Source organism: Reichenbachiella ulvae (genome assembly GCF_025833875.1).
GTDB lineage: Bacteria > Bacteroidota > Bacteroidia > Cytophagales > Cyclobacteriaceae > Reichenbachiella > Reichenbachiella ulvae.
In genome coordinates this window covers 3,460,288-3,690,973 of the sequence record NZ_JAOYOD010000001.1, presented here as the reverse complement: position 1 = coordinate 3,690,973, position 230,686 = coordinate 3,460,288, and the positions used below count along the sequence as shown (strand labels likewise).

Annotated in this window: 204 protein-coding genes, 1 tRNA gene and 1 pseudogene (2 of these 206 running past the window's edge); 132 read left to right on the top strand and 74 right to left on the bottom strand. The window is 42.6% G+C overall.

The window, feature by feature from the left end; translation table 11 throughout:
• From N7U62_RS14855 to N7U62_RS14830, 6 genes are all read left to right on the top strand, one after another.
• Positions 1-484, top strand: partial view of an LOG family protein gene (locus N7U62_RS14855; protein WP_264138781.1) — the 3' portion only. Its footprint begins 98 nt before the window's first position; 484 of the gene's 582 nt are visible here — the last part of the coding sequence; the start codon falls outside the window, past its left edge; the stop codon is at positions 482-484.
• Between the two features lie 89 nt (positions 485-573).
• Positions 574-1,851, top strand: a complete 1,278-nt coding sequence (locus tag N7U62_RS14850; RefSeq protein WP_264138780.1) for a DUF2851 family protein — start codon at positions 574-576, stop codon at positions 1,849-1,851.
• The gene (locus N7U62_RS14845) at positions 1,848-3,074 is read left to right on the top strand and encodes a hypothetical protein (protein WP_264138779.1); all 1,227 of its coding nucleotides are present in this window, start codon (positions 1,848-1,850) and stop codon (positions 3,072-3,074) included. The genes N7U62_RS14850 and N7U62_RS14845 overlap by 4 nt, the downstream gene beginning before the upstream one ends.
• 29 nt (positions 3,075-3,103) lie before the next feature.
• Positions 3,104-3,742 carry an acetyltransferase gene (locus tag N7U62_RS14840; protein WP_264138778.1) on the top strand — a complete coding sequence of 213 codons (639 nt, stop codon included), beginning with the start codon at positions 3,104-3,106 and terminating at the stop codon, positions 3,740-3,742.
• A gap of 88 nt (positions 3,743-3,830) precedes the next feature.
• Positions 3,831-4,688, top strand: a complete 858-nt coding sequence (locus N7U62_RS14835; RefSeq protein WP_264138777.1) for a nucleoside phosphorylase — start codon at positions 3,831-3,833, stop codon at positions 4,686-4,688.
• Between the two features lie 84 nt (positions 4,689-4,772).
• A complete protein-coding gene (locus tag N7U62_RS14830) occupies positions 4,773-6,536 on the top strand; it encodes an AMP-dependent synthetase/ligase (RefSeq protein ID WP_264138776.1) in 1,764 nt (587 codons plus the stop codon).
• Between the two features lie 3 nt (positions 6,537-6,539).
• On the opposite strand, the gene N7U62_RS14825 is transcribed toward N7U62_RS14830, so the two are convergent.
• Complete coding sequence (locus N7U62_RS14825) at positions 6,540-6,884, bottom strand: YraN family protein (RefSeq protein WP_264138775.1); 345 nt, start codon at positions 6,882-6,884, stop codon at positions 6,540-6,542.
• A gap of 514 nt (positions 6,885-7,398) precedes the next feature.
• On the opposite strand from N7U62_RS14825, the gene N7U62_RS14820 reads away from it, so the two are divergent.
• From N7U62_RS14820 to N7U62_RS14810, 3 genes are all read left to right on the top strand, one after another.
• A complete protein-coding gene (locus tag N7U62_RS14820) occupies positions 7,399-8,661 on the top strand; it encodes an ammonium transporter (RefSeq protein WP_404818036.1) in 1,263 nt (420 codons plus the stop codon).
• A gap of 109 nt (positions 8,662-8,770) precedes the next feature.
• Entirely contained in the window at positions 8,771-9,802 is a 1,032-nt protein-coding gene (locus N7U62_RS14815) for an outer membrane beta-barrel protein (protein ID WP_264138773.1), read from the top strand.
• Between the two features lie 262 nt (positions 9,803-10,064).
• Positions 10,065-11,078: a glutamine synthetase beta-grasp domain-containing protein gene (locus N7U62_RS14810; protein WP_264138772.1), complete on the top strand. Its 1,014-nt coding sequence runs from the start codon at positions 10,065-10,067 to the stop codon at positions 11,076-11,078.
• 54 nt (positions 11,079-11,132) lie between these two features.
• Here the strand turns inward: N7U62_RS14810 and N7U62_RS14805 are convergent, their stop codons facing one another.
• The 3 genes from N7U62_RS14805 to N7U62_RS14795 all read right to left on the bottom strand — a co-directional run bounded on the left by N7U62_RS14805 (position 11,133) and on the right by N7U62_RS14795 (position 12,784).
• Complete coding sequence (locus N7U62_RS14805; protein WP_264138771.1) at positions 11,133-11,810, bottom strand: energy transducer TonB; 678 nt, start codon at positions 11,808-11,810, stop codon at positions 11,133-11,135.
• An 81-nt stretch (positions 11,811-11,891) separates the two neighbouring features.
• Positions 11,892-12,149, bottom strand: coding sequence for a hypothetical protein (locus N7U62_RS14800; RefSeq protein WP_264138770.1), 258 nt, complete (start codon positions 12,147-12,149; stop codon positions 11,892-11,894).
• Positions 12,150-12,241: 92 nt separating this feature from the next.
• Positions 12,242-12,784: an RNA polymerase sigma factor gene (locus N7U62_RS14795; protein WP_264138769.1), complete on the bottom strand. Its 543-nt coding sequence runs from the start codon at positions 12,782-12,784 to the stop codon at positions 12,242-12,244.
• 122 nt (positions 12,785-12,906) lie between these two features.
• Between N7U62_RS14795 and N7U62_RS14790 the strand changes: the two genes are divergently transcribed.
• The 3 genes from N7U62_RS14790 to N7U62_RS14780 are packed head-to-tail and all read left to right on the top strand — an operon-like array spanning position 12,907 to position 14,983.
• On the top strand, positions 12,907-13,482 hold the full coding sequence (locus tag N7U62_RS14790) for a 5-formyltetrahydrofolate cyclo-ligase (RefSeq protein WP_264138768.1): 576 nt from the start codon (positions 12,907-12,909) through the stop codon (positions 13,480-13,482).
• 2 nt (positions 13,483-13,484) lie between these two features.
• Complete coding sequence (locus tag N7U62_RS14785; RefSeq protein WP_264138767.1) at positions 13,485-14,468, top strand: YpdA family putative bacillithiol disulfide reductase; 984 nt, start codon at positions 13,485-13,487, stop codon at positions 14,466-14,468.
• Complete coding sequence (locus N7U62_RS14780) at positions 14,465-14,983, top strand: DUF4269 domain-containing protein (protein ID WP_264138766.1); 519 nt, start codon at positions 14,465-14,467, stop codon at positions 14,981-14,983. Before N7U62_RS14785 ends, N7U62_RS14780 begins: the two co-directional genes overlap by 4 nt.
• Position 14,984: 1 nt before the next feature.
• Here N7U62_RS14780 and N7U62_RS14775 read toward each other — a convergent pair whose 3' ends face one another.
• Complete coding sequence (locus tag N7U62_RS14775; protein ID WP_264138765.1) at positions 14,985-16,355, bottom strand: alanine/glycine:cation symporter family protein; 1,371 nt, start codon at positions 16,353-16,355, stop codon at positions 14,985-14,987.
• A 69-nt stretch (positions 16,356-16,424) separates the two neighbouring features.
• A complete protein-coding gene (locus N7U62_RS14770) occupies positions 16,425-17,117 on the bottom strand; it encodes an arylesterase (protein WP_264138764.1) in 693 nt (230 codons plus the stop codon).
• A gap of 161 nt (positions 17,118-17,278) precedes the next feature.
• Here N7U62_RS14770 and panD point away from each other — a divergent pair, with 161 nt between their 5' ends.
• Complete coding sequence (panD, locus tag N7U62_RS14765; protein ID WP_318840693.1) at positions 17,279-17,641, top strand: aspartate 1-decarboxylase; 363 nt, start codon at positions 17,279-17,281, stop codon at positions 17,639-17,641.
• A 90-nt stretch (positions 17,642-17,731) separates the two neighbouring features.
• On the opposite strand, the gene N7U62_RS14760 is transcribed toward panD, so the two are convergent.
• The gene (locus N7U62_RS14760; RefSeq protein ID WP_264138762.1) at positions 17,732-18,100 is read right to left on the bottom strand and encodes a MotA/TolQ/ExbB proton channel family protein; all 369 of its coding nucleotides are present in this window, start codon (positions 18,098-18,100) and stop codon (positions 17,732-17,734) included.
• A 138-nt stretch (positions 18,101-18,238) separates the two neighbouring features.
• On the opposite strand from N7U62_RS14760, the gene N7U62_RS14755 reads away from it, so the two are divergent.
• The 4 genes from N7U62_RS14755 (at position 18,239) to N7U62_RS14740 (ending at position 23,008) form a co-directional block, all read left to right on the top strand.
• Positions 18,239-18,985: a LytR/AlgR family response regulator transcription factor gene (locus N7U62_RS14755; protein WP_264138761.1), complete on the top strand. Its 747-nt coding sequence runs from the start codon at positions 18,239-18,241 to the stop codon at positions 18,983-18,985.
• A 46-nt stretch (positions 18,986-19,031) separates the two neighbouring features.
• Complete coding sequence (locus N7U62_RS14750; RefSeq protein ID WP_264138760.1) at positions 19,032-19,727, top strand: ABC transporter ATP-binding protein; 696 nt, start codon at positions 19,032-19,034, stop codon at positions 19,725-19,727.
• Between the two features lie 2 nt (positions 19,728-19,729).
• Positions 19,730-22,279, top strand: coding sequence for an ABC transporter permease (locus N7U62_RS14745; protein ID WP_264138759.1), 2,550 nt, complete (start codon positions 19,730-19,732; stop codon positions 22,277-22,279).
• Between the two features lie 219 nt (positions 22,280-22,498).
• Positions 22,499-23,008, top strand: coding sequence for a hypothetical protein (locus N7U62_RS14740; protein WP_264138758.1), 510 nt, complete (start codon positions 22,499-22,501; stop codon positions 23,006-23,008).
• 3 nt (positions 23,009-23,011) lie between these two features.
• Here N7U62_RS14740 and N7U62_RS14735 read toward each other — a convergent pair whose 3' ends face one another.
• Positions 23,012-24,208 (bottom strand): sodium:calcium antiporter, encoded by a 1,197-nt coding sequence (locus tag N7U62_RS14735; RefSeq protein ID WP_264138757.1) that lies wholly within the window; start codon positions 24,206-24,208, stop codon positions 23,012-23,014.
• Positions 24,209-24,515: 307 nt separating this feature from the next.
• On the opposite strand from N7U62_RS14735, the gene N7U62_RS14730 reads away from it, so the two are divergent.
• The 9 genes from N7U62_RS14730 to lpdA all read left to right on the top strand — a co-directional run bounded on the left by N7U62_RS14730 (position 24,516) and on the right by lpdA (position 39,062).
• A complete protein-coding gene (locus N7U62_RS14730) occupies positions 24,516-24,926 on the top strand; it encodes a TerB family tellurite resistance protein (RefSeq protein ID WP_264138756.1) in 411 nt (136 codons plus the stop codon).
• Between the two features lie 52 nt (positions 24,927-24,978).
• Positions 24,979-25,377, top strand: coding sequence for a TerB family tellurite resistance protein (locus N7U62_RS14725; RefSeq protein ID WP_264138755.1), 399 nt, complete (start codon positions 24,979-24,981; stop codon positions 25,375-25,377).
• A gap of 142 nt (positions 25,378-25,519) precedes the next feature.
• Entirely contained in the window at positions 25,520-27,928 is a 2,409-nt protein-coding gene (locus tag N7U62_RS14720; protein WP_264138754.1) for an efflux RND transporter permease subunit, read from the top strand.
• Between the two features lie 23 nt (positions 27,929-27,951).
• The gene (ileS, locus tag N7U62_RS14715) at positions 27,952-31,326 is read left to right on the top strand and encodes an isoleucine--tRNA ligase (protein WP_264138753.1); all 3,375 of its coding nucleotides are present in this window, start codon (positions 27,952-27,954) and stop codon (positions 31,324-31,326) included.
• 17 nt (positions 31,327-31,343) lie between these two features.
• Positions 31,344-31,964: a lipoprotein signal peptidase gene (locus N7U62_RS14710; RefSeq protein ID WP_264138751.1), complete on the top strand. Its 621-nt coding sequence runs from the start codon at positions 31,344-31,346 to the stop codon at positions 31,962-31,964.
• Positions 31,965-32,141: 177 nt separating this feature from the next.
• Positions 32,142-33,041 carry a lipocalin-like domain-containing protein gene (locus N7U62_RS14705; RefSeq protein ID WP_264138750.1) on the top strand — a complete coding sequence of 300 codons (900 nt, stop codon included), beginning with the start codon at positions 32,142-32,144 and terminating at the stop codon, positions 33,039-33,041.
• Positions 33,042-33,306: 265 nt separating this feature from the next.
• Entirely contained in the window at positions 33,307-36,021 is a 2,715-nt protein-coding gene (locus N7U62_RS14700; protein ID WP_264138748.1) for a 2-oxoglutarate dehydrogenase E1 component, read from the top strand.
• Positions 36,022-36,057: 36 nt separating this feature from the next.
• On the top strand, positions 36,058-37,593 hold the full coding sequence (odhB, locus tag N7U62_RS14695; protein ID WP_264138747.1) for a 2-oxoglutarate dehydrogenase complex dihydrolipoyllysine-residue succinyltransferase: 1,536 nt from the start codon (positions 36,058-36,060) through the stop codon (positions 37,591-37,593).
• Between the two features lie 74 nt (positions 37,594-37,667).
• A complete protein-coding gene (lpdA, locus tag N7U62_RS14690; RefSeq protein ID WP_264138746.1) occupies positions 37,668-39,062 on the top strand; it encodes a dihydrolipoyl dehydrogenase in 1,395 nt (464 codons plus the stop codon).
• A 94-nt stretch (positions 39,063-39,156) separates the two neighbouring features.
• Here lpdA and N7U62_RS14685 read toward each other — a convergent pair whose 3' ends face one another.
• The 3 genes from N7U62_RS14685 to N7U62_RS14675 all read right to left on the bottom strand — a co-directional run bounded on the left by N7U62_RS14685 (position 39,157) and on the right by N7U62_RS14675 (position 40,359).
• A complete protein-coding gene (locus tag N7U62_RS14685; RefSeq protein WP_264138745.1) occupies positions 39,157-39,414 on the bottom strand; it encodes a DUF6952 family protein in 258 nt (85 codons plus the stop codon).
• 109 nt (positions 39,415-39,523) lie between these two features.
• Entirely contained in the window at positions 39,524-39,892 is a 369-nt protein-coding gene (locus N7U62_RS14680) for a hypothetical protein (protein WP_264138744.1), read from the bottom strand.
• Between the two features lie 98 nt (positions 39,893-39,990).
• Positions 39,991-40,359: a hypothetical protein gene (locus tag N7U62_RS14675; RefSeq protein WP_264138743.1), complete on the bottom strand. Its 369-nt coding sequence runs from the start codon at positions 40,357-40,359 to the stop codon at positions 39,991-39,993.
• A 206-nt stretch (positions 40,360-40,565) separates the two neighbouring features.
• Here N7U62_RS14675 and N7U62_RS14670 point away from each other — a divergent pair, with 206 nt between their 5' ends.
• From N7U62_RS14670 to dapF, 5 genes are all read left to right on the top strand, one after another.
• Positions 40,566-41,168, top strand: a complete 603-nt coding sequence (locus N7U62_RS14670; RefSeq protein ID WP_264138742.1) for a 30S ribosomal protein S16 — start codon at positions 40,566-40,568, stop codon at positions 41,166-41,168.
• Between the two features lie 7 nt (positions 41,169-41,175).
• A complete protein-coding gene (rimM, locus tag N7U62_RS14665) occupies positions 41,176-41,709 on the top strand; it encodes a ribosome maturation factor RimM (protein WP_264138741.1) in 534 nt (177 codons plus the stop codon).
• Entirely contained in the window at positions 41,699-42,388 is a 690-nt protein-coding gene (gene trmD, locus N7U62_RS14660; protein ID WP_264138740.1) for a tRNA (guanosine(37)-N1)-methyltransferase TrmD, read from the top strand. Before rimM ends, trmD begins: the two co-directional genes overlap by 11 nt.
• Before the next feature lie 170 nt (positions 42,389-42,558).
• Positions 42,559-42,912 (top strand): 50S ribosomal protein L19, encoded by a 354-nt coding sequence (gene rplS / locus N7U62_RS14655; RefSeq protein ID WP_264138739.1) that lies wholly within the window; start codon positions 42,559-42,561, stop codon positions 42,910-42,912.
• A gap of 109 nt (positions 42,913-43,021) precedes the next feature.
• Positions 43,022-43,789 carry a diaminopimelate epimerase gene (gene dapF / locus N7U62_RS14650; protein WP_264138737.1) on the top strand — a complete coding sequence of 256 codons (768 nt, stop codon included), beginning with the start codon at positions 43,022-43,024 and terminating at the stop codon, positions 43,787-43,789.
• A 157-nt stretch (positions 43,790-43,946) separates the two neighbouring features.
• Here dapF and N7U62_RS14645 read toward each other — a convergent pair whose 3' ends face one another.
• The 4 genes from N7U62_RS14645 to N7U62_RS14630 all read right to left on the bottom strand — a co-directional run bounded on the left by N7U62_RS14645 (position 43,947) and on the right by N7U62_RS14630 (position 46,865).
• Complete coding sequence (locus N7U62_RS14645) at positions 43,947-44,474, bottom strand: REP-associated tyrosine transposase (protein ID WP_264138736.1); 528 nt, start codon at positions 44,472-44,474, stop codon at positions 43,947-43,949.
• Between the two features lie 113 nt (positions 44,475-44,587).
• Positions 44,588-45,271 (bottom strand): DUF6261 family protein, encoded by a 684-nt coding sequence (locus tag N7U62_RS14640; RefSeq protein WP_264138735.1) that lies wholly within the window; start codon positions 45,269-45,271, stop codon positions 44,588-44,590.
• Positions 45,272-46,218: 947 nt separating this feature from the next.
• Positions 46,219-46,527, bottom strand: a complete 309-nt coding sequence (locus N7U62_RS14635) for a hypothetical protein (RefSeq protein WP_264138734.1) — start codon at positions 46,525-46,527, stop codon at positions 46,219-46,221.
• Between the two features lie 71 nt (positions 46,528-46,598).
• Positions 46,599-46,865, bottom strand: coding sequence for a hypothetical protein (locus N7U62_RS14630; protein WP_264138733.1), 267 nt, complete (start codon positions 46,863-46,865; stop codon positions 46,599-46,601).
• A gap of 574 nt (positions 46,866-47,439) precedes the next feature.
• Here N7U62_RS14630 and secA point away from each other — a divergent pair.
• From secA to N7U62_RS14595, 7 genes are all read left to right on the top strand, one after another.
• Positions 47,440-50,802 (top strand): preprotein translocase subunit SecA, encoded by a 3,363-nt coding sequence (secA, locus tag N7U62_RS14625; protein ID WP_264138731.1) that lies wholly within the window; start codon positions 47,440-47,442, stop codon positions 50,800-50,802.
• A 23-nt stretch (positions 50,803-50,825) separates the two neighbouring features.
• On the top strand, positions 50,826-51,356 hold the full coding sequence (locus tag N7U62_RS14620; RefSeq protein WP_264138730.1) for an SPOR domain-containing protein: 531 nt from the start codon (positions 50,826-50,828) through the stop codon (positions 51,354-51,356).
• A gap of 314 nt (positions 51,357-51,670) precedes the next feature.
• Positions 51,671-52,861, top strand: coding sequence for a M20 metallopeptidase family protein (locus N7U62_RS14615; protein WP_264138729.1), 1,191 nt, complete (start codon positions 51,671-51,673; stop codon positions 52,859-52,861).
• Between the two features lie 45 nt (positions 52,862-52,906).
• On the top strand, positions 52,907-54,343 hold the full coding sequence (locus N7U62_RS14610; protein WP_264138728.1) for an SLC13 family permease: 1,437 nt from the start codon (positions 52,907-52,909) through the stop codon (positions 54,341-54,343).
• Between the two features lie 55 nt (positions 54,344-54,398).
• Positions 54,399-54,767: a phage holin family protein gene (locus tag N7U62_RS14605; protein ID WP_264138727.1), complete on the top strand. Its 369-nt coding sequence runs from the start codon at positions 54,399-54,401 to the stop codon at positions 54,765-54,767.
• The gene (locus tag N7U62_RS14600; RefSeq protein ID WP_264138726.1) at positions 54,757-55,116 is read left to right on the top strand and encodes a hypothetical protein; all 360 of its coding nucleotides are present in this window, start codon (positions 54,757-54,759) and stop codon (positions 55,114-55,116) included. Before N7U62_RS14605 ends, N7U62_RS14600 begins: the two co-directional genes overlap by 11 nt.
• On the top strand, positions 55,079-55,843 hold the full coding sequence (locus tag N7U62_RS14595; protein WP_264138725.1) for a phosphoglycerol geranylgeranyltransferase: 765 nt from the start codon (positions 55,079-55,081) through the stop codon (positions 55,841-55,843). The genes N7U62_RS14600 and N7U62_RS14595 overlap by 38 nt, the downstream gene beginning before the upstream one ends.
• Here the strand turns inward: N7U62_RS14595 and N7U62_RS14590 are convergent.
• The 5 genes from N7U62_RS14590 to panC all read right to left on the bottom strand — a co-directional run bounded on the left by N7U62_RS14590 (position 55,826) and on the right by panC (position 60,740).
• Positions 55,826-56,746 (bottom strand): helix-turn-helix domain-containing protein, encoded by a 921-nt coding sequence (locus tag N7U62_RS14590; RefSeq protein ID WP_264138724.1) that lies wholly within the window; start codon positions 56,744-56,746, stop codon positions 55,826-55,828. The two genes, N7U62_RS14595 and N7U62_RS14590, sit on opposite strands and share 18 nt — an antisense overlap.
• Positions 56,747-56,869: 123 nt before the next feature.
• On the bottom strand, positions 56,870-58,009 hold the full coding sequence (locus tag N7U62_RS14585; protein WP_264138722.1) for an acyl-CoA dehydrogenase: 1,140 nt from the start codon (positions 58,007-58,009) through the stop codon (positions 56,870-56,872).
• Positions 58,010-58,150: 141 nt separating this feature from the next.
• Positions 58,151-58,840 carry a zinc metallopeptidase gene (locus N7U62_RS14580; RefSeq protein WP_264138721.1) on the bottom strand — a complete coding sequence of 230 codons (690 nt, stop codon included), beginning with the start codon at positions 58,838-58,840 and terminating at the stop codon, positions 58,151-58,153.
• A 34-nt stretch (positions 58,841-58,874) separates the two neighbouring features.
• A complete protein-coding gene (locus tag N7U62_RS14575) occupies positions 58,875-59,885 on the bottom strand; it encodes a lysylphosphatidylglycerol synthase transmembrane domain-containing protein (protein WP_264138719.1) in 1,011 nt (336 codons plus the stop codon).
• Positions 59,886-59,891: 6 nt separating this feature from the next.
• Positions 59,892-60,740: a pantoate--beta-alanine ligase gene (panC, locus tag N7U62_RS14570; protein ID WP_264138718.1), complete on the bottom strand. Its 849-nt coding sequence runs from the start codon at positions 60,738-60,740 to the stop codon at positions 59,892-59,894.
• A gap of 119 nt (positions 60,741-60,859) precedes the next feature.
• Between panC and N7U62_RS14565 the strand changes: the two genes are divergently transcribed.
• The 3 genes from N7U62_RS14565 to glmS are packed head-to-tail and all read left to right on the top strand — an operon-like array spanning position 60,860 to position 64,889.
• Positions 60,860-61,672 (top strand): glycogen/starch synthase, encoded by an 813-nt coding sequence (locus N7U62_RS14565; protein WP_264138717.1) that lies wholly within the window; start codon positions 60,860-60,862, stop codon positions 61,670-61,672.
• Positions 61,656-63,047 carry a DUF4270 family protein gene (locus N7U62_RS14560; protein ID WP_264138716.1) on the top strand — a complete coding sequence of 464 codons (1,392 nt, stop codon included), beginning with the start codon at positions 61,656-61,658 and terminating at the stop codon, positions 63,045-63,047. Before N7U62_RS14565 ends, N7U62_RS14560 begins: the two co-directional genes overlap by 17 nt.
• A 6-nt stretch (positions 63,048-63,053) precedes the next feature.
• A complete protein-coding gene (gene glmS / locus N7U62_RS14555; RefSeq protein ID WP_264138715.1) occupies positions 63,054-64,889 on the top strand; it encodes a glutamine--fructose-6-phosphate transaminase (isomerizing) in 1,836 nt (611 codons plus the stop codon).
• Between the two features lie 221 nt (positions 64,890-65,110).
• Here the strand turns inward: glmS and N7U62_RS23260 are convergent, their stop codons facing one another.
• Complete coding sequence (locus N7U62_RS23260) at positions 65,111-65,311, bottom strand: helix-turn-helix domain-containing protein (RefSeq protein ID WP_404818025.1); 201 nt, start codon at positions 65,309-65,311, stop codon at positions 65,111-65,113.
• Between N7U62_RS23260 and N7U62_RS23255 the strand changes: the two genes are divergently transcribed.
• The 10 genes from N7U62_RS23255 (at position 65,289) to N7U62_RS14510 (ending at position 85,161) form a co-directional block, all read left to right on the top strand.
• Entirely contained in the window at positions 65,289-65,729 is a 441-nt protein-coding gene (locus tag N7U62_RS23255) for a Tn7-like element transposition protein TnsE (protein WP_404818024.1), read from the top strand. The two genes, N7U62_RS23260 and N7U62_RS23255, sit on opposite strands and share 23 nt — an antisense overlap.
• A gap of 175 nt (positions 65,730-65,904) precedes the next feature.
• A complete protein-coding gene (locus N7U62_RS14550; protein WP_264138714.1) occupies positions 65,905-67,026 on the top strand; it encodes a hypothetical protein in 1,122 nt (373 codons plus the stop codon).
• Positions 67,027-67,059: 33 nt separating this feature from the next.
• Positions 67,060-70,176 carry a SusC/RagA family TonB-linked outer membrane protein gene (locus tag N7U62_RS14545; RefSeq protein WP_264138713.1) on the top strand — a complete coding sequence of 1,039 codons (3,117 nt, stop codon included), beginning with the start codon at positions 67,060-67,062 and terminating at the stop codon, positions 70,174-70,176.
• Between the two features lie 4 nt (positions 70,177-70,180).
• Positions 70,181-71,890, top strand: coding sequence for a RagB/SusD family nutrient uptake outer membrane protein (locus N7U62_RS14540; RefSeq protein ID WP_264138712.1), 1,710 nt, complete (start codon positions 70,181-70,183; stop codon positions 71,888-71,890).
• Between the two features lie 59 nt (positions 71,891-71,949).
• Complete coding sequence (locus N7U62_RS14535) at positions 71,950-73,626, top strand: glycoside hydrolase (protein WP_264138711.1); 1,677 nt, start codon at positions 71,950-71,952, stop codon at positions 73,624-73,626.
• A gap of 9 nt (positions 73,627-73,635) precedes the next feature.
• A complete protein-coding gene (locus tag N7U62_RS14530) occupies positions 73,636-77,712 on the top strand; it encodes a hybrid sensor histidine kinase/response regulator transcription factor (RefSeq protein ID WP_264138710.1) in 4,077 nt (1,358 codons plus the stop codon).
• Positions 77,713-77,845: 133 nt separating this feature from the next.
• The gene (lacZ, locus tag N7U62_RS14525; RefSeq protein WP_264138709.1) at positions 77,846-80,911 is read left to right on the top strand and encodes a beta-galactosidase, LacZ type; all 3,066 of its coding nucleotides are present in this window, start codon (positions 77,846-77,848) and stop codon (positions 80,909-80,911) included.
• 6 nt (positions 80,912-80,917) lie between these two features.
• A complete protein-coding gene (locus tag N7U62_RS14520; protein WP_264138708.1) occupies positions 80,918-82,063 on the top strand; it encodes a T9SS type A sorting domain-containing protein in 1,146 nt (381 codons plus the stop codon).
• Between the two features lie 91 nt (positions 82,064-82,154).
• Positions 82,155-83,645 carry an RICIN domain-containing protein gene (locus tag N7U62_RS14515; RefSeq protein WP_264138707.1) on the top strand — a complete coding sequence of 497 codons (1,491 nt, stop codon included), beginning with the start codon at positions 82,155-82,157 and terminating at the stop codon, positions 83,643-83,645.
• A gap of 313 nt (positions 83,646-83,958) precedes the next feature.
• Positions 83,959-85,161, top strand: a complete 1,203-nt coding sequence (locus N7U62_RS14510) for a hypothetical protein (protein ID WP_264138706.1) — start codon at positions 83,959-83,961, stop codon at positions 85,159-85,161.
• A 25-nt stretch (positions 85,162-85,186) separates the two neighbouring features.
• On the opposite strand, the gene N7U62_RS14505 is transcribed toward N7U62_RS14510, so the two are convergent.
• Positions 85,187-85,423, bottom strand: a complete 237-nt coding sequence (locus N7U62_RS14505) for a hypothetical protein (RefSeq protein ID WP_264138705.1) — start codon at positions 85,421-85,423, stop codon at positions 85,187-85,189.
• Between N7U62_RS14505 and N7U62_RS23250 the strand changes: the two genes are divergently transcribed.
• Entirely contained in the window at positions 85,391-85,675 is a 285-nt protein-coding gene (locus tag N7U62_RS23250) for a T9SS type A sorting domain-containing protein (protein ID WP_404818035.1), read from the top strand. The two genes, N7U62_RS14505 and N7U62_RS23250, sit on opposite strands and share 33 nt — an antisense overlap.
• Before the next feature lie 108 nt (positions 85,676-85,783).
• On the opposite strand, the gene N7U62_RS23245 is transcribed toward N7U62_RS23250, so the two are convergent.
• Positions 85,784-85,933 (bottom strand): hypothetical protein, encoded by a 150-nt coding sequence (locus tag N7U62_RS23245; RefSeq protein WP_404818034.1) that lies wholly within the window; start codon positions 85,931-85,933, stop codon positions 85,784-85,786.
• Positions 85,930-86,262 (bottom strand): annotated as a pseudogene (locus tag N7U62_RS14500) (IS66 family transposase). The gene N7U62_RS23245 and the pseudogene N7U62_RS14500 overlap by 4 nt, the downstream one beginning before the upstream one ends.
• Positions 86,263-86,351: 89 nt before the next feature.
• Here N7U62_RS14500 and N7U62_RS14495 point away from each other — a divergent pair.
• The 4 genes from N7U62_RS14495 (at position 86,352) to N7U62_RS14480 (ending at position 88,522) form a co-directional block, all read left to right on the top strand.
• Entirely contained in the window at positions 86,352-86,627 is a 276-nt protein-coding gene (locus N7U62_RS14495) for a transposase (RefSeq protein ID WP_264136081.1), read from the top strand.
• A 23-nt stretch (positions 86,628-86,650) separates the two neighbouring features.
• A complete protein-coding gene (locus N7U62_RS14490) occupies positions 86,651-87,475 on the top strand; it encodes an IS3 family transposase (protein WP_318840670.1) in 825 nt (274 codons plus the stop codon).
• 548 nt (positions 87,476-88,023) lie between these two features.
• A complete protein-coding gene (locus N7U62_RS14485) occupies positions 88,024-88,284 on the top strand; it encodes a hypothetical protein (protein ID WP_264138704.1) in 261 nt (86 codons plus the stop codon).
• Positions 88,285-88,357: 73 nt separating this feature from the next.
• Positions 88,358-88,522, top strand: a complete 165-nt coding sequence (locus tag N7U62_RS14480) for an RICIN domain-containing protein (RefSeq protein WP_264138703.1) — start codon at positions 88,358-88,360, stop codon at positions 88,520-88,522.
• Positions 88,523-88,928: 406 nt separating this feature from the next.
• On the opposite strand, the gene N7U62_RS14475 is transcribed toward N7U62_RS14480, so the two are convergent.
• Entirely contained in the window at positions 88,929-90,776 is a 1,848-nt protein-coding gene (locus tag N7U62_RS14475; protein WP_264138702.1) for a glycoside hydrolase family 2 protein, read from the bottom strand.
• 305 nt (positions 90,777-91,081) lie between these two features.
• Here N7U62_RS14475 and N7U62_RS14470 point away from each other — a divergent pair, with 305 nt between their 5' ends.
• Positions 91,082-91,357: a hypothetical protein gene (locus tag N7U62_RS14470; RefSeq protein WP_264138701.1), complete on the top strand. Its 276-nt coding sequence runs from the start codon at positions 91,082-91,084 to the stop codon at positions 91,355-91,357.
• 86 nt (positions 91,358-91,443) lie between these two features.
• On the opposite strand, the gene N7U62_RS14465 is transcribed toward N7U62_RS14470, so the two are convergent.
• The 11 genes from N7U62_RS14465 to N7U62_RS14415 form a co-directional block, all read right to left on the bottom strand.
• Positions 91,444-92,523 (bottom strand): DUF8744 domain-containing protein, encoded by a 1,080-nt coding sequence (locus N7U62_RS14465; RefSeq protein ID WP_264138700.1) that lies wholly within the window; start codon positions 92,521-92,523, stop codon positions 91,444-91,446.
• Positions 92,520-93,719 (bottom strand): hypothetical protein, encoded by a 1,200-nt coding sequence (locus N7U62_RS14460; RefSeq protein ID WP_264138699.1) that lies wholly within the window; start codon positions 93,717-93,719, stop codon positions 92,520-92,522. Before N7U62_RS14460 ends, N7U62_RS14465 begins: the two co-directional genes overlap by 4 nt.
• Positions 93,720-93,731: 12 nt before the next feature.
• Positions 93,732-94,514, bottom strand: a complete 783-nt coding sequence (locus N7U62_RS14455) for an ABC transporter permease (protein WP_264138698.1) — start codon at positions 94,512-94,514, stop codon at positions 93,732-93,734.
• Complete coding sequence (locus N7U62_RS14450; protein WP_264138697.1) at positions 94,511-95,209, bottom strand: ABC transporter ATP-binding protein; 699 nt, start codon at positions 95,207-95,209, stop codon at positions 94,511-94,513. Before N7U62_RS14450 ends, N7U62_RS14455 begins: the two co-directional genes overlap by 4 nt.
• Positions 95,206-96,441 (bottom strand): nitrous oxide reductase family maturation protein NosD, encoded by a 1,236-nt coding sequence (locus N7U62_RS14445; protein ID WP_264138696.1) that lies wholly within the window; start codon positions 96,439-96,441, stop codon positions 95,206-95,208. Before N7U62_RS14445 ends, N7U62_RS14450 begins: the two co-directional genes overlap by 4 nt.
• 12 nt (positions 96,442-96,453) lie before the next feature.
• On the bottom strand, positions 96,454-97,875 hold the full coding sequence (locus N7U62_RS14440) for a nitrous oxide reductase accessory protein NosL (RefSeq protein ID WP_264138695.1): 1,422 nt from the start codon (positions 97,873-97,875) through the stop codon (positions 96,454-96,456).
• 11 nt (positions 97,876-97,886) lie between these two features.
• Entirely contained in the window at positions 97,887-98,909 is a 1,023-nt protein-coding gene (locus tag N7U62_RS14435; RefSeq protein ID WP_264138694.1) for a nitrous oxide reductase accessory protein NosL, read from the bottom strand.
• A 69-nt stretch (positions 98,910-98,978) separates the two neighbouring features.
• Entirely contained in the window at positions 98,979-100,937 is a 1,959-nt protein-coding gene (nosZ, locus tag N7U62_RS14430) for a Sec-dependent nitrous-oxide reductase (protein ID WP_264138693.1), read from the bottom strand.
• Positions 100,938-100,952: 15 nt separating this feature from the next.
• Entirely contained in the window at positions 100,953-101,528 is a 576-nt protein-coding gene (locus N7U62_RS14425) for a fasciclin domain-containing protein (protein WP_264138692.1), read from the bottom strand.
• A 10-nt stretch (positions 101,529-101,538) separates the two neighbouring features.
• The gene (locus N7U62_RS14420; protein WP_264138691.1) at positions 101,539-102,000 is read right to left on the bottom strand and encodes a c-type cytochrome; all 462 of its coding nucleotides are present in this window, start codon (positions 101,998-102,000) and stop codon (positions 101,539-101,541) included.
• Between the two features lie 71 nt (positions 102,001-102,071).
• Positions 102,072-102,497 carry an RrF2 family transcriptional regulator gene (locus N7U62_RS14415; protein WP_264138690.1) on the bottom strand — a complete coding sequence of 142 codons (426 nt, stop codon included), beginning with the start codon at positions 102,495-102,497 and terminating at the stop codon, positions 102,072-102,074.
• 204 nt (positions 102,498-102,701) lie between these two features.
• Between N7U62_RS14415 and N7U62_RS14410 the strand changes: the two genes are divergently transcribed.
• The 5 genes from N7U62_RS14410 to N7U62_RS14390 all read left to right on the top strand — a co-directional run bounded on the left by N7U62_RS14410 (position 102,702) and on the right by N7U62_RS14390 (position 107,280).
• On the top strand, positions 102,702-103,079 hold the full coding sequence (locus tag N7U62_RS14410; protein ID WP_264138689.1) for a RidA family protein: 378 nt from the start codon (positions 102,702-102,704) through the stop codon (positions 103,077-103,079).
• 121 nt (positions 103,080-103,200) lie between these two features.
• The gene (gene gltX / locus N7U62_RS14405; protein WP_264138688.1) at positions 103,201-104,748 is read left to right on the top strand and encodes a glutamate--tRNA ligase; all 1,548 of its coding nucleotides are present in this window, start codon (positions 103,201-103,203) and stop codon (positions 104,746-104,748) included.
• Positions 104,741-104,917: a hypothetical protein gene (locus N7U62_RS14400; RefSeq protein WP_264138687.1), complete on the top strand. Its 177-nt coding sequence runs from the start codon at positions 104,741-104,743 to the stop codon at positions 104,915-104,917. The genes gltX and N7U62_RS14400 overlap by 8 nt, the downstream gene beginning before the upstream one ends.
• 163 nt (positions 104,918-105,080) lie before the next feature.
• On the top strand, positions 105,081-105,848 hold the full coding sequence (locus N7U62_RS14395; RefSeq protein ID WP_264138686.1) for a TIGR00266 family protein: 768 nt from the start codon (positions 105,081-105,083) through the stop codon (positions 105,846-105,848).
• Between the two features lie 202 nt (positions 105,849-106,050).
• A complete protein-coding gene (locus N7U62_RS14390; protein WP_264138685.1) occupies positions 106,051-107,280 on the top strand; it encodes a M3 family metallopeptidase in 1,230 nt (409 codons plus the stop codon).
• A gap of 335 nt (positions 107,281-107,615) precedes the next feature.
• Here N7U62_RS14390 and N7U62_RS14385 read toward each other — a convergent pair whose 3' ends face one another.
• Positions 107,616-108,671: an IS110 family RNA-guided transposase gene (locus tag N7U62_RS14385; RefSeq protein WP_264136247.1), complete on the bottom strand. Its 1,056-nt coding sequence runs from the start codon at positions 108,669-108,671 to the stop codon at positions 107,616-107,618.
• Between the two features lie 46 nt (positions 108,672-108,717).
• On the opposite strand from N7U62_RS14385, the gene N7U62_RS14380 reads away from it, so the two are divergent.
• The gene (locus N7U62_RS14380; RefSeq protein WP_264138684.1) at positions 108,718-109,683 is read left to right on the top strand and encodes a M3 family metallopeptidase; all 966 of its coding nucleotides are present in this window, start codon (positions 108,718-108,720) and stop codon (positions 109,681-109,683) included.
• A 60-nt stretch (positions 109,684-109,743) separates the two neighbouring features.
• Here N7U62_RS14380 and N7U62_RS14375 read toward each other — a convergent pair whose 3' ends face one another.
• Positions 109,744-111,171: a GAF domain-containing sensor histidine kinase gene (locus N7U62_RS14375; RefSeq protein ID WP_264138683.1), complete on the bottom strand. Its 1,428-nt coding sequence runs from the start codon at positions 111,169-111,171 to the stop codon at positions 109,744-109,746.
• 328 nt (positions 111,172-111,499) lie between these two features.
• Between N7U62_RS14375 and N7U62_RS14370 the strand changes: the two genes are divergently transcribed.
• Positions 111,500-111,988 (top strand): hypothetical protein, encoded by a 489-nt coding sequence (locus N7U62_RS14370; protein ID WP_264138682.1) that lies wholly within the window; start codon positions 111,500-111,502, stop codon positions 111,986-111,988.
• On the opposite strand, the gene N7U62_RS14365 is transcribed toward N7U62_RS14370, so the two are convergent.
• The gene (locus N7U62_RS14365) at positions 111,962-112,450 is read right to left on the bottom strand and encodes a nucleoside 2-deoxyribosyltransferase (protein ID WP_264138681.1); all 489 of its coding nucleotides are present in this window, start codon (positions 112,448-112,450) and stop codon (positions 111,962-111,964) included. The two genes, N7U62_RS14370 and N7U62_RS14365, sit on opposite strands and share 27 nt — an antisense overlap.
• A gap of 5 nt (positions 112,451-112,455) precedes the next feature.
• The gene (locus N7U62_RS14360) at positions 112,456-113,130 is read right to left on the bottom strand and encodes a hypothetical protein (RefSeq protein ID WP_264138680.1); all 675 of its coding nucleotides are present in this window, start codon (positions 113,128-113,130) and stop codon (positions 112,456-112,458) included.
• A 160-nt stretch (positions 113,131-113,290) separates the two neighbouring features.
• Here N7U62_RS14360 and N7U62_RS14355 point away from each other — a divergent pair, with 160 nt between their 5' ends.
• The 3 genes from N7U62_RS14355 (at position 113,291) to N7U62_RS14345 (ending at position 117,832) form a co-directional block, all read left to right on the top strand.
• Complete coding sequence (locus tag N7U62_RS14355) at positions 113,291-114,511, top strand: NAD(P)-dependent oxidoreductase (protein WP_264138679.1); 1,221 nt, start codon at positions 113,291-113,293, stop codon at positions 114,509-114,511.
• Between the two features lie 100 nt (positions 114,512-114,611).
• On the top strand, positions 114,612-115,454 hold the full coding sequence (gene accD / locus N7U62_RS14350; protein ID WP_264138678.1) for an acetyl-CoA carboxylase, carboxyltransferase subunit beta: 843 nt from the start codon (positions 114,612-114,614) through the stop codon (positions 115,452-115,454).
• Positions 115,455-115,549: 95 nt separating this feature from the next.
• Positions 115,550-117,832, top strand: coding sequence for a T9SS type A sorting domain-containing protein (locus tag N7U62_RS14345; protein ID WP_264138677.1), 2,283 nt, complete (start codon positions 115,550-115,552; stop codon positions 117,830-117,832).
• Between the two features lie 40 nt (positions 117,833-117,872).
• On the opposite strand, the gene N7U62_RS14340 is transcribed toward N7U62_RS14345, so the two are convergent.
• The gene (locus N7U62_RS14340) at positions 117,873-120,803 is read right to left on the bottom strand and encodes a glycosyltransferase family 117 protein (RefSeq protein WP_264138676.1); all 2,931 of its coding nucleotides are present in this window, start codon (positions 120,801-120,803) and stop codon (positions 117,873-117,875) included.
• 132 nt (positions 120,804-120,935) lie between these two features.
• Between N7U62_RS14340 and N7U62_RS14335 the strand changes: the two genes are divergently transcribed.
• Positions 120,936-122,165: a sensor histidine kinase gene (locus tag N7U62_RS14335; protein WP_264138675.1), complete on the top strand. Its 1,230-nt coding sequence runs from the start codon at positions 120,936-120,938 to the stop codon at positions 122,163-122,165.
• Positions 122,162-122,851, top strand: a complete 690-nt coding sequence (locus tag N7U62_RS14330) for a response regulator transcription factor (RefSeq protein ID WP_264138674.1) — start codon at positions 122,162-122,164, stop codon at positions 122,849-122,851. Before N7U62_RS14335 ends, N7U62_RS14330 begins: the two co-directional genes overlap by 4 nt.
• 1,550 nt (positions 122,852-124,401) lie before the next feature.
• Here N7U62_RS14330 and N7U62_RS14325 read toward each other — a convergent pair.
• Positions 124,402-125,577 carry an ATP-binding protein gene (locus tag N7U62_RS14325; protein WP_264138673.1) on the bottom strand — a complete coding sequence of 392 codons (1,176 nt, stop codon included), beginning with the start codon at positions 125,575-125,577 and terminating at the stop codon, positions 124,402-124,404.
• Positions 125,578-125,660: 83 nt separating this feature from the next.
• On the opposite strand from N7U62_RS14325, the gene N7U62_RS14320 reads away from it, so the two are divergent.
• The 4 genes from N7U62_RS14320 to N7U62_RS14305 all read left to right on the top strand — a co-directional run bounded on the left by N7U62_RS14320 (position 125,661) and on the right by N7U62_RS14305 (position 129,137).
• Positions 125,661-126,086, top strand: coding sequence for a hypothetical protein (locus N7U62_RS14320; protein ID WP_264138672.1), 426 nt, complete (start codon positions 125,661-125,663; stop codon positions 126,084-126,086).
• A 755-nt stretch (positions 126,087-126,841) separates the two neighbouring features.
• Complete coding sequence (locus N7U62_RS14315; protein ID WP_264138671.1) at positions 126,842-127,192, top strand: T9SS type A sorting domain-containing protein; 351 nt, start codon at positions 126,842-126,844, stop codon at positions 127,190-127,192.
• A 111-nt stretch (positions 127,193-127,303) separates the two neighbouring features.
• Positions 127,304-128,383: a sensor histidine kinase gene (locus tag N7U62_RS14310; RefSeq protein WP_264138670.1), complete on the top strand. Its 1,080-nt coding sequence runs from the start codon at positions 127,304-127,306 to the stop codon at positions 128,381-128,383.
• Positions 128,358-129,137, top strand: a complete 780-nt coding sequence (locus N7U62_RS14305; protein ID WP_264138669.1) for a LytR/AlgR family response regulator transcription factor — start codon at positions 128,358-128,360, stop codon at positions 129,135-129,137. The genes N7U62_RS14310 and N7U62_RS14305 overlap by 26 nt, the downstream gene beginning before the upstream one ends.
• Before the next feature lie 346 nt (positions 129,138-129,483).
• On the opposite strand, the gene mutS is transcribed toward N7U62_RS14305, so the two are convergent.
• On the bottom strand, positions 129,484-132,096 hold the full coding sequence (gene mutS / locus N7U62_RS14300) for a DNA mismatch repair protein MutS (RefSeq protein ID WP_264138668.1): 2,613 nt from the start codon (positions 132,094-132,096) through the stop codon (positions 129,484-129,486).
• Positions 132,097-132,264: 168 nt separating this feature from the next.
• Here mutS and N7U62_RS14295 point away from each other — a divergent pair, with 168 nt between their 5' ends.
• The 7 genes from N7U62_RS14295 (at position 132,265) to N7U62_RS14265 (ending at position 139,730) form a co-directional block, all read left to right on the top strand.
• A complete protein-coding gene (locus N7U62_RS14295; protein WP_264138667.1) occupies positions 132,265-132,963 on the top strand; it encodes an outer membrane beta-barrel protein in 699 nt (232 codons plus the stop codon).
• An 86-nt stretch (positions 132,964-133,049) separates the two neighbouring features.
• A complete protein-coding gene (locus N7U62_RS14290; RefSeq protein WP_264138666.1) occupies positions 133,050-133,577 on the top strand; it encodes an RNA methyltransferase in 528 nt (175 codons plus the stop codon).
• A 105-nt stretch (positions 133,578-133,682) separates the two neighbouring features.
• Positions 133,683-135,086, top strand: coding sequence for a class II fumarate hydratase (gene fumC / locus N7U62_RS14285; RefSeq protein WP_264138665.1), 1,404 nt, complete (start codon positions 133,683-133,685; stop codon positions 135,084-135,086).
• Positions 135,087-135,183: 97 nt separating this feature from the next.
• Positions 135,184-135,795: an Ezrin/radixin/moesin family protein gene (locus tag N7U62_RS14280; protein WP_264138664.1), complete on the top strand. Its 612-nt coding sequence runs from the start codon at positions 135,184-135,186 to the stop codon at positions 135,793-135,795.
• A gap of 126 nt (positions 135,796-135,921) precedes the next feature.
• Positions 135,922-136,704, top strand: a complete 783-nt coding sequence (gene map, locus N7U62_RS14275; protein WP_264138663.1) for a type I methionyl aminopeptidase — start codon at positions 135,922-135,924, stop codon at positions 136,702-136,704.
• 69 nt (positions 136,705-136,773) lie between these two features.
• Positions 136,774-137,472, top strand: coding sequence for a hypothetical protein (locus tag N7U62_RS14270; RefSeq protein WP_264138662.1), 699 nt, complete (start codon positions 136,774-136,776; stop codon positions 137,470-137,472).
• 56 nt (positions 137,473-137,528) lie between these two features.
• The gene (locus N7U62_RS14265) at positions 137,529-139,730 is read left to right on the top strand and encodes a tetratricopeptide repeat protein (protein ID WP_264138661.1); all 2,202 of its coding nucleotides are present in this window, start codon (positions 137,529-137,531) and stop codon (positions 139,728-139,730) included.
• A 61-nt stretch (positions 139,731-139,791) separates the two neighbouring features.
• On the opposite strand, the gene N7U62_RS14260 is transcribed toward N7U62_RS14265, so the two are convergent.
• A complete protein-coding gene (locus N7U62_RS14260; protein ID WP_264138660.1) occupies positions 139,792-140,157 on the bottom strand; it encodes a DUF1573 domain-containing protein in 366 nt (121 codons plus the stop codon).
• 144 nt (positions 140,158-140,301) lie between these two features.
• On the opposite strand from N7U62_RS14260, the gene N7U62_RS14255 reads away from it, so the two are divergent.
• The 6 genes from N7U62_RS14255 to N7U62_RS14230 all read left to right on the top strand — a co-directional run bounded on the left by N7U62_RS14255 (position 140,302) and on the right by N7U62_RS14230 (position 145,939).
• Positions 140,302-141,561, top strand: a complete 1,260-nt coding sequence (locus N7U62_RS14255) for a sensor histidine kinase (protein WP_264138659.1) — start codon at positions 140,302-140,304, stop codon at positions 141,559-141,561.
• On the top strand, positions 141,558-142,241 hold the full coding sequence (locus tag N7U62_RS14250; protein ID WP_264138658.1) for a response regulator transcription factor: 684 nt from the start codon (positions 141,558-141,560) through the stop codon (positions 142,239-142,241). Before N7U62_RS14255 ends, N7U62_RS14250 begins: the two co-directional genes overlap by 4 nt.
• Before the next feature lie 304 nt (positions 142,242-142,545).
• Entirely contained in the window at positions 142,546-143,715 is a 1,170-nt protein-coding gene (locus tag N7U62_RS14245; protein ID WP_264138657.1) for a Gfo/Idh/MocA family protein, read from the top strand.
• A gap of 77 nt (positions 143,716-143,792) precedes the next feature.
• A complete protein-coding gene (locus N7U62_RS14240; protein ID WP_264138656.1) occupies positions 143,793-144,851 on the top strand; it encodes a sugar phosphate isomerase/epimerase family protein in 1,059 nt (352 codons plus the stop codon).
• Entirely contained in the window at positions 144,848-145,573 is a 726-nt protein-coding gene (locus N7U62_RS14235) for a 3-keto-disaccharide hydrolase (RefSeq protein ID WP_264138655.1), read from the top strand. The genes N7U62_RS14240 and N7U62_RS14235 overlap by 4 nt, the downstream gene beginning before the upstream one ends.
• 3 nt (positions 145,574-145,576) lie before the next feature.
• On the top strand, positions 145,577-145,939 hold the full coding sequence (locus N7U62_RS14230; protein WP_264138654.1) for a VOC family protein: 363 nt from the start codon (positions 145,577-145,579) through the stop codon (positions 145,937-145,939).
• A gap of 100 nt (positions 145,940-146,039) precedes the next feature.
• Here the strand turns inward: N7U62_RS14230 and N7U62_RS14225 are convergent, their stop codons facing one another.
• Positions 146,040-146,945, bottom strand: coding sequence for a diacylglycerol/lipid kinase family protein (locus N7U62_RS14225; RefSeq protein WP_264138653.1), 906 nt, complete (start codon positions 146,943-146,945; stop codon positions 146,040-146,042).
• Between the two features lie 94 nt (positions 146,946-147,039).
• On the opposite strand from N7U62_RS14225, the gene N7U62_RS14220 reads away from it, so the two are divergent.
• Together N7U62_RS14220 and N7U62_RS14215 are read left to right on the top strand one after the other, a co-directional pair.
• Entirely contained in the window at positions 147,040-148,017 is a 978-nt protein-coding gene (locus N7U62_RS14220) for an App1 family protein phosphatidate phosphatase (RefSeq protein ID WP_264138652.1), read from the top strand.
• 81 nt (positions 148,018-148,098) lie between these two features.
• Positions 148,099-148,665: a hypothetical protein gene (locus N7U62_RS14215; protein WP_264138651.1), complete on the top strand. Its 567-nt coding sequence runs from the start codon at positions 148,099-148,101 to the stop codon at positions 148,663-148,665.
• Here N7U62_RS14215 and N7U62_RS14210 read toward each other — a convergent pair.
• Positions 148,662-151,130: a DUF5686 and carboxypeptidase-like regulatory domain-containing protein gene (locus tag N7U62_RS14210; RefSeq protein WP_264138650.1), complete on the bottom strand. Its 2,469-nt coding sequence runs from the start codon at positions 151,128-151,130 to the stop codon at positions 148,662-148,664. The genes N7U62_RS14215 and N7U62_RS14210 overlap by 4 nt on opposite strands.
• 58 nt (positions 151,131-151,188) lie before the next feature.
• Between N7U62_RS14210 and N7U62_RS14205 the strand changes: the two genes are divergently transcribed.
• The gene (locus tag N7U62_RS14205; protein WP_264138649.1) at positions 151,189-152,319 is read left to right on the top strand and encodes a sulfotransferase family protein; all 1,131 of its coding nucleotides are present in this window, start codon (positions 151,189-151,191) and stop codon (positions 152,317-152,319) included.
• On the opposite strand, the gene N7U62_RS14200 is transcribed toward N7U62_RS14205, so the two are convergent.
• The 6 genes from N7U62_RS14200 to N7U62_RS14175 are packed head-to-tail and all read right to left on the bottom strand — an operon-like array spanning position 152,320 to position 158,512.
• Positions 152,320-153,747 (bottom strand): class I adenylate-forming enzyme family protein, encoded by a 1,428-nt coding sequence (locus N7U62_RS14200; protein ID WP_264138648.1) that lies wholly within the window; start codon positions 153,745-153,747, stop codon positions 152,320-152,322. It lies immediately after the preceding gene.
• Between the two features lie 51 nt (positions 153,748-153,798).
• The gene (locus N7U62_RS14195) at positions 153,799-154,956 is read right to left on the bottom strand and encodes an FAD-dependent oxidoreductase (RefSeq protein ID WP_264138647.1); all 1,158 of its coding nucleotides are present in this window, start codon (positions 154,954-154,956) and stop codon (positions 153,799-153,801) included.
• Positions 154,949-156,223: a condensation domain-containing protein gene (locus N7U62_RS14190; RefSeq protein ID WP_264138646.1), complete on the bottom strand. Its 1,275-nt coding sequence runs from the start codon at positions 156,221-156,223 to the stop codon at positions 154,949-154,951. Before N7U62_RS14190 ends, N7U62_RS14195 begins: the two co-directional genes overlap by 8 nt.
• Positions 156,224-156,478, bottom strand: coding sequence for an acyl carrier protein (locus N7U62_RS14185; RefSeq protein ID WP_264138645.1), 255 nt, complete (start codon positions 156,476-156,478; stop codon positions 156,224-156,226).
• 10 nt (positions 156,479-156,488) lie between these two features.
• Positions 156,489-157,772 carry an ABC transporter permease gene (locus N7U62_RS14180; protein ID WP_264138644.1) on the bottom strand — a complete coding sequence of 428 codons (1,284 nt, stop codon included), beginning with the start codon at positions 157,770-157,772 and terminating at the stop codon, positions 156,489-156,491.
• Positions 157,769-158,512, bottom strand: coding sequence for an ABC transporter ATP-binding protein (locus tag N7U62_RS14175; protein ID WP_264138643.1), 744 nt, complete (start codon positions 158,510-158,512; stop codon positions 157,769-157,771). Before N7U62_RS14175 ends, N7U62_RS14180 begins: the two co-directional genes overlap by 4 nt.
• A 90-nt stretch (positions 158,513-158,602) precedes the next feature.
• Here N7U62_RS14175 and crtD point away from each other — a divergent pair, with 90 nt between their 5' ends.
• The 3 genes from crtD to N7U62_RS14160 all read left to right on the top strand — a co-directional run bounded on the left by crtD (position 158,603) and on the right by N7U62_RS14160 (position 162,009).
• Positions 158,603-160,108 (top strand): 1-hydroxycarotenoid 3,4-desaturase CrtD, encoded by a 1,506-nt coding sequence (gene crtD, locus N7U62_RS14170; protein ID WP_264138642.1) that lies wholly within the window; start codon positions 158,603-158,605, stop codon positions 160,106-160,108.
• Positions 160,109-160,204: 96 nt separating this feature from the next.
• A complete protein-coding gene (gene gcvT, locus N7U62_RS14165; RefSeq protein ID WP_264138641.1) occupies positions 160,205-161,293 on the top strand; it encodes a glycine cleavage system aminomethyltransferase GcvT in 1,089 nt (362 codons plus the stop codon).
• A gap of 5 nt (positions 161,294-161,298) precedes the next feature.
• Positions 161,299-162,009, top strand: a complete 711-nt coding sequence (locus tag N7U62_RS14160) for a 2-phosphosulfolactate phosphatase (RefSeq protein WP_264138640.1) — start codon at positions 161,299-161,301, stop codon at positions 162,007-162,009.
• Here the strand turns inward: N7U62_RS14160 and N7U62_RS14155 are convergent.
• Entirely contained in the window at positions 161,998-162,225 is a 228-nt protein-coding gene (locus N7U62_RS14155; RefSeq protein WP_264138639.1) for a hypothetical protein, read from the bottom strand. The two genes, N7U62_RS14160 and N7U62_RS14155, sit on opposite strands and share 12 nt — an antisense overlap.
• Positions 162,226-162,370: 145 nt before the next feature.
• On the opposite strand from N7U62_RS14155, the gene N7U62_RS14150 reads away from it, so the two are divergent.
• On the top strand, positions 162,371-162,757 hold the full coding sequence (locus tag N7U62_RS14150; protein ID WP_264138638.1) for a DUF4783 domain-containing protein: 387 nt from the start codon (positions 162,371-162,373) through the stop codon (positions 162,755-162,757).
• A 119-nt stretch (positions 162,758-162,876) separates the two neighbouring features.
• Positions 162,877-163,086, top strand: a complete 210-nt coding sequence (locus N7U62_RS14145; protein ID WP_264138637.1) for a hypothetical protein — start codon at positions 162,877-162,879, stop codon at positions 163,084-163,086.
• Positions 163,087-163,248: 162 nt separating this feature from the next.
• Here N7U62_RS14145 and N7U62_RS14140 read toward each other — a convergent pair whose 3' ends face one another.
• From N7U62_RS14140 to N7U62_RS14120, 5 genes are all read right to left on the bottom strand, one after another.
• The gene (locus N7U62_RS14140) at positions 163,249-164,247 is read right to left on the bottom strand and encodes a glycosyltransferase family 2 protein (RefSeq protein ID WP_264138636.1); all 999 of its coding nucleotides are present in this window, start codon (positions 164,245-164,247) and stop codon (positions 163,249-163,251) included.
• Positions 164,248-164,274: 27 nt separating this feature from the next.
• On the bottom strand, positions 164,275-165,126 hold the full coding sequence (locus N7U62_RS14135; RefSeq protein ID WP_264138635.1) for a hypothetical protein: 852 nt from the start codon (positions 165,124-165,126) through the stop codon (positions 164,275-164,277).
• 25 nt (positions 165,127-165,151) lie between these two features.
• Positions 165,152-166,495, bottom strand: a complete 1,344-nt coding sequence (locus tag N7U62_RS14130) for a deoxyguanosinetriphosphate triphosphohydrolase (protein WP_264138634.1) — start codon at positions 166,493-166,495, stop codon at positions 165,152-165,154.
• A 10-nt stretch (positions 166,496-166,505) separates the two neighbouring features.
• On the bottom strand, positions 166,506-167,258 hold the full coding sequence (locus tag N7U62_RS14125; RefSeq protein WP_264138633.1) for an SDR family NAD(P)-dependent oxidoreductase: 753 nt from the start codon (positions 167,256-167,258) through the stop codon (positions 166,506-166,508).
• A gap of 86 nt (positions 167,259-167,344) precedes the next feature.
• Positions 167,345-168,886: an SDR family NAD(P)-dependent oxidoreductase gene (locus tag N7U62_RS14120; protein ID WP_264138632.1), complete on the bottom strand. Its 1,542-nt coding sequence runs from the start codon at positions 168,884-168,886 to the stop codon at positions 167,345-167,347.
• Positions 168,887-169,077: 191 nt separating this feature from the next.
• Between N7U62_RS14120 and N7U62_RS14115 the strand changes: the two genes are divergently transcribed.
• Positions 169,078-170,877, top strand: coding sequence for a DUF885 domain-containing protein (locus N7U62_RS14115; RefSeq protein WP_264138631.1), 1,800 nt, complete (start codon positions 169,078-169,080; stop codon positions 170,875-170,877).
• A 33-nt stretch (positions 170,878-170,910) separates the two neighbouring features.
• Here the strand turns inward: N7U62_RS14115 and N7U62_RS14110 are convergent, their stop codons facing one another.
• Positions 170,911-172,179, bottom strand: a complete 1,269-nt coding sequence (locus N7U62_RS14110) for a sterol desaturase family protein (protein WP_264138630.1) — start codon at positions 172,177-172,179, stop codon at positions 170,911-170,913.
• A gap of 89 nt (positions 172,180-172,268) precedes the next feature.
• Positions 172,269-172,703: an SRPBCC domain-containing protein gene (locus tag N7U62_RS14105; RefSeq protein ID WP_264138629.1), complete on the bottom strand. Its 435-nt coding sequence runs from the start codon at positions 172,701-172,703 to the stop codon at positions 172,269-172,271.
• A 241-nt stretch (positions 172,704-172,944) separates the two neighbouring features.
• Here N7U62_RS14105 and rimP point away from each other — a divergent pair, with 241 nt between their 5' ends.
• The 4 genes from rimP (at position 172,945) to N7U62_RS14085 (ending at position 177,952) form a co-directional block, all read left to right on the top strand.
• On the top strand, positions 172,945-173,415 hold the full coding sequence (gene rimP, locus N7U62_RS14100) for a ribosome maturation factor RimP (RefSeq protein ID WP_264138628.1): 471 nt from the start codon (positions 172,945-172,947) through the stop codon (positions 173,413-173,415).
• Between the two features lie 4 nt (positions 173,416-173,419).
• Positions 173,420-174,664 (top strand): transcription termination factor NusA, encoded by a 1,245-nt coding sequence (gene nusA / locus N7U62_RS14095; RefSeq protein WP_264138627.1) that lies wholly within the window; start codon positions 173,420-173,422, stop codon positions 174,662-174,664.
• A 36-nt stretch (positions 174,665-174,700) separates the two neighbouring features.
• Positions 174,701-177,601 (top strand): translation initiation factor IF-2, encoded by a 2,901-nt coding sequence (infB, locus tag N7U62_RS14090; protein ID WP_264138626.1) that lies wholly within the window; start codon positions 174,701-174,703, stop codon positions 177,599-177,601.
• A 277-nt stretch (positions 177,602-177,878) separates the two neighbouring features.
• Positions 177,879-177,952, top strand: a tRNA-Arg gene (locus N7U62_RS14085).
• A 33-nt stretch (positions 177,953-177,985) separates the two neighbouring features.
• Here N7U62_RS14085 and N7U62_RS14080 read toward each other — a convergent pair.
• Entirely contained in the window at positions 177,986-179,881 is a 1,896-nt protein-coding gene (locus N7U62_RS14080; RefSeq protein WP_264138625.1) for an ATP-binding protein, read from the bottom strand.
• Between the two features lie 499 nt (positions 179,882-180,380).
• Here N7U62_RS14080 and N7U62_RS14075 point away from each other — a divergent pair, with 499 nt between their 5' ends.
• The 5 genes from N7U62_RS14075 (at position 180,381) to N7U62_RS14055 (ending at position 183,363) form a co-directional block, all read left to right on the top strand.
• Positions 180,381-180,758, top strand: coding sequence for a BlaI/MecI/CopY family transcriptional regulator (locus N7U62_RS14075; protein ID WP_264138624.1), 378 nt, complete (start codon positions 180,381-180,383; stop codon positions 180,756-180,758).
• Positions 180,751-181,683, top strand: coding sequence for a M56 family metallopeptidase (locus N7U62_RS14070; protein ID WP_264138623.1), 933 nt, complete (start codon positions 180,751-180,753; stop codon positions 181,681-181,683). Before N7U62_RS14075 ends, N7U62_RS14070 begins: the two co-directional genes overlap by 8 nt.
• 9 nt (positions 181,684-181,692) lie before the next feature.
• Complete coding sequence (locus N7U62_RS14065; RefSeq protein ID WP_264138622.1) at positions 181,693-182,442, top strand: ExbD/TolR family protein; 750 nt, start codon at positions 181,693-181,695, stop codon at positions 182,440-182,442.
• Between the two features lie 232 nt (positions 182,443-182,674).
• A complete protein-coding gene (locus N7U62_RS14060) occupies positions 182,675-182,890 on the top strand; it encodes a hypothetical protein (protein ID WP_264138621.1) in 216 nt (71 codons plus the stop codon).
• A 140-nt stretch (positions 182,891-183,030) separates the two neighbouring features.
• Positions 183,031-183,363: a cupin domain-containing protein gene (locus N7U62_RS14055; protein WP_264138620.1), complete on the top strand. Its 333-nt coding sequence runs from the start codon at positions 183,031-183,033 to the stop codon at positions 183,361-183,363.
• 3 nt (positions 183,364-183,366) lie between these two features.
• Here N7U62_RS14055 and N7U62_RS14050 read toward each other — a convergent pair whose 3' ends face one another.
• Entirely contained in the window at positions 183,367-185,565 is a 2,199-nt protein-coding gene (locus tag N7U62_RS14050; RefSeq protein WP_264138619.1) for a DUF6851 domain-containing protein, read from the bottom strand.
• 186 nt (positions 185,566-185,751) lie between these two features.
• On the opposite strand from N7U62_RS14050, the gene N7U62_RS14045 reads away from it, so the two are divergent.
• On the top strand, positions 185,752-186,099 hold the full coding sequence (locus N7U62_RS14045; protein WP_264138618.1) for a PadR family transcriptional regulator: 348 nt from the start codon (positions 185,752-185,754) through the stop codon (positions 186,097-186,099).
• Positions 186,096-188,675, top strand: coding sequence for an ABC transporter permease (locus N7U62_RS14040; protein ID WP_264138617.1), 2,580 nt, complete (start codon positions 186,096-186,098; stop codon positions 188,673-188,675). Before N7U62_RS14045 ends, N7U62_RS14040 begins: the two co-directional genes overlap by 4 nt.
• A gap of 50 nt (positions 188,676-188,725) precedes the next feature.
• Here N7U62_RS14040 and hslV read toward each other — a convergent pair whose 3' ends face one another.
• Together hslV and N7U62_RS14030 are read right to left on the bottom strand one after the other, a co-directional pair.
• Entirely contained in the window at positions 188,726-189,277 is a 552-nt protein-coding gene (gene hslV, locus N7U62_RS14035) for an ATP-dependent protease subunit HslV (RefSeq protein ID WP_264138616.1), read from the bottom strand.
• Between the two features lie 199 nt (positions 189,278-189,476).
• Positions 189,477-191,108 carry a pyruvate dehydrogenase complex dihydrolipoamide acetyltransferase gene (locus N7U62_RS14030; protein ID WP_264138615.1) on the bottom strand — a complete coding sequence of 544 codons (1,632 nt, stop codon included), beginning with the start codon at positions 191,106-191,108 and terminating at the stop codon, positions 189,477-189,479.
• Positions 191,109-191,292: 184 nt separating this feature from the next.
• Between N7U62_RS14030 and N7U62_RS14025 the strand changes: the two genes are divergently transcribed.
• The 4 genes from N7U62_RS14025 (at position 191,293) to N7U62_RS14010 (ending at position 195,411) form a co-directional block, all read left to right on the top strand.
• The gene (locus tag N7U62_RS14025) at positions 191,293-192,255 is read left to right on the top strand and encodes a YheT family hydrolase (RefSeq protein WP_264138614.1); all 963 of its coding nucleotides are present in this window, start codon (positions 191,293-191,295) and stop codon (positions 192,253-192,255) included.
• A 6-nt stretch (positions 192,256-192,261) separates the two neighbouring features.
• Positions 192,262-192,963 (top strand): SOS response-associated peptidase, encoded by a 702-nt coding sequence (locus tag N7U62_RS14020; RefSeq protein WP_264138613.1) that lies wholly within the window; start codon positions 192,262-192,264, stop codon positions 192,961-192,963.
• A 109-nt stretch (positions 192,964-193,072) separates the two neighbouring features.
• Complete coding sequence (locus N7U62_RS14015) at positions 193,073-194,083, top strand: 3-oxoacyl-ACP synthase III family protein (protein ID WP_264138612.1); 1,011 nt, start codon at positions 193,073-193,075, stop codon at positions 194,081-194,083.
• A 62-nt stretch (positions 194,084-194,145) separates the two neighbouring features.
• Positions 194,146-195,411, top strand: coding sequence for a toxin-antitoxin system YwqK family antitoxin (locus N7U62_RS14010; protein WP_264138611.1), 1,266 nt, complete (start codon positions 194,146-194,148; stop codon positions 195,409-195,411).
• 301 nt (positions 195,412-195,712) lie between these two features.
• Here N7U62_RS14010 and N7U62_RS14005 read toward each other — a convergent pair whose 3' ends face one another.
• The 5 genes from N7U62_RS14005 to ade all read right to left on the bottom strand — a co-directional run bounded on the left by N7U62_RS14005 (position 195,713) and on the right by ade (position 204,029).
• Positions 195,713-197,683, bottom strand: a complete 1,971-nt coding sequence (locus tag N7U62_RS14005) for a DUF3858 domain-containing protein (RefSeq protein ID WP_264138610.1) — start codon at positions 197,681-197,683, stop codon at positions 195,713-195,715.
• The gene (locus tag N7U62_RS14000) at positions 197,680-199,512 is read right to left on the bottom strand and encodes a DUF3857 domain-containing protein (RefSeq protein WP_264138609.1); all 1,833 of its coding nucleotides are present in this window, start codon (positions 199,510-199,512) and stop codon (positions 197,680-197,682) included. Before N7U62_RS14000 ends, N7U62_RS14005 begins: the two co-directional genes overlap by 4 nt.
• A 99-nt stretch (positions 199,513-199,611) precedes the next feature.
• A complete protein-coding gene (locus N7U62_RS13995) occupies positions 199,612-200,217 on the bottom strand; it encodes a trimeric intracellular cation channel family protein (RefSeq protein WP_264138608.1) in 606 nt (201 codons plus the stop codon).
• Between the two features lies 1 nt (position 200,218).
• The gene (locus N7U62_RS13990) at positions 200,219-202,345 is read right to left on the bottom strand and encodes a cation:dicarboxylate symporter family transporter (RefSeq protein WP_264138607.1); all 2,127 of its coding nucleotides are present in this window, start codon (positions 202,343-202,345) and stop codon (positions 200,219-200,221) included.
• A gap of 58 nt (positions 202,346-202,403) precedes the next feature.
• The gene (gene ade / locus N7U62_RS13985; RefSeq protein ID WP_264138606.1) at positions 202,404-204,029 is read right to left on the bottom strand and encodes an adenine deaminase; all 1,626 of its coding nucleotides are present in this window, start codon (positions 204,027-204,029) and stop codon (positions 202,404-202,406) included.
• Positions 204,030-204,206: 177 nt separating this feature from the next.
• Between ade and nadC the strand changes: the two genes are divergently transcribed.
• From nadC to N7U62_RS13950, 7 genes are all read left to right on the top strand, one after another.
• Positions 204,207-205,070 carry a carboxylating nicotinate-nucleotide diphosphorylase gene (gene nadC / locus N7U62_RS13980; RefSeq protein WP_264138605.1) on the top strand — a complete coding sequence of 288 codons (864 nt, stop codon included), beginning with the start codon at positions 204,207-204,209 and terminating at the stop codon, positions 205,068-205,070.
• Positions 205,071-205,072: 2 nt separating this feature from the next.
• Complete coding sequence (locus N7U62_RS13975; protein WP_264138604.1) at positions 205,073-205,549, top strand: YcxB family protein; 477 nt, start codon at positions 205,073-205,075, stop codon at positions 205,547-205,549.
• Positions 205,550-205,724: 175 nt separating this feature from the next.
• Positions 205,725-206,936 carry a DUF418 domain-containing protein gene (locus N7U62_RS13970; protein WP_264138603.1) on the top strand — a complete coding sequence of 404 codons (1,212 nt, stop codon included), beginning with the start codon at positions 205,725-205,727 and terminating at the stop codon, positions 206,934-206,936.
• A gap of 41 nt (positions 206,937-206,977) precedes the next feature.
• Complete coding sequence (gene def, locus N7U62_RS13965) at positions 206,978-207,604, top strand: peptide deformylase (protein WP_264138602.1); 627 nt, start codon at positions 206,978-206,980, stop codon at positions 207,602-207,604.
• A gap of 114 nt (positions 207,605-207,718) precedes the next feature.
• Complete coding sequence (locus N7U62_RS13960) at positions 207,719-208,744, top strand: serine hydrolase domain-containing protein (RefSeq protein ID WP_264138601.1); 1,026 nt, start codon at positions 207,719-207,721, stop codon at positions 208,742-208,744.
• An 82-nt stretch (positions 208,745-208,826) separates the two neighbouring features.
• Positions 208,827-209,327, top strand: a complete 501-nt coding sequence (locus tag N7U62_RS13955) for a YciI family protein (RefSeq protein WP_264138600.1) — start codon at positions 208,827-208,829, stop codon at positions 209,325-209,327.
• A gap of 113 nt (positions 209,328-209,440) precedes the next feature.
• Positions 209,441-210,184, top strand: a complete 744-nt coding sequence (locus N7U62_RS13950; RefSeq protein WP_264138599.1) for a DUF5995 family protein — start codon at positions 209,441-209,443, stop codon at positions 210,182-210,184.
• On the opposite strand, the gene N7U62_RS13945 is transcribed toward N7U62_RS13950, so the two are convergent.
• A complete protein-coding gene (locus N7U62_RS13945) occupies positions 210,181-210,564 on the bottom strand; it encodes a hypothetical protein (RefSeq protein WP_264138598.1) in 384 nt (127 codons plus the stop codon). The genes N7U62_RS13950 and N7U62_RS13945 overlap by 4 nt on opposite strands.
• 201 nt (positions 210,565-210,765) lie before the next feature.
• Here N7U62_RS13945 and N7U62_RS13940 point away from each other — a divergent pair, with 201 nt between their 5' ends.
• From N7U62_RS13940 to N7U62_RS13895, 10 genes are all read left to right on the top strand, one after another.
• A complete protein-coding gene (locus N7U62_RS13940) occupies positions 210,766-212,181 on the top strand; it encodes an SDR family oxidoreductase (protein WP_264138597.1) in 1,416 nt (471 codons plus the stop codon).
• A 136-nt stretch (positions 212,182-212,317) separates the two neighbouring features.
• A complete protein-coding gene (locus tag N7U62_RS13935) occupies positions 212,318-214,075 on the top strand; it encodes a fasciclin domain-containing protein (RefSeq protein ID WP_264138596.1) in 1,758 nt (585 codons plus the stop codon).
• A 148-nt stretch (positions 214,076-214,223) separates the two neighbouring features.
• Positions 214,224-215,909: a gamma-glutamyltransferase gene (gene ggt, locus N7U62_RS13930; protein ID WP_264138595.1), complete on the top strand. Its 1,686-nt coding sequence runs from the start codon at positions 214,224-214,226 to the stop codon at positions 215,907-215,909.
• Positions 215,910-216,000: 91 nt separating this feature from the next.
• Positions 216,001-216,534: an NADPH-dependent FMN reductase gene (locus tag N7U62_RS13925; protein WP_264138594.1), complete on the top strand. Its 534-nt coding sequence runs from the start codon at positions 216,001-216,003 to the stop codon at positions 216,532-216,534.
• 145 nt (positions 216,535-216,679) lie between these two features.
• A complete protein-coding gene (locus tag N7U62_RS13920; RefSeq protein ID WP_264138593.1) occupies positions 216,680-217,048 on the top strand; it encodes a hypothetical protein in 369 nt (122 codons plus the stop codon).
• A gap of 6 nt (positions 217,049-217,054) precedes the next feature.
• Positions 217,055-218,128 carry a glycosyl hydrolase 53 family protein gene (locus tag N7U62_RS13915; RefSeq protein WP_264138592.1) on the top strand — a complete coding sequence of 358 codons (1,074 nt, stop codon included), beginning with the start codon at positions 217,055-217,057 and terminating at the stop codon, positions 218,126-218,128.
• Positions 218,129-218,155: 27 nt separating this feature from the next.
• Positions 218,156-218,635 (top strand): regulatory protein RecX, encoded by a 480-nt coding sequence (locus tag N7U62_RS13910; RefSeq protein ID WP_318840686.1) that lies wholly within the window; start codon positions 218,156-218,158, stop codon positions 218,633-218,635.
• A gap of 111 nt (positions 218,636-218,746) precedes the next feature.
• On the top strand, positions 218,747-219,256 hold the full coding sequence (locus N7U62_RS13905) for a DinB family protein (RefSeq protein WP_264138591.1): 510 nt from the start codon (positions 218,747-218,749) through the stop codon (positions 219,254-219,256).
• Positions 219,257-219,258: 2 nt separating this feature from the next.
• Positions 219,259-220,374 carry an ATP-grasp domain-containing protein gene (locus N7U62_RS13900; protein ID WP_264138590.1) on the top strand — a complete coding sequence of 372 codons (1,116 nt, stop codon included), beginning with the start codon at positions 219,259-219,261 and terminating at the stop codon, positions 220,372-220,374.
• Positions 220,371-220,976, top strand: a complete 606-nt coding sequence (locus N7U62_RS13895; protein ID WP_264138589.1) for a LysE family translocator — start codon at positions 220,371-220,373, stop codon at positions 220,974-220,976. The genes N7U62_RS13900 and N7U62_RS13895 overlap by 4 nt, the downstream gene beginning before the upstream one ends.
• Here N7U62_RS13895 and ppk2 read toward each other — a convergent pair.
• Positions 220,948-221,700, bottom strand: a complete 753-nt coding sequence (gene ppk2 / locus N7U62_RS13890; protein ID WP_264138588.1) for a polyphosphate kinase 2 — start codon at positions 221,698-221,700, stop codon at positions 220,948-220,950. The two genes, N7U62_RS13895 and ppk2, sit on opposite strands and share 29 nt — an antisense overlap.
• A gap of 143 nt (positions 221,701-221,843) precedes the next feature.
• Between ppk2 and N7U62_RS13885 the strand changes: the two genes are divergently transcribed.
• The 5 genes from N7U62_RS13885 to N7U62_RS13865 all read left to right on the top strand — a co-directional run bounded on the left by N7U62_RS13885 (position 221,844) and on the right by N7U62_RS13865 (position 228,933).
• A complete protein-coding gene (locus tag N7U62_RS13885; RefSeq protein ID WP_264138587.1) occupies positions 221,844-223,178 on the top strand; it encodes a saccharopine dehydrogenase family protein in 1,335 nt (444 codons plus the stop codon).
• A 135-nt stretch (positions 223,179-223,313) separates the two neighbouring features.
• A complete protein-coding gene (locus N7U62_RS13880) occupies positions 223,314-224,432 on the top strand; it encodes an ATP-binding protein (RefSeq protein ID WP_444875406.1) in 1,119 nt (372 codons plus the stop codon).
• Positions 224,433-224,506: 74 nt separating this feature from the next.
• Positions 224,507-226,483: a TonB-dependent receptor gene (locus N7U62_RS13875; protein ID WP_264138585.1), complete on the top strand. Its 1,977-nt coding sequence runs from the start codon at positions 224,507-224,509 to the stop codon at positions 226,481-226,483.
• Between the two features lie 82 nt (positions 226,484-226,565).
• Positions 226,566-227,879 carry a DEAD/DEAH box helicase gene (locus N7U62_RS13870; protein WP_264138584.1) on the top strand — a complete coding sequence of 438 codons (1,314 nt, stop codon included), beginning with the start codon at positions 226,566-226,568 and terminating at the stop codon, positions 227,877-227,879.
• Positions 227,880-227,976: 97 nt separating this feature from the next.
• The gene (locus N7U62_RS13865; RefSeq protein ID WP_264138583.1) at positions 227,977-228,933 is read left to right on the top strand and encodes a peptidoglycan DD-metalloendopeptidase family protein; all 957 of its coding nucleotides are present in this window, start codon (positions 227,977-227,979) and stop codon (positions 228,931-228,933) included.
• Between the two features lie 14 nt (positions 228,934-228,947).
• Here the strand turns inward: N7U62_RS13865 and N7U62_RS13860 are convergent, their stop codons facing one another.
• The 3 genes from N7U62_RS13860 to N7U62_RS13850 form a co-directional block, all read right to left on the bottom strand.
• Positions 228,948-229,394, bottom strand: coding sequence for a VOC family protein (locus tag N7U62_RS13860; RefSeq protein WP_264138582.1), 447 nt, complete (start codon positions 229,392-229,394; stop codon positions 228,948-228,950).
• A gap of 69 nt (positions 229,395-229,463) precedes the next feature.
• Positions 229,464-230,285: an AraC family transcriptional regulator gene (locus N7U62_RS13855; protein WP_264138581.1), complete on the bottom strand. Its 822-nt coding sequence runs from the start codon at positions 230,283-230,285 to the stop codon at positions 229,464-229,466.
• 199 nt (positions 230,286-230,484) lie between these two features.
• A protein-coding gene (locus tag N7U62_RS13850) for an REP-associated tyrosine transposase (RefSeq protein WP_264138580.1) crosses the window boundary here: on the bottom strand, positions 230,485-230,686 show its 3' portion. It continues 347 nt past the right edge of the window; the window shows 202 of its 549 coding nt (coding positions 348-549); the start codon falls outside the window, past its right edge — the gene reads right to left on this strand; the stop codon is at positions 230,485-230,487.

Sequence of the window (230,686 nt, the reverse complement as noted above, 5' to 3'; positions counted from 1 at the left end):
AATCACCTTAATATATGGTGGAGCAGGTCAGGGGCTCATGGGGGCAGCGGCTGATTCCTGCCTGGACAATGGCGGTTTTGTAGTGGGAGTGGTACCTAAGTTTTTGGATGAAATAGAAATCACCCACGATAGATTGACGGAGATCGTATTGACGGAATCTATGCATGAGCGAAAAACCAGTATGGCAGACAGAGCAGATGCATTCATCGCTATGCCTGGTGGTTTTGGTACTTTGGAGGAATTGATGGAGATTTTGACCTGGAGTCAATTGGGTCTGATTCAGAAGCCGATTGGTATTTTGAATGTTAATGGCTATTACGATCCATTGATGGTCTTTTTTGACCACATGCTGAAACAAGGGCTGATCAAAGAAAAAAATCTGGATCTTTTTGTGATCAACGACTCTGTAGAAGGACTCCTAGAAGATTTAGAATCTTTTGAAACCACTAAAACAGATCACAGACAGAAGCTCGGGCTCGTTTAAGAAGTTTTTTGCGCCTTATCTAGTTTGCAGATTCGTTGGTTATTCCTTTTATTTGACAAGCAGCATTGTTGAGCCAATTATAGCCAACTATGCAAGAATCATTTCTACATTTTGTCTGGAAGCACCAGAAATTCGATAAAACGAATCTGCAAACTACTACAGGCTCTTCTGTAAGTATTCACTCCATTGGTCACCACAATCATGACGCTGGACCAGATTTTCTCGAATCTCAGCTGATGATAGGTGAGGTCAAATGGTTTGGTAGTGTGGAGATCCATGTCAATGCCTCCGATTGGAAAAATCACAATCACCACCTTGATCCCAAATACAATACAGTCATCCTGCATGTAGTTTGGAATGCAGATTCTGAATGTCGGAGAGAAGATGGGGAGTCAATTCCCACCCTAGAATTAAAAAAGTTGATATCTCTTGATCTGATCATACGCTGCAATGATTTGGTCAATTTTCCATCCAGCATCCCATGTGAAAAACGGTTTGCTGAGGTAAGGTCGATTGATAAAATGGCGATGCTCGATCATGCAGCTGTGGCCCGCCTCAAAAGAAAGTCAGAGGAGTTATTGTCTTTGCATAGTGACAATACGGGTTCGTGGGAAGAAACCTCTTATCAGTTGATTGCGAAGACTTTTGGCTTCAAGAAAAATGCCGAACCTATGTTGAAGTTGGCTCAATCCCTTCCTTTCAAAATTTTAATTAAGCATGGCTCTAAGAGAGAAGAATTGGAAGCATTGCTTTTCGGAATGGCTGGTTTTTTGGAAGGTGAATCTATGGATACCTATCATGGTCAATTAAAGGAGATCTATTCCTATCTAAGACAGAAATACAACCTGGAGCCAAAGCAAATGATTAAGGTGGAGTGGAAGTTTTTGCGCATGCGTCCTGCGAATTTCCCAACTGTTCGTCTGGCTCAGTTGGCACAATTGATTCATCTAAATTCGAAGTTTTTTCAATTCATCTTACAAAGCGAAAATACTGGCGAGTTAAAAAAGATATTTCAAATTACTAACCCGGAGTATTGGGTGAATCATTATGATTTTGGGAAAGAATCGTCTCGCAAGATGAATGGGTTGGGCGAGGCAAGTGTGGATGTTTTACTGGTCAATGTAGCTGCAGTATTGCTGGCCGCTTATGCACAGGAGACCGCTAGTCTAAGCTATATGGACAAGGCGGTGGATCTGCTGCAATCGCTCAAACCAGAAAAAAATCACATCATCAGCGATTGGGAAGCCTTAGGTATGGAGCCAGAAAATGCTTTTGACACACAGGCTTTGATTGAATTGAAGAACGAGTTTTGTTTGAAAAAGAAATGCCTTTCCTGTAAAATTGGGCTTAAGCTCATATCAGGTTGACCTTGCAACTCCTATTTATATACCTTATACATGTTTCTGTCCTTTCTGGGCTGGTATATTGGCTTTGGCGATATAGCAGGGAGATACTTTCGAGTAAGCTTTTTTATGCAGCACTTGCAGCTAAGGTTCTGGCAGGTTTGGGCTTAGGGCTACTTTATCAATACCATTATCAAGGGGGAGATACCTGGAGTTACTATGAACAGGCCAGGCAGATGGCTTTACTTCCCTTCAAGGATTTTTGGTTGGAGCTCACCCAACCGCTTCAGAGCAGTCAGCCCGTTCGAGCGATATGGTTCACGAGAGGGGTTTCTCTGATGGTTTATTTGGGGCAGCTTGATTATTGGCTGTGCGCTGTTTATTTCTCACTTATTAGTTTCGCCTCTTCTATTTACGGATTGAAGTCATTCTGCAAATGGAATGAGAGCTATCGGATGCCCTTTTTCTTTTCGTTCATGTTCATTCCTTCCCTGGTGTTTTGGTCTTCAGGATTGCTCAAGGAAAGTATTGGTTTTGCCGCTTTTGTAATCGTTGTGGGTTTTTATGCCAGATTAAGAGCCAGACAGATTAGAATATGGGATTATTTATTACTTGTTTGCGGTTTGGTGTTTTTGATCGTGATCAAATATTATATAGCGGCACTGCTGTTGCCTGCTTTGATTTTCTTAAGGCTTTATCACTTGGAATTTGACTTCTGGAAACGATGGCATGGCCTTTCAAAATCATTGTTGATAGCCGTTCTGATGATTTTTCCGGCCTATGTGTTTCTATACTGGTTGAGTCCGAATTTTCGGGGGTTAGAATTTTTGCAAGTAGTACAGCAAAACCATGACTGGATTTTGACAAAATCGGATGAAGTAAATGGGTTGAATGGCTCGGGTTTATCTGGAGTGATGGGGGTGTTTGCAGATGTTTTTTATTATACCTACTCTGCTATTATTCGACCGCTTGCATTTGAGAGTTTTACTTTTCCGGCCATTTTGAGCGGAACAGAAAATTTTGCTTTGCTACTAATAGCCATAGGGTTTTGGATTAAGAAAGAAAGTCATGAGGTGAACATCGAGGCAATCGTGTCGCTGATTTATGTCTTGCTTTGTGCAGGGCTGCTAGCCTACAGTGTGCCAAACCTCGGTACGGTTGCCAGATACAAGGTGTATTATATGCCTGTGCTCTTATTTCTGGTTTTTAATTTGAAAAGGGGATTTTTGAATCGAGCGAACCAATAAAGCTTGATGAATAAATATAACTTTGCCGCATGGACAATCCGGTAATAATTTTTGGTGCAGGCGGCTTGGGTAGAGCTGCTCTTGAAATATTCGAATCAAATGGTAATGTGGTGTATGGTTTTTTGGATGACCATAAGGAACTACACGGCACAGAAATCGATAACGTCTCCGTTTTGGGTGATACCTCGGATGATGGTTATCTCAAATTGATCGGAAAGAAATGCGAAGCTTTTGTCGCGTCTGATGACAATAAAGAGAAAAAGAGCCTGGCCAAAATGTTGACTGGAAAGCGCAAGAAAATGCCGGTCAATGCGGTTCATAATACTGTCGAAATGGCTAAAACTAGTCATATCGGTCATGGCAATTTTATCAATGCTGGCGCTGTAGTAGGAGCGGGTACCGAAATCGGAAATCATTGTTTGCTACATACGGGTGCCATCGTAGATCATTCTTGCAAATTGGGAGATTTGGTTCAGATTGGTGCTAGAGCAGTGGTGAGTTCAGGGGTGCAGATAGAGGATGACGTTTTTATCGGATCGGGTTCTGTGATTGTTTCCGGTGTTAAGATTGGTAAAGGGGCACGCATTGGAGCTGGATCTGTTGTGATCGCTGATGTAGAAGCTAAATCGACTGTTTTTGGTAATCCTGCTGCAGAAATCAAGAAATAATTCATGACTCAAATATTGTAACGACCCTTAGTTCGTACAATCAGAGGCTTTTTATTATCTTTCCTTCGGATCTTGAGCTATTACCTATATGCGGACAATCTCCGAAACTGATTTAATATTGAACAAGGATGGTAGTGTCTATCATCTCAATCTAAAGCCTGAAAATATTTCTGATACCATACTGACTGTGGGTGATCCGAGTCGTGTGTTTCGTATCAGTCAGCTTTTCGATTCTATCGATTTTGAGATGAATCGTAGGGAATTTATCACGCATCGGGGAAGCTACAAGGGCAAGGACGTGACTGTCATCAGTACAGGGATGGGAACGGACAATGTCGAGATTTTCATGACCGAGCTGGATGCTTTGGTCAATATCAATCTGAAGACGCGTGAGGTCAAAGAAAAACACAAGAAGCTCAACATCATCAGGATAGGGACCTCAGGCAGTTTGCAGGAGGATTTAAGGTTAGGCTCACATTTGGTGTCAGATTATGGTATAGGTCTGGACACCTTGATGACTTTTTATAATCTACGTCAGACTGGGTTCGAAAATATGCTGACCAACAAGCTTCGTCAATATTTAGATTTTCCATTCAAGCCCTATTGTGTAGAAGGCTCTACTGTACTTCGCGAGCAATTTGCTTTCGATATGATTCGCGGCAATACCGTAACCTCACCGGGATTCTATGCACCACAGGGCAGAAGCATTAGGATCGATCAGCGTTATCCACATCTGATGGAAGACCTAATGTATTTTCATATGGATGATTTTTGGCTCACCAATTTTGAGATGGAGACGGCTGGTTATTATGCATTGGGTAGATTGATGGGGCATGAAGTACTAAGTCTGAACGCCATCATTGCCAACCGGGCTAAGAATAAATTCTCGAAAAATCCTGATCGAGTGATTGATTCATTGATCAAAAAGGTGTTAGATAGGTTGTAGTTTCAATTTTTAATAGAGCTATCTTATTTCATAAAGAATAAATGTTTCCTTTTTTTGTTAAATTATTGCTTCTAAGCAAAGATTATGGAAACACCCACTCGCGTATTTGATTTTCTTCATTATCAATTTCAAAATTACCCTTTAGAGGTTTGTCTATCTGCAAAAGTAGATGGTGACTGGTTCGAATACAGTACACAGGATGTAATTGATATTGTCAACAAGCTGGCCCTTGGGCTTATCAAGTTGGGTGTTGAGCCAGGGGATAAGGTTGCTATAATATCTCCTAATCGCCCAGAGTGGAATTTTGTTGATCAGGCATGTTCCCAGATTGCAGCCGTCTCTGTTCCGATGTACCCTACCATTAACGCGGATGATTATGCTTATATCTTTAATCATGCTGAAGTTAAAGTGGTTTTTGGGGCGGATGATGAAATCATGAAGAAAGTAGCTGGCGCTATGGAACAAGCCAATACGATAGAGCATGTATATTCATTTGATGACCTGGGTGTGGTGGACAATTGGAAGCAGATTCTTTCATTGGATCCATCGGGGGATATAAAGGAAATTGAACGACGAATGAATTCGGTTCAATCCACCGATTTGTTTACCATCATTTACACCTCAGGGACTACAGGCAGGCCCAAAGGAGTAATGCTCAGTCATGATAATGTGGTGAGTAATGCACTCGCTGTAAAGACAGCGCTAAGAGGTTTGCTTGATGTAGGTAGTAAGGCTTTAAGCTTTCTACCGCTGTGTCATATACTGGAGCGAACGGCATCATTTTTTTATTTCTATTCTGGGATCTCCATTTGCTATGCTGAAAGCATGGAGACGATTGGTGAAAATTTGAAGGAAATACAGCCCAATATGTTTACGACCGTGCCTAGGCTGCTCGAGAAGGTTTATGATAAAATCATGGCCAAGGGATACGAGCTTTCGGGTATAAAGAGGGCCTTGTTTTTTTGGGCAGTCAAGTTAGGGTTGAAGTTTGAACCATTTGAAGACATGGGTTGGTGGTACAACTTTCAGCTATCTATCGCTCGAAAATTGATCTTCTCTAAATGGAGAGAGGCTTTGGGAGGTCGGATGCAATATATATTAGTAGGGGCGGCAGCATTGCAACCTCGTTTGGCTAGAGTGTTCTGGGCGGCAGAGATTCCTGTATGTGAAGGGTATGGTTTGACAGAGACGTCTCCTGGAGTTGCCTTTAATGTTCCGTTCGAAGATGGGGTTAGGGTCGGTACTGTGGGTAAGCTGTTGGATAGAATAGAAGTGAAGATCGCTGAAGATGGTGAAATCCTATGCAAAGGTCCAAATATAATGATGGGTTATTATAAAGCGCCAGATTTGAGTGCTGCTGTAATGGCCGATGATTGGTTCCATACGGGGGATATAGGGGATTTGACTGACGGTTTTCTACGTATTACTGATCGGAAAAAGGAAATGTTCAAAACTTCTGGAGGTAAATACATTGCTCCTCAGCTGATGGAAAATAAGTTCAAGGAATCTCCTTTTATCGAACAGATTATGGTCCTGGGTGAAGGACGTAGGTTTCCAGCTGCTTTGATCGTGCCTAATCAGGAAGCTTTACATGAATGGGCCGAGCGACATGGCGTGAAGCATGCAAATTTTGATTCACTGCTAATGGATTCTGCCACGGAAAAACTATTTGCTACTGAAATCGAAAAGAGAAATCGTAGTTTCGGTAATTGGGAGCAAGTGAAAAAGTACAAATTGCTGACAGATTCCTGGGGTATAGATACGGGGGAGCTGACGCCTACGCTCAAGTTGAAGAGAAGAGTGATTCTAGAAAAGTATGCTGATCTGGTGGATGATTTTTATGCCTAGTCCTTAATGAAATGCATCTTCAAAGTGAGTGATTTTTAAATCTGAACTAACAGCCATGATATCGAATCTTATTTCCCCTTTCCAGTCTATTTGGTTTAAGTAGTGATCTGCGGCTTCCAATATTAATCGCTGTTGATTTTCACTAACAAACTCTTCGGGATAACCATAATTTTCATTTTTACGATATTTTACCTCTACGAAAAGTATTAAAGCATCCTGCTTTGCAATCAGGTCTATTTCTGCTCTTTTATACCTAAAGTTTTTTTCCAGGATTTCGAATTTATTTTGCCTTAGTGCGTCTTCAGCCAGCCTTTCGGCTTTGTCTCCAGTGATTTTATTTGTGTTCATGTCATGATAGATGGTCGCTTACTTAACAAATATACGTAAGTAGACTTGTTCTTAGCTTGGGTCTGCGGTGATTACGTATTAATAATTTAAGTAAAAAACCTGTTAAAACGCAGTAATTAAAATGTAATAACCCTGTGTAATGCTGTTTCTAGATAAAAAAATAACCCTTTTATTGAGAATAATTCATGTAATGCTACATTATGGTAGTTGAATTTGAAAATAATTAAAGAAATAACTAGAAAATTGTAAAAACTATAAATATTGCCGAAATCAGGATAATTTATGCAGGTCAACTAAGTAGTTCTACGTGGTTTTGTTACTTTAGCAGCTGAGAAAATTATTAATCTCTGAAAGTCACCTCCGGTTTAGCAGGTTTTTAACTGGTCTATGGTGATGTCAAAAAGTGAATTTTTCAGCGGTTTCGACTTTGCAGCAGTCGGAATCTAAAGGCTGATTAAGACTATAAATTTATTTTAAACTTAAAATTATTGCTATGACAATTTTGACTAATGTAATGAGCGAGATGTCTACGGAGGTAGTTGCTGAGGCTACCGAAGGAGCTGTAGCGCTTTTTACTGCAAACAACATCTGGATGATGTTGGCTACTGCTTTAGTGTTTATCATGCACTTAGGCTTTGCGGGTGTTGAGGCAGGTTTTGGACAATCCAAAAACACAGTTAACATCCTTTTCAAAAACACGATCACGCCGATCATAGGTCTTTTGACTTATTATATCTGCGGGTTCAACCTGATGTATCCAGGATTTGCTGAAGGTGACGCTGGAATCTTCGGATTTGCAGGTCCATTTTTAGATGCCGGTGACGGTGCTTCTATCGATTACGCTGGAGGTGGATACACTTACTGGACTGACTTCTTGTTCCAGGGTATGTTCGCAGCTACTGCAGCTACAATCGTATCTGGAGCTATCGCTGAGCGTGTGAAAGTTTCTGCTTACATGATCTTCACAGTAATCTACGTAGGTCTTGTTTACCCATGGTTAGGTTCATGGAAATGGGGTGCTGGATGGTTAGATATGATGGGATTCTATGATTTCGCTGGTTCTACTTTGGTTCACTCTGTAGGTGGATGGGGTGCACTAGCTGGTATCATCATCATCGGACCACGTCTTGGAAAATACGTAGACGGAAAAGTAATCGACAAGCCAGGTGCTTCTGTTCCTTTGGCAGTAATCGGTGTTTTCCTACTTTGGTTAGGGTGGTTCGGATTCAACGGTGGATCTGTACTTTCTGCTGATCCAGATTTGACTTCTTATGTATTGGTGACTACTTGTCTTGCTGCATGTACTGGAGGTCTTTTCGGATTCTTCACTGCTAAAATCGTGTTCAAAAGAATGGACCTGGGTATGGTGTTGAACGGTATCCTTGCTGGTCTAGTAGGTATCACTGCCGGTGCTGACGTAGTATCTGTTCCTTCTGCATTGATTATCGGAGCTGTTGCTGGTGTATTGGTAGTATTGTCTGCTATCACTTTGGACAAATTCAAATTGGATGATGTTGTAGGAGCTGTTTCTGTTCACTTGACTTGTGGTATCTGGGGTACACTTGCTGTTGGTATCTTCGGTATCGGTGAGTTCTCATTCATGACTCAATTGATCGGTGTATTGGCTTACGGTGCTGTTGCATTCCCAATCGCTTTCATCTTGTTCTACATCTTGAAACTGACTATCGGTGTGAGAGTATCTGAACAACACGAAACTGAAGGTTTGGATAGCCACGAGCACGGAATCAGAGGTTACACTATCATTTACGACGAATAAGATTTACATCTTAAGATATAAAAAAGAAGACCTGTTCGTACCGTGGTGCGAACACGGCTGAACAGGTCTTTTCTCAAAATTTTAATTTCAACTCTAAATAAAACTAATAATGAAAAATTTTACAAGAGTATTGTTAGCAGCTTTGCTAGTAGCATCTTTTGCAGCGACTGCACAGGATGAAGAATCACCAGCATTGTCTATCTCGGGTAGTGTAGATGCTTATTACAGAGTAAACTTGAATGGTACCAATGATGAAAGAACTGGAGGAACTATTGCGCCAGGAACTTCATTTGCAAATAAAACTGGTTTTGCCCTTGGTATGGCTAATCTTATTGTTGGTTTGGACGGCGAAAAAACTGGATTTGTTGCTGATTTAGCTTTCGGACCAAGAGGTACTGATGCAGTGTTTGGTTCTACTACTGCTTCTTCAAGCATTGTTAACCAATTGTACGCCTATTGGAATGTTAGTGACGCTGTGACGTTGACAGTAGGTAATTTCAATACTTTCTTGGGATACGAAGTTATTTCTCCAACAGCTAACTTCAACTACTCTACTTCTTACATGTTCTCATACGGACCGTTCTCTCACTCTGGTTTGAAAGCAGACATGGCATTTGGTGATTTCAGTGTTATGTTGGGTGTGTTTAACCCAACAGATTTAACTGACTTCAACCCAACTGGAAGATACCTTGGAGGTGTTCAGTTAGGATATGGTGGAGTTTATTTGAACTTCTTGTTTGATGATGATTTCTTCCAGGCTGACTTAACTGCAGGATGGGACTTGGGTGAGTCTTTCTATTTAGGAGTGAATGCAACTACTGCTTCTGATAGCTTCTATGGTGGTGCACTTTACTTACAGAATTCATTCTCTGATGATTTTTCTCTTGGCCTTAGAGGGGAATATTTCTCTGATCAAGGTGTTGGAGCAATTACATTTGAAGAAAATGTAATTGACCTAACTTTATCTGCAAACTATTCAATTGGAAATTTGACTATTATCCCAGAAATCAGAACTGATATCTATTCAGCTGATGAGGTGATCGAAGATGCTGATGGTATCGATGTATCAGGTGACCCAATCAACCCAACATATGGTAGCAACTTGTCTTCATTCACAATTGCTGCTGTATACGCATTCTAATAAGAACTTTTATTAAGTGTTTAAGCAATTTTAAGTATTTGGGGTGGTGCATGCATCGCTCCAAATACTTTTTGAGTTGCTCCCTGAATTGACTGGCACTGGATAAGGCTGGTTTCAAAAAAGTTGCTAAATTTGAATTCCGTAGAAATACGTACGCTTTCAGTCGAAAGCATCGCCAGATAATACTCATCTGCTCTAACAACACAGACCCAATAATTGAAAAAAAGCTTAGAATTAGAAAATTATTAAATACTTATAGAAAATGGCAAAATCTAAATTGGAGTACATTTGGCTTGATGGTTATAAGCCTACACAATCTTTGAGAAGTAAAACGAAATTGGTAGATGATTTCAGCGGAAAGTTGGAAGACTTACCAGATTGGTCTTTTGACGGTAGCTCTACTGAGCAGGCAGAAGGCGGTTCGTCTGACTGTATCATGAAACCAGTCTTTGTATGCCCTGATCCGGCTGTTAAAGATGGTTGGTTAGTAATGACTGAAGTATTAAACGCTGATGGAACACCTCATGAATCTAATGGTCGTGCTTTGATCGATGATGAGGATGATGATTTCTGGTTTGGATTTGAGCAAGAATATTTCATCTGGGACAACACTACCAACAGACCTATCGGTTTCCCAGAAGGTGGTTTCCCAGCTCCACAAGGACCATACTACTGTGGTGTAGGTGGACAAAACGTATTCGGTAGAGATATTAAAGACGAGCACCTGGAACTTTGTATCGAGGCAGGTCTAGATATCGAAGGTACTAACGGTGAAGTAGCTGCTGGTCAGTGGGAATTCCAGATCATGGCTAAAGGCGCTGCATCTGCAGGTGACCAAATCTGGGTAGCAAGATACATGTTGGAAAGATTGACTGAAAAATATGGTGGTCTTTCTATCAACTATCACCCAAAACCATTAGGTCAACTAGACTGGAATGGTTCAGGTATGCACGCTAACTTCTCTAACTCTTTGATCAGAACTGCTGCATCTGAAGCTAAGATCAAAGAAGTATGTGAAGCATTTAGAAGCGTAGTAGATGAGCACATCGCAGTATATGGAGCTTACAACGATCAGCGTTTGACTGGTAAGCACGAAACTGCTGCTATCACTGATTTCTCTTACGGAGTTTCTGATAGAGGTGCTTCTATCCGTATTCCATTGTACACTAAGAACAACGGATGGTCAGGATACTTGGAAGACAGAAGACCTGCTTCTAACGCAGATCCTTACAAAGTGGCTGCAAGAATTATCAAAACAGTTAAGACTGTTAAATAAGCAAAGCATAAGTTTAAATTTAAAAAGGGCATCTATTGGATGCCCTTTTTTTGTTTAGTTTAATCTGAAATGAATAGGTACAATCATTCTCACACGTACAGCCTTACCTCTTTGTTTACCTGGATTCCATTTAGGCGCTTTTGCTAAGACTCTGGCAGCTTCTTCGTCACATCCCCCGCCTATACCTTTGATTACTTCTATGTTGGACAATGAGCCATCCCTGTCTACGATGAATTGCACGAATACTCGGCCTTCAATGTCCATTCTTCTGGCCTGACTAGGGTATTTCATTTCTTTGCTGATAAACTTATAGAATGAGGCCATTCCGCCAGTAGGCTCAGGCATTTGTTCTACTATTCCAGTCCAAACCTCTGGTTCCTCTTCCTTGATCGGCTCATCAATTATAATGTCATTAAAATCAATCTCTTCTGCTTCCGGAATTGTTTCCAATACTTCTTCTATTTCCACGTTAGTTTCTACAAACACCGGAGCCTGGATGGACTTTCTTTCTATAGGTTTTGGTCGTTCGGGTGGATGGATAATAGTAGCCACCGGCTCCATAAATATCAATGCGTCTTTTTCCTCAAGTGTATAAGGTAAGTCATAGACAGTCACTTCAGTTTTCCACTGAAATGCGGTAATGACAAGTGACAAACTGACCAATAGGCCAATACTAAAAAACATTCCTCTTTTGCGTTCCAGATCGATATCTGGATTTTTTCTCAATTCCATAATTGTAAATTTTAAATGGTTAAATATTCAATCACAGAACTAAGACTGCTCCCGGGATGAGCCTTAATTATGTATTTCTTTTTATTTGAATTCGTCGAAAATCATTTGATCGACGTTTTCTTTTTGTTCTTGTTTGGGTGGGTTTAGTATTCTGATGGTACCCACGACCATCATGCCCAATATCAACACAGCCGCTACCAGCAAGATCCATAACCTTCGAGTGGAAGTAGATCTTTTTTCTTGCTGCACGAGATCACTCAAGGTTCTAAAGTCCTTGTGCTTTTCTATTTGGCTCTTTTTTACAGCCTCTCGCCTCAATCTGATATCGTATTTTGTCATGATTCTTCTACTTATGACGAATGCGAAAATGTTGCTGTTTTTTTCACTTTTCTTAAATCAGTCATCTATTGATTACTAAATAATTAATAAGGCTAGGCCTTTCGTATCGAATCAAATTTCTCTTTCAATTTATCCAATGCGCGATACAATCGCATCTTTATCCCACTTTCCTTCTTGTCCAAAATGAAAGCGATTTCTTTAAAATTCTTATTCTCAAAAAATTTCAATTCCAGTATTTGAATCTCATCGTCCTCTAGTTCATCTACAAGCTGCATCAACACAGATAGCTTTTCTTCTGGGTCCTCTAGTTGATCGCAGGTCATGACCAAACTTACTTTTTCATCTTCCAGACTCAGATGCATCTGCTTCTTGGTCTCACGAAAATATTTATTGGTTTCGTTGGCGGCAATGCGATATAGCCATGCACCAAAACCTACTTCACGTATTTCGTATTTAGGTAGTGCCTTCATGGCGTTCATAAATACACGAGAAGTGATATCAGCCGTCGCTTGCTCCTCGTCCGTCCGACGATAGATGAAGCGAAATATCGATTCATAATACTTGTTGTACAAGGGCTCAAAGTGCTTGACGTCAGCCTTCGCTCTTTGTATAATATCTGCTTCTGAGTGATTCACTTTGGCCTGTTTTGTTATTCTTTACCCTTTCAATCCCTAACTTGTAATAAAGTCACAATAATTCTATCAAAAAATATTTTTTGATAGCGAATTCATTTGGAAAGCCTTTATTTTGAGCTCCAATGGCCACTATTGACAAGGAAAAACTAAGAACAGTTTTCTTAAGAAAACGAAAAATGTTGTCCGAATTTCAGGCGGATCAGTTATCAGTAGCCATCAGTCAGAGGTTTGATGCTTTTTTGTCTGAAAAGAAAATTCAAAATGTACACCTTTTCCTACCCATCACTAAGCAACGTGAAGTCAATACGTGGAGGATCTTAGAAAACCTAGGTGCAAAACAAGTAGAAGCTGTCATATCAAGGTCAGATTTGAACCAAAATACTTTGACCCATTATTTGTTCGAATCCAAAGATCAGCTTAGCGTGAACAAATGGGGGATCCCTGAACCTGTTTCTGGCAAACAGGTAGATGTGTCGGCTATCGATATGGTATTGGTGCCTATGGTGGTTTTTGATCGCAATGGGCATAGGATCGGGTATGGCAAAGGCTATTACGATCGGTTTTTGAGTGAGTGCAGGCCAGATTGTATAAAAGTAGGGTTGAGTATGATGCCACCGATAGATATCATTCCGTATACAGATCCGTATGATATTCCTTTAGACTATTGTGTGACACCCTTAAAGACATATGAATTTTGATCATGAGTGAAAAAAATAAATACGATATCATCATCATTGGAGGAGGGCCGATTGGTTTGGCTTGTGGAATTGAAGCGGAGAAGAAAGGGTTGACTTATCGAATCATCGAGAAAGGTTGTCTGGTCAATTCGCTCTACAACTATCCGATGAATATGACTTTTTTTTCTACCTCTGAAAAATTAGAAATAGGAGGAGTGCCTTTCATCTCCCACAATAGCAAACCAACCCGGTCAGAGGCATTGGAGTATTATCGAAGGGTCACTACCACTTGGGATTTGAAAGTGAATCTATATGAAAAGGTGGAATCGGTAAAAAATGACGAGGGGTTTATCATCAAAACAGACAAGGCTACTTATGAGTCTGAACACGTGATTTTGGCCACTGGATTTTATGACTTGCCCTTCTTGCTAAATGTGAAAGGTGAAGATCTACCAAAGGTGAAACACTACTATGATGAGCCGCATCCTTATTTTGGTCAGAAAGTGATTGTAATCGGAGCAGCCAATTCTGCAGTAGATGTTGCGTTGGAAACTTATAGAAAGGGCGCTGAAGTAACCATGGTTGTTCGTGAGCCAGAGATCAATCCTCGGGTGAAATATTGGGTGCGCCCGGATATTGACAATCGGATCAAGGAAGGGTCGATCAAGGCATACTTTAATTCCTCCATTACAGAAATTCGCGAACATGAGGTGGATATCCAAAGTCCTGAGGGACCGGTGACGATTGATAACGATTTTGTACTGGCCATGACGGGCTACCAGCCCAGCTTTCCATTTCTAGAAGGAATGGGTATTCAGATCGGGGATGATGATATGAAGACCCCAGTCCATAACCCTGAGACCATGGAGACGAACGTATCTGGATTGTTTTTGGCAGGTGTGGTCTGCGGAGGCCTGCAAACCAACAAATGGTTCATTGAGAATTCGCGAATACATGCAGAAGTGATCATCGAGCAGATAGCCTCTAGAGAACTCAACCTTTCATGAATTTTCTGACTCTTGACTATCTGAGTAAGGGCAGCCCCAGGCAAGTCGAAGCTTTTCGGTTGCTTCAAGAGCAAAGGTGGATGGAGTGGTTACAGCCTTACCACCCCATTTTGGTTGGCACGATTCCAATCAATATCGATGTGGCAGGTAGCGACTTAGATATTATTTGCGAGGTTTCAGATCTTGAGCATTTCGGTCAATTTTTGAAATCAAAATTTCAGTTCGAATCGAGTTTTCAAGTTCATCTAAAAAGCATCAATCAAATTGCTTCGGTGGTGGCGAAATTCGAAAAGGAGGGGTATGATATCGAGATTTTTGGTCAGAATGTACCTACTCAAAAGCAAGATGCTTATCGACATATGTTAGTAGAGCATCGAATTCTTCAAGAAAGAGGCGATCGTTTTCGAAAACAAATCATCGATTTGAAAAAACAAGGAGTGAAAACCGAACCGGCATTTGCCCAACTCCTGGGCCTGAAAGGGAATCCCTATCAGGCATTGCTTGATTTGGAATAAATCAAACCCATTTCTTGCCAAAGTATTCTTTGGCGGCCTGCATCACCTTGGGCGAAAGGTAAAGTGCAGAGACCATCGTCGGGATAGACATCAGGCCATACATCACGAATATCAGGCTGACCACTCCATCCAGGCTCCATACCGATCCGATCAGAATAATCCCCACATACCAATAGTTGAAATAGCGGCCATATTTTGCTCCTATGAGATAGGAGAGGCATTTCTGCCCCAGGTATGAAAATCCAAAGACGGTAGTAAAAGCAAAGATCAATACACATACGAAAAGCACATAGTGTCCAAAGAATGGGATAGAATCGTCAAATGCCTTAGCGGTAAGGGAAATCCCATCCAGATCGGTTTCGGTCCAGACACCTGTGGATAGAATACAAAGGGCTGTCATGGTACAGATCACCAAAGTATCGATGAATGGCCCCAGCATGGCTGCCAGGCCTTCTCGTACGGGTTCATCCGTCTTAGCTGCTCCGTGCATCATCGGAGCAGTTCCTATTCCTGCTTCGTTGGAGAAGGCGGCACGTTTGGCTCCTTCTACGACGATCGCTCCCACTGCTCCACCCAGTACGGCCTGGGCTTGAAATGCGTCCTGAAAGATGAAGAAGAAACTGTCAACTACGCCAGACCAATTGACTACCATGATGAAAATTACGCTAAGGATATAAACCACTACCATGAAAGGAACCAGTCTTGAAGCTACCTCACCTATTCTTTTGATCCCTCCAAAAATCACGAGGACGGCAAAGAAGACAATGATCAGCCCTAGTGAAAGGTCCAACAAAAACTCATTTTCTGGCATATAACCCAATGGTTTAATCAGTACATCTTTGGTCACTTGCACGATTTGATTGGCCTGAAAAATCGGAGTAGCCCCGAAAAATCCCGCAATGGCGAAGAAGGCTGCTAGTGGTTTGAAAATCTTCGGCATTCCTTCACGGATCACGTACATCGGCCCACCTTGGAGTTGCCCTTCACTATCATAGCCTCGGTACATTACAGCCAAAGTACAAGTGAAGAATTTAGTAGCCATGCCTACAAAGGCACTGACCCACATCCAGAAGATAGCTCCAGGCCCTCCTGCTACGATGGCCAGCGCTACACCGCTGACATTGCCCATGCCGACTGTAGCCGCCAAGTGTCCTGACAGGGCCTGAAAGTGCGATATTTCTCCTTTTTCATCCGGGTTGTCATATTTGCCTCGGAGGATATCGATGGAGTGTTTGAGATAGCGAAAGGGAAGTAATCGAGAATAAAAAGTGAAAAACAAACCACCGCCTATTAACAGAAACAACAAGGGCTTTCCCCAAACTAATGATTCTGCTTCTTTAAAAAAATCTTCTAACAGGTATAAAAATTCCATGCAATAATATCTTGGTCGCCATCGGTTAGATGGCTGTTGTTAAATGCAAAAACGAATCAAAGTAATGGATTATAACAGTGGTTTCAAAACTTCCCAGATGTTGTCTGCGAGGATTTGATGACCTTCTGCTGTGGGGTGGATGCCATCTTCCAGGTTGAGTTCAGGAATACCTGCCACTCCTTTTAGAATGAAAGGGATCAAAGCCAAATCATACTCTTTAGCAATTTCGGGATAGATGGTTTGAAAATCTGCGGTGTATTCTGGTCCCATATTAGGCGGGATCATCATGCCTGCCAATACGATTTTACAATCAGGATAAGTCTTTTTTACCTTTTCGATAATAGCCTTTAGGTTTTTACGGGTTTCGTCTGTGCTTATGCCCCTTAGTCCATCATTGGCACCCAGCTCTAGTACAAAAATGTCGACCGGATTTTTTAGCACCCAATCCACACGAGACTTACCGCTGGCGGTGGTTTCACCACTTAGGCCGGCATTGACTGTTTGGTAGGGCAGTCCTAAGGAATCCAGTCTTTCCTGTATCAATGCTGGAAAGGCTTCCGTCAAATCCAATTGATACCCGGCAGTAATACTATTGCCGAAAAAGAGAATGGTTTGCTTCGTCTCTGTTTCAACTTTCTCACTTTCTTTGGTTTCTACTTTCGTGTTTTTTTTCTCTTTGGAATCAGAACAAGAAGTGAAAATGAGTAGAGATACCGAGGCGACAATTAGGGTAAAGCTTGAAAGTATGGAGGATTTGGGCATAGGAATTGCGCTTAATTGGATGATTAATCAAAATTAACTTTCTAATCCTAAATGGTTTGAAATAAATTAATAATTAATTTTGCGTTTTGTAAACAACATTACTTGGACCATAAACGTAAGTTCAGAACCTTTTTAACAAGACAGACTTGAGTATGAGATGGATGATGAGATCTAAGATTCACAAGGCGGTGGTCACCGAGGCGAATCTTAATTATGTAGGGAGCATAACCATCGATAAAGATTTTATCGAGATGGTTGGGTTGAGAAAAGGAGAGAAAGTCCAGATCGTAAGCAATACGTCAGGCGCTCGTCTCGAAACCTATGTGATCGAAGGGGAGCGTGGATCTAAACAAATCTGTATGAATGGCGCTGCTTCTCACTTAATCGGCGAGGGGGAAGAAATCATTATCATTGGATATGAATTGACAAATGAAGAAATCACACCTTCAGTGATTTTACTTGATGAGAATAACAATTTTGTAGAATATCTGGAGGAGTCAGTAGAACTCAACAAGTTGCTCTAATTGCATTCAGATAATAAGATATTCAAAGGTCGTCGGGTTTGACTCGACGACCTTTTTTGTTTCATTGTTTTTTATCAGGAACTAATTAATTCAAGCCTGGATGTATTTGGATTGGAAAACTTTCAGTCCAAACCAAAGCAAATAAGAGATTACAAAAATCAAAATGCCATAGATGCTAGTGATGGAAGAAACCTTTAGACCACCTGCCAATAGGGCTTGAGATATTTGCCCTGCTTGTTCTATCGCTTCAAATGCACCATATAGTCCAATGAATTGTCCCAATATGCCTATTACCATGGCAAATAAACCTATTGATTTGACTAGTCCTTGATCTACTGGTGCTGTTCCGTTTTTGATCAGAAGTATTAGTTGATAAATAAATACAGAAAAGGCACAGATGAAAACGATCGTAAGAATACTCATGAAAAGGGTGCCACCCATGTAAAATAGCTCTACCATAATTCTTTAAATTTAAGTGAAAATTATTTTAACAAAGGTGGGTTTGGGCACTATGGATAGCAATGTAGAATCCGAGTCTAAACTGGTCATTCGTCGACAAAGCTTCTTTTCCAGGCTGTTTATGTACATTTTAGCACCATGAAAATCATTCGGCATGTTTTGTTCTGGAGTACGGTTGTGCTCATGTTGACTTTGTTCTATGGGCCTTCATATGGTAGTATTTTCGAGTCTTTTTACTTCGTTTGTTTGCTACTTCCCGTGGTGCTAGCCACGGCTTATTTTTTTAATTACATATTGGTAGACCTATACCTCTTTAAGGGGCGCTATTGGAAGTTTGGCTTGTACACACTCTACTTACTGATCATTTCTTTGAATTTGGAAATGCTTGTAGTTACTGTCGCGTTCATCGTTTTGGCAGAGTATGATTATGCTAATATGAACCCGATAACCGCCGATGTTTCTGTATTGACCATTACCATGTACTTAGTGGTTTTGGGCTTGTCTTTTGTTCGACTATTTAGGTTTTATAGACAGAACCAGAGTTCCATATCTCATTTTCAGAAGGAAATAGAAAAGTCCAGCCAGGAAACCATTGTAGTCAAAGAAAATAGGAAAAACAGACCTTTGGTCATTGATGAAATTGCTTATATAGAAAGTTTGAGTGACTACATCACCATTCATTTGGCAGGAGAAAAGGTGATGACCAAAGAGAAAATCAGCAAAATGGAATCTAAACTGCCTAATCATTTTGTTAGAATTCACAGGTCATTTTTGGTGAACCAGCGGCTGATAGAAAGTTTTAATAAGGAGCAAGTAATGGTCCTTGGGCAGTCACTTCCTATTAGTCGTACCTACAAAAAGCAGGTGATGTCTGTTTTGGAATAACAAATTGAATTTATCGCCGTAAATTGGGACTTAGAGCAATTCCTTTATGTCGAAAATTTTAGAAGTCAATCAACTTTCCAAATCCTATCAGAGCGGTGATAGGCATCTCACAGTTTTAGAAGAAATTTCATTTAGTTTGGAGGCCGGTAGGTCTCTTTCGATTGTAGGTCCGTCGGGGAGTGGTAAGACTACTTTGCTAGGGCTATGTGCCGGATTGGACACGATCGATCAGGGCAGCGTCAGTATCAATGGGCATGATTTGAGCCAGCTCAGCGAGGACCAAAAGGCACAGGTGAGAAATGAGAATGTAGGTTTTGTCTTTCAAAATTTTCAGTTGATACCCACTTTGACAGCTCTGGAAAACGTCATGATTCCTCTTGAGTTGCTGGGGAAATCTTCAGCGCTAGAAGAAGCAGAGGCTTTACTAGACCAGGTTGGTCTTGCCAATCGAAAAGATCATTATCCCACTCAGTTATCTGGAGGGGAGCAGCAGCGTGTCGCATTGGCACGAGCATTCTCTAATGCGCCAAAGATTTTGTTTGCAGATGAACCGACAGGAAACCTCGATGAGGAGACAGGCAGTAAGATAGAAAAACTGCTTTTCGACTTGAATCAGGATAAAGGAACAGCTCTGGTATTGGTGACACATGATATAGAGCTGGCGCACAAAACGGATCATATGATTCGACTCAAAGGAGGAAAGATATTTGAATCCAATATGTTGAGTCAAACCACCGCCTGATTATGATTCGAAACAAACACAATCCATTTTCCTGGCTGGTCAAGATGGCCTGGCGAGACAGCCGAAAGAGTCGAGGCAAATTATTTCTTTTCACCCTTTCCATCACGATTGGTATAGGTGCACTGGTAGCCATCAATTCCTTCAAGGAAAACCTAAATGATGAGATCAATGCACAGGCTAAATCTCTTTTGGGAGCTGATTTGGAGGTGTCGTCACAGCAGCCATTTACTGAGGAGCAAATGGGGTTTATCGACTCACTTGGTATCACGGAGCGATCGTTTCAAACCCGATTTTCTTCCATGATCTACTTTCCGCAATCGGGAGGTACCCGATTGATCCAGGTCAGGAGTTTGGAAGGTGACTATCCCTATTATGGAGAGATCGAAACGCTACCTATAAAGGCTTCTAGAGATTTCTTGAAAGGACAGTATGCTCTGGTGGACGAAACCCTCATGCTTCAGTACAATGCCAATGTGGGCGATCAGATTCGGATAGGTTTGCTGGAGTTTGAGATATTGGGAAAGCTTCAGAATATCCCTGGTCAGAGCGGAGTAAGCACGGCCGTGGCTCCAGTGGTCTATATCCCTCATCAATATTTGGAGCAGACAGGTTTGGTCAAGAGAGGGAGTAGGATCTACTATTCTTATTTCTTCAAATCTGATGAAGAAATAGACGCGGAGGCTTTTGAGGAGAAATATGACGATCGAATGGAGGACTTGTCCCTCCGATATGATACCATAGAGGAACGAAAAAATGAGACCAGTGAGGCCTTCAACAATACGACTGTATTCCTCAATATGGCGGCCTTTATTGCTCTGTTGTTGGGTAGTATCGGGGTAGCAGGTGCTGTATATAGCTACCTGAAGGAAAAGAAAAGATCAGTGGCGATACTTCGCTGCATGGGGCTGAGTGGTCGAGACGCATTCAGTATTTATTTCATTCAGGTAGCGGTGATGGGGGCAATTGGATCCTTGATAGGAACTGCCCTTGGAACTTCCGTTCAGCTCTTTTTGCCAGATTTGGTTTCGGATATGCTGCCTCTTTCGATTGAGACTCATTTTTATATTTGGGTGGCACTGGAAGGGCTTTTGATTGGGATGGTAGTTACGGTACTGTTTTCACTTATGCCTTTGTTGTCTATTTTGAAAATTTCTCCTTTGAGCTCAATCAGAGCCGATTATGAAGGAGGCGATGCAGAAGGGAAAAATTGGATCTTGCGTGCAGTGCTGTATGGATTAATTACACTTTTTATATTCTTGTTTTCCTACCTTCAGATTCAGGAAATCAATCAAGCGAGTATATTTATCGGAGGGCTATTAGGTACATTTCTGGTGCTGTGGCTCTTGTCTAAAGGACTTGTGCTACTAGCCAAAAAATCTACTTCCCCGAAATGGAATTTTCTGGTTCGCCATGGGGTGTCCAATTTGCACCGGCCTCAAAATCAAACGGGGATACTGATCATCACCATAGGGATGTGTACGATGCTTATTTCTATCATGTACTTTTCTCGGCACGTACTGATTGATCAGATTACAATTGCGGGAAGTGAGGACCGGCCGAATATGGTATTGTTTGATATTCAGTCGAGTCAAAAAGAAGAGGTGAAAAAGGTAGTGGCAGATTTTGATCTTCCTATCGAGCAAGATGTGTCAGTAGTCACCATGCGATTGCTGGAGTACAATGGTATTAGCAAAAAGGAAGCAGAAGCGGATACAACCTTAGGGATTCCTGACTGGTTGTACAATAGGGAGTACCGAGTCACCTTTAGGGATAGCTTGATCGATTCGGAAACTCTGACTGAAGGTAAACTACAGGATTACCAACCTGGAGATTCGATATTTGTTTCCGTTTCGGAAGGTTTTGCAGAAAGAAGAGAATGGAAGCTGGGAGATGAAATCACATTCAATGTACAAGGTGCCCTGATGAAGACCTACATCGGTAGTTTTAGAAAAATCGATTGGAGAAGAATCCAAACCAATTTTATCGTGGTGTTTCCAGGAGGGGTATTAGAAGATGCCCCGCAGTTTCATGTACTGGTCACTAAGGTGAAAGACAATCAACAATCGGCGAAGTTTCAGCAGGCGATTGTCCGAGCATTTCCGAATATTTCTATCATCGATCTGGAATTGATTCTCAAAACGGTTGAAGAGGTTTTAGCTAAAATATCATTCGTCATTCAGTTCATGGCTTTGATTAGTGTCTTTACAGGCTTATTGGTTTTGATCAACTCCATCATCTTGAGCAAAGCGCAAAGGGTCAAAGAAAGTGTTCTGCTCCGAACCATTGGCGCTAAATCCAAACAAATCGTGGCGATCATAGCCATAGAATATTTAGTGCTAGGTGTGATTGCAGCCATTACGGGGTTGATTACTGCTCATGCGCTTACCTGGGTCCTGTCTGAAAATGTTTTCAGAGCCACCTACTCTATGGATGTAGATGCTACCTTTTATATTTTATTGGCAGTTGCTTTTTCTACCTTATTGATGGGGCTATTTAATATCCGTCCTGTTCTGAAAGAAATGCCTTTGACTATATTGAGGAGAGAATCGTAGCTGATAATCAGTGCTTTGAGGGTGTTTGGCATTTCATTTGTCTTATAAGTGAACTAGCCGTAAAACAAATGAAGCACTTTAGAATCATATTGATTATCACATTGATCAGCTGTTCGCTAATGGCGATGGTGGTTTGACCCATTTATCCTCAATATCTCCCTTTAGCATGCTGAAGGCTTGAATCTGCGCGATTTTTACTCGATTTTACATCAAAAAGCCATGAGGTATTTTCAAATAATATTTTGTATCGGAATTTCTTTGTTTCTGTTTCAATGCGAAAGTGAAAAAACGGAACAAGAGAAAATCTCACCAGAAGCTAAGGAGGTACGTCAAGTAGTTTTGGATGTTTTTCAGGCTATGTATGACAATGATAGTCTTGCAGTGAAGAAATGCTTTCAGCCTGGAGCTAAACTTTATACCATTTTTGAGCGGAATGACAGTACGCATTTTAGAGAAGGTGAGCTCAGTCAATTCGTTACAGCAGTCGGTTCACCCCATGAGGTAGAATGGATCGAACGGAGCTGGGATTATCAGGTCAGTATAGATCAGGGTTTTGCACAAGTCTGGTGCCAATATGCCTTTTTTGCCGGCGAGCGATTCAGTCACTGCGGAGTGGATGCCTTTCACTTGGTCAACACTCCTACAGGTTGGAAAATCTTTTCATTAGCAGATACCCGTAGAAAAGAAGATTGTATTTTTCCTACGGGCGAATTCTTTGAACCTCAATAAATCTTATTGAATGCTGAAGAAGTGTACGATACCAATTAGGATTTCTGATATGCTATCAGTGATTGGGTTATGAGCACTTCGTCCAATGATGTAAACGACAAACAGAATGTAAATCGTCAATAGTACAAAGGCTTTGAACTTTCCGATATACTTCCCTGTAGTGAAAATGATCACTGCAATGGATGTAAGAATCAGAAGTAAAAACCGAAGCTCAGTACTCAAGTCAACCAATTCGGCTGGCATATGAATTGGCCCGTAAATGATCGTGAATATGAAAAGAGGAAAGCCCAGCGCAAAACAGACATCAAAAATGTTGCTTCCCAGCGCATTAGAGATCGCATCGTCGTACTGACCTCTTTGAGCATCTTTGATAGATATGATGGTGTCAGGAAAACTAGAAGCAGCTGATGCTAAGATCAAGGCTACAAACATGAGTGGAATATTCAATCCATTGAAAGTGCCCAAATAAGGAACTTCGTATGTTTCTGCTCCCATCCACTCACAGGCAACTACCAACAAATAGCAAACCAGTGCAATTGCCACAGTAGAAAAGACAAGTAGTGGCCATGCATTAGCTCCAGTCACTTTAGATCTGATGAAGATGTTTTCCAGATCAAATGTTAACAAACTCTTGGTCATAGAAGGCTTTGGCTCATCATCTTCTTCCTCTTCTTCGACTTCAGCTTCGCCATCTGAAGCCAACTCTTCTAACACTCCTTTTTTGCCCATAGACAAGAACATATATGATATATACACGAGGTATACTCCCATCAGGATCATACCGTGGTACCAATCCAATTCGGAACCGCTGATCAGGATAAGGAAAATCAATTCTGTGATGATAAGAGCAATACCATCACGTAGCATTACTTTTCTTGAGACTTCAATTCTTTTGGCCAGACCTATTCCGATCACTGCTATGACAGATACCGCTGGTATCACCATGCCATTAAATATAGCACTACCTGCAGTAGTCCCTATACCTCCAGAAAATCCCGAGGCGTCTTTCAATACAAAAAGAAAGAAAATTGAAGTGAAAACTTCGGGCATTGAACTAGCGATCGCATTGATCGAAGCACCTCTAACCCCTTCTGATAAATTTCTGCCTATATATTCGGATGCTGTCATGAAACCATCTCCAGCTCTCCATATGACTACACAACTGATGGTAATAAGTAGTAGCGGTAATATTATGCCCATTATTCAAGTTTTAGCCTGTATACGTCTTGAAAACAGGCTTTTGGTTTAGTTGAATTGATTTATTTCTAAGCTGATCGGTGACTAAATTAAACTATTTTTTTAACACTATGAATGCTGATAATCAATTAAGCATAATTTCATTTGTTTATAGATTCTTTAAAGTGACAAAACAAAAAGATGGAAAGTATTCCGTTTATATATTTGGGGCGGTGAAAAAATAAATAGTTGCTTGTAAGATTAATTTGCTTTGAGCCACTATGTGCCAATTTTTTGTATCTTTAATTTTCATTTAATTAAAAACAGACCTATGGATTTTAAGACTCAAATGAGTGTGCTGGTACAGCTATCTCTGATTGATAACGAGCTTTCTAACATTGAGAAAAGATATATTTATGCTCTAGGCAAAGCCAATGGCGTAGCAGAGAAGGATATTGACGCAATTTTTAGCGATCATTTGAATGAGAAAAAAACTGCTTTGCCGGATTTGGGTCTTCTATCCGAAGATGAGATGTTTGAATACTTATACAGCATCGTTCAGTTAATGAAGGTGGACAATAAGGTATACTTGAGCGAAATTAGATTTTGTCAAAAATTAGCAGAGAAATTAGGGTATAAGAAATCCGTAATCGCAGAGCTGAGTTCCGGTATATTTAGTGATCCAGATATCACGGGCGATAGAGATCGGCTAAAACAGCTTATTATGAAGTATAAGGCCTAATTTTATTTAATTGATTAACTTGTAAGTAGACTCCCTAATAAAAACTTAGAATATGATGAATATCAAATCCCAGCTTAGTATGCTCATTGGTTTGGCCAACATCGATAATGATTTTGCAGACGATGAGAAGGACATGATTCTGATGGTCGGAAAAGCCAATGGAGTTAACGAAGAAGAGATAGAGGAATTGCTGAAGAATCCTGTTCCACTACCGGAATTGGGGACTATTTCTGACGATGAAAAATTTGAGTACCTATTTAATGTGGTGCAGCTGATGAAAATCGATAAAGAGGTGTTTTTAAGTGAAGTAAAGTATTGTGAAGATGTGGCTGTGAAGCTCGGTTTCAAAAAAGCGGTAATTGCAGAATTGTCTTCCAAGATATATTCTAATCCGGCGATAACTTCCAATAAAGAGTCTCTCAAAAAAGCAGTAATGAAATATCAAAATTGAATGCTTTTGTAAGCATTTGAAATACAAAAAATTAAGGGGCATGTCCCCTTTTTTTGTGCACTTTGTATCACTTCAATTGCCCTAGTATTTTTGACTTTATTACTAGGCAAAAATCCTTACCTTTGCACTTCGTTTTTCAGGCATGTGGAATAAGATCGCTGACATAATCATAAAGTTTCGTTTGTATTTGATCATCTTGCTGTTGGCCATTACGGCTTTCATGGCATATCAGGGGCAGTATGTCCGGTGGTCATATGTTTTGGCAAATGTCGTTCCGGACAATGATCCGGATATGGTTGATTTCAAAGAGTTTAAAAAGATTTTTGGTGAGGATGGTAATATCCTGGCCCTGGGGATATTGGATAGTGCGGTCTACAAGACCGACAACTTCCGGAAATTGGGCTATATGTCCAATGAGTTGCTCAATATCAAAGGTGTCAATGAAGTACTGAGTGTCCCCACCTTGAAAAAATTGGTCAAAGACCAGGAGGCTAAGCGATTCAAGCTGGAGCCAGTTTTTGATAGTTTTCCGAGTGATCAGAAAAAACTAGACAGTTTGATCAGGTATGCACTGGATATCAAATTCTACAGTGGCCAGCTGATCAATCCAAATAATGGAGCTAGTGTAGTTCTAGTGACTATTGACAAGGCTCTAATGGATTCGGATGATCGCAATCGAGTGGTTTCCGATATACTTTTTGTGACTGAGGCTTTTACAGAGGATACTGGGATTCAATTGAGGTATGCTGGTCTTCCTTATGTTAGATATATCAATACATCTAAGCTCAAGGACGAGCTAAGGATGTTTTTAGTCTTATCGGTGATAGTGACTGGCTTCATTTTGTTCCTATTCTTCCGCTCTTTCAAGGTACTCTTAGTCGCTCTTGGTATCATTGGAATGGTGGTGCTATGGGTAGTCGGGACTCTGGTACTCTTCGATTTTGAGATCACCTTACTTACCGGCTTGCTGCCTCCTATCATCGTAGTGATAGGGATACCGAATACGGTATACATGATCAACAAATATCATCAGGAGTATTTCGCCCATGGTGATCAAATGAGAGCCATAAGAACCATAATCCGAAAAATTGGTATTGTTACCTTCATTACGAATGTGACTACTGCGGTAGGGTTTTTGGTGTTGGCCCTGACAGATATAGTGATTCTCAAAGAATTCGGTATCGTAGCGGGGATCAATATCCTGGCCACTTTTGTGGTGAGTATGATCATGATCCCTTCGGTGTTTTCTTATCTGAAACCGCCGGGACAAAGGCATTTGAAGCATTTGGAGTTCAAAATGCTCAATTCAGTTCTTTCCGTGTTGGACCTTTTGGTGCACAGGTATAAGGAATATGTATTCGTCATAACTATCATAATAGCTGCAATTTGTATTTATGGGATCAGCCAGATTCAGGCAGTATCTTATATGGTAGATGATTTGCCAGACGAGAGCCAAACCAAGAAAGATCTGGCTTTTTTCGAAGAGCATTTCGCCGGGGTTATGCCGCTGGAAATTGTGATTGATACCAAAAGAAAGAAAGGGGTTCAGAATCTATCTAATTTGAGAAAGATCGATGAGTTTGAGACTTTCCTTGATTCTATCGATTTTGTTTCCAAGCCGATTTCAGTGGTGAGTTTTATCAAAGCAACCAGACAGGCATTTTACAATGACAAGTCGGCCTACTATTCCTTGCCGAATAATCGGGATAAGAATTTCATTTTAAGATATCTGAAAGAAGAAACCGACAACATCAATCTGGCAACCAAGTTTGTCGATTCTACAGGTCAAAAGATCAGAGTGTCATTGAAAATGGCCGACATTGGCTCTGTGAAAATGGACTCTTTGGTCAATCAGGTAATTGAGCCTCGAATCGATGATATTTTTGGAACGACTGAATTTGATGTGGCGATTACTGGTACGACCTTGCTCTTTATCAAAGGAAATAAGTTCCTGATTGACAATCTGATCACAAGTATGATCATTGCATTTGTGATCATAGCATTTATCATGGGGCTGCTGTTTAGGAACTTCAAAATGATCATTATTTGTTTGATTCCTAATATTATCCCGCTGTTGATCACCGGAGGAATGATGGGATTAGCAGGCATACCGTTGAAGCCAAGTACGGCTTTGATTTTCAGTATTGCTTTTGGTATTTCAGTAGATGACTCCATTCATTTTCTGGCCAAATACAGACAAGAGCTTTTTGCCAATAATTTCTTCGTGCCAGTAGCAGTGAGTAAGAGTATTCGCGAAACAGGTGCGAGTATGATTTATACCTCCATTATTTTATTCTTTGGCTTTGTGATTTTTGCAGCCTCTGAATTTGGCGGAACAGTAGCGCTTGGAACCTTGACATCCACTACACTGTTGATGGCTATGTTAACGAACCTGACCTTGTTGCCAGCTTTGTTGCTAAGATTTGATAGTGGAAAGAGAAACAAAGAAGATCACCCATTGATTGAACAATATCCAGAGTTCTATGATGAGAACGAAGACGAAGAAATAGATCTTGATCTGCTGGATAAAGAAGAAAAGAATAAAGATTAATCACTCGAGAATATTATTGAACGGTGAAATACAGAGAATACAAAAACATTAATTACGCTGAAGTAGCGGATGAGATACTTGATTTTTGGAAGAAGAATGACATCTTCAAAAAGTCAGTCGATGAGAAAGAGGGTGCGGAATCTTTTGTGTTCTACGAAGGACCTCCATCTGCCAATGGAACCCCGGGTATTCACCATGTGATGGCACGTGCCGTCAAGGATATTTTCTGTCGATACAAAACGCTGAAAGGCTACCAGGTCAACCGAAAAGGTGGATGGGATACACACGGTCTACCTGTTGAGCTTCAAGTAGAAAAAGAACTTGGGATCACCAAAGAGGATATTGGTACTAAAATCTCAGTGGAGGAATACAATCAGAAGTGTCGTGAGGCGGTGATGAAGTTCAAAGACCAGTGGGATGACCTGACGGAAAAGATGGGTTACTGGGTGGATTTGGACGACCCCTATATCACCTTTGATAAGAACTATATGGAGACACTTTGGCATCTGCTAAAGAAGTTCTACGACAAAGGGCTCCTGTATAAAGGCTATACGATTCAGCCTTATTCTCCTGCTGCCGGAACAGGTTTGAGCTCTCACGAGTTGAACCAGCCAGGGACTTATCGTGATGTAAAGGATACGTCTATCGTAGCACAGTTCAAGGCAAAGAAAACTGCGGACAGCGAAAAATTATTTGAAGGAGACGAAGAGGTATTCTTCCTGGCTTGGACGACCACTCCATGGACCTTGCCATCCAATGCGGCACTTGCAGTAGGAAAGAAGATCACTTACGTAAAGGTAAAGACCTTCAACCCCTATACCTTCAAGCCAGTTTCTGTCATAGTGGCTAAAGATTTGATGGGCAAATTCTTTTCGGAAAAAGCCAAAGAGGTAGCCTTTGACGACTACAAAGAAGGAGATAAGTTGATTCCATGGGAGGTGAAAGCTGAGTTTAGCGGTGAAGATTTGGTTGGGATGCCCTATGAGCAACTGATGCCTTATGTGACCAATGCTGAATTAGAAGAGAAAGCTTTCAGAGTTATACCTGGAGATTTTGTATCAACTGAGGATGGTACGGGGATCGTACACATTGCACCAACTTTTGGTGCGGATGACTTTTTTGCTGCCAAGCAAGCAGGTGTACCTGCAGTGTTAGTAACTGACGATAGTGGAAAAGAAGTGCCGCTTGTAGACAAGCAAGGACGCTTCGTTAATGAAGTAACCGATTTCGCTGGTAAATACGTGAAGGCGGAATATTATGATGATTCGGTAACTTCTGACAAAGATTTTAAACCAACGGATGTGCTGATCGCCATCCAGTTGAAAGAAGAAAATAAAGCCTTCAAAGTAGAGAAGTATGAGCACAGCTACCCACACTGCTGGAGAACTGACAAACCTGTACTTTACTACCCGTTGGATTCCTGGTTTATCAAGACTACAGCTTTTAAAGATCGATTGGTAGAGCTGAACAATACCATTAACTGGAAGCCAGCTTCAACAGGCACAGGTCGATTTGGCAACTGGTTGGAGAATTTGGTTGACTGGAACCTGTCTCGTTCGAGATATTGGGGTACGCCATTACCGATTTGGATCTCGGAAGATAAGTCTGAAGAAAAATGCATCGGCTCCATAGCAGAGCTTAAGGCGGAAGTAGAAAAATCCATTGCTGCAGGGTTTATGACTGAGCAGATTGGTGATGATTTTGATCTCCATAGACCTTATGTAGATGAGGTTGTGTTGGTGAGTGAGAGTGGGCAGAAAATGCTGCGCGAACCGGACTTGATCGATGTATGGTTCGATTCTGGGGCTATGCCATATGCTCAATTCCACTTCATGGGAGATGACCCTAAAGCAGATGAAAGAGCCAATGGAGGTCTCAAGGATGTATATCCAGCGGATTTTATTGCAGAGGGCGTGGATCAAACCAGAGGTTGGTTCTTTACGCTTCATGCGATCGCAGGGATGCTTTTCGATCAGGTATCCTTCAAAAATGTAATTGCCAACGGTCTGGTATTGGATAAGAACGGTAACAAAATGTCTAAGAGATTGGGCAATGCCGTAGATCCATTTGAGACCTTGAAAAAATATGGCCCGGATGCTACGAGATGGTACATGATCTCTAATGCCAATCCCTGGGACAACTTGAAATTTGATATCGAAGGAGTAGCAGAGTCTCAGCGTAGATTCTTTGGTACCCTTCAGAATACTTATTCCTTCTTCGCGCTCTATGCCAATCTGGATGGTTTTACCTTCAGTGAGGAGGCGATCCCAATGGACCAGCGTACAGAGAGTGATCGATGGATCATTTCTAAACTTAATACTTTGATCAAGAAGGTAGATGAGGCTTTTAATGAATACGAGCCAACACGTGCTGCCCGTCTGATTCAGGATTTTGTAATCGATGATTTGAGCAACTGGTATGTTCGTCTGAACAGGAAGCGTTTCTGGAAAGGGGAGTACAATGAGGACAAAAGGGCTGCTTATCAGTCGCTTTATACTTGTTTGAAGACCGTTGCGAAACTGGGTGCGCCGATTGCTCCATTCTATTTGGATAGATTGTACTCTGATTTGAATGCGGTGTCTTCAAGTGAAAGCCATGAGTCTGTTCACCTATCGGATTTTCCAGTGGCAGATGATTCGTGTATAGATGCAGAGTTGGAGGCACGCATGGATATGGCTCAGAAGATTTCTTCTTTGGTGCATTCCTTGCGCAAAAAGGAACGATTGAAAGTACGTCAGCCTTTGGCTAAGATCATGATCCCGGTACTTAACGAAAGTACTGAATCACGTGTCAATGCAGTAAAGGATTTGATCCTGAATGAGGTGAATATCAAGGATATTGAGTTTTTGGACGACACTTCAGGTGTTTTAGTGAAGTCTATTAAACCAAACTTCCGTAAGTTAGGTAAGGAATATGGTCCGCGCATGAAGGACGTGTCTCAATTGATCAATGGTTTTGGTCAGGAAGAGATTGCTACCATCGAGAAGAGTGGATCGATTCAGGTGGATTTGGCCGGTGATACTATCACCTTGACGTTAGAGGATGTAGAGATCGCTTCACAGGATATCCCTGGATGGTTGGTAGCCAGCGAAAATGGTTTGACTGTTGCTCTAGATATCAACTTGACTGATGAACTGAAGCAGGAAGGCGTAGCGAGAGATTTGGTCAACCGTATTCAAAACTTACGTAAGGATAAAGGCCTGGAGGTTCAGGATAAGATTAAAATCCAGTTGAGCAGTAGCGAAGAAATAGTGAAATCTGCAGTGGCTGCCTTCAACGATTATATATGTGTCGAGACACAAGCAAAAAATCTGGCTATGGCAGATAGCCTGGATGCTGGAGAGGAGTTGGACATAGATGAATTGAAAATCAAAGCGCACATCGAGGTGAGTGCTTAAATATAGAATGTAGATTGATGAAATATTATAAGTACTTTTTGATCAGTATCGGGATTATCGTGCTGGATCAGGTGGTAAAGATGCTGGTTCACTTTAATATGGATATGGGTGTCAATGGTCAGATTCAGATCCTGGGTGATTTTTTCAAACTGCACTATTTGACCAATCCGGGTATGGCCTTCGGTATGAAATTAGGAACAGCTTATGGTAAGTTGTTTTTGACTTTGTTTCGATTGGTCGCTATGGTGGGTATTAGTTATTATCTCTTCACTTTGATCAAAAAGGAAGCGCCAGTAGGTTTATTGATCTGCATTGCGTTGATCCTTGGAGGTGCGATAGGCAATGTGATCGATAGTACATTTTACGGCATTTGGTTGGACAATGCACCATATGACGCGCCGACTCCATGGTTTTATGGTCAGGTAGTGGATATGTTCTACATTGATATCTGGGAAGGTAGGTTGCCAGATTGGATTCCTCTGATGGGAGGGAAGTACATGTCGCTTTGGCCTGTATTCAATGTGGCGGATGCCTCGATATTTGTAGGGGTGGCTATTATTCTCGTTTTCCAAAAGCGGTTTTTCCTTTCAGAAAATAAAAGTGAAGAATCTACAGAAGAAGTAGGGGTGACTGAGTAATTTATTTCTCAAGACAAAATATTGTAAGCGCAGAGAGATCTGCGCTTTTTTTGTGCCACATCAAAAATACGTCTTTCGTGGAATGTCAGAAATACGTGTGCCTTTCGAAGCATTTACCTTCTTAGCACTTGACATCTTTAAGTTTATTTTGGTCTGAAAAATTGAAATAATCGATCTATGAAAACAAATAGTTTATTGTTACTCTCCGTTTTATTGGTTAGTTGTGCAATTGAAAAAACAAATGAACAGCCTTCGACCTTAGAACAAGATCTCCAAGGTACATGGCAATTGATTTCTCAAAGCATTATTACTGAGGACTCCGTGATTAGGGATTTTACTGGGGATTTGGAAGGAATTAAAATAATTAATAATAGCCACTTCACTTTTTTTCAGCATGACAAAGATAGTCTGAATCGATATTCCTCTGGGGCTGGTCAATATGTGCTTGAAGGCAATCGATACGTAGAATTTTTGGAGTACTGCAGTGCTAGAGAATGGGAGATGCACAAGTTTGAATTTGAAGTGGAGATAAGAAATGATACTTTAATTCAATCAGGAGTAGAGAAATTACCTGAGGTTGGGGTGGATAGAACCTTAGTGGAAGTATATGTGCGAAGTAAAGCTGAAAACCGAAGAGTCCCGATCTTAGGAGAAATTGAAGCAAAAAACTTGCTCTGGTTTGATGAAAAGGGGACTGCCAGTATTGAGGGAGTAGCCAAGTTCAAAGGTAGAGATGGTGAGATCCACTTTGGAGAACAATTTGCGATCGAACTCATGCCATACAGTCGATATACTGAAGAACGTTTAGATCGTATTTATGGTAACAGTCAGGCAGGTTCGGTTTATGTTCAAGATGGAATCCCTAGTTTTATTCCTGATCCAGCCATCTATCACAAAACGATCAAGACCTATTGCAAGGATGATGGTAGTTTTGAGTTAAATGATTTGCCTAAAGGAGAGTATTTTGTGATTGCTTTTATGTTATGGGAAGATGAAGGGCTAAAAGGTGGTGGAGTGATGAAGAGAATAGAGCTGATTAGGGATCAAAAGCAGAAAATTAAAATGTTTAATTATTGAAAAAGAACATTATATCAAGAATTGATAGAGTGTTTCTTCTTAAACTCTATAGATATTCTCGATATTGTTTTTGGTTTTGATCGATATAGTTAAATATGTTGTATCTGTTTTTTCGCAGAAAACATGCCTATCTCTCTCCATAGGCAGATTGTAAAAATCCTTTCAAATCGCACAATACGTTTGAAAATCTAATAACCGCATATACGGTTTTCAAATAAAAACTATTGCTTCTATATTTGTCGTCTCATAAATTAAAATTGATGTGATGGACAAATTTTCCTATATCGCCAATGCCCACACCAACGTCATTGACGATATGTACCAATCCTACAAACAGGATCCCGACTCTGTAGATGTTAGCTGGCAGAGGTTCTTCGAAGGATACGACTTTTCACTTACCAAGTATGGAGAAAATGGAGTGGCTCAAGCTCCGGTATCTAATAAGGAGATAGCTGTGCGTGATTTGATCCATGCCTATCGTTCGCGAGGGCACCTCAAATCGACCACTAACCCCGTAAGAGACAGAAAAGACAGAGAGGCAAGACTTGAAATCGAAGATTTTGGTCTGACCAAAGCGGACTTGGATACTGAGTTCGAATGTGGCAACCTAATCGGTATAGGTAAAGCCAGCTTGAAGAAAATTGTCGAATCCTTAAAGAACATTTACACCGGCAGTGTGGGATTCGAGTACCTGTACATCCGTAAACCAGAAATCGTAGACTGGTTCAAGGAAAAGGTAGAAAAAGATGCATTGAATTATGCACCATCCATCGAAGAGAAGAAGCAGATTCTCTCAAAGTTGAACGAAGCTGTAGTTTTCGAAAACTTTCTGCACACCAAATATTTGGGTCAGAAACGTTTCTCTCTTGAAGGAGGAGAAACTACCATTCCGGCACTGGATGCTTTGATCAATAGATCGGCAGATCTAGGTGTAGAAGAAGTGGTAGTAGGTATGGCTCACCGTGGACGTCTCAACGTACTGGTGAACATCATGGGTAAAACCTATGAGCAGGTTTTCAACGAGTTCGAAGGTTCATTTGCTCCAGACCAGACCATGGGAGATGGTGATGTGAAATATCACATGGGCTTCTCTTCTCAGGTAACCACTCCATCAGGCAAACAAGTCAACTTGAAATTGGCTCCTAACCCTTCTCACCTGGAAGCAGTAAATCCGGTGGTAGAAGGATTCGTTAGAGCTAAAATTGACAACTTATATAAGGACAGCAATAAGGCACTTCCGATTTTGATTCACGGGGATGCTGCATTGGCTGGACAGGGCATAGGATACGAACTGATCCAGATGTCTAAGCTAGATGCTTATTCGACTGGTGGTACCATCCACTTTATCATCAACAACCAGGTTGGATTTACCACTGATTTTGATGAAGCGAGATCTAGTATCTATTGTACGGATTTAGCGAAAACAGTCGATGCGCCTGTTCTTCACGTGAATGGGGATCATCCTGAATCTGTGGTATTCTGTATGAATGTTGCAGCAGAATACAGACAAAAATTCCAGGGCGATATCTTCATCGATATGGTTTGCTACAGACGTCATGGACACAACGAGTCTGACGAACCGAAATTCACTCAGCCTTCACTTTATAACATCATCTCTAAACATCCGAACCCACGTGAGATCTACAACAAACGATTGATCGACCGTGGAGATGTAGACGCTAACCTGGCGACTTCTATGGATAAGGAGTTCAAGGCTCAGCTACAGGATCGCCTGAACATGGTGAAGCAGGAAAAATTGCCTTATGTGTTGCAGCAGAGTGAGAAGGAATTCTCAGAAATGAGATTGTCAAGACCTGAGGATTTTGATGAGTCGCCGGATACGTCTATCGATATGTCTTTCATCGAGAAAGTAGGAAAGGCAATCACCTCTGTCCCTAAAGGGTTCAAACCTATCAAGCAGATCGATAAGGTGCTGAAGCAGCGTAAAGAGATGTTCTTTGAGAAAAAAGAATTGAACTGGGCATCGGCAGAGCTTTTGGCTTATGGCTCATTATTATTAGAAGACAAAGTAGTAAGAATGTCTGGTCAGGATGTGAAGAGAGGGACTTTCTCTCACCGTCACGCAGTGGTCAGAGACTCTAATACGAACGAACAATACAACTTCCTTAATCACCTGGAAGGTGGTGAGCACAATGATTTTAAAATCTACAACTCGCTTCTTTCTGAGTTTGGTGTACTTGGATTCGAATTTGGATATGCCATGGCTGATCCGAATGCGGTAGTGATTTGGGAAGCACAGTTTGGTGATTTCGCTAATGGTGCACAAGTAATGGTCGATCAGTTCATCTCGTGTTCTTATACCAAATGGAGAAGAATGAATGGGTTGGTTCTCCTTCTACCTCATGGATACGAAGGTCAGGGACCGGAGCACTCCAACGCACGTCCAGAGAGATACTTGCAGTTGGCATCAGGTAACAACATGTATATCTGTAACCTGACAAAGCCATCCAATTATTTCCACATGATCAGACGTCAGCTGGCTATGCCATTCCGTATGCCGTGTATTTTGATGTCGCCAAAGTCATTGTTTAGACATCCTTTGGTAGTATCTAAGCTGGAAGAATTTACAGATGGTAAATTCCAGGAGGTAATCGGCGATGACTATGTAGATTCTAAGAAAGTGAAGAAAGTCTTGTTGTGTACTGGTAAGGTTTATTTCGATCTGCTAGAAAAGCAGCAAAAAGACAAGCGCAAGGATGTTGCAATCATTCGCGTCGAGCAGCTACACCCATTCCCTAAGAAGCAGGTAATGGCTGAGCTGGATAAATATGACGTGAAGACTGTTCACTGGGTACAGGAAGAGCCCGAAAATATGGGGGCCTGGTCATTTATCTTGAGATCATTCAGAGAAGTGAAGAAAGATGTGATTTCCAGAAAGGCAGCTGCATCTCCAGCGACCGGATTTGCGAAAGTCCACAAACAAGAGCAAGAAGCCATCATTACGGAGGCTTTCTCTTAATTAATCATCGAAACAAAATATTGAATACATAGAAATATGATTGAGGTAAAAATACCAACGGTTGGCGAGTCGATCACGGAAGTGACGATCTCCCAATGGACCAAACAAGACGGGGACTACGTCGAAATGGACGAAGTGATCTGTGAATTAGAATCTGATAAAGCAACTTTCGAACTGAACGCTGAGGCTGCTGGTGTGCTAAGCATCAAAGTAGAAGAAGGTGAAACCATCGAGATCGGAACCATCGTGTGTACCATTGATGATTCTGCTGTAGAAGGTGCCGGATCATCTGCTCCAGCTGAAAAAGAAAGTGCGCCTGCCGCGGCTCCAGCTTCATCTGGAGGAGGGAAAACAGGTGAAATATATGAAATGATTGTGCCTACCGTCGGCGAGTCGATCACTGAAGTGACCGTAGGTTCTTGGGTGAAAGAAGATGGCGATATGGTAGAGCTGGACGAAATCATCGCTGAAATCGAGTCAGACAAAGCAACTTTCGAACTCACTGCTGAGGCTCGAGGTATTCTAAATATCGTAGCGCAAGAGGGAGATACTATCGAAATTGGTGGTATGATCTGTAAGATCGAAGTGGTAGAGGGAGATGCTCCAGCTGCGGCTTCATCGTCTAGTGCCCCTGCTGCATCTGCTTCATCAGAGAGTGAAGACAACTATGCTGCGGGCCATCCATCACCTGCTGCAGCCAAGATTTTGGCAGAGAAGGGAATCGATGCTTCTCAGGTAAAAGGAACTGGAAAAGACGGTCGCATCACCAAAGAAGATGCGATGGCAGCTGAGAAATCAGCTCCTAAGAAAGAGGCTCCAAAAGCTGCACCAGCTAAAGAAGCAGCTCCTGCTGCTCCAGCAGTGGGCGGTACGCGTGAGCAAACCAGAAAGAAACTGACTCCATTGAGAAAGACAGTTTCGAGAAGACTGGTGTCTGTGAAGAACGAAACGGCGATGTTGACTACCTTCAATGAGGTAGACATGAAGCCAATCATGGACTTGAGAAAGAAATACAAAGATGCATTCAAAGACAAGTACGAAGTAGGTCTTGGATTCATGTCTTTCTTCATCAAGGCTTCTTGCATGGCGCTCCAGGAGTGGCCAGCAGTCAATGCCCAGATCGATGGAGATGAGATCGTGTACAACGATTATTGTGACGTATCGATTGCTGTTTCTGCTCCTAAAGGATTGGTTGTTCCAGTGATTAGAAATGCCGAATCTCTTTCTTTCAATCAGATTGAAAGCGAAGTAGTTCGCCTGGCGAAAAAAGCAAGAGATAACAAGCTCAGTATCGACGAGATGCAGGGTGGTACCTTCACTGTGACCAACGGTGGTATCTTTGGTTCTATGCTTTCTACTCCGATCATCAACGCGCCACAGTCGGCTATCCTCGGTATGCACAATATCGTAGAGCGCCCGGTAGCGATCAACGGACAGGTAGAAATCAGACCGATCATGTACTTGGCTCTATCATACGACCACAGAATCATCGACGGCCGTGAGTCAGTTAGCTTCCTGGTCAGAGTAAAGCAACTGCTTGAAGATCCAGCGCGTCTAATGTTAGGCATATAAATAGATATTAGAACCTAGATTCTAGACGCTAGATTTCTAAAATCTAGTATCTAGAGTCTAACTACTAAACAAACATGAAATACGACATAACAGTAATCGGATCTGGCCCTGGTGGGTATGTTGCAGCTATCAGATGTGCTCAGCTGGGGATGAAGGTCGCGATCATCGAAAAATATAATACACTGGGTGGTACTTGTCTCAATGTAGGCTGTATTCCATCCAAAGCTTTGTTGGACTCTTCGGAGCACTTCCACAATGCAGAGCATACCTTCAAGGAGCATGGAATCGATATCCCTGCCCCAAAGGTGAACTTCAAACAAATGATTGCTCGCAAGGGCGATGTGGTGAAGCAGAACGTAGAGGGGATTGCTTATCTGATGAAGAAAAACAAAATCGATGTTTTCAACGGTCACGGATCTTTCGTGGACAAAAACACGATCAAAGTAGCAGGCGAGAAGGAAGAAACCATTTCTACTGACAAAGTGATCATTGCGACGGGGTCTAAGCCTTCTTCATTGCCCTTTATAGAGATCGACAAGAAACGTGTGATCACCAGTACAGAAGCATTGGAGCTGAAGGAAGTGCCTAAGCACATGATCATCATCGGTGGTGGTGTCATTGGGTTGGAATTAGGTTCTGTCTATGCGCGATTGGGATCAGAGGTGTCTGTGGTAGAATACTTCGATCGCATTATTCCAGGTATGGATAGCACTATGTCTAAGGAGCTGACTAAGTCACTCAAGAAGCTGGGTATGAAGATCTATACTAAGCACAAGGTGACAGAGGTGAAAGGAACAGCTAAAACTGTAACGGTAAAAGCCGATACACCAAAAGGTGAAGTGCTGGAGCTAAAAGGAGATTATTGTTTGGTGTCTGTAGGTCGAAGAGCGTATACAGATAAACTAGGCCTGGAAAACGTAGGAATCACTACTGACAAGGCTGGTAGAATCGAAACAGATGCTCATCTGAAAACTAATGTTGACAATATCTACGCCATCGGTGATGTGGTGAAAGGAGCGATGCTCGCACACAAAGCAGAGGAAGAAGGCGTATATGTAGCAGAAGCCATCGCGGGTCAGAAGCCACATATCAACTACAATCTAATCCCAGGTGTAGTATATACCTGGCCGGAAGTAGCAGGTGTAGGTCAGACCGAGGAGCAGTTGAAGGAAGAGGGACGTGCATACAAAGTAGGTTCTTTCCCATACAAGGCACTTGGTCGTGCCAGAGCAAGTATGGATACCGATGGTTTGGTGAAAATCCTGGCAGACAAGTCTACAGATGAAATTTTAGGTGTTCACATCATAGGTGCGAGAGCAGCTGATATGATTGCTGCAGGCGTTACTGCGATGGAGTTCAGAGCTTCTGCAGAAGACGTGTCACGTATGTCACATGCTCACCCGACCTATATGGAAGCAGTGAAAGAGGCATGTCTGGCAGCTACAGACAGCCGTCCATTGCACATGTAAGACTTTAGAGTTGAAAATGTGAAATTCACAGAGAGCCCCACGACCCGACAGTCTGGGGCTTTTGTTTTTAACATCTAGAATCTAGTGTCTATTATTACTTGCCAATCGACCCCATCACTCGGCCCATGAATTCATTGAGTGCTTCTTTTTCGGGCTTACCATTTTTAATTTCTTTGTTGACCTCTAAGGCACCGTACATATTGGATAGCAATTCGCCGATTACTTCCAGCTCTTCGTCTTTGATACCTTTGGCGTCAGCCATGTGCTCTAAAAATTCGATGGTTTCGTTGACCCAGTCCTCATCGTTTTCTTTGATAAATTCTAGTGAGTGTTTTATGATAGGTAATCTCATTTGTTCTTTCTTTTAATATTATGGCGCAATATTAAGCAGAGCATACTATCAAGCCCTATAAGAATTATCGATATTTATGATGATTCGATAAGTTTTGAAGATGAGGTTTTTAATCATCGCTTACAAGATAATCAAGCGCCTCCTCCTTGGTGTTGAAAGGCTTTAATCCACGGCTTCCGCCTATCGCATTGTATCCTTGCAATAGTACTTTTTTGATGCCACTGATTCCGATACATGCACTTTTGGTAGACTTTGCTTTATAGATTTTGTCTCTGCTTTCCTGCGCGAGTTTCATGTAATCTCGACTACCAAAAGCATGGGTGTAATCAAAGAGCATGAGTACATGAGGGTCAGGGAGGCTCAACACATACTCAGTCGTTTGACGAACCATATCGAGCATGTCATCTTTGTTGCTGCAGCCTTCATAGTCTATGAATACAACTTTTTTGGATTGGTGTGAGAGGGTAGTAATTGGCATAGTCTTTCGGTCTTTTCTTTCTAAAATTTAAGCTTAAATCATGAAACAAAAGACTTTTTTGACAGCAGATGTCCAATAATAGGCTCTGTAATTCTGAATTAATTAGGGCTGATGAGATATTCAAGCGCCTCTTCTCGAGAGCTGAAGGGAGCTAGCCCTCTGGTATTGGTGATGGCATTATATACATGCAGCAAAACTTTTTTCGCCGCATTGAGGCCAAAACAGGCGCTTTTGAGGTTTTTTACCTTGTACACTCTTTCCCTGCCCTCTTGAGCGAGTTTCATATATTCCTTACTGCCAAAGGCCAGAGAGAAATCAAAAAGTACGCGAATATCTTTGTCCGGGAATGCCAATAAATAATCAGTTGTTTCCTTGACCACATTGAGCATGTCCTCTTTCTTGTTGCATCCCTCAAAATGAATGAAAACGATCTTTTTTTCTTTGTAAGTAATGGTGGTGACAGGCATTCATGATGTATTTGACATGAAATTAGGGAAAAAACTTTCAAAATCATGAGTTCTACTAGTCGCCTTTTTAACTCATTGGTGATAATCAGAGATTTAGCTCCCTTAAAGTCCTGACAATTATTTATCTAAGAAAAAGATTTAAGCTATATTTGCGGACTTTTTAAATAATGCGGACGTGATCCGCGCACATTTAACATTATAAAATAATGGCAGTAAAAATTAGATTGGCCCGAAGAGGTCGAAAAAAACAACCGATCTACGACGTAGTTGTAGCGGACGCTCGAGCGCCACGTGATGGTAAATTTATCGAGAAGTTAGGTTCATTCAATCCAAATCACCACCCTCCATTGGTAGACATTGATAGAGATGGCGCATTGAAGTGGTTGTTGGATGGAGCTGTACCTACAGAGACAGCCAAAAAAATCCTTTCTGAGCAAGGCGTAATGTACAAAAAACACTTGCAGGTAGGAGTAAACAAAGGTGCGATCACTCAGGAAGATGCAGACAAGAAATTCGATGCATGGTGGAGTGAAAAAGAAGCTAAAGTACAAGGTGCTGCTGACTCATTGGCTAAAACACAAGCTGCTGAGAAGAAAGCAAAACTAGAAGCGGAAGCTAAAATTTCTGCAGCTAGAGCTGAAGAAATCGCTAAGAAAAACATCGTTGTTGAAGAAGCAGAGGCAGTAGAAGCTGCTGAAGCAGAAGGTGGCGAAGAGGCGGCTGAAGAAGCGCCAGCAGCAGAGGCAACTGAAGAGGCGCCAGCTGCAGAAGCGGAAGCACCTGCTGAAGAAGAAAAGAAAGCAGAGTAATCAGTCAATGAAAGTCGAAGATTGCTACCAATTGGGTTATGTGATCAAGACGCATGGATTGAAAGGGGAGATTCAGGTCTTTTTGGACGTGGACAACCCACTCGACTATCAAGATTTGGAATCAGTGTTTGTCAAACAAGGCAACGCACTGGTTCCATTTTTTTTGGAGTATATTCAGGTCAATCCTAAGAAGTCTATCACCAAATTCGAAGAAGTAGATACCATAGAAGATGCGGAACGACTGGTGGGTCAGGAGCTGTATCTGCCGCTCAATGCCCTGCCTGAATTGCCGGAAGGAGAATACTACTATCATCAGCTAGTGGGCCTCATGATGGTCGAAGATGGTAAGGAACTGGGAGTGGTAGATCAGGTTTATGAAATTGCTCCACAAAACCTGCTGTCTATCATTCATCAAGGCAAAGAAGTCATGATTCCGATCAATGATGAGATCATTCGTTCGGTGGATTTTGAAAAGCAATGCATAGAGGCGAAATTGCCTGAGGGCTTACTAGACGTATATCTGGAAGAAGATGAGGATTGATATCATTACATGCATACCGGAGATGTTTACGGGTACCGTAGACCAGAGCATATTGAAGCGTGCGGCTGACAAAGGGTTGGCGCATATCCATGTGCACAATCTGCGAGACTATGCCATTAATAAGCACAATCAGATCGATGATTATGCCTTTGGTGGGGGAGCCGGTATGGTGTTGATGATCGAGCCGATAGACAAATGTATCTCCGAATTGAAGGCCCAGCGCGACTATGACGAGGTGATCTACATGAGTCCTGATGGTGAACTGCTGTCGCAGAATATATCTAATGAGCTGAGTCTTCACAATAATATCATCCTGCTGTGTGGACACTACAAAGGTGTGGACGAGAGGGTGCGAGAGTATCTCGTAACCCGTGAGATCAGCATCGGTGACTATGTCTTGACAGGAGGGGAATTAGCTGCCGCAGTGGTAGCGGATTCAGTGATTCGATTGATTCCTGGTGTGATGAATGACGAGACATCTGCACTGACGGATTCTTTTCAGGACAATCTGGTGGCGCCCCCTGTGTATACAAGGCCAGCCGAATACAAAGGTTGGAAGGTGCCGGAGGTACTTACCTCAGGACACACGGCCAAGATAGAAGACTGGCGCTTTGATCAGGCAGTGGAGCGAACTCGAATGAAAAGACCCGATTTACTGGGCAAGGATAGCGAAGTATAGATCTTGAGGCGGTTTCTGCCTCGATGGATTTAAATTAACGGATGAATGAAGCCCTGTAGGTAAAAAGTTCAGAATTTCAGTAATTTATATCCCAAAGCTTCTTTATTCTTTCAATAATATTTTCCTATATTTGCAGTCCGATTTTTGAGACGGCATAAAAAGCTAATACAATGAGCGAGTTAATAAAACTTATCGAAGAAGAATATAAAGGGAGAAGAGATGCATTTCCTTCTTTCGGACCTGGCGATACTGTAAATATCCACGTAAGAATTACTGAGGGTAACAAGGAGAGAATCCAGCAGTTTCAAGGAACAGTAATGCAGAGAAAAAACTCTAGCAGTAACGGTGAGACTTTCACTGTAAGAAAAATCTCTAGTGGTATTGCTGTAGAAAGAATTTTCCCAATCTTGTCTCCAAACATCGATAAAATCGAAGTATTGAGAAAAGGTAAAGTGAGAAGAGCGAGACTTTACTACTTGAGAGGTAGAAAAGGTAAGGCTGCAAGAATCAAAGAGAAACTTTAATTCTAGGGCTTTCAAGAAATTTGAAGCCATTCGTCTCGAACGAATGGCTTTTTTTTTAGCCAACCGGGCTCCCGGTTTTTCGTATCTAACCTGAAGTTTTCTTAGTACTATGTCTGTTGATTTCTACAAATATCAGGGCACGGGCAATGATTTTATCATGATTGATAACCGTGACAAAGCACTCAGCCATGAGGTGGAGTGGATTGCTCAGCTATGTAACCGCCGAACTGGCATAGGAGCCGATGGCTTGATTCTGATAGAGAATCATGACAGTCTGGACTTTGACATGGTCTACTTCAATGCTGATGGGTCGCAGAGCCTCTGTGGCAATGGCAGCCGCTGTGCCGTTAACTTTGCCCGCTTTCTGGATATCATCGGAGACGAAACTCGCTTCAATACGATAGATGGAGAATATGCCGCTACGATCGAAGATGGGATCGTGCACCTATGCATGAAAGATCAGGTAGCTCCAGAAAGATTCGAAGATCATTATTTCCTCAACAATGGATCGCCGCATCACATCCTATTCGTAGAGCGTGCTGCTGATGCACCTGTCAAAAAGCAAGGTGCGACCATTCGCTACTCTGAGCAATACAAGCCTGCAGGTACCAACGTCAACTTTGTGGAGATCATCAATCAGCACGAGGTGTTCGTGCGCACCTATGAGCGAGGAGTGGAGGACGAGACGCTTTCCTGCGGAACAGGGATCACCGCTTCGTGCCTGGCCTCTGCAGACAAGGGCCTGATGAGTCCCATCAAGGTGCAATCCAAGGGTGGAGAGCTACAAGTCCAATTCAAAAAGAACAACGGCGGCTTTACCGATATCAAATTGATTGGGCCCGCTGTGCAGGTGTTCAAAGGATCGGTGGAGGTTTAGATGCCATGGTTTCAAGTTTGCAACTTGTCTACTGGATCAGCTCATAGTCTAATAGGCTCTTAAGCCCTGCATATTGCCTAGCCAAGGCTGTTCCTGATTTGCAATCAGGAACCATCTATCGTAGGATTTGTAATCCGATATTCATAATCTCATTATTTCAAGGACGACTCAAATTGAGAGGCCCTTTTCTGATTCCATAAAAGTCTCCCGCACTGCTCATGAGGTATTCTTCTTCTTTGGCTACTATGCCAGCTACTACAGGGTTGGCATGAATGTAATCTACTTTGGATTCAAAAAACTGCTTGCTCAATACTTCCTCTCCATGATAACCTTCATTCCAAAACCATATACGGCCCTCGGTGCTTAGGCTCATTAGCAGCCATTCGCGTCGGCTTTCTTTGCTATTCTCCTGTATAGATTTGTATATTTTCTTAGAGGTAAATTTTTTGAAATCCCGAATGATGTCGCTGAGGTTTTCATCTTGTGCACGTAGCATCAGATGACAATGGTTGCTCATGATTACCCAAGCATAAATCTCCAGCCCCTTATAGGTCTGGCAGTGACGCAGGCTCTCCAGTAAAATCTCTCGATAATGTGGCCGAGTAAATACGTCCACCCATTGATGTACAGTGAAGGTGACAAAGTGCATGGCACCCTGGTCCCTGATAACATATGCATGTCCCATATCTTTGATAAAAGCGGATTACAAATCCTACGATCTTTCTTTCGACATTGCAAATGTCGAAAAGCACTATGATAGATGGTTCCTGATTGCAATTAGGAACCATCTATCAAACCTTAATCTATCCCAACTAATTCCTCCACGGCTTTGCCCTGGCGGCTGGTGAGGAGGCGCTTGTATTTGTCGATCAGGGCGTTGAGCTGCTTCACAACGGTGTGGTAGGGCTCTGCTCCATTCTCGATGGTGTGATAGCTGGCGATCACATCTCGTAGGCGGTAGTAGAGTGGGCGCATTTTGTTGCGCTGCTCGCGTACGCTTACGACCTCTCCTGCGCTATTCTCCTCGGTGCGGTTCAGGAAGAGGTCCGAAAAATCGTCATTCGCCTCCTGCAGCTTAGTCTTCCATCCCTCGAGGTTTAGCTCGGTGATGGCCGCAGACAGGGCGGATTCACTTTCCCAATCGAGCAGCATGCTGTTGATGCCTGCCGTTTCGCTCTGGTAGTTTTCGCGTGCCAGACCACTCCCGCCGAACTGATCCAGATGCTTGAGCAGCACCTCTGCATGCCTGCGCAGTTCCTCCTCGTAGTGATAGGTGAAGCCGGTCACGATCGAATTGATCCCTACCAACAGCTGATCGCGCAGGTCGTCGGCTGCCTCCATCTGGGCCGTCAGTTTGCTGCCCTTTATAGGATTGAGCAATTGGGTTAGCTGGTCGTTTTCGGTTTTGAGGTTGGTGTAGGCTGTGTCGACCTTCATGGCCACAGGGTCCTTGCGCTCGACCAGGGTCAGTACATCGCTCATAAATTGTGCGAACTCAGGGTTGCGCAGATTACTAAGTGTTATTCCATCTAGCATAGTTTAAGTTTATTTGGTGAAAAAATATGTTTACATAACTGGGTTCATGCAAATCAGAAAAGGACTGCTCCGTGATCTGCATGAATGTCGAATCAGCTCCTACAGCTTGCAGGGGCTTTGCATGAACATCGGATGAGTCGCTGCAACTTGTTTGGTGTTTGCATGAGCTCATGCATCCTTCCTGCAACTTGCAGGAGCCTTGCATGAAGCCATGATTTGTCCCTGCAGGTTGCAAGGACCTTGCATGAAAGAGGATCTTATGCCAGATAATGGCATGATAGAAATCTATACTGTCGAAAAAAATGCTGCTGAAAAAATGAGAGTAAAGGGGAACTGAATAACAGTCCTGAAAGGGATAGCCGGTTGGTTTCATAGTTTCTAAGATATAAAAACCGACGGAAACATACAAGTGTAGATGAGGGCAGCGGAGATTCCCTGTCACCCTGAGTTAATCGCCCGCCTGCCGGATCGGGTAGGAAGGGCTGAACAGGAAGTGCCGTTGGTTTCCGCGTCATTCCGACAGAGCGCAGCGACGAGGAATCCGGTTCGAAGAGCAGAGCAGATGGCTAATCTTGCTGCCATCAGAACACAAGCGGCACAAGCGGACGCCTGTCTGCCGACAAAGGCAGGCTTGCGCCATTACCTAATCGTCCTCGTCTCCAGACGAGGATGCCATGTTTCTAAGTTTGTAACTTGATATTACTGCTCGCTGATCTGACTATCTGTTTTGTCGTAACATTCGGAATATCCCTTCATAAAAGCCGTTTTCGCATCTGGCCAGTTCATGGCAGTATCGATGATTATTACGGTTAATAATCCTAGTAAGAAAATATCACGTCTCTTTTGGTCAACTTCTTTTTCATGTTGGTATATGTTTTTTGGTTGCTAATCAATCAAAACTGCTGTACGAGTATCACTACAGCCAGCCCACCAAAGATAAAAGCCCAGTACTGCATCTTGATCCAAAACAAGCTGTGGTTAGGCTCCAGGAGCAATTCTTGTCCGGTGGCCTTGTCGATCAGTACCTGTGGTTCTTTGCTGTTCCACTTTTTGCCCATGATCCAGCTAAAAGCTGCAGTGATTAAAAATGCCGCGACCAATGCGAAATCAAACTGCTCCTTGGGTAAAATGCCAGAGAGGATTAATACCGAAGCAATCAAAACTAAAATGGAAAGGACACCCCTTCCAGACCATACTATCATAGTAATTCATTCTTAATGGTTGGCCTACTTCGCTTTTAGGTCTCTTTTCGGCTTGTTCGGACCGTGTTTCTTTAACTCAACAAATACCAAATGAGCCCCAGGAGTACTAGACTTAATAAGATGCCTAAGAAGATTTGTTTTTTAATAGCCTTATGTTTTTGTTCTCGAAGTTTGACTCTTCGAGCCTCCAGCTCTTCAGGACTAGCCTCTTTAAAGGTCAATTTGGTTCTGCTGCTACCTGGTCCTTTTTGCGAGAAGTTGGATCGGTTTTTTAGATAATCTCTGTTCTGATTGGCACTTTGTTGTCCAGATTTTACGAATCCAATACCAGCTCCCATATTTTATTAATTTAGGCTTACAACTATTCTTTTAGCACACTCATTTAGGATGTGCAATTCCTCTCAAAACAAATGCGTGCTGGAAACAGGCTGCTGACACCTGTTTGGTGCTCCCAAACTAATTTATCGGAGCGAGACTTCCTAATATGGGCTGTATCGGATTACAAATCCTACGATAGATGATACGACATTACAAATGTCGAAGAGCGCTAAAAGTACAACCAAATCGTCCTCGTCGCAGGTCAGTGCTATCGCACTAATCTACTCTGTCGGAGTGACGCTGTTAGCACTTTTCACCTACCTCCGGTAAGCAGGCTTTCAAACTTTGAACTTTCCACTTTCCGCTAGCGAGCAGCGCTCGCCTCTGCCAATTTGTCTAGAAAGCAGCTTTGGCAAGGTTTTGACTGAGGCAGGGAGGCAGGTCTGAATTTCTTTCCGTTTGCCCCGGATTAAAAGATGATTAGATAGGCCAGAAGTAAAAAGAAATTAAATTTACGACTTCATCGTAGAGGAGTGTATTTTTGCCTCTCGAAATGAAGCAAATAGCCCCGCGGGGTGTAACCATTTAGATTGTATGTTGAATTTATTGACCAAAGGCATAGCGAAAGTATTCGGAACGAAAGCAGACAGGGATTTGAAAGAGCTGTTGCCTTATGTAGATCTGATCAATGCAGAATATAAAAAGCTCGCTAGCCTGTCGGACGACGAGCTCAGAGGAAAGACACAGGAGCTGAAAAGCCGAATCGCTGCTTACCTCAAGGATATAGATGACAAAATCGCTGCGCATCACGCCGAAGTAGAAGCCAATCCAGACATGGACCTTCACGAGAAGGAAGCGGTATTTGCCAAAATAGATAAGCTGACCAAGGACAGAGACCAGGAGCTCGAAAAAGTGCTCATGGACATCCTACCAGAGGCCTTTGCAGTAGTGAAGGACACAGCGCGTCGTTTGACTGAAAACGAAAAGCTAGTCGTGAAGGCCACTATGGAAGACAAAGCCATGGCCGCCAAGAAGCCACACGTCGAGATCGACGGAGATACTGCCATCTGGCACAACAAGTGGAACGCCTCGGGTGTTGAGGTCGTCTGGAAGATGGTACACTACGACGTGCAGCTGATCGGGGGTGTGGTACTGCACCAGGGTAAGATCGCCGAGATGATGACTGGTGAAGGTAAAACCCTTGTGGCGACTCTACCTGCCTTCCTCAACGGTCTGTCGGGACAGGGTGTACACGTGATTACGGTCAACGACTACCTGGCTAAAAGGGATAGTGAGTGGAATGCACCACTTTTCGAATTCCACGGCTTGACAGTAGACTGTATCGATAAGTATCAGGCCAACTCTCCAGAGAGAAGAAGAGCCTACGGTTGCGATATCGTATATGGTACGAATAACGAGTTTGGTTTTGACTACCTGCGTGACAATATGGCGCGTCACCCAGACGAGCTGGTACAGCGCAAGCACCACTTTGCCATGGTCGATGAGGTCGATTCCGTATTGATCGATGATGCCCGTACCCCGTTGATTATTTCTGGTCCGATCCCTAAAGGTGACGAGCACGAATTCTACGAACTGAAACCAAGAGTGGCCAAGCTGGTAGAGGCACAGCGCAAGGAGGTATCTAACTTCCTGAATGAAGCCAAAAAGAAAATAGCTGCAGGAGACGAAAACGAAGGTGGACTGGCACTGTTCAGAGCCTTTAGAGGTTTGCCTAAATACAAGCCTTTGATCAAATACCTATCCGAAACGGGTATTCGTCAGATCCTGCAAAAGACAGAAAATATATACCTGGCCGACAACCAAAAGTTGATGCCAGAGGCCGACGAGCCACTATACTTTACCATCGACGAAAAGACCAATGGTATCGAGTTGACTGATAAGGGGATCGACCTGATCACGGGTTCGGGTGAGGATCCGGATTTCTTTATCCTCCCGGATATCGGAACAGAGATCGCACGCCTCGAAAACGATAGCAGCTTGTCAGAGAGTGATATGCTGCATCAGAAAGAGTCATTGGTGAGAGACTACTCAGCCAAAGCCCAGCGCATCCACTCTGTCAACCAATTGTTGAAGGCCTACTCACTGTTCGAGAAAGATACGGAATACATCGTAGTAGATGGCAAGGTGCAGATCGTAGATGAGCAGACGGGTCGTGTGATGGAAGGTCGCCGATACAGCGACGGACTACACCAGGCGATAGAGGCCAAAGAAAATGTGAAAGTAGAGGATGCGACGCAGACTTATGCGACTGTGACTCTGCAGAACTACTTCCGTATGTATCACAAGCTGGCGGGTATGACCGGTACAGCGGAGACCGAAGCGGGCGAATTTTTCGAGATCTACAAGCTCGATGTGATCGTGATCCCGACTAACCGTCCGATCCAACGTGACGACAAGGAAGACATGGTTTTCAAAACCATGAGAGAGAAATTCAATGCAGTAGCTGATGAGATTGTGAACCTGACCAAACAGGGTAGACCTGTGCTGGTAGGTACTACCTCGGTAGAGATCTCTGAGCTGGTGAGTAGGATGCTGAAAATGAAAGGCATCGAGCATCAGGTACTGAACGCCAAGCAGCATGCGCGCGAGGCAGACGTGGTAGCCAAGGCAGGACAGCCAGGTACGGTGACCATCGCTACCAACATGGCGGGTCGTGGTACGGATATTAAGCTGACCAAAGAATCGATGGAAGCGGGTGGTCTCGCCATCATCGGTACGGAGCGTCACGAATCCAGACGTGTCGACAGACAGTTGAGAGGTCGATCAGGTCGTCAGGGTGATGTGGGTTCTTCGCAGTTCTTCGTGTCATTGGAGGATAACCTGATGCGTCTATTTGGATCGGAAAGAATCGCCAAGATCATGGACCGTCTGGGACTGGAAGAAGGCGAGGTGATCCAGCACAGCATGATTACCAAATCCATCGAGAGAGCACAGCGCAAGGTAGAGGAAAACAACTTTGCGACTCGTAAGCACCTGCTGGAGTACGATGATGTGATGAACTCGCAACGTGAGGTGATCTACTCGAGAAGAAAGAATGCCCTATTCGGTGAGCGTCTCGGTCTGGATATACTCAACATGATGTATGATACTACGGAGGAGCTCGTGTCTGGCGCCAAGGGTATGAATGATTATGAAAGTTTCAAGCTGAACTGTATCAGTACGCTTGGCCTGGATACTAAGATTTCTGAAGAAGATTTCTTAGGCAAGGCAGAGGGGCAGTTGGTAGAGGATGTATTTGCTGAGACGATCGAATCTTACAGAACGAAAAACAAATCATTGGCTGAGCGAACCATGCCGGTGATGAAGAATATACTCACCACGCGTGGAGCTACTTTCAAGGATATTCAGGTGCCATTTACCGATGGTCAGAAGCAGATCAATGTAGTAGCCAACCTGGAGAAGACAGTAGAGACAGAAGGCAAGGAGCTGATCAAGCAAATGGAGAAATTGATTGCACTGGCGATCATCGACCAGAGCTGGAAAGAGCACCTGCGCGAAATGGATGACTTGAAGCAGTCCGTTCGAATGGCGGTTCACGAGCAGAAGGATCCATTGTTGGTCTACAAGTTCGAGTCTTTCAACATGTTCAAGCAGTTCTTGTCTAGAGTCAATGAGGATACCGTTTCCTTCCTGACTAAAGCAGAGATCCCCGTTCAGGATCCTGAAGAAGTACAAGAGGCGAGACGTCAGCGTGCCGCTCAGAACTACAAAGAGAGTAAAGAGGAAACAGGTTCTGCTCTAGGTGGAGGTGGTCAGGCCAATGCCAACCGAACTGCTCCGGTAGAAAAGACCGCTCCTATCAAGTCGGACAAAGTATATGGTCGAAACGATCGCGTGAGCGTACAGTATGCAGACGGTACAGTCAAGAAAGACGTGAAATACAAGAGTGTCGAGGCAGATGTGGCTAGTAACAATTGCGTGATCATAGAGAATTAATTTTTTAAATTATCTTTAGTGTTTTGAAAAACTATTCATTTAATCCCCTTACAGTGTTCCCTATCATTACCGTAGCAGCTTTGCTTCAGTTTTGTGCACCTACTGCATCCACATCTACCAGCAGTAGCAGCTATAGCGAAGACCTGTCTGTCTACAGAAAGTCTTATGATGAGGAACCAGAAGAGGAAAGCACAGAGGAGGAGTCAGCAGTAGTGGTGCCCAAGGTAGATGTGGAGCCCACTCACGACATCAGCGCAGAGCTGGATAGCGTGACCAACCTTCTTTTGGAATCCAAAAAGGATGTGCATTATGTGGATGGTTTTTCAATTCAGATCTACAGCGGCAATGACAGAGACAAAGCCAATGACTACAAAAGTAAGGCTTACGAGCTGTTGGAAACCCAAAGCCCTCGTGTGATCTACGAACAGCCCAACTACAAAGTACGAGTGGGCGAGTACTACACCAAGCTAGAGGCCAATAAAGATTTCAACCTTCTCAAGAACAACTTCTCCCGAGCCGTACTCATCCCTTCAAAAATTAGAATTAGTGACTGAGGCTCTTCTGTTTTTTGAGTTGGAGCCTTGACTTCTTTGCTTACTTTCTTTGTCAAGAAATAAAGTAAGGGTAATTGGATTGTACAAAAGTGGATATTCAGTTTTTGACTTGGATGAAGGTCTTGAAAGGCTAGTTATTTAGGCCTACATCACTCATCTAATAAATTCTAAAATGTAAGCTGTCTTTGATTTGATAAGATTGTGAGTCGTTCAATAATCCTGTCGTTTTATTGTCATACGTTTAATTATTCGTACAATTATTAAATCCAATCAAGGCTAAAGGCTTAAATTGCTTAACTTGCCGAAAATTACCTATGGATTTAATCAATAAGATAAAATCGCTCTCCAAAGCATATCATGAAGACACGATTGCCAATCGTAGACACCTTCATGCCCACCCGGAGCTTTCTTTTGAAGAAACCGAAACAGCCAAATATGTGGTTGACTATTTGGAGAAGTTAGGAGTGAAATACAAATCAGGTATTGCAGGCAATGGCATAGAGGCCATCGTGGAAGGCAAAAATCCTGAAAAGAAAATAACTGCACTAAGAGGTGACATGGATGCGCTGCCTATCAAGGAGCAAAGCCTGAAGCCCTATAAGTCAAAAAATGATGGCGTGATGCACGCCTGTGGTCACGATGTTCATACCTCTTCTTTGATGACCTGTCTGCGTATTTTGCATGAATTGCGCGACGAGTTTGAGGGGACTGTCAAGTTTATTTTTCAGCCTGGCGAGGAGGTGTTCCCCGGTGGAGCTTCCTTGATGATTAAGGAAGGGATACTCAAGAATCCTAAGCCTACTTCCATTTTTGGGCAGCACGTGATGCCATTGATTCCAGTGGGTAAGGTGGGTTTTCGCTCTGGCATGTACATGGCCAGTGCAGACGAAATCTATGTGACGGTACGAGGAAAGGGAGGTCATGGTGCTTTGCCAGAGCTTTGCGTAGACACTGTGTTGATAGCTTCACATATCATCGTCGCATTGCAGCAAGTAGTGAGCCGTATGGCCAGCCCAAAAGTACCTAGCGTACTGACCTTTGGAAAGGTAGAGGCCAAAGGAGCTACCAATGTGATTCCTGATGTAGTGAAGATCGAAGGGACCTTCCGCACACTAGACGAAAAGTGGAGAAAAGAAGCGCATGTCAAAATGAAGAAGTTGGCAGAAGGCCTGGCAGATTCTATGGGTGCGCAGTGCGACTTCAATATTCAGGTAGGTTATCCATTCTTAAAAAATGAACCTGAGCTAACAGCCAGAGCCAGATCTGCAGCTGAAGATTATCTGGGAGCTGAAAACGTAGTAGACCTAGATGTATGGATGGGTGCAGAAGACTTTTCCTACTATTCTCAAAAAGCAGATGCCTGTTTCTACCGCTTGGGTACTCGAAACGAAGAAAAAAACATTGTTTCGGCGGTACATACCCCTACTTTTGACATAGATGAGGACGCATTAGAGCTAGGTCCGGGATTGATGGCTTATATTGCCCTCAACGAACTCTCACAATGAAATGATCGGGTCATTTCATGTGAGAATTGATATTCAACGATACGCATGAAACCAAAGAAAGCCATCAGTCTGTTGCTAGGACCCCTGCTGTTTTTAGTGGTCTTGTTCGCATTGGATCTGAAGGGGTTATCTGATGAGGGGCGAGCCGTTCTGGCTGTGACCTGCTGGATGGGAGTCTGGTGGATGACAGAGGCCATTGCCATAGAAGCCACCTCGCTGCTTCCGATTGTTTTGTTCCCTATGACGGGGGCTGTAGAGATGAAAGCAGCTACCTTTCCTTATGCACATCCTTTGATATTCCTGTTTCTTGGAGGTTTTTTGATTGCTTTGGCGATAGAGAAGCATCACTTGCATACCCGTATAGCGCTCAATATTATTCACAAGATAGGGACCAATCCTGCTCGGATTATTCTGGGTTTTATGATTGCGACAGGTTTTCTGTCCATGTGGATTTCTAATACCGCTTCCACGCTGATGATGGTGCCTATTGCACTGTCAGTTATTAGCAATTTGCAATCTGAAAAAAGCTTTTCGAAGGCGCTGCTGCTTTCTGTCGCCTATTCCGCTTCTATCGGAGGTATGGCAACTTTGGTGGGCACTCCGCCTAATATTGTTTTCGCTGGAATGGTCAAGGATACTTTCGGAGTAGAGATCAGTTTCTTCGAATGGATGATGTTTGGTTTGCCATTTTCGGTTTGCATGATATGGCTGACCTGGTGGTTGCTGACTCGATTTCTTTTTAGACTAGATCAGTCAGCCTCAGAGGATCTAGGTATCAAAGAGAAGAAGGAAGCCTTAGGCGCTCTGTCTACCAATGAGAAGCGTGTCTTGGCTATCTTTTGTTTCACAGCTTTTTGCTGGATCAGCAGGACCTATTTGCTCAATTTTTTCATTCCCCGTCTCAACGACACGATGATTGCCATTGCAGGAGGTCTGTTGCTTTTCATTGTTCCTGATTCGGATGGTAAAAAGCTATTGAGCTGGTCTGAAACAAAGAAGTTGCCCTGGGGTGTATTATTGTTGTTTGGTGGAGGATTGACGATCGCCAGCGCTTTTGTGAAAACGGATTTGGCCCAATGGATTGGTGATGGCATGAACAGTTTGGAAGGCATGTCTTTGGTGCTTTTGATTTTTGTAGTCGCTGCTCTGGTCAATTTCCTGACCGAGTTTACTTCCAATGTTGCCACTGCCAGTATGGTCTTACCCATTTTGGCTGCTTTGGCTCTTGCTGTAGGGATTCACCCCTATTACTTGATGGTAGCTGCTATATTGGCAGCCAGTTGCGCCTTTATGTTGCCAGTAGCCACTCCGCCCAATGCGATAGTTTTCGGCAGTAAAAAGCTCTTGATGAGAGATATGATTAAAACTGGCGTTTGGCTCAATTTCATTTCTATCCTTTTGATCGGTCTTTTCGTTTACTTTATTATGCCTATGATCTGGGATTTGGATATGAAAGATTTTACATCTAGTATAGGGATGTAATTTCGGTTCTATCCTTTTCTTTTATCTTTATCATTAAATACTAAATAAACCCACTGTGATCGATATTCTAAAAATCACCAAGTTGAAAGAAGCACTTTCTGATTATGTGAAAGTGAAATTGGAGCTATTCAAAATAGACATGACTGAGCAAATCTCTCATGTTTTGGCTCAGGTGATCGCTTATATTGTGATTTTACTCATTGCCACTTTGGTCATCTTATTTGTGAGTATGGGCATGGCTTTTTTAATCAACGAACAGCTCGAAAGCGAATATTTGGGCTTCTTGGTGGTGGCGGCTACCTATCTAATAGTGCTTCTATTCGTGTTTTATTTATTACGGTCTGGAAAGATGAAATTGTTTTTTGAGGATAAGATGTTAGAGTCGATCCAGAAGAATAAAAAGGAAAAGTCAGATGAAGAGTAGAAGCGAAGATGCCATACGATTAAGAGAACGACTAAAAAGGGATGAGGATCGCCTTTGGCAAAGGATCAATCATGAGACAGAAGATCTGGAACATCAGTTGTCCAAGACACTGAAGGTTGCAGGAATAGCAGCTGCGGGTCTGGTGACGGCCTATACTATTTATCGTTTGATGGCGCCTAAACCAGCTGTTCCCAAGAAGGCGGTTAAGTCTAAAACGATGAGCAGAGTGGGACAGTCCTTGTTGACTATGGCTATTTCGAATATACTCCCATTGGCTATTAAGCAGATTAATAAAGCAAATCAACGTGACAATGAACCTATTGAGTCAGCTAGAGGAAAGGAAGAATAAAAACAGGAAGTCTCTGGCTGTTTTGATCGATCCGGATAAGGTTGAGGATGCTTCTGAACTTCTCCAGTTTGTACGTCTTTGTACTGAAAACAAGGTCGATTATATCTTCGTGGGAGGGAGTTTGATTACTACGGATAATTTTTCCAAGGTGATTGCCCTGATCAAGACCAATACCACCATCCCAGTTCTGATTTTTCCGGGTAACAACATTCAGATTGATTCCAACGCAGATGCGATATTACTATTGTCTCTGATCTCAGGCAGAAATCCAGATTTTCTGATTGGACAGCATGTACTGGCGGCTCCTATTCTGAAAAAGAGTAATCTGGAAATCATTCCCATGGGCTATATGTTGGTTAATTCTGGAGCCCCCACATCGGCAAGCTATATGAGTAATACCACACCCATTCCTTCAGATAAACCGACAATTGCGGCATGCACGGCCATGGCAGGCGAGATGCTGGGGTTGAGGACGCTCTATATGGATGCGGGCAGTGGTGCAGAGCAGCCGATCCCACAAAAAATCATCCGAAAGGTAGCGCGGTCTGTCTCCTTACCTTTGGTTATTGGTGGAGGATTGAATTCTATTAGCCGCATCAATATGGCCCTGGAGGCAGGAGCAGACTTGATCGTAATAGGGAATGCATTAGAAAAAGACCAGAGCCTTCTGATCGAGGCAACTGAGAAGATTCATAGCTTAAACGCCTCTCTAGACGTTCATCAGTGATTCTCTGCGTCTCATTTTTCCTGCAGGTATACCGAACATCATTTTGAATCTACGGCAGAAATACGCGGTGTCTTTGAAGCCTACCTCTTTGCCAATGTCACGAATACTTTTCTTGGTGGTACGCAGCATGTTTACAGCCATTTCCATTCTTTGGTATTCGATGTAGTCCTGAGGATTGATTCCAGTCAGCATTTTGAAATATTGACCTACATAATCCTCCGACACGTTGGCTACATTGGCCAGTGCCTTGTTCGAGAGGTCATTGTTCAAATTATCCTTGATATAAGAGAAAATATCTATCAATCTAGGATCTTTGAAATAGGTAGAATTGGTAGCCAACTGCTCTACGAATAGTCCTTGATCAAGGATGTGACGAATGATTTCGATCACTACATGCTCGGTCTGAAGCTTTACGATTCTGCCTTTGCCTGGTGAGTCAGAGTAGATTTCTCGAACGATCTCTTTGGCCAGAGTGATCAGTTTATTGTTGTTTCTGATCGTAAATGGAGGGATATCCAGAGAAGCAAAGAAGTTAACAGTGTCAAACACCTTCGCTTCGAAATTGATCATGGTCACGTTGTCTGTTTCGTGAACATTGCCAATCTTTTCGTTGTTTTGAAAGAACTTCTCTTTGTTATTGATGAAGTCATCGTTGGATAGACTCATCGGGTTACCAGTACCGTAAGTGAGCGATACCATTTTACCACCCGGAATGAAGAGAATCTCACCTTCAGAAATGAGTTCTTTCTCTTTTCCAACGGACATATGCCCCTTGTGTACGTAGATGAATACATTTTCTACATCATAGTAGTTTTCTATAGTGACTGGCTGTAAAATATTAATATTCTTAGCCGAAATAAATCTAACACCAAGCGACTCTATGATTTTATTGTAATCTTCCACTGTAATTTATTTAGGATTATCCGTCAAATTTTAGCAAATATTAAACTTTGTGTTGTATAAATCTAATAAATAACCGGAAAATCTGACAGGATAATCTTAAAATAGTGCAAAATGGGTTTTATACTATTTCAATAATTCCCGTGCTATTACGATGTTTTGAATCTCAGAGGTGCCCTCATAGATCTGTGTGATTTTGGCATCTCGCATCAATCTTTCGACGTGAAATTCTTTCACATAGCCATAGCCTCCGTGGATTTGAACTGCCTCTACAGTGGCGTCCATGGCCACCTGTGATGCAAATAATTTGGCCATGGCAGCCTCCTTCACAAAATCCTGTTTACTGTCTTTCTTTAGGGCGGCCTGAATTACTAAAAGCCTTGCTGCTTCTATCTCAGTGGCCATTTTGGAGAGTTTGAATTGTATGGCCTGGTGATCAGCTATCGGTTTGCCAAAGGCTTTTCTTTCTTTCGCATAGGCTAATGAAAGTTCTAATGCTCCAGAAGCGATACCCAAAGCTTGAGAGGCAATTCCGATTCTACCACCATTCAATACTTGCATGGCAAACTTGAAACCAAAGCCATCTTCTCCTATTCGGTTTTCTTTGGGAACCTTTACATCAGAAAACATCAATGAATGGGTATCGGACCCTCTAATGCCTAATTTATTTTCTTTTGGCCCGATGGTAAAGCCTTCCTGGCCTTTTTCAACGATTATGGCATTGATCCCTCTGTGTTTTTTTTCAGGGTCAGTTTGTGCAATCACGATATAAACAGAAGCACTGTTGCCATTGGTGATCCAGTTTTTGGTCCCGTTTAGTAGATAGTAGTCGCCTTTGTCTTCTGCTGTAGTACGCTGGGAAGTTGCATCCGAACCTGCCTCTGGTTCTGATAGGGCAAACGCACCTATGATCTCACCAGCAGCTAGGGGCTTCAGGTATTTTTCTTTTTGTTCTTCTGTACCATATTTTTCTAACCCCCAACAAACGAGGGAGTTGTTGACTGACATGGAGACCGAACAGGAAGCATCTACTTTGGATATCTCCTCCATGGCCAGGACATATGATACGGTATCCATTCCTCCACCATTGTATTTGGGGTCTACCATCATACCCATAAAACCGAGTTCTCCCATTTTTTTGATTTGCTCTTTTGGGAATTCCTGTTTTTCGTCTCTTTCAATTACACCTGGGAGTAGGTCGGTCTGAGCCAGTTCACGAGCGGCTTCCTTTACTGCTATTTGCTCTTCTGTAAATTCGAAATTCATGTCTGTCGTTTAATGTTGAGCAGTGAAAATAATGCAATCACACAAATTAAAAGGTATGCATGCATACAAAAATTATCCTAAGACATAAAAAAAGACCTGAATTTCAGGTCTTTCGTATATTCTGTCATTTGAAAATGATGCTTAGTCGCGACTTCCTCCTAAGAACATCATCACAAAATATAGCAATTGTGTGATGGCTGATATAGCAGCCACTACATAGGTCATGGCAGCCCATTTTAGAGCATCTTTGGCCATGGCGTGCTCCTGGCTCGTTACCACTCCTCTTTCGTCTATCCACGCCAATGCTCTTTTGCTGGCATCAAATTCTACAGGTAGCGTTACCAGAGCAAATAGGGTGATCACTGCCTGAGCGGCTACCACCACCAAAAAGATGGTTTGCATATTCATGGCATAAACCATACTACCAAAGAAGAACATTCCAATCATCAGGAAGTTTAGCACTTTGGCACTGATGTTTTGTAAAGGTACCATTGCCGATCTGAACTGCAAGAAGCTGTAGGCTGTAGCATGTTGCACAGCATGACCACATTCGTGGGCGGCAACTGCAGCAGCTGCGGCGCTACGTCCCCCGTACACCTCGGGACTTAAGTTTACCGTCTTGTTCCCAGGGTTGTAGTGATCTGTAAGTTGTCCCTGCACGGATACTACTTGTACGTCATGTATTCCATTGTCTCGAAGCATTAACTCCGCTATTTCTCTTCCTGATAGGCCAGATTGCAAGCCCACCTGAGAGTATTTTTTGAATTTGCTTTTTAAACGACCACTGACAATAAATCCAATGATCATGAATGCGATTAAAATCACTAACATAGCTATAAACTAATTATATATTTACTTGTTACAATTACGTATTAGCTGGCACGACAGTTTCTTTCTTTTTGGATACAAAAAGACTTATTAGCAAACTTGCTCCACCGACTAGCACTACCAGTATGACTTGCGAGGTGTGGAGTAAGGTAGCCAAAAATAATCCAGTGGTTGCCCCCACTCCATAGATCACAAGAACCCCACTCACGAATGCATGATAAGCACCAATTCCACCTTGAACTGGCAATGCCATGGATACGCCAGCAGCAGCTAAGATGGATAATCCAGCACCCAGGGTAAGTATTGAAGTTTCTTCCATCGAGAAAAAGATTACATAGCTCATCAGGAAGTATAATACCCAAATCAAGATGGTAGAGATGATGTATCCTACTGGGCTTTTTACATTTTTGATTGAAAGCAGGCCTGAAACAATTTCTGCTAATTTCAATTTGATTTTATTGACCGTAGGATGTTTGAATTCTTTACTTAGGATATATCTCAATATCAAAATACCTACTATTCCACTTACGATCAAGAGCCCGCCGATCGCAAAAATCACCCAGCGTTGATCTGCCCAATCATCCCATCTGACAGAAGTCATGAAGTAATCCAGAATTTTGTCCATTTCAACGATCAGGTCCAGCACAATCAGACTCAATAGGATTAAGAAATCCAGCGCGCGTTCTGTTATCACCGAGCCAATGCCAACACTCATTGGTACGGCATCATTTTTCTTCAATACGCCACATCGAGTTACTTCTCCCAGTCGCGGGAATGCCAAATTGGCCAGGTACCCTGACATTAGGGCCAGAAAGGTTCTGCCCGTACTAAGTTGGTGACCTAGGGGTTCCAGCATGAGGTTCCAGCGGTAAGCTCTTAACCAATGGCTGATAATAGAAATCGCCATCGAAAGCAATACCCACCAATAGTTAACCAGGCTGAGTTTGTCACTAAAATCTTCGAAGGATACACTCCTGAAAACAAAATAAAAAATGACCCCAGCAAGAATGAGGGATATACTGAATTTGATAACGGTGGATACTTTCAAAATTTCTTAATGAATATATAGGTTGTCAATAATTCTAACACCACTAATATAAGCTGCTGCGCAGATCGATAGGGCGTTTTTACTTGTCGTATTTTCAAAAATCTCCATGGTGTCAGCGTCGACCAACTCCATATATTCCAAGTCTATGTTGTTATTTTTAGCCAGCATTTCAGTGGCTTTTTGTTTTGCTGTTTCTATTGAGCTTCCTTCATTCAATGCTGATTTCATCAAGAGCATGCTTTTATAGAGCACCGAGGCAGTTTCCCTTTCTTCTTCATTCAATCTTTGATTTCTTGAACTCATGGCTAGTCCATTGTCTTCCCTCATAATAGGAACCGCATGTACTTCGATTGGGAAATTTAAAGCTTTTACCATTTGCTTGATCACAGCAAGCTGTTGCAAATCCTTTTGACCAAAATAGGCCTTGTCTGGTTGCACGATGTTGAATAATTTGGAAACCACTACCCCCACGCCTGAGAAATGCCCTGGACGAAATTTGCCTTCTAAAACATTTTCAATCTCCCCAAAATTCATTTTAATAGCAGCACTGTCATCCTGATACATTTCGTGACTGCTAGGGACAAAAACCATATCACAACCTGCTTTTTCCAGGAGTTCGAAATCTTTTTTCTCATCTCTAGGATATTTTTTCAGGTCCTCGGGATTGTTGAACTGTATCGGGTTAACGAATATACTACATACAGTCACCTGATTGTTTTGCAAAGATTGGCTGAGAAGCGATAAATGGCCTTCGTGTAGGGCTCCCATAGTAGGGACGAGTCCTATGGATGACGAATCTGTGCGATACGACTGAAGGGCCTGACGCATCTCTAAAATACTACGCAAAACTTTCATAAATGGGGGGTGCGCCGACATCTATACAGATGTAAAAAGGCATTATAGTTGAAAATGATCCAAAAATAGTGTAATTTTGTGGTCATTTTGAAATAATAACATACTAAAAATAAAGGTTTATGTCACAGTATAAGATACTCTATGTTGCAAATGAAATAAACCCTTTTTTACAGACCACAGAAGTGGCTGATTTTGTGAGAGCCTTGCCCCAGGCCATGCAGGAAAGAGGAATGGAGATACGAATCTTAGTCCCAAGATTCGGCTTAATCAACGAAAGAAAGAACAGACTACATGAGGTAGTACGCTTGTCAGGTATCAACATCTCTGTGGGTGATGAAGAAAAACCTTTGATTATTAAAGTGGCATCAATTCCAAATGCGAAGCTTCAAGTTTACTTTATTGATAACGAAGACTACTTCCACAGAAAGTCGGTTTTCTTTGATAAAGAAGAGAAATTCCATGAGGACAATGACGAAAGAGCCATATTCTTCTGTAAAGGAGTATTAGAAACTGTGAAGAAACTAGGGTGGGCCCCAGATATCGTACACTGTAATGACTGGATGACTAGCTTCATTCCGTTATATCTGAAAACTACCTACAAGAATGATCCGATCTTTAAAGATGCCAAGTCTATCTACAATATTTATGGCAATTCTTTTGATCACAAATTCGATGATACTTTGATCAATAAAGCCATGATGATGGACATTGATGAGAGCATGTTGGATCATTTAAGATCAGCTGATTTCGAAGGATTCGTAAAACTAGGAATGGAGTATGCGGATGCTGTGATTAAGTCTAAGGAGGAAACCGGAGATATCATTGATAACTTGATCAGCTCTGCTCCTAAGGACAAGAAAGTCGAAACCATTCAAAAAGACGATAACTACTTAGATTCTTATTTTAATTTATATAATGAACTTGTTGGATAAAAATTGGTCTGGGTTGTTGATCTTCACAGCCCTAGCCATTTTTTCTTGTGAAGACCCGAGTGAAGTTGGTTTAGGATTAGATCCGGACGGTGTAAATTCAGGAGTTTATTATGAAGAGATTCCCCTGTCTGCCCAAAATGTATTTATTGATAGTTTAAGAACGAGTGGAAGCAGTCGTTTTCTTGTTGGTAGTACAGTAGATCCTGTTTTTGGAACTACTAGCTCCATGGGATTGACGAGATTGTCAATTTCTTCCGGAGTTCAGTCTTTGCCCTACCGACTTGATACAGTATCGACTGACCCATTGGTGGTAGATACGATCAGGGCTAGCTATGTGGTGGACTCTGCAGTTTTGAGGTTAGCCTATGACTATGTCAATACTAATGAGAAGCCTGTATTGGATCAAACCATACGTGTTCAGGAGGTGGATGATCAGCTTTTCTCTGGTGTGTATTATTTGCACAATTTTGAAACGCCAGTTTTGCCTGTTGAAGAAGGAAATGAATTTCCCTTTATTCCTAGATTGGATTCTTTGCATTGGGTTCCGTCATCTTTTGATACGGTAAAATTCTATTTGAATGATAGCTGGAAAGACAGACTTTTTGATATCGCCAGACAGCCCAATAGAAGTGCAATTCTAAGAGATGAATTCAAAGGACTTGCACTGAGTGGAGGAGTGGACAACAAGGCTATAGTTGGGTTTTTGGCTAGTCAGTCAGAACTGAAAATTCATTATCATATCATGGCAGATACGACTTATGCAGATAGCTTGAGCGTTTCTTATTCTCTATCGGCAGCATCTGCTAAATACAATAAAATATCTACTGACCGCACTGGATCAGTGATAGGCAATGTGATCGGAGAGAATTTGCAAAATTTCGATACGGGGGATGGATATGTTTATTTACAGGCAGCCTCAGGGATTTATCCTAAAATTGACATGCAACCATTTCTGGACTTTTTGGACAGACCGGGTAACGAGCTGATTCAAATCAATAATTTGGAATTTGAAATCTCAGCTGTATATCAGGACACTATTCTTAATCAAAGTATATCTTCTGCCAGAATGATGTTTATTGGTGAACAAGGACAAATCAACATAGCAGGTCTTCAATCTCAGGGCGTTTATAATACAGGGGTGTTGTCTGATGTGGGATATTTATCAGCTGCTCAGCAGTTCATGGAAATGAGCATAGACACAACAGCAACAAAAATGACTGGAGTGGCAACTTTATTTGGGCAATCCGTAGAGAATGAATATATCAAAGATTTGGAATATTTGGTTCTGATGCCGTCAAATTTGTCGAATGCCAACAGAACAGTGATTCCGGCTGATAGTATCAAAATGAAAATATTTTTCTCCAATCCAAACTAATCACCTATGTGTGGAATTGTAGCTTATCTTGGTCATCAAGAAGCTTGCCCTTTGATTATCAAGGGACTGAAGAGATTAGAATACCGGGGCTATGACAGCACCGGTATTTCTGTTTATAACGATGAGCAACTGCAGATCTATAAGAAAGCAGGCAAAGTAGCCGAACTGGAAAAGACGCTCAAAGGAAAGAAAATCCATAGTACTATCGGGATAGGACATACGCGCTGGGCGACCCATGGTGAGCCTAATGATGTGAATGCCCATCCACACTACTCCAGTAACAAAAAGCTTTCGATCATCCATAATGGCATCATCGAGAACTATTCTTCGCTCAAAAAGGAGCTAGAAGTAAAGGGCTACTCATTCGTGAGTGATACGGATACCGAAGTGCTCATTACCTTCATCGAGGATATCAAATCGCATGGTATATCTCTGGAATCAGCTGTAAGGCAGGCTCTGGCAACTATCGAAGGCGCCTATGCGATTGTGATTATGGATGAGGAAAACCCTGATCAACTCATAGCTGCGCGTAAAGGCAGCCCCATGGTACTGGGAATCGGAGAGGGCGAATTTTTTATCGCCTCGGATGCTACGCCTATCGTGGAGTATACGGATGAAGTGGTTTACCTCAATGATGAAGAGATTGCCGTGATCAATAGAGATGAGTTTAAGATCATCGATATTGAAAACATAGAGCTAGATCCATACATTCAGAAGGTCGAGCTAGAACTGGACGAGATAGAAAAGGGAGGCTATGAGCATTTTATGCTGAAGGAAATCTTCGAGCAGCCTAACTCTATTGCTGACAGTATGCGTGGGCGTCTGGATGCCAAAAATGCTCGCTTGACCCTCGGGGGAATTCGCGAGCAGGCGGATGCATTGGCGGAGGCCAACCGGATTATCATCATAGCGTGTGGTACCAGTTGGCACTCGGGATTAGTGGCAGAGTATCTCTTTGAGGAGTTTTGTAGAATACCGGTAGAGGTCGAATATGCCTCAGAGTTTCGCTATAGAAACCCGGTGATCAACGAAGGAGATGTAGTGATCGCAATCTCTCAGTCGGGAGAGACAGCAGATACTTTGGCAGCTATAGAGCTAGCCAAGTCTAAGGGAGCTATCATACTCGGTGTGGTGAACGTGGTGGGATCTTCTATCTCGAGAGCCTCACATGAGGGAGCTTATCTACATACCGGACCAGAAATCGGTGTGGCGAGTACCAAAGCCTTTACGGGTCAGCTGTCGGTACTGACTATGATCGTACTATCTGTGGCACAGCGTAAGAAAACCATTACTGAGAGCAAGTTCAAAGAATTGCTGCAGGAGTTGGAATCAATTCCGGACAAGATCAAAAAAGTGCTAGATAGCAATGACAAGATCGAGTACATCTCTAGTCTCTTCAAAGATGCAGCGAACTTCCTGTATCTTGGTAGAGGGTATAACTTCCCAGTAGCGCTGGAGGGTGCACTGAAACTGAAGGAGATCTCCTATATACATGCAGAAGGATACCCTGCAGCAGAGATGAAGCACGGGCCGATTGCTTTGATAGATGAGGAAATGCCGGTGGTATTTATCGCTACCAGAGATAGTTCGTACGACAAGATCGTGTCTAACATCCAGGAAGTAAAAGCCCGCAAGGGAATGGTGATCGCGATCGTAACTGAGGGGGATGTGTTGATCCCTAAGATGGCTGATCACGTGATTGAAGTGCCAAGGTGCGATGAAGCACTGATGCCGTTGATCTCGGTCATACCGCTGCAGCTGCTGAGCTACCACATCGCCATCATGCGTGGTTGCAATGTCGATCAGCCTCGTAATCTAGCCAAATCAGTGACTGTTGAGTAAATGAAAATATCAAGAAAAGCCTCAAACTGGTTCATGAAAATAAAGTTTGTGCACTAAAAATAAAGTTTGTGCATTTTAAATAAAGTTTGTGCAAGTCTTAATCTGAAAGATCGTTTAGGAAAGGTATCATATGGGATGTTTTCAAAGCTCACATGATTTTAATGGAATGTACATTTTCCTCATACCATAATTCACATTATGGTTTTTCAAAACGTTAAGAATTAAAGCATTTCTAAGAATAGTCTTTCAGGGCCAATGCTAAGACATTTAGACAATTTGAATATTGTTGTTAGCTTAGGCTGCTTTTTACCTGTTTCAAGATGGGATATATAAGTTGGATGCAAGCCCGATTTAAGCACTAATTGCTCCTGAGTCATCTCAGCTCCAAGTCTCAATTTCTTGAGCGTCTTACCAAAAGCCATCCACATTCTTGCCAAAAAAATCGGCAAAGAATTCACCTATGATCTTTTAACATTTGAAACCAATAACAAGTTCAAAAGTATTGGCCTACTAGACAGAAAGTCCCTAGTCGTAAAATTCGATATAGGGCAACCCTTATATTTTGTTGAAATTGACAGTTCAGATAACAAATTCATTTCTACACTTGTCCTTTATAATATCAATACTCTCGATCATAATAAATTCATCCAAATCCTTTTGAATGATACCGCTAGGGATCAAGGTAAATGGCCTGAAAAATCCATTGCAAACCTGGCAGGGTTTATTACCATTAGGCACCCTAGAATATACAAAAAGCAAAAGGAAGAGCTAGGAAATGCCGCAATGGAAAATTATGAGGTTAAGATCGCCAATAAGTTTTTAAGGATATTTCAATCATGAACGGTTTCTTACAACCTAAATGGGAAACTAGCTTAAAAAAGGGCCTTTATATACCCGCATCTTAATTTTTTTTCAAAATCAACCCCCTATAAAAGTCAAATGCGTAGGCCATGTGTCACTCTTAGTAAAAGTTTATTTGTACTTAAAATTATTTAAATTAAAAAAGGAAAGTACAATGAAAACACTAAGACTATTTTACTATTGGCTAGTATTTGGCTGTGCGGCTGTGCTCTACAGTTGTGCGGATGAAGGCGGATTTACAGCATCGGGGGATTTAAGCCCTTTAATTGCTGTTAATGGTCCTGTTGGGACAAGCACCGTCTTTAGTTCAGATGGAGATCTAAATTTTAACATTTTGGTTTCTGATGATAACGGATTGACCCAGTTCACACTTTTTTCTGAAGACTTAGGGGTAGATATTGATTCTGTATTGGATGGAACAAAACTATATAATTTCAAATCTGCTGTAGCAGTTAGTTCTGATTTTGGTTCTTTTCCTGTTGTGGTTACTGCTACAGACAATGGAGGGAATACTTCTGTGGATACATTGCTTCTCACGAAAGAGCAAGGTGCCTCCCAATTTATTTATGCAGTAGGTGATGTTTCTTGGAACGATTGGGATCCAAGTAAGGCAATGTTAATGTCACCAGATGAAGAAGATGGATGGTATGCAATTACCTTGTATAGTGATGGTGATGATGATGGAGTCAAATTTATTGGACAATTGGATTGGGCACCAAACAACTGGGGACTTGTAGATACCAATGATCCCGGACTTGGAATGGTTAATGATGATAGCAGTGGTAAAATCCTTCTTGACCAAGGGTATAGCATTGTAAGGTTTAATCCTACTATTATGCAATATACCGTAGAGTTAATCACCGAGGAATTGCCAACCCCGAATGGACAGTTTCATGTCATGGGATGTGGTTTCCAAGATTTAAGTGGATCAGACATTGATTTGTGTTGGGATCCATCAAAAGCTTACCCTATGGATCAGGATGCCAAGAATCCTTATTTGTATAGAGCTACTATTGGCTTTTCTGATGCAGTTGATTTGAAGTTCAATGGAAACCAATCGTGGGATGATTTGGATTGGGGGTTTCCTGAAGTATTTGAGGACGATCCAAGTACTGGAGATGTAGAAGAAAATAAGTTAGCTCCCGAAGGGAATGTACTATGGACAGAGACAGCCAAAAAGTATGGTGCTGACTGGAAGTTCTTCAATAGACAGGGAACCTATGAGTTGATACTGGATGAATATCTTGGTAAAGCTCAGATCAGAAGGGTCAATTAGTTTCAATCTCAGAGAATTTAAAGCATTGATATTATGAATAGAAAATATACAAAACATGTACTGCTTCTTTTGTGCCTAGTTATGAGTGGTTTTGCCACCCTAGCACAAAGCATTACGGTAAGTGGAAAGATATTGGCGAGCGATTTACAAGATGCCTTGCCTGGTGTTACAGTACTTCAGAAGGGTACTACTAAGGGAACTGTTACTAATATGGATGGGGAGTTTAGCATTGAAGTTCCTTCTGATGCAACATTGAGTATTTCTTATGTTGGATATCTTTCTAAAGAGATTCCTGTAAATGGTCGAAGTACAATTGATATTGTGCTTGACGCAGATGTACAGGCGTTGGAGGAAGTGATTGTTGTTGGGTATGGTGAACAGGCGAAAGAGACTTTAGTTAGCTCTGTATCTTCTGTTCAAGGTAAGGAACTTCAGAAAAGTCCTCAGCCTAACCTTTCAAATTCATTTGCAGGTAGGATATCGGGAGTTATTGCAACTACAGCTTCCGGTGAGCCGGGGTTTGATGGGTCGCAACTTTTGATTAGAGGACAAGGTTCCAATGGAGATAATAGTCCTTTAATTGTAGTAGATGGTGTTGCCAGTCAGTTAGGTGGACTTGAGCGTTTGGATCCAAATAACATTCAGAGTATTTCAGTTTTGAAGGATGCATCTGCTGCTATATATGGTTCAAGAGCTGCCAATGGAGTTATATTAGTTACAACTAAGGGAGGAGTGAAAAGTGAACCAGTTTTTACCTTCACTTATAATCATGGTTTTGTTAGACCAACTCGAATTCCGGAAATGGCAAGTTCTGCTCAATATGGTGAGATATTGAACGAAATAGCTTACTATAACAACCCTGGGGGGGGACTGAATCAGACTTATACTGAAGAAGAACTCGAATTGTTTAGAAATGGTAGTGATCCCGTCAACTACGCAAATACAGATTGGCTGAATGAAGTGATTGCTCCAATCAGTTATCAAGACCAGCAAAGTCTGTCAATTGGAGGGGGAGGAGAAACTACCCAGTATTTTGTTTCATTAGGCAGGAGACATCAGGAAGGAATCTACAAAAATGGGATTACGGAATTTGAACAAATCAATTTAAGAACCAATGTTGATGTCAATGCTACTGATTATTTGAAAATTGGCGCCAAGCTTAATGTAAGACAGGAAAAGGGAACTTATTCAACTACATCTGCTGAAGGTGTATTCAGAGCCGCATATAGAGCTCAGCCTAGTTTGGTGCCTTACTATGATGGTGTTGGTTATGGTATTGGTTCAGAAAGAGCCAATAATCCTTTGGTATTGGTTACTGATACACCTGGTAAGGATACACAACCTAAGACTGTGCTCAATACCATACTAGATTTTGATTACAAGCTTCCGTTTGCTGAGTCATTTTCGGTCAAGGGTTTTGTGTCGGTTGATAAATCATTCAAGGAGCAGAAGAAGTTTGAATTGCCATATGTTGTATATCAACCAGTGCCTAATTCTGACCCCATGGAGTTCTCGGAGGTTCCTAATAACATTGCTTCCCCACAGCTTTACCAAAGACGTGATAATGAACAGCTGGTAACGGCACATGCGGCTTTACATTTTAATAAAGCCATTAATGATCATTATGTTTCTGCTTTTGTGGCTTACGAACAGAGTGAATACAAGTCTGATTACATGGAAGCATTTAGAAGAGGATTTAATTCTGATGCTGTCGATGAACTCAATCAAGGACCCGAAGGAGTTGATGAAAATGAGAATCCCTATGGTACCAATGGAGGTGATAGTTTTCAAGAAAGTCGAAGAAATTATTTTGGTAGAGTGTCCTATGACTATGCTGGTAAGTATTTGTTGGAAGGACAGTTGAGATATGATGGCTCTTCAAAATTCGCAGAAGGGAATCAGTATGGTTTCTTTTGGAGTGTATCTGGAGGTTGGAGAATATCTGAAGAAGCATTTTTCAATGTGGAAGCTATTAACAATCTCAAAATTCGTGCTTCCTATGGTGTAATTGGAAATGACAAGATACCAGATTTTCAGTTTTTGAATAGATACCAAAATATTGGTGCTGGATACGTGGTAGATGGTGTGCCAGTTACTCGTTACGTCATTAGTCAATTGGCAAACGAGAACATTACTTGGGAAGAATCCAAGAAACTAGACATCGGATTGGAAACGACTGTTTTTCAACATTTCACAATTGAGGCTGATTACTTTCATGAGACCAGAGATGGATTATTGATTGAGCCAAGAGATTTGCCATGGGTTTCGGGTATTATCAATGAATGGGATGCAACCAATGATGCTAATGATATAGTTCCTGCGATTGTTCCACAACAAAATATTGGTACCGTTGAAAATTCAGGGTTTGAAGGTCAGATATCTTATGATCAATCGATCAATAATTTGAATTTTTTTATAAGTGCCAATGCTACTTATGCAAAAAGTAAGGTGGTTGATATTAGAGATCCAGAAGTGATTGAATGGAAGAAAGCTGAAGGAAAACCACTTTTTGCAGGACTTTATTACGAAGCAGTGGGTATCTTTAGAACACCAGAAGATATAGAAAATAATCCTAGTCTACCCAATAATAAAGTAGGGGACTTAATGTACAAGGATGTGGATGGTAATGGTGAGATCACTGCCAATGATCAGGTGAGATCAGATTTGACAAATGTACCCCAATTGGTATATGGTGTTTCCGCTGGATTGGATTGGAAGAGTTTCGATTTCTCTTTCTTGTTACAAGGACAAGGTCTTTCAGAGCAGTATTTTCTTCCAGAGTCAGGGACTATTGGTAACTATACCAAGACATGGGCTGATAACCGTTATAGCCCTTCCAATATTGCAGGTAGTTACCCTCGGGTAGATACGAGAACCTCAAGTAGTGTAAATGGAGGTAATGAATTCAGAACGGATTTTTGGTTAGTAAATACTTCGTTTGTTCGACTCAAAAATATTGAGTTAGGTTATAGTCTACCTGTCGATTTGATTAGCAAAGTTAGACTGACTTCAGCCAGGATTTATGTCAATGCGCTAAACTTGGCCACTTTCACGGCGTCAGACGACTTTGATCCTGAAGTGACCAATATTCAGGGACATGCATATCCTCAGCACAAAATTTTTAATGTAGGAGCAACCATTAAATTCTAAGACGATGAAAAGACTTTATATAACATTACTAACAACAGTTTTCGCTATCGGACTGTGGTCATGCGAGGACGATTTCTTAAACAAGAAGTCAACAGATCTTTCTGATGATTTGATATGGTCTGATCCTGACTTGGCAGAAACGTATTTAATGAATCTTTATACAAGTGTTAGGTTAGCCAACAAAGAACCCAATAAATGGGAAGGCTCTGCTGGTCTGACAAGAGGACACCACTGGGCATTATTTTCATCAATTTCGGATGAGTCAATTTATTCTAATGATGACCAGACTTACTTGATACAAACGGGACAATTGAGTCCTAGTAACTATGGGTTTACAAGTACGTCATGGGGTCGGAATTATCTTGGGATAAGAGAATGCAATGATGCCTTGCAAAAGATTCCTACCCTAGAAATTGATGACTCTAAAATGAACGAATTACTAGCCGAAGTAAGGTTCATTCGGGCAGTTCGGTATTTCGAGTTGCTAAGAGGTTTCGGTGGAGTACCGTTAATTGGTGATCGTGTAGTTCAACTCGATGATAGTTTTGATGGCTTGTATGAGAGATCAACAATAGATGAGACGGTAGATTATATCATTAACGAACTAGAATTTGCTATTAACAATCTTCCAGAGCAAGGGGTGCAGCAAATGGGACGTGCCACTGCAGAAGCAGCCATGGGATTCAAAGCTAGAACTCTACTTTATGCAGCTAGTCCACTGTTTGGTACAGAGTCTAGTGCTAAGTGGCAAGCTGCAGCTGATGCTGCTGGTGAGATTATTGCATTGGGGAAATTTGACCTGGTAGATGATCTAGATGCTGATCCGGCGGAGAATTATAGGCTCTTGTTTCTTCAGGGAGAAACTTCAGAGGATATTTTCATGAGGCATTACACCCAAACCTCTCGTAGTTTTCCTATGGAGAAAATGAATGCACCAAACGGATATGGTGGATGGGGTGGAAACTGTCCAATGCAAAATTTGGTGGATGATTATGAAATGGATAATGGTTTAGCAATTGATGAGGCAGGGTCTGGTTACGATGATCAAAACCCGTATGTAAACAGAGATCCACGTTTTTATGCCACTGTGCTTTATAATGGAGTGGAATACAGAGGTAGAGAGCTAGAGACCTTTTTACCAGGAGGATTGGATAGTCCAGATGGTAATGAGCCATGGAATACTTCACCTACCGGATACTATCTTAGAAAGTTCATGGATGAAACTTCGGACTTGAATAACTATGATATCACTGGAGGAGTTACGCCTTGGAGGTATATGCGATATGCAGAGATTTTATTGTCATATGCCGAAGCACAAAACGAAGCTACCGGACCGAATACAGCTGGAATTGGAGGACTGACTGCAACAGAGGCTGTAAACCTTGTTAGAGAAAGAGCGGGCTTACCGCTATTGTCTGGGTTAAGCCAAGCTCAATTAAGGGATAAAATTAGAAATGAGAGAAGAGTAGAGCTGGCTTTCGAAGAGCATAGATATTATGATGTTAGGAGATGGATGATTGCCATGGATGTGGAAAATGAAGCGGCAGCAAAAGTGGCTATAACTAGAGCTGAGGATGGGACATTAAGTTTTGACTATTCACAAGAGGCACTTACAGGAAAGTCCTTTTCAGAGCAACACTATTGGTTTCCCATTCCTATTGACGAGATAACGAAATCTAATAGTCAATTAGAGCAGAACCCCAATTACAACTAATGTTATAAGTAAGGGGGAGAAGAATTCTCCCCCTTTTAATATAGGAAAAAATGAGAGATATGAGTAGATGGAGACAGGACATGGGAATTATTAGATGCATAATTATTATATGTTTGTTTATTGGAATGACATCATGTGAATCTCCTGAAGAAAGTATTGCATGTGTCGAAACTGATCCGTGTGATTGCCCACAAGCCTCCAAGGAAGATTGTCAAGAGAAAGAAGGCGAAGAACCAAACGAGGAAGTTGATAAAGAAGAGGTAGATTATTTGACTTTGAGTTTAGACTTGGATAAGACTTTTCAACAAATAAAAAGTTTTGGTGCTTCTGATGCATGGTCTATACAATTTGTTGGAAAGAACTGGAATGAAAATTCTCGCGAAAAAATAGCTGAGTTACTGTTTAGTACTGAGTTTGATGAATCAAATGATCCAAAAGGTATAGGTTTAAGTACGTGGCGATTCAATATAGGAGCCGGTAGTGCTGAGCAAGGTGCTAATAGTAATATCAATGATGAATGGAGAAGAGCCGAAGGATTTTTAAACGCCGATGGAAGTTATGATTGGAATAAACAGGAAGGGCAACAATGGTTTCTGGAAAGAGCGTTGAGTTATGGTGTTGATGACTTTACTGCATTTTTAAACAGTCCGCCAGTCTCATTGACTAGAAATGGTATGGCTTATTCAGAAGATGGAGTAAGTGCCAATTTAGATGAAGCTAATTTTGATAAGTATGCAGACTTCATAGTAGAAGTGTTGCAAAACATGCAATCCAAAGTAGGAGTCCATTTTGATCATGTGAGTCCATTTAATGAGCCGCAATGGGAATGGAAGTGCTGTAATCAAGAAGGTAGTCCATGGAACAATGAGGAAATGGCGGCAATGACGAGAGTTTTAGACGAGAAAATTTCAACGGCTCAAATCGATACCAAAATTGAAGTTACTGAAGCAGGAAGCTTAGATTTTCTTTATTCCAATGAAAGGGATAGCCGTAGAAATGATCAAATTTATAATTTCTTTAGCCCAACGAGAGATACATATATTGGAGATCTCGACAATGTAGCAATGAGTATTGCTGGCCATAGTTACTTTACTACATATGATCTCAGTACTTTATTGAATACACGCAAACTGGTCAATGATAAGATCAATGAAATTAATCCTGAGTTGGACTTTATTATGTCAGAATACTGTATTCTAGAAGATCACGAAGAGATAAAAGGAAGTGGTCGTGATTTAGGTATGGATCCTGCATTGTATTTGGCACGTGTAATTCATTCAGACTTGGTTTATGCGAATGCAGTTTCATGGCAGTGGTGGTTGGCTGTGAGCCCTTATGATTATAAAGACGGCTTGATATATATCGATCATAATACTGTGGCGGGTAATGTATATGAGTCCAAAATGCTTTGGTCTTTGGGTAATTATTCACGATTTATTAGACCAGGTATGACGCGAATTTCTTTAGAAAGGTCCGATAAACTAAGTGATATTGCCGCGATTGAGGAGATGCTTCCATCTGCCTATAAATCGGAAGATGAGGTGGTCATAGTATTAGTTAATCAAACTGAAGAGGCAGAAAAAGTTGTAATTGAAGGGCTGAGTGATGGCTATTCTAGTATTGACCTGTTTCAGACAAGTGAGACTAAAAGCTTGGATCATGTTAGGACGTATCAGGATGTGAATTCAGAAATTATCATCGCAGCGCGATCTATTGTTACTTTAGTCATCAAATAGTTTATACCAATGATGAAATGGTTTTCCGTTCTAATAGTATCCTTTCTTTTATCTCAGCCTTTTCTTTTAGCGAGTACTGGGGAAAAGGAAGAACTGTTTGTTCAGTATAAATTTCATCGTTTAAACGAAGACCAAGGCCTACTTAATAATGTAGTAATTGACATAGCCCAAGATACATTGGGACAAATATGGGTAGCTACAGAAAGAGGGTTGTTTAGATATCAAGGGTCTAAATTTCAGGTTTATTTGAGGGATGATTCACTTGATCACTCACTGCCAAATAATTACGTAAGTGATATTTTGGTTGATAATCAAAATAACATCTGGATTATGACAGGTTCTGGTGTTGGTAAGTATGATTATGTCAGTGATGAAATCATTCGGTTCAAACCGGATAAAGTAGATGGCCCCGTGACCTCTATGGTTATTGACAATAGAGGAAATCGATACTTTGGTTTATACAATGGTGGGATTATTAGATCTAATGGTGATATCGAGTGGCTTGATCTAAGAGATGAAGTTTCAGGGATCAATTTTTCTAATTACCCAACTCTTCATATGTCCATTCTTGATGCCCATTTATGGGCAGTAGTGGGGAACAAAGGTTTAGTTAGGAAGGGTTTAGAGAGTGGAAGATTGGATTATTTACCTCCTGAAATGTTTAATGAAAAAAGCAGCATTAATATCTACGGTATGTTTGCAGATCACCGTGGCGTTTTGTGGGTATTGGTCGAAGGAGGGCTCTACAAAATTTGGGAAAAAGAGGATACTGGAGCTTTTGTTGTTGAGCCTGTATTACAAGATATATTGCCCAAGGATGACTACCTCAGTTTGTATGAAGATGGTGATAAACAGATATGGACAGGTACTCGTCAAAATGGAATGTTTTCATTCAAAAACCTTGAAGATTTATCAAAGGCAGACGTTAAACATTTTGGAGTATCCAACAATGAAAGTGGTCTATCGTATCGAACAATTAGTAAAATCTTCCAAGATGACAACCAACTTTTTTGGTTGGGGACACACAATGGAGGGATTAATGTTTTCGATCCTAGAGGTGAGCAAGTGAGGCACCTTACTCATAAAGCAAACATGCCTTCGTCATTAAACTTTAATAATGTCTGGGGAATATCTTCTAGTGTTTCGGACGATGTGATGTGGGTAGGTACTGATGGTAAGGGACTAAATATCCTTAATACTAAGACAGAACAAATCAAATTGGCAGAGTGGAAAGAAATAGAAGATGTAGCTATTCTTTGCCTTAAGGAGGATGCCAGGAAGAGACTATGGGTGGGTACTTATCAAAACGGTCTATTTCTGGTGGATTTACAAACAGACCAAGTTACGCACTTTACCGCAGGAGGTATTAATGGAGATCTCAAAGTCAATGACATTAGAGCTATCTATGAATCTAGAGATGGGTCAATCTTTATAGGAACCAACCATGGTGGGGCATATCACTACAATGAAGACAGTAAAAAGCTAGATTGGATTCGAGTTACAGATGGCTATGATGTTAGAGCGATTACCATGGTGTCGGGAGATATGCTTTGGTTGGGAACATACAGAGGAGGTTTATTGTCCTATCACTTACCTACTGGGAGGTTAAATGAGTACCCATTGTCTCAAGGAGAAATTAAAGGTGCTGTAGTGATCTTTGACTTAGTAGCGGATCAAGACACACTTTGGCTGGGTACAAGAGAAAAGGGATTGGTTTGTTTTGATATGCAAAGCAAGGAATATAAAGAAGGAATCCCAGGACTAACCAATCTTGCGATTTCAGCCTTAGAAATGGATAGCAACGGATATCTTTGGATGAGTAGTTCCATTGGAGTATTTGCTTTTGACAAAACTTCTGGAGGTATTTATACATTTGACAGTAATGATGGCTTCCAAAAAGGTCATTTTAATTATGGCTCGATATTGTATTCCAATGGATTTATGGCCATTGGGGGAATTAATGGTTTGAATCTTTTTTATCCAAACGAGTTAACAGCGGAAGAAACAACTGACCGAGTTGTACTTAATGAGTTTAGGGTTTTAGATCATAAAGCAACCCCACTAAATTCTGAGATTTTCCCAAAAGGAAAGAGTATTTTCTTAACTGATAAGGTAGAGTTGTCACATTCAGATAACGTTTTTTCCATCGGGTTCTCAATTCCTGGTTTCAATACAAAAAAGCAAAATGAATATACTTTCAAACTTGAAGGGTTCGAGTCGGAATGGCAGACCACAGGTTATCTCAATGAAGTAACATATAGAAATGTTCCACCAGGTGTATATAGCTTTAAAGTGAAAAGGCTGAGGGACGAGAATGTTTCAAAGGAGTTGGCCATAATAATTCACCCCCCTATATGGCGTACATGGCAAGCATATTTACTTTACGGAATAGTATTCATTCTCTTACTGTGGTGGTATATACGCTTCAATAATAGTCGACTTTTGCTTAAGCAGAATCTGGAGTTTGAACAAGCCCTAAGAGAACGTGAACACAGTTCTATGCAGGAGAAATTACGGTTTTACACTAATTTTTCTCATGAGTTAAAGACACCTCTTACTTTGATACAAGGGCCAGTAAATGATCTTATTAAAAAAGAGACTAATGAAGCTACCCTGTACTACCTCCATTTGATTAAAAAGAACACCTCTATCCTCCTCAAATTTATTGGTCGAATGCTTGAGTTTCGGAAGATAGAAATGAATAAAACGGTTCTCAATGTGGGCTACCATGATCTTAATGTTTTGGGTCAAGAAGAAGCAGAGAGTTTTACCCATTTAGCTAAAGAGAAAGGTGTAATATTAGGTTTTTATTGCGAACAGGACTTGTATGCTTGGGTAGATATTGAGAAAATTCAAATTGTGTTAAGTAACCTTTTGTCAAATGCAATTAAGTTTTCACCAGAAGGCAGGGTTATTAAGTTTGGTATGTTTCATAAGAGGGATGAAGTTGTCGTGGAGGTAAAGGATCAGGCGGGAGGAATAGACCAAAAGGAACTAGAACATATTTTTTCTCCTTTCTATCAGGCGAGTAATTCAATTGGTTCAGGTGGTACCGGTATAGGCCTGGCTCTTTGTAAGAGTTTTATTGAATTACACCATGGCGAAATTACAGTTGATAGTGAACAAGGACAGGGGACTGCTTTTACCGTTCGATTGAAGAAGGACAAAGAGCATTTCAAAACAAGTGATTACGTTCGTTTTATTGAGGTTAAAAATGACGAACATGATATTGAGCCAGAATTTGAAGTATTGCTAGAGAAGGGAGGGGTTACAGGGGTTAACACTTCAGATAAAGTTATCCTTATTGTTGATGACAATGTAGATATCACGACCTATGTACAGACCTTGTTTGAAGATAAGTATAGGGTAATTGCTTGCGATAATGCTAGAGATGCATTTGACATTGCAATGGAAAGCATTCCTGACTTGATTATCTCAGATTTAATGATGCCAGATATAGATGGTATGAAATTTTGTCACATGATAAAAGAGAATTCGGCTACTAGTCACATACCTTTTATCATGCTAACAGCTAAAAACTCAAACGTTTCTAAGATAGAGGGGTTTGAGTCTGGGGCTGATGATTATATTACCAAACCTTTTAGTTCAGACCTGTTAAAAGTACGAGTAAATAATTTACTCAGTAGCAGAAAACTGTTACAACTAAAATATACCAGCCATGATCTTTTCGACAATAGCCCCAATTCATCTTCCAAAGAAATGGAGTTCATCCTAAACGTAGAATCAACCATCCATTCTATGATGGAGTCTGCGGAGTTCAGTGTGCCTGATTTGTGTAAAGAGCTTGGAATGGGGCAGAATTCACTTTATCGAAAGATCAAGAATCTAACTGGTGATACCATACAGCTGTTTATTAGAAAAATTAAGATCAAAAGAGCTGCTCAGTTACTTGTTGCTGAGGATATGACAGTAACTGAAGTTGCATTTGCAGTGGATTTCAGTGATTTGAAATATTTTCGGAAGTGTTTTAAAGAACAATTCGGGATCGCTCCTTCTGAATACAAAAACAAGTTTTCTAAAGAAATGTCCAAGGAGGATATCAACAGAATGTTGAATAGCCGTTAGACAAAAAGCATAACTGTTAGTGCTTTTGTCCCTTTTTCATCAATCATTCCCCCCTTTTTTATAAATGCCTACCTCCCCTTAAGGAGGTGGCAATACTAATTTGCCAGTACGAAAATTAATTGAATTAGTGATTATGAAAAAGGGAGTTGTAATAGTTTGTTTTTTGCTTTTGGTATTGAATGTGATGGCTCAAATGCCAAAGGAATTGGAAGATCCCACAGTTCCATCTGTTAGCGCTTTGGATCCTCGAGCGACATTTTTTCAGTATCAGAGTGAGACTCTAGCTACTCACAGTAATAAAGAAGAAGATAAAAACTACTTAAGTTTAAATGGTGTCTGGAACTTTTACTGGGCAGAAAACCCTGATAAAATACCACAGGGCTTTTATTCTAAAGGATATAGCACTCAAGGATGGCAGAGTATCGAAGTGCCTTCCGATTGGCAAATGAAGGGGTTTGGTGTCCCTATCTACACGAATGTGAAGTACCCGTTTGAGAAAAATCCTCCATACATTCAAAAGCACTACAATCCTGTAGGATCCTACAAGAAGAAATTTGAGTTACCAAAGGAGTGGAAGAATAGAAAAGTGATACTCCATTTTGGAGCAGTCAACTCCGCATTCATTGTTTGGATTAATGGACATCAGGTAGGTATTGGCAAAGGATCAAAAACGCCAAGAGAGTTTGATGTAACTGAGTATTTGAAAAAGGGAAGCAATGATATTTCCGTTCAGGTGTATAGATGGAATGATGGTAGTTACCTGGAGGATCAGGATATGTGGAGGTTAAGTGGCATAGAGCGCGATGTGTACTTGAGAGCACTTCCTGAGACATACTTGAGCGATTGGTTTATTAAAACTGAGCTTTCGGACGATTATAAAAATGCAAAGTTAAGCTTGGAAACTACTTGGAGTGGAGAGTTGACAGGAGCCAAAGTTGAGCTAGCCTTGCTAAATCCAAAGGGAGAAGAAGTGCTAAAAAAACAGTACAATATTGAGAGAGAGTTAGTCATCGAAGAATCTATTATATCTCCACAGCTGTGGTCTGCTGAGAAACCTAACTTGTATCAACTACAACTACAGGTAACCAAAGGAAAAGCAGTAAGCTACCTAGGACAGTCTATAGGATTTAGAAAAGTAGAAATCAAGAACAAGCAGCTGATGGTAAATGGCCAGCCGATCCTAATAAAAGGAGTCAATAGGCATGAGCATGACGAGTATGAGGGACATGTCGTATCCAGAGACGATATGCTGGCCGATGTGTTATTGATGAAACAACACAATATCAATGCGGTACGGACGAGTCACTACCCTAATGATCCTTACTGGTATGAACTCTGTGATAAATATGGTTTATATGTTGTTGATGAAGCCAATATTGAAAGCCATGCCATGGGGAGCTTGTGGAATGATGGTTATTCCCTAGATAAAACTTTGGGAAACAACCCTAAATGGAAAGAAGCACATCTAAATCGGGTTAAGCGTATGGTAGAACGTGATAAAAACCATCCGTCTGTCATCATTTGGTCCTTGGGCAATGAAGCAGGATCTGGAAAGAACTTTGAGGATGCAGCCCAATGGATCAAATCCAGGGATAACTCAAGACCTGTACAATACGAGCAAGCTTGGACAGAGTCATATACAGATATTGTTGTGCCTATGTATTATAGGATTAATGACATGCAAGAATATTTGACCCTTGGTGATGACCGTCCTTTTATACTGTGTGAGTATATGCATGCCATGGGAAATAGTGTAGGTAACATCATCGATTACTGGGATTTAATAGAGAGTGAACCACAGCTACAAGGCGGTTTTATATGGGATTGGATGGATCAGGGCTTGAAAGGCAAAACTACAAATGGCGAAGATTACTTCTATGGGGGGGATTTTGGCCCAGCAGATGTGCCCAGTGATAAGGATTTTTGCTTGAATGGTTTGATTTTTCCGGACCGTAGTATCAAACCTGCTTTATTGGAAGTTGAACGAGTATATCAGAATGTAAAGTTCAAAAATTGGGAAATAGGGAAGGCTGAGGTGAGCTGTGACATTTTCAATTATTATGCCTTCACTGATGCTAACGAGTTAGATTTTGAATATCAGATATTAGCCGATGGCAAAGTAGTGAGTGAAGGGAAATGGGATATAGGCAATATTGTTCCCAATAAGCATAAAAATGCTGTCTTGGCTTTACCAAAAGCAAGTCAGCAAGATCAAGAACTTTTACTGAATATATTGGTGAGCCGTAAAGACTCCTTACCAGGCTTAAGTGCAGGGAAAGTGGTCGCCAGACATCAACAGGCTCTCTCAGGTTATAAGGCATATGCTCATGAAGTAACTAGTTCTGAGGATTTTCGAACCTATGAGAATGAGGAAAAGTTATGTGTATTTGGAGATAGGTTCTCTGCAGCTTTTTCGAAGAAATCAGGGTTACTTATCGAATACACTTATGATAGTGAATCTTTTTTAAAACAACCACTCTCTCCTAATTTTTGGAGGAATCCGACCAATAATGACCGAGGCTATCAAATGCAGAATAGTTATGCAATGTGGCGAGGTACTGACAGCCAATTGACGCGATTTACTTACAATCAGCTGTCAGATGGAATTCTGGAAGTAATGGCTTCATTAAGTTATATGGATGGTGCAGTACATACGGAGATCAAATATGTGATTGGAGGTGATGGTAGTGTGGCTGTAGATTTTACTATGGTTAAGTCCACTGACTTACCAGATATTCCTCGAGTAGGTATGCGTATGCAATTGCCCATCGAATATGCTAATGTAAATTGGTATGGAAGAGGCCCGGTTGAAAATTATATAGACAGAATGCAAGCAGCTGATATAGGCTTATATCATGCAAAGGTAAAGGATCTCGAGACACCCTATATCGTTCCTCAGGAGAATGGAAATCGAACGGATACCAGATGGTTACAAATACTGAATTCAAGCGGGAAGGGATTAAAGATCATTGGAAAGCAACCGCTGGAATTTAGTGCTCACAACTATACTTTGGAAGACCTCGATGATTTTCCTGAACATAGGTTTGAGCTGCCTCGAAGAGCTTTAGTTGAATTGAATATTGATTTAAAACAGCAAGGAGTAGGCGGTGATAATAGTTGGGGTTACAAGCCTCTGAAAAAGTATCGACTAAGTCAAGACACTTACAGCTATGGATTTATAATAATACCACAAGGCTAATGGAATATGATTGGAAGAGATATTCTAAAATGGGCATATCTATTCATAGCTTTTTTGTGGGGAATTGGAAGTGCACAAAGTGTTCAAGGACAATACACAGTTTGTAGTCTGTATTCGGATGTAGAATCGAATGAGATATCTTCTAGCTTACCAAAAGGAGTATCAGAGAAAGAACTTTCATACAGTTTCGATAAGGTATTTAGTCATGCTTTGTCAAAGTGGGAGAGCCTTTTAGGTTCTCCCATTCCATTGAATGTTGAATTTGTTTGGGATGAATTGGAAAATAATGCATTAGCTGTGACTACAGTCCAACAGCTATATGCTCTTGATGCAAAACCGGTATATTCCAGCGCTCTTTATCCAGTCTCTTTGGCAGAATCCCTTTTGGGACAATCACTAAATAGTCTTAGTCCGGATATGAAGATTGCTATCAATTCAAATGTCAATTGGTATTATGGACTAGATGCCAACACCCCCGATAATAGCTTTGATCTTCTGACTGTGTTGCTACATGAAATAGCACATGGTCTGGGAGTATTCTCTTCAGCTAGTATTCAAGGAAATAATACAGGGACATTGGGGATAGAGGAAGGCCTATTGATCTATGATTATTTACTTGAAGATGAATTAGGCAGCCCTTTGACCGACTACATAGGAGCTCCACAAGAATTGGCACATGTACTAACCAGTCAAAAGGTTTACCTCAATTTGGGAAATACTGTCAATAGATTAAAAGTATACACCCCTTCACCATTTGAGGAACAGTCTAGTATTAGTCATTTTGACACTGCAGGTATTCAAAATAGCGGTCTTGAATCTTTGATGATCCCAGTTGTTTCAGAAGGTTGGAATTTTCATGACATTGAAAAGGACCTCTCTTTAATTGCAGTTTTGAAAGCGATAGGTTGGTTGAGTGACCCTGAGAGTGCTGTTATTTGTTACCCTAATCCATCCTTTGATGGTTGGGTACAAATAAGCCCCAAAAGTTTGTCGATTGAAAAGGTTACTGTGCTTGATCTAAAAGGTAAGGTTACGAGTTGGAGTTGGGACTCTGAGAATAATCTCTTGAAACTATATGAGCCAGGGTACTATTTTGTCAAGTTGCAATTTCGAGATAGAATCACTTGTATTCCAGTTGTGATACTGAAATAAATCAATCACCCCCTCTGATACTCAGAATGTTTACCCCCTCACCTTACTGCCTATCATTGATTTTTGGTCTTTAACTAAAAATAATTATGATATGAACAGACTAAAAAAAGTGAAGGGAACCCTTCTTGGGTTTTGTATTGCAATTTTGATTTGCATGGGTTGTACTGATGACCTGGGTAATGAAAACATGTTGGAGCCTGTCGAGGCAGAACTTTCAAGTGCTGCAGTAGGTGCTGCACAAATTGCAGGTGTAAATTGGGCCGATGGCAGGGATAATTTTGTTGATGGATGGGTGATTCCATCAGGCTTAGATGCTTCGGACAATTATTCAACAGTGTCAGCTAAGGCTGATGCTATTCTTAGTGGTTTTCAAACCAACATGCCTGGAGTAAATACTGTAAGATTGCCGATTAATCCGCCTAGTGTACTAGAATCTTGGTGGGGGGCCTATTCAGCAGCCATTGATCAGGCAGTAGATAAGGATATGAAGGTAATAATAGCATATTGGGAAGGAGCTTCTTCTCGTGATGGCATCATTGATAATATGTCCGATTTTTGGGATATGTGGGATGTGGTAGTCGCTCAGTATGCTAATGAGTCTAACGTTTACTTTGAGGTATTTAATGAACCGCATGGATATTCCCTTTCGCAGCTAACTACAATCTATGACGACTGGCTTTCGGAGTACCCAAGTGTTCCTCGAGGAAGGATTTTACTAGGAGGAACTGGATATTCAGAGGATGTCAAAGGTGTTGGTGCCGATAGCCGATTTAGCAGTTGTCTTTTGGCTCTGCACAACTATGCCTTTTGGACTACACATTCTACGCCATCACAATGGGAACAAGACTGGAACAATCGAATTGGGTCTTATGCAAGTAGAACCGTTGTAACGGAATATGGAGCAGGTATGACTACTGGGAAAAATTACAATGGCTCTGCAAATGGAGATAATGAGGTAGCATATATACAAGGGTCAACTAACTTATTTCGAAATAGTAGTATTGGTAGTGTCTATTGGCCTGGTTTGAGAGATGGTGATTCGTATAGTATCCAGGAACGCAGTGGAAGTGGGACGAATATTACTTTGAGCACGACTAATCAGTCTGGTGTAGATAGAATCAGATATGGGTGGGGCGAAAACGTTTCAGGAGGTTCTGGGACTACGTATTATGTAATAGTCAATCGAAATAGTGGTAAAGCACTTGACGTGAATGGTGCCTCTACTAGCGATGGAGCTAACGTCATTCAGTGGACTAGCAATGGTGGACAAAACCAAGAGTGGGAGATTATAGATGTGGGTAGTGGATACTCTAGGATAGTCAATAGAAATAGCGGTCAGGATTTGGATGTTAATGGAGGTTCTACTGCGGATGGAGCTAGCGTAATTCAGTGGCCAGACAATGGAGGAACTAATCAACAATGGGAAGTCATTGATAATGGTGGAGGATATCATAGGATTATCAATCGAAACAGTGGGAAGGCTCTTGATGTAAATGGAGGTTCTTCAAGCGATGGAGCTGATGTGATCCAATGGCCTTGGAGTGGAGGAACTAATCAACAATGGGAGTTGATAGAACAGTAAGATAATTTTATAATCATTAGGTTGAGATACCTCAACCTAATGATTGAATTAGAATTTTTTAGATTTCAAGGAGGTGCATATGTGAAGTTTAAGAGAATAGACAGATTTTGAATGGAGATTATTAAAAGGCTATACTCAGGATTGTGAGCTTAGCTTTTCTGTATTTATACCCTGTAGGGTTGATTATTCCATTTGTGACGTTTCCTGGTACAACAGGACTTATCTCATAGGGGAAGCATGATTCATAAGATGAACTTGAATTTGGCTCTAACCTTGTGCTATAGATTATATTAAAAACCAACACATTAGAACATTGAGATACGAACTTGAAGTATTAAATACTTTGGTGTTTACCGACCTAAACCCTTCGCAATTCATAAACAATCAGACAACGATTGAAAAACTAGATGACCTGAAATCTATCGCTGAATCTGAAACGGATAGAATCAAGAAAGCCATTAGAAAAGTAGTATTTGGCACAAAAAAGGAACGACAGATAGAGACTTACATCCAACAGCATCAACAAGAATTGATCAGCCTTACAGATCAGCTCTTGAAATACTTTAGACCAGAAGAGGCACTAAGAATCTATGAACTGTCAGAGGAGCCTTCTCCCACCAATCTTTACAAGGTCGTATATGGTTCGCTTGAAGAGTTGCTGACTTACATAGAGAAGTATTTTTCCAAATACTTCAGCCTAAAAGCTAAGATTCCTGACTGTTATAGAATTATTGCCAATCGAGACTTTCAGGAATACTTACCAGACATCGAATATAGCTTGAAAAGGAAAGGTGTTAATATTCGCCTGCTTCAAATAGTACTTGTTCCTTTTGGGCAATTCAAAGAGATAAGAAATAGAGAGAAGACTTCTTTCAGAAAATTGATTTACCTGAAAGAGATGCTCAAAGAGCTACAGGAACTTGCAGAAAATGAACATGAAAATGAAGAATTGGATGGGGATATTCTTTCCAATATGATGTATCTCAATTACAACTCATTTCGCTTTTTTGGGTACTATACACGCTTTATCAAACTATGTTATCAAAAGGAAGATACCCTATATGGACAAATGGAGAATCTGGCTTGGTTTAACAAGTGTATCAGCCAGACTCAGATTAAACCGGGAGTAGCTTATAAGCCGAGGCAAAAGTCACTAAAGGAAAACCTTTTAGATTGGCTAGACGAAGAGGTTTTGTATTTAGAAAAGCAACAACAACTCTCTCTCAATCTTTCACCCAATAAGTATGAAGATTTTCCTATGGATTTTAAGCTCCATACAAACCTTTCAGTAGCACAGTTGGCTTATCTTATCAAAGTCTTTATTGATTCAGGCGTATTCAAAAATCGAAACCAGCGTGAGGTACTACGTTTCTTAGCTCGATTCATGAGAACCAAAAGGGCAGAGAATGTATCCGCAGAAAGCCTGAGAACGAAATTTTATAATGTAGAGCACAATACGAAGGAGGGAGTGAAAGATTTATTGATCAACATGATTAATCACATTCGAAAGAATTAGTTTTAAGTTCTACACGCTCTTAAGTCTAGTTTTCAATCATGTGGCCAAAGCCATTTTCTTCCATAAAAGAAATGTATTCTGCCATGATGCGATGATTAAATTGCTCCATTTTCCCCAATACCTCAATGGGTAACTCTATCATTTCAGACAAGGTTTGAAAATGATTGATTTGAGCCACCTCCTTAAACTCATCGCTCAATTTCAATACTTCAATGGGTTGGTCTAAGAAATCTTTAGCACTTCTAGTCGTGTAATTAGTCAAGAATTAACAAGTACCAGAATCGAGGTTTATCCGAACCCTAGTAATGGTAGAACGCTTAATATTTTGCTTAATGGAGATTCTTCTAATGGTACATTTGAGATGTATAACCTGTTAGGACGTAAAGTTCTAAATGGTAACTTAGAGAGTGGTATAAATAGAATTGATTTACCATCTAATACACTAATAGGTATTTATATCATAAGTATAAAAGCAGGTGTTCAAGAAACAAAAATTAGAGTAGTAATTAATTAGTAATTGTTAATAGGGCCACATTTTGTGGCTCTATTTTAACACAATATTCTGGATATTAATTTGTCGTAAAAATATAGCAGTGTCGACTATTCGCTGAAATTTGCACTTTCATAAGAGATGTAATGTATCCCTCCGGTCTTGAGTGCCTAGGAATAGTAAATTGTTTTGCATTCTGAGAGGCAGTAGCTTTTCGAGATGGCTGATTTTGGCATCAGGGAGTTTTCTCAGGGTTTCGGTGAGCCACCTTATAGGGGCTATGTTGTTGAGTTTAGTTTGCAGATACCAAAGAAAGAGAACATCATTGCGGCTTGGTGTGCGGCCTGATGTGATCTGGCGAATAAATAATTATTCTTGCCCAGTGCCAATGGTCCGATATTGTTTTCTAAAGCATTGTTGTCAATAGTCCATTTCCCATTTTAGGTGTAAACAGTCAACTGTGGCAATAACTTCAGGCTATAGGCGATGGCCTTGCCAATAGCAGTTTTGGGTAGTACTTGTGTGTATTGATCCTCAAGCCATTCTTTGAAGTCCTTTAATATGGGTACAGCGTCTTGCTCACGAAGTTCCTTGATTTTATCTGTTGGCACTTCGTTTTATTTCAAGTACCGCTCTATGATCATACCCCAAAAAATGGGACAGTGGGTTTAGTTCAGAAATGACGATTAAATTTACTGATATGACACGCAAGAAGTACACATCAAAATTCAAGACGAAGGTGGTATTAGAGGCCATCAAAGAGCAATCAAGTGTAGCAGAACTAGCACAGAAATATGAACTAGCCCCTCAGCAAATCAACCTCTGGAAAAGAGAGTTTTTGGCCAATGCAGAGGGTGTTTTTGAGAAAAAAGGCAAGAGCAAGAAGTCCCAAATTGAAGATGAACGTGATCAGCTGCTTAAGGTAATTGGGCAACTTAAAGTTGAGAATGATTTTTTAAACGACGCCTTGCGGTAAGACCTCTTGCTGAACGGCGATCATTGATAAGCAAGGGTCAATTGAGTATGGCAAAGCAGTGCAAACTACTTTCCCTACACCGTTCGGGAATATATTATAAGCCCAGAGGAGAATCTGAATTGAACTTAAAACTCATGCGTATGATGGACGAGCATTATCTCCACCATTCTTTTAAGGGGGCACGCAGCATGCATACCTGGCTGACCAAAGACAAGGGACTGCAGGTGAGCAAAAATCGGGTTGAACGACTCTACTATCGGGTGATGGGGCTTAGAGCTACCCAGCCTGGAAAACATACTTCCAGACGGCACAAGGCTCATAAAGTGTACCCTTATCTGCTTCGTAATCTGACCGTGAAACGTCCCAATCAGGTCTGGGCAATAGACATCACCTACATCCCAATGAAGAAGGGTTTTATGTATTTGATAGCCATTATTGACCTCTACAGCAGGTATGTAGTCAATTGGTCAGTATCTAACTCAATGGATGCGGACTGGTGCCTAAACTGCCTAGAAGAGGCTATAGAAACACATGGAAAGCCAGAGATCCTCAATACCGATCAAGGCTCACAGTTTACATCAGAAGTCTTCGCCAACTTCGTCTTGAGTCAAGACATCAAATTGAGTATGGACGGAAAAGGAAGGGCTATTGACAATGCCTTTATTGAGCGGTTGTGGAGAAGTGTAAAGTATGAAAAACTGTACCTCAATCCACCTAAGGACGGTATGGATCTGTACCTACTAGTGGCAGAGTACTTCAACTACTACAACATGGAAAGAAGGCATACAAGTATCGAGAATCAGAGACCGATTGATCTCTATCAAACCACCCAAAAACAGGCCGCCTAATGAGTAGATTATTTTTGGGTTTTATTGTTAATGAAAGGATTATTAAACACTATTGTAGAACTTAAAACCGAACAATCCCTGTCCTAACTATTGGGGTATGATCACTATGGCATACAGCTTCTGGATTTAAACTAGGGCATGGTTGGCACGTCTTAGTTGTTTTCAAATCAACATGCCTTGAGTAAATGCTGTAAGATTACCGATTAACCCGCCTAGTGTATTTGAATCTTGGTGGGGCTTATTCAGCAGTCATTGATCAGGTAGTGAATAAGGATATGAAGGTAATAATAGCTTATTAGATGGGGCTTCTTCTCGTGATAGCATAATTGATAATATGTCCAATTTTTGGGATATGGTAATGAGTCTAAAGTTTACTTTGAGGTATTAATGAGCCGCATGGATACTTCCTTTCGCAGCTAACTACAATCTATGACGATAGGCTTTCGGAGTGCCCAAGTATTCCTCGAGGAAGGATTTTACTAGGAGGAACTGGATATTCAGAGGATGTCAAAGGTGTTGGTGCCGATAGCCGATTTAGCAGTTGTCTTTTGGCTCTGCACAACTATGCCTTTTGGACTACACATTCTACGCCATCACAATGGGAACAAGACTGGAACAATCGAATTGGGTCTTATGCAAGTAGAACCGTTGTAACGGAATATGGAGCAGGTATGACTACTGGGAAAAATTACAATGGTTCTGCAAATGGAGATAATGAAGTGGCATATATACAAGGCTCAACTAACTTATTTCGAAATAGTAGTATCTATTGGTCTGGTTTGAGAGATGGTGATTCGTATAGTATCTAGGAACGCAGTGGAATTGGAACGAATATTACTTTAAGTACGACTAATCAATCTGGTTAGATAGAATCAGATATGGGTGGGCGAAAATGTTTCAGGAGGTGCTGGGACAACGTATTATGTAATAGTCAATCGAAATCGCGGTCAGGGTTTGGATGTTAATGGTGGTTCTACTGCGGATGGAGCTAGTCAGTGGCCAGATAATGGAGGAACTAATCAACAATGGGAAATTATCCAACAGTAAAATATATTGATTTGTGGTAACTTTACTGCCCCTCTAATTCAAGAGGCAGTTATTCTTTGAATATCTATATGGTTTAATTATGCACAAACTTTATTTACAAATGAAAACAAATTTTGCACAAACTTTATTTTCAAAATTGCACAAACTTTTTTTACACAAACCAAAAAATCCATATTTGAGGCTTTTTCTTTTGTGAAAATCTAGATAAACGCATTTGGCAGTTTTAGGAATATCGTCTTGCCAAAAAACCATTTCGGGAGGTTTTAGTTCTTAAGACCTTATCGTGTTGCAAACGCTGAACACCATCATCCTCGTTGCACTTCGTTAAACGAGGACTATTCGTAGGCTTCAATAAAAAAGGCACAACAATCAATCGCTGTGCCTTTCTAATTAAGTGCTTGAGGAATTATCTAGTCTTTTCCTCTATCTCCTTGTAGTACTTTTGTAGAACATAGAAGGCCTTTTTCTTGTTGCCTTCATTGTCGATCAAGCCTTTTCGGTTCCAGCCTTCCTGGTAGACTGGATTGTTTCTCTTGGGAGACCTGAAGTCTACCAGTATCCATGGCATCAAGCCCGTGTAGTTGTCTGGCATGCGTTTCATCATTTTTACTTGCTCTTCGTAGAGCCATTCCTGATACTCCTCGCTCCAGCGTGTCAGGGAGTCTGCATGAAAGCCGCCTTTCGCCCCCGCACCTGTTTCGCTAAATACCAATGGCTTGTCATAGATGGTTTCCCATTCGGCTGTCTCGCAGTAGGAGGGCAATCCAATGTACCAGCCCAGGTATTCATTGACAGATACGATGTCTGTGTACGCGCCCAAAGGATCGTCGATGGTGTTTTTGTCTTTGTTGTAGTGAACCTCTAGCGCGGCAGATACCAGTCGGCTATCGTCTAGCTCCCTGGTACGCATCACGAGCTCCTTCATGAATTCAGTTCGGGTTTCTGACACGGGCGTTTCGTTACCTACCGACCAGATGATGATACTCGGTCTGTTGCGATCGCGGGTGATCATTTCTTCGAGCTGGGTTTTCGCTTTTTTCAGTACCTCGGGATTGCCAAAATCAATGGTCCAGTACACCGGGATTTCGGACCAAAGCAAGATGCCTAAAGAGTCAGCCGCTCTTACGATGTGCTCGTTGTGTGGGTAGTGGGCGAGCCTTACAAAGTTGCAGTTGAGCTCCTTGGCCCATCCTAGTAGTTTTAGCGCATCCGCTTCTGAGTTGGCCCTGCGTACCTCTGTGGCTATTTCCTCGTGCATACAGATGCCTCTTAAGAATATCGGCTTACCATTCAACAAAATATCTTTGCCAGACACCTCGATCTGACGGAACCCGATCAGGTCGCTCAATTGATCATTGGCAGCTGAGATCACCACCTCGTACCTCTTTGGGTTTACATCAGACCAAAGCTCTACTTTGGGTAGGTCCAGGCTAAACGCTGTGGCTTCTCCCGTATATTTTATGCTTTGCTTGACTTTCAGCTCAGGGATCTCGACGGTTACGGTTTCACCTGCTTTGGCGCCATTCAGTTTGACCCAGCCTTTGGCTTTGGCCTTCTTGGTTTTGGATTTTAACGTGGCGGTAGGTGCATCCAGATCTATGAAGTAGTCTTCTACGAAAACGGCCGGTGTCTCCACCAGCATCACATCGCGTGTGATCCCGCCGTAGTTCCACCAGTCGGTGTTGACTGTTGGCACCTCATCTTTGTGTCTTTTGTTGTCCACTTTGACTACTACAAAGTTGTCTTTCTCCTTCAGGATTTCGCTACTGATTTCAAATTGGAAGGGTGTAAAGCCCCCTTTGTGCGAGCCGAGCTTCTTGCCGTTCAGATAGACCTCTGCCTGATAGTTGACCGCCCCGAAGTAAAGGAACAATCTGTTGGATTCTTTTTTCTTTTGATAATCAAAGGACTTTTTGTACCACACAGTACCCTCATAGTAGAGGAATAGGCGATCCTGCGAGTTCCAGTCGCCGGGTACATTCAGCGTGTTTTTGTCGCTATAGCTATGTTCGATCAGAGATGATTTGTCTTTAGGTATGCCGGGGTTCCAATAGGCCCCAGGGTCTTTTTCATGTTTCTCTTTGAAGCGGTAGTCGTAGAAGCCCGTTTCGTAGGGGTCTACGATATACTGCCATTCGCCGTTGAGGCTGTAGGTGTCCCTGCCATATGCATGGGTCAGTAGGTCTTGACCTATGGCTGATTGGGAACATAGTATAGATAGAAATACAAATAGTAAGTGTTTTGTAGTCTTCATGCTTCGTTGTTTGATTGAAGTCTTAAATATAAACTTTGCTGCTGAAAGGGTTGCTGACACAAGCAAGTTTGGGAGGCTGATTTAGTCATTTACGTTTCCCCTTTCGATCGTGCGATAGTGAGGAGAAATATCACTGCAGCTTCCTATTACCCCGCCACCAGAGCACCAGACTCACGCCCACCGGTGCGTAGGCCTCATCATAGATCAAGACTCGTGTCCTTATCTACTTTGTCGGGTGACGGTTGTTTTCTATGTCTTTCGGAAGGCTTGAAAGAAAGGGGTTTTAATTTAAAAAAGCTAGAAACATGGATGTTTGGAACTTCGGAAGATGTCCAAAAGGTAGAAACGCCCATGTTTGGGCATTCTGCAAACTAGGGAATGCAGAAAAACCAATTTTTGGAGCTTCCGCAAGTTGCAGAATCGAGAAAAATCAATTTTTGAGCCTTCTGCAAGTTCGGGAATGGAGAAAAACGCATTTTTCTGCTTTCTGCAAGTTGGCGATTGCGGCCGCATGGATGTTTGGGCAATCTGCAAATTTGGGAATGCTGCTGCCGCATGTTTCTACCAGAAAAGCCGTATAAGGAGATATTTGTTTCATTTTAACCTATCAAGTCACACCTCAGAAGACTTGAGAGAACGGTGAACGGGGTGCCATAAGCAGCCTGTATCAACCCATCGATTGCTTCTCCTGATTTATTGCTCTTTTTCTTTTAATCAATAGCAGAGTCACCACCTGGATCATGAAAAGCAGAATGCACAGGCCATTGGCCAGGCCACCCCATTGTTTCCATGCGGGGATGGATAGCATGGAGCCGAGCAGCCGGATCAGGAGCGAAGCATGAAAAACAGAAATCCAGAGATAGAGGATGGGGTGATAGGGTTTGTAGCTGAGTTTTAAGATCCCGGGTAAAACAAAGGGCGCGTGTGCAAAAATCATAGAGAAGACAAAGCCCAGATAAAAGCTATGAATAAGCACATCGTAGTTGATCGTACCACTGGCATCTAGCCCATAGCTGAGCCCTGATAGGCCCAGCCACACATAGCCTAGCAGCAGACTAACTGCGCTGTAGCGATGAATACCGGGCTTTTTGATAGACTGGCGGATCATGTCGTAGCGCATGAGCCATAGGCTGATCAGCAGTAAAGCCACACCTGCCACATAGTTGCCTCCCAAATGATATGGCAGCATGCAGGCGACAACAAAAGTCCCCAATAGCACGAGCAGAATGGCTCGTTTGCCCTTGCTCACGGGTAAAAACTGCGCCAGCTCTAGTCGTTCGCCGGCAATCGTCAGGAGCAAAAAAGCCATCCACCACAGGATCGAATGGGCATAGGCGCCCATGAGTAGCAAATTCGTATTGCCCAGCAGCCATGCAGCGGCTCCTACCCACATGATTTTGTGTGGGAGGTTGGGCGATTTTTGATGGATCAGATGAAAGACATAGAACAGTCCCAGCGCGCCAAGGATCAAACAGAGAAATGCAGCCTGATGCCAGCCCATGTAGTAAAACAGCAGGCTGCTCACATTGACCAGCGGGAAGGCAAAGAGCCATTTGCGCTGGAGGGTGACGATGCGTTCCATCAGGATCAGCGTGCCCAAAAAACTGCCTGTCATGATGGCTCCATGGTGTAAGAATATTTGATCTACAGGCAGGGCAAAGCCCAGGCGATACCATCCGCTAAAAATACCAGAGAGTAGGGAGGCGACCACCAGGATCATGATGGGGAGGAGGAAACTCTTTTTCATGTTGGTTGATGTTGGGTTTTCATCTGAGTAAAAAGAATCAAAAGCGCCAATAGCTGAGACAGAGCCAGTAAGAAGAGGTACCAGGCAGACGCCCTGATGTAGGGCTGTGCCAGCAGGATCACTTCGCTGAGTAGGAAGCTCCCAAAAAACAAAAGGAGTCCTAAATGGGTCGATCTACTCGGGCGCAAATATCCCTGCAAGTGCAGGTTGAAAAACAAGAACAAGGTGACAAAGCCAATCAATACCATATGCAAATAGGCTATGACTATGTTTCTGGCAAAGGCCAGTTCGACCAGAGCGGGGATGGCAGACAGTGCCTGCAGCACATGCTGAACCAGCAGGGCCAGAGCTCCCGCCAATAAAAGATAGCGAAGGCTTTTAGCCATTTCCATAATCGGCTGTCGGGCCTCCTTGATCACAAAAGCCAGGAGGAATAAAAGCCCGACCAGTTGCAGCATAGCCGCCAGTGCAGCCAGCATGTACCAAGGCATAGCCGGTGTGGTCCATAGGGCGGAGAGCACAAAGGCCGGGAATATGGCAATCAGTTTTAGTTTGAATCCCAGTCTGGCCCATCGGTGCTGGGTGTCTACCCCACGCTGCTCCAGGTGGCGCAGCAGTAACCCGATCAGAGCAAAAGTGAACCAGCCGTTGTACTGAAAGTGCAGGTAGAAATAGATGAGCAGGTAGTACAGGTCGCCCTTCCCCTGGGTAGCCGATACGGGCCCCAGTGCGAATGGTGCCAGGTTGGACAGGATCATCAGGATCAGCGCCCATTGGACAAATAGCTGGGCTGTTTTCTTCTCTCCTTTTCGCATCTCTTTGATGAAAATGATGGCGAAAAACATAGCTGTCACAGCATGTATGGACGAAAACACAATCGACCAAAGGGCATAGCCCATAAAAGGGAAAGTGAAGAGCATACCCAGGTTGGCCCCCTGTAGGATCCAAAAAAGACGCACATAGACGGGTTTGTTTTCATCGCTAGCAAAGGCCGAAAGAATAAAGGCAAAGAGTGCCATGAAGACCCAGCCCAAAAAAGCCATGTGCGAGTGGGCATGCAGGACAAAACCATAGTCGAATCCGGCAAAGGGTCGGTAGAGAAAATACCTGAGCATACAGCCTAGTAGTGCTACGACCAGAAAATTGGCCATGGCTATCTTGAGCCGAATCCCTGTCGATTTGATTGCTAGATCCATTTTTATCCGAGACTAAAAATCCTTTCTTCGGGCTACTTTTATCAACAGCGCAACTGGCAAAAGCACCCAGACCAACAATAGTGAAAAGGAGAAGAATAAGCCAGCACCCGTGCCAAAAAAACGCTGAAACAAAGCCCCGGTATAACCCAGCAAGGCGGAAATGTCCAATTTGAGAATAATCAGGATCCGAGACAGGTCTACCGGATTGAGAAAACTGGCCACCAGCGCAAATTTGTCCAGTGGGTAATCCTCAAATACCATCATCGACAGTAGGATCAGTCCATCGTATATCACCGCAAAAAACAGCCACATCAGGATGGCAAAGCCAAAGCCTTTGATCTTGTTGGTATTGGCCAGGGCGATGTTGATCGACAGTGCCACGAATATGAAAGTCAGAAATGTGCCGGATATCAGGAGCAAAATGAAATTGAATATCTCCGTGGACCGAAACAGTCCATAGGCCAGAAAGGGAATCCCCAGTCCGATGATCAAGCTGAGTGATAGCGAGAGGGAGATACCGAGATACTGCCCAAAAAACACTTTGGTACGCTGAACGGGCTGTGCGAGCAGCAGCTCCGTAAACTCACGAGAATTGTAAAAGTACATGACGCCAAAGATGGTACCGATCATAGGTGTCAGCACCACGATCACATTCATCATGGTGATGATGGCCTTGGACAGGTCATGGTTTAGAAACAATAGTACAAACCCCAATAGGAGGTAAAACGCCAGATAGATGTAGCTCCATCTGCTTCGGATCAAATCCGAGAAACTGTATTTTAATATCTTGATCATGGCTCTAATATGGCTGCAATTGAATGTTCGAGATCTCTGGTTTCCGTTTTGGACTGGAGGTCAGAGAGCGTCCCTTGAAAATAAATCTTGCCTTCTAGCAAGAAGATGACTTCATCGGCCAGTTCTTCTACGAGGCTCATGATATGCGAAGTAATCAGTATCATTTTGCCTTGATTTTTGGCCTGATGCAAGAGGTCCTTTAGCTTGATCAACGATACGGGGTCCAGACCTGCCGTAGGCTCATCCAGCACCACCACTGGTGTGTCAAACATAAAGGTGAGCACGATGTTGACCTTTTGTCGGGTACCTCCCGATAGGTCTCCCAGCTTTTTGTCCATGAACTTGTCGAGCTTGAAGAGCTCGATCAGAGGTTCGGGATGCGCTGGCTCCTCGCGGATGTCCATGATCATATGGATGATTTCTCTGACTTTGAGATTGTCAGGAAAGCGCGCAATCTGCGGCAGGTATCCGATGTGTTTACGGTAGGCGTGCGATTGCAGGATGGGCTGGTCCTGATAGTAGATTTCTCCACTGTCTGGCAGCACCATGCCTAGCAAGATCTTCAAAAAGGTGGTTTTCCCCGATCCATTGGGTCCCAATACAGCGAAGATCCCACCTTTTTTTAAATCAAAACTTATCTTATCCAGCACCTGGAGTGACCCAAAGGCTTTGCTTATGTTTTTTACTGCTATCATTTGTGTTTGTTCATAGAAGGTGAATGATCCACCAGATCGTCTGGTGTGAAGGCAGGAGATACTTTTTCTGAAAAGTTGATCAGATCCACAAAAAGGCTCCTGAGTAGTACGATGGTTTCAGGTGTTTTATTAACCACGTAGGAAAACAGCTTGACAGGTCTGTAGGGGACATCCCCCTGACCATTTTGGTCCAGATCATATCCGCTGTACTCGCTCCAGAAATTGCCGTTGAATGTGTTGTCGTTCATCTTCGAGTTGTAGGAGATGTCAAAGGAATTTCCGAGGAAGTTGTTGCTCGAGAAGTGGTTGGCATAGCACCCGCCGGAGACCTTGATGGCCCATCCATTTTGTATGAAGGTATTCAGGCGGTAGTTGATACGAGACGACCCGTCTATAAAGATCCCGAGGGTGTTTTCTTCGAATCGGTTGCCGATCACCTCTCCATCATAGATCTCTTTGAGCAAAAGCCCATAGGAGGCGGTGCCCCAGTTTTCGATGAAGTGATTTTCTCGCATCACGATCCATTTAGAAAACATTACTGCCACTCCAGCGCCGTTGCTTTCGAAGGTGTTGAGGCTGTACTCGTCGTGATTAGAAAACATGAAGTGCAAGCCATAGCGCACATTGTGGTGGGTGTAGTTGTCTGCCACACTGCTGCTATCCACAAATTCCAGATAGACCCCATCGCGCATCCCCAGTACTTCGTTGCGGCTGATGCTGGCCTTTTTGCAATGCCATAGATGGATGCCGTTGCCCGACTGATCTTCGCGGGTGGCTGTTCCCACTACTTTGTTTTCTGCTATTTTTATCTCTCTGGATTTTTCTACCAGGATACCAAAAAAGGATTGACTGATGTGATTGTCCGTAATCTGAGAACCTTTGGAGCCACTGACGTAAAGAGCGGAATAGTCTTTGGTATAGCTCCTACCGGAGTTGATGATAGAAAATCCCGATACGCGGATGCTGTCAGCCAGGAGCTTTAGGACATAGCTTTTTCCTCCCCCATCCAGTGTGGGTCTTTGTTCGCCCAGGAGTATGAGGGGTTTGGTGATCGCGAGATTTTCGCAATCGTATATCCCCGGCTGTACACGTATGGTGTCGCCCGCTTGTGCTGCCTCTACCGCTGACCGAATGCTGTTGAGTGTACACCCTTGGCAAACGGTCAGCTCAGAAGCCTGACTATCTAATAACAATAGCCAGAAACACAACCCTATGATTAATCTTAGTTTCATGACGCTGAGGAATTATAGCAAATAGCGAAGGCCTGCCTGGCCTGATAACCCGGCTTGCATTTGGATTCCTTCGACGTGTCGGTATACAGGCATTCCGATCTCAAGACCCAGTTTTACGTTCTTCCAAAAATCAGACTTGGGAAAAGAAAGGTTGGTGCCTATATAAGTCATGACCTGCTGATAGCCATAATTGATAGGGTTGGCTGCAGGTGCCATCATGGGATTCAAGTCTTCGTCCTGGCCTTGGATTCCTTGCTGCAGTGCGAATTGTGCACGTGCCAGCACTGCCAACCAGGGTGTCGCTCCATAGCCATACCAGGTGTTGATTTGATACAAGTGACCCAGTCGGTAGCCTTCCTTGTTTTGTCCTGTGCGAAAGAGCAGGAGGGGTTGTACGCCCCAGCTGGACTTCTCGAAAGTTCTTTTGTACGTGCTGCCCAGACTGATGTCTATCGTGCCTGACCCGAGCTGCATGGCATAGGGCAGTTTCATTTCCTTGGACATCGGTGTGTCGTCGTTTTGTTGGATGCTGCCCTGAGGAAGGTTTAGCCCCAGGTTGAGATGAAAGGAATTTCTCTCATGGCTCAGCGCACTGTAGAGCGCAGAGATATTCAGGTCGCCCAGTCCTCTGCTTTGGGTTTGGTAGGCCATGGTCGTGTGATGCGTTTGTCCTCCCATTTCCATCTGTTGTGGCATGTTCATGTCCATACTTTGAAGGACGAAGGATTGCATCAAGCCCAGCGTGAGGCGGTTGGTAGGTGCGTACATGATACCCAGCATGTACATCTCCATGCGCATGTGCTGGGGAGCAGCCATGTATTGCTGGTAGATGTCGTCGTTGCTGATAGGATCAGCACCCGATTGATTGCCATCCATGGCCATGTTCATGTAGCGGAGGCTTAGCATCCAGCCGCCCTGGTGGTGCACGTGATCTCCCATGATACCTATGGATGCATAGGCATCCGATCGGTCGTGGTTGTGCTCTGGGTGATGGATGGCTCCAAAGTTGCTGCCCTCGAAAAGCTGCTTCAATTCAGTCCAGCTATAGGTTTTGCCTCCTTTTTCCTTGTGGACTCTGCTGGCCGTTTTGCTATCCGGGTAGGCCGAGAGATAGGCGCCCATTGGACTGGGTATCGCTTTGCTTTTCAGATAGGTGGCATTTTGGCTCTCGATCCATTGTCCCGACTGGGAATAGTCCGCTACCAGTAGCTGAGAGTAGTCTTCTTCCCTCTTTGGTTTGAGGTAGTTGATCAGGCATTCAATCGCATCAAATTGGAGCTGTTCTCCATCGGGGAGAATCGCTACAGCAGCGAACGACTGCTCCTTGATCAGCATATTGCAATGCTTGCAAGTGTCGTGATTGGTTTTGATTTCTTGCGCCATTACCAGTGTAAAAGCCAAGAGGCTGATGAGTAGAAGGTATATTTTTTTCATGGTAGTGAGCGTTAATTCGTGTTTTTGATTTCCTGGATGAGCTGGGGCCAATCCAGCGATTTTCCACCAACAGAATCGTGTGTTTCCGTTCTGTCGTCTTCGGTGGCAAATGCTGTGAGATGGGCTCCCATCGGGCTGGGTATTGCCTCGCTGATCAGGTAGCTGGCTTGATGTGCATCGGTCAGTTGACCGGGCGATGCATAGTCGGCGACCAGAAAGTATTTTACATCAGGACGATCCCACTGTAGATAGTCCTGCACCATGCATTCTATAGCGTCATACTTATAGTTGCGTCCCTTGATAGTGACCAGCTGGGCGGCATGCTGCTGATCCACTATGGTCATTCGGCAAAAGTCACATGCATCCTGACTGTAGTGTATGGGCTCTGGTTTGACCTCACAAGAGGAGGCGAGCAGCCCCAGGAGTGGGAGTATAAAAAAAACAGTCGCGGGTTTTATTTCCTTTTTCCCTTGAGCAAAGGCCATGAGGCTGAGCACCATACCGGCAGCCATCAGGTAAGCACCTATGCGGGGCATGGAGATGGCTCTGAAATTTAATATGGTTTTGGCACCAATCAGGGGTGGTTGGTAGGACATGGGGTTGCCTTCATCGTCGGTAAATTTGATGGGGGCATTTTGGTTGAGGTCATGTCCATAGTCGTACTCCCAGGCGTAAAAGTCGTACATGGCTACCGTAGCAAAGGCCATCATCAGCACGAACCAGAGCAGGTAGAGTTTACGTTTCCCCACAAAGGCAAACACCAATCCCAACACGAGCAAACTCCCAATCGCATAAGGAAAAATGCTGAACTCAGGAATCACTTCAGGTATGGCTTTCATACCTACATAGTGGTTCATGATATTAATGTTCTTGATGTCATTGTCGTTGGCTCCTACAAACTTGTTGATGTAGATGTTCATTCCGATCGAGTCGGGGTATTGTGGAGCCTCCAGTGTGATATTCCAAAGGGGCAATACAAACAATCCACCAAGTAATACTGCCGCTAGCAGCATATATATCTTAGATCGTTTCATAATCTTTCGTTTTTAGGGTTGAAATCACATGGCTGCCCGCAAACACACGGGCAACCATGCTACCTTCTATCATTCGCCATCTAGGCTCCAACTCAATGGAACATCGGCATCTTTGGCAGAGACACGTACATATCCCTGCATTTCCTGGTGTAGCGCTGAGCAAAAGTCTGTACAGTAGAAGGGCCATACTCCTATTTGCTTAGGCTCCCATATGAAAGTTTCTGTCTGTCCTGGCATGATGAGCAACTCTGAGGTATTGGCACCAATCATAGAGATGCCGTGTGGTACGTCATAGTCCTGCTCCAGATTTGTCACGTGGAAATACACTTTGTCTCCGACTTTGACACCCTCGATGTTGTCAGGGGCAAAGTGGCTTCTAATGGTGGTCATGTAGATGTGTACTTCTTTTCCATCACGTTCCACCCGGGTATCTTTCTCGTTTTTCACTGCATGGGGGTGGTGATTCTCTTCCAGTTTGTAGATCTTTTTCTGTCTCGGTTTGATCAGATCGGCAGGGCAGCCTGCAGCGTAGTGGGGCTCTCCGATGGTCGGGAAGTCCAGCAATAGCTCCATTTTGTCTCCTGTGATATCATATAGCTGGGCGGACTGGGTCAGCTCTGGACCTGTCGGCAAGTAGCGGTCTTTGGTGATTTTGTTCATCGCCACTGCGTATTTGCCAAATGGTTTTCTAGAGTTACCTCCTGGGATCATCAAGTGACCTACCGAGTAGTAAGTCGGCTGTCTGTCGAGTACTTCCCACGTTCCTAATTTCCATTTCACTACTTCTGAGGAGATGAAGAATGTGGTATAGCCATTTCCTTTGCCATCGAACTCAGTGTGCAATGGTCCTAAACCTGCTTGCTGCACTACGCCCCCTACGATATCGTCATAGTTGAGGATCGGAATACCATAAGCATCTCCGTCGAATTTTTCATTTTCGATGGCATCCAGCATTTTGGTAAAGGAGTGTGCAGTCAGCGAAGCAGAAAGCTTTCCGCTACCGATGATATATTCTCCAGTAGGATCTACATCACAGCCGTGTGGTGATTTAGGGGTGGGTAGTAAGTATACGAGTCCGGGGTGTTGAGTAGGATCGATCACACGCACTTCTTTTTTCATGGTAGTGGTGGCCATTTGAGTCTCCTCGTCATATACGTTGTGGGCATATGATGTGGGCATGGTTTCGAATGCTCCTTGCTCTATCAGCTCCTGGGCTTTCTTCCAGTTGATCGCTGCGATAAAATCCTTGTCGTTTTGCGAGGCATTTACCTCCAATAAAGTGTTGGCTTCTTCAGTATTGTAGGTAGTGAAGAACATCCAGCCGTGAGACTTGCCTCTACCTGGGTGTGCCAAGTCATAGTTAAAGCCAGGCATCATCACTTGAAAATCCAGATCCATTCTTCCGGTAGTTTCGTCTACTTTGATGAAGGAAATGGCGCCTTTGAATTTTCCTTTGTATTCTGAAATAGATACGTCCTCTTGCGGAACAGGGATGGAAAATCTAGTGCCTGCTACGACATACTCAGTGTTTTCGGTCACGAAAGAAGAACTGTGATTCCCGGCACTGTTGGGTAATTCTATGATCTCGTCAGTTTCGAAAGTTGAGAGGTTAACCCTGGCAATACGTGGCGTATTGTTGCCATTGATAAAGCACCAGCGTCCGTCGATTTCACCGTTGGTCTGCGATAGATCCGGGTGGTGAGCATCGTCCCATGGCACAGGTCCGAAGGATGTGTTGAGCATGGGTTTTGTTTCCTCATTATAACCATAAGCCTTTTCAGGATCTTGAGAAAAAACCGGGATGACCTTGAAAAGCCTACCCGATGGCAGTCCGTAGACTGATAGCTGGCCACTAAAGCCCCCCGAAATAAATGCGTAGAATTCGTCATGCTCGCCAGGAGCTACATAGACTCGCTCGGCGATGTTGTTGCTGAGTGCGCCTCCGTTTTGTTGGGATGGGTTACAGGATGTAACCAAAACCAAAACACCAATAAGTAGTGTGCTAGATAGATATGATAAAATTTTCATCTCGAATCAGTTATGTTATGAATTGGGTAGTATCACTCGATCTACCACTTGAATTATGCCATTGGAAGTAGGGATAGTCGCTAGGATTTTGGCGCCAGCTACTGAGACCTGATCGCCATCGACTACTACTTCCAGATAGTCGCCTGTGGCCATGTAGAGTTTTCTTCCCTTGCGCGATTCCTTTTTCAGCGCTTCCAGATCGTAGGATCCAGGTGCTGCATGCCGAGTCAGTATGTTCGCCAACTGGGCTTTGTTTTCTGGTTTTAGCAAGTTTTCTACCGTTCCTTCTGGCAAGGCTTCAAAAGCTTCATTGACAGGGGCGAAGACGGTGAGAGGGCCTGCATTGACCAGTACGTGTTCGATCTGTGCTGCTTCTACTGCAGCTACCAGCGTACTGTGGTCTTTAGAGCTCACGGCTACCTGCAGTATGTTGCGTTCAGACACATCGTCGGAGACAGAGGCCTGACCTTTGGGGTGGCTCAGCGCAGCTTCTTGCTTCTCACTGCTTTGCTGGTCGGCAGGGGCAGAGCAGGAGGCCATAGCTGTGACTATCACAGCTGCGGCCACTATTTGATTGAGTTTCATTTTCATGACGGATAGATTAAAGGGTTCTGAAATATTCCAGGACTGCTCTGGCTTCCTCTTCCTTGAGGTTTTGGTTGGCCATAGGTGAGCCATTGAAGTCCATGATGAGTTTTTTCGCAATTGGATCTTCCTGAACCATTTTGTCTGGCACCAGGATCATGTTCATCACCCAGGCGGGATTCCTTCTGGAAAGAATGTCCTTTGGTGATGGACCAATGAATTTTTTGTTCGTTTTGTGACAGGCTGTGCATTTTGCCTCGAAAATTTCCTGTCCATGAGTAGCGAGCTCTTGATCTACTGACGCTGGAAGCGTAAACGCCTCTACCGGACCCACTCCATTGTATTCCTGCCAGTTTTCGTAAGGGTCTGCTACGGCTATGCGCGTCTTTTCTCTGATACGCTCAGCCTGACTTTTGCCGCCACCACTACATGCGGTTAAAAAAAGCCCTCCTATGAGAAATAGTGATAAGTATTTCATAATGACCATGTTTAAAATTGAATAGTTATTAAAGATAAAAGGATCAAAAAGTCCTTAATTCAGTTAAATTTTTATAGTTTCAAAAATCGGTTGCCTTCTATTATGCCTCCTTTCAAATCGTTGAGTTGGGTATAGGTCAGCACTTGATTGAGTTGGTCACGTACGCTTTTGTACTTATCATGTACTGGGCAGGGGTGGCTCGACGAGCATTCCTTCAGCCCCAACACGCAGTTGGTTACAATCCCCTTTCCGTCTATGGCGCTCACCACTTCCAAAAGGGTGATGGGTTTTTTGCTCAGCTTGAATCCCCCTGCAGGACCTCTGTGAGATTCTAATAAATCTGCACGAACGAGCTGCTGTAGGATTTTAGCTGTATATGCTTCAGGTGAACCTATCGCCTGTGATATGTCCCTCAATCCGGCCAGTTTTTCCTCCTCCTGCACACAGCAGAGATGGATCATTATTTTGATGGCATATTCACAGGCTTTAGAAAACATCCTTCTTTGTTTTTGTCAAAGTTAAGCACGATTTTTATTTCGGATCAATTTGTCCGAAATAAAAATATATGATTATCGTCAGTATTAATTCTGATCAACATATAAAGACAATGGAGAGCCAGGGAAAACTAGGGCTCTCAAATGGTGCTTTGTGATTTTTCGTTTTTAACTTCACGTTTTTGCCAAATCAATATCAGATAGACCATGAAAAAGATCATTAACTCCACCAACGCACCAGCCCCAATTGGCCCATATAGTCAGGCAACCTATGCAGAGCATACCTTGTATGTATCGGGTCAGATTCCTTTAGACCCAGCCACGGGAGAGCTGGTGATGGGTAGCATCGAGGAGGAAACTCACCAAGTGATGAAGAACCTACTGGCGATACTCAGAGAGGCAGGTGGGGACTTTGCCAATGTACTTAAGTGCAGCATCTTCGTGACCAATATGGAAGATTTTGCCAGGATCAATGAGGTCTATGGCGAATATTTCAAACAGGAACCGCCCGCACGTGAGACCGTGGAGGTAAGTGCTCTGCCCAAGGGAGTGAACGTAGAAATCTCCTGCATTGCGATCATATAATTAATACTTATCGGAAAATAGGTAATAAGAATCTAAGCTTATTACCATATTCAATCAGAAATATTGATTTTTGCGCTACCGGATTTGATCCGGTATTTTTTTAATCCGAAACAAAGAGATAATGAGTCAAGAAGTAAGAGTAAGATTTGCTCCTAGCCCGACGGGTGTGTTACATATAGGTGGTGTACGTACGGCCTTGTACAATTACCTGTTTGCCAAAAAACATGGAGGTAAATTTTTGCTTAGGATAGAGGATACGGATCAGTCGCGATTCGTGGCAGGAGCGGAGCAATATATCAAGGATTCTCTGGCCTGGTGCGGTATCATACCAGACGAAGGTCCTGATCAGGGAGGAGAGTATGGCCCTTACAAACAATCGGATAGAAAGACACTTTACAAGCAATATGTAGATCAGTTGCTCGACGAGGGAAAGGCCTATTATGCCTTTGACACGCCGGAAGAACTGGATCAGATGCGTGAAGAATTGAAAGCAGCGAAGGCCAATTCGCTCAACTACAATTCGATCACCAGAAATAACATGAAGAACTCTTTGACACTCTCAGAAGAGGAGGTCAAGGCCAAACTAGATGCTGGTGAGCCCTATGTGATTCGTATCAAAGTGCCATCGAAAGAAGACGTTCGTCTGAAGGACATGGTGCGTGGCTGGGTCAATGTGCACACTTCTACCATGGACGACAAGGTGCTGATGAAGTCTGACGGTATGCCTACTTATCACCTGGCCAATGTGGTAGATGACCACCTGATGAAGATCACCCACGTCATCCGCGGGGAAGAGTGGTTGCCCTCTGCACCACTGCACGTGCTGTTGTATCAGTACCTGGGATGGGAAGACGAAATTCCAGAATTTGCACATTTGCCTTTGCTGCTGAAGCCTGATGGCAATGGCAAACTGAGCAAAAGAGATGCAGCCAAGCATGGTTTCCCGATTTTTCCATTGGCCTGGACTGGAGAGGGAGAAGATGCCGAGCTGAAAGGCTTCAAAGAAGAAGGCTATCTGGCAGAGGCTTTCGTGAACTTCCTGGCTTTTCTGGGATGGAACCCGGGCACGGAGGAAGAGATTTTCTCACTCAAGGAATTGATCGATAGATTCACGATTGAGCGCATCACTAAGTCAGGTGCTAAGTTTGACATTCAGAAGGCCATCTGGTACAACCAGCAATACATCCGCAAAATGCCGATTGAAGATTTGGGTACAGCTTTACTGGAGCAGGCTCATGCCAAGGAGATCGACTGCAGCGAAACGGATGCTTTCCGCATTGCGGATCAATTGAGAGAGCGAATTGATTTTATCCCACAGTTGCTGGAGAGAGGCAAGTTCTTTTTCGAGGCGCCTACTGATTATGATGACAAGGTGGTTCGCAAGAAGTGGAAAGAAACTGCTCAGGTCGTGTTGCCTGCTTTTGCCGATCATTTGGAGACCGCTGGTGACCTGGATGCAGAGGGTGTGCAGGCAGCTTTCGAAACAGTGCTAGAAGCGCATGAAGCGAAAGCAGGTATGGTCATGCAGATCTTACGTGTGGCTGTCACGGGTGAAGCAGGTGGGCCGGATCTCATGAAGATCATGGAGGTGCTCGGAACAAAGGAGGTAGCAAGCCGTATAAAAAAGGCATGTGAGACCTTTGATGAGATGAGCTCCCAAAATGACTAAGAAAAAGAAAAAAGACGAACCGAAAGTAAACAAGCAGCTAGAGGGCTTCAAGATGGAGATCAATAGCTTTGGTGAGATCCAAAGCACGATGGACATAGACAAGCTCAACGACTTTCTCAACGAGAATGTAGAGGATAAGAAGCTGAAGGATCGGGACGATCAAAAATAATAGCAGTGGCCTCAAGGCAACCGAACTTACCAAGATTTTTGAATCGAGTTGTAAGTTTTTAGATTTCTGTCCTACTAATGATGTGACAGATCTGATCATGGTTGGTTTGAGGCCATTTTTATTTTTGTCAATTCTAATTTTTATTCATCTATCCTAAGAAACCATGAGAAGTCACGAAATAGACTATGAAATCAAAGGCGAAAGCATTCAAATCGTAGAAGTAGAATTGGATCCGTCGGAAACCGTCATCGCAGAGGCAGGTGCCATGCTTTATATGGAAGACGGGATCAATTTTGAAACGAAGATGGGTGATGGCTCTGATCCACAGCAGGGCTTTTTGGGCAAATTGATGTCGGCTGGTTCGCGCATGCTTACGGGAGAGTCGCTCTTCATGACGCATTTTACCAATCAGGGTTCAAGAAAAAGAAAGGTGGCGTTTTCGGCACCTTATCCTGGTACAGTGATTCCAATCGATCTACAAAAATCTCACAATCAAGAGCTGGTGGTTCAGAAGGATGGTTTCTTATGTGCAGCACTTGGGACGAAAGTTTCTATCATGCTGAATAAGAAAATAGGTTCCGGTTTGATCGGGGGAGAAGGTTTTATCCTGCAAAAACTGCAAGGCGATGGCATGGCTTTCGTGCATGCTGGAGGTACAGTAATCGAGCGCGAGCTCAACAACGAAACTTTGAGAATAGATACTGGTTGTGTCGTGGCTTTCGAATCTACATTGGATTTTGATATTCAGTCGGCGGGAGGTCTTCGTTCGATGGTGTTTGGTGGGGAAGGATTATTTCTGGCTACCATCAGAGGTACTGGCAAGGTTTGGTTGCAGTCTATGCCTATCCGCAAGCTGATCCAGGCGATCGCCCCATATGGTCGCAATGCTAAGAAAGAAGCCAGCTCGATACTCGGGGATTTTTTAGAGTAAAAGGACATTACTAATTAAGAAAGGGTTTGATTTTTCAAAGGTCAGGCCCTTTTTTATATACCCATATTCCCTTCCATACACCATCTAAACCTGATGTTTTGGGGGACTAACCGCTCACAGCATTTCTCTTTACTATTCTCTATTGCAATTATACTTTTAGGCTGACTTTGAAAGTCTTTCGATTAGCTAAATAGAAATTCATATGAGAAACATTAATCCTAAAACGAAACAATTATTCTTCATCTTGATGACATTGCTGGCCGTGTTTGGTTGCAAACAAGAAAAAGAAGAGACCTCCATAGATAATTTGCTCCTAGAAGAATGGACAGGTCCTTATGGTGGCGTTCCTGCCTTTGATAAGATGAAGGTAGAAGATGTGAAACCAGCTATGTTGCGAGGCATGGGTCTGGAGTTGGCAGATGTTGAGGCGATAGCTTCCAATCCAGAAGCGCCTAATTTTGAAAACACCATTGCTGAACTGGAGCGTGCTGGAGCTGAACTGGATAGAGCTTATGAATATTATGGGATATTCAGTAGTAATATGTCCACGCCTGAATTCAGAGAGGTGCGAAAGGAACTTGCTCCCATTATTTCTGAGTTTAGATCAAAAATCACTCAGAACGATGCCTTGTTTCAGCGTATCAAAGAGGTGTATGAAGCTTCTTTGGAGAAACCTCTTCCAGCTGCAGAGCAACGAGTGGTAGAATTGACCTACAGGAGATTTGCGATGAATGGAGCAGAACTAGACAGTGCCAAAAAGCAGCGCTATGCTGAGATCAACAAATCGCTTTCTAGTTTATATACCCAGTTTTCTAATAACGTTTTGCATGATGAGGAGAATTATGTGACTTATCTGACAGAAGACCAGTTGGGTGGTTTGCCAGAAGGCTACATTAGTTCAGCTGCTAAAATAGCTGCGGACAAAGGACAGGAGGGGAAATATGCGGTAATCAATACCCGATCTTCGATGGATCCTTTTTTGACCTACTCCACCGAAAGAGCCCTTCGTAAACTGGTTTGGACTAATTATTATTCTAGAGGCGACAATGGGGATGAATATGATAACAATTCATTGATTGCCGAGATACTCAGGTTGAGAAGAGAGCGGGTAAAACTGCTGGGCTACTCTAATTATGCGGAATGGAGACTACAGGATCGAATGGCCAAAACGCCTGAAAATGCCATGGCTTTGATGGAGGCGGTATGGCCAGCTGCTATTGCCAGAGTAGAAGAAGAGGTAGCTGATATGCAAGCCATCGCCGACAAAAATGGAGACGATATTACCATTGAACCCTGGGATTATCGATACTATGCCGAGAAGGTTAGAAAAGAAAAGTACGACCTGGATTCGGATGAGGTCAAACAATATTTGCAGTTGGACAAGCTAACAGAAGCTTCCATGAATAACCCTCTGCAGCATAAATTTAGTTAAACTTCTTCATAATGTTTCTTTTGGCCGTTTTGGAATCGAATCTTTGATCCAATAGGTGGATGAAAGTAAGTCAAGGATGGCCATAATTCTCCTGTGTGGGCTCTGATGTAGCTCCCACTCCTTTACTTACTTTTAGCTGCCTATTAACTTTGACCGAGATTCAAAAACAACCCATGCTTCCATTAGTGGTACCGTTAAAGTCCACAGTTTCCCGTCAGATGTTTAAAAATGGCACCCCGCCCCATACTAAGATAGTGTTCGGGACACAGCGAGTGTTAAGAGGTCAGGGTGCTCAACTGTCGTTAGGGGCTGATTTTAAGTCTTTGGTCTTTTTACTATTTTACTAATCCTATCTCATATTCTTCTCCTGTTTTGAGTACATGATATATCCTTGAGACCAGTTTCCTGGCTATAATTACTATTGATCTTTTCTTGGTATGCGACTTGGTTAGTTCCTCGTATCTCATCAACATAGCGGGATCTTTCTGCACACAACTCCAGGCACATTCGATCAATGCACTACGCAGGGCTTTGTGCCGGCGGTTAGTCATGTAGCCTTTCACGTCTCTTTCTCCACTGGAATGACTGGTTGGTTTGAGACCAATAAAGCTATTGAAGTGTTTGAAGCTGGGAAAACGATCTATGCTCTCCAGTTCTATGAGTAGTTGTACAGTGGTCAATGGGCCGATCCCAGGGATGCCTCTGAGTAATTTTGCCTGTTGCTTGTACTTAGCTAATCGTTGGATTTTTCTGACCTGTATCGCCACTTTAAGCAAATGACGATATGTAAAATGATAATGCTCCAGCAAGAAGTTGACAGTCAGTTTTGTGTTTTTGGATTCAAACTGAACTTGCGAGATCCAAACCAAGAAGGCTTTGCTCCAATAGGCATTATCAAACTCTGTAGGTATGGGGATCCCCGCAAATAATAATTTGTCTTTGATGCGGTTTTTGATCCTGACCAACTCTGCCCACAATTTCTTGCGGTAACGAAACAGTTGCCTATGACCTTCTACTTCGATACTGGGAACATGAATGCCCCGAAGTAATCCAGCTCTAAGAGCTTTGGCTATCTTTCGACTATCAATTGGGTCGGTTTTTTCGGTGGTTTCCTTGTGAGTGGTGGGGATGTCTGCTGCATTGACTACCAAACAGCGATAGCCATAACTCTCCAAATCTCTACAGATCCAAAACCCAATCTTGCAGGCCTCATAGGCACAGATCACTTTGGCAGTAGGGAAATGCTTGTCGAGGTAGGATTTGAGTGCGATTGGTTCAGGTGGCTGGGTGAAAGTTCGATGGTGAATATGGCCAGCAAAGATGCTAACCGACCAGCTGCGCTTGTGTACGTCCAAGCCAATGAATAAATTGTAAGTGCTTAAATCTTCCATGATATAAATCCTTTGGTTTATACTTCATACGCCATTGGGTTATATCATGGGAACTATGCACTATGTAGCTGGTCGTTTGTTTAATTATTCTTTTGCTCCAGTGCCTGAGGGAAGCGTGCCTGTTTTTCATGAGGATGTAAAAGTGTGGGAAGTAAGTGATAAGGATAGTGGAGAGCATATTGGGCTTTGGTATCTGGATCCCTATGCCAGAGAGGGGAAACGTTCGGGTGCCTGGGCTACCACTTATCGTAGCTACTCCTCTTTTGATGGCGAAACCAATGTGCTTGCTTCTAATAACTCCAATTTTGTTAAGCCTGCACCTGGAGATCCCTTGTTGGTATCATGGGATGATGCTTCTACCTTTTTTCATGAGTTTGGACATGCTTTGCATTTCTTTTCAGCAAATGTCAAATACCCTACACTCAATAGTGGTGTGCGAGATTATACTGAATTTCAGTCACAGCTATTGGAGCGCTGGTTGCCCACGAACGATGTGATCAACAATTTTTTGGTGCACCAGGAGACGGGTGAACCGATGCCTGCAGAGCTGGTTGAAAAAATAAAGAAAGCAGCTACTTTCAACCAGGGCTTTGAGACGACCGAATATTTGGCCTCAGCTCTTATGGATATGAAATTACATTTGGCAGATCCGTCAGACATAGACATAGATGAGTTTGAAAGAAAGACACTTGAGGAATTGAAAATGCCCGAGGAACTCCCGATGCGTCATCGTACGCCTCATTTTGGGCATGTGTTTTCTAGTGAAGGTTATGCTACAGCTTACTATGGTTATATGTGGGCCGATGTATTGACATCAGATGCTGCGGAGGCTTTTGCTGAAGCGCCGGGTGGATTCTACGACGAGGCACTAGCGGATAAGTTAGTAAAATATTTGTTCGCACCGAGAAATTCGATCGACCCTGCTGAGGCTTACAGACTTTTCCGAGGTAGAGAGGCAAAAATTGAAGCATTGATGAGAGACCGGGGATTTCCAGTTCCGGGTGAGCAATAAAATTAGTGGTCTCAATATCTCAAGTCTGGGGTGTTGAGACCATTTATTAATTTCGCTGTTTTAGAGCAGTTGATTCTTTTTTGTGACAGGCAGTTTGATTCTGACGGTAGTGCCTTTGTTCTCCTCAGAATCAAATTCCATTTCACCTTTGTGATCCTCTATGATGGAGTAAGATATTGATAGTCCCAGACCAGTGCCCTGACCAGGATCTTTGGTAGTAAAAAAGGGTTCGATAATCTGCTGTAGGTTTTCTTTTTTAATTCCTACTCCTGTATCAGAGATGTTGATCTTGAGCCAATCTTTTTCAGTTTGGGTTTCTATTTTTACGATTCCTTCTTTCGGGATGGATTGACAGGCATTGAGCAGGATGTTGATAAAAAGCTGATGCAGTTTGTTGGCATTGGCTAAGGTTTCCATCGACTGTGGTGAATAAATTTTCTCCAGTGTAATTCCCTTGCGATCGAATTGCCTGTTGAGCATGAGTAGACAATTGTCAATGATCTGATGGATGTTGCAATTTTTGAATGGTGCTTTCTGGTTGCGACTAAAATCGTTGAGCACAGAAACGATGGCAGTAGAGCGTTCAATGCCTAATTTGATAGAGTCCAGCATCTTCCAGGCGTCCTTGTCTTCGATATTTGCTTCTTTGAAGAATCGCATCAGACCCAAGTAACTCCCATGAATAAAGTTGAGCGGGTTTTTGATTTCGTGAGCAACTCCTGCGGTTAGGGTTCCGAGTGATACCATTTTTTCTGTTTGTACCATACGAGTTTGCGCTACTTTCAATTGCTCCAGAGCTACTTCGAGTTCATCTCTTTGCATGGCAGCCAGCTGGTTTTTATTTACCAGCTTCATGTTGGCCTTTTCTAGCTCCTGGGTTCTTTTTTTGACTTGGTCCTCTAAGGTGTCTTTGTATGTTTTTAGGTTTTGATGTAGAATGGTTTTTTGAATGGCGCCTGAAAGGTGGTTTGCGACCATCTCACCTACTCTGATTTCGTGTGGGGTGAATTTTCTGATCTCAGTTTGAGCACCCATTATTAAAATTCCAAACAACTCATTTTCTAAAACAAGCGGGAGAAATAGCAGGCTTTTGACGTCACTGAGCTCAAGCACCTTTTTTTCTTGAGGTGATAGGGGTTCATTGCTGGTATCTTCAATGATTATAGGTGATCGGGTCTTCAGCGCCTGCTGAATATGTGGGTGTTCTGGTACTTTTGCATAGCGAAAGGTTTCCTGAAAATCAGTACTCATAGTGGGAGTAGCTACCTCTAAATAGATGCTTTGATCTTCTTGCAGACTGTAAATGGTAGCAGTATCTGTTTTGAGTAGCTCAGAGATACCGTCACTTATGATTTGAAGGACTTCTCTATAGTCAAGAGTTGTGGCAATATGTGTGCTGATGTCCATTAAAATACTGAGTTCACGCTGACTCAGAGACTCGGCAAAGTTGTTAAGAACAGAAGCAGGGTTAGGATTTGTTGGTTTCATTTACAGCCGACGTTGGAGTATAAGATGTTTTATATTCGAGATAAAGTTGGTTAGATAATATAATGATTTTTCCTTTATCCAGAAACCTAAATCCGCTATTTGATTGATTGAAAGGGGATTAATGAACTAATTGTTTCGAATTGTCGTGTGCTCGATTTTGCGTTTTAGGGTTGTCCTACACTTGTACGAGTTATAGGTTTGATCTTTTTTCTGAAACTCAAGGCTATTATTGAGTTAACTTTTAACCCCTTGTTTATGAGCTTTTTTGTAGATGAATTTGTGGTTTCCATATGGCATGAGTATTTTAACGGCAACTAATCAATCGAACATGGAAACTTACCAACCAGCAAAGGCACTTAAGGTGCTGAAAATCTTGCACTGGGGCTTGATGAGCGGCCCAATTTTCTTTTCAATTTTTGCCATTGCGATGATCACTTCGTCTGATCAATCTCAGCTCATCGATACCGAGAACATTTTATCATTCCTACCCATCAGTTTTGCTGTAATGTTGATACCTGGCTCTTACTTTTTGTTTAGCACAGGGCTGAAGGAAAGAGTAGATAAAGAAAGTGAGCTATCAGCGAAAATCGCAGCTTATCAAACCGCTCACATTATCAGAATGGCCGTACTTGAGGGGACCGCCTTGTTTGCTATTGTCGGTGCCTTTGTATCCAACACCTATGCCAATTTCACGGCTTTGTTTTTTGTTCTCCTGGTCATGGTCCTGGTGACCCCCTCACCTTTCAAATTGATGGAGTCTTTGCAATTGTCACGCTCTGAATTGGAGGCTTTAGGTGCCGAAGACGGTATTGAGTGATTCACCCAAACCTGACAATTCAGTGATCAAATGTCCCCCATGCATTTCGATAAAGTACTGCACCTGTAGGTTGACAGTAGAGCCTTCATTGTCAGCAGATAGTCGAAAATCACCTCTGTAGCCTACAACGGGTTTGCCCAAAGCTGCAACAAAACCAATTTCTGAAGCGGTACCACTGTCTACATCCACTCCGTCCAATATGGCAAATAAGCCATCGCAGGCTCGGAGCGCTTCTGTATTATGACTGGCGATGACTTGATTTAGCTCTTTCCATTTGTTTTTCTTTTCGATCCCGTAGGGCATGCTGTTTACCTCCTGGATTAGGTGTGCTGGCGTGAGTTTCCATGGATCGAGAATTTCAAAACCTTGTTCTAATACAATGGGCAGTACTGTCCCATACATGTAATCCCGTCCTGCTTCTGAAAAACCAAAAGGCGATGCGATATAAATTTTCTTTTTCATAATTATTAGTTGGTTCTGGGTTTGTCTTCCTCTCTTAAATTGCTTGCCCTTAGAAAATCAAATTGTGCTCTATTGAGAAAGATAATCTGATGATCGTTGCCTCCACGAATAGAGTAGACACGCTCTTCGGAATTTTGGAGCGCCAATTCCCTATTGAGAATCATGAGCAATTTTTCAGATGCTAAGTTCCATTGGGCAGACTTCCCATCTAGTTGATCATAGATGATGTATTTTCTTTCATTGAGGACAAGCCATTGGTTGGCGATATTGTTCTGATAATTTTCATGAAAATCCCGAATTTCCCATTTCAGTTTTCTCTTTTTGAAAGCTCCGCCTATTATCGGAAGAATGTATTGGAATCCTCCTTCCTCAAATAAGTCTTCTTCATCTGCAGGGTAAAGCCGGAAGCAAGCGGGCCGATCATTCGTCTCGATAGTGCTTATTTCCCCATATTGTTCGTAATTTCTCTTGATCTCGTCACATAGTAGATCCAGCGTTTTCTCCTTAGTCCACCGGAAATAATCATGGTCGGCTAATGCTTCAAGGAAATGTTCTCCATCTTCGTTGATTCTGGCTTTTGATTCGGTCTTTTTAGGGCTTTTTTCCTTTTGGTGTTGACGATAGTAGTATATGAAGATGGCCACAGCCAAAACGCTCATATATATAATTTCTATATTCATTCAGATGGTGGTTGCTCGCTATATATTAGAGGTAAATATAGGATTGAAATCACTATTCTGCTTTTGATTCTGATAATTTGCTAATTCAAAAAACTTTGTTGTTTGTTTCTGGTCTGCTATGCTTTAATTCCGATATTTACCGCCCTAAAACTTGAAACACATGCCCAAAATTGGAATACTAAAAGAGGGAAAAATCCCCATCGACAGACGAGTACCCATTACACCTACTCAAGCCAAACAAATTCAAGGCAGTTACCCTGACGTGGAGATAGTTTGTCACAAAAGTGATATCAGATGCTTCGATGATTCTGATTATACGAGAGAGGGAATTCATCTAACTGAAAATGTGGAGGACTGTGATATCCTGGTTGGTGTCAAAGAGGTGCCAATCGATCAGCTAATACCCAATAAAACGTATTTTTTCTTCTCTCATACCATCAAGAAGCAGGCTTATAATCGTGATTTGTTGTTGGCTATCTTGGAAAAGAAGATCACTTTGATCGACTATGAGACGCTAACGAATACGGAAGGGCAGCGAATCATAGCCTTTGGTCGTTATGCAGGTTTGGTGGGTGCATACAATGCACTATGGACCTATGGCAAACGATACAGACTATACGATATTCGTAGAGCGCACGAGTGCTTTGATCTGGAGGATCTGAAGACAGAGTTTACTAAAATCAAATTACCTAAAGTCAAAATTGCCATTACTGGAGGAGGACGTGTGGCTAAAGGTGCCATGGAAATCATGCATGGGCTAGGCATTCGCAGAGTGTCTCCAGCTCAGTTTGTAAGCCAGGTGTATGATGAGCCGGTTTTTTGTCAGTTGAACAACCGTGACTACAATAGACACAAAGAAGGCAAGACATTCAACCGTGCGGAGTTTTTCAACTTCCCAGAAAATTTTGAATCTGATTTTCACGGTTATGCCCAGCATGCGGATATCCTGATTGCCTGCGCCTACTGGCATCCAGATGCTCCTGTTCTTTTTACCAGAGAGCAGATGGCGCATAGAGATTTTAATATTAAAGTGATCGCTGATGTGACCTGTGATATTGAGGGCTCGATTCCTTCCACACTTAGGCCTTCGACGATCGACGATCCGATTTACGACTATGACCCTACACAGGGGATTTCAGCTCCACCACTCTCCGATGAAGGCAATGTCACGGTACTGGCAGTAGATAATTTGCCTTGTGAATTGCCAAGAAATGCCTCGGAAGATTTTGGTCATGAGCTGGTAACGAATGTCTTGCCTTGTTTGCTCAGGGAAGACAAAGGAGAGGTGATCGCCAGAGCAAAAATGACGGAAAACGGTAAATTGACACAGCGATTTTCCTATCTCCAAAACTATGTAGACGGTGTGCCAGAAGAAGGCTAAAAAACAGGAGGTCAAAATATTAATCTTCAATTGAATTCCTATCTTTGCACACCTTTAACGTCCGACGCAAAAGGGTCGGGCAGGGAAAGAAACGTGAAATATGGCTTGGTTTAAGAGAACAAATAAAGGGATTCAAACCCCTACAGAAGCAAAAAAAGAAGCACCTGATGGACTATGGTACAAAACGCCGAGCGGCAAAATTGTACACATGCGTGAGCTTCGAAACAATAGCTATGTAAGTCCTGAGGACGACTATCATGTAAGAATCGGCTCCAAGGAGTATTTCGAGATTCTTTTTGATAATAACAAGTTTGAGGAATTGGACGAGGAATTGAGTTCGGGTGATCCGCTCAAGTTCGTAGATTCTAAACCTTATCCTACTCGTATCGCCGCAACTCAGAAAAAATCCGGATTGAAGGATGCGCTGAGAAGTGCTGTGGGTAAGATGAATGGCAAGCCGATCGTGATTGCCTGTATGGATTTTAGCTTTATTGGCGGGTCGATGGGGTCTGTCGTAGGTGAGAAAATCGCAAGAGCCATTGATCACTCTTTGAAAAACAAGATCCCATTCCTGATGATCTCAAAATCAGGAGGTGCTCGAATGATGGAGGCTGGATTTTCCCTGATGCAGATGGCCAAGACTTCTGCTAAATTGGCGCTCTTGAGTGAGGCTAAAGTTCCTTATATCTCATTGTTGACAGATCCAACGACGGGTGGTGTTACCGCTTCTTATGCGATGTTAGGAGATTTCAATATCGCAGAGCCTGGTTCTTTGATTGGTTTTGCTGGTCCTCGTGTGATCAGAGAGACTATTGGTAAAGATTTGCCAAAAGGATTCCAAAGCGCCGAATTCGTGAAGGATCATGGCTTCCTCGATTTTATCGTGGACCGTCGTAGCTTAAAAAATAAGCTAACGACGCTACTAAAGATGCTGGAGAATTAATTAATCACTTTTTTTAATCAATAAAACGACTATCGAGAGATAGGTAGGGGAGAGGTACGCCCGATCGTGTCTGTCCTGCAACAACCCAATTACTAATGAAATCATTCTTTTCAACCCTGCACATATTGCTTTTATGTGCATTCGCGTCTGTAGCACAAGACTACAGCATCATACAAAATACAACAGGAAACTCAGGGTCATCCATCAGGGGACAAAAATTCAATACTTCAATTCTTGGAGAAGGTACGGGTACACCCGATGAATCAGATAAGGTCTATCTTACCTCCTTTGACTTAGTGTACAGCACTTCTGGGAATGAAGCACCTACCTTATACATCTATAGTGCCTTGCCGAGTGATATTACGAGCACAGATGATGGCTCAGGGGGAACTTTGGTAGGCCAGAGTACTGCTGTCGTAGATGGTGTATTTCCTTTTACCCGATATGAATTTGACTATCTGCCCTTATCTGTAGGCGGAAACTATTATGCAGTTTTCAGAAAAGATGTCGATTTGGAGTTTGGTGGATCGGCCAATGTGGAAGGGCCTTACGCAGGGGGCAAGATGTTGAAAAACGATGCGGGAGCATTGGTAGAAAATGATTTTACTGACATTAGGTTCAAAGCAGAATTCTACAACGAAGCACCAGCCAATACGGCAGATGTGGCCGTATTGAAAGAGTTGTATGAAAGCACAGATGGATCCAACTGGACCAATACCTGGGATCTGGAAGCAGATCCATTGACATGGTATGGAGTCGGATGGACTGAAGGGAGAGTTACGGGGATCAATTTGAGTGACAATGGATTGGTGGGAACGATCCCTGCTAGCATGGCTCAGTTAGGAGAATTGACCAGTTTTAACATGAGACTAAATGAACTGACAGGCTCAATTCCAGAAGAGATTGGACAATTGACCAAGATGCATGGAATCAATCTTAGCTACAATCAACTTTCAGGTTCTATCCCTGGCTCTATTTATGATTTGTCAGGAATGGTTGTTTTAAGTCTTGAGCATAACGAATTGGAAGGCAGTATTCCAGGCTCTTTTACTCAATTAAGCTCAATGGAGATATGCCGCTTGAGCCATAATAAATTGAGTGGAGCATTGCCAGCGGGCATAGCAGAGATGCCTGTACTTGCCACCTTTGATCTAAGCTATAATGATTTCGGTTTTGGATCTTTCGAAAATTGGGTGCCTAATGCATCCATAGCTAGCTTGAAGTATTTACCTCAAAATAGAATTGAGAGAGAAGAAATTGCCTTTGTTGGGGAGCCGTATACTTTGTCTGTCACAGTAAGTGGAGAAAATAACCTGTATGAGTGGAAGAGAAATGCGGTATCCCTCAACACGCCTTCCAGCAATCCTGATCTAACCATTGAGAACATCGAAGCGGGGGATTATTATTGCTACATCACGAATAGCCTGATAGGAGACGGATCTTATATTTCGGCTCAAATCCATATTGTGCCCAACATTGATTTTAGTACTGAGCCTAATGTGACAGACGAAAGTGCATACACTGTTGATGTGGATTTTTACACTTCAGGGTCAGGTGATTATTATTATGTTTTGTTAAATGCGGGGAGTGAAGTGCCAGATCCTCAGCAGATTCAGGAAGGTTTAGATGCCACTGGAAATGCTGCCTGGATGAGCGGAAGTGCTGCCCTTGCTTCTGGATACAATCAAATCAACTTGGTGAATTTGGATCCAGCAACCCAATACGAAATGTTTGTTTTGCTGATGGATAGCGAAATGAAATCTCAAAAAATCGCCAGGCTGACTATTACTACAGAGGATCGCATTCGATTTGAGGAGGGATTTCCTCAAATTCAGGATATAGGGCAGGATTATATTCAGATTTCTTCCCAGACGAATAGAATGGGGCAATTGTACATGGTAGGACTAGAGGGTGGATCCACATCACCAACTGCTGAGCAAGTCAAATTAGGTCTGGATGCCTCTGATGAAGTGGCATCTGTTCAGTTAAGTGGTGAACTCTTAGTTGGGCAGTCACTGCTTTTGACTGCCGAAGAACTGGAGCATGGTACTGCATTTGATTTTTATCTGGTAGCGGAAGATGAAGATGGTTATTTAAGTGAAGTAGGGATGTTGTCAGTGGAGACTATCTTGAATAGCGCTAGGCCGCTATTGGAATATACGGTGTATCCGAACCCACTTGTAGGTACCAATATGCATTTTGAGGGAAAGGAGGAGTTTGTTCATTATAGCATACTGGATGATCAAGGTAGAATCATTATAGATGGTGAAAAATCCTCTAAACAGAAATTTGATTTGAGCGATCTCTCACCAGGGGTGTATCTCTTACAGATTCATGATCAAGAAAAGAAAATGACTTTTAGAGTCATTAAGAAATAGAATATAGGGTGACGGAATTGTCACCCTTTATTTATCTAGTCTACTCTAATTTGTTTGAGTTCAAAGCTTCAATATTACTGACCAAAAAGGCCTTGAGTTGCCTGTCTTTTTGCTGTTGAGCAAAGGTCAATAAACGACCTGAAAGGAGGTTGTAACTATCTTTCATGTCTAGAATTCTGAGGGATTTGAGGAAGAAAATACTTTGAGCATTGACTTCCTGATAAGGAGCATAAAAAGTATTGAGAGAAAATTGAGCTACCTCTCTTGCTCGAGATTTATCACCTTTTTTGATCAATGCATCTGTTAATTCAGAAAATTCTGCACGCAACAGGTGCAATTGTCTCAGAATATGATCTTCATGTGTCAGGTAGATCTTGGGATCATCGAAGTTCGGGTATTTTGATTCTTCTATGAGGTTTCGGTAGGCTGCATCCACATCATATACCGTCGTAGTATTGGGTTCGAAGCGTAATAGGAAGCCTTCGTTGACCAGGTGGCGATCCAGGTCCATGTTGATGTTATGCTTCGCATTGAAATTGAAATGCAGTGGACGTTTACTGTTGGCCATCAGGTCCAACATAACCAATTCGTTTTTGTATAAATAGTTGCCGGTGACTTTTACTTCGCAACGACCTTTGGGAGTACTCAAAACAATGCGATCGGAGGGTAAGTAGTGATAATACTCTCCATTTTGCGTCTCCGTTCTTATGGCCTCATGATCCTCCTGGATTAACCTCAGGTATTTTTCGAAACTGAAGGCATTGCTGTCCTTCATGGAAGGGATCAGAGGCAAAACATCATTGGGTCCATTTTTTCGGTAATCTTTTGGCTCTAGCCTCAAGTCAAAGGCAGTGGATTCATAAAAATCATAATTGAGCTGTTGGATGTTCCAACTGGCATTGAGATAACTGGTGACAAGTACGCGTACATCAGTTCTGACTCCTTCTACCTGTTGCAAATACCAAAGCGGGAAGGTATCGTTGTCTCCTCCAGTGAACAAAATAGAGTTGGGCGCACAGGACCTCAAAATATTTCGGTTTTGCTCCATCTGAATGTAGCGATCAGACCGGTCGTGATCATTCCAGTTTTCGATGGCCATCCATCCAGGGACGAGTAGTATGAGGGCTAAAGTTGTTTTTGGTAATGAATGAATGATTCCTTTGAGGCCGATGACTCCAATACCAGCGTATATGGCCAGAACCATATAGGATACTACATAGATATAATCTCGTTCGCGCGGAGGATCTGGCGTTACATTTAGGTACAGGGCGAGGATAGGACCAGTCATCAGAAAAAGTGAAGCCAATACCCAAAATGATTTTTTGTCCCTACGATATAGGAAAAAGATCCCAAAACCTATCAGAACCAGCGGGAACAAAAAATATTGATTGTTGGCTTTGTTTTGTTTTTTGGCATCCCATGGCCAGTGTACTGCGGCGTTTTTGATGTCGCTATCTCGTCCTACAAAATTCCAAAGCAGATAGCGCATATACATGAAGTTGAGCTGGTAGCTGAACATGAATTTTAGATTGTCCAGAAATTGAGGTTTTTCTCCTGGCCTTAATCCACAGACCTGTTGGTAGACTTTTACGTGTTTGGGATCGCTGCTGTAGATTCTTGGCAGCAAGGTCTTTCGATCGCTTGAGTAGGCGTATTTGGTTTTGTGTCCGATGGGGAGGTAGCGGCCGTCTTCCCAGGTATAGAGTGCTTCCCCTTTTTCGTAGGATTGAATGCGTGCATCAAAATAGTGTCCATAGAGCAAAGGGACCTGGACGTACTGATCTCTTTGCATATAAGCGAGTATAGCGGGTAAATTGTCCGGGCTAAAAGAATCGATAGGTGGGTTGTGAGCAGAACGGATAAAGAGTAAAAGATAGGGGCTAAGTCCGATATACAGCAGGAAAGTGGCTAATATGGGCAATTGAGCTTGTTTCAATTTTAAAAAAGACAGTCCTCCAACAATGAGTGCTGCTGTGAGTGTCAGCCAAACACCCGAAAACTCAAGTAGGCCCCAGTCATTGACCATTAGAATGTCTAAGTGAAGTGCGATACGAAAAGGTAGAGTGACTAGCAGATTGTTGATCAAAAAGAGGAGAATCATTCCTAATCCAAATGCACCAAGCATCCATTTCAGTCGCCCATTTTGAAAGAATGAAACCATAATAGCGGGTAAGGCAAGCAGACACATGGGGTGAATGCAATAGCCCAGACCACAGAGGAAAAGAAGGAAAAGTCCCCACCTTATCTGCTGATTTTTTTCTGACCAAAGACTACTTTTCCATCCTAACCAAAATAATAGTAGCGTGTAAAAACTGGCAATGGCGTAGGCCTCTGCCTCTACCGCAGAAAACCAAAAGGAATCCATGTAAGCCATGATTTGACTGCCGACTAATGCAGCCGCTATCGATAACCAGCTTGGGCTAGAAGGTGAGACTTTTTTGGTCAGATCATAAATCAGCAAAAAACAGAGTCCCACTGCACCCGCTGAGAAAAGACCGCTCATGAGGTTGATCCACCAGGCCACTTGGGTCGTATCCCCAAACGAAAGCATGGCAAAACAACGGGCAATGATCAGGAAAAGTGGATTGCCTGGAGTGTGTGGAATTTGAAGCTTGTAGGCACTAGCAATGAATTCGCCACAGTCCCAAAAACTGGCAGTCGGTTCCAACGTAAGAAGGTAGACAACAAAGGACAGTAGAAAGCTAATGAATGCAAAGCAATACTTTGATTTCCAAAATGCGATGGATTGAAATTGCTGCATCAACCGCTCTTTGAGTATGATGGACATGCTTCGCCCTAATATCCCAAGGGCGACTAAACTGTAGCCTGTCAGCATGGATAAAGGTGCAAAATATAGGGTGCTTGCACCAAAGCCATATGGGGCTGAATCCAGGTGAGCTGACAATAATCCAGCGATAATTAGAAATAGTCCAGACAGTAGGAAGAAAAGATCGAATCGTGAAAATTTCATTGTTTTGATTTTTCTTCAAGGATAGGCGGGACGCCATTTGATTTGAGTTAATCAGTGTAAAGAAGTGTTAATGAAAGGTTAATGAGCCGCTAATCTTATCCTTTAATAGTGCTTAGGCCTATATTTGAAGTTATGAAACACAGGCATTTGCGATCGGTTATCATTTTTGGCTCGGTGGTGCTACTGGCTTTGATGCTAGTGCAGGGCTTTTGGCTCAATCGTGTCGTCAACATCACGGAGCGGCAGTTTAGTCATGATGTCAATCTTTCTCTCAATGCGGTGGCTGTCGATTTGGCTATCGAGAGTGGGACTCCGATTGAGGTCAATGAGCTGAAAAGCAATTTTTATTTTGTGCCGATGCATGCTAGAATCAATCACAGTCAATTGGATGATATGATTCAAAGGGAATTTGCTAAGAGAGGCTTGGATCTGCCCTACGAAATAGGTGTGTATGCGGCCGATCGTGATACGCTGGTGTATGGCAACTATGTACGCGCTACCTTGAAAAAACCTGAACTCATAGCTGATCAATCAGGATCAGAAGAACTATCCAATTTTGCGGTTTATTTTCCCTCGCGCGTGAGCTATCTGGCTGGAGAGATGAAAATCTGGTTGTTTTCTACGGTCACGCTATTGCTCATGGTGGGCTTTTTTGCCTTTGCGATTGTTTCGCTTTTGAAAGAAAAGCGATATGCGGATATGAAAAATGATTTCATCAGCAACATGACGCATGAGCTTAAAACGCCAGTGACCAATATCAAAATTGCACATGAAATATTGAGCCAGTCCGGAGGAGAGAAAAAACCCTATCTGGATATCATTGATAAAGCCAATCGCAATCTGGAAGAAAAAATTGATCAGGTACTGATGGCGGCATCTATCGAACAAGGCGCACAGCTGAAAATGGAAAAGTTGGATCTACATGAGATCCTAAAGGAGTGCGCAGAGAATTTTCAGGTAAGAATAGCCAAACGTCAGGGAGAGCTCAAACTGGAGCTAGAGGCAGATCATTCTGAGGTTTATGGAGATCGAGCCCTATTGATTAGGGCCTTTGAGAACTTGATTGACAATGCGGAGAAGTACTCCATTGATCAGCCTAAGATTTCATTGAAAAGTCGTTCTGACAAAGGCCAGATAGAATTGAAGGTGTCGGATACTGGCATGGGTATACCTACGGCCTTGCAGGATAAAGTATTCGATCGTTTTTTTCGTGTCTCTCAGGGTGATAGACACAATGTGAAGGGCTTTGGGCTTGGGCTAAATTTCGTACGTTCGGTTTTTAAATCCCACAACGGTGGCATCAGCCTCATGAGTGAGTTGGAACAAGGGACCGAAGTAAGAGTGACTTTACCACTGGCATGATCAAAATTCTTTTAGTAGAGGACGATGAAAGCCTGGGTTTTATGCTTCAGGAAAACCTGAACACAGATCAATGGCAGGTAACCTGGGCAAAAGATGGCGTCAGAGGCTTGAGCAGTTTCAGAAGTGATTCATTCGATATCTGTTTGCTAGATGTCATGATGCCCCATCGGGATGGCTATGAGTTAGCCGCTGAGATCCGAAAGTACGATCAAAAAGTTCCGCTGGTTTTTCTCACAGCCAAAAATCAGACACAGGATAGGATCAAAGGCTTTGAAGTAGGAGCGGACGATTATGTGACCAAACCCTTCAGCGTCACAGAATTGAAATACAGGGTTGAGGCTATACTCAAGCGCTGCAATCCTAGGCTTGACCAAAATAAAACCGTTCAGACCTTGTCTGTGGGACAGGCGAAATTAGATTTGGATAATCTGCTACTTCATATTCAAGAGCAAGAAAGGCAACTGACTTACAAAGAGGCTCGGGTGCTTCAATTGTTTTTTCAGTCGCCCAATCAGATCATCACTCGTCAGGAGTTTTTGGAAAAGATCTGGCAGGATGATGGTTTTTTTGTAGCCCGCAGTATGGATGTTTTTATTTCGCGAATCAGAAAATACCTCAAGCCTGATGATTCACTCCAAATTCAGAATATCAGAGGAGTAGGATACCGATTAATTGCCAAAAACTAGGCGTGCCCAATAATGTATATGGCATATGACAGGAAAGTATATGGTTATGCCTCAATCCTTGCCATAGAGCCATATATTCCCCCTATCTTCACTTTGTAGTTAACCGGATATATCTTGTATTTCACCTGATAGATTCTAGAGTTCACCGATTTTTAATAGACGTCACTGATCGATCATCGTATACTTGTAATGTAGTCAGAGACATAAAATAAGTCGGAACTACACGAGTCAGATAAGCTGACTCCACCGAAATAAGAATAGTAATTTAGTCTTTCATAATCATGCTTAAGCTGCTGGTCCGGACGGGATGAGCAGCTTTTCTTTTTTTATGGGTTTTTAGAATTATCTATGTTGCTGGGTCAGTTTGGGATCAGTCTGTATTTCTGGGGGATGAAACAGAATTGTCTACTCGTTAGATATTGATTAACTAATCTACTGGTCAAAGCAATCCTTTTTTCATATGGATACTTTCGCCTTGCCGGCTGGGCATTACTTTCTTCCTTGATGAAGAAAGTAATCAAAGAAATCAAGCGGTTCCCCGCCGGGGCTGCTATTCATTTCTTAACGCTTTTTGTAACTTCAAATCAGGAATCAAAAGAAACTCGTCCACTTTGATTCCTTAAATGTATCTTGTCCCTGCCTGGACTCAAACAGTCTTTTGCTTCTTATCTGAATTGAAGCAACAAAAAACTAAAATGAATAAAGGCCAACTCCCAGAAAAATAGACTGACCTGAATTCAGCGTTCGTCATTCGATGCATGCATGGCGTAGATTGGTTTCAAAATTCAATTTTTAGTTCATTCTCTCACAAATCCCTTCCTTTTGGTACTATTCACTTCTTTTTACTCACAAATCCCTACCATTCCCTCACTATTTATTGGTTCTCAGTGAATTTTTAGTGGTCTTGAATTAATTTTTATTCATTCTAATTAAATTTTTAATGAGACTTTGGAACTGATCGTGTAGGGAAAATGATATTCTGGTAGGATATGATACCTATTAGGTAGGGAATATTGTTCCCTAGTTTATTATGATACTTATTAGTGAGACATTGATCCAAATTAGCGGTAGAATGAGACCTAATCAGTACACTTTGAGACTTATTTAGTACACTTTGGAACCTCTATTGAATTTTTAGCCTTATCGAGATGGGGAGCTGTGATTTTGGTAGCTTCATGAGCGAGGTGTGATGCGGTAGATGTGAGTGGATGGTGGGGGCTGCAATTGTTATTAGGGTACCAGGTTTCGGCATTTGTAGTATTGTGCTTGATGTGCGGAATAGGTGCCTGTCAATACGCTTATTTTTTCCCACACTTCACCTGACGAATTCTTCACTTCACCGATTTTCACTTTAGCAGGACATCGCTCGTCACTATTATTGCATTGTAGTTAATAACAAACCAACACAGAATCAACCAAACGCAATTAACTACCTGAGTCGATCAAAAGACTCCACTGAAATAGAATAGTAATTTAGTCTTTCATAATCATGCTTAAGCTGCTGATCCGGACGGGATGAGCAGCTTTTCTTTTTTTATAGCTTCAGTGAATTATTCCTTCGTTACATGAGATTTTGGTAAGGCGACAATTACTTCTGTTCCTTCACCTATTTCTGATTCCACATGAATAGTTCCGTTCAGCTCCTCAATGATATTTAGAGTTAAAGCCAGGCCCAGACCAATGCCTTTCGAGCTTGGTTTGGTGGTAAAGAAAGGTTCGAAAATCTTTTTCTGTAGATTGGGACTCATTCCTTCGCCATTGTCACGGACGGTAATGGAGTAAATTTCATTGACTGACTTAATGCTAATTTCAATTTCTCCTTCGTTGTGAATGGCTTGGATGGAATTGCTCAGCAAATTGGAAATGATCTGATAGATTCGACTTTGATTCGCTATTATAATGGCAGGTTCTTCAGGGTAGTCCTTTTTGATATCGATTCGATGGGTGTACTCATTACTTAAAATAGTGAGTGTGTCTTCGGTGATCTTGACCAGATCGCATTCTTCCTGAAAGTTGTTCGTGTTTCTACTAAAGTTGCCAAGGCTTTTTACAATTCCATTGATGCGATTAACCCCCATGTCTACACAATCATAAAACTGCTGAATGGTTAATTCGTCTTTTTCCGAAAGGTTTGAAGGGTCATCAGTCTTAAGCTTAACCAATATCGGCATCAGGGAGTTCTTGAGTCCATTCGCTCCTGACTGGATGAAGTTGAGAGGGTTGTTGATTTCGTGTGCTACGCCTGCTACTAGTGTGCCCAGCACACTCATTTTTTCCGCATGGACTAGTTGACGTTGGGTTTCTTGAAGTTCAGTTACTGTAGATTCCAAAGTGCTTTTCTGGGAAGCCAATTCTTCATTGGCAGAAGAAAGCTCTTCGTTGAAGGATTGAATTTCTTCGTTCATTGATTCAATCTCCTCATTCTTAGTTTTCAGTTCCAGAGCTAATCTTACTTTCTTTTTGTAATTGTTGTACAATATGAAAAGTGAAACGGCCAGCGCAGTTAATATCAAGTAAAAGACTTGGATAAGTCTGTTTTGAGTTTCAATGAGTTTTTTGTTGGTTGCTAGTGCGGATTCATAGTTGCCATCAGGCTGATCGGTTATTGAAATGACGGTGTCTACAGATAGATTTTTTGAATTAGAAAAAGACATGCATTTCCCCAATAATGGAGAAGAAAAATTGAGTACGGTGGAGAGGAAAATGAGTGAAAGTATTATTTTCATTCTCTATTATAATGGATTTTTAGCTGGAAATCATAATTTACAAACCAAGCCTTTTGTAACAATAGGTTTATTTAAGACCAATTATGAGTAAAACAAACTTGTCAACATTGTACCCCTTGATACTAGGTGTGTTAGCCACTGCGGTATATGACAGCCTAGGCGTGATCGTGTCGGAAAATTGGGAGTTTGATTATTCTCTTTTGAAGTGGGGTAGTTATTTGATTTGGGTTCTTGTAGGTGGTTTTACTTTTTATAGAACTCAAAGTTGGTTTAAGCCTCCATTGTTTGGGGCTGCTGTTGGTTTTTTCGATTCGACGGTAGGCTGGTTGATTTCGATCAAAATGCATGCTAATGTAGCAATTAGCGATTTTGAGATGACATGGGAAATCCTGTTTTACACTATCACTTATCTAACCTTCAAATCTGCCTTTTATGCTCTTCTTGGTGCTGTACTGACATGGCTGGTGATCTTTAAGGCTGACAAGAAATATCTTCAAAGAATAGACTGATTTGTTTCTTCACTCCACCGGGTTTATTCTTCACTTCACCGATTTTCACTTTAGTAGTACAACCAATCCGGCTATCATTGCATTGTAGTTAATAACAACAAAGCCAACCTAATACCAACCGTTATCGTTAACTGCACTGAGTCGATCAAAAGACTCCACCGAAATAGAATAGTAATTTAGTCTTTCATAATCATGCTTAAGCTGCTGATCCGGACGGGATGAGCAGCTTTTCTTTTTTTAAGGACTTTCTATTCTAAGAAGCATAGTTTAAGGATCAGGGATCAGTCTGTATTTCTATGGGATAGATGAAAAATTTACACTCCCCTTAATATCTGACGAATACTTATTACCATAACAGCAACCGTTAATTAAAAAAAGCTCCTATTAAACTTATTGGATGATTCCCTTTGAAGTTAATGGTGAGAGTTAACAGTTTTTAAGTATCGGTTTCACTTCAGCTTTTAGTACCATGAGCTAAATATTTTACCAAATATTCACAGGATTGTCCTACGACGCTGTACCTATGTCAAGAGTAGAGATGAGATAAGGAGAAGTCCTCACTGCGATAACGCAGGAAAGGTAAAAAACGGCCGTATCTTTCATTAAACGCATATTTTACCTCGTTTGTCCCAGCGAAATTATACTTCAGTTCACCTCGAAAATTTTAAAGCTCACCGATTTTTGGTTTACTCAGCTGCTAAGACCCCGTAAACTTGTACTGTAATCAATTTTTAAAAAAGAAAAACACTACACCCATGAAAACTACAATTAAAACACTCGCAATTGCCGGTTTAGTAGCCATGTCATCTTTAGCCTTCGCAGAAGGAAAAGACGGAAAAGAAGAAGCAAAAGTTAGCCCTGAGCTAAAAGTTAGAATCACCGAATTAGACGAAGACAATATAGCAGTAACATTTGCTAAGTTGGAAGGTGAGGAAGTAAAAGTAAAAATTTATGACGCATATGGTGCCTTGATGCACACAGAGAAAAAATCTGAAGGAACTAAGTTCTTGAAGAAATTCGATATCTCTGCGTTACCTGCTGGTGAGTATACTTACCTGGTGGCTAATGACATGTATGCTGTCAAAAAGGTAATTACCAAAGAATAATCGTAATCAATTAATGAAGAAAACCTCAGACCCAAGGTCTGGGGTTTTTTTGTGTAAGGCTGTTTTTAATAATGGGATTTATACGCGTACTTCGTGTATAAATTTTTGTAAATGACAAAACTAAGAAGTGGGAGGAAAAACCCTGCTGGCAATTGGTGGAGATGGTTGAGTGTTATCTTCATGGGAGCTGGCTTGAGGTTTTTTATTGATTTGATATACAGTGTGTTCTATGCGGATATGCCCATACGCTGGGATCCAAACGAATACTTATATGCGATTGTTTTGGCACTCTGTGTGTTAGAAGGAATACGCTTCATCAATCGACGACTGGACAAGCTGTTGCCATGGGAAAATGGGGCCAAAAGTCGATTTATCATCCAGCTCAGTACCAATACAGTTTATGCCTCTGTAGTCATCGCTGTTTTTGGTGCATATTTTTATCAATTTGTAAGTGATCATCATTCGCGTCCGCTTTTTGATGAAATTGTGGTTATTTCTACCGCCTTGTCTTTGACTATTTTGGTGGTATCCATAGAGATGGGAATGTTCTTCCTGAACAAATGGAAAGTGTCCATGATCGAGATGGAAAGGTTCAAAAAGGAAGGATTGGAATTTCGTCACGAAATGTTAAAGACGCAGGTGAATCCTCACTTCTTGTTCAACAGTCTGAACACACTTTCCTCTTTGGTATATTCAGATCCCAATACCGCCTATAGTTTCATTAGAAAACTCTCCAATGTATATCGAAATGTTCTTGAGCACCGAAACAAAGGATTGGTGTCGATTAAGGAAGAGATAGAAGCGATTGAGTCGTATGTAGAGCTGATCAGAATGCGTTTTGGCGCCAAGCTGATGATCGAAATTGATCCTATGAAAGAGGTTGAAAAATTTCAGGTGCCTCCCTTGATCTTACAGTTGTTGATTGAAAATGCCATTAAACACAATGTGGTGTCGACAAAATATCCACTTTCGATATGGGTCTACCATGAGAACAATCGTATCGTGATCAAAAACTCTTTGCGATTGAAGTCTTCAAAGGGTTATTCGTCGAAGATCGGATTGGATAACATCATCAGCCATTACGATATCGTAACGGATAAAAATGTTGAGATTAAACAAACAGAAGAATATTTTATTGTATTATTACCCCTATTAAGTCCTGATTATGAAGGTATTGATTATAGAGGATGAGCAATTCGCCCAAGATGAGCTCAAACGCTTACTTGCTGATACATCTTTTGATATTGATGTTTTGGATTGTTTCGAATCGATCGAAGAGACGGTCGAATGGTTTGAAGAAAATGAAGAGCCAGATTTGGTATTCATGGATATTCAGTTGTCTGATGGTCTAAGTTTTGAGATTTTTCAGAAGACTACTGTCACCTGTCCTATCGTATTCACCACTGCATTTGAAAATTATGCCATTCGCGCATTCAAAGTAAACAGTATCGATTATCTGTTGAAGCCGATAGAAATGAAAGATCTGGAGGCTGCTTTGAAAAAGTACAATGATCTGAAATCTAGTACGGATGAAGAGGAAGGCAATGTGGCCCTTAGCATCGATCAGGTGCAACAGCTATTGAAGCTTTCTGATGAGCAGAAGGACTACAAGAAAAGGTTTATTATTAAATCTGGAGATCGTCTTAGACACGTAGCGGTAGAGGACATTGCGTACTTCTTTGCAGAAGATGATTATACTTATTTGGTGGCTAAGGAAGGAAACAAGTTCATCATAAGTTTCAAACTGGATGAATTGGTCAACCTTTTGGATCCAAATGATTTCTTCCGATTGTCACGGAAATATATCGCCAATATTCACTCGATCAAATTGGCTAATAAATACTTCAACAGTCGATTGGAGGTGATTTTACAACCGGAAGCCAAAGATCAAATTCTCATCTCTCGTGTGAGAGTTCCTGATTTTCTCGATTGGTTGGAGAGATAAAAAACACCCAAACGCTTGATTCAAAAATGAGTCAAGCGTTTTTTAAATGGCTTAACTGTTTATTGAAAAAGCTCTCAAGCCGAGCAGGCTCTTCATTTTTGGCTTGACCCAAAAACGAAGCAAAAAGCTCAAGGCTGTAAATCAAATCACTAAATTTCTGTGAGCTACATTGAAAAATCATAAACTCGCAGGGCTCAAACAGTATGATTTTTTTAACCATTTCACTCCCTGAAATTCTTAACGCATTTGATTTAAGGCCAAAAAGAGAACCCTAAAAATCAATTTTAAAAACGTTCCTGCAGAGGTTTAATCTAATTTTACAAAAGTAATTGTCACAGTAGCTTTTTTAGCTGCTTTTCTGCCCCTTCAATATACTCTTAATTTCATTCAGCTTCAGAAGAGCCTCTACTGGAGAAATCGTATTGATGTCCAGCTGATTGAGTAGTGTCAAAACCTCTTCGAAATGCGGATCAGATTCGAACATACTGAGCTGGAAGTTGTTTTTTGGGATGCTCGATACCAGCTCCTCCTGGTTTTCCTTGATCCTGTCTTTTTCCAGATGACTCAGGATTTCGTTGGCGCGGATCACGACTTCATTGGGCATGCCTGCCATCTTGGCTACATGGATACCAAAACTGTGCTCACTGCCTCCCTCTTTTAGTTTACGCATGAATATCACGCGGTTGTCGAGTTCCTTAACAGAGACATTAAAGTTCTTCACTCTTGGGAAATCTTCTGCGATCTGGTTTAGTTCGTGATAGTGCGTGGCAAACATGGTCTTAGCCTTGTACTTAGGATGATTGTGGAGGTGCTCCACGATCGACCAGGCGATAGAGACGCCATCGTAAGTACTGGTTCCTCTACCGATTTCGTCCATCAGTACCAGACTTCTGTCGCTCAGGTTATTGAGAATACTGGCAGTTTCTGTCATCTCTACCATAAAGGTCGATTCGCCTTTGGATAAGTTGTCAGAGGCGCCCACTCGCGTAAATACTTTGTCGATAATCCCGATTTTGGCATAAGCTGCGGGTACGAATGAACCCATCTGTGCCATCAGCACGATCAGTGCGGTCTGTCTCAGCAAAGCGGACTTACCCGCCATGTTGGGACCTGTGATGACCATGATTTGCTGAGAGAGGTCATCGAGCATCACACTATTTGGAATATAGGGTTCTCCTGAGGGTAGTTGTGCCTCGATCACTGGGTGACGACCTTCTTTGATATCGATCACATTGTCGTCGTGGATGCTCGGACGACAATAATTCTGTGCCTGTGCTACCTGAGTAAATGAAAGCAGACAGTCGATTTCTGCAATGCACTTGGCATTTACCTGAATCTCGTTGACATAGTCCGAAGCGAAGGTTACCAGTTGATTGTAGAGGTTAAATTCGATCGATCCTAACTTATCCTCAGCTGTGATGATTTTTTCTTCATAGACCTTCAGCTCTTCGGTAATGTATCGTTCTGCATTTACCAGTGTTTGCTTTCTGATCCATTCTGCAGGCACTTTGTCTTTGTGCGCGTTCGATACTTCCAGATAGTATCCAAAAACCTTGTTGTATGCAATCTTTAAAGACGAGATACCTGTGCGTTCTTTTTCTCTTTCCTGAATCTGAAGGAGGTAGTCTTTGCCAGAAAAGGCGATTTTTCTCAATTCATCCAGTTCAGGATCAATCCCATCCTTGATTAGATTGCCCTGTGTGGCATTGAGTGGAACTTCGTCTTTCAGGTTAGTTTCTATTTTTTCCAGCAGTTGCTGGCAAGGGTTCAGTCGGTCTCCAAATTTCTTAAGGGCATCAGATTGGGCTCCTTCTAATTGTTCTTTGATGGGCTGGATATGAAGTAAGGCCCTTTTTAGGTGCAATAGCTCCCTGGGGTTGATACGAAGAGCAGCAACTTTTGAAACGAGCCTTTCGATATCGGAGATTTGCGAAAGGTGGTTTTGCACCTCTTCTGTCAAATCTGTTTCTTCCAACATGGCTTCTACCACACCCAATCTCGACTCTATGATCGATTTTTCTTTCAAAGGAAGCACCAACCACTTTTTCATCAGTCGGGCCCCCATTGGGGTCTGGGTTTTGTCCAGGATTTGGAGCAATGGCACACCATCATTTTGCTGTGGATATACCAATTCCAGGTTTCTGATTGTGAATTTGTCAAGCCAGACGAATTTGTCAGTGTCCAATCGAGAAATTGACGAAATGTGGCTAATCTCTTTGTGCTCGGTTTCTTCCAGATAATATAAGATAGCTCCAGCTGCTGCTATGCCTTCTTTCGATTCCTCAATCCCAAAACCTTTCAGGTTTTTGGTTTTGAAGTGGGTATTGAGTTTTTCGTATCCAAAATCAAATCCATAGATCCATTCCTCCAAGCAAAAAATATTGTGATCGCTTCCCAATAAGGATTCACATCTCGACTTGTGTGTTTTGCAAAAGATGATTTCTGAAGGGTTGAAGCTTTGGACTAATTTGTCGATATAGTCATCATTGCCATGCGAAAGCATGAACTCTCCTGTACTCAAATCCAGAAAGGAGATCCCGTTAATTTCTTTCCCGAAACTGATCGAAGCGAGGTAGTTGTTCTTTCGCTGCTCCAACACATTGTCGTTCAGAGTCAGTCCGGGGGTGACCAACTCTGTCACTCCTCTTTTGACAATGCCTTTGACGTCTTTTGGGTTTTCCAGCTGATCGCAGATGGCTACTCGGTTTCCTGCTCGAACCAGTTTAGGTAGATAGGTATCCAGAGAGTGGTGAGGGAAACCTGCCAATTCGATGTGCGAAGCAGAGCCATTGGCGCGTTTGGTCAGGACTATGTCCAGGATTTTGCTGGCCTTCACCGCATCCTCCCCAAAGGTCTCATAAAAGTCACCAACTCTAAATAGTAACAATGCCTCAGGGTGCTTGGCCTTGATTGCATTGTATTGTTTCATCAAAGGGGTTTCTTTCTTACTTCCTGCCATTACGATTGGGATCAAAGCACGAATTTAAGGTTAATTGTGAAAATCGATAGCCAATACTTTAAGGGATTCCATAATCTATTTTTTAATCGACTGGCTTAACTCCAAATTAGTCCTTTTCAAGCCTGTAATTCTACTATATTTACTGCCGATGACCTTAGTTAAACTCACATGAAACGATTTTTTATTTTCTTGATTTTCATAACCTTGATGACAGCTAGAGCAGATGCCCAGGTGCTGATTTCTATTTTATTTGGTGACAAGTTGAATTCAGAGAGAATGGAGTTTGGGGTGATTGGGGGTGTTCAGGCTTCTCATTTATCAGGGGTTGGTGGAAATGAACTGTTTTGGTCCCCTATTTTGGGTTCTTATTTTGATATTCAGTTGAAGGGGCGATGGTATTTTTCTCCTTCTTTCTTTCTCATATCCAATTTGGGAGCTCAGTCCCTGGATGTTTATTTGACGGGTGATCCAGACCTGGACATTGTGCTGGCCAATGGTGATTTGACTCGAAAATTAAAATATATTCAACTGCCCTTGCCTTTAAGATATATGTTGGATAACAAGGTGTACTTTCAAGTCGGTCCTCAGTTGGGGTGGCTTAGCTCTGCGATTGACGAATTTACATTTGAGCCTACCGCCCAGTACTCTGGAGAGGTTCGACACGATGTGCTATCCAACTACAAAAGAGTGGATGCTGGATTTTTGTTTGGCTTGGGTTATTCCTTTCGAGAGAAAAACGGGGTTGATCTGGGGCTGAATTTTTATCAAAGCTTTGTCGATATTCGAAAAAACAATACGGGGGAAGGACAGTATCTGAATGCCATGTATCTATATGTGACTGTGCCTATTGGCGCTCCTAAAGAGTAAAGCCTTCCATTCTCTTTCTTCATTTTCTTACCATAGTTTTCGAAAGACCAGAATCACTGCTTTCTTTGCGGCTAAATCAGAAGATCATGCGAAAACTAAAAAACGAAGAGTTAAATCGACCGACAATTGACGAGTTCAAAGCCCAGCCTAAGCATGATGTGATATTGATTTTGGATAGCATCCGTAGTTTGAACAATGTGGGTTCTGCTTTTAGAACCTCCGATGCTTTTAATGTCAAAAAGATCTATCTGTGCGGTATCACTGGCCAGCCCCCTCATCGAGACATTCATAAAACTGCACTCGGCGCAACGGATTCTGTAGAGTGGGAGCATGTGAAGGATACTAAAACAGCCGTAAAGCAATTGCAAGAGGAGCAATGGACAGTATGGGCTGTTGAGCAAGCGGAGGGAGCTACTATGCTGGATGAGTTTACTCCAGCGACTGAAGGGAAGTACGCCTTTGTTTTTGGTAATGAGGTTTTTGGGGTGGAGCAGGATGTGGTAGATGCCTGTGATGGCTGTCTGGAAATCCCCCAATATGGTACCAAACACTCCCTCAATATATCGGTAACAATCGGAGTGGTGCTTTGGCATTATATCATCTCCAAAACATGATAAAGAACACTGTATTATTCCCTCTAACGATACTATATTTACGGCCTGATCGATCCATAGGCCAATTTATGGGTCCCAATTAATTCACAAAAATATCCTTGCAAAATGGAATACAGAATAGAAAAAGACACAATGGGGGAAGTTCAAGTCCCTGCGGATAAATACTGGGGTGCACAGACTCAGAGATCAAAAATGAATTTTAAGATTGGAGGCGATAGCATGAAGATGCCAATTGAGATCATCAAGGCTTTTGCTATTCTGAAAAAATCTGCTGCTGAAACCAATTGCCAGCTGGGTGTTTTGGACAAAGAAAAATCTGATTTGATTGGTCAGGTTTGTGACGAAATCCTGGAGGGTAAACTCGACGATCAGTTTCCATTGGTAGTTTGGCAGACTGGATCGGGTACCCAATCCAACATGAACTCTAACGAGGTGATTGCCAACCGAGCGCATGTGATCAAAGGAGGTTCTTTGACCGATGATAAGAAATTTATCCATCCTAATGATGATGTGAACAAATCACAGTCATCGAATGATACTTTCCCAACGGCCATGCACATCGCTGGCTACAAAATGATTGTAGAGACGACCTTGCCTAAGGTGCAAAAACTACGTGATACTTTAAATGAAAAAGCAGAAGCTTTCAAAGATGTAGTTAAGATTGGTCGTACACACTTCATGGATGCGACACCACTTACTTTAGGACACGAGTTTTCGGGTTATGTGGCTCAATTGGATTTTGGTATCAAAGCTTTGAAAAACACTTTGCCTCACTTGTCTGAACTGGCATTGGGTGGAACAGCGGTGGGTACCGGACTGAATACGCCTCAAGGATATGCAGAATTGGTAGCTGAGAAAATAGCGGGCCATGCAGGTCTTCCCTTGGTTACTGCTCAAAACAAATTCGAAGCGCTGGCTGCCCACGATGCAATTGTGGAATCACATGGTGCATTGAAGCAATTGGCAGTGAGCCTGATGAAAATTGGTAACGATATCCGTATGCTTTCTTCAGGTCCTAGAAGTGGAATTGGTGAAATCGTAATACCAGAAAACGAACCAGGATCTTCTATCATGCCAGGAAAAGTAAACCCTACACAATGTGAGGCTTTGACTATGGTCTGCGCGCAGGTATTGGGTAACGATGTGGCTGTTTCGGCTGGGGGTATGACTGGTCACTTTGAGCTGAATGTGTTTAAGCCTATGATGGTGTATAACCTACTTAACTCTGCGAGGTTGATAGGTGATGCTTGTGAATCTTTCAATGACAACTGTGCTGTGGGTATCGAGCCCAATCACCCGGTGATAGAGGAGAAGCTAGAGAAGTCCTTGATGTTGGTGACTGCATTGAACACACATATTGGCTATGAAAACGCCGCAAAAATTGCCAAAAAGGCGCACAAAGAGGGCACTACGCTCAGAGAAGCGGCTTTGGCTCTGGAGCTCGTAACTAATGAACAATTTGACGAATGGGTGGTGCCAGCGGACATGGTTGGCAGCTTAAAAGGCTGATTTTAGTGCAGATAGCGTAAAAAACTATAATGAAAACTTTAATTAGATCATTATTTTTGTACATTAGTCATTATAAATTGGATTAAATCATAAAATTATGAAAAATATACTTGCAGCTTTCGCAGTATTAATTGCTCTTGGCGTTTCATTTGAGGCTTCTGCTCAGATGTCCAAAAAAGAGACCAAAGAATGGAAAAAAAGAATTAAAGCTTTGTCTCCAGAGCAATACAAAGCACTGCTTGAAGAAAACAAATCATTGAAAGGTCAACTCAGCAGCTTGAAGAAAGAAGTGTCTGGAGTAGACGAAAAATTAGCAGCTAAGGATGATCAAATCGCAGACTACCAAGATCAGGTTTCTGCTTTGAGAAAAGATTTGGCAGAAGCTAAAAAGAACGCAAAATCAGATGGAGGAGAACAACAAGTAGCCACTCGTGGCATTGGAGTTCCTGCCAAAGGAGTTTTGTTCAAAGTACAGATCGGAGCTTTCGCTAAGAAAGATCTTTCTAAGTTCGCTCAGAACAATCCAGCTTTTGAGGTGGATGATGACGATGACATCATGAGATATACAGTAGGTGCATTCCAGGATTATTGGGAAGCAGATACTTTCAAAAAATATTTGAGAGAGATCGGTGTTTCTGACGCTTTCATTGTAGCATACAAAGACGGAAAAAGAGTGCCGATTAAAGAAGTTTTAGAAGGAGTTATTTAATTACAACTTCTATCAAGTATTGAGTGAAACCCTGTTCTTGGTTTAATAACCAACCTCGAACAGGGTTTTTTGTTTTAGCATGCGCTCAAATTACTATAGTTTTGCAGCCCAATAAATTGAGCAATTATGATCCATTACAAGTCAAAAGAAGAAATTGAACTGATGAGAGAGAGTGCCCAGATCGTCTCTAAGACACTGGGGGTATTGGCCGCAGAGGTAAAACCGGGAGTTACTCCTCTACAACTGGACGCGATAGCCGAGACTTGTATTCGTGATCATGGTGCAGTTCCAGGCTTTTTGGGTCTCTATGATTTTCCTAATACCCTATGCATGTCGCTCAACGAGCAGGTAGTACATGGTATCCCTGGTGACAAACCTCTGCAGGAAGGTGATGTGATCAGCATAGACTGTGGAGCTTTGAAAAATGGCTTTTATGGTGATCATGCCTATACCTTCGAAGTGGGAGAGGTGGCTCCAGAGGTGAAGCAATTGCTAAAAGTGACCAAAGAATGTCTGGACCTGGGGATTGCTCAGGTGAAGAAAGGAAATCGAATTGGTGATGTCAGTTTTGCCATCCAGCAACATGCCGAGAAGCATGGCTATGGGGTGGTAAGAGAGCTGGTCGGTCATGGATTAGGGAAGAAAATGCACGAAAGTCCTGAGGTACCGAACTTTGGTAAAAGAGGCCGTGGGCCACTGATCAAGGATGGATTAGTAATAGCCATTGAGCCAATGATCAATCTGGGTACCAAAGACGTGAGACAACTTTCTGATGGTTGGACGATCATCACAGGAGATAAGAAACCTTCTGCCCATTTTGAGCATGATGTGGCGGTGGTAGATGGCAAGGCAGATGTGCTTTCCACATTTGATTATATCGAAGAGGCCCTAAAAAAGGTAGGGGTATAAAGCACCTATAGGTACTAATATCTTTCGATAAATCGTTATTTTTAATGAAACTAGATTTACGCTTATTATATGAATTCCGAACCTACTAATTATCTGGAAGTCTGGTCCTACATCGCGCAGGTATCCTCGCTGGTATTGGTACTGATGGCTTGTGTCAATTTTATAGTCTATATGATCCTTGTGACTGTGATGGGCAATCGATCGGGTAGATACAGTTTTGTGTTGAACAATGAGACCCGTGTGATGATGGCATCAGCTGTGATGGTTTCTGTGGCCATTGGTTTGATGCTCAATGTGTTTATTCTCAATGAAAGAGATTTCGGGCATACTTTTGTTTTTGCTCTGAAGGCCGGTTTGCCAATAGGTATCATCATTACCATCGCCTTTGCTTTCAATGCTTATCTGAAGACTTACTATCCTTTCATCTTAGAGAAACGCCTTGCTGACATCAGGTTTAGAGAAAGAAAAAATCCTAAAACGGGTCGTCCCATGCGACTATTGAATGAAGAGGAGGAGGATGAATATCTAACTGAAGATATGATTCAACAAGAGAAGGATTTGTCCTACGACTTTGATGTTTGGCTGGAGGATGCTACTGGAGACACGATCATTGAGACCTACAAAGGATCGCCTAATTTGATCTGTGACAATTGCCAGTTTAGGACTATGAAATTGATCAAAGAGGAAATCAGCGAAGAAACATTGCTGAAAACGAAATACTATCTCTGCTCCCATTGTGGGCACAAACATAAAGAGACAGATGTCTAAAATATTGGGAGCTTTTTAGCTCCCTTTTTTATTGAAAAAAGGGATATTGCGTACATATGAAGTTGAATTCTGTCTTTTTGCTCTTGGGCTTTTTGGCCTTGCTCTCCTGTACCAAAAAGGAGTTGGAATACGAATCTAATGCTCCCACCCCCACTGTTTCATTGCAAGATGCTGATTTTGTTGGTGCTGAGACCTGCAAGTCATGTCATGAGGCAGAGTATGAAAACTGGAAGGGCTCGCACCATGATGATGCGATGAAAGTGGCAGATTCTACTTCAGTGAAGGGAGACTTTAGTGGGGTCTCTTTTGCCTCCAACGGAGTGAAGTACCACTTTTTCATGGAGGATGGAAATTATATGGTCAATACCCAGGATGGGGACGGTCAATACAAGGATTTTAAAATAGAATACACTTTCGGGACAACTCCCTTGCAGCAGTATCTGGTTCCATTTCCTAATGGCGCCTATCAAACCCTGCAAGCAGCCTGGGATGATCAGAAAAACCAATGGTTTGATGTGCAGGCGCGCTTCGAAATAGATACGACCGAATGGTTGCACTGGACAAGAGGTGCCGCACGGTGGAACACCATGTGTGCCGATTGCCACAGCACCAATGTCCACAAAAATTACAATGCCTCTACCGATAGTTATCATACCACATTCGATGAGATCAATGTAGCTTGTGAGAGTTGTCACGGGCCAGGATCAAAACATGTCGATTACTACCAGAATGAAAAGAAGGGGGAAAACCCACCCTTTGATATGAAGACGGGGATGGAAAGCGAAGAGCTGGTAGACAAGTGCGCCAGGTGCCATTCCAGAAGAGGCCAAATCACAGAGTATTTTGACTACACGGGGAATTTTCTGGATCACTATCAGCCCGCCTTATTGACCAGCGATATCTATGAGTTGGATGGGCAAATCATGGACGAGGACTATGTCTACAATTCTTTTATCCAGAGTAAAATGTATCAAAATGGTGTGTCCTGTCGAGATTGTCATGATGTGCATTCGTTGAAATTGAAGAAGCAAGGCAATGCGCTGTGCATGCAGTGTCACGAGCCGAAATATGATAGTCCAGCACATCACTTTCATGAGTCCAATTCTCCAGCTGGCCAGTGCATCAATTGCCACATGACGGGTAGAACCTACATGGGAAATGACTTTAGAAGAGACCACAGTTTTCGTGTCCCGAGACCAGATCAAAGCGTAAAGTATGGCACGCCGAATGCCTGCAATGGATGCCATGCTGATAAGTCTGCCAAATGGGCCAGCGATATCATTGTGGAGAAATTTGGTCCGAATCGACCCGAGCATTTTTCGGATGAGCTGTTGCCTGGGTATCATGGAGACAATCAGGCCTTGTTGGCTTTAATCGAGAATGATGCTTATCCGGATGTGGCACGAGCGACGGCTGTCAATTATCTCGGCCCAGCAGCTAGCCAGCAGGAACTACAGAAAATCACGGGCTTTTTGAGAGATAGCTCGGCTCTGGTACGAAGGGAAGTCGTACAGGCGCTATCCAATCGGCCTGATATCAATGCCATGTCATATGTGCAGCCTTTGATTAATGACTCGATTCGATTGGTGCGGATCAGTGCGGCCAACTACATGCTTCGTCTGGATCCGCAAGCAAGCACTCAACCGAGCTATCGGGATGCTATAGAGGAAAATTTGCAGGCACTGGAGATGCAGGCAGATTTTGCTTCAGGGCAACATGGCCTAGGTGTGTATTATGAAACCATCGGGCAGCCAGAGGCGGCTATTGATGCTTACAGAAAAGCCATTAAGATTGATAATTTTTACAATCAAGCAAGAATGAACCTGGCTTTACTGCTATACAATCAGGGCAGGGTAGAAGAGGCGGTAGGGTTGTACCAAACAGTGACGAGTCAAGAGCCAGAATACAGTTATTCCTATTACATGCTAGGGCTGCTTTACAATGAACAGGGGGATTTAGCGAATGCGATGAAGTACCTGAAGTTAGCCACACAAAAGGAACCCAGGAATCCACGGGCATTTTACAATTATGCAACGATGCTGTATCAGCAAAAGCAATTTGCCGAAGCGGTAAAAGTGGCTCAGGAGTCAGAGTTGTATTTTGGTATGGGAGAGGAGATGCTCTACGTCAAAATGCTTGCTCAGATGGAATCAGGAAGTATCAGGGAGGCCATGAAGAGTTGTGAAAAACTGATGGAAATGGCGCCAAATAATCCGCAATACGGACAGATATTTTCTCAGCTTAAAACGAATATGTGAGGAGGGAAGTGAATCAAAACGTCAAAGAGGTTGAAGAACCTCTCCGACGTGAAAATAAAATTTACTCCACCACTTCTCCTTTGATCAGCAGTTTGATGGGTTCGCCGATGCTAGGCTGTACGGTAACGCTTTTTTGGAAGCTTCCGAGTTTGGCTGCATTGTAGGTGGCGCTGACAGAACCCTTCTCTCCCGGTTGGATTTCTCCTTTGGTGTAGTCTGCTATCGTACATCCGCATGATCCTTTGGCTGAAACGATGATGATAGGGAACTCACTGCTGTTTTCAAACTCAAATTCTGCAGTGGCAGGTTCATTCAGTTTGAGCTCACCAAAATCATGGATGGTTTTGCTCCAGACAAAATTGTTGCTGGCAAAATGGAAAGCACTGAGTGCGACGATAAGGCCTAAGGCAATCATTACATTTTTCATAGTATTTGTTTTTTGGTTAAACATGATTCAAAGATTGGGATCTGTTTTTCCAAATGCTGTTAATGAATTCCTATCACTTGTTAATGAAATGTTAAAAGCAGAAAAATTGAGCTAGCTTTAGCTCTAAAGTGCTTTTTTAGTAGAATGAGCAGGACTGCCTTCCGTATATTAATCATACTAGCTGTGGTATCCATTGCTGGGATTTTGTTGATTCAATTGTTTTGGATGAAGCGTGCCTTTGATATCCGCAATCAGCAGTTCGACCGCAATGTGAAAAGTGCACTACTGAATGTGAATGAGGCATTGAGTGATCTGAATGCTGAGGTAGCCCGTACGGAAGCCATTGAACAGATTTCTTCCAATTACTTTGTGGTCAATATCAATAACAAAATCTCTCCTGCAACGCTTGAAGGCTTGCTCTTACGTGAATTTGAGCAACGCTCGATTACCGAAGGTTTTGAATATGGGATTTTTGACTGCAGCAATTCTCAGATGGTATATGGCGAGTATCTGGAGCTTGGCGATTCAGAAAGTGAAAAGCCGGGCATGGGCTCCTTTCCTGAGTTGAATAAGGACGAATATTATTTTGGCGTTTATTTTCCGAACAAGACGACAGGCCTGGTGAGTCAAATGGGGATTTGGATTTACTCATCGGTGACGCTACTAGTCGTTGTGCTATTTTTTGGCTTTAGTTTGTTTCTGATCTCACGCCAAAAGCGCTTGTCAGAGGTGCAAAAGGATTTTATCAATAACATGACGCATGAGTTTAGAACCCCGCTTTCTACTTTAGCTGTATCTGCGGAGGTGCTCAAATCACCAGAGATACTGAGCCAGCCAGATCGCCTGAGTACCTATGCTGAGATTGTGGAGCGGGAGACTTTTCGACTGCAGGGTCAAGTGGATCGCGTGTTACAAATGGCCAATGTATCCAAAGAGCAGATTGAATTGAAAAAGGAATCAGTGGATTTGTCTGATTTGATGCAGGAACTGAAGCAGCGCTATGAAGTAGCGAACCCGAGTGCAGAACTTCGATTGGATTTTGAAGGTGATTTGCCTCTGGTGCATGGAGACGCTCTGCACTTAAGTAATGTGCTGAGCAATTTGCTGGACAATGCGATAAAATATAGCGGAGAGCATCCATTTGTGCTGGTTCGAGGTTTTCAAAGGAAGGAAGAATTGATTCTAGAATTTGAGGATCAGGGAAAAGGGATATCAAGCGATCAGCTGAAAATGATTTTTCAAAAATTTTACCGGGTGCCCACAGGCAATGTACATGATGTGAAAGGATTTGGGCTGGGACTTTACTACTGTAAAATGGTAATGGAGGCGCATGGAGGTAAGATTACTGCTAAGAGTCAACTCGGAAAAGGAACCACAGTCACTTTATCTTTACCAATCAAATGAAGCCGAAGAAGAAAATATTACTGGTAGAGGATGATCAGAATCTGGGGTTTGTGATCAAAGACAACCTGGAGATGAAGGGCTATGAAGTTCATTGGTATCAAGATGGACAGCAGGCATGGTCGACATACGCATCTCTAATGCCGGATCTCTGCCTACTCGATATCATGCTTCCCAAATTGGACGGACTAACGCTAGCATCCAAAATAAGAGAAGGTGATAAGATCATCCCGATTATTTTTCTTACTGCCAAATCCATGCAGGAAGATAAGTTTGCTGGATTTGAGATCGGAGCAGACGATTATATCACCAAACCTTTTTCTGTCAAGGAATTGTTGTATCGGGTAGAGGTGTTTGTCAAGCGCAGCAAGATTTTGGAAGCTGAAGATCATTTGATTGCTTTGGGAAAATTTCGATTTGATCCTGAGGTTTTCAAATTGATTCATGAAGAGGGAGAGATCAAACTAACTCGCAGGGAGGCCGAGATTCTCTATTTCCTATATCGTCGAGCCAATTCGGTGGTCAAGCGAGAGGAAGTACTCTTGGCATTATGGGGAGAGGACGATTACTTCAAGGGCCGAAGCTTGGATGTCTTCATTTCCAAAATAAGAAAGTATTTAAGCCCAGACCCGGCAATCCAGATCGAGAATGTCCATGGCGTGGGGTTTAAGTTGAGGGTGTGACCTGACGAACGTCAAAGAGGTTTTAAACCTCGTCTACATTTGGTTACAATAAGATAAAAACACCTACCGAACAAATACCCTGTTGATTTGAGCAGATATACCCTTTGCGCAAAGGGGTGAGGTTGATTACCTTGAGGAAGATTTGATTTTATGAGGTTGTCTCAAAAGCCTTTCTTTGTCATGTTGAGCTCAGTCGAAACATAAACGCACCTTCCAAAGGTACATTTAGACTAAGCTCAATGCGACAAATTCTATTAATTGAACATTTTGAGACAACCTCTTTTCTATAGACCTAAAAAAATATATGAAAGACAGAAAAATACGCATGGGCATGGTCGGTGGCGGCCAGGGGTCCTTCATCGGCGCAGTTCACCGTCTGGCTGCTAATCTGGATGGACAAATCGAATTAGTATGTGGGGCATTTAGCAGTAAACCAGAAGTGTCTAAGGCTTCAGGTGCCGAACTATTCCTTCCGGACGAAAGATGCTACGGCAGTTACAAAGAAATGATCGAAACTGAGGCGACACTGCCTGAAGGTGAGCGCATGGATATCGTTTCCATCGTGACGCCTAATCACGTGCATTTCGAGCCGACACAGCTGGCGCTGGAAAAGGGATTCCCGGTGATTCTCGACAAACCGCTGTGTTTCACCTTCGATGAAGCTTTAAAACTGAAAGAGACCATTCAATCGACAGGATTGCCATTTGCCTTAACGCATACCTATACCGGTTACCCAATGGTCAAGCAAGCCAGAGCAATGGTCGCTTCAGGTGAGCTAGGAAAGATTAGAAAGGTGAATGTAGAATATCCCCAAGGCTGGCTAGCCGAAAAACTGGAAGATTCTGGAGCGAAACAAGCGGCATGGCGCACCGACCCCAAACGAAGTGGTAAGAGTGGCTGTTTCGGAGATATCGGGACACATGCAGCGAACCTGGCTGAGTATGTGAGTGGATTGAAGATCACTAAAGTGCTGTCTCGTTTGAGTACGGTGGTAGAGGGGCGCTTGTTGGACGATGATGCAGACGTTCTGCTTCAATTCGACAATGGAGCTCATGGTTTGCTTTCCGCTTCACAGATTTCTACGGGAGAGGAAAATGCCCTGAAAGTACGCGTCTATGGAGAAAAAGGTGGAATCGAATGGTGTCAGGAGGATAATAATTCTCTCTATGTGACCATGCACGGTCAGCCCACTCAACAGTTGCGTGCCGGAGGCAATAATGCTTATTTAAGCGACCTTGCATTGGCCAACTGTCGAGTACCAGCTGGACATCCAGAGGGATACCTGGAGGCTTTCGCAAATATTTACAGGAATTTTTCTTTCGCTGTTCGTGCACATGCAGAGGGTGGCAAATCAGATATGCATATCCATGATTTTCCTGGGATAGAAGATGGGGTGAGAGGTATGGCTCTCATAGATGCCATGGTAGAGTCAACCGAAAAGGGGAATGTTTGGTTGGATTTGAAATTGAGTTAACCCTATTAAATGGATGGAAAACATCCCCCCTCTTCAAAGGGGGATTATTTTTTTAACAAATAACCTTCCGATAAATTATGAAGACAATAAAAGGACCTGCCATATTTCTGGCGCAATTCGCAGGAGACGAAGCGCCTTACAACAATCTGGATAATATGTGCCGATGGGCTGCCGAAAAGGGCTACAAAGCGGTGCAAATCCCTGCCTGGGATGGCCGATTGGTCGATATCAAAAAAGCCGCAGAAAGCAAGGATTATTGTGATGAGCTCAAGGGAACAGCGGCCAAGCATGGGATAGAAATATCCGAATTTTCTACCCACCTACAAGGTCAGCTGGTGGCAGTACATCCGGCTTATGATAGCATGTTTGATGGTTTTGCTCCTAAGGAAGTGCATGGCAATCCAAAAGCCCGAACCGAATGGGCCATCGATCAGATGAAAGCCACAGCCACAGCCAGCAAAAACATGGGGATCGATGTGATGGGGACTTTTTCTGGTTCCTTGCTATTCCATACGGTCTATCCATGGCCGCAGCGTCCATCGGGATTGGTAGAGGCAGGTTTTAGAGAATTAGCTGATCGTTGGTTGCCGATTTTGGATCACGCGAAAGATGCAGGTGTGGAAGTATGTTATGAAATCCATCCCGGTGAGGATTTGCATGATGGAGTCACTTTTGAACGTTTTTTAGAAGCAACGGGAAATCACAGTTCCGCTAAGATTCTTTATGATCCGAGTCACTTTGTGCTACAGCAATTGGATTATCTCCAGTACATCGACTTTTATCACGAATTCATCCGTATGTTTCATGTCAAGGACGCAGAGTTCAATCCAAATGGGAAATCCGGTGTCTATGGCGGTTATCAGGATTGGATCGATAGACCGGGACGTTTTCGCTCTTTGGGAGACGGTCAGGTTGACTTCAAGGGCATCTTTAGCAAGTTGAGTCAATATGGCTATGATGGCTGGGCCGTACTGGAATGGGAGTGTTGCATCAAATCTCCGGAACAAGGAGCTGCAGAAGGAGCACCTTTCATCTCGAATCACATCATAGAGGTAACTGAAAAGACTTTTGATGATTTTGCTGGCAGTGAAACCAATGAGGAAGAACTGAGAAAAATATTGGGACTTGACAGATGAGAAAGTTATGGATTTTAGGACTGCTGCTATCGCATGTGGCAGTGGCACAAGATTACAAACCAGAAGATACTGAAGTCTGGGAACCAGAGCCCAAGGTAATCACTGGCGTAAAGGGAGGTCAAGTTCCATCAGATGCCATTGTGTTATTTGATGGTAGTGACTTTGATGCTTGGCGAAAGGCAGAAGCCAAAGAACCCATTGCCTGGGACTTGATTGATGGCAGAATGCAGGTAGCAGCTGGAACGGGTGCCATCATGACCAATCAGAACTTTGGCAGTATCCAATTGCATGTGGAATGGAAGGCACCGGCTGTGGTAAAAGGAGATGGTCAGGGCCGTGGTAATAGTGGGATCTTTTTGCAGTCGCGATACGAAGTACAGGTGCTGGATAGCTATGACAACCGAACGTATTCCAATGGTCAGGCCGCATCGATCTACAAGCAGTATGCGCCCCTAGTCAATGTCATGAATCCGCCTACAGAATGGCAAAGCTATGATATCATCTTTACTGCGCCAGAGTTTGACGACAAAGGGGATTTACTTTCTCCAGCCTATGTCACTGTTTTGCACAATGGTGTCCTGGTGCAGAATCATGTTGAGATCAAAGGAAGCACAGAATATATCGGGCCTCCGAGCTATCAAGCACATGGAGATGCACCGATCATGCTGCAGGATCATGGCAATCCTGTATCATTTAGAAATATTTGGGTACGTGAATTGTAGCACATGCTTGGACTGAGAACTACCATCTACAAAGTAGACGATATCGATGAAGCCAAGGAATGGTTTGCCAAAGCCTTTGAAACTTCCGCCTATTTTGATGAATCCTATTATGTGGGATTCAATATTGCTGGTTATGAATTGGGTTTGATACCTGATGAAAGTATTACTCCGAAGAGCAGCAATGTTCTTAGCTATTGGGGTGTGGAGGATATTGTCAAGGAATATGAAAAGTTTTTGGCTCTTGGAGCCAGAGAACTGGAGGCTCCTCACAATGTGGGAGGTGAAATTATCGTGGCGGCAGTTTTGGATCCGTGGAATAATGCTGTTGGGTTAATTTATAACCCTGAATTCAAATTGGAGTCATGAGATTTGCATTAACAGGTTTTGTAATATTGGTTGCTTTGGTAGCAAGGAGTCAGTCATTGCAAGAACGCCTGGGTTATGGCAAACAAAGCAAGCTGCTGCGTTAATCTTGACTGTGGTCTGGGACTATTAGGCGAATCGCGGCGGGGATACACTTTGCCTTTAAGATATTGGTGTCTCCGATCACCTCGCCATCTACCTGCAGGGTGTGTTGATGTTTGGAACTGATGGTCACCTCATTGGTCTGATGGATGGCAAAGTATTCGGATTCTTCCAGGTTTCCAACAAAGCTATGCCAGGTCATAGAGATGATTTTTCTCCAGGGAAAAGGCTTAAATATACAGACTTCAAACTTGCCATCACCCAGGTCGGATCTTGGGTTAACGATTGCGCCCGTTCCGTAACTAGAGGCATTGGCAATGACGATCATCTCTGCTTTGTATCGATTACTGGAAGTAGGTGTGACCACCTTGAATCGACCTGATTTTCTTTGCGCTAGCTTCTTGAAAAAGGAGCGGGCATAGCCACCTAAACCTCGTTTGCCTTCTTTCTCAAACTCTCGGATCAGCTCCGCATTGAAGCCCATGTCGCAGAGATGTAGCGACAGGTGTTTTTCGTTGATTTGAATGGCATCCACTTTTTGCACCCTGGGACGAATCAACATATCGAAATTTTCTTCCCAACCCTCAGGGATTTCCAATTCAGTCGCCAGTCCATTGGCTGAGCCCAGGGGTAATATGGACAACATGATCTCTGAGGAAAGAATCTGCTCTGCCACCAGATTGACCGTGCCGTCACCACCACCGGCTATAATAGCTTTTGGCTTTAGTTCTTTTATGGCAGTACGAATTTTCTGGCCATCTTTCTTTCCAGTGGTCTTGAGGATTTGGTAGTTGATTCCATTTTTTTGACAAAATTTATCAATATGGCTGTCCAGTTGCTTCTTATTCGAAGTCCCCGAGATGGGATTAATGACAAATAGGAGCGGACCGGCTGTTGCGTTTTGCATTCTATGGATTTTTGAGAATATTGCCCTAAAATCTAAGGCTATCACAATATTCAGAAAAGTTGGCGTTCGACTCGCACTTTGGGTCAAAAAAAAGATGGGGATTATCCATCCACCGACCATTGTGCCTTATCGTGGCTATGGTACTTCTGCCAAAGTCTACCTGAAAGGTCAGGTTTTGGAAAATCGTCCGGCTTTTATCTCCAATGAGGATGACAAAAAAAGAAGGAACCTCAAGCATATGCTGGCGCGCTATCTAAGTACGGTGATTCCAGAAGCCAAAGTGGAGATTTCTTTCCGAGGCAAAAAAGCCATGGCAGAGACTGACGAGAGTGGCTACTTTTCTACCTGGCTCGAAATGGAAGAGGGTAATCAAGAATATGGCTGGCAGACCGTAGAATATCGATTGCTAGAGGGAGAATATACTAAAGAAGTGATAAAGACTGGTAAAGCACTGATAGTCAATCCTAGTGCTCGATATGGTGTGATTTCTGATATCGATGATACCATTTTGGTGTCGCATGCCACACAGATATTAAGAAAGCTCAGGTTGATATTGATCAAAAATGCCAAGACGAGATTGCCTTTCGAGGGAGTGAAAAAATTCTATGATCGTTTGGCAGGGAATGGTAAGTCCAATCCGATTTTTTATGTGAGTAGTAGCGAATGGAACCTGTATGATTTTTTGGTTGACTTTTTCTCTACTCGTCAGTTGCCGAAAGGTCCTTTTTTGTTGCAGAATTTTAAATCAAGTCTATTGGATCTGATACGCTCTGGAGGAGGGAGTCATCAGCACAAAATTGATAAGATTGATCGGCTGATGAGTCTCTTTCCCGATTTGAAGTTTGTACTCATTGGCGATAGTGGACAGCGTGATCCAGAGATTTATGCTCATGCGGCAAGACATTATTCTGATAGGGTATTGGCTGTGTTTATTCGTTCAGTAGGTAGGAAAAAAGAGCTGGATGAAGAATTGGTCTCTGAGACTCTTTCTCTTGGTGTGCCCATGCTGTTGGTTGAGGATACAGAGGAAGCATATGATCATGCGACAAGTGCAGGCCTTTTTACTAATTGATAAACTTCACTTATTCAGATTAATCTTGTTTAAAAAAGGTGAGCGTTATATTTTAGCGCAAGATTTAAATTATTACTTTCTATGAAACCAACCGTGAAAAACATGCTCTTTGCCCTTTTGGCAATTATTATTTTTCCCTCTACTCCTGCCTTAGCTCAATATCAATCCAATTACGATGAAAAGTGGAATCAAGCCAGTTTAGGAATTGGTTTTGGATTAGGTTATAGCGGTATTTTAGGAGCCAATTTCAGTTATTGTTTTACTCCGTATATTTCAGTTACAGGTCAGTTAGGTGTTACACCTGTTCGTCCGGGATTGGGAGCGGGTATGAATTTTTATCTAATTCCAAAGGATAAGAGCACAATTTATAAGCCAAATCTGAAAATCCAATATGGATATACTTCCATGATTTGGGTGCTAGGGAAGGAAGAATACAATGATGTTTTTTATGGTGCTCGATTTGCATTAGGAAACGAGTTTCGTTTTGGAAGGGCAAGAAGACATGGATTTGATTTCGATCTTTTCTATTCGATACTTTCAGATGAATACCATGACAAATGGGAGATTGTGAATAATGATCCTGACGTAGAAGGCTTAGGCAAGGTATATCCTGTAACTATAAGTTTGGGCTACCATTTTGATTTTTAGAAAGAGAACCTGAATGAAGGCTTCACGATAAAGGTATAGCTATCGGGTAGCGTCGTATCATTGAGTCGCCAGACGAAATCCATTCGGGCTATTTTGAAAATGTTTTCCAAACCAAAACCCACTTCGTAATAGGGTTCGGTCATGGCGACTGTACCTGTTGGCATCAGGTAGGGCGAGTCGATATTTTGCTGTGACAGTTCGCCCCAGTAGCCTTTGGCAAAGACAAAACTTCGCCACTTTAGGCGATTGACAAGGGGGATGCGATCCATGATGAACCCATCGAAATGCTGCTGCACATTGACCGTGAAATATTGATCGGTGATAAATTCCAGATAATGCATCAGATTGAAAGCCATGTCGTCGTAAAGTACGAGTTGATTGCTGTAGGGTGTGTTGAGATACGGGTAGGGAACCTCTCCCCAGGTCTTACCTGCTTCGATGTGATACTGAAAATAGCCTAGCTTTTTGGTACGCAGGTGTTGCCGTAGATAGGCTCGGCTTTTTTGAAATGGTACATCTGCTCCAAAGCTTTTCCCCGAGTACTGGTACTCTATGGCCAAATCTGGAAAGCGCCTGAATTCTTTCTTGAAATCATCCCTGTGATAGAAGTCACCTTTTAAGTCCTTGTTCTGCCAGTTGAATTTGAGGGTCCAGGTAAGTCCGCTGGCTGTATAGTTATCGACTACTCCTGCGACTGTTTCTTCGAATTGAATGTCGCCGGTTGGGGCTACTTCAGATCGAAAGTAGGACAAACGTGTCACCAGACCTGTGGTCAGTTCTCGTTCGTAGTGTCCGGTGATTTCCTCCTCATATAGTCTGGATTCGTTGCTGCCGATCTGCACGATAGATGTCAGGATATGATCGATCGGGAGCGCATTGATGCTGCGGCCTAGCTGCATGATATCATAGCGATAACTTGCGCCGATGCGGTTTTTGTTTTGGGTATCCAGTCGGTAGCCGAGCTGAAGTCCGTACTTCCATTTTTCGTCTTTGAATCCATAAGCACCATAAACTGATCCTGACAGAGGAAAGGCTAGGTCAGGATCAGACCTGAATCCAAATTTGACACGTGAATCCTCGACGTAGTTGTTGCTGTAGAAAGTGTAGAAATCACCAATCTCCCAGCTTTTCCATGGTACATAGCCGGATACAAAGCCCATGACGAGATTTTTTCTGAAAATGAAGGCCGGATCGGTTTCGAGCTGGTCGACCATTTGAGTGACGCCTTCTTCCTTTTCGTCGAGTTGTCGGTCAGGGATGGCTTGCCAATAGGATTCACCTCGCAACTCTGCACTATCTGTTTCGGTCACGAGCTCGATTCCATTGTAAGCTTCCAGATAGGGAACATCGTTGATCTGATAGTTGCGGTAGGTAGCATGTTTTCTTCCAAAGAATCCAGTGAGATCCGAGGAGTTTTCCACCACTGTGTAGTCTCCTAATACTCGTGATTCAGCCAGCATCCAGTGTTCGCCATCCACAGCTTCGTATTTTTGCTCCACCAGGTAGCTACGAACAAAATTGACATTGGCCATGATGTCGAACCTGAGGGAAATCTCCTGCACGGCATAGCTGCCAGAGTCGATGGTCATTTCACCGCGAAAGGCCAGGTCTCGCTCCAGTTTGGGTTCGAATTGTAGATTATAGGTTTTATTATCCCCCGATCCGGCACTGTCCAGATAATATTCGTAGTGTAGCTTGTAATTGTTGTTGAGTGGGCTAGGGAAGTTCTTTTCCAGGATGACGATATAGTTGTCGTATACATTGGGCGTGAAATAAAGCTCCTCAACGAATTCGAGAATTTTTGGACCAGGAAGTCCAGTTACCTTTTTGCCTTCTACGATGCTTTTTCGTTTGGGAGGGGTGCGTCTATAGTAGTGTGAAGAATTTTTCTCTACCAGAAGGACGGTTAGATAGCTGACCCCATCGCTGGTCGTGTCGGTATTGTTCCAGATGTAGTCGAAGGGTTTGAGGAAAAAATTATTTTTTACTTTTTCGGTCAGGTGATTCAAATCAAATCGAATTTTGGAATACTCCTCGCAACTGTAATTGTCTAGTTTGTCAGCATTGTTTTGGTCCTTGTTTTTGATGATGCGGTCCATCACTGCGTAAGCTGGGTTCTCTCCGGCCTTAACTACGATATCTTCCATCATACGTAGTTCTGGTTCCAGATCAATTTCGATATAGCTTTGGCCCCTGAGTAGGATGCTTTGAGTGATATAACCCAGAGAGGAAACCACTAAAGTATCTGAAGGAAGGCTTGATGATTTGACTCGGAGATCAAAAATTCCTTCCATGTTGGTGGTAGTTCCAATTTGTGTGCCCTTCAAAAAAACATGGGCAAAGGGTACTACTTCATCGCTTCCCTTTTCGGTCACCTTGCCCTGGAGTTTTATCTGCGCAGACAGATTCAGTGTCAGCAGAGACAATAACGTAATGAACAAAAGTCGAATGGAATTTCTTGTCATCAGGATCGATGGGTTTCTTATCTGCTAAGATCGATTAGTTTTGTCAAAAATAGAGCCGATGAGAATCAAACACAGCTTTCTGGACTACCTCAATATCTTTAAGCACACCGCATTGGGGGTGAGTTTTCCTGTTTGGATTCAGATACTGGTTCAGCATCGCTTTGCGATTGGCTGGCGCTTTCTTCCCAAAGCAATGTTTATCACAGCGACCTCTATTGTAAATATACCTTTTCAACTGATTGAATATTTTCTTTATCACAAAAAAATCAAAGCTACGGTTGTCAAAAGGCCTATTTTCATTTTGGGGCATCCCAGGAGTGGCACTACCTATCTACACTATCTGATCAGTGCTGACCCGAACCTGGCATTTTGCACCACCAACGACGCGATTGTTCCTCATCTGATGCTAACTACTGGGCGCATTACTGAGAAAATATTGGATCGGTTCATGCCCGCCACACGCCCACAGGACAATGTGAAAGCGGGTGCGAAGATGCCAAAGGAAGAAGAGTTTGCTTTGGCCAATACCAGTAGTTCTTCTTTTATGCATGGGTTCTATTTTCCCAGGGATTTGAAAAAGGTATTTGATCGCGATGTGCTTTTTAATTCTGGTGATCAAAAGGTGAAAAAAAGATGGCAAAGAGATTTTCACTATTTCATCCAGAAGCTGACTTACAAGAACAAAGGCAAGCAACTTGTGCTAAAAAGTCCAGCCAATACAGGACGACTCAAGGAAATCTATGAGCTCTACCCTGATGCTATTTTTATCCATATCCATCGGGATCCCTATGCAGTCTACCAGTCCAATGCCGTTCTGTATGATAAGGTGCTTCCGATACTGGATTTGCAGCATGTAGATAGAGAGTCGATCTCCGATTTTATCATAGCATCCTTTCGTACGATGTATGAGAAATATCTGAAGGATAAGACATTGATTCCCCCTGCTCAAATTAGGGAATTGCGGTATGAAGATTTTGTAAAAGACCCTTTGGATTGTTTGGATAAATGCTATCAGGAGCTAGGAATAGGTGATTTCGAAAAGGTAAGGACTTACATTGAGAGTGAAGTGAAGGAGTTTGGTGATTACAAGAAAAACAAACATCAGGAGCTTACAAAGGACATTCGAGATCGAATTGAGAAGGAGTGGGCTTTCTTTTTTGAAGAGTATGAATATAACAGAGCGAATTAATTAGACTCTCTTAATCTTTCCACTTGCAGTCATTTCTATTTGCTCTAGTTGGATGATTTTTTGCGGCACTTTGTAGGGGGATAGAGATTGCCTGCAGTGTTTAATCAGTACTTCTTGACTGATTTCTTCCTCCGCAGTGATTTCTGCAACGACCACCTCGCCGGTTAGAGGGTGAGGTTGGCCAAACACTTTGGATAGCTTGATTTCTGGGAATTGGTTAATGACTTCCTCTACTTCATTAGGGAACACCTTGTTGCCGTGAACGATGATCACATTCTTTTCCCTTCCTCTGATAGTAATGGTTCCTTTCTCATCCTGGCTTGCGAGATCTCCAGTTAAGAAAAAACCATCTGCGAGTATCTCATTCTTCTGTCGTGGAGATTTAAGATATCCCTCAAACATACCCGGTCCCTTGATGGCCAGCCTACCTGTTTCTCCTGATTTTACCTCAGCGTTTTCCTCATCAAGAATTTTCACTTCATAAGATGGAAGTACCTGACCGACTGCATCTGGATGAGCTTTTGGGTCTACGGTGTTGATAATAGGAAGCCCAATTTCGATGATGCCAAAGGCCTGCTCTACATCGATCTGATATTTATCTTGAAAGGATTCGCAGATCGCTCGTGACGCACCAGTTGTTGTGGAGATCACTCTTTTGAGGCTACCAATATTAGTTTCACCTTCATAAGCAGCCAGTAACTTGAGATGCATCGGTGCGCAGTAAAAGAAATTGGCTTGATGTTTTTGGATACTAGAGATGATGTCTTCGGCTAAGAAGTCATTGTTGATGATAATAGTGGCACCCCTATGAATGTACAAGACAATAGAAACAATGAAATGATAGGCCATAGGAAATACCCATAGCACCCTTGTGTCTGTGCCTATTTGGAGATTTTGGTTGGCTGCTTCTATTCGATCGATGGCCGCACGGTGATTGATCACTACTCCTTTGGCTTGGCCAGTAGTTCCAGAAGTGAATCTCATAAAGGCAGCTTCTGGAAAAGGCTGAAGCAAATTTGAGTCACTATACACTGTAGATGCTAGGTGAAAAACCTTGTTTAAAGCCTCTGATTCTAACTTTAAGGGAAGGAGCATTTTTTGATGGCTGGAAAGAACAAAGGTCAATTCCGCCTCATTTATAGATTGGAGTATTTCCTGCGCTTTTTGCTTATGGAAAATAGGCATAGCAACAGCACCTGTTGCAATGATGGCATAGAGGCCGATGATAAAGTGTCGGTTGTTTTCTGTAAGTAAACCTACAGATTGCCCCATTTTGAGGCCTGAATCCACTAGACTTTGCTTTAGCGCGTTGACTTCATTCAGTAGTTGTGCATAGCTCAATTCGCCCATTTCATCTATGAGGGCAATTTGGTCAGGGTGCTCTTGAGCGCTCTGAATAAGGGATTCAAAAACCTCTAATTTTTTCATGTTGAGTGGCAAAAATAAGCAACTCCCCTTTATCCAAAAATGATGTTGGATTTATATCCTGGCTGCCAATCTCCCTGCTTCATAGCCGCTTTGAATACAAGTACCGATGACTCTCGCGCTGGCTATGGCCTCATCAGTTGCGGAGATGTTTTTTCCACCAAAAAATAAATTTTTACAGTTGGTAGATTGTAAACAATCCAATGGGATTTCATAGTAATCATGGTTTGCTATGAAGCTAAGACTGACGCGCTTGGCATCTTTCCAGTCTTCAATGGGCCATGTTCCTATGATTTTTCTTTCCTCTGCCCATTTTTTCCCTTCTAACACATCTTTTTTGGTCAGAACATATTTCCCTTTGGAGCGCTGTTGGATTCGGATGCCTGCTTCCGGATAGATAAAGTCTAGCTCAGCGGAATGGATGCTGGGCACTTTCCTTTTAAGTAGATCAAAAGTATCGATGGACAACTTACGTCCAGTTTGGTTTAAAGCCTCTCGATCTGTCTCATCAGTGATGGTGACAGGTAGAGTCAGCTTCAGATCTGCTTGCCCATTTTGAAGAGAACCAGGTATCAGACTCACATGCCTTACTTTTTTTGATTGAGTGGTAATGGCTTTTTGAATGGCAAAATTGACGGAAAACTCATTTTCCGAATGAATGTCTTTGATCCGAAATACCTGAGAGGCCATTTGATATTGTTCAGATTTTAGCATCTCCAGACCTGCCAAATCAGAAATGACAGCACGACCACTACAGTCTACAAAAGCCTTTCCTTCAAGGCAGAGAGCTTCTCCTTTCCAGTTGCATTCAATGCTTGTGATTTGATCTTCAGAAAGTTGAACATGGTTTACTTCACAGTTTGAGTACAAGGTTACCCCATGAATTTCAAGTAAATCATAGAGATAGTTTGACAAGGATTTGATCTGATAAGGAATAACTACTAGTCCCTGATGGTAATCAAAAGGTTTTGCCTTCATTCCTTCCAGGAATTGCAGGAGGAATGGATGTTGGATAGCCTTAAAATCATTTTCTTCTGCATAATAATAGGCTCCACATATGGTGCCTACATTGCTGTGAATCGCATTTCCTCCTATGGCTTCTTTGCTTTCAATTAATGCAACAGAAGCCTGGTTTTTTGCAGCTGCTATGGCCGCACAAATCCCAGAAATACCTCCACCGATTACGATTACATCTACCGAAGTTTTATCCATCACCCTTTACCAATTCCCTTTTGAGTTGTGCTTCCAGGCCTTGAAATTCCTCGTCGCTCAGGGCCTGAGTGTGGTACAATATCATCAATTTTAGCGAACCATGAAAACGCATAAAGGCAAAGGTCAGCCCTGGAGGATAGGCATTGGCGGGAAGACTGATGGCATTGGTGATGGGATGACCAAAAAGTTGATCCAATTCCTTCGGGTGATCCGCTGCTACGGTAAACAAGAAACTGGCGATGGAATTGCCACCTCTGCGCTTGACTAAATAATAATACAACCCAAGAGGCAGCCACTTCATGAAATCCATGAGATGATTATAGGAAAGATGAGACTTGTGTCTGATCTGATCCATCATTTGCTCGTTGATGCTGGCAACACAGCTTTTGAGGCTGATCATAGCCTCTTTTTTGAGTCGATAAAACAGAAAAGATAGCCTGTTGCCAATGATAGGGCCAGTGGCGCCTTTCTTTCTATTGTCTCTTGGGACTGGGATCCAAAAGTTGTTTATAACTGATTTTCTTTTGTCCAGCACATCTGCAACCGCACGTGTGCAGCAGGCCAAATAATAGGCACTTCTTCCAAAACGAGCGCCATTGTGCAAAGCAGATTGGTCGATGCTTTTGGTTTCTTCTTCATCGAAACTTAGGATGACGCACCTTTCTTTTGAGTCCCTGGCCAGATGTTTGGGACTGATCATGGTAAGGATAGGCCTGGAACTGTAGTCTATGAAAAATTTAGACTTGGTGGCTCTCCAGAATGTGCGCAGATTGTATTTTGGTTTTTCATAGTTCAGAAGCAGGTTTTCGTCAAAAGTGACATTTTCATCAAAAAGCTGCTTGAGAAAAAGAGTGGCGCCATAGCCATCCATCAACAGGTGATTCCAACTGAGGATTAGGCTCCATCGGTCTTCAACTCTCCGAATCAAATGGCAAGCCAGAAACTGTTGTCCTCTGCTTAGTTCATGGTTTTTCACCTCCTCAGGAATCAAAGAGGAACTCTCAATGAGAGCCACAGGAATACTGAGAGCTCCTTCCGAATAATGCCATTTGGGAATATGGAGCGCTTGGGCTTTTTCGTGTTGAAATCGACTGAGAACCTGAAAGTATGGGTTAGATCGAATTTTCTGGAGCGTTTCTTCTGGGTCTAAGTTGCCTTCTATATCCAGTACATAGTGGCAAATATTGCCAGAGATGGCTTTTTCATTGTATTGTTTCTCTAAAGCAAGTAGAAAGGTGTCAAATCCGGTCAGAGGAAAACTACGCATCTAGTTTAAGGTTTGAATGGCGCAGTGTGCCAGGCTTTGTACGCTCTTAAAATTTTGGGGAAGCATGTCTTTTTCAGGGATACTTACCCCATGTTTTCTCTCCAAAAATAAAACGAGCTCCACCACTGAGAATGAATCAATACCCAATTCGCTGAGTGTACTTTCTTCATTCATCTCTATCGAAGCGTCCAAAATTTCATCCTTGATGTAGTTGATTAGGTCTTTTTTAATTTGTTCTTCCGTCACTTTTCCCATCTCTGCACTATTAGGCCATCCGTCTTTTTACTTTGTGAAAGTAGTAAGAAAGCAAAACGGATGAAACAAAAAACAAGGTCAATTTAAGCACCTGCCACTGAATGTCCTGCCAACCTCCCCCTTTGATGAACAATTCATAATAGCCTTTCAAAGCCCAATTGAGTGGTGAGATATTGGCGATCTGCTGCATGTGCTCTGGCATGATGTTCAATGGGACCCAAATCCCACCCAGGGCAGACATGATTAGGACGCTGATACCACCGAATATGGCCGACTGCTGAGGAGTATCGAATACAGTGCCGATTAAGAATCCATAGCCTACCGCCGTGACCGATACGGCAAGGGTAAGTAGCGTAAGCGCCCCAATGTTTTCGCCAATGTAGAGAACTGGAAGCCCAAGTGCAGGCAGCAAGAATTTTCCTAATGCCAGAACGATCAGAAACTGGATAATGGCAATGCCTATGTAGGTGATGATTTTTCCTGATAGAATGCTCAGATAGGATCCCGGAAAGGTATGCATCCGAACATAAACCCCTGTGGTTCTTTCACTGATGATACTGCCAGCCAGAGGCAGTACGATGAAGAAAATGGAAAAAATAGCCCAGGCTGGTACATTGTGCTGAACGGCATTCGGGACATAACCCGAATTTTCATCTGTAGCTGCACTACTTTCTTGAAAGACAAAGAAATCATCGTCGGGGAAATTGACTTGATTCGTAGAGCCTATCACACCGTTGATTTTTTGCGTTACGATCTGAAAGAAAACTTTTGTTTTGATACTGGCGACTACTTCTTTGAGCCCGCTGGACATGGCCATGACGAAAGATTGTCTGGCTAATGGATCGGTGATGATTTCGAATTCTATCTGGCGAAAAGCTTGCTCCATGTTGATGACTGAGTCTCCATTCAGGTAGCTGTCCATCATTTGTCCCAGGTCGTTTCGTAGTTTGTCAGTCGCACCTGAAGGAATGATGAGTGCGATGAGATATTCGCCCTGGAGGACACTTTCTCTGACCTTTTTTGTTTCGCTGAATCGTTCGCCATGATCGACTGTCAGGTCGCACATGGGATTATCTGCAAAACCTTTCTCAATGGCATAGCCCAGACTGTCCTGATCATGATTGACCAGCAGAACTGGGATGCCAGATTCATTCAGGCTTTTATACGCTTCGTTCTGAATCAGGGTCATGAGTACTACCAATAGCATCGGCATGATAAACAGCACAGTGATCCCTGTTCTGTCCTTTGCCAGCAGTTGCAGTTCTTTGATCCATGTGGCTATGAGACGTTTCATCCGATTGCCTTGCCAGTTAGTTGAACAAAGAGATCTTCCAGATTTTGTGCATTACTTTCTTGAACAAGAGCAGCCGGTTGCCCCGTCTGGATAATCTGACCTTGATCGATAATCGCCACACGGTCACAAAACTGCTCGGCTTCTTCCATATGGTGGGAAGTATAAATGATGGTCATTTTTTCATCCCGGTTGATTTTTTTTAACATCTCCAGTATCCCTCGTCTGGCATGTACATCTACACCCACAGTGGGTTCATCCAGTAGCAAGATTTTTGGTTGGTGTAAAATGCCGCCAATCAAATTGATTTTTCGTTTCATGCCGCCAGAGTACTTTTTTACAGCAGATTTTCTATTGGTATCAAAGCCAAAGGCGTCCAGGCATTCATCGACTCTGATGGTTAGATTCTTTCCACTTAGCCCATACATCCTACCAATGAATCTTAAATTTTCTTCACCTGAGAGTGTAGGGTATAGGGCGATTTCCTGTGGCACAACCCCGATCATTTGTTTGATCTGACTCAGGTGCGTGTGTATCGATAGTCCATGGATGCGAATCTCGCCACCAGTTGGGTGAATCAATCCACAAAGACTGGAGAAAAAAGTGGTTTTACCGGCACCATTAGGGCCCAATAGTCCGAATACTTCCCCTTCATTCACATCCAGAGATACACGATCCAGAGCCAAAGAAGCACTCTTTGGGTATTGCTTGGAGAGATTCTGAATAGAAATACTGACAGACATAAGCTTTTGAGTTTGCAGCACGAACTTAACAAAATCGATGTTGATATTCTCTATGTGATCCGTTTTTGAACTACTAGGAACTCCCGAAGAATGATTGCAAATTTGCCAGAGAGACTTAGAATGGGAGACAAGCAAAAATGTGTGGTAATAGGAGCGGGTATTGCCGGACTGGCAGCCGCTATCCGAATGAAAGCCCGAGGCTATGAAGTGGAGGTCTATGAGGCCGCTCCAACTCCGGGAGGTAAAATGCGGCAGAAATACGCCAATGACTTTAGGTTCGATATGGGGCCTTCTATCGTTACTTTGCCACATTTGATTGATGAATTGTTCGAGTTGCATGGCAAAGACCCCCGAGCTTATTTTTCCTATTCTTTATTAGAGAAACCTTTCAAATTCTTTTTCGAAGATGGTACGTTAATACAGGCCTATAGCGATACTGAAAAATTCGGTGAGGAGATAGAGAATAAAACGGAGGATACGAAAAAGCGATTTAAGAAGTACCTGAAAAACATTCGTAAGAAATACACGATTACTCGTCCAGTTTTTATCGAGCGATCGATCCACAGAGTCAAAGACATGCTCCACCACAATGTGGTTTTGGGTTTGATTCGTTTCAGTAAAATCGAGGCGTTCAAGACCATGGACAAGGCCAACCGAAACCATTTTAAAGATTCCAGAATGGTGAGGATGTTTAATAACTACGCTACCTATGTAGGCTCCAACCCCTTCGTGGCTCCAGCTACTCTCAATGTGATTCAACATCTCGAGCTCAGCCTTGGAATGTATATGCCTGACAAAGGGATTTATTCCATTGTGGAGGCACTTTTCAAGCTGGCAGAAGACGTGGGAATCAGGTTTTATTTCAATTCCAGAGTGGAGAGAATCCTGGCTGAACAAACCAAAGCGCATGGTGTTTTGGTCAATGGACATAATGTGGAAGCTGATTTGGTAGTGAGTAATATGGACGTCTATCTGACCTACCAGCATTTGCTTCCAGACTGGACTCCCCCTCAGCATGTCATCAATCAACCCAAATCCAGTTCTGCAGTGGCTTTTTTCTGGGGAATGGATCGCTCTTTTGAGCAGTTGGGCGTGCACAATATGCTTTATACCGAAGACCAAAAGGAAGAGTTTCGAGCCATTTATTCAGATCAGAATATCAGCTCAGATCCTTCACTCTATCTGTATATTTCTTCCAAGCACGTTCCCGCCGATGCTCCTAAGGGCAAAGAAAACTGGTTCGTGCTTATCACAGCACCCAACAATCAGGGGCAGCATTGGGACGAGATAGTGGAAGAAACCAGAAAGACTGCCATTTCAAAGATCAGCCGTATGTTGGGGGAAGATATAGAAGACCATATAGAATATGAAGACCATATCGATCCACAAAAGATCGAGGCGGATCTACTAGGCGCCTACGGTTCTATATATGGCAATAGCTCCAATAGCATGTTTGCTGCTTTTTTGCGACATGCGAACTTTTCCCGTCAAATCGAAAGACTGTATTTTGTAGGAGGCAGTGTGCATCCTGGGGCAGGTATCCCGATGTGCCTCAATTCTGCCAAGATCATGGAGCAAGTGCTTCGGGACAAGTAAGGGATTTCGCTATTCTTCCTCTATTCGGTTTGTGAATTCTATTAGATTTGCGGGACATTAACCCTCCTGATTCGTTCAGGACCAAATTTGACAACAATGGATGCAAAAAACATCACTTTAAATGACCTGCATGTTTCCCTCGGAGGAAAAATGGTGCCATTCGCTGGCTTCAACATGCCAGTGAGATATAGCTCAGACAAGGCCGAACACATCTGCGTGAGAGAGGCAGTCGGTGTATTTGACGTATCGCACATGGGAGAGTTTTTCCTCGAAGGCCCTGAGGCATTGGATCTGATTCAGCGAGTGACCAGCAACGATGCTTCTAAAATTATCGATGGGCAAGCGCAGTATTCTTGTTTACCCAATGACAAAGGAGGAATCGTCGATGATTTGTTGGTCTATAGATTTAGCGATGAAAAGTACCTTTTGGTAGTGAACGCATCCAATATAGAAAAAGACTGGAACTGGATCAGCCAGTTCAACGACAAGGGAGTCAAAATGACGAACGTGTCGGATGAGTATTCTCTTTTTGCTGTCCAGGGACCAAAAGCGGTAGGTGCGCTGCAAAAAATCACCGATGTGGATTTGTCTTCCATTAAATTTTATCATTTCACAGAAGGCAGTATCGGTGGAGTAGAAGATGTGATTATTTCTGCTACAGGATATACTGGTGCGGGAGGTTTTGAACTTTATGTAAAAAATGAAGATGCCGAAAAGCTTTGGAATGCTGTATTCGCGGCAGGCGAAGAATTCGGGATTCAACCCATCGGACTAGGTGCCAGAGATACGCTGAGACTGGAAATGGGTTTTTGCCTTTATGGCAATGACATTGACGATACGACCTCACCACTCGAAGCAGGTCTAGGTTGGATTACTAAATTTACCAAGGATTTTACCAATAGTGAAGCCTTGCTCAAGCAAAAGGAGGAAGGCGTTTCTAAAAAGCTAGTAGGATTCGTGATGGAAGACAAAGGGATTCCAAGAGGTGGCTATGAAATCGCAGATGCAGATGGCCATGTCATCGGCCATGTGACTTCAGGTACGATGTCTCCCTCCATGAATAAAGGTATTGGTTTAGGATATGTTCAGATGGGACACCATACAGCGGATACTGAGATTTTTATTCAAGTGAGAAATAAGTCTCTGAAAGCCATAGTAACAAAATTGCCATTATATAAAAACTGAGAATTTTGAGTAAGACGATTGACGTATGTCTATCTCCCCAACTGATAGACTTGTATGATCTTGAAGGTAAAATAGTGGTGGTCGTGGATATTCTTCGCGCCACCTCTGTGATGACTACAGCCTTTGCCCATGGTGCCAGGGAGATTATTCCAGTGGAGAAATTAGAAGTGGCTAGGGAATACCTCTCTAAAGACGGTTATCTCTGCGCAGCAGAAAGAGGAGGCGAACAAATTGAAGGTTTTCCTCTCGACAACTCTCCATTTAGTTATATGGACGGAGTGGTGCAGGATCGATCTGTAGTGATCACCACGACCAATGGTACCGTAGCGATTGAGCGATCTATGGTGGCAGACGAGGTGCTCATTGGTTCTTTTCTCAATCTATCTAGTGTGGCAGAGTACATCCAATTGCAAAACAAGGATGTCATCGTACACTGTGCAGGATGGAAAGGCAAAACCAACATGGAGGACACTTTATTTGCTGGAGCGTTGGTGGAAAAGCTGAAGATGTCGCATGAATTGGGTTGTGATACGCCTCACATGGCATTGAAATATTGGGAAAGTGTGAAAGACAACCTCACGGAGACGGTAGAGTCATCTGCACATGCCAGACGTCTGAATCGCTTGAACATCAAAGAAGATATCGCCTATTGTTTGCGCATAGACGAGTATCAAGTTGTCCCAAAAATGATAGGAGATAGGCTGCTACTCGTCTGATGGACCTTTTGACCCTGGCTTGCCTTTCCCCAGTCCACTGGTGATCACGTGAGCCGCGGTTGAACATCCAAAGACCACTATTAGTAGCATCAAAATATATTCTGCGATCTCTGGGATTTCGCCAGTCACCCCACGGATGACCAAAACGCCTACTCCCATAAAAACGATAATTACTCCTCCCGTAAAGGATAGGATGCCTACTAGTTTCTCAATCATAAAGCCTAAATTCAGTGGTTTCTTTAAATTTAGGGCTTCTTATTGCCATTCTGAAGTGATGGTTAAAATCTTTGAGCTTACCCTTAGATTCAATTGTTTCTGTGATTCCGATGGATTGGCATTATATTAGCTATTGAAACTAATTATGATGAAACAACTGTTTGCCATACTATCCATATTTTTCATTGCACAGGTAGCGATGGGTCAGGAGACTACAGAGAATGTAGAACAGGCCTTCAATGCCGGTAGTGCGAAAGAACTCATTAAATATTTTAACCAGGTAACTGAAGTTAAAATCAATGATGTTGGAGCGAATTATAGTAAGGCGCAGGCCGAGCCGCTATTGAGAGATTTTTTCAAACAAAATCCTCCAGCGAGTTTCGAATATATTCATAGAGGCACTTCGCCAGAAGGTTTGAAATATAACATCGCCTTGTATTCTAGCCGTAGCAAGACTTATCGTGTCGTGCTACTGCTCAAAAAAGTCAATGACCAGTATGTGGTCGATACAATCAATTTTAGTGAGGACTGATAGACTTTAAAATCCTGCCACTTTTCTTTAAAATCCTGACATGGCAGGATTTTAAAGTTTTTTGTCAGGATTTTAAAGTCAGGCTTTTCTTAGTTTGAGTCAAATCAAACGAAAAAGCCATGAATGTTATTTGGTACAATACAGATAGTAAGTCTTATCACTATGGTTGCTCTGAAGAGTTTGTCAAAGCAGTAAGCAAATCGGGTAATCCATCGGCTCTTAAAATAGTGATGAAGTTTAACAACGCATCGAACCGCCTGGTTCAAAAGGTGCTGAATCAACTGAATCTTGTAAATCAAAAAATGGAGAAGTCTGTAGAGATATTTTGATTCTTCGACTTCAAGGAAATTGAAAAAGACGCTTTCTCAGGATGTGCTATTCAAAATGGTAGTTGTCCGGATTAACCTAACCCAATATTTGAAAGGTCTTTTTCTCGTAGCTAATCCCCTGTAGAAGATAGGGAAACCTAGCTGACTAAACCCTGGCGCCTGTCAGGGTTTTTTTGTGTCGAAAAAAAAAGACGGAAAGGCCTTTCTTTCCTTTCTTCCAAGGAGGCCAATGAGAATGCTTGATTTCAAAAAACCATATCCGTATCCCAGAAGCTGAATCCAGGCAGCCGGCACTGCCATCAAAGCTACTTTGAGAGAATTGCGGGAAAGTGCATCTACGAAAAGTAAGGTTGAATAAACAAGAAGAAGTAGGTAAAGCCACGGTGTCCAAACAAACCCAAGTGCTAGCAACCCTACCACTCCTAAAAGAAATAATGTAGGTAAGAAATAAACGAGCTTTTTGGTGTCGGGGTACCACTGATTCAAAATCACACGTACAACACCAAATTTGTAAACCTGCTTGACAAAGCAAGAAAAATCGATTCTGCGTTTGTGATAGACAAAGACCTCAGGCAGCAACATTGATTTGAAACCGGCTTTCATGATACGGAAACTAAGGTCAGGGTCTTCACCGGGGTGTATGTCTGAAAAACCGCCTACTTGTTGATAGACTTCTTTTTTTAGCCCCATATTGAAGCTCCTTGGCTGATAGGTGTCCAGTTGTTTTTTTCCACCTCTTATTCCTCCAGTCGTAAAGAAGGAGGTCATTGCGTAGTTGATGGCTTTTTGTGTATCGGAGAAGGATTCATGCGCGGCATCTGGTCCTCCGAATACATCAGGATCATGTTTCTCAATTCCCTGATCCAATTGATCAAAATATCCCGCTGGGATGAGGCAATCAGAATCGAAAAAAAGCAAATAATCGCCCTGTGCTTTTTCCATTCCGAAGTTTCTGCTGTCGCCGGGACCACTGTTTGCCTTAAAGTAATATTGGATATTAAGGCTGTAATTATCAACTAAGTGATCACTCTTTTCTGTTGAGCCATCTTCAACGATGACAATTTCAAGATCTGGACGTTTCTGTACTTCCAGGCTATCCAGAAGCTCCTCCATTTCTTGAGGTCGATTGAATACGGGTACAATGACGGAATATTTGATCACGAATGAATGCTTTGGGCAAATGTAAGACTAAAGGTTCTTTAAAGAATGGATGGCCGTTTCGTAAAATTTCTGAATCACACGAATCTGATCCTGAATCAGATCTTGCCCCACCAGTTTGGAATAAGGCAGGACGGCTCCTATCCAATTGTTTTCATGCCAGTGCCCGAGTGTTTCGGATATGTCTGGTAGTTCCTTGACGGGGTAGGGCCAGGGAGCTACATAAAAGTAAGGTTCGTCATAATCCTGATCTCCAGGAGACATTCCCACGCCGATTTTTTTTGAAGTGTCTTGATCACCTGTGTCAAGCAAAATGACAGATCCTGCGATATCAAAGTGGTGGGGCCAGCACTTGACCTTACTCACTTTTTTTTCTTCCTGAGCCAGTATGTAATGAATCATTAGGTTGGCATTGTGATAGAGTCGGCTCAATTCGTGGCTGGCCTGTTCGCTCTTCACACCAAAGGTATGTCCCAAATTGTCCGCATAATCCGGTAGTTCGTAGGGGTAATTGAGGTTGATTTTGGAGAAATCTACACCCAGCTGGACCAGTTCTTTTTCCAGCCACACCATCACGTCTTTTTGCTTGCTGCCTTGCATGGATATGGAAGAGAGCGTTTTAAAGTTTTCGTCCACCAGATAGACCATAAAGTCATAAAGACTGATAGAAGACCGGAAGGTGATGTTGCCCTCGATCCATCGACCTACTAGTCGCTGGAGTTTGGCATCCCACTCCAGATTGGCATATTCATCTATTTCGCTCTCAGGTAAGAAGGCGCGACCAACAGCTGCCACATTTTGTATGGCCTGATGGCTTTGCTCTTTGGCTTCTCTGATGCTTTCTAAGCTTGGATAGGTGAATTTTTGCCATTTTAAATTCATATAAGCGTAAGGGTTTTGCCTGATTTCAATTTAAGTCAATTCCTTTTAAAATCCTGAAAAGTTTGATTGCAGATCCGTCGGTCATGCCCGAAACATAATCTGTGATAAGTAGCATGGATTGATAGGGGCTTTTGGCTTCATGATCTAGCCTGTAGACGATGTCTTCAGGGAGTAGCCTGAAAATACTCTTGTGCTTACCAGAGTAAGAGGCTTGGTCGTAGTATTTGAAATAAACAGCCAGAATGAAGGATTCGAGCAGTCCGTCTATGACTTCAAATCCCGCAGCTTCTTTTTCCAGAACCTGACGACTCTGATAAAGGTTCTTGATAGAGAACTTGCTGATCTCTTCTAATATGTCAGCAGAAGGGATCAGGTCTGTGATTGCCTGATCGAATTGACCGGCCAGCATCGCTTCTTCATTTTGCAAAAAGACCTGTGTGCTTTCTTCGATCAGGGTGTGAATCGCTACCGCACGAAGGACACCGATTTTTTCTTTGTCACTTGGGATTTTTTCTAGTTTAGCTGGCTGAAACTTTTCTTTGAGAATCGATGCTAAGAAATTTTTGGTTTGTTCGAAGCTGACCAATCCCAAACCAAATCCATCTTCCAGGTCTATGATGCTATAGCAGATGTCATCGGCTGCCTCTACCAGAAAGGCCAGTGGATGACGTGTCCAAACTTTTTCCGCCACTTGAAGCAGGCCTAAATCCTGAGCCATGTCTTCGAAAATCTCTGCTTCGGACTGAAAATACCCGTATTTTTTTTGGCTCTTTTTCTTTTTGTCTCTTTGCTCAAATGCCGAATAACATGGGTATTTGGTAAAGGCCGCCAAAGTGGCCAGAGTTAGCTTGAGGCCCTGTCGCTGGTTTCTGGTCAATAGACGAAACCCCTGAGCGTTTCCTTCAAAATCAGTCAGGTCTGCCCATTCTTCAGGGCGCATGGATTGTTTCAGTTGATCGGAAATGGGATGATGCTGAAAGATGTCAGAAATAGCCGTCTCGCCTGAATGGCCGAAAGGGGGATTTCCCACGTCGTGGGCCAAAGCAGCAGCTCCCACTACTGCTCCGAAATCTCCTGGAGTCAAATGATCCAATTCGGGGTATTTTTCGAGCAGTGCAGCGCCTGCGTTTTTGCCTAAAGATCTGCCTACACTTGAAACTTCGAGACTATGAGTTAATCGTGTGTGGACGAAATCCTGATCAGGTAGAGGGAATACTTGTGTTTTGTCTTGCAGGTTTCTGAAGGGACGACTGAAAATGATGCGGTCATAGTCCACCTCAAATTCACTTCTCAGTTTTTGAGAAGAGAAAGCATCGGTTTTCTTCTTTTCTCCTAAACGCTGCACCGACATCAGTGCCTTCCAGTTCATTTGGCTCATTCTAGTTGTTTTTGTGGACTTTGGTGGCGCTTGCTTGCGAGCGAGCCAGAACAGTGACGTCTGCTAAGTTGACGTGGGCTGGACGTGTCACGGCAAACTGCACCACATCAGCAATGTCTTCAGCAAGCAAAGGCTCCATTCCTTTGTATACAGATTCGGCTTGATCTTCATCTCCTTTGAATCGCACCATTGAAAATTCGGTATTGACCAATCCAGGATTGACTGACATCGCGCGGATGTTGTGCTGCACGAGTTCCTGGCGCATGCTTTTGGTCAGTGCATCTACCCCAAATTTAGAGGCGCAGTAGACATTGCCATTTTCATAGGCTTCTTTTCCGGCGATGGAAGAGATATTCACTACATCACCGATTTTTCTTTCTACCATTCCGGGCAGGATGGCTCTAGTGACATAGAGCAAGCCTTTCAGGTTGGAGTCAATCATGGCCTCCCAGTCATTGACATCTCCTTCGTGCAAAGGAGCTCTGCCGTGGGCATTGCCTGCATTGTTGACCAAGGTGTGTATCTTTTGCCATTCTGTTGGCAGGCTTTCTATGGCCGCATCAACTTCTGCTTTACTTCCTACATCAAAGGTCAGGATCTGAACCTCTGTTTTTGCAGAAAGCTCATTTTTTAATTCTTGAAGTCGCTCGATTCTTCTTCCGCAGATGATCAAAGCAAAATGCTCCGCTAAAGAGCGTGCAATAGCTTGTCCAATACCTGAGCTCGCGCCGGTGATAAAAGCAATTTTTTGCATGTTTGAGTTTAATGACTAGTTAGCCCCGAAGATAATAATTATTAGAATGAGTTCTAATTCCCACCCTGATTCCAATGACTATTCGACTACCAATCTATCGGTCGATAATCCTTCAGGAACTTACCACACCAGTGTTTCCCAGTGTTGATTCCGTCGAATAAGGGATCCAAAACACGAGCTGCTCCATCTACGATGTCCAATGGTGGTTGGAAGTCATGAATTTCCTGCTTGCGTTTGGCCAGTTCGATTGGATCTTCATCCGTCACCCATCCGGTATCTACCGCATTGGTATAGATGCCGTACTTCGCAAAATCGCTGGCAGATGTATGTGTCATCATATTCAGGGCAGCTTTGGCCATATTGGTGTGAGGGTGACGATCCTCCTTGTGGAATCGATGGAATTTGCCCTCCATGGCCGATACATTTATGATGTGCTTCATGCCTGTGTCTTCTTTCTTCATCAGGTTGACCAGTCGGTTGGTCAGGACGAAAGGTGCAACAGAGTTGACCAACTGAACCTCCAGCATTTCTGTAGTATTGATTTCTCCAAGTTTCAGTCGCCAGCTATTGGTTTTGCGGAGATCCACTTGCTGCAGATCTGCATCCAGTTTTCCTTCTGGGAAAATTTCTTCTGCAGTCAGCGAGTTATCAATAGAATAAGGAATCTGTGAGAGTTTAGCCGAGGCACTTAGCCCGATCCCCAATTGTTTTCCATGCCAGGACACGGGCAGGTTTTTGTTCTCGCCGAATCCCTGGCTCAAAGTTCTTAGTTCTGTCAAACAAGCTTCATGATCAGCCAAAAGGGATCTTGCCATGCCTGGCAGTTCATCAAAGCTTTTTTCTTCATTTGGCATTAGGTGTTTGTAGAAGCCGGCAGGTCGTCTTACTGTTTGGGCCGCGTTGTTGATCAACACATCCAGGCGTTCATATTTTTGCTCGATAAAGTTGCAGAAAATCTCCACACTTGGGATGTGTCTTAGATCCAATCCGTGAATTTTCAGGCGGTCGCTCCATTCGTGATAATCTTCCTCTTTGGCAAAACGGAGGGCCGAGTCTACAGGGAATCGAGTGGTAGCTATGACCGTAGCGCCAGCTCGCAGCATCATCAAGGTGATGTGATAGCCAATCTTTAGGCGAGAGCCCGTGACTAGAGCCACTTGATCTGTCATATCAGCGGTTTGGAAGCGCTTCGCATAGTTAAAATCGCCACATTCTTTACACATCGTGTCATAAAAATGATGGATGCGATCATAGACTTTTTTGCAGACGTAGCAGTTTCGTGGGGATTCGAGTTTTACTTCTTTTTCGGCCTCTTCGCCTGTCAGGGCAATCATTTTGGGAGCCTCGAAAATCAACGCTTCACGAGCACTTCGGATCCCCGTGTTTTTACGAGCATGTTTGTCTCTTTCTGCAATTTTTCGCTTCTCTGCTTTTTTTGCTTCTTTTTTTCTTCTCAGGAATTCTTCTCTACTCGGACGTGAAAGCACGCCAGCTGCCATGATCAGTGCCAATCTTTTATCCTTGGGGATTTCAAATATTTGGTTGGTGTCGGCATTTAGCGATTCTAAAATGGCAATGCATTTTTCTATTTCCTCTAAACTGATTTTTTCTTCTTCTTGCTTTTTCACGCTAGTGATTGAATTTGAGGCTGCAAAAGTAGGTATTCTGAATGAGGCAGGAATCATAGCCAGGCCAAATTGTTTGATACAGCAGCATGGGTTTCTCACCATCAATCCACTCTTTTTTACCGTTTGTCAAAGCCTGGATGCTATTCCTACTTACTCCTTTTATTTTGGTGATTGAAACAACATCTATGGATATGAAAAAATTATTTTTAGGTTTCGCATCAATCCTATTTTTAGCGATTGCCTGCGAGCCAACCAAGGAGCCCATTGATCACAATGCCAAATTGGAAGCCTTTTTTGAGAAGACTTTCGAACAGAGGATTCAAAGATCACCAGAATTCCAGACCAGATTGGGTCGAAAGACCAACCAGGATAAATGGGATGATTATTCTGCTGCTTTTGAAAAGGAAGGTTTAGAAATCACCAAAAAAAATCTGAAATGGATTCAGGATTCTATCGATTACAGCTTGCTGTCGAAAGATAATAAGGTGAGTTATGATTTGTTTGTGAGTCAGGCTGAGAATAAAATAGCTGATTTCAAATATCGATTGTACAGCTATCCAGTCAATCAAATGTTTGGTCTGCACTCTTCTGTGCCAAGTTTTCTTATCAATATGCACAGAATAGATTCTATCGCGGATGCTAAAAATTATTTGGCTAGAGTAGAGGCCTTGCCGGCTCTTTTTGATCAATTGATAGTCAATCTCAAGGAGAGAGAGGACAAAGGAATCGTTCCTCCAAAATTTGTTTTTGGTCGTGTGATTGATGATTGTAAAAACATCATCTCTGGTCAACCGCTGACGGAGGAAGGAACAAATTCGATCTATGAAGATTTAGCCAGCAAGGTAGATGCACTGGATATCAGTGATAAGGAAAAGGAAGGTTTGAAAGCGGACATGACAGAGGCGTTACAGGCCAAGGCTAAACCAGCCTATGAGTCCTTAATTGTTTTCCTGACTGAACAAGAAGGTAGAGCGACCACTGATCATGGCGCCTGGAAGTTTCCTGAAGGGGAGGCATTCTACCAAAATGCCTTGAATAGAACTACTACGACTAGCTTGACCTCAGATGAGATCCACGAGATTGGATTGAAAGAGGTGGCCAGGATCCATGGCGAGATGAAAGATATCATGAAGCAAGTTGGGTTCGAAGGAGAGTTAAAGGACTTTTTCACTTTCTTGAAAGAGGACGAGCAGTTTTATTATCCTAACACGGACGAAGCAAAAGAAGAGTATCTGGATTCGGCTAAAAGTATAATCAACAACATGAAATCCAGATTGGACGAATTGTTTCTGACCAAGCCAAAGGCAGACATGATAGTAAGAAGAGTAGAATCTTTCCGAGAGAAATCGGCAGGTAAGGCTTTTTATCAGCGTCCGGCCAAGGATGGCAGCCGACCGGGGATTTACTATGCGAATCTTTACAATTCGAAGAATATGCCAAAGTTCGAAATGGAGGCATTGGCTTATCATGAAGGGATACCTGGTCACCACATGCAAATGAGTATTGCGCAAGAATTGGAAGGGATTCCTGAGTTTAGAAAGTTTTCTCGCTATACCGCTTATTCTGAAGGCTGGGGATTGTACTGTGAACAAATCCCAAAGGAAATGGGCTTGTATGCCGATCCATATTCAGACTATGGGAGATTAGCTATGGAGCTTTGGAGAGCTTGTAGACTGGTAGTAGATACTGGGATTCATGGTAAGAAGTGGACAAGAGAAGAGGGTATCGCCTATTATCAGAACAACACCTCTGGGTCGGAGAGAGAATGTGTGAGAATGTTAGAGCGACACATCGTGATGCCTTCGCAAGCGACTGCTTACAAGATCGGGATGATGAAGATTTTGGAACTGAGAACCAAGGCACTGGAGCAGCTAGGCGACAAGTTTGATATACGAGAATATCACGATGTGGTCTTAACCAACGGATTGGTTCCATTGGATTTGCTAGAAAAACTAGTTGACGAATGGGTGGCTTCTAAAAGCGCTGCATAGTTAGATTAAAGATCTTTATATGAGTTAGCCGTCCTAAGCCGCTGGGGTAAGGGACGGCTTTTTTATTTCGCGGGATGAGAGGAAAGCTGCCATGATCAATGAAAGAATAAAATATACAGAAATGATGATGTTGCCATATGGTATGTAATGGCTAAGTCCAAACCAATCACCTGAACTCCAAATCCAATACAACGCAGCAGCGCACTTGATCAATTCTATCCAAATGGCAGACCGGTTCAAATCCATCAAAGATGTGTAGGAAAAGACATGAATCGCGATGAATGCCCCATACAAGAAAAGCATCGGGAAGCCTATTGCTACAAAATTGATCAGCATGAAAAGCAATAATGCTAATGTGATACCCAATTGGATCCATGACCAGATGTGAAACAATGCTGAGGCAGGCGTGTCATATTTGACCTGATCTTCAGGATTGTCGATTACTTCAATGGGGTACTTGATTGCGACATCAGTGGGTCTCCAGCCTGTAGGTCTAAACCATATGGTGAATTTGGCATTCCAGTCTTTGGTTCGCCAGGCGTCCTTGATAAGAATCCACAGATGCTGAAAATTGATGATGATGGGATTCCAGGTTTTTGCTGGCTTCTTAATGCCATAGACACAAGGCTCCTCATCTAATTCTTCTTGAAAAGTGCCAAATAGTCTATCCCACCAGGGGAAAATCTGCCCAAGGTTTTTGTCTAAATATATCTTGTTGATGGCATGATGGACCCTGTGCTGGGAGGGTGTCACAATCAGGTATTCCAGCCAACCGAGTTTAGGGATATGACGTGTGTGATACCAAAATTGGAGAAATAAATGCAAGGGGCCGATGGTGGCTATCACCTTGGGAGGCATACCCAGCAAGGCTGCGGGGATGAGCAGAAAGGCGGATAGGCTAAAAAAATTGGAAATGGTTTGTCTTAGAGCACAGGCCAGGTTGAATTCTTCGCTGCTGTGATGGACTACGTGTTCGTTCCAAAAGTAGTTGATGTGATGAGATAGGTAGTGTTTGGTGTATCCTGCCAAATCGATCAAAACAAAGCTGATCACATAAACGAGCCAGGTAGCTTCGATATGGATAATGGCGATATGCTCTTGCATCCAGGTATATCCTACGATGACCAGTGTTAATCCCAGAATGTCCTTGAGCAAGTTGGTAATGCCAGAACTGATGCTGGCGATAGTGTCAAAACTTCGTAAGGTTTGTTTTTTGATGGCCCAACCGTAAAGGGCCTCGATGGCCATCAGAACCATAAAAGAAGGGATGGCTATGAGTAATACCTGGGCGTATGTCTCCATAAATCATGCTGCTTAGTATTCAAAAATAGAGCAGCATGGATGAAATGAAAAGAATCGACTGAAATATTATGCGTGCATAATAACTAATCTCAAATCACAAGACATTCGGATTGTTCTTTGAATGCCTGATTGAATTTTTGAAAAGCAGCGATGGTGTCTTTTTCGATTTTTCGAATGATGGGTCGGCTAAATATGCCAGAAAATCTCTCACCATGTGTAAGACGCGTTAGACTCTCTCCTTCAGGATGAAAATGAAAATAGTGATTGCCTGAGAAGATTCTCCTATGAGCTAGATTGCCCGTCCATTCTATGATTCTTTCTTCTTCCAGTTTAGTGATTTTGGGCTTGAAGGTTGACGTTTTGTCATTCAATATGATTTTTACTGTCAATTTCTCACCTAGTTCAGGAGTTCCTTTTATGTCAATGACATGGTTCCATTCTTTGTATGCATCAAATGCTATGAAGGTTTTCCAGACCACTTCGATCGGGGCTTCTATGATAATTTCGGTTTCAATCTGTTTCATTTTCTGATGCGTTTTCTTCTGGCAGATAAATCAATATACGTGCCATTATCTCAAGGTTTCATTTTTTGTCTCCTCTCTTTACTCTATAGTCATTCGATTGGTCACTTTTATTACAAGTTACCTTATTTCATTTGAGAGATATAATTTGCTTTCACCGATTATTCACCTATTTTTGCATCGAAATACCGTTTTCAAGAAAAGAGGGGACAAAGAGTCCCCTCTCTTTTTATACTGTAAGTAAGTGAGTGAAATCGTAAAACATATCGAATCCTGGACGCTGGAGTCCATTGCTGATCAGTCAGATCTCTTTTTGGTAGATATTATCAAGAAAGGAAACTCTGATACTGGGAAGATTATTGTGCTTCTGGATGGGGATCAAGGTGTGCCGATTGACAAGTGTGTGGAGGTAAGTCGAAACATTTCTCGTCGTATCGATGAGGAGTTGGACTTGCAAGACCCGTTGACTTTGGAGGTTTCTTCTCCGGGATTGGATCATCCACTGAAGTTGCATCGCCAATATCAAAAGAATGTTGGTAAGCAGTTGAGGGTAACAATGGATGATAAATCACTGGTAGAAGGTGAATTGCTATCCGTATCAGAAGATACAGTTGTGATCAAGGAGCTGAAGGATAAAAAGAAGAAAATCTTTGAAGAGCGGGAGATTAAGTTTAGTGATATAAATAAAACTATTGTTCTAGTTTCATTCAAATAATAAGATGGATAGTTCTGTATTAATAGAATCGTTTTCGGAATTTGCTAAAAGCAAGAACGTCGATAGACCAACCATGATCAGAATACTGGAAGATGTATTCAAGACGATGATCCGAAAGAAATTTGAGTATGATGATAATTTTGATATTATCATCAATGCTGACAAAGGTGACCTTGAGATATGGAGGTTTAGAGAAATCGTGGACGATAACTCTGAAGATATTTGGGATCACGACAAGATTAGTTTGACTGAAGCGAGAAAAATTGAGCCAGATTTTGAAATTGGAGAAGAAGTAGCTGAAGAGGTGAAACTGCTCGATTTTGGTCGTAGAATGGTAATGACGGCTCGTCAGACTTTGATCCAAAAAGTAAAGGATCTGGAGAAGGATATCCTTTTCCAAAAGTATAAGGATTTGGTAGGCGAAATCATCGTAGGTGAGGTTTATCAGGTGTTAGGAAGAGAAGTGCTTTTGATCGATGCAGAAGGAAACGAATTGACGATTCCAAAATCTGAGCAGATCAACAAGGATAGATATAGAAAAGGTGACTCGGTAAGATCGATCGTAGACAGAGTAGAGATAGTGAATGGTAATCCTCGTATTATTCTTTCAAGAACATCTCCTACTTTCCTTGAGAGATTGTTCGAAAGCGAAGTGCCAGAAGTATACGATGGTTTGATCACGATCAAAAAGGTGGTAAGAGAGCCAGGTGAGCGTGCCAAAGTGGCTGTAGAGTCTTACGATGATCGTATCGATCCGGTAGGTGCCTGTGTGGGGATGAAAGGATCTCGTATCCACAGCATCGTGCGCGAATTGCAAAATGAAAACATTGATGTAATCAACTACACTGAGAATATGGATCTTTACATCTCAAGAGCCTTGAGTCCAGCAAAGATCACTAGTATCAAAGTAGAAGAAGAAAGTAAAAGAGTTTCTGTTTATCTCAAACCAGATCAGGTGTCTTTGGCCATTGGTAAAGGCGGTCAGAACATCAAATTGGCTAGCCGATTGGTAGAGATGGAGATAGATGTATTTAGAGAACTGGACGGTCTGGAAGATGAGGATGTTGCGTTGAGCGAATTCTCAGATGAGATCGAAGAGTGGGTATTGGAGGAGCTTAGAAAGATTGGTTTGGATACTGCGAAGAGCGTATTGAATCTTTCTATCGAGGAGCTACAAAGAAGAACCGACCTGGAAGAAGAAACCATCCAGGATATACTCGACATCTTAAAGCAGGAATTTGAACAATAATTAAGGAATAAGAATAGAAGGATAGTAAATTAGCATATGGCAGAAGGTAAAATGATTCGTCTCAACCAAGTGGCCCGCAAACTGAATGTGGGTATAGACACTGTCGTTGAATACTTGAATGGGAAAGGCTATGAGGTAGAACGTAGCCCGAACACTAAAATAACGTCCGAACAATACGCATTACTATCTAAGGAATACGCAGATTCTGCGCATGAGAAGGAAGAGGCTTCTGGTCTGACTATTGGTACCAAGCAAACTGAAAATGTTGTTATCAAAGCTGGTTCTTCTACCGAATCAGAAGAGAAGAAGGAAGAGGAAATCCTGATCAAAGACAATACTGCTGATACTTCTACTCCCGAACCTGCCAAAGTGGAGCCTAAGAAGGAAGAGCCTGTCAAGGAAGAAAAGAAAGAGGAATCTGTGAAAGCAGAGGCTGAGAAACTGCAAGGTTTTAAAGTAGTAGGCAAGATCGACCTTGACGAAAAAGGGAATAGAAAGAAGGAGGAGCCTAAGAAGGAAGAACCTGTCGCGGAAACTCCGAAGAAGGAGGAACCAAAGAAGGAAGAACCTAAAGTAGAAGCTCCGAAAAAAGAGCCGAAGAAAGAGGAACCTAAAAAGGAAGAACCTAAGGTAGAAGCTCCAAAAGCAGAAGAGAAGAAGGCTGAAGAAAAGCCCGCTCCTGCAGCTCCTAAGAAAGAAGAGCCTAAAGTAGTAAAGGCTCCAGAGGCACCGAAAAAGGAAGAGTCTAAAACCATTGAAGCAAAGGCTGATTCTCTGAGAGGATTGAAGGTTTTAGGGAAAATTGAACTCCCAGCGGACAAAAGAAGAGATAAACCAGTGGCTTCTTCAGATGCCAAAAAAGAGGGAGATAAGAAACGTCCAAGAAAACGCATTAGCAGAAACAAACCACAAGGAGGTCCAGGTTCTGGACCAGGTGCCGGTGGAGGACAACAACGCGGAGGTGGAAGAGACCAAAGAGGCGGAGGAAAATTCAATAAAGACAAGAAGAAAGTTGTTAAGGAAGAACTTACTGATAAAGAAATTCAGGATAAGATCAAGGCAACTTTGGCTAAGCTAAGTGGAGGTAAAACCAACACGAACGTAAGCCGATCAAAATATAGAAAGGATAAACGTACTGCAGCAGCTGAGGCTCACGAAGAGAGAATGCAGCAAGAGCAGGAAGAGTCTAAAATTCTAAAAGTGACAGAGTTTATCTCTGCCAATGACTTAGCTAGTTTGCTTGACGTCTCTGTCAATGATATTATCTCAACTTGTATGAGTTTGGGTATGTTCGTTTCTATCAACCAAAGACTGGATGCTGAATCTATTACGATTATAGCAGACGAATTTGGTTACAATGTCGAATTTACCACTCAGGATGATGAGGTAGATGTTGCAGAAGAGGAAGATGCGGATGAAAATCTTGAAGAAAGAGCACCGATCGTTACGATCATGGGACACGTTGACCATGGTAAAACTTCTTTGCTTGACTTTATTAGAGATTCAAGTGTAACTGAAGGAGAAGCAGGGGGAATTACCCAGCACATTGGGGCCTATGATGTGAAAACATCATCTGGCAAACGCGTAGCATTCCTTGATACACCGGGTCACGAGGCTTTTACAGCGATGCGTGCTCGTGGTGCTAAGATTACGGATATTGTAATTATCGTAGTTGCAGCGGATGATGATGTGATGCCTCAAACGAAAGAAGCAATCAATCACGCACAGGTGGCAGGTGTGCCTATCATCATTGCGATCAACAAAATAGATAAACCAACAGCTAACCCTGACAAAATCAAAGAAGCACTATCTCAGAACAACATTCTAGTTGAAGATTGGGGTGGTAAATACCAGTGTCAGGAGATTTCAGCGAAGACAGGTCAAGGTATCGAGGACTTATTGGAAAAAGTGCTTTTGGAGGCTGAAGTTCTCGAGTTGAAAGCTAATCCTAATAAGAAAGCAGTAGGATCTGTCATAGAAGCCACACTGGATAAAGGTCGTGGGTATGTTACCACTATGATGGTACAGTCAGGTACTATGGAAGTCGGTGATGTGGTGTTGGCTGGTTCTTACTTCGGTAAGGTGAAGGCCATGTTTGACCACACAGGAAAAAAATTAAAAAAAGCAGGTCCTTCCACACCGTTGCAGATGCTAGGTTTGGATGGTGCTGCGCAGGCGGGTGACAAGTTCAACGTAATGGACAGTGATCGTGAGGCGAGAGAAATCGCAACCAAGCGTGAGCAGATCCAGAGAGAGCAAAGCATCCGTACGAAGAAACATATTACCCTGGATGAAATCGGTCGACGTTTGGCTATCGGTTCATTTAAGGAACTGAATGTGATTGTAAAAGGTGATGTGGATGGTTCTGTAGAGGCACTTTCTGATTCACTCTTGAAACTATCTACCAATGAGGTTCAGGTAAACATTATTCACAAAGGTGTAGGTCAGATTTCTGAATCTGATGTGCTTTTGGCCTCTGCGTCTGATGCGGTAGTGATTGGTTTCCAGGTTAGACCTTCTGGTGGAGCGAAGAAAATCGCTGAGAAGGACGAAATTGAAATCAGACTATACTCTATCATCTACGATGCGATCAATGATGTGAAAGACGCTATGGAAGGTCTATTGGCACCAACTGTAGAGGAAGTAATCACGGGTAACATTGAAGTGAGAGAAGTGTTCAAGATCTCGAGAGTGGGTACTGTAGCAGGTTGTTATGTAACTGATGGTTATGTGAAACGAGCTAATCACATCCGATTGATTAGGGATGGTATCGTGACTTATGAAGGAGAGATTGGACAATTGAAACGTTTCAAAGATGACGTTCAGGAAGTGAAATACGGGTACGAGTGTGGTATCAGTATCAAAAACTTCAATGACATCAAAGTAGGTGATGTGATAGAGGGATACGAGAAGCGAGAAGTAAAACGATCACTTTAATTGTGAAAGGATGGAGCTAATCCATCACTTAGCTAGTTTTCTGTTTTATGCTTCCATGTTCAGTCTATTGATAGGATTGATCTATAAACCATGGGTAGTACTCTGGTGGATGGATAAGCAAAATAGAATGATGGTGATTCAATATTACGGATCAGTTGCGATAGTAAGTTTCTTGATAAAATTTCTCACAGAATAAAGGGACTTTTTAATAGAGCAAGTATATTTGCAGCTCGAAAAAAGGAACCGAGAATCAAAAGAGATTCTTTAAAGATAAATTGGCCTCCTAGCTCAACTGAATAGAGCACTTGATTACGGCTCAAGAGGTTTCAGGTTTGAATCCTGAGGAGGTCACAAAAGCCTGGGTATATCCCGGGCTTTTTGCATTTAATGGGTCAAGGGTAGAAAAACCTTTACTTTGGTTCCCTCTCCTTCTTCACTTTCGATTTCCAGCTTTCCTTTATGCTCCTTGATGAAGGAGTAGGAAAGGGATAGGCCCAGACCGGTGCCTTTTCCTGGAGGCTTTGTGGTGAAAAATGGGTCGGTTAGCTTTTTCAAATCTTTCTTTTTTACACCCATTCCGTCATCCTCTATTGTGATCCATACTCCAGCTCCGGTTGGGTTGGCACTTACTTGAATATTTCCTTCATCACTGATAGCATCACTGGCATTGTGGATCAGGTTGATGAATACTTGATGGAGTTTGCCTACATTTCCAGTGATTTTGGGGAGGTCAGTGTGATAATTCTTTTCTACTTCGATTCTAGATTTTATCCTGTTATTTAGGAGCAACAGGCAGTTGTCGAGGATTTCTGGAATATTGCATTCCTCATCCAATTCCTCCCTGGTTCTACTGAACTGGTTGAGTCCTTTTACAATATCTATGGCTCGGTCTGCTCCGATTTTAATACTATCTAGTAACTTGGCCAGTTGCTCATCCTCTTTCAAGGGCTCTTTCAGAAAGATCTGAAGCCCCCTATATCCACCCATAATAAAATTGAGTGGATTGTTGATTTCGTGTGCAATTCCTGCAGTCAGTATACCTAATGAAGCCATTTTTTCGGCCTGAATGAGTTGGGCCTGGGCATCCTGAAGCTCTCTCATGGTTATTCTGAGTTCTTCATTTGATTGGCGGAGCTCAGCAGTTCGCTCATCTACTAATTGCTCTAGATTGTTTCGGTAAGCTTCCAGCTCTTTGGCTATGCGTTTGTCTTTGGTAATGTCACGAAGTACAGCCTGAACGTATTTTTCACTTCCAAGAACTACAGCATTGAGACTGACCGATACATCGAATAGCTCTCCATTGGGTCGTATATGCTGCCAATCAAATACGATGGCTTCTCCTTCTTCTACTTTAGCGAAGTAGCGCGCAGCTTTAGCTTCAGAAGTCTCTCCATCTGGTTGAATTTTGGGACTAAAAAATGCAGGGTGCTGGTCTAAAAGATAATTGGGTTCGCACTTGAAGAGTTCAAAGGATTTTTTGTTGCAATCAAAGAATAAGTGGTCTTTTATTAGAATGATGGCATCATTGGAGTTTTCATAAAGCACTCTGTATTTTTCCTGATTGTCTGCTATAGTTGCAGATTGCTCCTCGTTTTGTTCGAATAGCAGTTTGTTGGTATCTAATTGTTGTTTTAGATTGAGTTCTAGCTCTTTTTGCTTGCTAAGGTCGATGAGGGTGCCAGTCATTCTTAGCGCTCGTCCATCATCTGAAAAGTTCACCACTTTTCCTCTCAACTGAAACCAAACCCACGATTGATCTTTGTGTCTGATGCGAATCATAGACTCCAGAAGCGGAGTTTTTTTCTTAAGATGGTCGATGAATTGAGCCTTGGATGCTTTCAAGTCTTCAGGGTGAATCAATTCCCCCCATTTTTCTAATGTGATCGGGTTTAACTCAGAAGGTTTGTATCTCAGGATGTCGAACCATGATTCTGATATGATCAATTCATTTCGATCAAAATCTAAATTCCATAAGCCTGCCTTGGTAGCATCTACTGCCAGCCTGAGCTTTTCTTCATTTTGTTCTAGTTCGTCATTTTTTTGTTTTTGAATAATGGAGTAGAAAACAAAAGCAAATAGGACGGGAATGAGGGCACCCAGAATATTTTCAAATTCTTCACTATCGATGAATAATAAAACAAAATACCCAAATAAGAGTAGCAGCAAGCCTCCAAATAGAATGCTATCGGTTTCTTTGATCTTATCTCGATTTTTGATCAAAATAACAAAAGAGATAAAAATCAGGGCGATTGATAGGGTATCTAAGATGCTCTTCAACATTAATCTTGCGTTTTCGAATGAGTCGAGAGTGTTGATTTCCATATCCAAATTAGGATCATGATAGAGGCGGTGGTGTAGAATCCATGTTCGATATAATCGAATAACACTGGAAAAAAGAACCCTTCAGCAATAGTGACCCCCCACGCTATCAGGAAGAAGATATAGCTTAGGTAAAGATAAATCCAATATGGTGTTTTGGATAGTGTCTTATAATAGGCAATAGAAAATATGAGGACGATGCATCCTATCAGGAACATCAGTACTTCGTTTTCTTGAATCATAATTACGCTAGAAAGGGATTGGCATTTTTATTACCAAAAGATAAACAGATGTAGGAATTAATTGGTTAATTGATAGTGAAAAAGATGGTTTAAGGGAAAATTATCATCTTAATCTGTCTCGTAAACTTAATGATAAGTTGAAAAACGTAATAATAAGTTGTTAAACTTAAAAATAAGTTATACTATTGTTCTGCTGATTCAAACTAACTCATCGAGCAATGACGACACTTACCAAAGCAGAAGAGAAAATCATGAAGATACTCTGGGAGATAGGCGAGGGGTTCATCAAGGACATCCAGGCCGAATATCCCGACCCAAAGCCTCCATATAATTCGGTATCGACTATTGTAAGGGTGCTGGTACAAAAGGAGATCGTAGGTTTCAAGGCCTTCGGCAAGTCTCACCAGTATTATCCTTTGGTATCGAAGGAGGCCTATCGCAAGGGACAATTGTCCCGTTTGGTTTCGGACTATTATAACAATAGTTTGAAGCAGGTTGTCAATTTCTTTTCGGAGAGCAAAGAGCTGGACGAAAAGGAGCTGGATGAGGTAATGAATATGCTGGAAGATCTAAAAAAGTCCAAGAAGGATGCTTGAGTTCAGTTGGTATTTGCTGGAAGCCAGCTTGGTATTGAGTGTGCTTTATGCACTTTATGCTTTGCTGTTGAGAGGAGAAACCTTCTTTGGTTTCAATCGGTTTTTTTTACTGGCCATCGTGATGATTTCACTATTAGCTCCTTTGCTGAGCTGGGATTTTGTGCCAGAAAAGGAAGTCGTAGTTCGTAGGCCAATAGAGCAAGTTCGAAATATGCGCCAAGGCTATTTTGAGGCTTTGGGTGATTGGTATTTTGAAGCTGCCAGTTCGGAACAGGAGAGTGAACGACAGGTTCATACACCCATTATTCAGCAATGGAATTGGAAAGCAATCTCAATTTATTCTTTGTTTACCATCTACCTATTGGGCGTTATGGCCGTTTGGTCTCGTCTGGGCTGGATGCTTTACGGGCTTTATGCTTTGCGCAAGAAGTTTCCGAGCAGAGAAGTAAATCATGTACGAGTGGTTGAGCTACCGGATCGATCAGCGCCCTTTTCATTCCTTCAAACTGTTTTTGTGAATAAGGAAGTGATTGGGACGCCGGCGTTCTATCAAATTATGGCGCATGAGCAAGTGCATATCCGGCAGAGGCATTCTATTGATTTGATTACAGTACAAATATTGGCAGCTGGACTTTGGTTTCACCCCCTGGTCTGGCGTTTGTTGAAATCCTTAAAAACTACACATGAATACATAGCAGATAAACAAATGATATCATCGGGTCACTCTTTGGTTGAGTATCAGTCCTTGCTCTTGAGTCAGTTGATCAGCAATCAATCCTATGGGTTGGTACACAATTTCAATTTGTCATTCATTAAAAAGAGAATAACCATGATGAAAATAAAACAATCAGGATGGGGTGGTAGAGCCAAAGTGGCCGTCACGCTATCGCTAGCAGTCATTGTCAGCATTACATTGATGCAGTGAAATTCCAATTTGGAAGAATCAACGGAAATCGTAGAAGTGCCTTTGGAGGTAGGTAATAGTGACTTTAATCAGGGAGTTAACTTATCTGGTGTGCAGGGTGCTTATAGCTCTAATCACTTGGATACCACTAGCTGGGTGAGCATAGATATTTCGATAAACTCAGATCAGATCATGTTCAATGGAAAGATAGTTTTAGTCGAGGATCTTCAACGTCTTATTTCTGAAAATGCTTATTCTCCAAATGAAATAGTCTCTTTGAGGGTGGACGCTAATCAAACTATGGATGTAGTAAATCAGGTACAAATCGAACTCAGGAGGTTGAACATGCGGAAGATAAATTATATAACACAGAACCCTAAGGGAGGAATGGTTCAGTCTAGGTGGTTGCTTATGCCTTCTGTTTTTACCATCCCTGACTTTGAAAAAGAGCCGAATGCTCGACAATATGTTTCAGGTATGTTTGTCAGGTTAGATAGTGAGACTATTAATGAAACTCAAAAGAAGGTGAAGGAATTTGTAGAGACTCAAATTGCTGATAATAATTCCAACTATCTCGTGGATGCCAGTTTTGTATCTAATAGCAGGTTTGTTGATTACTTAAATAATTTGCTTCACCTTCAAGAGGCTTTTGACCAAATTTATGAGGAGCGAGCTCAAAATATGTTTAGAAAAGGATTGAATGGCCTGACAGATGAGGAGTTTAATGAAGTTAGGAAAAGGGTTCCAATATCGATTTTATTATCTTGTATTCAACCCTAAACCCCATCTCTAGAAGGGCACAAACCCTTCTAGGGTGATTTTACCCTTCCTCTTACGCGTATGTTTGCCATCTACATTTTTGAGTATTTGTTACTATTCGCGCTGCTGAGTTGCTCCAAGGCAGACACGAATACCAGTCCCGAATGGCTCTCGCGAGTAGAAAACTTGCCTAAGTCAGAAACCCCAGCTCCATCACTTCAAATTCCGCCTTTATATAGCCAGCTGAAAGATTTTGGTTCGAGCGATAGTCCGCAGAGAGCAGGCACTCATCCAGCAAGAAGAGCAGCGAATCATTAATCCGGCGCTTAGCTACTATCACTTAATCTCCGATCAGCCAGACAAGCAGTTAGAGTATCAATGCAGAAAACGAGAAGGATGGTACAGTTTGGAAGAAAAAGCACCACTCTATGATGTGGTCATGGCACAAATGGAAAGCGGTCATTATTAGATTTAATATTAGGCTTGGGTGTTAACAAAACTGAACTTTGACAAAGTTGCTTTGGTCATGGACTTTGATGCTCATTTGAAAAAAACTGGAAGGGGTCAAAGTATTTCATAAGTTTGTACCAAACAAAAGAACAACACAACATGCAAAGCCAGAAATTCATCTTTGACAATGAAATAGAATGGGAAGTAATCGACGAACATGTAAGAAGGAAAATCTTGGGGTACGACGATCGTATCATGATGGTCAAGGTAGAATTCAAAACGGGTGGTGTCGGTGCGGTTCATGATCATCCTCATACACAAGTGACTCATGTAGAAAGCGGGGCTTTTGAACTCACTATGGGTGATGAAACCAAATTGTTGAAAACGGGTGATGCTTTTTTTGTACCGCCGAATACTCCGCATGGAGTCGTATGCAAAGAAGCTGGCGTACTGATCGATTCTTTTAGTCCCATCCGTGAGGACTTTCTTTAAAAGCTAAAGTACAAAGATTTTAAATCCCTCTTTGTAGGCTTTGGTTTGAACTTTCACAAAATAGACCCCCGGGGTTAATGTTTCGGTATCTATTTTAATGGCCTGAACGTAATCAAATTCTTTTTCGAGAACGATTTTACCCAGGTTGTTGATGAGATAGACTTTCTTGTTGAGATCATCAGGGTGATTCAGTTGCAAAGTCAATTCGTGTTGTCCATTGATGCCTATTGGATTAGGTCCATAAGTGAATCGCTCCTCACTAGGAATGGGTTGGGAGGAAATGTCTCCATTGAAATATTTTTCGGCTAATTCGAAAGCAGCATGTCCGATTTTATACCCCATTATTCTACCATTGATATCATCAATAGGTGGATGGATGCCTCCCCATATTCTGGATAAACTACATTGATCCGAAGCATCTGCATATTTGGCCCATTGCAATGTGAGATCTTGACTTGGCCCTTCTTCGAAGACCAGGAAGTCATTTTCTGGCGCATGAAATTCGCCCATCCCTCCAGGGAAATATTCACTGCCGGTGATCAATGACATGAGTTCTGCTGCAGCACGAGAAAAAGTGGAATGGCCCGATACATACCCCGCAAATGGCGGAGTGACGAAGTTTGGCCGCTGGTAAGGTTGCCATCTGGTGGCTGGGATCCAATCTACCTGCGTTTCTTCATTCATGCCTGGATAGTAGACTCCTGGTACTTTCCAGGTTTTGATTTTTATCTCATTGTCAAAGTCCCCGAATTCATTGATTGGGTCATTGGGTCTAATTAATTCGATATGACCCGGTACGAGAGGGATACCAGCCGGGTGGTAATTAGGAAGAGCTGGATCGGTGGATTGTCCCCTTTCTGCCATGGACCGGATGGCCGAAATGGGTCGGACATAGTCGTAGTACCCTTTCGCTCCCCATGCAGCTACGGCCGCATCGTGCACGGCTCCACCGAGAGCAAAATAGGATTTTACGTTCCATTCCAGCGGATCCATTGGATCATTCTGCCCCTTGTATTGCCTCTCAAAATCCGAGTGATCATTGACATAATTGAGGACGACAAACCAGTGACCAGGTGGAGTTTCCGAATCCGGCCCGTCTGCCCAAAACTCAGCTAAAACCCGACTATAATCACCTCTAGGTACGATCTGCTGTTCGTAAGGCAGTCCTGTTATGGGGTTGATGTCGTACCCTGGGCTTACGTCACCGCCGTTTTCTAAATCATAAAAACCAGGAAGCTCTTCTATACTTTGTGGCAATTGATCGAAAGGGAAATTGCCTATAGAGGCTGGCGAGATATCCCATAGCACTCCATCCTCTGGATCATGGTGAGAAGCCCAGCGAGCTACGAGTGTGAATGCCCATTGATAGGCTTGCATGTCGTTGGATTCTGGATTCAAATTTAAATAGGCAGGTTCGCCCGGGTCGTGATAAAGGAGGTATTCATGCCCGTCTCTTGTTTTGATGGTTAAGTCTTCTTCTGTGAGGGCAAATGGTACCACTTGACCCCATTCTGGCCCTACAAAATTTGGAATACCCGGCCCGGCGCTGATGCCTGATTGTCCTACGAACTCTTCGAATGCGAGAGGCTGCCATCGATTGGGGTCGGTGATGCTACTAGTGCCAAAACCATCGGGAAACATAGGGTTATTTACCGTTTCATAAAACCTGCTTTCATATCCATTGGCCTCATTGGATCCATCCTGCATACCAAACTCGATGATTTGCTCGGCGATATAGTTGCCAAGATCGGCTGGATTGCTTGTATAGTTCTGAGATGATTGATAGTCTCTATCCAGCGCCAGTCTTTGGAGGATGTTATGGGCTCTGAGTTCAATTAAGCTGAGATTTTCGATATGCTGAAAGCGATGCATGATCAAGCGATACATGGCTTGACTCATGGCTATTTCTCTTGCCTCCTTTACCGTGAGGTTGGAAGGGACAGTGGCTCCTTCGAATGGGATGTAAAACCCTCTGTGCGTTTGTCCTAGAAAGTAAGGGGTTGCCTGGTTGTCATAAGCTGCCCATGCATCATACATGGCTGCCGAAAGATGAAATAAGTTACGAGAATGAACAGTAGGTCTGGCTTGATCATTTCTGATGGCCTCCAGTATGACCTCACTCCAATCTCGAGCGATACTTTGGGAATAGATTTGCTGTGAAAAGAACAGCAGTAAAAGGCTGGTAAACAGGTGTTTTTTCATCAATAGCAAAATACGATCAAAATGGGAATGATACCAAGAAGATGTTTTTTTACTTCTATTAATTGTCCAAAATGCTTCTCCCCCCTGAGGCTTTAGAACCATTATTATTGATAATAAATCAATACCGCAATTAGGAATTAACCCCATAATTGATTTTAATTGCATAACTACAATTAGGAAACAACTATGGGGAAATATCAATTGGGAGAGTTTGAAGAGGTAGTCATGCTAACCGTTGCGGTGTTGTATGATAATGCCTATGGCGTGAGCATCAAGAAGGAAATTGAAGGTCGGCTAGATCGAAAGGTGAGTGTAGGTGCGCTGCAGTCTGCACTGAAACGACTCGAGGACAAGGGCTACTTGTCTTCTAAGCAGGGAGGAGCATCGAGCGACAGAGGGGGGCGTCCAAAACGGTTTTTTACCATTACATCTAGTGGGAAAGAAGCGATCAAGCAAACCAAGGAGATGAGAGATGAGCTTTGGAACGCCATACCTAAGCCTATTTGGAGTCTGGAATTTGCGACTGTAGCATGAGGTTGAGCCAATTCCTATTTCGAATCCTAAGGAGTTTTTGTAAGCCGGAACTGGTCGATTCGATCGAGGGTGATTTGATTGAGTTGTATCAGGAGAATCTTGAAGCCAATGGCAAATGGAAGGCACAATGGGGGCTGACTTTGGATGTGATTAGGCTTTTTAGACCCAGTTTGATTAAGTCTATGGGAGGAAGTGTCAAGTTGAATTTTTATGGCATGTTTGTTAATTATCTGAAGGTTGGTATTCGCAGTCTGGCACAACACAAGATGTTCTCCATCCTCAATTGGGTAGGGCTTTCTTTTGCTATGAGTTTGACCCTATTGGTTCTCATTGTTTTAGAGAATGTCACTCGTTTCGATAATTTTCAGGAGCATAGAGAACAGATTTATCGTGTGGCTACCCGGCAAGAAGGGGAAGGCGAGCATGTGCTTTGGGCGACTACATCGGCACTTTCTGCAGAAGAGCTGGCTCTCAATCCAGCCGTGAAATCCTTAACCAGAATCAACAGTAACTTTGGAGGATTGGTCAGTCATCAGTTTCATGAAGTGGAGGCTCAAGGCTATTTAGTAGACAACAGCTTCTTCGATGTGTTTACCTACAGTTTTTTGGCTGGCAATCCTGAAACTGCTTTGTTGAACCCAAATTCGGTAGTGTTGACTGAGTCAGCGGCTATTAAAATATTTCGAAACAAACGCCCCATAGGGAAACAGATGAGAACTGATCTAGGAGAGTTTGTTGTCACGGGTATCCTTCAGGACAGTGATCAGAATTCCCATCTCAGTTTTGATATTTTAGGATCGTACAGCACGCTCGAACATGTGGAGCGGACAGGCTGGCAGTGGTCTTTTGAGATCAGTGACTATGTCTATGTCCGGCTCGGGGAGGAAAATACGGAAGCTGATTTGGCGGTCAATTTGCTACATATTTCAAAAAAAATGAATGAGCAATCTGAAGGAGAAGAGCTGACCGCTGTCCTGCAATCCATCGACGAAATCGTATTGGGTGAGCGTAATTATCGACAGATTGGATCTGCCTTTCCGATTTTAGATACCTTGCTTTTTATCAGCATTACTTTTTTGATTTTGCTGCCTGCATGTTTCAATTATATCAATTTGTCGATTGCCCGTTCGTTGAAGCGTGGAAAGGAAGTAGGGTTAAGAAAAATCATGGGTGGCAGCAAAGGTCAGTTGATCAGTCAATTTTTGCTGGAGACTTTCATTCTTACTTTTTTGGCGGTTTTTGGCTCGCTTGTTATCGTTTCTCTGATCAAAGATGAGTTTCTTCAGATGTTGGCTTCATCCTCTCACCTAAACCGGATAGATATGTCAGCTACTTCGGTGTTGATGGCGCTGGCTGTGGCGGCTTTTACTGCCTTGCTTGCAGGGATTATTCCTGCCCTCTACTTCTCCAAACTTAAGCCACTTGAAGCGATTTATTCCAAAGCCAAGCCTGGATCATTTGCCAGTGTAGGGATGAGAAAAGGGTTGATTGTGCTTCAGTTTGCCTTGTCTTTGGGCTTTTTGATTGGTGTATTTGCTGTGGCCAAACAGTACCGACATTCGCTGAATTATGATTTTGGTTTTAACAAAGAGAACATATTGGTGGTACAAACGGCGGACGTAGAGGCTCAATTGATCAAGCAAGAGTTTTTGAGTGTGCCGGGAGTCAAACAAGTGTCTTTTGCTTCTCACATTAGTGGGGCTTTCGTTCCGATGGTTAATTATATCCGTACTGAGAAGGAATTTGATTCTCTGGTAGTTCATCAAATGTATATCGATGAAAACCACCTGGAAAATATAGGGGTGACCATAGTGGATGGAAGAAACTTTCAGGCTGATCAACCGACTCATGTGGAACAGGTACTCGTCAATGAAGAGTTTGTCAAGAAGTATAAACCAGCTGATAAGAGCCTTTCTGAACTTAATTGGTTCATAGACGATAGCCTGAATATGCAGGTCATTGGTGTGGTGGAGAATTTTAATATTTCGCCTCTTTCAGAAAAAATAGATCCTGTTGTACTCAGGTACAATCGGGATCAGTTTAGATACGCCTATGTTTCATTGCAGTCCCATGACCTGCTTGCTAGTTTGGGTCAGATTGAGGATAAATGGGGAGAGTTGTCCCCTCTATTGTTCGAATCCAGGTTTTTGCATCATCATATTGAAGAGGCCATGGAGTACTATGAGGTCATGATTAAAGTGTTTGGGTTTCAGGGATTACTGGTGATTGTTATTTCCTGTTTGGGCTTGTTAGGGATGGTGGTTTTTGCTACTGAGAGTAGGGTGAAGGAAATCGGTATTAGGAAAGTGATGGGGGCCAGTCAGGGAGAGTTGATCTGGTTGGTGAGCAAAAGTTTTTTGACTTTGCTAGTCATAGCGGTGTTGCTAGGCGCTCCTATAGCTTTCTTTTTGTTCGATTATATGCTCTTGAAGACGTCTTACTATACGGAGGGTGTGGGATATGGAGAAGTGATACTGGCCGTTGTGACAATGTTTGTGCTGGCAGGTGGGATGATCTACTGGCAGACCAAAAAAGTGGCTCAAATGAATCCCGTAGACAGCATTAGGTTGGAATAAAAAAAGGAGGCTAAGACCTCCTTTAATATTAATATTATGTCATTTTAAATTTAGCTAACGGTTTCTACTACCAGATTATGATTGGTGTAGATGCAGATGTCAGCCGCAATGTTTAGGCTTTCTCTTACCATTTCTTCAGCGGTAAGTTTATCTCCAGCGTGTTTTTTTAGAGCCAATGCAGCGGATTGTGCATAGCTGCTACCAGAGCCGATCGTAGCGATATCATCGTCTGGTTCCAGTACGTCACCTGTGCCTGATACGACCAGGATTTCGTCTTTGTCAGCTACGATCATCATAGCTTCCAATTTACGAAGGTAGCGATCAGTTCGCCAGTCTTTGGCTAGTTCGATGGCAGCACGTTTCATGTTGCCTCCGTAGGAGTTGAGCTTTTCATCCATTCGCTCCAGCAAGGTAAAGGCATCAGCTGTAGATCCAGCAAAACCGGTTACGATTTTTCCATCCTGGAGCTTTCTTATTTTCTTGACATGGCTCTTGGCCACTGTATTGCCCATGGTAGCTTGTCCGTCAGCCCCAATGGCTACTTGTCCATTGTGCTTGATGGCACACACCGTAGTTGATCTTATTTTTGGATTTTTTGACATCTCCTGTTAGATAATTAATGGTTAATTGAAAATAGTTAATCGTTTGTTTCCAAACCTAAACTTTGTCAAAATAATGCCTGGATTCATTTGCGAACTGAAAGCGTTCTGCTCTTTGACAAAAGTTATGTCAACCAAAAGGAACGAAAAAGAAAAGGAGAGGGTTGAGCCTCTCCTTTCTATATAGTCATTTCTATTTTGCTTAAATCAAGATGCGAACGGGATCTTCGATCAAACCTTTCAGTGTTTGAAGGAAAGCGGATCCTACTGCACCGTCCACTGTTCTATGGTCGCAAGTCAAAGTCACCTTCATGATGTTGCCAGGTACGATTTCACCATTTTTCACAACCGGTACTTGATTGATAGCACCTACTGCCAAAATACAAGATTCTGGTGCGTTGATGATCGAGGTGAATTCGGTGATACCGAACATACCTAGATTAGAAACAGTGAAAGTGTTGCCAGACATTTCATCTAGGCCTAATTTTTTCGCTTTAGCTTTTCCAGCGAAATTTTTCACTTCTTGCGAAATAGTAGCCAAAGATTTACCGTCAGCAAATTTCACTACTGGTACAACCAAGCCATCTTCGATCGCCATGGCTACACCTACAGACACATGGTGGTTCATGCGGATGCTGTTTGTTTCGCTAACCCACGAGCTGTTTACCATTGGGTGTTTCTTCAGCGCTGCAGCTACTGCTTTTACCACGATATCGTTGAAAGAGATTTTAACCTCTGCCATCTCATTGATACTTTTTCTAGCTTCGATGGTTTTGTCCATATCGATATCCATCGTCAGGTAGAAGTGAGGCGCGCCAAACTGACTTGCAGTCAATCCTTTGGTGATCGCTTTTCTCATCTGAGATGCAGGTACATCTTCGTAGCTTTCTACACCTACTGTTGCACTGCTAGCAGCTGGTGCTAATGGAGTAGCAGATGGTACGAAAGCTTCAACATCTCTTTTTACGATTCTACCACCATCACCCGAACCAGGGATCTGAGCAAGGTTATATCCTTTTTCTTCTGCCATTTTTTTAGCAAGAGGAGAAGCGATGATTCTTTCTCCTGAATTGCCAGTGGCAGGAGCCGGAGCGGGTGCTGCTGCTGGAGCAGGAGCTGCGGCTTTAGTTTCTTCTTTCTTTGGAGCTGGAGCAGCCTCAGCAGCTGGTGCTGGAGCAGACGACTTAGCTTCTTCTGCTTTCAACAAAGTTTCGTAATCAGCGCCTTTCTCACCGATGATAGCAATGATGCCATCGATGGGCACTCCTTTGCCAGCTTCTACAGCTTTATAAAGTAACACACCGTCTTCGTAAGACTCTAGCTCCATGGTCGCTTTATCGGTTTCCACTTCAGCCAGGATGTCTCCAGACTTCACAGTGTCACCTACATTTTTTACCCAGGCAGCGATTACACCTTCTTCCATAGTGTCACTCATCTTTGGCATTCTGATCACTTCTGCGTTGATTCCAGAAGTGTCGATTGACTCTGCTGCGGGTGCTTCAGGTGCAGGAGTGGCCGCAGGTGCTGCTTCTTCTGCAGGAGCAGATGTTTCTCCTTCGTTACCAATTGAAGCTTTTAGCTCATCAATGTTCTCGCCTTTGTCTCCGATGATTGCGATTACACCGTTGACAGGGACAGAAGCTTTTTCTTCTACACCGATATACAATAAAGTTCCATCTTCATAAGATTCGAGCTCCATAGTGGCTTTATCGGTTTCCACTTCTGCTAAAATATCTCCTGATTTTACTGTATCTCCTTCTTTTTTTAGCCAGGATGCGATCACACCTTCTTCCATGGTGTCACTCATCTTTGGCATTCTTATTACTTCTGCCATGTTTTTGATTAGTTAAAAATCGAGGCGCTAAATTAGCCTTTAATGACCCGTATTTCAAATAATCCGAAGGCTAAAATTGGAATTGTCAAAGAGCTAAATGGTATTTCGTTAAGTTTTCGAAACGAATGAAGTGTATATTTGAAAAATTCTAAATTTGACCCCTTCAACTAAGTAGTTTTTTCCAATGCCAATAATAGATCAATCCGATTACCAACGTCCCTCCTGGATGATCAATCGTCATTTGGAAACTATTCTGCCCAGTGCGGCCAGAAAAATCAAGGCTGTATCCAAACCTAAACGTTTGAGAATAGACACTGAGGATGGCGATTTTCTGGATTTGGATTGGTATCAAAATGGCTCCCGGAAGGTTTTAATTCTTTCTCATGGTCTGGAAGGAGACAGTGAGCGTCCTTATATTTTAGGGATGATTAATCGTTTTTATCCAGAAGGTTGGGATGTGATTGCCTGGAACTATCGAGGCTGCAGTGGTGCAATCAACAAGAGAGAAAGATTTTATCACAGTGGTGCGACTGATGATCTGCATACTATGGTTCAGTTCGCCGAGAGACAGGGATTTGAAAACATTTGTCTTTCTGGATTTAGTCTGGGTGGAAATTTGACCCTGAAGTATCTGGGGGAGTATGACACTGCGGACAAGATTCGGTGCGCAGTAGTTTTCTCAGTCCCTTTGGATTTGGCAGGATGTGCCAGAGAGATTGATCGCCCTCATAATTTGGTTTACTCACTTCGTTTTTTGAAATCTCTAAAAGAAAAAGTGAGACAAAAAGAAAGTCTACTTTCCGGATCTGTGGACCTCCAAAAAGTGGAGAGTGCCAAAAGCGTCTATGAATTTGACGACTATCTGACGGCTCCTTTGCATGGATTCGGTACAGCGGACAACTATTATGCACAGTGCAGTTCGGTACATTTTGTGCCTAATGTCAAGGTCCCTACGCTAGTTGTGAATGCTCAAAATGATCCTTTTCTTTCTGAGACTTGCTTTGATACAACAAATTTCGTAACATCTGATCATGTTTATTTTGAGATGCCTAAATTTGGAGGTCATGTCGGCTTTAGTTCTAAAGGCGGTGCAAAAGTGTACTGGTCAGAGCAAAGGGCATTCGACTTTATATCTAAGTATGTTTAATTTTTCATGATCGATAGATACGCCATTTATTCGGATTTTAAGGACATCAACGAGCGTTATGGGCTGGAAGGTGAAGAGTTTACCGTGCCCAATTACAACGCCTCTCCATCGCAGCAGCTGCCTGTGATTGCCAATGAGTCCAAAAAGGGCATATCGTTCTTTTATTGGGGTACCAACAAGCAGTGGTCCAACAATAAGAGTATATCGCCTAAATTGCTTTCGGCTCCTCATGATAAATTGACCAAGACGACCACCTTGCGCACTGCACTCAATAACCACCGCTGTATAATCCCGGCCAATGGTTTTTATCTTTGGAAACAATACAGCAAGAAGCGCATGACTCCCCATTACTTTTATGTGCCCGATCAGACGATGATCAGTCTGCCGGGTATCTGGGAGGAATATGAAGATATGGATGGAAAAGTCAACTATACCTTCAAGGTCATTGAAATTCCGAATTACTCTGGTGTTCAGGAATTTGGCGAAAATATGCCAGCTATCCTGCCTCTGGACATGGAGAAGAAATGGCTCGATAGCTATAGTTCTCAAGAAGAGTTGCTAGAGATGCTCATGAAAACTGAGTTGACCAAAAAACTTACCAATCACCCGGTATCTCCACATATCACTACACTTTCTAACAATCACGAAGGCCTGATCAAACCCCAGGCTCAAGTGGATCAGTTGGGCAACTACACGCTTTTCGAATAAAGACAGAGCCCGAATCTTTGTATGTATCGACTTGTTTTCAAGACAAAATCTGTCTTAGAATACCATCATGTCTTATTTTTGGGTAGAACAATCAAATACATTGACCGACATGAAGCAATCAAAAATAATAGGGACAGGACATTACGTGCCTGAGAGAGTGGTGAAGAATGCGGATCTCGAAAAAATGATGGATACCAGTGATGCCTGGATTCAGGAAAGAACAGGGATCAAAGAAAGAAGACACATTGAGCCAGGAGGAGAGGATACAACTTCGTACATGGGAACTAAAGCATCCCGAATGGCAATTGAGAAAGCAGGTATTGCGGTTGACGATGTGGATTTTATCGTGTTTGCGACGCTTAGCCCGGATTATTACTTTCCAGGTCCCGGCGTTTTGCTTCAAAAGCAATTGGGATTCAAAAAGGAAGTAGGAGCGCTGGATGTCAGAAATCAATGTTCTGGTTTCATCTATGGCTTGTCGGTGGCAGATCAATTCATCAAGACGGGTATGTACAAAACTGTATTGGTTGTAGGCAGCGAGATCCATAGTGGAGGATTGGATATGACGACTCGTGGTAGAGGTGTTTCTGTGATATTTGGGGATGGAGCAGGTGCAGTAGTGATGCAGGCCACAGATGAAAAGGACAAAGGAGTGCTTTCTACCCATTTGCATTCTGAAGGTGAGCATGCGGAGGAGTTGTCTTTGATCGGGCCGAGTACTACCGATTGGGTACCTAACTATATCGAAAGAAATGATCCAGAGGATTTGAGGTACTTTCCATACATGAATGGAAACTTTGTTTTCAAAAATGCCGTGCTGAGATTTCAGGAAGTGATCGGAGAGGCATTGCAGACTAATCAGATGACGGCAGATCAGATAGATCTTTTGATTCCTCATCAGGCCAATCTTCGAATCAGTCAATTCATTCAAAAGCAAATGAGATTGCCGGATTACAAGGTCTTTAACAATATTCAAAAATACGGGAATACTACTGCAGCTTCTATACCATTGGCTCTAAGCGAGGCAGTTTTAGAAGGAAGATTGAAAGAGGGAGATTTGCTTTGTTTGGCAGCTTTTGGCAGTGGTTTTACCTGGGCTTCTGCACTGATTAGATGGTAAATATGTATGTTTGAATCCTAGCACAAAATTTGCTCGTAAACGCAAAAAACACTTGATCATTTATGAAAATCTACCAGGTAGTTCTTGTTCTTATTTTTGTGTCTTTGATTCAACCGGCCATTTCTCAGGATTTTTATAAGGAGGTAATCGAGGATACCACATTGGTCAAATCTGGAAAAGTTGTAGGCGGATTCAAGCAAGGACTCTGGATCTACAAAGACAGCAGAGGTAGGTATGTAGCCAGTGGGTATTTCGTAGATGACACACCTGATAGCACCTGGTATCTCTACAAGTATAAGCAGGTAGCGGAGCAAATCAGTTTGGATATGGGGGTGAAAAGTGGTTCCTATCTAGTCTTTGATCAGGATGTTTTACCTATCCTACATGCCCACTACAAAGAGGATATTTTGGATGGTGAGTATGTCGAGTTTTATGCAGATGGGAGCCCCGCTCTGACAGGTTTTTATAAGAAAGGCAAAAAGGACAGTCTATGGGTCGAGTATGACGAATACCGCCGAAAGACCTTTGAGAAACGCTTCAAAAATGGGTTGGCTTCTGGCAAGTGGGCGTATTATTACTACAATGGTCAGGCGTCCTCAATAGAGCACTACCAGAACGACTACCTGCATGGAGAGGTGATTGCCTATGATATTCGGGGCAATGTGAAATCCTCTTCGGTTTATAAATTCGGTGCGCTTAATGGGCCCTATAAGGAGTATTTCGAGGATGGGAAATTGAGTGTGGAGGGACAATACAGTTCCAATCAGAAGACGGGAGTTTGGATTCATATGACTGAAGAGGGGACGGTCTTTTCCATCGGTGAATACAAGAATGACCTCAAACATGCACACTGGAAGTATTTTTATGTTTCGGGAGCACTGCAGCTAGAAGGGAAATACCTGAATGATCAAAAAGAAGGTCAGTGGATGGAGTATTATGAAAGCGGAAAATTGAAGTCCATTGGTAGTTTCAAGCTGGATTTGAAAAATGGACTCTGGGGGCACTTTTACGAAAATGGTCAATTGATGCAGGACGAAAATTGGCGCAATGGCTACTTGATGGAGGTGAGTGAGTTTTATACCGAGCAGGGCAATAAACTGCCCAAAGGTACACTCAGCAAAGGCAATGGTTTGAAATATAGCTATTATCCGGATGGTACGCTAAAAGCAGAAGAGACCTACGTGGCGGGTTATGTAGAAGGTCCAGCCAAGTACTACCATGACAATGGAAAGCTGGAATCGCAAGGCAGCTATAAAGAGAATGAACCCAGCGGAATCTGGAAATATTACAACAAACGAGGTAAGGAGATATTGGTGAAGACTTTTTAAGAACTAGAAGAATTTCTTCTATGTGAAGAAATATAGTCGAAGCAACTCAGTACGGGTACGAAAAGACAAAACGCTATCCAGATAATTTTCTTTGATCTATTCAAACATTGATTCTTACAAATGAGCGGGACGAATAGTGCGAAAAGAGCCAAATGACTAATGGCTGGAATGGCCAAAAAGTATTCTCCATGTTTATCATAGACTACCAGGTTAATGAAGTCATGTCCTCCAAACCCTAATATCAATAAGGAATAGCCGAGAGTGACAAAAAGTATAAGTTGGTTTTTCATGTGTGGTTTGGTTAACTCTTATCTACTACGATTATTTGCTCGTTGAGTTTCTGATACAACATTTCAAAATCTTTCTTGAGTTGATCATATTCTTCTGGTAGATAAATGTTTTTTTTGAACTCATAGTTGGCTTCAATCTTAATAAATTCACCAATTTCTGAGACATTATAGTCGAAAGTCATTAATTCATCTTTATGATTTAGTGATTCAGGAATGTGCTTAAAGGATTTACCTTCTTCTACAGCGATCGTGGAACTGAATACTCGCTTCTTTGTATAAACCAAATCGATGGGGTAATCTCTTTTGTGGTTTTTGAGTGGGTTTTGTGCGTATTCTATTCTATTGAAAGGGACAAAGTAGTACTCTCCGTCAAATGTGTCTACTGGTCTGGACTTTTTGTAGGATACTCCAAAATTAGCATTGTAAGATTCTGTATTGCTTAATTTGACTTCTGATAACTGCTCTTCATTTTTAAAGAATTTGGATGCTTTATATGCTTCTTCATCGTCATCCAGACTATTTCGTTCTGATAGGGCATCATAGCCATTGAACTGTTCTCGAACACTAATTACCAATTCTTCACCACTCAGCTTGATAATAGAATTTTCAACTTTTGTTGAGCTCATTATAGGTGTCATCTCCAGCCATGACTGCTCGTTTTCATCAACTACAAAACCTTGGTCATTGTAACACCGGGTAGGAAGCAGATAATAAGGTAGTTTAGGCTCAGTGCCATCAAGTAGAAGGATGCCCTTATCCTCCGACAATTGCGCCATGGCTATTACGTAATTGAATTTGTTGGTAATAGGATAATTAGGGTAAATCTTGCCATGTCCACGAGTGCTGATGAGCACAGGTTTAGTCTCGATATTAGCTGCGCGAAGTAGTCCCGTTAAAAGTAGATTCAGGTCAGAAGATGCGCCTGAATGTGAAGAAATAAGTTCTCGGGGTTTTTGGGTAGCAAACATGCGGTAATACCCATTCCAACGAAAGTTGTCTCTAACATAATTAGTTATCAACTCAATCACTTCCATTTCGCTTAGATTTTTACCTGCTAAAAGGTTTGGGATTATTTCCTTTTCGCCTAATTTTTGAAATGACTTGATGAATTTTCCGAAGCTATCTTCTTTATTGAATCGATCTGTCAGCTGAGGCCATGTGGAAATGTATTCAGTAGAACTACCGTTTGGCTGGTTTACCTTAGCTCTCTGGAATTCAATTTTTTTGATATAATCACCTGGAGCAGTAATAAATTCATCATCTATGAAAGCCGGAATGTCTTTCATTTCAAATTCATAAACCATGTCTTGAAACTCAATGCCGGCAAATGATCTATCCAGCCCTTTGTCTTCATATGATTTTTTCGCGATTTCAGCTTCCTGCATTCCCTGGTACAAGATTATATATTCGTAAAAAGGGATCATTTTGACAATGTATTGACTGTAAAGGGTCGGGATGGAGGATTGGAATTCCCAATCTTGTAAGTTCCAGGTGAAGGGAGAGATCAGTGTGTATGTGTATTCAATGATTGTACCTTCTTTTACATTTGGGATGGCAAACTTTTTCCCTCTCCAATTTTCATTGTATTCTTCTATGTAGACTTCTTTCTTATCTAATTCTTTTACAACCATTTGTTCGTTCTCAAGGTTGATACTTCTCGCTTTGAGATCTTCTATTTTTTCAGTTCTTCCATAGCCATCCTCATAGTAACTAATCGAAATGTTAGCCAGTTCAACCGCAGATTCTTTGAGTATCTTGATTCTTTTGGTTCTTTTAAACTGTACATCCAATCCTCCATTCGAATCATGTATGAAGCTGGTTTCTCCAACATCGAATAGAATCACAGCCTCTGCACTGCTATCTTTATCATATGCTTTCAATTTGAGGTCTCCTGAATTAAGCAGACCATATTTATAAGTTTCTTGGGCAGAGCAAGTAATGCTCGTGATTAGAAAAAATAACAATGTGAAGATACTTTTCATAACTTGAGTTTGATCGAGGTTTGACTCTCTGATTTTCTGATTTCTTTTTGAAATTCATAAAATTCCATATAAGCTTCTCCAGGTGGATAATTCCCTGTTGTGTATTGAAAATTTCTAATAGCTACGGCCCCTTGAGGATGATTATGAAAATGAAGAGAGTAATGACCCACTTTTGATTCAATATCTATGCTGTCTGGTAAAATTATATGGTTGTACTTTTCTGTATCGAGATGATAAATAATGGTGTCACTGAGATTTTGTGGAACCCGAATTCGAAGTTCTGTTTGTCGCGAAAAAGAACTTTCCAAATCAATCAATGGTGATGTTGATGGTAAAAATAATGCACGGTTTGGGCCATATTTTTTGATTTTTCCATACGCTATGGCATTAGCTTGAAGTGTAAGTTCAGGTTCGTTTCTGTCATGTTCCAAAATTTCCCATTCCATTAATTCTACATTGGATATTGGGAAATTTTTTCTCAAATACTCCTCTGTATCATCATAACTCCAGTTTCTTGAAATACTATTGTATCGTTCAAAATTGCTTCCTTTGTAGCGTCCTGTAAAGTCAATCTGGAATTTGTCTTCTTGCACAGTAATTTCCATTTTTCGTGTACTCAAGTTTTCTTCGAGTCCAATCTTCGGTAAGTTGACAAGTATACTTTCTCCTTTTTTTAGGAAAAGTCCCTTCCTGTTTTGAGTAAAGGTACTGGTTTGGTCAAAAGGATCTGTTTTACTGGTGTTTTCAAGCCAAATGCTGTCTTGCTCTAATGGTACACATAGAAATATGTGATTGAAACAGTTGTTTGGAAAATCTTCTAGCACAGGAATATATTCGTCAGCATAAACGAGAACAGGGAAAGCCTGAATCCCAATGGCGTCAAGACTAGCCTGCATGTAGGTAGTTAGTGCCTTGCAATCTCCATATTTATTATTCGCTACATAACTAGCCGGGTAGCTCTGAAAACCTCCAAAATCAATGTCTACAAGGATGTAGCGAATTTCATCTTGCATCTTATTGTAGAGCATTTTTACTTTATCCTTATCGCTTTTCAAGTGTGCTACTGATTTCCGAATTTCTTCTTTTTGGGTAGCACTGAAATCCATGCAGTTTTCATTTAAATCCAATACCCAGTCCCCATAGCTCTGCCAACTTACAAATGACCCAGGTCTACCATAACTAAACTGGTCTGGAGTTATGATCACCTTTGGAGATTGTTCATAGGCGCTTGGCCCCATTTGCTCCTCTCTTATTGCCGCACAATTCTTGGCTTCCCATTGATAGAATACTTGATTTTTTTGAGTCAGCTCTATGGTACTATCAGAGCTATAAATATTGATTTTATAATCTTCTGGTTTTGTTAATGTCAGCGTCGCATTAAGGGTGGGGATGTCAAAATCAACATAGGGAACCCATCTGCAAAGGGTAAGATAGCTGTCGTATTCTTGAGTATAGCTGTACCTCAGTCTATATGGGTATTGATGGTGGATAAGCTGAAATTCTCTGATATAATCATCCTCATACAATGCACTATTCGAAATACTGTGTCGATCTCTTATGTCTTTGTTTTTTAGTTTTTTCACCAGATTTCCCTGGCTATCTAGGATTTCCGCTTCCAAAGATTTGATGCGGTTTCCTTTTCGGTAATAGATACCCACTTCCGACAACCAATCCCCTTTTCGATTGTTGATTTGGATATCATAGGCTACACTTACTGTCATACTGCCTGATTCCTCTATGATAATATTTTTGGTATAGGAGTTGACGTGCGCTTCTGAGACGTCAGAAACGGTTAACCAGAAACTTAGAAATGAAATTATATAAGACAAAATAGATAATTAATGCTCAATAGATTTTATCATTTGTCTCGAATGCTGCACCGCAATTTATTCTGAGAAAAATAAAAATTCAATTCTGATGAAAGCTTTCTATTTAATCCCGGGCAAGGACCATTCGTATTTGACTGCCAGTAGCCGGATGATCATGATACAGACAATTGGAATGATCAATGTCAGATAATCGGGTAAGCTGAACTGAATGAGAATCAGATAAAGTGCCGCTCCAGCCAGGCAAGCTGTGGCGTATATTTCTTTTCGAAAGATCAACGGAACTCTACCAACCAGGATATCACGGATCACACCGCCGAATACAGCAGATACTACGCCCATCATCATGGCGATACTATAGCTCATCTCGAATCCCAGGGCTTTTTGTGTGCCGAGCACTGCGAAAAGTCCAATCCCAATGGTGTCAAACAGGAACATAGTTCGACGCAAAGACACGATCCATCGCTTGAATAAGTAACTCAAAAGCACGGCAAGCAATACGGCATAGAGATAATTCGTGTCGCCCATCCAACCGACAGGGTGACTGTCGAGCAGTAGGTCCCTGATAGTTCCTCCACCCAGTGCCGTAATAAAGGCAATCACAACTGCACCAAAACCATCCATTTCATAGTCAGAGGCAGTCAAAGCGCCAGATATAGCAAATACAACCGTACCCACTAGATTCAATATATATATCAGTTCCCACATTTTACTCTACCCAATGAAATACATTTCTGATAATAGACCAGTTTTTTTCTTTTTGTTTGGATGCCTCTCCCAGAATCCAACGTTCATAGAGTCGATTGGTCGTGCCATCATATATTTTAAGTCCTAACCATTTGTTGATAAAGCGTTCTAGTTCAAGATTGTTTTTTGCAAAGATCCATGAGACTGGAAGTTTTATATCCAGTCCTTCAGGTTTTACTACTGTATAGCCAGGATATACAAGGGTCCAGGCTGAGCCAGCCTCTGCAGAAAAGAACATTGCATCCACGTTGGTTTGGTTTTTTAAGAAAGGTCTTGGTGAAGCAATGTGTTGAAATTGGATACCTTCTATTTCTTCTCTAATTCTGGTGATCATGTATTCTGATTGGTTGGTAGCATAGATGGCATCAGGTCGGTTGCGTAAATCCTTGAGTGTTGAGTATTCATCTCGTTTATGATCTGCTACTAACAACGCCAGGTTGAGCTCGGAATATGGCGTGGAGTATTCTACTAAATCCATTTTGTCTGCTAGTACGGGTACTCCTGATGCAAAGATGTCAATCATTCCAGTATTAAGTGCAGTTTCGATGCTGTCTCGTCCTATTTGTATCCACTTCAGTTTTATTCCCATTTCATGGGCGAAAATATTCATAAGCTCCACATCATAGCCTACTTTTTTTTGTTCGCTATTGACGAAGACATAAGGGAGAGCATCTGAAACATAACCAACTCTAAGATAACCTATTTCTTTGATGACGCTGATAGATTGCGGTATGTATGTGGAGTCGGATTTTTGATGAACTTGTGGAACTCGTTTTGCTTCCAAATCCATTTGGATAAAAGCTTCATATTTGTCAAAAGACTCCTGAAAACTATTGCCAATGAGTAGTTTCATAGGAAGCAAAAACAGAAGTGCAAAGATGATTGTGATCCCAAAGGCTCTTCCCAGCTTCCACCAGACAATCTTGACCAGATCAAGTGAATAAGCTATGGCAATAACAGCTAAACCAAAGAGGTGAATGGCACCCAGAACTACTCGTACCCTATCTGTAAAAGCAGTACTTACGATAAACAATTGAAAAATATCTGAGGGTAAACGTAGTATGTCCATCAGAAAAGGTATCCCGACTATGGGAGCAACGAAACTGCTCAATAGTACCGAGGAAATAAAATTGGCTTGATCACTTAGACTCAGTTCTGTGCCTGCAAACCAAGCCGCGAAAGGGACAAAAATCATAATGACCAAGGTGCCCAGATTAGGAAAAGGATAGGCCAGAGGCATGATGAGATCTGCAGACGAACTTATTTCTTCGTCTTCATGACCATATTTTTTGAACAACTGCTGAATATTCTCGATCAATTGGGGTAGCAATATGATGATTTTGCCAGTAGCAAAAATGGTGATCAATGAAGATCTCGGTGTGGTTAAGAAGTCTTTGTAAGAAAAGGGAGTGACTGCCGAAACTATTAAGGGTATCAAAATCAGACCAAGTACAATTACGGCAAGGGTGTAGATGCCAATATAAACCTGAATCAATCCCAATTCATTTAAAGACAAAGTGCCAGTTGTATGAGCCGCGATACCGAATATTCCGATAGGAGTAAGCTTAACTATGTACTTGTTGGCCTTGTTAAGGGCATCGGCAAAGGTCTCTAGGGTTTCTATCAGTTTTTTGTTGTTTTTGGTGCTGTTAAGACCAACCCCCACGATAATGGCAAAAAGTACTACAGCAGGTACCACATTGTTGGTCAACGCCCCGAACAAATTGGAAGGAATATAGAGTTTGACAAAATCTATGGACTCCTGAGGAGTAACTAAACTGGTACTAAAGAAGGAGGAGGACTCCCAAGCAGGGAAGAAAAAGGGCAAAAGACTGATGGTGATAAGACCGATGACAAGAAAGAAAACTAAAGTGACAGCAGCGGCCATAATCAGCTTCTTTTGTTCTATCAATTTGACCTTGCCTAAATTACTAAGTAGTGAAATAAGAATGTAGGGTAACACAGTCATTTGCATTAATCCAATAAATGCATCACCTACATATTCCAAAGGGGCAGCATATTCTCCTAAAAACACTCCTGCAAAAATTCCCAGAGTTAAGCCAATGATTATTTTGGTTGATAATTTCATGATTGTAATAGCTTCGGATCTAAAGTTAATTTGAAGTCAAAAGTCGTAGTGGAAGGGATCAATTTTGGAAAACATTTATAAACTCAAACTTATCCCCATCAAAAAATCCCAGGTCGCTCATTTTGGCTTTTGGGATGACGAGCAAGGCCATGAACGAGAGCGTCATGAATGGTGAATTCAACTGCGATCCCAGTCTTTTGGCAAAGCGATCGATAGCCGCATAGGATTTGGCTACTTCATATCCATTTTGGTCAGACATGATGCCAGCTACTGGGAGCTCCAGTGCCATTTCCCTTTTTGCACTGATGGCCGAAACCCCACCCTTGGCTTTGATGATTTTGTTTATCGCTCGGGCGATGGATTCGTCATCGACTCCTACTGCTATGATGTTGTGCGAGTCGTGACCTACTGATGAGGCAATGGCGCCTGATTGCAGCCCGAAATTCTTAACAAACCCCACCGCTGGCGGGCTATCTTTGTATCGATTGACTACTACGATTTTGAGGATGTCCTCATCTATATTGCTCTGGTAGGGGTGATGAACCAATATGCTATTGTAGGTTCTGAGGTAGGTGATGAGCTGACCATCCAGCGCCTCCATTACTTTGACTTTAGCTCCGGTGATCGGGATATGAAACTCTTCTGGCGTTTTTTCTTCACAGCTGAAATTGTTAACCACTTTCACTGGTACCTGCGGGATTTTTGTCTTGCCGTTTTTAGCGACTTGCTCCCCACCAATCCAGGTTTCTTTCACGTTAAATTTTTCTGGATGATCTATGACGATGAAATCCGCCTCATCTCCAGGCTGGAGCAGACCGATGTTCATGTTGTAGTGCCTGACGGGGTTGATGCAGGCAGCCTGAAGTACCTTATAAAGGTCAATTCCTTTTTCTAATGCTCGCTTGACTAACTGATCGATATGGCCTTCGACCAGATTGTCCGGGTGTTTGTCATCAGAGCAAAACATCATGTTTTCGTAGTGCTCATCCAGCAAAGGAATCAGCGCTTCAAAGTTTTTGGCTGCACTGCCTTCTCTGATCAGGATTTTCATTCCCGCTTTTAGCTTGTCTTTTGCCTCGTCGGCCGTGAAGCATTCGTGATCAGTGGAGATACCTGCGGCAGCATATTTTTGTGCGTCTTTTCCTCTGAGTCCAGGGGCATGACCATCGACAGGTTTCCCTATTTTTTTGGCAACTGCTATTTTGTCGTAGACGGTTTCGTCTCCATTCAGCACACCGGGCCAGTTCATCATCTCAGCGAGATAGACGATTTCATCTTTTTTTAGGAGATACTCCACATCGCTGGTAGTGATTTCCGCTCCAGCAGTTTCGAATGGTGTGGCTGGTACACAAGAGGGGGCCCCAAAGTAAAATTTGAAATTGACCTCATTGCCATTTTCGATCATGTATTCTACTCCTTTTACTCCTAATACATTGCCTATCTCATGTGGGTCAGAGATGGTTCCAACTGTACCATGCACCACTGCTAATCTGGCAAATTCTGAAGGGACAAGCATGGAGCTTTCGATATGAACATGGGCGTCTACAAATCCTGGCAGAATATATTGATCAGGCGCCTCTTCCAATTTTTCAATTTTTTCAATCTTTCCCTCCGAAAAATAAATTTTGGCGGGATAGGTTTTGCGCTCGGGGATGTCAATTAGATGTCCAGAGATTTCTTTCATGGGCTACTGTGGATTATAAGACTAAGCTACAAAGAAATGCCCTGAATCAGGAAATCCAACTGTTTAGAATTGACTCTTGACAGAATGGAAATTCGTGTTTGAGTTCTAAAAATTGGGATGTGTGGTATTATTTCTTCAAATCAGGGATAAAATGATCACCTTGTATATTTTTGCGCCGTGAAAATCAAGTATCTGACAGATTCGGCCATCAATGCTTTCATTGATTCGGCACTCAAGGAAGACATCGGCGATGGTGACCACAGTACGCTGGCGGCCATTCCGGAAGACCTGGAGCAAGAAGCACGTCTTCTGATTAAGGGAGATGGGGTGATTGCGGGTCTGGACCTGGCACAAATGATTTTTCATCGATTCGATCAGGATTTGCAGGTCGAGTTGTTGAAGAAAGATGGCGAGTGGGTAACTGAGGGTGAAGTTGGGTTGACTGTAAAAGGTAGAGCGAGATCCATCCTGTCGACTGAACGCCTCGTACTGAACTGTATGCAGCGTATGAGTGGAGTGGCTACTTATACCCGAAAAATGACAGATTTGATCAAACACACCAATACCCAGCTACTGGATACCAGAAAGACCGCTCCAAATTTCCGGATTTGTGAAAAATGGGCGGTGAAGATTGGTGGCGCGGTGAATCATAGGTTTGGGCTCTATGACATGGTCATGCTCAAGGACAACCACAATGACTATGCAGGTGGGATCACTCAGGCAGTGGAGGCCACAAAAAAGTATCTTGCTGAAAAGGGCAAGGATCTGAAGATAGAAGTAGAAACTCGAAACCTGAACGAGGTGAAGGAGGCTTTAGAGGTAGGAGGAGTCGATGTGATCATGTTGGATAACATGCTGCCCTCTACGATGAAGGAAGCCATCGCACTGATCAATGGTCAGTGCAAAACTGAGGCCTCAGGTGGGGTGACAGAAAAGAATATAAAAGAGATAGCTGAAACAGGAGTAGACTTTATTTCTGTTGGTGCATTGACGCACTCATATAGCAGCTTGGATATAAGTTTGAAGGCAGTAAAGCAATAACAATGATAGTTAAGACGAAAAAATACCAGTTAGAGAACGGCACATTCATCAAGTTGGCTTTTGGCAATTTGCTCAAGGATCAATGGTGGGTGCTATTGATATACCTGGGTCTTTGTGCAGGATATTTTGTGCTACCTAGTCTTTGGTGGATATATGGTGCGACGATCGCATTGGTACTTTATGGCTTGTTTTGGTTGATCCAGTTTGCCGGTATTTCACAGCTGGAGCAAGGCAAATTCATGTTCGAAAAATTGAGCTACGAAATCACTAGCCAGCAGATCCTACTGAAGCTGAACACGAAGCAAGGAATGCCGCTAAAGTGGGAGAATATCAAAAAGGCCAAAGTAGGTAAGGATTATATTCTTTTGGTGTTGAGCAAGGCGCAGATGATACACCTACCATTCCGTATTTTCAATTCTCAGAATGAGATCAAATTCATCGAGACCATCTTGAAGAGAAAAGGATTGATAAAGGAATAATCAAATTAAGAAATCTATACTGAAGGCTGTTTTGACTATAACAAAACAGCCTTTTTTTATGTCTATCGATTGGCAGATGTATCAATGTCGCTGGACATATTTCCCTATCCACTTGCCTTGGTTTTATAAGGATGGGCTTTTCTATACTTTAGTTTAGGAAATTCAAATACACAACATGAAAGCCCAATCCAGAATTGTAATCATCGATGCCCTGAGAGGTTTGGCACTATTAGGGATTATCATTATCCATTGCATAGAACACTTCGAAATATTCAAACCTTCTGATCCTAATAGCCCTTTCGTTTTAGGTATTGATGCAGATGTTTTTGAGTCGGTCCTTTTCATGGTGGGAGGAAAGGCCTATTCCATTTTTGCCATTCTATTTGGCTACAGTTTTTTCATTCAGATGAACAATAAGGCCGAACAGGGGAAGGATTTTCGATTCACTTTTTTGTGGAGAATGATCGTACTGTTCGTGATCGGGTTTTTACATTCTATCTTTTACAGAGGAGATATCCTACATATTTATGCGCTTGCAGGTATTCCCTTTATATTAAGCTATTCATTGTCCAACCGAACCCTGCTTGTTATTGCGGGATTGTTGCTTGTGCAAGTTCCTTTACTTTATTTGGCTTATCAGGCATTTACAAATCCTGATTTCGTATATGCCCCTTACTATGGAGATGGATATTTTCCTGAAGGCGAAGAAATATATACCACGGGATCAATGTGGGAGGTTTTTGAATTCAACCTTTACAAAGCTCGAGTCGTGGTGTGGACATGGACTTACCATACAGGGCGATTGGTTCAGCTCTTTGGGCTGTTTATCATAGGTCTGGTCATTGCCAGAAAAGGATACCTCACCAACCTCACCGCCAATAGATATCGCGTAGCTTTTGTAGGCTATTTCTGTCTGATTCTGATGCTCTTGGTGAAGCTTTATATCTCGGGAATCGAAAGTTTTGACTGGACGGAAGACCAAAAAACCTTGATGACTATGGCTTCTCAAACCTACTTCAATTTGTTTTACACCCTGACGATTTGCTCAGGCTTCATTCTTTTGTATATCTATGGTAAGGATAAGGTGAAGCTTTTTGATTACATGGCAGCATATGGCAGGATGAGTTTGACTAACTATATGTCGCAGGCTATTTTAGGTGTGATCTTATTTTTTCAGTTTGGTTTTGGTCTTTGGGATGATCTGGGGGCTACCTGGAGTTTGGTTTTAGCGATCGTTTTGTTCGTTACCCAGACTATGATCAGTGTTCATTGGCTCAGGGCATATCGATACGGTCCTATGGAGTGGCTCTGGCGTGCTCTCACCTATTGGGATTTCAATCTGCCGAACAAAAAAGAAAGGACTCGAGTTCAGGAAGTTTTGGTTTGAAAAAGGAAGTGACTAAGATTGTTAGCTCAATCTTTATTCATATGAATTCATATCGCCATTTATTCTCTTTGGTTCTTTTGTTTGCAGTGGGCTGTGCCAGCTCCAAAATGTCAAAAGTATCGCAGTTTTCGGATCAGCAAAGTCAAATGATCCTATCAGGAACAGCGGAAGATCCTATGCGAGTCTTCAAAATAACCGATCGATCGGATTCTCTATTGCTACGTACGCCTAGTGTTTCGGTAGAGGTAGATACTAGCGATGCGGTTTTCATGCATTTCGTTGACCGTCTCTATGCGACTGTTACGGACAGTATGTCGCTGGGAGTGGGCATTGCAGCCCCTCAGGTTGGGATACTCAAAGACATCATTTGGGTGCAGCGTCTAGACAAAGAGGATTTACCTTTTGAAGTTTATTTCAATCCTGAGATTACCTTTTATTCAGAGCAAAAGCAAGACTGCCGTGAGGGCTGTTTGTCTATCCCCAATCGAAGAGACACTACTAAAACCAGAGCTTATCGAATAGAAGTCGAATATGATAAAATAGATCAGAAACACTACAAAGAATCGGTGGAGGGGTTTACTGCAGTTATTTTTCAGCATGAAATAGACCATCTGGATGGCATATTGTATCTGGATCATTTGGAGCAGGAAGTAAAGGATGCGGAGTAGGTTGGCAACCATTCGTTACATTGCGTCATTCTTAGGCATATGAGACGATTCGCCTTCCTGTCCTTATTATTTTTATCATGTAGCTCCCATATTCTGGCTCAATATCAAATGCCAATGGCTGATTTGGATTGGGGGACTCGAGATTTGTCCGTCGATAGTGCTGTGAACCTACCACGGCTCAATCACCTTCTGCAGCAGTTAGATGCAGATGAACATCAGCTGCATAGTATGCTTTGGGTACAAGGGGATACCCTGGTGCTCGAGGAATATTACAATGATTATGCCCTTGATTCATTGCAAGACATGCGTTCCGCGACCAAAAGCATCCGGTCACTTCTCCTGGGAATTGCACTGGATCAGGGCTGGATTGAGGATGTCGAAGACCCATTTTTGAAATATCTGCCAGGTCATGAAGTGCAGAAAAACATAGATCCCAGAAAGCAACAAATCAGAATTGTGGATCTAATGACCATGAGCAGTGGGTTGGATTGCAATGACTGGGATCGTAGATCAAAAGGACAAGAAGATAAGGCCTACCGAAAACCTGCTGATCAGTGGGTTCAATTGGCATTGGACTTGCCGCAGATCAATGATCCGGGAGATACGGCCATGTATTGTTCTTTGGGTGCCATTCTTTTAGCCAGGGTAATCGAAGAGTCCTCCGGGTTGACCATAGATCAGGTAGCAGAGCGCTTTCTGTTTGCCCCGATGGGCATCACTCATTATCGGTGGGGCCATACTTCCAGTCAAAGAGAAATCCCCACTGCAGCCAAAAGACTCTATATGAGACCAAGGGACATGGCAAAGATCGGATGGATGGTGATGCATGACGGTGTTTGGCAGGGGCAAAGGATCGTGTCAGAGGATTGGATCAAGGAATCCACAACGGCTCATGTTAGATTGACCGGTCTCGAATATGGTTACTTCTGGTGGAGGATACCCCTCAAGGTGGGTGAGAGCGAGCGATATGTTCAGTCCATATTAGCCACGGGCAATGGCGGTCAATACATCATAATGATTCCGGAAATTGATGCTTTGTTTGTTTTTACAGGAGGGGCCTACAATTCTGAAAAGGACAAAGTTCCTTTCGTTCTGCTTCAAAGATTGCTGATCCCAATGGCGCAAGCCTGTGTTGAATGATCACAGCGCCTATACTCAATTAGAGCAGGGATGTTAAATGCGTTTAGGCGATTTCTTCTTATTTTAGATCAAAACCCTAAACATGAGACATCAGCTATTCCTTTCAATTATTGTGATTCATATCTTCTGTTTTCCCTTTCTCTCCTGTGAGCAGAAGGAGTCAAATACCCGTTCTCTATCCTCAGAAATAGCTCAGGCAGACAGTGATTCACTCATCAGAGTCAAGTATGGAGCGGACGAGTATGGGATGAAAAAATATGTAATGGCTTTTCTGAAAAAAGGCCCCAATCGGAACTTGGATTCAGTGGAAAGTGCCAATCTGCAGCGAGCTCACCTCAACAACATCCGTCGTATGGCGGAAGCTGGTCAGTTGGTTTTGGCAGGTCCATTTATTGGCGATGGCGAGCTCCGAGGCATTTATTTGTTCGATGTGCAAAGCATAGCAGAGGCAGACTCACTGACCCGAACGGACCCGGCCATCAAAGCAGGAAGTCTGGTCATGGAACTCAGAGAGTGGTATGGCTCGGCAGTATTGACTACAGTAAATCAGGAACACCGAAGACTGTTTCCCAACTCTCCCTAAAAAAAGCTTCTAACTTGTAAGCGGATAAATTGTCTTGAGTCAAGTAATTGTCTATAATTGAGTTGCGGCAAATTCAAGATCAATTATTTGTATCATTTCTGAAAACCTAACAGATGCAATCAATTGATGAAGTCCTGGCTAAGTTCAAGTATATCGTGGATGGATGTCAGGAAGACAATGACAAGCTGGGTTATTTTCCAGCACTTTATATGGGGGTAACGGCCCGGATCAAAGAAGAAATCAGTAGAAACAGCTTTGAAGACTCCAAAAGAATGGAGCGATTCGTGATCAGTTTTGCGAATATGTACTTTGAAGCCTATCACGCCTATCTAGGCAAGGATCCTCACCATAGCCTATCCTGGCGCAGCACCTTTCAATATGTAGATACCTTTTGGCCTATTGTTTTTCAGCATTTGTTAGCTGGGATGAATACCCATATCAATCTAGATCTGGGAGTGGCCACTGCCAAAATCGATGTAGATAATATAGATGATTTTAAAAATGACTTCAATCGAATCAATGAGATCCTATCTCGTCATGTAGAAAAGGTACAAGAGGATTTGGCTGAAATATGGCCAGGTCTGAGGTTTCTATTGAGACTAGCAGGTCGAGCCGATGATTACCTGATCGATTTCAGTATGAAAAAGGCCCGTGATGGAGCCTGGAAATTTGCCAAAGAACTGCATGCTACTCCTGAAGATCAGCAAGAGGCCTTTATAAAGACAAGAGACGAGAAGGTGAGCAAAAATCTCAAGATCATATCCAAACCGGGCTTCTTTGTTAGTTTCTTATTTATGATTATTCGCGTTTTCGAACGAGGGTCTCGAGCGGATAAAATTGCTCGATTGAGGGATTAACCCGCTACATTGGGTGAGTCTTCGTTTACTAAATATTCCTTGGCTTTTTCCAGATCGTTAGAAAAAAACATTTTCCTGTCAATAGTAGAAACAATGAGTCTTTGCCAGGCAGTGAGACCGATGGTGGCTGCTTTGATTTGGAAGCCCAATCCGGCAAGTTTGGCATAAAAGGCCTTTGCTTTGTTTTTACTCTCGATGTTGAGCCGTGTGTTCGCCACGTTGGAGATATATCGAAGCGTTTTCTCCTCCTGCTTTATCGCTAATTCAAAGGCCAAGTCCATGATCCAGGGGTGCTCATCTGCTCGCAAACCGCTAAAATCAAAGTAATATATTTTTTTGCCCTTGTGTGTTAAAAGATGGATTCGCTTAGAATATTCCATTGTAGCAAGATTGAATGGATCAAAAGATAAGAATAGAATTCTAAAATATCTATTTAGTACTTAGCGTATTTTGGAGCTTATGAGAAATGTTCCTTTTTAAATGAGATTAATTCAATCGCTTGAGTGCTTTGCAACCTCAATGGGATAAATTGAGTACTACCCATCAGCTAATGGGAGTATTTGGTTGATAATATTCTCTATATGAAAATTCTACTCACCGGAGCTACCGGTTACATTGGCAAACGTTTGATTCCTAACCTCCTCAAGGCTGGACATGATCTGGTCTGTTGTGTGAGGGACACAAAGCGATTTGCCCATCATGAAACCTTTGGGCAAAGTCTGGACATCATCGAGGTAGATTTCCTCAAAGAGGAGACGCTTCAAAACATTCCGGAGGACATAGATGCGGCCTACTACCTGATTCACTCTATGTCTGCTGCTAGCAATTATCAGGAAATGGAGTTGAAATCGGCTCGGCTTTTTCGTGAGCAGATGGATCGAGTCAATGTAAAGCAGGTGATCTACCTCAGTGGCATTGTCAATAAGGATGAGCTGTCCAAGCATCTAAGTTCCAGAAAGGCAGTTGAGACGGAACTGAAGAAAGGCCATTTTCATTTGACCACACTCAGGGCAGGTATCATCATCGGTTCGGGGAGTGCCTCTTTCGAAATCATCAGAGATCTGGTCGAGAAACTGCCAGTGATGATTGCACCCAAATGGCTTAATACCAGATGTCAACCGATTGGAGTTCGCGATGTGCTTTATTTTCTTATTAAGGTATTGGAGGACAAAAGGTGCTTTGATCAGCATTTTGATATAGGAGGTCCCGAAATCCTTACCTACAAAGAAATGCTGCTTGGGTTTGCCAGAGTGAGAAAATTGAAACGCTACGTTTTTACTGTTCCAGTGATGACTCCCAGACTCTCCTCATACTGGTTGTATTTTGTCACGAGTACTTCTTATAAACTCGCTAGTGCGCTGGTCAGCAGCATGAAAATAGAGGTAATCTGCCAAGATCAGCAGTTGAATGAAATCTTTGATTATCAACCGGAGACTTATGAGAAAGCGTTAGAGCGTTCCTTTCAGAGAATTGTCAATCACGATGTGGTGTCCAGCTGGAAAGATACCTGGGCCAGTGGGCAATTGAATTACCAAATCGCTGATTACATGGATGTCCCGATTTATGGCTGCTTCAAAGACTGTAGAGTCAAGGAAATTAACGACCGTGAAAGAACACTTCAGAAAATCTGGGCTTTAGGAGGGGATACTGGTTGGTATGCCTTTGATGGTCTATGGAAATTGAGAGGGTTCATGGATAAGATGTTTGGAGGGGTAGGCTTGAGAAGAGGAAGAACAAATCCCGATTCTATCTCTGCAGGGGATGTCATTGATTTTTGGCGGGTACTGATTGCAGATCGAGATAGTGGTCGTTTGCTGCTATATGCAGAAATGAAATTGCCAGGTGAGGCCTGGCTAGAGTTTAGAATCAGAAACAACCAGTTGTATCAGACTGCTACTTTTAGACCGACTGGATTGTTGGGTCGCTTATATTGGTATTCGGTCATCCCATTCCATGGGCTGGTTTTTCGGGGCATGATCAACCATATCTGTCAATAATATCAAAATTTATTTTTTGCTTCAAATTACCTTCTAAGGCCTTTTTTCTTATTTAAGTTTAATTAAAAGTAAAAATAGTTAAACAAATAAATGTAAGTACACGTATCTGTTTAATGTATAATAAAAAATATTAAACATGAAGAAGACAGTTTACCTATTACTCCCATTTATTGCAGCTTCCCTTTTCTTGGCAAGCTGTTCAGAAGATGATAACGGTGGATCAGACATGATGCCTACCGCTGATATTGTAGGTGTAGCACAAGCCAATGGCTACACATCTCTCGCTGCAGCACTTACAGCTGCAGATTTAGTCGATGACCTCCAGGGTGATGGACCTTTTACTGTATTTGCACCCACTGATGCGGCTTTTGCGACATTATTATCAGATCTTGGTGTAAGTGGTTTGGATGAAATAGCACAGGAAGATCTTATCGAAATCCTAACCTATCATGTAGTGGCAGCTGAGGTATATTCGAAAGATATCGCTGCAGGAGACGTAACTACACTGAATGGTTCGGCAGTAACGCTCGCGGTGGACGGTGGTATCACTGTAAATGGTGTTGCGGTTGAGTCACCTTATGATGTTCCAGCTACTAATGGAGTTATTCATACCATCGGTACTGTTTTGGTACCAGAAGGATTCGAATTATCACCAACAAAAGATATTGTTGAAACTGCGGTAGATGCTGGTTTCAATTCCTTGGCGGCAGCCTTAGGAAAAGCCGATTTAATAGCTGCACTTCAGGGTGATGGTCCTTTCACAGTATTCGCTCCTACGGATGAGGCTTTTGCGGCCCTATTGGAAACTATCGGACAGGAAAGCATAGAAGATGTGCCAGCATCAGTTCTAGCGGAAATCTTGAAATACCATGTAGTAGCGGCAGAGGTTTACGCAGCTGATGTGACAGCAGGTGATGTAGCTACCTTAGAAGGTACAAATATTACTTTGGCAACAGAAGGTGGTGTTACCGTAAATGGCGCAAATGTGACTGCTACAGATGTGGCTGCCACTAATGGTGTGATTCACGTAATTGATGAAGTGTTGGTGCCAGAATCAGTAATGATGTTTGTGAACACGGTACTGGAGCCAGCTTATTTCAGCGAAGATTTTACTACTTTAATTGAAGCAGCGGTAAAAGCAGATGTGGTTGGAACCATTCTGGCTGCAGATGCTCTTACCATATTCGCACCGACCAACACGGCCTTTGCTGACGCAGGTGTAGTGGTGGCTGATTTGGATGCTGCGACCCTTGCAACCGTGCTTAAGTATCATGTAGTAGGAGCCAAAGTTTTGAGCTCAGGAATTCCATCGGATGCATCTACACTTGAAGGAAGCAGTATTTATTTCTCGCTAACCGATGGAGGCAACTTTATCAATGGCTCAACAGAAATAACGGCTGTGGATATCGAATCTGGTACAGGCGTGGTACACGTGATTGACAATGTGTTGATGCCCCCAGTAGGAGATGTAGTGGCTTTGGCTCAAGACCTGAGCGACAAAATGGACGGAGAATTCTCCTCTCTGATAGCCGCTTTGACTGCTGCTGATTTAGTCACAACATTACAAGGAGATGGTCCTTTCACCGTATTTGCTCCAACCAATGCAGCCTTCCAGGAGCTATTGGATAGCAATGCGGATTGGACAGAATTGTCAGATATTCCTGTCGAAACCTTGACTACAGTGTTGACTTATCACGTAGTACCTGCTAGAGCCTACAGTGTAGATTTGGCTGGTGCTGTAGATGCTAACAATGGCATAGCAACAGTAGAAGGATCAAGTTTAACTTTTGATCTATCAGCACTGACAATAGATGGTACTGCCAACATCACAGGGGTCAATTATCACGCTTCTAATGGTGTGATCCACGTGATTGACGAAGTAGTATTGCCATAAAAGAAAAGTAAACAGCATTAGTTTGAATGTTAGAACCGGGAAGATTCGTTTTCCCGGTTTTTTTGTTTGCTCAATTCCATGAAAAAACTTTGACCCAACAATTACATTTTGCTTTTATTAAATTAGCCTTTCACCCAAAAATCATATCATGAAACAATTTTATCTACTCACTTTTACTTTTTTGTTCTCCATTCAACTTTGGGCTCAGGACAGAATCGCGAGTAACAGCACCGCATCCAGATCCGAGGTACTGGCCAAAAATGGTATGGTAGCTACCAGTCATCCTTTGGCGACACAGATCGGTTTAGACATCCTCAAATCAGGGGGGAACGCCATAGACGCGGCAATTGCAGCCAATGCAGCTTTGGGACTCATGGAGCCTACGGGGTCTGGCATTGGGGGCGACTTGTTTGCCATTATCTGGAGTGCTAAGGATCAAAAACTCTATGGATTGAACGCTAGTGGTCGATCTTCTCAAAACATCAGTCTTGATTACTTCAAAGAAAGAGGCATGGATAAGATTCCTGCATTTGGTCCATTGCCTGTTACTGTGCCTGGTTGTGTAGATGGCTGGTTCGAAATGCATAAAAAGTTTGGATCCAAGTCGATGAAGGAGATTTTGTTTCCGGCAATCAAATATGCCCGAGAGGGAGTTCCGGTTCCTGAATTGATTGGCTTCTATCTGAATCTGTCGGCTAAAAGATTCAAGGACTATCCCAATTTTGCAGATACCTACATGCCCAATGGAGAGCCTTTGAAAAAGGGGGATGTATTTGCCAATCCATATCTGGCGGATACTTATGAAAAGTTGGCCAAGAAAGGCCGAGATGGATTCTACAAAGGAGAAATGGCTCAGATCATGGCTGATTTTCTACAGGAGCAAGGGGGAGTGATGAGTGTGGAGGATTTTGCTGCGCATAGCTCCGAGTGGGTAGAGCCTGTATCGACCAATTACAGAGGGTATGATGTTTGGGAGTTGCCTCCAAACGGCCAGGGCATCGCGGCTTTGCAAATCTTGAATATCATGGAGGGCTATGATGTGGCCGCTATGGGCTTTGGCAGTGGTGAATACATGCACCATTTTGTGGAAGCCAAAAAGTTGGCATTCGAGGATAGAGCAAAATATTATGCTGACATGAACTTTGTCGATGTTCCGGTTGAAGAGTTGATCTCAAAAGAGTATGCGGCCGAAAGGAGAAAGCTGATTAATGAAAGAGCAGCGAGAACTTACGACGCAGGCAAGTTGGAACAAGGAAATACTATCTATATGACCACAGCAGATAAGGATGGGAATATGGTGTCGTTGATTCAGAGTAACTACCGAGGCATGGGATCCGGTATGGTGCCGCCTAAGTTGGGTTTTATGTTTCAAGATCGTGGCGAACTTTTTTCTCTCGAAGAAGGTCATAGCAATGTGATCGAACCGGGCAAGAGACCTTTCCATACGATCATCCCATCTTTCATCACCAAGGATGGTAAACCGTGGATCAGTTTTGGTCTCATGGGAGGGGCTATGCAACCACAGGGGCATGCTCAGATAGTGATCAATTTGATTGATTTTGGTATGAATCTACAGGAGGCCGGTGATGCTCCGCGAATTCATCATACCGGATCCACAGAACCGACCGGTGGAAAGATGACCGACGGTGGAGAAGTGAACCTGGAGTCTGGTTTTGAATACGACGAGATCAAAAAACTTTTACTCAGAAGACATAAGATAAGCTACAGTCTGGGAGTCTATGGAGGCTATCAGGCCATCATGTATGATGCAGAAAAGGGAATTTACTATGGTGCTTCTGAGTCTCGCAAGGATGGTCAGGCTGCTGGATATTGATTTTTTTCTTCTTTAGTTCAACCTTTGTCAATACTTACCGTTACTACTAATACAACAATATTTGTTGTAACATATTTAAATCAAAATTACGATGAAGAAAATAGTAGCATTCGGGGCGAGTAATAGTTCTAAATCGATCAACAGGCGATTCGTTAGCTGGGCAGGCAAGCAAGTGCCAGAAGCCGAACTTACGGTATTGGACTTGAATGACTATGAAATGCCCATATTTAGTCAGGACAGAGAAAAAGCAACCGGAATCCCTTCTGAAGCGATCAAATTCAAAGATGATTTTAGAGATGCCGATGGCCTGATGATTTCTTTCGCCGAACATAATGGGAATTATACTGCTGCTTTTAAAAATATTTTTGACTGGGCCTCACGAGTAGAGCCAAAGACCTGGTTGGAGAAACCTATGTTTTTGATGGCGACTTCCGATGGTGCTAGAGGAGCACAGACTGTATTGAAGATTGCTACAACAGAATTCCCTTTTAGAGGTGGAGAGGTGACTTCCAGTTTTTCTCTCCCTCATTTTTCGGATAAGTTTGATGACGAGGAAGGAATTAAAGACGATGAACTAAAGGCGGCTTTTGATAAAGAGCTGAAAAAATTTATAGGTACCATTTGATGAAAAGCCACTTCGAAATCTGAAGTGGCTTTTTTAATTCATGTCTTGACCATTAGGCTTGGTAAATTGTTCTTTTATATCCATCTGTAATTCATTATATTTAATTATCTGATCCTTTCAGGACCAATCACTTAAATGCAAAAAGATGGATTTTAAATCCCCCAATCTGGATATCTACAGCAGCCCTGATTTAGGAATGCATGTGCTCTACTTTAAGTTCAAGGGAAAATTTTCCGAATCCGCTAGTGTGGATGGAACTCGCGCCTGGAGCGAAGAAATGGAGAGTTCGAATAACAATTACACTTTTATTTGGGACTGTACTGATATGTCGGGTTTCGATCCGTCTGCCCGCAGTGAATGGTATAAATCTATGAAAATGTACAAGTCACGAATTTCTGAGGTGACGATCATTTCTAACAATATCCTTATTCGAGGGGCAGCTCGTGTCATGATGGAACTTTTCGGTATCAAAGCCAATATCGTTCGTTCGATAGAAGATTTTCATGTTCAGTGATAATCTATGCGTAGTATTTTTTATTTACTAAGCCTTGTTCTGATTCTTTGCTCCTGTCAGGATGACGAAAGTTCAGATCACAAACAGGAAACCAATCGCCCTTACAAGATGGGATTTAGTACCTGGTCATTCGGGCCAGAGCTCGCTGATTTAGAAGCCACCTATCAATTCATCTCTTCGAATGCCGACATCTATTCAGAGCAGGTCGACAATAAAATTCCATGGAATGCCTATATAGATAACCAACCCCCTCCAGAGCCTTTGGTGACGGACATCAATGCTCGAGTGGCTCGGCGATTGGCCAATCATAATTTGATGCTATCTGTGAGTTTGCTCAATTTGGACCGGACGGGTTTGCTGGAGGGTTTTGATGGGACGACACCTTATGTCGCTACCATGGATGATCCTTTAATTATTAAGGCTTATTCGGATCATTTGCTCTACCTTCTAGATCTTTTGCAGCCCGACTATTTGGTGATGGCCATGGAGGTGAACGAGCTGATGATCCACGACCCAATGCTATGGACGGAATACTTATCATTGATGAAAGCAGTTCGTGCTAACATAAAGGCGAAGTATCCAAATCTGAAGACGTCCGAATCTGTAACCCTTCACAATTGGTATGGCAAGGATGCTGCGATTGATGAGGCGATTACCAATTTTGTCAATCAACAGGACTTTGCGGCCATTAGCTTTTATCCGTTTTTTGTCGGTTTACATACTGCAGCAGATTTTCAAAGAGCCTTTGATTTCTTGCATGAAAGAGTGACTGTGCCGATTGCCTTTGTTGAAACCAATCATCTGGCAGAGGATCTAGTGATCCCAAACCTATCGGTAGATATTAGTTCTAATGAGACTGAACAAGCCAATTATTTAACCTCCCTTCTTCAAAATGCCGAAGAGCACAGCTATCCTTTCGTGATTTGGTGGGGGCATAGAGACTATGATGCGCTATGGGAGACTTTTCCTGAGGAGGTCAAGGATGTAGGGCAGATTTGGCGTGATACCGGATTGCTCGATGAGAATGGAAACGAAAGACCTGCCTATCAAGTGTGGGTAGAAGCTTTAGACTTTGAGTAAATTTACGCTCGAAGAAATACCTGAATTTTGATCGAAAAAAAGAAATTAAACCTATCTAAGAAAGAAGCCAAACTAAGGGCCGCGAACTACTGTGCCTATCAGGAGCGGTCGCAGAAAGAAGTCCGCAATAAACTATATGAATATGGTTTGTATTCGGATGAGGTGGAGGATGTTCTCACGGATCTGATCATGGAAAATTTCATCAATGAGGAGCGTTTTGCTCTGAGTTATGCAGGGGGGAAATTCCGTATCAAACGATGGGGAAGAAATAAAATCAAGCAAGGTTTGAAGCAACATGATGTGTCGGAATACTGTATCAAAAAAGGGCTGAAAGAGATAGATGCGGATGACTACATAGCGACTCTTTGTGACCTGATCGAAAGAAAAGCCGAATCCCTGTCTGAGAGCAATGTTTTCAAAAAACAGGAAAAAGTTTCCAGACACTTGATCTACAAGGGGTACGAGCCAGATTTGGTTTGGACGCATGTCAAAGACCTGGTAAAGTAGCAGTTTATTGAAATGAACTTTTTAGATTTAAATCTGTTTAGGCAAGAGTGAACCCAATGGGAAGAGTCTCAATTAACCCAAGCCCTGATGATATCAGGCAAAGAATGAAACATGAGGATTAAACCTGCTATTCAAAATACTTTCGACCAGCTACTACAAGTGATTGAGCCTCTGACAAACGAGGAATACAGTCGATCATCCGCCATTCTGAACAAATCCACAATCGGTCAGCACGTGCGACACACTCTGGAGTTTTTCAAATGTTTATTGGAGGGTTACCCTACGGGCCTGGTCAATTACGACCTGAGAAAGCGTGATCTGTTTCTAGAGAGCAATACACTGGAAGCGATCAACGAAATAAAAAAGTTGCTAGCTGAGATGGACGGGGTATCAAAAAATTGTGATTTGACTCTGGAACAGAACTACGATGAGGAAGAAAGCCTCAAGGTCAAAAGTAATCTGGAGAGAGAATTGGTTTATAATCTTGAGCACGCGGTTCATCATATGGCGATCATTCGCATCGCCATCCAGGAGATCAAACCTGGCATGAAAGTACCTGATGGATTTGGGGTGGCAAGTTCAACTCTGCGCTATCGAAGTTCTTATTCGCAAAAAGCCTGAGCATGGAGGCAGCTTTAGAGCAAGATCGCTCCACTTTTACTAAGGAGGAAAAGAAAGATCATTCACTATACGGTAGATTGAGTAGCTCAGTGGTATGGGCAAAGATTTTTCGATGGGAGTTCTGGCCTTTTTCTCTTTTCTATTTCCCGGTCCTGTTTTATTGGCTGTGGATTACGTTAAGGGCACGATCACTTTTCTTTTTTACTGCTTCCAATCCCGGAATTGAGTTCGGCGGCATGCTGGGTGAATCCAAGAAGAAAATCTTTGATCTGATCCCTGATGAATACATTCCTGCTACTTTTTTGTTTGACTCCCAGGTGAACAAGGAGGAGGTTCTGAAACAAATGAAAGCTGCAGGGCTGCATTTCCCTATTGTGCTGAAGCCTGACATAGGCGAGAGGGGATGGATGGTCGAGTTGGTGAAGGGTGAGGAGCAACTCCAGCAATATTTGGAAGAGGTGCAGGTGGATTTTTTGTTGCAGGAGTATGTACCTTATGAAATCGAGCTTGGGGTGTTTTATTATCGCTATCCGGATCGCCCTCGTGGGACTGTCAGCTCCATAGTCCAGAAAGCCATGCTCTCTGTGGTGGGTAATGGACAGTCTACAGTTGAGGAGCTGATGGACGGAGATGCTCGTTCCAAAATGCATATTGATAGACTCAAACGAAAGAATCCTGATCTCTTGAAAAGAATTCCCAATGCGGGAGAGACCGTTGAGTTGGTGTCGATTGGGAATCACTGTCTCGGTACGACCTTTCTCAATGCCAATCATTTAATCAACGAAAAGCTGATTCAAACTTTTGATCAAGTGAGCCAGCAAATAGAAGGGTTTTATTTTGGTCGCTATGATTTGAGATGTCGATCAATTGAGGATCTGAATGTTGGGAGAAACTTCAAAATTCTTGAGCTAAATGGTGCTGGGGCTGAACCCGCTCATATCTATCATCCTGGTTATTCATTGATCCAGGCCTACAAAGACATCATCCATCACCTGAAGGTCCTATCTGATATTTCTATTGCCAATCACAAGAGGGGCGTTTCCTACATGGGGTTATCAGAAGGGTGGAAAGAGATCAGAAAGATTAAACAATACAACAAGCTAAAAGACCCCAAATGACATCATTGATATCTTTATTCGCAATCGCCTTTGTTTTTAGTTATGCGGGTTCTATCCCACCGGGCTCGATCAATTTGTCCGTAGTTCAGTTGGCGATGCGAGATCGCAAGGCAGGGGCTTTGAGTCTGGGGCTAGCTGCTGCTATGATTGAGTTTGTATATGCAGGTATTGCCGTTCGTTTTCAAATCTATCTGACCGAAAACATTGAGATAGCTACCTGGTTTCGGTGGATATCAGGTACGGTATTGATCGTATTAGGATTGGTCAACTGGTTCCAAAAACCGAAAGAGAAAAAGGAGGAACCCAGTGGGGAAAAACGTGCAGGATTTGTAAAAGGCCTAATGCTGGCTATAATGAATCCATTGGCCATTCCCTATTGGCTCACCGTATCGGCCTATTTGCAGACGATGAACTGGGTCAACCTTACGGATGACAATTATTTGATCTTTGTAGCTGGAGTGTCCTCTGGTACTTTTTTACTGATGGTGACGGCCACTTATCTGGGGAGCCGTTTTTCCTCTATTCAAAACAATCGTTTCTTATTGTTCAAAGTACCGGCGATCATATTTGTGGTCATGGGTATTTGGACTTTTGTACAGTAGTGATTTCTGCATTAGATTGATGTACATCTATGGATTTGCCTTCATATTCGAACATTTCCAGAACTGTACTAATCATATTGAGGCGAGCCACTTTTTTATTGTTGGCATCTACTCTGAGCCAGGGCGCATGATCACTGCTGGTCTTTTCCAGCATCAGATTGATGTATTTTGAAAATTCGTCCCACATGCCCTGCGCTTTCATATCTACAGGACTTAGCTTCCAGGTTTTCAAGGGGTCGCTCTGTCTGTCGTCAAATCTCGTTTCTTGCTCGTCTTTGGCTATGTCCAGCCAAAATTTGATCAGGTGTACGCCATCATCAGTGAGCATTTTTTCGACTGCATTGACTTGCTTCATGAACAATCGATATTGATTTTCTGAGCAAAAGCCCATGACAGGCTCGACCACTGCTCTATTGTACCAGCTACGGTCAAAGAACATGATTTCACCAGCAGCTGGGAGATGCTTGATGTAGCGCTGAAAATACCATTGCGTTTTTTCTTTTTTATTGGGTTTGCCCAGTGCGATCACTCGAAACTCACGAGGGTTCATGTGCTCAATGAAACGCTTGATGGTTCCTCCTTTACCAGCAGCATCTCTACCCTCGAACAAAATGACAACTCTAAGACCATGTTTGACGATGTGCTTTTGGAGTTTTAGGAGTTCTATCTGGTAGCGCTCCAGGAGTTTGCTGTACTGCTTTTTGCTCAGATCGCTCAGTTCCATGGTCAGATTCTTTATTTAAACAATGAATTTAGAAAATTTGACAAAGTAAATATAGTCTTGTTACAAAATATAGCAGCTGAACTAGGGTGTCGAAGGCTTTTTTATAAATTGCCAGACATTAAACAACACCCAAAGCACAACCTATGACAGAAAAAGGAATCATCGTACTAGGTGCGGGAAGGTCCTCTTCCGTACTCATTGATTTTTTGTTGGATCATGCCGAACCCTCTGGATGGAGGGTCACAGTCGGCGATCTGGATATCAAAATGGCCGAAGAGCGTATACATGGACACGCCAGAGGTCAGGCAATCTCCTTTGATATACACAGAGAGGAGGATAAGGCACAGATCAAAAACTTTGATCTAGTCATCAGCATGGTGCCTGCAGCCTTTCATATCCATGTAGCGAAGATATGTGCCCAGGAAGGTGTGAATATGCTCACTGCCTCTTACCTCAATGATGACATCAAAGCACTGGAGGATCAATTTAAGCAAAATGGGGTCGGTTTGATCATGGAACTGGGACTGGATCCGGGGATCGATCATATGTCAGCCATGAAGGTGCTTGATAAAATCAAGGCTTCTGGCGCTAAATTGAAAACATTTGAGACGTTTACTGGCGGGCTCCTGGCACCAAGCAAAGATGACAATCCATGGAAATATAAATTCACCTGGAATCCCCGCAATGTGGTGCTGGCAGGTCAGGGCTATGTCAAATTTCTGCAGGAGGGTCGCTACAAGTATATTCCTTACCAAAAATTGTTTCGTAGGACAGAGGTCATACATATACCAGAGCATGGATATTTCGAAGGCTATGCCAACAGAGACTCCCTGAAGTACCTGGATGCCTACAAACTAAGAGGGATAGAAACACTCTATCGTGGTACGCTCAGACGTACAGGCTATTGTAAAGCTTGGGACGTATTTGTCCAGTTAGGCGCAACAGACGATACTTATCAGATGCAAAATGTAGCTGAGCTAACTCACCGTCAGTTCATCAATTCTTTTCTGTCCTTTAACCCCAACGATTCGGTGGAGCTAAAACTGGCTCACTATCTGGGATTGGAAATCGATGGAGAAGAAATGCATAAACTCAAATGGCTCGGGTTATTCGAAGAAGAACTGGTGGGACTGAAGGAAGGTACACCCGCTCAGGTGTTGGAACATATTCTCAAGAAGAAGTGGACCATCCGACCAGACGAGAAAGATATGATCGTGATGTGGCACAAGTTCGAGTACTACGAAGGAAAAGAACTGAAGCGACTCCAATCCTACATGGCTGTAGAGGGAGAGGATTCGGTAAAAACAGGCATGTCCAAGACCGTTGGACTACCATTGGCTGTGACTGCAAAATTGATTCTGGAAGGGAAGTTGCAGCCAAAAGGTGTTTTTATCCCGACGGAAAAGTTTATTTACGAACCCGTCCTGGAGGCATTAGAGCCTTATGGGGTTAATTTTACGGAGTGTGGGATGGAGTAAAAGGGAATCTATTCTCATGAATTTATCTTTCTAATGACAAAATTCACGTAAAATCCGTCAATATAATGACAATATTTACATAAATTTATTCAATAATGAATTTGTGTAAATATGGTTTTGATCCAGAGATTTTTATTGAAACGGCTAAATGAGAGCCTTAAGCCAGGAAAGGTGTTGATTCTCTATGGTGCCAGAAGAGTGGGGAAAACGGCATTGGTTAAAACTTTGATCAAGGAATATTCTGAAGAGAATTACTTGTTGTTGAATGGTGAAGATAGTGATGCAGCAAGGCTTTTAGAAAATCAATCAATCGCGAATTATAAGAGGTTGGTATCCAATAAATCTCTATTGATAATCGACGAAGCTCAGCAAATCCCTGAAATAGGAAGGAAACTAAAACTGATGGTAGATGAAATACCGAACCTGAGAGTTCTTGCTACTGGTTCCTCGGTATTTGATCTCAGTAATAAGTTAGGGGAGCCATTAGTAGGGCGCAAATATACTATGCACTTATTTCCCTTGGCACAAATGGAGTTGCAAGGCAGTGAAGATTTGCTGCAAACGCAAGCCAATTTAGAAGAGCGATTGATATTTGGTAGCTACCCCGAACTGTGGCATTTGTCCTCTGCAAAAGAGAAGGAGAGATACTTACAGGAATTGGTAGACAGTTATTTGCTAAAAGATATATTGGCCTATGAGGGGATTAGAAAATCAAATAAAATCTATGATTTGCTTAGGTTATTGGCTTTTCAATTGGGGAAGGAAGTGAGCACACATGAGCTGGCAAACAATCTCAGTGGTATTTCTAGAAATACTGTAGAGCAGTACCTTGAATTGTTGACCAAAGTGTTCGTTATCTATCCTGTTGGTGCATATAGTAATAATCTGAGGAAAGAGATAAGCAAAAGTAAAAGGTGGTACTTTAGTGATAATGGTATTCGTAATGCCCTAATTCGTAATTTTAATCCCTTCGCACTTAGGAATGATGTAGGAGAGCTGTGGGAAAATTATTTGGCAAGCGAACGGATCAAATACCTGTCATATACAGAATCTGACTGTAGCAAATTTTTCTGGAGGACCTATGACCAGCAAGAGTTGGATTGGGTGGAGGAAAAGCAGGGGCAGCTGTTTGCTTACGAATTTAAATGGAATCAAAAGAAAAAGGCAAAGCTTCCAAAAGCTTGGGAGAAAGCTTATCCCGAATCTCAGTTTTCTGTCATTGATCCATCGAATTATCTGGATTGGATTACCTGAATATGGCCATTGAAATGAATTTCTTGAAAAATCTCTTATTCTTATTTCTATTAATTAACTGGACCGGTCACTCGATGGCTCAGTCAATCGACAGCACCGATCAGATCCTGGAGGTAGTCACTATCTCATCCGATTTGTTTGAGCATCAGCAGATCGAGTTTGGCGGATCGGTATCGGCGCTGAGTCATCAGCAGCTAGAGCGCGCAGATGCTTTGAATCTTCAACCGGTGTTGAATTCGGTACCGGGTGTGTTTATGCAGTCTGGTACACTAAGCACCAATCGCATTACTATCCGGGGTATTGGTTCGCGATCGCCTTTTGGGACAGACAAGATCAAGGCCTATCTAGATGATATTCCCCTGTCTTCCGGAGAGGGAGAAACCACACTGGAAGACATTGATTTTGCAACGCTGCGAAATGTGGAAGTTTATCGTGGTCCTGTTTCCACGGTATTTGGTGCGGGTCTGGGAGGAGCGATTCACCTGCAAAGTAGAGAGTTAGAGCCGGGAACTTCTGCTTCGCTAGATGCCATGGTCGGTTCTTTTGGTTTGCGGAAATATAACGTCCGAGCACAAGTGGCAGACGAAAAGAAAAGCCTGGGACTCTTCTATCAGGATGTGCATAGCGATGGCTACCGTGACAACAACAACTATGACCGACAGTCCATCACGGCATTGGCCAGAGCGGAAGTCTTTGCAAACTCCAAGCTAAGCCTCTACGCGAATTATACAAGCCTGACGGCTCAGATTCCCAGCTCTCTGAATCAGGATGACTATAACAATAATCCAGAAGGTGCGGCCTTCGTCTGGGGAGATGTCGAGGGGCAGGAGGACAGTGAGCGAATGCGACTGGGGCTTTCTCTTCGTACGCAGTACAATCCACGTACCCAGTCGACGGTGACTTTGTTTTTCAATGCCCACCAGGCCAGCGAAATACGCCCCTCCTTTTTAGGAGATCTGGAGAGTGATCAAGCCAATGGCGGGATCCGTGCCCACATCAAAAGAAGTTTTCTGTCTCAGAATCAATTACAAGTCGTGATGGGAGTGGAAGGTTTTTTGGAGTCCTATCGTTATCAGGAGTTCAGCACTGACACGGGGGACAAGGAACTGGACTATGATCAAAACCGAAGTTATGGCAATGTGTTCTTGGCAGCAGAGTATTACCCTACAGACGACTGGATTGTCTCTATTGGAGGGAATATGAATGGGTCGGCCTATCAGTTAAGTGATGAATTGCCAGCAACAGGGGATGACCAAAGTGGAGACTACAATTTCACACCCGTTTTCTCTCCCAAACTCAGCCTGACGAGGAAGTTGACATCAGATATAGCCGCTTACGCTTTGGTGTCTCAGGGTTTTTCCCTTCCGTCCTTCGAGCAAAGTCTACATCCAGATGGAGCGATCAATTATGACTTGAAACCCGAGAGTGGCTGGAATTATGAGTTGGGCATCAAGGGCCGAACACTAGGGCAGAAACTATATTTCGAGCTAGTGGGCTATCGAATGAAAACACAGGACCTGATCGTGGACCGAACGATCGATGCGGTGACTTATGGCGTCAATGCCGGATCGGCCATTCATGATGGGATCGAAGTGCTATTGGATCATCGAACCCTTGAGAGCAGTCTGTTGACGATCAATCAAAGGCTATCTTATAGTTGGATGTCCTATCACTTCGATGAGTTTGTAGATGGTGCTGATGATTACTCTGGCAACCGCATGACAGGAGTGCCACAGTATAATCTGGATTATTCCATTGATTTCAAACTGAAGATGGGGTTGTACCTGATTGGCAATTTGCAGGCAGTGGGGTCTCAATCCATTCTTGATGATAGCAGTTTATACACGGATGCGTACCAGCTGATTCATGCTAAGCTGGGCTATGAGAAAAAGTGGAACAATCTGAAACTGAACCTATATGCAGGTGTGAATAACCTGACCGATACTAAGTATGCCTCTATGCTGCAGATCAATGCCGGATCAGGCCGCTACTACTACCCCGGCCTGCCCATCAACTACTTTGGAGGTGTGAAGCTGGGGTATGGGTTTTAATTTCTCATAAGGTAAAGGACGAATGAAAATGTAACCTTCAACTATTGGCGTGATCTGATACTTATTAAGATACCTTTGCGCCATGTCCGCAACTATCAAAGACCAAAAGGCGATTCTGAATAAGCTGGGAATCGAAACACTCAATCCCATGCAACAGGCTGCCCATCTAGCCATCACAGAACATCCAGAAGTCATCCTACTATCGCCCACAGGCACTGGCAAAACCCTGGCTTTTTTGCTTCCAATCATAGCTGCTTTGGATCCTGCAGTGGAGGGAATCCAGGTTTTGATCCTGGTGCCCTCTCGTGAACTTGCCATCCAAATCGAGCAGGTCATCAGAGAGATGGGAAGTGGCTATAAAGCCAATGCGATCTATGGGGGACGATCTGGATTCAAGGACAGAGTGGATCTGAAGCATGCTCCAGCTATTTTGGTGGGGACACCGGGTCGTATCGCTGATCACATCCGTAGGGAAACGATCAGTACCGAAAGCATTCAAACGCTGGTGCTCGATGAGTTTGACAAATCGTTGGAGGTAGGATTCGAATCAGAAATGACCGAGATCGTAGCTTCCCTGAGTCACCTGGACAAGAAAATACTCACCTCTGCTACTCAAAAGGCAGAGGTTCCTGAGTTTGTAGGTCTTCGCAATCCCCAACAACTCAACTACCTCGATCAGGCCAAAAGCCAACTCGAAATACGCAGGGTTGTTTCTCCTGATGCAGAGAAGTTAGAAATGTTGGTTCACCTCATAGGACATCTGGGCGAGCAAAATGGCATCATATTCTGTAGCCTAAAAGACACCATTCAAGAGGTCTCCGATTATCTGGAAGAAAGACATATAGGGCATGCTTGTTTCTATGGTGGACTGGAGCAGATGGATAGAGAGCGATCCCTGATCAAATTTCGCAATGGGACACAGCGTATTCTGATCGCTACGGACCTGGCTGCACGGGGGATAGACGTACCCGAGCTGGATTTTATCATCCACTACGAACTGCCTTTCAAAAAGGAGGAGTTTACCCATCGCAACGGACGAACCGCAAGGATGAATAGTAACGGAACGGCCTACATTCTCCATGGCAAGAAGGAGAAACTGCCGGATTTCGCAATGGGTGCTGAAGCCATTGACATTCGCAAGGATCAAATTCCAGTAGAAAGCCCCTGGGAGACCTTGCATATTTCTGGAGGGAGGAAGGATAAAATTTCTAAAGGAGACATAGCAGGACTATTCTTTAAGCAAGGAGCTCTGGAGAAACATGAGTTAGGAATCATCGAGCTCAAGCAAGATTGTGCCTATGTAGCGGTAGCCAGCCAGAAGGTGAGGCCTTTGGTCAAGAGCCTCAACAATGTCCGACTGAAATCAAAGAAAGTGAGGATCACACTGCTGTACTAGTGTTTTTGCTTTTTGCTGCTATTGCATTTTTTCATTTTTTATAGGATTATTGGAGGTCGGTAATTGACCGGACTTGAAAACCAAATAAACTTAAACGATGAAATACTTTTTCCTGTCCCTACTCTTGGGGATGAGCAATACTATGATTGCTCAAAATGAATCCAGTAACTATTCTAAGGCTGCCTTACAATTTCAGCAATTCTATAATGCAACTGAGTATGATTCTATTTTCGAACTGTATGATGATGGAATGCGTGGCGAATTGTCAAGGGATAAAAGCCAGGCTTTCTTAAGTAGTCTATATGCACAGGTGGGTGCTATCCAAACTATGGAATTCAGTCGATTCGAGGAGCAAGTAGTAGCTGTCTACAAAACGACCTTCGAAAGAGCTACCCTGGCTATCAATATGGTGGTGAGTCCATCGGGTCAGATCACGGGTCTCAGGGTACTGCCTTTTGTCGAGGCTGCTACAATGGAGAGAAATATGAGCAAGATGATTTTGCCCTTCAAGGAAGAATGGACAGTCGTTTGGGGTGGCGATACCAAAGAACAAAACTACCATGTGCAATCTCTCGCTCAAAAAGGAGCATTTGATATTGTAATCACGGACGAAATGGGAAAGTCGTATAAAGAGGGAACTGGAAAGAATGAAGACTATTATGCTTTTGGAAAGGAACTCTATGCGCCCTGTGCTGCAGAGGTGGTCATGGTGGTCGATGGCATCTATGACAATGAACCTGGCAAGATGAATCCCGCTTTTGTGACGGGAAATACGGTGGTACTGCGAACAGAAAATGAAGAATACCTGTACTTTGCTCATTTCAAGCAAAACTCTATCGTGGTGGAGCAAGGGCAGCAGGTACAGGCTGGAGATCTTCTCGGACTTTGTGGCAATTCGGGAAATTCCTCAGAAGCTCACATTCACTTTCATATACAAGATGGGCTAGACATGAATGCCTCACAAGGAGTCAAATGCTACTTCGATCAACTGCTGGTCAATGGCGAAAGTCGAAAAGACTATTCGCCAGTGCAGGGAGATAAAATTAAACCCTAGGACTGTCTTCAGTCCTAGTTGAGAGAATGCAGTCCCAATCGATTTCCTTCCGAATCCAGAAACAGTGCGAAGTATCCATTTTCTTCGTCAATCAGGGTTTTAGGCATTACAATCTGGCCTCCACTTTTTTCGATTTTGTCCAGGATCAGTTGCAGATCGTTACCGCCATTGAGGTAGACCAGTACACCTTGGGAGGAGGGTTCATATCCTTCTCCTTGCGTGATGACAACTGAGACTGCTTGCCCTTCGCTGGGGAAAAGCCCCATCTGCATGCCTTGCATATCGATCACATCGATAGAGGTGGATAAAATGGATTGGTAAAATCCCACCGCTCGGGAGATATCCGTGGCAGGGATTTCAACAATGGAGATAAAGCTTTTTATGTTATCTGTGGTTTGTGACTGGGCATTGTATGAAGTGGTGCTGGTAATGAGGATCAGGACGATGATAATTTTCTTCATGATGGTTTTGACTGATTAGATACATAGTTACGGCTATATAGCCGACAGAAATTGTAAAAACGCGACAGCTTAGTCCTGAGCGTATATGAGGGATGAAAGCATCATTTGATCATCATCGAGATATTGCTTTGGGTTCACTCCGGTAAACTCCTTGAAGTCCTTGATGAAATGAGCCTGATCGTAGTAGTCGTTTTCATAGGCTATTTGGGTTAGCTTTTCACCCTGTTGGTTGAGTATCGATTTGAGGGCGGCCTGTAGGCGTATGATTTTACCCAGTTGTTTAGGGCTGATTCCGACTTGTTGAGCAAACTTTCTTTCCAGATTTCTTCTTTTGCCTGGGTCGTCTTTTATTATAGAATGAATGGAGGCACTGCCTTTGGTTTGGGAAAGCGCCTCTATCGTGGAGCTGACTATGAGGTCTATGGTAGACGGGGCGGTCAACCTATTCAGTAAGAAAGCTTCAATGAATTCGATCCTTTCCTCGGTGGTAGAAGCTTCAACGATCTGCAGTTCGAGTTGGGCGGCTGTCTGGTCGCCAAATAGATCAGACAGCGGGGTCTCCTTATCCGCCAATTCCCGGATGGGTTGATTGATGAAATTGGCAAAACCATAGGGATAAAAACGAACCGCAAAAGTATTGACATAACCAGTGGGTTGCACAAAATAGGGCTGGGTGATCTGCCCAAAAACCATCGCACGGGGCTGGATGATGAATTCGGTCTCGAAAGTGTACCTTCTCACATCATCGCCGAGGATAAAACACATCTCTATGCATCCATCAGGAATTACTCGCTGCTTAGGTGCTTCCAGATCATCGGGCACCTCCAGTATCCAGTGGCATTTGACCACCGAATCCAAATCTGGGTGCGGCTTGTAGGTTTCGTATTTCATACGTTTAGGTGAGCCTATTCTTCTAATATAGCCCGTAATGGGAGTGAATGCAATAATAGTAGGTGAGGTATTTATTGAGCTTTATATGTTTTAGTAGTATCTGGACCTAAAACCTCCCAATCGACATTCAGGTCTTAGCATCCGCCCAATCTGGTCTTAGCATCCGCTAAGACCTACATTAATGAGAGCGTCCGCTCGATTAGAGATAGATTAACTCTAATTCACCCGCTTCAGCTGCATACTGTCTGGCGCTACTCCATATCCAATCCTCTGCTTTGAATACAAACCCTGCTTCAACAGGTTTGTTGTGCAAATAGTCTAAGCGCTGATCGATCATATGATTGGTTGATAATTGGATAGGATGATTGTGCTGTTGCCAGAATTGAAAATTATTGTTTCTT

Coding starts and splice junctions, on each gene's coding strand:
- N7U62_RS14530 (WP_264138710.1), top strand. CDS start 73,636: ATGATGAAATGGTTTTCCGTTCTAATAGTATCCTTTCTTTTATCTCAG.
- N7U62_RS14345 (WP_264138677.1), top strand. CDS start 115,550: ATGAAATCATTCTTTTCAACCCTGCACATATTGCTTTTATGTGCATTC.
- N7U62_RS14255 (WP_264138659.1), top strand. CDS start 140,302: ATGAGCAGGACTGCCTTCCGTATATTAATCATACTAGCTGTGGTATCC.
- N7U62_RS14305 (WP_264138669.1), top strand. CDS start 128,358: ATGAAGGTATTGATTATAGAGGATGAGCAATTCGCCCAAGATGAGCTC.
- N7U62_RS14610 (WP_264138728.1), top strand. CDS start 52,907: ATGAAACCAAAGAAAGCCATCAGTCTGTTGCTAGGACCCCTGCTGTTT.
- N7U62_RS14400 (WP_264138687.1), top strand. CDS start 104,741: ATGACTAAGAAAAAGAAAAAAGACGAACCGAAAGTAAACAAGCAGCTA.
- N7U62_RS14830 (WP_264138776.1), top strand. CDS start 4,773: ATGGAAACACCCACTCGCGTATTTGATTTTCTTCATTATCAATTTCAA.
- N7U62_RS14470 (WP_264138701.1), top strand. CDS start 91,082: ATGGATGTTTGGAACTTCGGAAGATGTCCAAAAGGTAGAAACGCCCAT.
- N7U62_RS14185 (WP_264138645.1), bottom strand. CDS start 156,478: ATGGGAAAAGTGACGGAAGAACAAATTAAAAAAGACCTAATCAACTAC.
- N7U62_RS14290 (WP_264138666.1), top strand. CDS start 133,050: ATGCGAAAACTAAAAAACGAAGAGTTAAATCGACCGACAATTGACGAG.
- N7U62_RS14460 (WP_264138699.1), bottom strand. CDS start 93,719: ATGGATCTAGCAATCAAATCGACAGGGATTCGGCTCAAGATAGCCATG.
- N7U62_RS14425 (WP_264138692.1), bottom strand. CDS start 101,528: ATGAAAATGAAACTCAATCAAATAGTGGCCGCAGCTGTGATAGTCACA.
- N7U62_RS14155 (WP_264138639.1), bottom strand. CDS start 162,225: ATGATTGAGAAACTAGTAGGCATCCTATCCTTTACGGGAGGAGTAATT.
- N7U62_RS14560 (WP_264138716.1), top strand. CDS start 61,656: ATGAACTTGTTGGATAAAAATTGGTCTGGGTTGTTGATCTTCACAGCC.
- N7U62_RS14775 (WP_264138765.1), bottom strand. CDS start 16,355: ATGGAATTTTTATACCTGTTAGAAGATTTTTTTAAAGAAGCAGAATCA.
- N7U62_RS14135 (WP_264138635.1), bottom strand. CDS start 165,126: ATGAATTTAAAATGGCAAAAATTCACCTATCCAAGCTTAGAAAGCATC.
- N7U62_RS14145 (WP_264138637.1), top strand. CDS start 162,877: ATGAATGTTATTTGGTACAATACAGATAGTAAGTCTTATCACTATGGT.
- def (WP_264138602.1), top strand. CDS start 206,978: ATGAATTCATATCGCCATTTATTCTCTTTGGTTCTTTTGTTTGCAGTG.
- N7U62_RS14580 (WP_264138721.1), bottom strand. CDS start 58,840: ATGTTAGTGATTTTAATCGCATTCATGATCATTGGATTTATTGTCAGT.
- N7U62_RS14050 (WP_264138619.1), bottom strand. CDS start 185,565: ATGAAAAAACACCTGTTTACCAGCCTTTTACTGCTGTTCTTTTCACAG.
- N7U62_RS13860 (WP_264138582.1), bottom strand. CDS start 229,394: ATGAAGAAAATTATCATCGTCCTGATCCTCATTACCAGCACCACTTCA.
- N7U62_RS14710 (WP_264138751.1), top strand. CDS start 31,344: ATGAAATATTATAAGTACTTTTTGATCAGTATCGGGATTATCGTGCTG.
- N7U62_RS13915 (WP_264138592.1), top strand. CDS start 217,055: ATGCGTAGTATTTTTTATTTACTAAGCCTTGTTCTGATTCTTTGCTCC.
- N7U62_RS14630 (WP_264138733.1), bottom strand. CDS start 46,865: ATGGGAGCTGGTATTGGATTCGTAAAATCTGGACAACAAAGTGCCAAT.
- N7U62_RS14040 (WP_264138617.1), top strand. CDS start 186,096: ATGAGGTTGAGCCAATTCCTATTTCGAATCCTAAGGAGTTTTTGTAAG.
- N7U62_RS14600 (WP_264138726.1), top strand. CDS start 54,757: ATGAAGAGTAGAAGCGAAGATGCCATACGATTAAGAGAACGACTAAAA.
- N7U62_RS14585 (WP_264138722.1), bottom strand. CDS start 58,009: ATGAATTTCGAATTTACAGAAGAGCAAATAGCAGTAAAGGAAGCCGCT.
- N7U62_RS14770 (WP_264138764.1), bottom strand. CDS start 17,117: ATGCCCAAATCCTCCATACTTTCAAGCTTTACCCTAATTGTCGCCTCG.
- N7U62_RS14670 (WP_264138742.1), top strand. CDS start 40,566: ATGGCAGTAAAAATTAGATTGGCCCGAAGAGGTCGAAAAAAACAACCG.
- N7U62_RS14730 (WP_264138756.1), top strand. CDS start 24,516: ATGGATTTTAAGACTCAAATGAGTGTGCTGGTACAGCTATCTCTGATT.
- trmD (WP_264138740.1), top strand. CDS start 41,699: ATGAGGATTGATATCATTACATGCATACCGGAGATGTTTACGGGTACC.
- N7U62_RS14455 (WP_264138698.1), bottom strand. CDS start 94,514: ATGATCAAGATATTAAAATACAGTTTCTCGGATTTGATCCGAAGCAGA.
- N7U62_RS13970 (WP_264138603.1), top strand. CDS start 205,725: ATGAAAGCCCAATCCAGAATTGTAATCATCGATGCCCTGAGAGGTTTG.
- N7U62_RS14025 (WP_264138614.1), top strand. CDS start 191,293: ATGCCAATAATAGATCAATCCGATTACCAACGTCCCTCCTGGATGATC.
- N7U62_RS14010 (WP_264138611.1), top strand. CDS start 194,146: ATGAAAATCTACCAGGTAGTTCTTGTTCTTATTTTTGTGTCTTTGATT.
- odhB (WP_264138747.1), top strand. CDS start 36,058: ATGATTGAGGTAAAAATACCAACGGTTGGCGAGTCGATCACGGAAGTG.
- N7U62_RS14840 (WP_264138778.1), top strand. CDS start 3,104: ATGGACAATCCGGTAATAATTTTTGGTGCAGGCGGCTTGGGTAGAGCT.
- N7U62_RS14055 (WP_264138620.1), top strand. CDS start 183,031: ATGCAAAGCCAGAAATTCATCTTTGACAATGAAATAGAATGGGAAGTA.
- N7U62_RS14195 (WP_264138647.1), bottom strand. CDS start 154,956: ATGGATAAAACTTCGGTAGATGTAATCGTAATCGGTGGAGGTATTTCT.
- N7U62_RS14595 (WP_264138725.1), top strand. CDS start 55,079: ATGAACCTATTGAGTCAGCTAGAGGAAAGGAAGAATAAAAACAGGAAG.
- glmS (WP_264138715.1), top strand. CDS start 63,054: ATGTGTGGAATTGTAGCTTATCTTGGTCATCAAGAAGCTTGCCCTTTG.
- N7U62_RS13865 (WP_264138583.1), top strand. CDS start 227,977: ATGAAATACTTTTTCCTGTCCCTACTCTTGGGGATGAGCAATACTATG.
- N7U62_RS13960 (WP_264138601.1), top strand. CDS start 207,719: ATGGCTGATTTGGATTGGGGGACTCGAGATTTGTCCGTCGATAGTGCT.
- panD (WP_318840693.1), top strand. CDS start 17,279: ATGATGAGATCTAAGATTCACAAGGCGGTGGTCACCGAGGCGAATCTT.
- N7U62_RS14565 (WP_264138717.1), top strand. CDS start 60,860: ATGTCACAGTATAAGATACTCTATGTTGCAAATGAAATAAACCCTTTT.
- N7U62_RS14515 (WP_264138707.1), top strand. CDS start 82,155: ATGAACAGACTAAAAAAAGTGAAGGGAACCCTTCTTGGGTTTTGTATT.
- N7U62_RS14685 (WP_264138745.1), bottom strand. CDS start 39,414: ATGAGATTACCTATCATAAAACACTCACTAGAATTTATCAAAGAAAAC.
- N7U62_RS14465 (WP_264138700.1), bottom strand. CDS start 92,523: ATGAAAAAGAGTTTCCTCCTCCCCATCATGATCCTGGTGGTCGCCTCC.
- lacZ (WP_264138709.1), top strand. CDS start 77,846: ATGAAAAAGGGAGTTGTAATAGTTTGTTTTTTGCTTTTGGTATTGAAT.
- N7U62_RS14390 (WP_264138685.1), top strand. CDS start 106,051: ATGAGAAACATTAATCCTAAAACGAAACAATTATTCTTCATCTTGATG.
- N7U62_RS13990 (WP_264138607.1), bottom strand. CDS start 202,345: ATGAAATTATCAACCAAAATAATCATTGGCTTAACTCTGGGAATTTTT.
- N7U62_RS14310 (WP_264138670.1), top strand. CDS start 127,304: ATGACAAAACTAAGAAGTGGGAGGAAAAACCCTGCTGGCAATTGGTGG.
- N7U62_RS14675 (WP_264138743.1), bottom strand. CDS start 40,359: ATGCCTGTCACCACCATTACTTACAAAGAAAAAAAGATCGTTTTCATT.
- N7U62_RS14395 (WP_264138686.1), top strand. CDS start 105,081: ATGAGAAGTCACGAAATAGACTATGAAATCAAAGGCGAAAGCATTCAA.
- N7U62_RS14365 (WP_264138681.1), bottom strand. CDS start 112,450: ATGAAAAAGAAAATTTATATCGCATCGCCTTTTGGTTTTTCAGAAGCA.
- N7U62_RS14545 (WP_264138713.1), top strand. CDS start 67,060: ATGAATAGAAAATATACAAAACATGTACTGCTTCTTTTGTGCCTAGTT.
- N7U62_RS14180 (WP_264138644.1), bottom strand. CDS start 157,772: ATGAAACGTCTCATAGCCACATGGATCAAAGAACTGCAACTGCTGGCA.
- N7U62_RS14080 (WP_264138625.1), bottom strand. CDS start 179,881: ATGTTGAAGAGCATCTTAGATACCCTATCAATCGCCCTGATTTTTATC.
- N7U62_RS14745 (WP_264138759.1), top strand. CDS start 19,730: ATGATTCGAAACAAACACAATCCATTTTCCTGGCTGGTCAAGATGGCC.
- N7U62_RS14750 (WP_264138760.1), top strand. CDS start 19,032: ATGTCGAAAATTTTAGAAGTCAATCAACTTTCCAAATCCTATCAGAGC.
- hslV (WP_264138616.1), bottom strand. CDS start 189,277: ATGTCAAAAAATCCAAAAATAAGATCAACTACGGTGTGTGCCATCAAG.
- N7U62_RS14640 (WP_264138735.1), bottom strand. CDS start 45,271: ATGAGCGATGTACTGACCCTGGTCGAGCGCAAGGACCCTGTGGCCATG.
- N7U62_RS14210 (WP_264138650.1), bottom strand. CDS start 151,130: ATGACAAGAAATTCCATTCGACTTTTGTTCATTACGTTATTGTCTCTG.
- N7U62_RS14125 (WP_264138633.1), bottom strand. CDS start 167,258: ATGCAAAAAATTGCTTTTATCACCGGCGCGAGCTCAGGTATTGGACAA.
- N7U62_RS14420 (WP_264138691.1), bottom strand. CDS start 102,000: ATGAAATACTTATCACTATTTCTCATAGGAGGGCTTTTTTTAACCGCA.
- N7U62_RS13945 (WP_264138598.1), bottom strand. CDS start 210,564: ATGGAATATTCTAAGCGAATCCATCTTTTAACACACAAGGGCAAAAAA.
- N7U62_RS14550 (WP_264138714.1), top strand. CDS start 65,905: ATGAAAACACTAAGACTATTTTACTATTGGCTAGTATTTGGCTGTGCG.
- N7U62_RS14835 (WP_264138777.1), top strand. CDS start 3,831: ATGCGGACAATCTCCGAAACTGATTTAATATTGAACAAGGATGGTAGT.
- N7U62_RS14325 (WP_264138673.1), bottom strand. CDS start 125,577: ATGAAAATAATACTTTCACTCATTTTCCTCTCCACCGTACTCAATTTT.
- N7U62_RS14245 (WP_264138657.1), top strand. CDS start 142,546: ATGAAAGACAGAAAAATACGCATGGGCATGGTCGGTGGCGGCCAGGGG.
- mutS (WP_264138668.1), bottom strand. CDS start 132,096: ATGGCAGGAAGTAAGAAAGAAACCCCTTTGATGAAACAATACAATGCA.
- N7U62_RS14015 (WP_264138612.1), top strand. CDS start 193,073: ATGAAGCAATCAAAAATAATAGGGACAGGACATTACGTGCCTGAGAGA.
- N7U62_RS14220 (WP_264138652.1), top strand. CDS start 147,040: ATGGGGATTATCCATCCACCGACCATTGTGCCTTATCGTGGCTATGGT.
- N7U62_RS14790 (WP_264138768.1), top strand. CDS start 12,907: ATGGCCACTATTGACAAGGAAAAACTAAGAACAGTTTTCTTAAGAAAA.
- N7U62_RS13875 (WP_264138585.1), top strand. CDS start 224,507: ATGGCTCAGTCAATCGACAGCACCGATCAGATCCTGGAGGTAGTCACT.
- N7U62_RS14280 (WP_264138664.1), top strand. CDS start 135,184: ATGAAAAATATACTTGCAGCTTTCGCAGTATTAATTGCTCTTGGCGTT.
- N7U62_RS14335 (WP_264138675.1), top strand. CDS start 120,936: ATGAAACACAGGCATTTGCGATCGGTTATCATTTTTGGCTCGGTGGTG.
- N7U62_RS14110 (WP_264138630.1), bottom strand. CDS start 172,179: ATGGAGACATACGCCCAGGTATTACTCATAGCCATCCCTTCTTTTATG.
- N7U62_RS14850 (WP_264138780.1), top strand. CDS start 574: ATGCAAGAATCATTTCTACATTTTGTCTGGAAGCACCAGAAATTCGAT.
- N7U62_RS14200 (WP_264138648.1), bottom strand. CDS start 153,747: ATGAAAAAATTAGAGGTTTTTGAATCCCTTATTCAGAGCGCTCAAGAG.
- N7U62_RS14190 (WP_264138646.1), bottom strand. CDS start 156,223: ATGCGTAGTTTTCCTCTGACCGGATTTGACACCTTTCTACTTGCTTTA.
- rplS (WP_264138739.1), top strand. CDS start 42,559: ATGAGCGAGTTAATAAAACTTATCGAAGAAGAATATAAAGGGAGAAGA.
- N7U62_RS14205 (WP_264138649.1), top strand. CDS start 151,189: ATGAGAATCAAACACAGCTTTCTGGACTACCTCAATATCTTTAAGCAC.
- N7U62_RS14800 (WP_264138770.1), bottom strand. CDS start 12,149: ATGACAAAATACGATATCAGATTGAGGCGAGAGGCTGTAAAAAAGAGC.
- N7U62_RS13995 (WP_264138608.1), bottom strand. CDS start 200,217: ATGTGGGAACTGATATATATATTGAATCTAGTGGGTACGGTTGTATTT.
- N7U62_RS14410 (WP_264138689.1), top strand. CDS start 102,702: ATGAAAAAGATCATTAACTCCACCAACGCACCAGCCCCAATTGGCCCA.
- ppk2 (WP_264138588.1), bottom strand. CDS start 221,700: ATGGAACTGAGCGATCTGAGCAAAAAGCAGTACAGCAAACTCCTGGAG.
- N7U62_RS14330 (WP_264138674.1), top strand. CDS start 122,162: ATGATCAAAATTCTTTTAGTAGAGGACGATGAAAGCCTGGGTTTTATG.
- N7U62_RS14320 (WP_264138672.1), top strand. CDS start 125,661: ATGAGTAAAACAAACTTGTCAACATTGTACCCCTTGATACTAGGTGTG.
- N7U62_RS14825 (WP_264138775.1), bottom strand. CDS start 6,884: ATGAACACAAATAAAATCACTGGAGACAAAGCCGAAAGGCTGGCTGAA.
- N7U62_RS13925 (WP_264138594.1), top strand. CDS start 216,001: ATGAAGAAAATAGTAGCATTCGGGGCGAGTAATAGTTCTAAATCGATC.
- N7U62_RS14615 (WP_264138729.1), top strand. CDS start 51,671: ATGGATTTAATCAATAAGATAAAATCGCTCTCCAAAGCATATCATGAA.
- N7U62_RS14680 (WP_264138744.1), bottom strand. CDS start 39,892: ATGCCAATTACTACCCTCTCACACCAATCCAAAAAAGTTGTATTCATA.
- dapF (WP_264138737.1), top strand. CDS start 43,022: ATGTCTGTTGATTTCTACAAATATCAGGGCACGGGCAATGATTTTATC.
- N7U62_RS14270 (WP_264138662.1), top strand. CDS start 136,774: ATGAATTCCGAACCTACTAATTATCTGGAAGTCTGGTCCTACATCGCG.
- N7U62_RS14020 (WP_264138613.1), top strand. CDS start 192,262: ATGATCGATAGATACGCCATTTATTCGGATTTTAAGGACATCAACGAG.
- N7U62_RS14810 (WP_264138772.1), top strand. CDS start 10,065: ATGGCAAAATCTAAATTGGAGTACATTTGGCTTGATGGTTATAAGCCT.
- N7U62_RS14235 (WP_264138655.1), top strand. CDS start 144,848: ATGAGAAAGTTATGGATTTTAGGACTGCTGCTATCGCATGTGGCAGTG.
- N7U62_RS14075 (WP_264138624.1), top strand. CDS start 180,381: ATGACGACACTTACCAAAGCAGAAGAGAAAATCATGAAGATACTCTGG.
- N7U62_RS13885 (WP_264138587.1), top strand. CDS start 221,844: ATGACAGAAAAAGGAATCATCGTACTAGGTGCGGGAAGGTCCTCTTCC.
- accD (WP_264138678.1), top strand. CDS start 114,612: ATGGCTTGGTTTAAGAGAACAAATAAAGGGATTCAAACCCCTACAGAA.
- N7U62_RS14540 (WP_264138712.1), top strand. CDS start 70,181: ATGAAAAGACTTTATATAACATTACTAACAACAGTTTTCGCTATCGGA.
- N7U62_RS23260 (WP_404818025.1), bottom strand. CDS start 65,311: ATGGCTTTTGGTAAGACGCTCAAGAAATTGAGACTTGGAGCTGAGATG.
- N7U62_RS13895 (WP_264138589.1), top strand. CDS start 220,371: ATGACATCATTGATATCTTTATTCGCAATCGCCTTTGTTTTTAGTTAT.
- N7U62_RS14635 (WP_264138734.1), bottom strand. CDS start 46,527: ATGATAGTATGGTCTGGAAGGGGTGTCCTTTCCATTTTAGTTTTGATT.
- N7U62_RS13955 (WP_264138600.1), top strand. CDS start 208,827: ATGAGACATCAGCTATTCCTTTCAATTATTGTGATTCATATCTTCTGT.
- N7U62_RS14265 (WP_264138661.1), top strand. CDS start 137,529: ATGAAGTTGAATTCTGTCTTTTTGCTCTTGGGCTTTTTGGCCTTGCTC.
- gcvT (WP_264138641.1), top strand. CDS start 160,205: ATGGATGCAAAAAACATCACTTTAAATGACCTGCATGTTTCCCTCGGA.
- N7U62_RS14805 (WP_264138771.1), bottom strand. CDS start 11,810: ATGGAATTGAGAAAAAATCCAGATATCGATCTGGAACGCAAAAGAGGA.
- N7U62_RS13920 (WP_264138593.1), top strand. CDS start 216,680: ATGGATTTTAAATCCCCCAATCTGGATATCTACAGCAGCCCTGATTTA.
- N7U62_RS14150 (WP_264138638.1), top strand. CDS start 162,371: ATGATGAAACAACTGTTTGCCATACTATCCATATTTTTCATTGCACAG.
- N7U62_RS14045 (WP_264138618.1), top strand. CDS start 185,752: ATGGGGAAATATCAATTGGGAGAGTTTGAAGAGGTAGTCATGCTAACC.
- map (WP_264138663.1), top strand. CDS start 135,922: ATGATCCATTACAAGTCAAAAGAAGAAATTGAACTGATGAGAGAGAGT.
- N7U62_RS14005 (WP_264138610.1), bottom strand. CDS start 197,683: ATGAAAAGTATCTTCACATTGTTATTTTTTCTAATCACGAGCATTACT.
- N7U62_RS14520 (WP_264138708.1), top strand. CDS start 80,918: ATGATTGGAAGAGATATTCTAAAATGGGCATATCTATTCATAGCTTTT.
- nosZ (WP_264138693.1), bottom strand. CDS start 100,937: ATGAAAATTTTATCATATCTATCTAGCACACTACTTATTGGTGTTTTG.
- N7U62_RS14240 (WP_264138656.1), top strand. CDS start 143,793: ATGAAGACAATAAAAGGACCTGCCATATTTCTGGCGCAATTCGCAGGA.
- N7U62_RS14740 (WP_264138758.1), top strand. CDS start 22,499: ATGAGGTATTTTCAAATAATATTTTGTATCGGAATTTCTTTGTTTCTG.
- N7U62_RS14475 (WP_264138702.1), bottom strand. CDS start 90,776: ATGAAGACTACAAAACACTTACTATTTGTATTTCTATCTATACTATGT.
- N7U62_RS14780 (WP_264138766.1), top strand. CDS start 14,465: ATGAATTTTCTGACTCTTGACTATCTGAGTAAGGGCAGCCCCAGGCAA.
- N7U62_RS14725 (WP_264138755.1), top strand. CDS start 24,979: ATGATGAATATCAAATCCCAGCTTAGTATGCTCATTGGTTTGGCCAAC.
- N7U62_RS14450 (WP_264138697.1), bottom strand. CDS start 95,209: ATGATAGCAGTAAAAAACATAAGCAAAGCCTTTGGGTCACTCCAGGTG.
- N7U62_RS13975 (WP_264138604.1), top strand. CDS start 205,073: ATGATAGTTAAGACGAAAAAATACCAGTTAGAGAACGGCACATTCATC.
- N7U62_RS14440 (WP_264138695.1), bottom strand. CDS start 97,875: ATGAAAAAAATATACCTTCTACTCATCAGCCTCTTGGCTTTTACACTG.
- N7U62_RS14495 (WP_264136081.1), top strand. CDS start 86,352: ATGACACGCAAGAAGTACACATCAAAATTCAAGACGAAGGTGGTATTA.
- N7U62_RS13905 (WP_264138591.1), top strand. CDS start 218,747: ATGAGGATTAAACCTGCTATTCAAAATACTTTCGACCAGCTACTACAA.
- N7U62_RS14250 (WP_264138658.1), top strand. CDS start 141,558: ATGAAGCCGAAGAAGAAAATATTACTGGTAGAGGATGATCAGAATCTG.
- ade (WP_264138606.1), bottom strand. CDS start 204,029: ATGAAAGAAATCTCTGGACATCTAATTGACATCCCCGAGCGCAAAACC.
- lpdA (WP_264138746.1), top strand. CDS start 37,668: ATGAAATACGACATAACAGTAATCGGATCTGGCCCTGGTGGGTATGTT.
- N7U62_RS14415 (WP_264138690.1), bottom strand. CDS start 102,497: ATGTTTTCTAAAGCCTGTGAATATGCCATCAAAATAATGATCCATCTC.
- N7U62_RS14645 (WP_264138736.1), bottom strand. CDS start 44,474: ATGGGACATGCATATGTTATCAGGGACCAGGGTGCCATGCACTTTGTC.
- N7U62_RS14820 (WP_404818036.1), top strand. CDS start 7,399: ATGAGCGAGATGTCTACGGAGGTAGTTGCTGAGGCTACCGAAGGAGCT.
- secA (WP_264138731.1), top strand. CDS start 47,440: ATGTTGAATTTATTGACCAAAGGCATAGCGAAAGTATTCGGAACGAAA.
- N7U62_RS14535 (WP_264138711.1), top strand. CDS start 71,950: ATGAGTAGATGGAGACAGGACATGGGAATTATTAGATGCATAATTATT.
- infB (WP_264138626.1), top strand. CDS start 174,701: ATGGCAGAAGGTAAAATGATTCGTCTCAACCAAGTGGCCCGCAAACTG.
- N7U62_RS14705 (WP_264138750.1), top strand. CDS start 32,142: ATGAAAACAAATAGTTTATTGTTACTCTCCGTTTTATTGGTTAGTTGT.
- N7U62_RS14370 (WP_264138682.1), top strand. CDS start 111,500: ATGGAAACTTACCAACCAGCAAAGGCACTTAAGGTGCTGAAAATCTTG.
- nusA (WP_264138627.1), top strand. CDS start 173,420: ATGGATAGTTCTGTATTAATAGAATCGTTTTCGGAATTTGCTAAAAGC.
- N7U62_RS14115 (WP_264138631.1), top strand. CDS start 169,078: ATGAAAAAATTATTTTTAGGTTTCGCATCAATCCTATTTTTAGCGATT.
- N7U62_RS13950 (WP_264138599.1), top strand. CDS start 209,441: ATGCAATCAATTGATGAAGTCCTGGCTAAGTTCAAGTATATCGTGGAT.
- N7U62_RS14340 (WP_264138676.1), bottom strand. CDS start 120,803: ATGAAATTTTCACGATTCGATCTTTTCTTCCTACTGTCTGGACTATTT.
- N7U62_RS14445 (WP_264138696.1), bottom strand. CDS start 96,441: ATGAAACTAAGATTAATCATAGGGTTGTGTTTCTGGCTATTGTTATTA.
- N7U62_RS14360 (WP_264138680.1), bottom strand. CDS start 113,130: ATGAATATAGAAATTATATATATGAGCGTTTTGGCTGTGGCCATCTTC.
- crtD (WP_264138642.1), top strand. CDS start 158,603: ATGATTGCAAATTTGCCAGAGAGACTTAGAATGGGAGACAAGCAAAAA.
- N7U62_RS14105 (WP_264138629.1), bottom strand. CDS start 172,703: ATGAAACAGATTGAAACCGAAATTATCATAGAAGCCCCGATCGAAGTG.
- N7U62_RS14355 (WP_264138679.1), top strand. CDS start 113,291: ATGCCCAAAATTGGAATACTAAAAGAGGGAAAAATCCCCATCGACAGA.
- panC (WP_264138718.1), bottom strand. CDS start 60,740: ATGAAAGTTTTGCGTAGTATTTTAGAGATGCGTCAGGCCCTTCAGTCG.
- N7U62_RS14760 (WP_264138762.1), bottom strand. CDS start 18,100: ATGGTAGAGCTATTTTACATGGGTGGCACCCTTTTCATGAGTATTCTT.
- N7U62_RS14295 (WP_264138667.1), top strand. CDS start 132,265: ATGAAACGATTTTTTATTTTCTTGATTTTCATAACCTTGATGACAGCT.
- N7U62_RS14225 (WP_264138653.1), bottom strand. CDS start 146,945: ATGCAAAACGCAACAGCCGGTCCGCTCCTATTTGTCATTAATCCCATC.
- N7U62_RS14230 (WP_264138654.1), top strand. CDS start 145,577: ATGCTTGGACTGAGAACTACCATCTACAAAGTAGACGATATCGATGAA.
- N7U62_RS14260 (WP_264138660.1), bottom strand. CDS start 140,157: ATGAAAAATGTAATGATTGCCTTAGGCCTTATCGTCGCACTCAGTGCT.
- N7U62_RS14735 (WP_264138757.1), bottom strand. CDS start 24,208: ATGGGCATAATATTACCGCTACTACTTATTACCATCAGTTGTGTAGTC.
- N7U62_RS14385 (WP_264136247.1), bottom strand. CDS start 108,671: ATGGAAGATTTAAGCACTTACAATTTATTCATTGGCTTGGACGTACAC.
- rimM (WP_264138741.1), top strand. CDS start 41,176: ATGAAAGTCGAAGATTGCTACCAATTGGGTTATGTGATCAAGACGCAT.
- N7U62_RS14375 (WP_264138683.1), bottom strand. CDS start 111,171: ATGAAACCAACAAATCCTAACCCTGCTTCTGTTCTTAACAACTTTGCC.
- N7U62_RS13935 (WP_264138596.1), top strand. CDS start 212,318: ATGAAGAAGACAGTTTACCTATTACTCCCATTTATTGCAGCTTCCCTT.
- N7U62_RS14785 (WP_264138767.1), top strand. CDS start 13,485: ATGAGTGAAAAAAATAAATACGATATCATCATCATTGGAGGAGGGCCG.
- N7U62_RS14720 (WP_264138754.1), top strand. CDS start 25,520: ATGTGGAATAAGATCGCTGACATAATCATAAAGTTTCGTTTGTATTTG.
- N7U62_RS13870 (WP_264138584.1), top strand. CDS start 226,566: ATGTCCGCAACTATCAAAGACCAAAAGGCGATTCTGAATAAGCTGGGA.
- N7U62_RS13855 (WP_264138581.1), bottom strand. CDS start 230,285: ATGAAATACGAAACCTACAAGCCGCACCCAGATTTGGATTCGGTGGTC.
- N7U62_RS13940 (WP_264138597.1), top strand. CDS start 210,766: ATGAAAATTCTACTCACCGGAGCTACCGGTTACATTGGCAAACGTTTG.
- N7U62_RS14175 (WP_264138643.1), bottom strand. CDS start 158,512: ATGTCTGTCAGTATTTCTATTCAGAATCTCTCCAAGCAATACCCAAAG.
- N7U62_RS14815 (WP_264138773.1), top strand. CDS start 8,771: ATGAAAAATTTTACAAGAGTATTGTTAGCAGCTTTGCTAGTAGCATCT.
- N7U62_RS14755 (WP_264138761.1), top strand. CDS start 18,239: ATGAAAATCATTCGGCATGTTTTGTTCTGGAGTACGGTTGTGCTCATG.
- N7U62_RS14030 (WP_264138615.1), bottom strand. CDS start 191,108: ATGGCAGAAGTAATAAGAATGCCAAAGATGAGTGACACCATGGAAGAA.
- N7U62_RS14315 (WP_264138671.1), top strand. CDS start 126,842: ATGAAAACTACAATTAAAACACTCGCAATTGCCGGTTTAGTAGCCATG.
- N7U62_RS14380 (WP_264138684.1), top strand. CDS start 108,718: ATGGGAACTATGCACTATGTAGCTGGTCGTTTGTTTAATTATTCTTTT.
- N7U62_RS14130 (WP_264138634.1), bottom strand. CDS start 166,495: ATGAACTGGAAGGCACTGATGTCGGTGCAGCGTTTAGGAGAAAAGAAG.
- ggt (WP_264138595.1), top strand. CDS start 214,224: ATGAAACAATTTTATCTACTCACTTTTACTTTTTTGTTCTCCATTCAA.
- gltX (WP_264138688.1), top strand. CDS start 103,201: ATGAGTCAAGAAGTAAGAGTAAGATTTGCTCCTAGCCCGACGGGTGTG.
- fumC (WP_264138665.1), top strand. CDS start 133,683: ATGGAATACAGAATAGAAAAAGACACAATGGGGGAAGTTCAAGTCCCT.
- N7U62_RS14700 (WP_264138748.1), top strand. CDS start 33,307: ATGGACAAATTTTCCTATATCGCCAATGCCCACACCAACGTCATTGAC.
- N7U62_RS13900 (WP_264138590.1), top strand. CDS start 219,259: ATGGAGGCAGCTTTAGAGCAAGATCGCTCCACTTTTACTAAGGAGGAA.
- N7U62_RS14435 (WP_264138694.1), bottom strand. CDS start 98,909: ATGAAACGATCTAAGATATATATGCTGCTAGCGGCAGTATTACTTGGT.
- N7U62_RS14215 (WP_264138651.1), top strand. CDS start 148,099: ATGAAACCAACCGTGAAAAACATGCTCTTTGCCCTTTTGGCAATTATT.
- N7U62_RS14070 (WP_264138623.1), top strand. CDS start 180,751: ATGCTTGAGTTCAGTTGGTATTTGCTGGAAGCCAGCTTGGTATTGAGT.